Below are 230686 nucleotides of genomic sequence, written 5' to 3'. Positions count from 1 at the left end.
GGACATCTGCTGCGGCTGCTGATCCAGGATCGGCATATCAACTATATCGCCGCCCCGACGCGTCGCCCGCTGTTGGATATCACCGGCGTCTATAACCCGCACGATCCCCAGCTTACCGACGCGCTGGCGCAGGTGCAGGATCCCATTGATATCGCCTTTTGCTGCCTTGGCACCACCCGACGGGAAGCGGGCAGTAAAGAAGCCTTTGTCCATGCAGATTACACGCTGGTGGTAGATACCGCCCTGACGGCCAAGAAGCTGGGTGCTAAGCATTTCCTGGTGGTCAGCGCGCACGGCGCGAACGCAGGCTCGCCGTTTTTTTACAACCAGGTGAAGGGCAAAATGGAAGAGGCGTTAATCGCGCAGCAATGGGAGCGCCTGACCATCGTACGGCCTTCCATGCTGATGGGCCACCGCGACGAACGGCGTTTTAACGAGTCTTTTTTCGCTCCGCTGTTTCGCATCCTGCCCGGTAACTGGAAGTCCATCGAGGCGCGGGATGTCGCGCAGGCGATGCTGAAAGAGGCACTGGCTCCGTCGCAAGAGGGGGTTAATATTATCCCTTCGGCAAAACTGCGTGAAATCGCGCAGGGCGAGGCGTAAACTTCCCCGGCTTATTAAATAACACCTTCCGGGGAATGGTATGACTGGTCAGTCTTCATCTCAGGCGGCAACACCTGTTCAGTGGTGGAAGCCCGCACTCTTCTTTCTCGTGGTCATCATTGGCCTCTGGTATGTGAAATGGCAGCCGTACTACGGTAAAGCCTTCACCGCCGCCGACACCCACAGCATCGGTAAATCGATTCTCGCGCAGGCCGATTCCAGCCCGCTTCGCGCGGCGTGGGATTACGCAATGGTCTATTTTCTTGCCGTCTGGAAAGCGGCGGTATTGGGCGTATTGCTGGGCTCGCTGATTCAGGTACTTATCCCCCGTAACTGGCTGATAAAAACCCTGGGACAACCGCGCCTGCAGGGCACGCTGCTGGGAACGATTTTCTCCCTGCCGGGCATGATGTGCTCCTGCTGCGCTGCACCGGTGGCGGCGGGTATGCGCCGACAGCGCGTGTCGATGGGCGGTGCGCTTGCCTTCTGGATGGGTAACCCCCTGCTGAACCCGGCAACGCTGGTGTTTATGGGCTTCGTTCTCGGCTGGCATTTCGCGTTTATCCGTCTGGCGGCTGGCCTGCTGACGGTGGTGCTTGTCGCTACGCTGGTGCAGCACCTGGTGAAAGACAACGAGGCCGGGCCTGCCTCCGTTGAGCTGGACCTCAGCGATCCGCAGGGCAGTTTCTTAGCTCGCTGGGGCAAAGCGCTGTGGCAGCTTTTCTGGAGCACAATCCCGGTCTATATCCTGGCCGTACTGGTGCTGGGGGCGGCGCGCGTCTGGCTGTTCCCGCATGCGGATGGCGCTATCGACAACACACTGATGTGGGTGATTGCGATGGCGGTGGCCGGTTGCCTGTTTGTGATCCCAACCGCGGCGGAGATCCCGATTATTCAGACCATGATGATGGCTGGCATGGGTACCGCACCGGCGCTGGCGCTGCTCATCACGCTGCCGGCGGTGAGCCTGCCGTCGCTGATCATGCTGCGTAAGTCATTCCCGGCGAAAGCGCTGTGGCTGACGGCGGGGCTGGTGGCGTTGAGCGGAGTGATTGTGGGGAGTATGGCGCTTGTGTGAAAGAAAGCCCGGTGGCGCTGGCGCTTACCGGGCTTACAGTCAGGTGTGAATTACTTGATATAAGTAAACGCGGTGGTGACGTGCTTCACGCCGCTCACCCGGCTGGCGATATCCGCCGCCGCTTTCCCTTCACGTTCTGTCACTAGGCCCAGCAGGAACACTTCGCCGTTCTCCGTGGTTACTTTCACGTTTGAGGATTTCACCTGGTCGGTACCCAGCAGCTGGGAACGCACTTTGGTGGTGATCCAGGTATCAGATGACGCGGTGCCGAGACCAATCGGCTGGCCCTGGCGGATCTCGTTAAACACTTCCGCCGTACCTTCTACGCCCATCGCGATCTGTTTGGCGCGCGAGGCGAGTTCAGGGGTTGGCGCCTGGCCTGCCAGCAGAACTTTGCCCTGATAAGCCGTCACGTTAATGCGTGCTTCCTTCTTGATCTGTTCGTCTTTCGACAGCGCACTGTTTACGCGCAGCTCAAGCGTACCGTCATCCACCTGCGTCCCAACGGTACGCGGATCGGTCGCTGCTTTGGTGCCGACCGCTGCGGTACCGACTACAGCGGCAGCGATGCATCCCTGAAGCAGTAATGCAGACATCACGACTGCAAGGGCCGATAAAACCTTCATGAGAACTCCTTAATCATCCTGGTGAGGGAAAAGCGTGTTATCGATCAGATCGCATAAGCAGTTCACCGTGAGCATATGCATCTCCTGGATGCGGGCGCTACGGTGCGAAGGAATGCGGATCTCCACATCCTGCGGCCCCAGCAGGCCAGCCAGCTCACCGCCGTCGTAACCGGTCAGGGCGACAATCGTCATGTCCCGGGTTACTGCCGCTTCAACCGCCTTAACGATATCCCGGCTGTTACCGCGCGTGGAGATCGCCAGCAGCACGTCTCCGGCATGGCCTAAGGCGCGCACCTGCTTGGCGTAAATTTCGTCATGCAGACGATCGTTGGCAATCGCAGTTAAGACCACGTTATCGGTGTTTAGTGCAATGGCAGGTAAACTCGGTCGCTCGGTTTCGAAGCGATTGATCATGCTGGCAGCAAAATGCTGTGCGTTGGCGGCGGACGTGCCATTGCCACAACAGAGGATTTTGTTGCCGTTGAGCAGCGACTGAACCAGCGTCATCGCTGCACGCGAGATCGCGTCCGGAAGGGCTTCCGCTGCGGCAATCTGCGTTTGAATGCTTTCTGTGAAGCACACTTTTATTCGTTCGAGCACGGTATCCCTTTAAAATCTTATTTATGCGTCTTCGCCAAACGCGTTTTTAAGCCAGTCGATCGCATTTCCGGTGAAGGCTACCACATCGAAACGGCAATCCACAGTATCAAAACTCCCATTATGGCGGGCAAGCCACAAGTGGGCAGTCTGTAATAATTTTTGTTGTTTGGCGAGCGTCACGCTGGCGGCAGCACCGCCAAAACGGGACGACTGTCGGTAGCGTACTTCAACAAACACGATGGTTTGACCGTCTTTCATAATCAGGTCAATCTCGCCGCCGCGCCCGCGAACGTTGGCGGCGACAAAGCGCAGTCCTTTGCCTTCAAGCCAGCGGCGCGCTTTTAGCTCCCACGCGTCGCCGGTCTCTTTGCGGCTTAACTGGCCGGGACGATCTGCCCCTGCTGGTATTTGAGCCATGATAACTTCCTGTTAATCACACAATCCTGATCGGCGGTCAGATCGCCGGTATTCCCGTTAAGCTCAAAGCCCGGTACCTGGCGCATCTGGGTAAAGTGGTTTGCCAGCGCCCAGGCATCGACGCCCATCGCGTACAGGCGCGCCAGGGAATAATCATTGCGCACCGCGCCCAGCGCCTGCTGCATCAACTGGGGGTTGCTGCCTGCCAGCATAGGGATCTCGCTGTATTGCAGTCCTTCCATTTCCAGACGGAAATCCGGGCCTGCGGTACCCTGTGCGCTGCGGGAGCTGGCGTAGAGCGTTGCGCCGCTCTGGCTGCCGTTACGCATGGCGATCATTGGTTTGATAAAGGCGATCTCTTCCGGCGTAGCGACGATGTACGCCGAATCCACTTTACCGCCGCCGCTGATTTGCGCGTCGGTAGGGGGGGCCGGGATCGTCAGACCGCCGATGGTGACGCTCTGCTGCTGCGGCAGGCTGGCGGATACCGGGCTACCGTTGAGGGCAATACCTGCCCCGCCGTTCACGCCCGCTCTCAGTTCGGAAGCTGAGCCAAATTTCTGCTGCAACACCACGCCACCGCCAAGGGTCTGCCACTCTTGCGCAAAGGCGTTGGCAACGCGGTCGCCCAGCGTGCTGCGTGGGATCAGCAGCAGCGGCGCCTGTTTGCCCTGCTCGTGAATATGACGGGCCGCATCGCGGGCTTCATCCTCCGGAGAGAGGGCGAAGTAACAGATATTGGCGCGGTTCTGAACCTGCTCAGGCTGGTTAAGCGCCAGCACGTTCAGCGTGGTGTTGCTCTTCATCAGCGCTTCCACGTTGTTTTTCAACAGCGGGCCGACAACGATGCTGGCCCCGTCCTGCTGAACCTGCGCCAGCACCTGGTCAAGCGGCTGGGCGCTGGTGTCGTAGATTTTCAACTCTGCACCAGGGTTAGCGCTGGTGGTGGCCACAGCCTGCGGCTGGGCTGCTGGCTGCTGTTCCGGCTGCGCGGTTTGCGGCTGAGGTTGTTCTGCCGTCGTGGGCGCCGGAGTTTCAGCCGGGGCCTGTGTTGCCGCAGGCGCTGAGGTAGCGGGTTGCGTCGTTGGGGCGGTAACCGGATTCTGCATGGTGCCCTGGGCAGGGGTTTGCGCGGTGGTCAGGTCGCTGGTTTCGGCGGCTGACGGACTGACGACGTCATTCACATTCGCCGCCTGTGCTGCCTGCGCCGGAACGGCGCTGCCGGTGACGGCGGTAGTGCCGTTTTTCGCGGCTTCAAAACCTTGCTGAATGGCGCGGCCAAACACCGCTGCCTGGCCGTTTAACGGCAGCAGCAGGGCGATTTTGCTGGTGGAGGCGGGCTTAAAGTTTTGCACGTTCACCAGCTGCGTTGGCAGCATTTTTGCTCCCGGGTTTTGCGGGTAGCGCTTTTGCCAGTCGGTAATGCCGGCTTTCAGCATGTTCGGATCGCTGCGGTTGTTGAACCACATCTGTTGCAGATCCAGCCAGCCTTGCAGGACATTTTCATCGGCGTTGATCACCAGCGCTCTGGCCTGATCCTGGGTCATGGAGGCGAGTGCCTGCCAGGTTGCGTCAATATTTTTCTGCTTGTCCGCACCCGCGAGCAGAGGCTCCTGGGCAATCAGCGCGCGGAGAAGCGTCAGGGAGGTGCGACCCTGCTCAGCGGTGATACCAGCCTGCCAGAAACGGGCCTGCTGATTCTTATCCAGCGCGCTCAGTTCGATAGTGCCGAGGATCTTCTTCGCGCCGTCGAAATCTTTCTGCGCGACCTTCAGTTCTGCCGACAGCAGCGTCTGCTCATGGCGCTGATCGTCGTTAAGATCCTGCGGCAGCTGGCTGAACAGCTCGGCGGCCTGCTGGGTTTTTCCTTCCTTCAGCAGTGCACGAATGGCGAGTAATTGCCAGTTGATCCTGGTATCATTTGAACTCTGCGACATTTGTTGCAGATAAAAGCCAGAATCAGCCTGAGCGGATCCCTGCATATGAGCAGTGCTCTGGTCGGGTGCCTGAGTGCCGCAGCCTGTAAAGATCAGAGCTGCCAGCAGGAGGGGCACGCTGTGCGCGGCTTTTTTACGAAGAAACGTTAACGGTACCATACTGTATCCAGTGATTTTTTTACGCAATGCTCAATATTAAATCGGCAATACGGACGAAACAATGAAACAACACGAAACGGCAGATAATTCTCAAGGCCAGCTTTATATTGTACCTACTCCTATCGGGAATTTGTCTGATATTACCCAACGTGCACTCACTGTATTGCAAGCTGTTGATTTAATTGCTGCTGAAGACACCCGTCATACCGGTTTACTGCTGCAGCACTTTGCCATTAACGCCCGTCTGTTTGCCCTGCACGATCACAATGAGCAACAAAAAGCCGAAACGCTGGTGGCGAAGCTGAAAGAAGGGCAGAACATCGCGCTGGTCTCCGATGCGGGTACGCCGCTTATCAACGATCCGGGTTACCATCTGGTGCGCACCTGCCGTGAAGCAGGGATCCGCGTTGTGCCGCTGCCGGGGCCGTGTGCTGCTATTGCCGCATTAAGTGCGGCGGGCCTGCCGTCCGATCGTTTCTGCTACGAAGGCTTCCTGCCTGCTAAATCCAAAGGCCGTCGCGATGTGTTAAAGGATCTGGAAGCTGAACCGCGTACGTTGATCTTCTACGAATCAACCCACCGTCTGCTGGAAAGCCTGGAAGATATGGTGACCGTCTGGGGCGAAGCCCGCTATGTGGTGCTGGCGCGCGAGCTGACCAAAACGTGGGAAACCATTCACGGTGCGCCGGTTGGCGAACTGCTGGCGTGGGTGAAAGAGGATGAGAACCGCCGCAAGGGCGAAATGGTGCTGATTGTTGAAGGCCACAAAGCGCAGGAAGACGCTCTGCCTGCCGATGCGCTGCGTACGCTGACCCTGCTACAGGCCGAACTCCCCCTGAAAAAAGCGGCGGCGCTGGCGGCGGAGATCCACGGCGTGAAGAAAAATGCGCTGTATAAATATGCGCTGGAGCAGCAGGGGGAGTAAGACCCTGCCGCCTGTTTTGCCGGGTGGCGGCTTCGCCTTACCCGGCCTACACCGTGTCAAAGCCTCACTATTTCTCCGGCATCGCCTCAAACACCAGCGTTTCCAGCGGTTGCAGCGTAATCACCATAGCGTTTTTATACTCCTCTGGTACGGTCGAATTACTGCCGTACACGGCTTTCAGGGTAAACTGCGAACGCTCTCCTGCCGGGATCTCAAAATCTTTGGTTAAATCCAGGAAGTAACGTTGCGGCTTATCCGATGGGTTGCGTAAGCCAAAAATCGCTTTGTCTTTACTCCATGAGGCCCAGCCGTAAACCTCAAGCGAAGTTGGGTCACCGCCAATCCAGTGCGTATCCACCAGCACGCTGGCATTCTCACGCGACCACTTCGCCGCCTGTGCCAGGGTGTCCCACTTCGCCTTGTTAAGCATGGACGGCGTGATGTACAGCTCCTGAAGTTGAGTTCCGGTCGCGAAGTAGCTCCAGACCTGATCGGCAAAATCACCGTCCGTTTGTACTTTCTCCAGTCCATAGTAAGCGTTCTCTGCACTGACGATCCCGTGGTACATCAGGGAGTTCAGCGGGAACAGCGGGCCTTTGCGTACGATGGAGCGATAAGTTTCGGCATCCCGGTAGGTCATCCACTGCTGCACTGGCGTGCCGGGACCGTACAGGTTGATATCATCGCCCTGACGCCAGATTGAATCAGCATAGAACAGCCAGGACGGGCTCGCGTCGGTCCCGGTGGTCAGGTTGATAAACAGGTTCGGGTTTGCGCTGCGCATGTTGTGCAGCAGGGCAATGGACGCGTCAAAATCCGATGCAAATGGGCTGCCCTTGATATGCGAATTGGCGTTACCCATTCCGTCGAGCTTGAACGAGGTAATGTGCTCGTTTTTGATCAGCTTAATGATCTGATCGTTAAAGTTTTTAAAGTAGTTCGGCCCCGACAGCGCCAGCTTGCCGTCTACGGTTTCGAAACCATACTCTTTTGCATGCGAGACGCGAATATCGCGCGGCTTGTTGTAACCGCCCCACGGTGAAAGCCACAGCCCAACCGAGCTATGCAGGCTATCGGCTTTTTCCCTGACTTTGCCAAAACCGTTGCTGAATGCCGGGCCAAACAGCCAGCGTCCGGTGCGATCGTCCCAGCCATCGTCCAGCAGGAACGCGTCCAGCGCCACCCCGCGTCCGGCAATAAATTCTTTATTCCATTCGTCCATCCGCCCAATGACATCCTGCTCGGAGTAAGGAGTAAAGAAGCCAATGTCCATCCAGCTGTTGTAGTGCAGATAAGGCTTATAAGGCCGCGGGCGCACGGCATCGATAAACTGGTTTACGCTGCGCCGCAGCTGATTAGTTTCCGGGAAAGTGCCGAACCAGGTGGTAAAACTGACCGGTGTCTCAGGCAGAATTGGCGTTTTCAGCTCCACGTTGAGGTTCGTGGTGGCTTCATAAGCGTAAGTATTCACAATCGGTTTGTCTGGCAGGATGAAGAACGAGTCGGCCACGATTGGCGAGCTGTTAATCGCCCCGTCAACGTAAGGTGCCTGAGACTGCTTCTTCGTCGGGAAGAAGGTCATTTTCGCTACGTCCCGCGGCTGCCCGACGGCGGCGATGGTGTAGCCGATGCTGGCGTATTTTCCCTTCACCAGGTTCAGTTTCACCGTTACGTTAAAATCCGGATGCGTAAAGTCGATGACTATCGCGTTGTCCTGCTTTTCGACGTGCTTGATTTTGAAATCAGCGGTGTGGATTTTTGTTTCATCCGGTAGCGTCAGAAAGAACAACTCCTGGGGCGTGAGCGGATGGTTAGCTTTGCTGTCCGTTACTACTACCGTTGCATTTGCATCATCAAACGAAAGGGCAATATTGTTGTTACTGAGCGCGTAGTTTGCTGCCGCCGCGCCATGAGAAACACAGAGAGCCAGCAGCGAGAGAGTGAGCCTTGTTTTCATCGGGGTAAGATCCTTATCAGTAATGCTTTAGCATTCGGTTGATGGACTGTTCCAGCCAGTAGCGCTGGGTGCCGAAGTTAATACGCAGGTAGTTTTCGCCGTTTTGTACGTAGTGGCTGCCATCTTCGATGACCACGCCAGCCTGTTTGGCGAAATGTTGGGTTAGCGCCGTCGCACTGCGATCGTCCGCACTGACGTCTATCCAGGCGAGATACGACGACTCCGGGTTCATCATCTTCCATGCAGGGAAGTGGGTCTGGATGGCATCTGCAAGGTAGCGGGCATTGCCGCGCAGATAACCATTCAGCGCGTCGAGCCATGGCTGACCTTGCCGATAGGCCAGAATAATTCCCCACACGCCGAAGATATTGGGCGAGGTAATGGAGTTCTTCTCCAACTGCTGGCGGAAACGCTGGCGCAGCGAATCGTCTGGAATCATTGAGTAGGATGTTTTTAGCCCGCCAAGGTTGAAGGCTTTATTGGGGGAGGTCAGCACAATCAGGTTGTCCTGGGCGGCACAGCCCGAAGTCAGACAGCTGACGAATGTACCGTCCAGAATGTGCTCGGCGTGAACCTCATCAACCACCAGAATCGTGCCGTAGCGCTTACAGAGATCGGACACCTGGCGTATCTCATCCGCGCGCCAGATGCGGCCCGAGGGGTTATGCGGCGAGCAGAAGAACCACAGTTTTGGACGGTGAGTTTTGAGCTGAACTTCAATCAGATTAAAATCCAGCTGATAGCGGTTTTCCTTCACGCTCAGCGGATTTGCAAGCACCCGCACGCCCTGTCGCTGTGTCGCCATCGCAAACGGGTCATACACCGGGGTGTTCATCATCACGCAGTCGCCGGGATTGCAGAACGCCTGAACCGTATAGTGCAGCGTAGAAACGGTGCCGTAGGTCAGGGTGATCCATGACTTATGCACCTCAACCTGATGACGGGTGCGCTGGAAGGCGATGACCGCATCGTAGAATTCGTCGAAGCACCAGGTGTAACCGAAGGTGCCATGCTCCACGATGCGCTGAAAGCCTTCAATCACGGCGGGTGGCGAGGTGAAATCCATGTCTGCTATCCACAGCGGGATAAATCCCTCCGGGACATCACCGAAACGCGAACACACAAACGCATGATCCCATTTACGGCATTTATCGCTTTTACGCTCAATGATTCTGTCGAAATCAAACACAACGACCCCCTGTTAAATTAAGGCTTCAATACCGGATTTGACGCTCTGCACCTGCGGGCCGATGATCACCTGAACGCTGTGGGCATCAAGCACCACGACTGACAAGGCGCCAGCGGCCTTCAGCGCCTGCTGGTCGATAAGCCCCATATCTTTCACCACCAGACGTAAGCGGGTAATGCAGTTGTCGAGCGACTCAATATTCTCTTTACCGCCAAGCGCGCGAAGAATAAGCCCATGATCGTATTTTGATTTTCCACGCGCCCGGGTATTGGCTTCCACCGCCTGGAGCGCACCCTGCGCGTCAACCTCACGGCCCGGCGTTTTTATATCGTGCTTGAGGATGTACCAGCGGAAGACGAAGAAGTAGATAGCAAACCAGGCAATACCCACCGGGAACAGCAGATACCATTTGGTCGACATCCCCTGCATGACGCCGAAGATCAGCAGATCCAGAATGCCGCCGTCGGTGTTGCCGATGGTGACGCCGATCAGCGCCATCACCATCAGCGCCAGGCCAGACATAACGATATGAAACGCGTAAAGCACAGGGGCAATAAACAGGAACAGGAACTCAATCGGCTCTGAAATACCCGTGACCACTGAAACCAGCACGCCTGAAAGCAGCAGCCCTTTAATCACCGGACGGTTTTCCGGGCGCGCGGTGCGGTAGATAGCGTAAGCCACGGCAGGCAGGCCGAAGATAAAGGTCGGCATAAACCCTTGCGATAAAAATGCCGTAACGTGCGGGCTAAACGGCAGGCCAGCTTTCAGCTCGGCGTAGAAAATGTTCAGCGCACCGGCCACTTCCTGGCCGTTAACCATCTCAATGCCGCCCGCCGGGGTGAAGCGCACCATCGCCAGCAGGATGTGGTGCAGGCCAAAAGGTTTGAGCAGCAGTACGCCCACGCCATACAGGAACGGCCCAAAGACGCTGGTGCTCTGGATGATATGACCAATCCCGGCAATGCCCATTGCCACATATTCCCACAGCAGGGGGATGACCAGGCCGACCAGCGACAGGGTGAGGGCGGTAACAATCGGAACAAAACGAATGCCGCTAAAGAAGGCAAATGCGTCGTGCAGCACCGTGTCCTGGAAGCGTTCGTGCAGGAAGTAGGTGATCACCCCTACCACAATGCCGCCGAGCACGCCCATCTCCAGCGTTTGAATGCCAAGCACGATGGATTGTCCCACCTGTCTCATGGTGGCGGCATCCGCAAGCTGGTGGGTGGCGGTCAGGTAGTAGTTGATGCTCATGTTCATCAGCATGTAGCCAACGAATCCGGCAAAAGCGCCCACCGCTTTATTACGCCTGGCAAGGCCCATTGGGATCGCCATGGCAAACATCAGCGGCAGATAGGTAAAAGCAAAGCCACCGACCATGGCGATAAAACCAAAGGTGAGCTGCGTTAACTCACCGCCCAGAAAGGGAAAACTTTTGATGGTGGAAGGGCTGGTGACAGAACTACCGATACCTAACAACAACCCCATAAAGGCCAATAGCGAAACCGGGAACATAAACGTCTTTCCCAGGCTCTGGAAAAACTCCCACGCTTTCGATTTAAACGACTTTTCCTGTGTCATGTAGGGACTCCTCGGATTTTTAGGATAATGGAAGGCGCTGTCCGGCTTAAGGACGCGCCTTCATATTTGCGAGGCTTATAGTTATTTTTTAGGTACTAACGTTATGCGCGATGGGTTCAGGCTTCAGCCGGAAGCAGCAGCCGGTTCGCCGAGCCGCAAACGGTGATTTTGCTTCTGACCACCTCTTTCATGGCATCCATGCCGACGCGCATGTAGAAGCGCGGATCGTTGCCCTGTGGGTTCTCGGCAAACCAGGCTTTGACTGCGTCAGAGAAGGCGATTTTCAGCTCTGTTGCGACGTTAACTTTGCAGACGCCCAGCTCAATGGTGCGGCGCACATCCTCATCCGGAACATCGCTCGCACCGTGCAGTACCAGCGGCACTGTCACTACCTCGCGGATCTCGGCCAGCCGCTGGAAGTCGATTTTTGGGCGTTTGGTATAGAGGCCGTGCGCGGTTCCGATGGCAACGGCGAGGCTGTCCACGCCTGTCAGTTCGACAAAGCGTTTTGCTTCCTGCGGGTCGGTCAGGAACGCGCTTTCGGCGTCGACGCTCATGTCATCTTCCACTCCACCCAGTCGGCCCAGTTCGGCCTCGACGCTACAGTCGTTGAGGTGACAGAAATCGACGACCGATTTCACCAGCTTGACGTTTTGTTCGAAGGGGTAATGGCTACCGTCGATCATTGCGCTACGTACGCCGGCATGGACTTTGCGGCGAATGTCATCCAGCGATTCGTGGTGATCGAGGTGTAGCGCCAGCGGCATGTCATAAGTAAGGGAATATGCGCTGCACAAGGCGTAGATCTCTTCCAGCGCAATATGTTTAAACGTCCCCGGCGTACCCGCGAGGATCACCGGGGATCGCATTTCGCTACAGACTTCGAGGATCGCCTGGATCGTCTCGGCGTTATGAATGTTAAAGGCCGGAACGGCATAGCCCTTCACCTGTGCGTCCTGCAAAAGATATTTGGTAGAAATAATACTCATGAGCCTGTCCTCTTAAGCCTGCCACGGATGAATAACGACGCCCTGGACCACACGGTTAACCGTACCGCTGGCGGATGGCGTATCTGGCGTATTGCCAACGTGCAGAGACTGGGTCAGTGCGAAGACCTGGGCGTACATCAGGAAGCAGAACGCCTGCTCCATATCGTTAAATGAACGAGAAGGCGGCAGCAGGATATGCGGGCCAGCTTCAATGACCGGATCCGTTTCGGCTGCAATGGCTACCACGCGCATAGCCTGACGATCGCGACGTAGCTCGGCGAGCAGATCCAGATCGTACTGACGCGTGTACGGATGGCTGGAGACAAACACGACGACCAGCGTTTCGTTGTCCACCAGCGACTTAGGCCCGTGACGGAAACCCGTTGGCGAATCGTAGAATGCCGCCAGCTTGCCGGCGGTCAGCTCCAGCACTTTCAGCGCAGACTCCCGTGCGGCGCCCTGTAATCCACCGCTGCCCAGATAAACAATGCGTTTCCACGGTTCGTTACCAAAGACGCCGGGGCTGAAATCGCCAAGCGATGTGAGGATCGCCTGACAGCGATCGGACACGTCGCGGAACGTTTTGCTGTTGATCGTTTCCGGTGCGAATACCGCCAGGCAGCTCGCCATCATGGTGGTGATGCTGCTTGTCATCGCGAACCCGCGATCGTGCGTTTCGGCTGGCATGAGCAGAGCGCAGGCGTTATCGCTGTCGACGGCATTCTGATACAGGCTGCCCGCTTCATTACAGGTGATCGACAGGTGGTAGCACTCCGGTACGAACTGATTCGCCAGCTCAACGGCGGCGACGCTCTCCGGGCTATTGCCAGAACGGGCGAAAGAGACCAGAAGCAGCGGGTGCGCAGGGCTGAAATAATCCATCGGGTTGGTGACCAGATCGGTCGTAGGTATCGCGGTGATGTTTTTCCCCGTGTGGCTGGCAAGCCATGGCGCAATGATGTCGCCGATAAAAGCGGACGTACCCGCGCCGGTCAGAACGATCCGCAGATCGGGCTTGCGCAACAGTGGTGTCAGAAAACTGTCGATCGACGCGCGCAGGTTATCAATATTGTTGAGCGAGCGAAGCCAGCTGGCTGGCTGCTGGCGGATCTCTTTTTCGGTCCAGGTGCCGGTGGCGGCGGTAGTGGTTTGTGGCATAACTCAGTCCTTAGTCGTGTGAATTCCACATCAGACGCTGGCAAACGTGTCGCTATCTTTCGTTTCGTTTCACTTGTTCACTTTAGCAGTTAAATAAAATCTATAGAAAAGAAATCGAAAGTTCAATGGCGTAAAAGAAATAAAACGAAAAGTGTGATCGCGAAAGGAAAGGAGAAAGTCAAGGAAAGGAAAAGAAAGGCCTTACGATCGTCTTCCGTAAGGCCAACAGGGCACACTGTGAAAGGGCTACAGGGAAAGAGCCTGACCCTGGATCCAAATCTGCCGGAGGTGTAAACCCGCATCCAGCGCAATAATATTGGCGCGTTTGCCCGGCGCTAACGATCCCAGCAGGTGATCCATACCGAGCAGACGGGCGGGATGCAGTGAAGCCATATGGATAGCTTGCTCTGGGGCGACCCCCGTATGCTCCACCATATTTCGCACGGCGGCATCCAGCGCGAGCGTGCTGCCCGCCAGCCCGCCTGAGGCCGTGCGGACAACGCCGCCCTGCATCTCGACACTTTCACCACACAACGTATAGCGTCCATCAGGCATACCCGCCGCCTGCATGGCATCGGTAATCAGCACCGTACGATCCTTCGCGCAGCAACAACACAGCCGCATGGCTCCAGGATGAACGTGATGCCCGTCGGCAATAAGCTCCAGCCACGCGCGTGGGTCCGTAAGGCCAGCGCCAACCATGCCGGGCTCCCGGTGGTGTAACCCCGTCATGCCGTTGTAGCAGTGCACCAGCCCGGCTGCGCCTGCATCAAATGCGGCCAGGGTTTGCGCGTATGTAGCGGCGCTGTGGCCCAGCATGACGCGTATCCCTTTTTGCTTGAGGTGATGGATCGCCTTCAGGGCTTCCGCTTTTTCCGGAGCAAGCGCCACTACCCGCAGCGTGTTCTGCGAAACCGCAATCAGATCATCAAGTTCCGCGAGATCCAGTTCGCGAAACAGTTCTTGCGGATGTGCCCCTTTGTTCTGCGGCGTAAAGTACGGGCCTTCCAGATAGCTGCCCAGGACCTGCGCACCGGGGCCACCGACATGACAGCGTCGGGCAATGCGCCGTAACGCGCTATGGATCGCCTCCAGCGGAGCGGTGACGGTGGTAGGCAGAAACGCCCCCACGCCTTCACGCGCTTTATGCATGGCTAACCGGTCCAGTACGTCGGGGGCATCATCCATCACATCCACACCCGCGCCGCCGTGGACGTGGATATCAATGTATGCCGGGCAAAGCAGGTCTGCCTCGCGGGTGTTAACCCCTGCCGGAATCGGCTCGATGGCGGTGATGACGCCTCTATCCATGCGCAGCTGATGGTCATCCAGCCAGCCCTGCCCGGTAAGCAGACGACGCGCGCGCAGCAGCTGGCTCATATCCCTTCCTCGGCGGGCGCTTCCTCGCGACAGCGTGCAAGCTCATCCACCAGGCTGGTCAGGCCGCGATGGCCGCACTCCAGCGCCTGCAAACGAAATGCTTCACTGCTTAACCCTTCGCGCTCCAGAACCATCTCCAGCAAAAGCTGGAGATTGGTGCCGGTGATCACTTCGCTGCCGGGGTGTTGCATCGCGAGGGTAGAGGCCACACGAAACGGCGTACCGCCGAGAAGATCGGTGAGAAACACGATATCGTGCTCTGCATCCAAATCATTCACTGCCTTCTCAAGCTGCGCGGTCAGCCGCGCAGTGGTGGAGCTTTCCGGAAAATCGATGGCGATAAACTGCGGCTGTTCGCCGAGGATTTGCTTCATCGCCTGTTCCAGCCCGCTGGCAAAACCGCCATGACCCGTCAAAATAATGCCTAACATCGCAACCTCTTTGCTTTTACAGGAAGTGACAGAATTTACCGACAACGCCCAGCACCACGGTGATACCAATCAGGCGCAGCGGGCTCCAGCCACGGCGTACCAGCCAGAACATGGTCAGGGTGTAGACCAGCGGCAGAAAGGCGGGCATCAGTTTGTCGATCACGTCGGTTTGCAGTTTGACGACCGCATCCCCGGCTTTGATCTCAAGTGTGGTATTCAGGCGCACATAGGTTGCCACCAGCGCACCAATCACCGTCATCCCGACAATGGACGCAGCATGACCAACCTTTTTGGTATTGGCCTTGATCAGCGGGATCGCGGCGACACCCATCCGGTAGGCATAGTGCGCCAGACCAAAACGCAGGCCGAGATGTACCACGTTAAACAGCACGATAAAGACCACGGCGCCAAGAATGGATCCCTGTAGCGCCAGGCTGGCGCCAATCCCCCCGCAAATAGGCAGCAGGGTCAGCCAGAACATGGCGTCACCAATGCCACCGAGCGGTGCACCGACGGCAATTTTAGTGCTCTGGATGCTGTTCACATCCTGCTTGGAACGCTCCATTGCCAGAATAATGCCGATGACGAAGGTCACCAGGAACGGGTGGGTGTTAAAGAAGCCCATATGGCCTTTCATGGCGCGCGCCAGGTCCCGCTTATTGGTGTGGATCTTTTTCAGCGCGGGCAGTAGCCCATACAGCCAGCCGGAGGCCTGCATTCGCTCGTAGTTGAACGAGGCCTGTAGCAGCATGGAACGCCAGGCGACACGGTTAATATCCTTTTTCGTTAGCTCAGCGCCAATACTCTGGTCTTCGTAGACGTTTTCATTCACGCCGGTCAGCAGCGTCTCTTCACTTTCAGACACGCCCGGCAGGGTGGTTGGATTAGATGCCATCTTCAAATTCCTCTTTCTGGGCCGCAGGCGCCGTCGGTTCAGGCGATTTGCGCAGCAGGTCGATCAGCGCCATCGCCAGCGCAGCCGCGGCAATCGCCAGCACCGGCAGTTTCAGCCAGGCCGCGGCGACAAAGCCGATAATGAAGTAAGGGATGTAGACGTTTTTCATCATGATCTTCAGCAGCACGGCGAAGCCGATCGCTGGCATGATACCGCCCGCGACGCCCAGACCGTCGATCAGACGTTCCGGCAGGACATCAATGGCGGTTTTCGCGTGTTCAGCCCCGAAGTAGATGGGCAGAAACGCACACAGGAAGTAGAAGACGCCGAGCGCCAGCAGTGCCAGATAGTTGACCCGTTCAATACCACGGGTGTCTGCGTTAGCCGCCATGCGATCGCAGCGGGACATCACGCCGGACATCACCGAGAAGAGGAAAGTGATCCCCATCTGAACCGCCACGGCAAACGGCACGGCGACCCCAACCGCGACATCCGGTTTCACGCCTGTGGTAATGGCAAATGTGGTGCCAACGATGGTGCCGATAATCACGTTTGGCGGCTGCGCGCCCGCCAGCGGCGCGAGACCCATCCAGACCAGTTCTAACGTACCGCCGGTCAGAATTCCGGTGTGCAGATCGCCCAGAATCAGGCCAACCAGTGGCCCGAGCACCACCGGACGGTGCATGTGTGTTAAGCCGTTAAACATATCCAGGCCCGCGATAAAGGCGAGAAGCCCCAGCGCGAAAGCCTGCAACAGACTGATTTCCATTGTGAATCCCTCAGAGCAGTTTAAAGAGATCCAAAGCAGTCTCTGTTGGAACGCCCTGAACGAAGCATTCCACTCCGGCCGCCTTCAGGCCGTTAAACGCGGCGATATCGTTCGCGTCTACAGATACCGTTTTGGCAATTTGCTGTTTGCCACTGGCGTAATGCATATTTCCGACGTTGATACGGGTGATAGGCACGCCGCCCTCGACCAGCGTTAAAAAATCAGCCGGTGTTTTACAGACCAGCAGAATTTTCTGCCGATCTGCGGCGCGATGAATGTTGTCGATCACTTTTTGCAGGGACCAGAAACGCACGGCGATGCCTTCCGCAAGCACCATCTCCATCAGGTTTTGCTGAACCGGATCGTCTGCAACCTCGTCATTTGCCACCAGCACCAGGTTCGCCCCCGCAAACCCCACCCACTGTACGCCCACCTGACCGTGGATCAGGCGTTCATCAATGCGGCATAAGACAATGTTTGGCATAGCGTTTTCCTCTTTTTAATTATGCGTGTTGAGTCGTTACGCCTTCGCAGGCGGCATGGTACTGCTGGAGTATGTCCTGAATGTGGTCGAGAATGAGCTCCCGTGGTGTGGACCTGAGAGCACCCTCGCGAACTTTGCTGTACTGCAACGGCAGATACTGGCTGATCAGCGGCAGTGGGATCGGTTCATCCGCCAGGTTGCGTACCAGTCGCTCAAAAGCCTCGTCAATCTGGCTGTCTGGCCAGTAATAGCGCACGCGGTCGGAATAGCTGTAACCGCGGGCCAGGCGACGGGCATTGCCGTCGCCGTGATAGTGGCTTTGCCAGTATTCCGGGCGATCGAGCATCACGTTTTCCAGGACGTGACGCAGTCCTGAGCAGGCTTTTGCCGGCAAAAGCTCTTCTTCAATTGCAGCCAGGGAGAACAGCGCTTCGCGCAGCGCGAAGGTTAGCGCAGGGCCGACTTTCAGAATGGCGAAGTGATCTTTCACCAACTGGCGCAGCGCCTGCGGCGTCTGGTAATCGGTAGAGTGTGCTTCAAATACGAGCGTGTCGTAGGCTTCAACCATCTTGCTCAGTGCGACGGCTTTATGCGGTTGATAGTCACAAACGTGCGCATGGTCGAACTCAACGCCAGGCTGAACCACCAGGCCAATAATGCGCGGCCAGATGTCGCTTAACCCTTCCTTCTCGAATGCGTGGCGGTGTGCCTCAAGCGTGGCACGTGCCGCCTCTGGTGTGGTGACCTCAAGCTCGGTCAGCGTTTCGTGTGCCCCACCGGGAACCGGAACTTCCGTGCCGATAACGTAGACCAGATCCGCTACGCCAAATTGCTCGAGACAGGTGGTTTCGGCAATTTTAGCCAGCCGAGCGGCACGCCCGGCAACGATTGCATCGGTTAAAGGAACCGGATCGTCTTCGCAGGACATGCTGCAATCGAGGTGAATTTTTTTAAATCCGGCCGCCACGTAGCTCCTGATCAGATCGTCGGCATTCGCCATCGCCTGCAAAGCTGGCAGGTTTTGCCAGCGGTTAGGACCTAAATGATCGCCGCCAAGGATCAGCTGTGAGGTGGGGAAACCGAGGGATCCCGCCAGATTGCAGACAAACCCATAAAAATCGGCGGGCGTCATACCGGTATAGCCGCCAAACTGATCCACCTGGTTTGAGGTGGCTTCAATCAGCAGAGGCGTCTGTTGTGAATGGGCGTAACGAATTGCAGCTTCTAGTACCAATGGATGTGCGGAACAGACGGCGTAAATCCCGTTTGTATTCCCCCGTTTATGTTGTTCCACCATTTCTGTCAGATGTTTCACTTTCCTCTCCATTTCGGATGGTGTTGGTATTCATCTTTCGTTTTGTTTCATTTGATACTGCATTATGGTGGGGTAAAAATAAAACGAAAGATAATAGTTTTCCGATCTGTTTCACAAAAGAAACATAATGAAAGGTTTCAGCGGCGGTTAAGCTTGCGTCTGCTCACCATACAGGGCTTGCATTCCCTCAAAAGAAAGGCGTTAATAAGCAAAACGAAATGAAACGAAAGTTTATTTACTAAGGAGCTCGTATGAGCAGCACCGATTCATCCGCAGAGAAGCGCATCACCGGCACCAGTGAAAGGCGAGAGCAGATCATTCAGCGGTTGCGGGCGCAGGGAAGCGTGCAAGTTAACGATCTTTCTCTTTTATACGGCGTGTCGACGGTGACGATCCGTAACGATCTGGCCTTTCTGGAAAAGCAGGGGATTGCCGTTCGCGCTTACGGCGGCGCGCTGATTTGTGAAGGTAATGCCCCCGGCGTGGAGCCGTCCGTTGAGGACAAAAGTTCCCTTAATACGGCTGTGAAGCGCAGCATCGCGCAGGCGGCGGCTGAACTGGTGAAGCCGGGTCATCGCATTATTCTGGACTCCGGCACCACAACCTTTGAAATTGCCCGCATGCTGCGCCAGCATACCGATGTCATTGCCATGACCAACGGGATGAACGTGGCAAACGCGCTGCTGGAAGCGGAGGGAGTGGAGCTGCTGATGACCGGCGGGCACTTGCGCCGTCAGTCGCAGTCCTTCTATGGTGACCAGGCGGAGCAGTCCTTACAGAATTACCATTTTGACCTGCTGTTCCTGGGCGTCGATGCCATCGATCTCGATCGGGGGGTGAGTACGCACAACGAGGATGAAGCCCGTCTGAACCGGAAAATGTGCGAGGTGGCGGAGCGTATTATCGTTGTCACTGATTCCAGCAAGTTTAACCGTTCAAGCCTGCATAAAATCATTGATACTCAGCGGATCGACATGATTATCGTTGATGAAGGTATTCCGGCGGAAAGCCTGGAAGGGTTACGCAAAAGCGGGATCGATGTGGTGCTGGTCTAAAGAGGCTTTTCCCCTCACCCTAACCCTCTCCCCATAGGGGAGAGGGGACTGCTCGGTGCGGTTTTTTTACCCTCTCCCCGGTGGGGAGAGGGCAGGGTGAGGGGCCATCATGTCACCGGTGCCGGGTTAAACACCGCCAGCGAGTTATGCAATCCCCATTGATCGGAGAAGGTTTTCTTCCGCCCGCTTGCCACATCCAGAATGAAGTGGAACAGCTTCCAGCCCACCTCTTCAATACTCTCTTCCCCGGTGGCGATGGTGCCCGCGTTGATATCCATTAAGTCATACCAGCGGTTTGCCAGCTCGGTGCGGGTCGCCATTTTGATCACCGGTACCGCCATCAGGCCGTACGGCGTGCCGCGTCCGGTGGTAAAGACCTGTACCGTAATGCCGGATGCTACCTGCTGGGTGCCGCACACGAAATCACTGGCAGGCGTTGCCGCGTAGATCAGACCGCGTTTGGTTGGTCGCTGGCCAGGTGAGAGCACTTCCACAATCGCGCTCTGGCCGGATTTGACAATCGACCCGAGGGCCTTTTCCACCACGTTCGCCAGGCCGCCTTTCTTGTTACCCGGGGACGGGTTGGCGCTGCGGTCGGTTTTGCCCATGTCGAGATAGTTATCGTACCAGGCCATCTCCTCCAGCAGGCGTTTGCCCACCTCTTCGTTAACGGCGCGCGGCGTGAGCAGGTGGATAGCATCACGCACTTCGGTGACTTCGGAGAACATCACCGTGGCGCCGCAGCGCACGAACAGATCGGAGGCATAACCTACCGCCGGGTTAGCGGTGACGCCGGAAAACGCATCGCTGCCGCCACACTGTGTCCCAACCACCAGTTCAGAGGCCGGGCAGGTTTCACGCTGGCGTTTGTTCAGCTTCTCCAGATGGCGCTCTGCCACCTGTAAAATGTCGTCGACCATCGATCTGAAGCCGACATGGTGTTCATCCTGAAGACGCACAATACTGGCCTCGTCAACCGGAATGGCTTTCACATCCTCAGTACCCTGCAACAGGCGTTCTGGCTGCAATTTTTCACAGCCGAGGCCAATCACCATCACCTCGCCGCCAAAGTTCGGGTTAAGGGCGATATTGTGGATCGTGCGGATCGGCACGACCGCTGCGGGCGCGTTGATCGCCACGCCGCAGCCGTACAGGTGGTTAAGCCCCACCACGCCGTCAACGTTGGGGTATTTCGGCAGCAGATCGCGCTCAATAATTTTCACCACGTAATCCACGACACCCGCCACGCAATGCACGCTGGTGGTGATGCCAAGCAGGTTTTTGGTTCCCACACTGCCATCCGCGTTGCGGTAACCTTCGAAGGTATAACCCTCCAGCGGAGGTAACGGCTCAGGGACGCGGGTAGCCAGCGGCAACGTCTCCAGCGGCGGGGCGGTGGGCAGTTCAACCAGCGACTCCTCAATCCAGCTACCCTGCGGGATAGTGCGCACCGCATAGCCGATGACTTCGCCGTAGCGCACGATTTCGCCCTGCGCCGGGATATCGACCAGTGCGACTTTATGCCCCTGCGGAATGTGCTCAATCAGCTCCAGCCCGTCCGGGAACCGGGTACCCGCTTTTAAGCCATTGTCGTTGACAATAATCGCCACGTTATCGGTATCGTGCACTTTTATATAGAACGCCGTCGGCGACGCCTGTCGAATTTCAATATCGGCCATTGTTCACTCATCTCCAGCAAAATATCTGATACTAAATATAGCCAGATGGTTAATCGTTTCTTATTGAGGAAATAAAGAATGTCAGGAGAGGAAAAGTGAGAATGTGATCGCGATCGCTCCCGAAACACTAATCGTTGATTCTGTGCATCAGCGCCCACTGCATTGGGCATATGCTCAAAATAGCGTGCTAACCCCGTTGGATAATTGAGCATTGAGACAATGTGCTGCCGGGTGGTGACGATTATACTGAATGACGATTTTATAAAGCCAAAATTCAGTCAGGAAAATAAATATAACGCTGACGCTGAGTCGGAATAAATAAGAAAAGCTACTGGCTAAAACTGCGGAATTAAAAAAGGTATACGTAATGAGTAACGACATCTTCCCGAATAAATTTAAAGCGGCCCTTGCGGCGCATCAGATTCAGATTGGCTGCTGGTCTGCGCTGGCCAACCCCATCAGCACCGAAGTGCTGGGCCTGGCCGGATTCGACTGGCTGGTGCTGGACGGCGAACATGCGCCAAACGATATCAACACGTTTATTCCGCAGCTGATGGCGCTGAAAGGCAGCCACAGCGCGCCGGTGGTGCGTGTACCTACCAACGAGCCGGTGATCATCAAGCGTCTGCTGGATATCGGCTTCTACAACTTCCTGATCCCGTTTGTTGAAACGGAAGAAGAAGCGGTGCTGGCCGTAGCTGCCACCCGCTATCCGCCGGAAGGGATCCGCGGCGTGTCTGTCTCGCACCGCGCCAACATGTTTGGCACCGTGCCGGACTATTTCGCCCAGTCCAACAAGAACATCACCATTCTGGTTCAGATCGAGAGCCAGCAGGGGGTCGATAACGTCGACGCCATTGCCGCGACCGAAGGTGTCGATGGTATTTTCGTCGGCCCGAGCGATCTGGCGGCCGCCTTTGGTCATCTGGGCAACGCCAGCCACCCGGACGTGCAGCGGGCAATCCAGCACATTTTTGCCCGTGCCAAAGCGCACGGTAAACCGTGCGGCATTCTGGCGCCGGTGGAAGCCGATGCCCGCCGCTACCTGGAGTGGGGCGCAACGTTTGTCGCCGTCGGCAGCGACCTCGGCGTATTCCGCGCCGCCACGCAGAAATTAGCGGACGCTTTTAAAAAATAACCATCATTGAGGAAACAGATTATGACGCTGAAAGTGGGTTTTATTGGCCTGGGTATCATGGGCAAACCAATGAGCAAAAACCTCATCAAAGCAGGTTACTCACTGGTGGTTTTAGATCGTAATTCAGACGCGGTGGCAGAAGTGATTGCGGCTGGCGCAGAAACGGCGACAACTGCAAAAGCGATCGCCGAGCAGTGCGACGTGATTATCACCATGCTGCCAAACTCCCCGCACGTGAAAGAGGTGGCGCTGGGTGAGAACGGCATTATCGACGGCGCGAAGCCGGGTCTGGTGGTGATCGACATGAGTTCTATCGCACCGCTGGCGAGCCGCGAAATCAGCGAGGCGCTGAAAGCGAAAGGCGTGGAGATGCTGGATGCGCCGGTCAGCGGCGGCGAACCGAAAGCCATCGACGGTACTCTGTCGGTAATGGTGGGGGGCGATAAAGCCGTGTTCGACAAATACTACGACCTGATGAAAGCCATGGCTGGCTCCGTGGTGCATACCGGTGAAATTGGCGCAGGCAACGTCACCAAGCTGGCAAACCAGGTGATTGTGGCGTTGAACATCGCGGCCATGTCCGAAGCACTGACGCTGGCCACCAAAGCGGGCGTTAATCCGGATCTGGTCTATCAGGCCATTCGCGGTGGTCTTGCGGGCAGCACCGTGCTGGATGCCAAGGCACCGATGGTGATGGATCGTAACTTCAAGCCGGGCTTCCGCATCGATCTGCACATTAAAGATCTGGCGAATGCGCTGGATACCTCCCACGGCGTGGGCGCGCAGTTGCCGCTGACTGCCGCCGTCATGGAGATGATGCAGGCGCTGCGTGCGGACGGTCTGGGCACCGCCGATCACAGCGCGTTAGCGTGCTATTACGAAAAGCTGGCGAAGGTTGAAATTGCTCGCTAATGACGTCCCGCCCGGTGGCGTTACGCTTACCGGGCCTACGGCTCAGGCATACAACTATGAAAATCGTAATCGCGCCAGACTCTTATAAAGAAAGCCTGTCTGCCACTGAGGTGGCGCAGGCGATAGAAAAAGGATTTCGGGAAATTTTCCCCGACGCTCATTACGTGTCTGTTCCCGTTGCTGACGGCGGAGAAGGTACGGTTGAAGCGATGATCGCCGCGACGCAGGGCACCTGGCAGCAGGCTGTCGTCACCGGCCCGTTAGGGGAAAAGGTGAAGGCCAGCTGGGGGATCTCGGGCGACGGTACCACCGCGTTTATCGAGATGGCCGCCGCCAGCGGCCTGGTACTTGTTCCTCCCGCGCAGCGTAACCCGCTGGTCACGACGTCGCGCGGGACGGGGGAGCTGCTCCTCCGCGCGCTGGATAAAGGCGCGCGCAACATCATTATCGGTATCGGCGGGAGCGCAACCAACGATGGGGGCGCGGGTATGATGCAGGCGCTGGGCGCGAGGTTTACGGATGCGAACGGGACGGAGATCGGCTACGGCGGCGGCAGCCTGATGGCGCTGAACCGTATTGATATTTCTGATCTTGATCCGCGTCTTCAGGGGTGCGCAATCCGCGTCGCCTGTGACGTGACGAATCCGCTGGTCGGTGAAAGCGGCGCGTCGCGTATCTTTGGCCCGCAAAAAGGCGCCACGGAGGAGATGATCCTCGAACTCGACGCCAGTCTTAGCCACTACGCCAACGTGATCAAAAAATCCCTGCGCATTGACGTCAACCCGGTTCCGGGGGCAGGAGCGGCGGGCGGCATGGGCGCGGCGCTGATGGCCTTCCTGGGCGCTGAGCTGAAAAGCGGCATTGAGATTGTCACTCAGGCGCTCAATCTTGAAGAACATATTCACGACTGCACGTGGGTGCTGACGGGAGAAGGGCGCATCGACAGCCAGAGCATTAATGGCAAAGTGCCCGTCGGCGTGGCGAGCGTCGCCAAAAAATACCATAAGCCGGTGATAGGGATTGCCGGAAGTCTGACGCAGGATGTGGGTGTGGTGCATCAGTACGGCATCGACGCGGTGTTCAGCGTATTGACCCGCATCGGTTCACTGGAAGAGGCGTTCCAGGGAGCGTACGACAACATTTACCGCGCCTCGCGCAATATCGCGGCCACATTGCAGGTAGGCATGCGTAGCCAGGGGTGACAGCGGCGCGCAAACCCTCTATACTGCGCGCCGAAGCTGACCAGACAGTCGCCGCTTCGTCGTCGTCCCTTTCGGGGGAGACGGGCGGAGGGGAGGAAAGTCCGGGCTCCACAGGGCAGGGTGCCAGGTAACGCCTGGGGGGGAAACCCACGACCAGTGCAACAGAGAGCAAACCGCCGATGGCCCGCGTAAGCGGGATCAGGTAAGGGTGAAAGGGTGCGGTAAGAGCGCACCGCGCGGCTGGTAACAGTCCGTGGCACGGTAAACTCCACCCGGAGCAAGGCCAAATAGGGGTTCACATGGTACGGCCCGTACTGAACCCGGGTAGGCTGCTTGAGCCAGTGAGCGATTGCTGGCCTAGATGAATGACTGTCCACGACAGAACCCGGCTTATCGGTCAGCTTCAACTTCTTACGAAACCCCGCTTCGGCGGGGTTTTTGTTTTCTGAAGGTTGTATGCCGGGTCAGCGAAGCGCCAAACGACATCAATTCTCAATTTTGCGACGCCAAGCACATTTCACTGCTTTACCGATTATGCGTTCCTTTCATCTGCTGCGCATGATCGTAATCACAAAATTTAACGCTATAAAATTAGAAAATTTTAGTGTTGAACAGATGTTGTGAATGTTGACTCAGTGATGCTGAATGTTATTCATTTGATAATTTAATATTGAATCTAAAAACATTCTTCTGGTGAATGTGTGATATATCCCACTCTTTAACCGGAAGCTGAGAAAATATTCCTGATAAAGTTGATAAACCACAAAAATGTTTTAAAAGAATAATGATGGTTTATTAACCTTTAATTTCCTGAAAGATAGTCTTTATTAATATTTTTAAGGCAAAAAAATTCACGCAGGTTATTGCCATAAAATAAATTTATTACTGCGGATTTTGTTGATCAATATCAGCGTAATTGCGTATTTTAAGTTGATTAACTCTTTGATTGGTAAGGTGATAAATCGGTTTTGAATGCAGTGATAAAAAGGGCGTCATGGCAAATTGTGAGTAACAGCACATACCCCCTGAAACAATATTGGGTAGAATCCGCTGCGTCATAGGGAAATAAGCGCAGAATATTATGAATACTATTATTCTACCGAAAACACAGCACCTCGTGGTATTTCAGGAAGTCATCAAAAGTGGCTCCATAGGTTCTGCTGCAAGACAACTGGGGCTGACGCAACCTGCCGTCAGCAAAATCATCAGCGACATCGAATCCTACTTTGGGGTGGAAGTGATGGTGCGTAAAAACACCGGCGTAAAACTCACTGCCGCCGGTCAGGTGCTGCTGTCCTACGCTGAGTCGATCACCCGCGAAATGAAAAACATGGTGAGCGAGATCAACAGCCTCAGTTTCAGTACCGTCATGGACGTCTCCTTCGGCTATCCGTCGCTGATTGGCTTCACCTTCCTGTCCGGGATGATCAAAAAATTCAAGGAAGTGTTCCCGAAGGCGCGCGTCTCAATGTATGAAGCGCAGCTCTCTTCATTCCTGCCCGCCATTCGCGATGGCCGGCTGGATTTCGCCATCGGCACGCTGAGCGACGGGATGTTGCTCCAGGATCTTCACGTTGAGCCACTCTTTGAATCTGAGTTTGTGCTGGTGGCGAGTAAATCACGAACGTGCACCGGCCCGACCAGACTGGCGTCGCTCACGCACGAGCAGTGGGTGATGCCGCAAACCGATATGGGCTACTACAACGAACTCCTGACCACCCTGCAAGATAACCACATCAGCATTGAAAACATCGTCCAGACCGATTCCGTCGTCACCATCTATAACCTTGTTCTCAATGCCGATTACCTGACGGTGATCCCCCGTGACATGATTGCGCCATTCGGCTCGGACCAGTTTATTGTCCTGCCGGTGGAAGATGCATTACCTGTGGCGCGTTATGCTGCCGTGTGGTCAAAAAATTACAGTATTAAAAAATCGGCGTCAGTATTAGTTGAACTGGCAAAACAATATTCGTCGATGAATATCGAAAAACGACGATAGAAATAATGATGATTTAAAACACCCGGAGCGACGCTTTTTAACGCTCTGATACCCTGACTTTGCCTGAAAATAATGAATTATTATAACGAGGATATTATGCACATTACTTACGATCTCCCGGTGACCATTGACGATATTCAGGACGCCAGAAAAAGACTGGCGGGAAAGATCTATAAAACCGGTATGCCGCGTTCAAATTATCTGAGCGAACGGTGTAAGGGTGAGATATTCCTGAAATTTGAAAATATGCAGCGTACCGGTTCGTTTAAAATACGTGGGGCGTTTAATAAATTGGCTATTTGCAATCTGAGGTTGGATTGTAGATTTTAGTTAGAAATGGATCAAAGTCCGTTTTGTGCAAAACTTGGTTGACAACCCTCTTTTGGAAGATGTGCCGTTTCGTGCAAAAGTTGGTTGGAGGCCAAGATGGCAGAGTTCGTAGGTTCGGCTGCTTCGCAAGCTGATTTCATTTGGAAGAACGCGGAAGACCTGTGGGGGGGGATTTCAAGCATACCGACTTCGGCAAGATCATTTTGCCGTTTACTCTGCTGCGTCGATTGGAGTGCGCACTGGAGTCTACACGGGAAGCATCGCTCGATAGCCAACCAGCCACGATTGAGTTCTTAGAAGCAGAGTTCAGTGTTGATTTCGATGCGCTGCTATCTTGACCGCCAATCAGACCCGCATGGTTCAGGTTTGTGTATGAGAGTCCCCAAATGGCTGTAGTTCTAACCAAAGCCTTGATTGAAGCCGGCCGCGCCGGAAATAGTGGGTACAGAAAAGGCAGTTGCTTGCGCTGGGCGTAAGTTACCCGCCGAAAAGCGGCTGGATCGAACGACTGATCGGCACTGAGGTATCTGACGAGCAGTACGAACGCTTTCTGGGGCACAGCACGAGCAAGCAGGCTGAACAGATCCTACGCGGAGAGCAGCCAGCCAAGGGGCTTCAGTATGCAAAGCGAGCGAAGAAGCTCGCTTCTGAAAGAAAAGCCACAATTGATCTGGATAACGAGCACCTGTCTGAAATCGAAAAGTATCGGTAGCCCTAGACTTTTAGCCGCTGAAGATCTCTTAGATACCATTGGTGAAACTTGCTGAAGTCAGCCTTCTGTTTCTCTACCGTGCTGTTATAGATCGCATCACTGGTAACCGCACAAGCAGTCCAGCCAGCCTCATAGACGAAGCGAGTAGCTATCGGTGACTTCTTCGGGGTGCTATCCCAGCGGTTTTTGAGCCACCGCGCAAGCCCTTCATCAAGAGGGACCACCAGATTTAGCTGCTGTTTTGTGCGAGTGATACCGACATAAAACAGCCGACGTTCCTCCTCGATTTCCTCTTCGGCCGGAGGGGTGTTCATCGATGTGCGAACGCTGTAAACATCATCGGGTTTGCCGCCAGGAAATTCCTGCTCATTCAGCCCGATCAGGGGTCGTCTCAGAAAACGGAATCTATGGTCACTCCCGTTTTTGCAACACCGATTTTGACGACAAGTTGGCTTGCTTGAATCTATCCGGCGTCTGAATGGGATTTTATTCCCGCGCCTTGATGAGTTCCGCGCCTGATGAACCTCCAGAAAATATACGGCTTCAATGAGCCTTTCCGTTTTACAGGTTCCTCAACAGGCCGGTGGGCCGTTAGTATCATCAATATCAGTATTCGCAAAACCAGATCAGTAATTCTTTAAACCGGTGTATTTCTGCCGTTATGCTACATAAGTTTGCTGTCGTGCCGTTAGGGCCCAGGCTATTCTGGCCAGCTTGTTTGCCAGAGCACAAGTGACGACAAAGTTGCTTTTCCGGCACAGTAAATCCCTGACCCAATCGGCCAATTTGCCAGACTGGTGTTCCAGTTTTTGTATGAATACCCTGGCACATTGAACCAACAAAGTTCGGATCTTTTTATTACCTCGCTTACTAATTCCCAGCAATGTCGTCCTACCTCCCGTGCTGTACTGCCGAGGTACAAGCCCTGTTGCCGCCGCAAAGTCACGGCTGCTGGCGTACTGCTTCCCGTCGCCAATCTCAGTTGAAATAGTACTCGCTGTCAGTGTTCCGACGCAGGGAATGCTCAGCAAGCGCTGTCCAACCTCATCTTCGTCCAACTTTCGTTTCAACTGGGATTCCAAATCTTTAATCTGCTCAACAAGATAGTGATAATGCTGTTGTAATTTCAGCAATAACTGGCTGAGGTAAAGAGGCAAACTATTATCCTCAAGAATGGTACTCAGTCGGCTAATAACGGCAGCTCCTCGGGGAACGCTAATGCCAAATTCCAGCAGAAAAGCATGCATTTGATTGGTTGTTTTTACCTTATCCTGAACCAGGGATTCACGGACACGATGCAGAGCCCGCATTGCCTGCTGAGATTCCGTTCTGGGCTGCACAAAACGCATAGACGGACGCGATGCAGCTTCACAAATAGCTTCGGCGTCGACAAAGTCGTTTTTATTGCTTTTAACGAACGGGCGGACAAATTGTGGTGATATCAGCTTTGGGGAATGCCCCAACTCTTCCAACTTGCGTGCCATAAAGTGAGAACCGCCACAGGCTTCCATTGCGATGGTTGTAGCGGGGCATGTCGCCAAAAATTCGATCAACTTTGGCCGGGTAAATTTTTTACGGTAAACAGCCTTCCCGCGACGATCCTGGCAATGAATATGGAAAGAGTTTTTACCCAGATCGATACCAATGAGCGCAATGTTTTCCATGATAGTTCTCCGAATGAAAGCCTGTCCTCAGCATAGTACCGGGAAGGAGGGAGTGACCATCTCATTAAATAAAGCACGCTAAGCCGGTTGCAGCGGCCGTAGCGGCCTGAACTTGCCCGCGCCGATCTTGGCGCTGCTGCGCCAGAGGTAATCGCCGGTCAGGTTGATGTGCTCCCAGCCGAGCGGCGACAGGTACTGCAACAGGCCGTCATCGACGGCTTGACCGTGGCCACGCAAGGCGTTCGCGGCCCGCTCCAGATAGACCGTGTTCCATAGCACGATGGCCGCCGTCACCAGGTTGAGGCCGCTGGCCCGGTAGCGCTGCTGCTCGAAGCTGCGGTCGCGGATTTCCCCCAGGCGGTTGAAGAACACGGCGCGGGCCAGCGCGTTGCGCGCCTCGCCTTTGTTCAGCCCGGCATGCACGCGGCGGCGCAGCTCGACGCTTTGCAGCCAGTCCAGGATGAACAGTGTGCGCTCGATGCGTCCCAGCTCACGCAGGGCGACGGCCAGGCCGTTCTGGCGCGGGTAGCTGCCAAGCTTCCTGAGCATCAGCGAGGCCGTCGCCGTGCCCTGCTTGATCGAGGTGGCCATCCGCAGGATTTCATCCCAATGGGCGCGGACGTGCTTGATGTTGAGCGTGCCGCCGATCATCGGTTTCAACGCCTCGTAGGTGGCATCGCCCTTCGGGATGTAGAGCTTGGTGTCGCCCAGGTCACGAATGCGCGGGGCGAAGCGGAAGCCCAGCAGGTGCATCAACGCGAAGACGTGGTCCGTGAACCCTGCCGTGTCGGTGTAGTGCTCCTCGATCCGCAGGTCGGATTCGTGATACAGCAGGCCGTCGAGCACGTAGGTCGAGTCGCGCACGCCGACGTTCACGACCTTGGTGTGGAACGGCGCGTACTGGTCGGAGATATGGGTGTAGAACGTCCGCCCTGGGCTGCTGCCGTATTTCGGATTGATGTGGCCGGTGCTCTCGGCCTTGCTGCCGGTGCGGAAGTTCTGGCCGTCCGACGATGACGTGGTGCCGTCGCCCCAATGCTCGGCGAAGGGATGTCGGAACTGCGCGTTGACCAGCTCGGCCAGTGCCGCCCCGTAGGTTTCGTCGCGGATGTGCCAGGCTTGCAGCCAGGCCAGCTTGGCGTAGGTCGTGCCGGGGCACGATTCCGCCATCTTGGTCAGGCCCAGGTTGATCGCGTCGGCGAGGATCGTGGTCAGCAACAGGTTTTTGTCCTTGGCCAGGTCGCCTGACTTCAGGTGGGCGAAGTGCCGGGTGAAGCCCGTCCATTCGTCTACCTCCAGCAGCAATTCGGTGATCTTGACGTGCGGTAGGATCATCGCCGTCTGGTCGATCAGGGCCTGTGCGGTATCGGGCACCGCCGCATCGAGCGGCGTGATCTTCAGGCCCGACTCCGTGATGATGGCGTCCGGCAGCTCGTTGGCCAGCGCCATGCGGTTGACGGTGGCGAGCTGCGTTTCCAGCAGCGTCAGCCGGTCATGCAGGTACTGGTCGCAATCGGTGGCCACGGCCAGCGGCAATTCGCTGGCCTGCTTGAGGCTGGCGAATTTCGCGGGCGGCACCAGGTAGTTGTAGCGGCTCGCGTTTGAAAACGGGCGTGCTCGCATTCGACGCCGCTTTCGGCTCGAATTAACTGCAACTGACGGCGCGCTGATGCTCACGCTATCTGCAAACGAGCTTGCAATCGACGGCGGCGGCTCGCATTTCATGGCGGCGTGCTCGAATTAATTGCAAGTGAAATGCCGGGTTCCAAGCTATCCAAAATCAATAGATGCAGTGCCGGCTGCCCGCTAACGCCTCTGAGCGGTCAGACGGGGATTGACCTACGCCGCCTCTCGCACGAGACGGATATCGACTTCTCTGTCAACGTACTTCCATTCCTCTGTTGCACGCAGTTCGGAAAGCAATGCGTTGAACTCAGCCTCATGGGTTGGCGCGAACTCGAACCAATTGAGAAAATCGAACGGTTCATTTTCAGAGAGGTCGCGGCAGTGGTGGAGCTTGCGCGCTACTGCAGGCAAGTAGTTGAGCCCGATTTGGATGTGCTTTGACTTTTCGAAAACGCTCCGGCGCTCGTCTTGCGTGAATTCCCACCAAGCTGCGTTTTTTCGGATCGGTATCAACGCAGCGCAAGTTGCTTCTGGGCGCGCTAGCCCTTGCTGCTTCACCACAATTTCGTTCTTCTCTTCGCGCATGACATACCGTTCATTGCTTGTTATTCCGCGAAGTACCCAGGGTGCATTGGTTTCGGGCTGCAACTCTGAGGCAGATATTACGTTGAGCCTTTTGGCTTCAGGCAGTGACTTGCCAACTATGGTTTCGGTTCCAACGATCCGCCAAAGACCGCTGTCTCCGCCGACGAATGCAAATAATCGTGTATCCATTTCATCCCCTTCATGTGAGTGTGTTAACTTTTTTACAGCCTCAAAAAACCTATCTGCCCATCCCATGCTTGTGCATCATCGTCTCGCCTCGCTTAGCGTAGTATTGCATTACGCTTACCAGCGCCCCCAGTTAAATTGTAAATATAGCATCGAATTGGTCTGTGATACAACCGCCAGAAAATAGCCGTTTGTCGCCATTTCAAAAATTAATTGTACCGTATAGGTACGCCCTAACTAGGCGTCAGGCCGGAACCTTGGGCCGCGTCAGGATAGGGCCGATTCCAGCATTTTCTGACGCCTCGCCGGCAACCTCTAGGGCCTCAACCTGACAGGCCGTACGCTTAACGTACGATTTTTAATGAGATGGTCACTCCCTCCTTCCCAGTACTATGCTGAGGACAGGCTTTCATTCGGAGAACCATCATGGAAAACATTGCGCTTATTGGTATCGATCTGGGTAAGAACTCTTTCCATATTCATTGTCAGGATCATCGTGGGAAGGCCGTTTACCGTAAAAAATTCACCCGACCAAAGCTAATCGAATTTCTGGCGACATGCCCGGCAACAACCATCGCGATGGAAGCCTGTGGCGGTTCTCACTTTATGGCACGCAAGCTGGCAGAGTTAGGGCATTTTCCAAAGCTGATATCACCGCAATTTGTCCGCCCATTCGTTAAAAGCAACAAAAATGACTTCGTTGATGCTGAAGCTATCTGTGAAGCAGCATCACGTCCATCTATGCGTTTCGTGCAGCCCAGAACCGAATCTCAGCAGGCAATGCGAGCTCTGCATCGTGTCCGTGAATCCCTGGTTCAGGATAAGGTGAAAACAACTAATCAGATGCATGCTTTTCTGCTGGAATTTGGTATCAGCGTTCCGCGAGGTGCTGCCGTTATTAGTCGACTGAGTACCCTTCTTGAGGACAGTAGTTTGCCTCTTTATCTCAGCCAGTTACTGCTGAAATTACAACAGCATTATCACTATCTTGTTGAGCAGATTAAAGATCTGGAATCTCAGTTGAAACGAAAGTTGGACGAAGATGAGGTTGGACAGCGCTTGCTGAGTATTCCCTGCGTTGGAACGCTGACTGCCAGTACTATTTCAACTGAGATTGGCGACGGGAAGCAGTACGCCAGCAGCCGTGACTTTGCGGCGGCAACAGGGCTGGTACCCCGACAGTACAGCACGGGAGGTCGGACGACATTGTTAGGGATTAGCAAGCGGGGCAACAAAAAGATCCGAACTTTGTTGGTTCAGTGTGCCAGGGTATTCATACAAAAACTGGAACACCAGTCTGGCAAGTTGGCCGACTGGGTCAGGGAGTTGTTGTGTCGGAAAAGCAACTTTGTCGTCACCTGTGCTCTGGCAAACAAGCTGGCCAGAATAGCCTGGGCACTGACGGCGCGACAGCAAACTTACGAAGCATAAAGGCAGAAATACACCAGTTTAAACAATCATTCATCTGGTTTTGCGAATACTGATATTGATGATACTAACGGCCCACCGGCCTGTTGAGGAACCTGTAAAACGGAAAGGCTCATTGAAGCCGTATATTTTCTGGAGGTTCATCAGGCGCGGAACTCATCGAGGCGCGGGAATAAAATCCCATTCAGACGCCGGATAGATTCAAGCAAGCCAACTTGTCGTCAAAATCGGTGTTGCAAAAACGGGAGTGACCATAGATTCCGTTTTCTGAGACGACCCCTATCTGTTCAACCGCCGGGCGAACGGCATCGATGAAATCTGGTACATCTGCCCGGACAGGCCGACGCTCGTCCGGGTGCAACGGGCAATTTTGGCGGTGGATGAAATCGTGAACCCACAGACCGGCGAGGCCCGAAAAACGGCAGAGCTGGACCGGGAACGGCTGTTTGCCTGCTTCAAATTCATGGTCATGGTCTGAGGTTAATCATTCATTTATGAGGTGTTTTATGACAAACCGGATTGCGGTTGTGGGCCGGGAGGCCCTGCTTATGGTCGGGGCGATGGCCGGAGGGCTGTGTGTGCTGGCCGCGCATCTGCTGAAATTGTTCTGGCGCGTGCTGCCGGTGTTTCTGCTGCTCTACGGGTTCGTGCAGTTTCTGGCGAGGAACCCGGCGATCCGTGACTGGTTGTTCCTGCATTTCGGGCAGGGAGGCACGGCGGCGATCCTGATCGGTGGTACCCTTCTTTGCCTGCGTCGTCTGATGAAATGACGGCAGACAGCACCGGCCGCGTCGGTGCTGTTATTCCTCCCCGAGCTGGTCCCGCATTGCCAGCCAGAGCGTTTCCGCGTCCTCGTGCAGCCGTTCGCACATGTCGGCCGCGGTATCCATATCCAGTTCGTTCAGCTTTTCCAGCAACAGCAGCGACTGATCCCTGATGAATTTTGCCATGTTGAGGGCGGTTTTTTCCTGTTTCGTCATGTTTCTTTCCTTCCGGGCATGGTGTGCGCCTGTCGGGTATACTGTCTCAAAAATAGCGGGGTGAGACAATGGCGTGGGTGACGGTGAGACAGGCCACGGAACTGACGGGAAAAGCCCGAAGTCCCCTGTATCGGGATATGGCTAAAGGCCGCGTATCATACCGGACGGAGGCTGATGGTGGTCGTGTCGTAGATACCAGCGAGCTTATCCGGGTGTACGGTGAGTTAAGACTGATTGAGACTCATGATCGGGACGGGTTGAGACTGCCGGATGAGACTGAAAAAACGGTATCAGAGGCGCTGATTGCGGAGATAAAAGCGCTGCGGGAAGAGGTGGCCGGGCTGCGGCAGGAAATGCAGGCCATGAGACTACTGGAACACAAAACGGAGACAGCAGAGACACCGCGCCGGTGGTGGCAATGGGGGAAGCGCTGACGCGCTGCGCTTGTCCAACCGGCGACGGCCACGCAATGAATTGCGCCCCCGTCACCCGTTATCAGCGGACGGAGTGGGGATTCTGGCGCTGGCCGACTACGGCCAGAACCCGGATTTTCTGCGCCGGGTCATTCACATCATAGAGGACATGCTGTCCCATCAGGCTTATCCGGCGAACGTCCTCGCCATAGCGTGAGTCCACTTCGTAGAGACGCGGAAAGTCTGCCAGCTTGTCTGCGGCCGCAAGAACGCGATCGGTGACGTTCCGCGCATCCCACAGAGATGAATTTTCCGCGATGTAGTCAAACAGTGCCGTTACGTCCTCGATGGCTCCCTGCTTCCATTCCACGTCATACGGCATCACGCAGTTCCTGATAGCGACCATGCAGCCGCTGGCGGAGTTGTTCCGTGGTCATGCCCGGGCGTGTATCAGCGCGGGCTGCAGTCACTTTGGCGCGAACCTGATCTTCATACTCGGCCTGTGCCAGTTCTTCGTTAGCCAGGCGCTGCAACAGTGCTGCCTTGTCCGGGCCACCTTCCGGCAGTATGCGGGGCAGACTTTCGGCCAGTTCCCGCAAGAAGTTGGCGTTTTCGTAGTGTGTGGTATTGCTCATTACAGAGCCTCCGGGGTTGATGCGTCGACATGAAGGAGTTTAGCAGGGACACTCCCTGAAAAATATGCTGAATCCGGTACGCGAAGCGTTACTTCCTTGTACTGGCTGTTCTCTGTTATTCGTGCTGTCTTGCAGGCTTACTGCGGGTTGCTGTCTTTTTTTTCTCGCTGCCTGAGTCCCTCAGCAAAACCGACCATCCAGCCTAATGGATCATGCTGCGCAGCCCCTGACAACAGCGCGTCAGATTCCAGTCCGGCTTGTCGTCCTGCCTCTCTGACATCTTCTCGTACCCATACCGCAATTTGCTTATAACCCGCCTCGCGCATACGTGCTTTATAGGCTGCCTGGCCGCGTGCATTCTTGATCAGATACTTGCGGTTGCTAGTGATATCGCGTGTCTTGTTGTTTGAACCGGTCATTAATTCCTCAGGCATTACAGAGTTGTCGTACACACAGAAAACATTACTAGTAATTATGATTGTTGTGAGTATTCCAGGGAGAAAATGAGAGATTTCCCGCGCAAAAGGGCGCTTTTTGGCGGTTTCAGGTGGTAAACGCACTGAAACGGGCCGCCATGCAGTCCGGTGCATAGCCATTCATGCCATCAGAATTCATCAGGCAAGTTTTGCGGGGTTTTCGCCGGGTAAGCTGTGGTTTTCACCGGCTTCGCGCTGAAATCGCCCTGAGCGCGTTTTAGCGGTGCGTACAATGAAGCCTTTATGTTAAATAGGGGCTTTTGTTGTCCGGAAAAGGCTGAGCAAAAATACGATAAACAGTGTCATACCGGTAACCAGCATGACATAGCCGGCTGTTGGGTTATAAGTCAGACAGAAGGCTGTGCAGGCACTGGGGGCGTGTATGCGAAAAAGCCCGGCAAAACACAGACTGGCCGAGAGTCCGTAAAATAACGATCCTGCGATAACGGTCAGCATAATTCTAAACATTGTCCCTTTGTCCCTTTGACCCTAATCATCCTCATCTTTTTTCTAATATGCCCCTTAAAATCAGGATGTTGATTGTTTTGTATGCAAGAAATGGACTAAAGAAATTTGTTTGTGATCCCATTCTCGTTTCTGCATATGAACAAAAAAGCCCCGCACATGGGCGGGGCTGAATGCTGCGAGTCTGCGACGGTGACTTATCCCGGAAGCGTCCAGTCAGGTCGTTCAAAATGGCAGGTATAGCCGTCGGGATTATGCTGCAGGTAATCCTGATGCTCTGGCTCTGCAGACCAGAACTCACCGGCCTGCTCTACTTCTGTCACCACGACTCCGGGCCAGACTCCTGAATCATCTATTTCACGGATAAGCTGGTTTGCCTGCTGCTTTTGCTCCTCTGTGGTGAAAAAGATGGCTGAGCGGTAGCTTGAGCCGACGTCATTACCCTGACGAAGTATTGTTGTAGGGTTGTGAATACTAAAGAAATATTCCAGTAGTTTTCGGTAGCTCAGTTTATCCGGGGAATACACCACCTTCACCGCCTCCGCATGTCCTGGGTGGTGCTGGTATGTCGGGTTATCATTACGTCCGCCGGTATAGCCCACTTCGGTGCTGACCACGCCATTGAGTTTGCGGATCAGCTCCTGGACACCCCAGAAACAACCACCGGCAAGGATTGCCACATCAGTTTTCATGCTTATCTCCTTTCTCAAACAGGGGAAGAAATTCACCGTATCCTTCTGTTTCCAGAGCGCCTTTCGGGATAAAACGCAGTGAAGCCGAGTTAATGCAGTAACGTAATCCACCGGTATCCTGTGGCCCGTCAGGGAAGACGTGTCCCAGATGGCTGTCACCGTGACGGGAACGCACTTCAGTACGCACCATGCCATGACTGAGGTCGCTCAGGTTGTGGACGTTGTTTTCCACTGGTTTGCTGAATGCCGGCCAGCCACAGCCCGAATCAAATTTGTCCTTCGACGAGAACAGTGGCTCACCGGAGACGATATCCACGTACAGTCCGTCCTCAAAGTGGTCGTCATATTCTCCGGTAAACGGGCGCTCAGTGGCGCTTTTCTGGGTGACGCTGAACTGCAGTTCCGTCAGTGCCTGAATGGTCTGTGGGTCTTTTTTATACGGTTTGTTCATATCGCTCTCCTGACAAATCTCACTCACCGGGACGGGTCCTGCTCATGAATAAGATCCAGATAGTGTTTTTCAAAGTCCGGGTTGGCGGGGAGCGACTTATTTTCCAGGTAGCGCTCTAAAAAGTAGCGGGGAGTGATCCCCGCCCGAAAGGCGGCTTCCATGCCTCTCACCATGAACCCGGGAGTGGTGTCATATTTGCTGGCCAGAAATATCAGGCTGCTGCGTAATTCAGGGTCACCCCATGGCTGACAATGCGTCAGACGAGCGGGGTTTGTGCACGGCGCTGAGTTGCTTCGCCCTCCGGTTAATCAGTGTCCGTCGCAGGTCATGACGCAACAGCACCAGTCCAGCCCCAATCAGAAGAACATCCTTGATAATGAAGCTGTCAATGCGACCCAGCTGCGGCAGAAGGCTCAGGGTGACGATGCCGGTGCCTGCCACCATCAGGGCGCCTGCTGCACCCACTGCCGGCCGGAAAAATCCGGCAATCAGGGCCAGAAGGGTGATATTTTCCACCACGCCGAGTGCGTAGCTGAGCCCCTGAACGCCGAGAGCCGGATACAGCGCACCGAGCCAGGTGCCTGGCAGCAGGTGGTGAAGGGCATTGGCCTCGAAGGCAAACCATTTGTAGGTGCCAAACAGGGCGAAGATGAAAATCACTGACAGCCGCAGAACCATAATGTCCAGGCCTGACGTTTTACGAAGTAACCGGCGCAGTTGTATCTCGACGTTATTTTTCATGGTGTGTGTCCTTTTATTTTCGTTTTGTGTTTATGCAAACAGCGTGGCGCGGGCATGAACGAAACGGGCCTGCTCAAGCTCAGAAATCAGATAAGCGGCAGCGCCATGTTCAAGGGCTTCGCGGATAACCTCCCGCTCCAGCTCATCCACGGAAGACACCCAGCCAACAGAGAGTGTACGGACCGGTACCAGAGCTGCTTTTTCTTCCTCAGTAAGATCGGATTTGATGATGACCGGTCCATGGGCTTTACGGGTGAAGACAGCGATAACGTCGTTGATAAGTGCTTTCATGATGATGCCCCCTGCATGTCTGTTTTATTGTGTTGTCGTGTTGTTAATATTTATTCTACCTACCAGTAGATAGATTGGCAAGGGGTAACTGGAAATTAAACGCAAGGAAAGTCTTAATGTCTTCTGAGGCCCCCGGAATACAGGCGTTGTCAGCGGTGATTTTTTTGAGTGCTGGCTGCCCCGGTTAAACCGGGGCAGCCACAGGCGTGGCTTTACGGGCGGGAGAGTAGCTGAATAAGCGCGCTCATGGTGCGGGAACAGGCATCATGAGGAGGGATCCGATTGAGCATCAGGGCCCCTTTAATGGCGCTGCCGATGATAATGGCCACGTCAGCCGGCTCAGCAGTAAAAGCCAGTTCACCGCTTTCACGACCCGAAACCAGCACACTGGTCAGGATGCGCAGGTCGGTTTGTGCCAGTCGTGAGGTGGCTTTCTGAAGAGGTTCTTCAAACAGGGCGCTGTCGGACAGCATGGCGTGAATGCCACACATCTGGCCGCTGTCGGCGCATTTGAGAAATGCGTCCATATAACCCTGCAGACGGGCTTTACCCGGTGGCAGCTGTAACAGGGCAGCTTCCAGTTTCAGCAGGCTGGCCTCCTTGTATTCACAATAGGCAAGCCCGAGGTCGGTTTTGGTCTGAAAATGGTAATGGATACTGGCCTTCCGTATTCCCAGACCGTCAGCGAGATCAGCATAGCTGAAGCCCTGGTAGCCGTTCTGCTGGATAAGGGTATCAGTCAGTTCAATCAGACTGTCATGGGTGGACATAATGTTCTCCTGGCACCTGCGGGTGCCTGTTATTCAGACACAACTGCGCCCGGAAACCAGAAGGGTTCCGGGCGCAGTTGCGAGGGTAACGGGTATTCAACGATACAGGACAGCGGTACCGGAAAGTTTATTCATACCGGTGGCACTGGTGATGCGGTAGTGTGTGGCCCCGGCATCAGCGGCTTTCATATCCAGTGAGGCCACCAGGTCATCCAGGGTGGTGAAGCCACCGGAAGAGACCACCCCAATTTTTTGCAGCGATGCTGCTTCGCTGCGGGAAACCATTTGCGGGCTGGCGGCATAGCTCAGTGCGCTGGCGGACAGGGCGATGATGGCAAGGGTGGTTTTGATGATGTTTTTCATGATGACGCTCCTGATGTTCTGTTGTGTGTTTTTGTTTGTGTGTCGTGTTGTTAAAATCAAATCTACCAACCAGTAGATAGGTTGGCAAGTGTTAATTGGGGTCGTCTCAGAAAACGGAATCTATGGTCACTCCCGTTTTTGCAACACCGATTTTGACGACAAGTTGGCTTGCTTGAATCTATCCGGCGTCTGAATGGGATTTTATTCCCGCGCCTCGATGAGTTCCGCGCCTGATGAACCTCCAGAAAATATACGGCTTCAATGAGCCTTTCCGTTTTACAGGTTCCTCAACAGGCCGGTGGGCCGTTAGTATCATCAATATCAGTATTCGCAAAACCAGATGAATGATTGTTTAAACTGGTGTATTTCTGCCTTTATGCTTCGTAAGTTTGCTGTCGCGCCGTCAGTGCCCAGGCTATTCTGGCCAGCTTGTTTGCCAGAGCACAGGTGACGACAAAGTTGCTTTTCCGACACAACAACTCCCTGACCCAGTCGGCCAACTTGCCAGACTGGTGTTCCAGTTTTTGTATGAATACCCTGGCACACTGAACCAACAAAGTTCGGATCTTTTTGTTGCCCCGCTTGCTAATCCCTAACAATGTCGTCCGACCTCCCGTGCTGTACTGTCGGGGTACCAGCCCTGTTGCCGCCGCAAAGTCACGGCTGCTGGCGTACTGCTTCCCGTCGCCAATCTCAGTTGAAATAGTACTGGCAGTCAGCGTTCCAACGCAGGGAATACTCAGCAAGCGCTGTCCAACCTCATCTTCGTCCAACTTTCGTTTCAACTGAGATTCCAGATCTTTAATCTGCTCAACAAGATAGTGATAATGCTGTTGTAATTTCAGCAGTAACTGGCTGAGATAAAGAGGCAAACTACTGTCCTCAAGAAGGGTACTCAGTCGACTAATAACGGCAGCACCTCGCGGAACGCTGATACCAAATTCCAGCAGAAAAGCATGCATCTGATTAGTTGTTTTCACCTTATCCTGAACCAGGGATTCACGGACACGATGCAGAGCTCGCATTGCCTGCTGAGATTCGGTTCTGGGCTGCACGAAACGCATAGATGGACGTGATGCTGCTTCACAGATAGCTTCAGCATCAACGAAGTCATTTTTGTTGCTTTTAACGAATGGGCGGACAAATTGCGGTGATATCAGCTTTGGAAAATGCCCTAACTCTGCCAGCTTGCGTGCCATAAAGTGAGAACCGCCACAGGCTTCCATCGCGATGGTTGTTGCCGGGCATGTCGCCAGAAATTCGATTAGCTTTGGTCGGGTGAATTTTTTACGGTAAACGGCCTTCCCACGATGATCCTGACAATGAATATGGAAAGAGTTCTTACCCAGATCGATACCAATAAGCGCAATGTTTTCCATGATGGTTCTCCGAATGAAAGCCTGTCCTCAGCATAGTACTGGGAAGGAGGGAGTGACCATCTCATTAATTATCCCACGCTAAGACTGTTTTTTGTACAAAGCGGTATCGACTGTACGTAATGAGCGGTATTTTCCGGATCCCAGCTTAAGATTATTACGCCAGACGTAATCTCCACTCAGATTGATATGTTCCCAGCCCAGGGGAGAAAGATGAGAGACCAGTTGCTCATTTATCGGGATACCCTTTCGTTTTAGTGACTCAATAGCTCTTTCTATATATACCGTGTTCCACAACGTGATCGCTGCTGTCAGTAATGTCAGCCCGCTGGCGCGATAACTCTGATTCTCCAGCCCACGATCCCTTATTTCACCCAGACGGTGCAAAAAGACCGCTCGCGCAAGGGCATTACGGGCCTCACCCTTATTCAGCCCCGCCTGCACGCGTCGGCGCAGACCGGGATCACGGAACCAGTCCAGCATAAATAGTGTCCGTTCGATGCGGCCAATCTCTCTCAGCGCTTTGGCAAGTCCATTCTGTTTTGGGTAACTGGCTAACTTTTTCATCATCAGTGATGCGGTGACTGTCCCCTGCTTAATCGAGGTTGCCAGGCGCAATACCTCATCCCAGTGCGACTCAATGTCTTTGATATTTAGGCAGGTTGTTGATATGACAGACTGAAGCCCCGGATAGCGCTCGGCCTTTCCATGAATAAACAGCCGCTTGTCATGAAGATCACGGATCCTTGGCGCAAAAGCGAATCCCAGCAGGTGCATCAGGGCGAAAACATGTTCAGTGAAGCCTGCGGTATCGGTGTAATGCTCGGTAATTTCCAGATCGCTTTCATGGTACAGCAGGCCATCAAGCACGTGGGTTGAGTCGCGCACCCGGCTGATCACTTTGGCGTAGAACGGGCTGTATTGGTCTGAGATATGCGTATAAATCTGCACGCCCGGCTCCTGACCATATTTAAGATTGACCTGACCGGCATAACGTCCGTGACTGCCTACCCGAAAGTTCTGCCCGTCTGACGACGATGTTGTCCCGTCGCCCCAGAATGCGGCCAGAGGCCGCTCTTTCTGTGCGTTGACCAGCTCGGCCAGTGCCGCTGAATAAGTTTCATCCCTGATGTACCATGCCTGAATACCTTCGAGTGACGATCTTGTGGCCCCAGGGCAGGATTCCGCCATTTTTGTCAGCCCAAGGTTGATGCCGTCAGCCAGAATGGTGGTCAGCAACAGTCTTCCGTCTTTTGGTCTGACGTTATTATTTTTGAGGTGCGCGAAGTGACGCGTAAATCCCGTCCAGCTATCAACTTCTTCCAGTATCTCCGTAATTTTCGGATGGGGAAGCATGCCATAGACCAAATCTGCAAAGGGCGAAACACCTGAAGGAACGCTGTTCTCCAGTGGAGTGATTTTTACGCCTTTATCTGAGATATCTACATCGGGCAAATCACCGGCAAGCGCCATCGCGTTAACTTCTTCCAGCCGAGATGCAAGAAGAGTCATACGGGCCTGAAGGTATGCCTGGCTATCGGTCTGAACGGCCAACTGTAACTGGTCATTATGTCGGGATTTCTCAAACTCAGCAGTCGGGATGAGATAATCATCAAAATTTTTGTAGCGGCGCGATCCTTTTACCCAGATATCACCGGAACGTAATGCACCCTTGAGTTCATTCAGTACGCAAAACTCGTAGTACTTGCGGTCGATGCCTGAAGGCGTGAGCACCAGTTTTCGCCAGCTTTCAGGGATAAACCCTGTTGGCGCTGATGGCGGCACTTTACGAAGTTGTTTACGGTACATTTCCGTTATGGTGTCCAGCGCATCGCTGAGCGCCTGCGCCGCAGGTGTCGCCATGAACTGCAATGCTGACAGCATACGCGGGGCATATTTACGCAACGTACTGTATTTTTCGGTGATCAGATGAAGCGCGTCGAAATTGCCCTTACGGGAAAGAAACCGCGTTTCTTCCACGCTGTTGATGAATTCCTGCCAGGGAAGGACATCTTCTATTGCAGTCCAGGGATCTTCCCCGGATTCTCTGGCGTTAAGTAACGCCTGCCCGACGGTAACGTACTGCTTCAGCTTGCTCTGAATAAGCTTTCCCGTTTGCTGGAGCCGTTCGGCCTGCGTGCGTTTTGCCCTGCTGAACAGACTACCCAGGATACGCTCGTGCAGATCAATCACTTCGTCAGTCAGGGTGGCCCTGGCCTCTGTTATTATACAAACCAGCGTAGCGTAACGTCTGACATCGGTGAATTTTGCCAGGTCCCTGCTGCTCATTTTCCGGCCCTCACGCGCCAGTTTAAGCAACCTGTTCTGGTGAACGGAAAGTGCAATACCATCAGGCAACCCCAGCGCAGCGATGGAATTAAGCCGGTCGATATGTTGCAGCACATTTTTACCGTTTATTTTACCCGGAGGCTGTAGCAGCCATGCCAGACGGGAAGGTTGTTCACCCTCTGATATGAGCAGGCTGTCGAGTGCTGATTTATGCTGCTTTTCCAGTTGCGCGGTAAGTGTCGAAAATACCGATCTGTTAGCGAGCGTGACGACTTCGGCAAGCGTCCGTTCGATCACTTCAACAGAAGGGAAAATAACATTATTGTTATGTAGCCAGCTGAGCATTTCTTCCGCCAGCATAAATCCTTTGTCAGTTCGCATGGCATAGGGGTGCAGATGACGGATACAGTCTTTTTGCATTGACCGGCTGAACGGGGATAGTTCCAGGTAGCGATAAAGTTCGGTCAGATGTTCCCAGCGGGTTTGCTCTCTGGATGCATATTCCGGCCATAAATCAGGCTGAAGTTTCAGTCGGGAAGCAACCCTGGATACAACGCCATTGTGAGGAGCACTGCTTTTGTCCGGAATAAATCCAGGTCCACGCAGATAACAGAGTAATACAGCAAAGCCCAGGCGATTCGCTGGCCTTCGGTGCTTATTAATGAGCGCAATATCCGGTTCGTTCAGAAAACACATTCGGGTCAGAATAATTTCATCATCTGGTATAACCAGTAAGCGTTCCTGCTCTTCGCTGCTCAGTATCTGTCGCCGTGGCATAAATGCCTCCCTCGCGTATAGTTTTCATCTGTTATTTGTTCGCTGTGACCGAAACCGGTCGGTTTCGTACACCACTTACAGCACATGTCCGAAACTTAGTGAAATTAATTTCGGACACACGTTATAATTCGGACATCCATTTCGTACGGAAAGTTTCCCATGTCACGTGTTTTTGCCTACTGCAGGGTCTCAACTCTGGAACAGACCACAGAAAACCAGCGTCGTGAAATTGAAGCGGCGGGTTTTGCCATCAGATCCCAACGACTTATTGAGGAGCATATCAGTGGCTCGGTTGCTGCCAGCGAACGCCCCGGATTTATCCGGTTGCTAGATCGCATGGAAAATGGGGATGTACTGATTGTCACCAAACTTGACCGTCTGGGTCGTAATGCGATGGATATCCGAAAAACAGTAGAGCAACTGGCGGCTTTAGATATTCGCGTTCATTGTCTCGCACTCGGAGGCGTTGACTTGACCAGTCCGGCCGGAAAAATGACTATGCAGGTAATTTCTGCTGTAGCGGAGTTTGAGCGGGATTTGCTGCTTGAGCGAACGTATTCAGGTATTGCGAGGGCAAAAGCGGCTGGAAAACGCTTCGGTCGCCCCCCCATCCTGAGCGAGGAACAAAAGCAAACAGTGACAGAGCGCCTAAATGCTGGCATCAGTATCAGTGCTATTGCCCGGGAATTTAATACCACCCGCCAGACTATCCTTCGGGTAAAGGCTGGATTGCTGCAAGAGTGAGCGGCTGGGAAGATTATAAAAAAATCAAATGGTTATTATGAAATAAAACAGCCTGCTGGGTTCTTTTCCCCCTATTTTTTATAAAAGAGTAGACAAAAGAGGTTCGCGACACTAATCTACCAACTAGATGATTGGTGCTGGTTACACCAGCTATACCTTTTATCAAGAAATTACAGGAGCCATTATGTCTACTACCGTTAAACCTTCTGCAGACGCAGCTGCGATCCACAATACCCGTGAAGCAGTTCGCAGCCAGCCTGGTCTGGGTAACCTGACTTTCCAGATGAAAGCCCGTTCCAGCGGCGGATTAACCGTTCGCACAGAGACCGGCGCCACAATCCAGAACGGCGTTATCGATACCAGCCGTGTGGGGAAATTTTCTAATATCGGTGATGAACCCGCAGGTTTACTCGGCACCGATACCGGCATGAGCCCGACTGAATACATCATGCAGGCGCTGGCTGGCTGTTATACCGCCACCCTTACCATGATGGCTGCTGAAAAAGGGATCGACCTGGACGGTATCGAGCTGGATCTTAATTTCGATATCAACCTCAACGGCTTCCTTGGGCTGGACAGCAACGTGCGTAAAGGTGCGAAATCTATTCGCGTCGATGTTCACCTTACGAGCAAGACCGCCAGTCGCGAGGAGTTAGAAGCGCTGGTCAGCGAAATGCAAAAGAATTCGCCAATCCACGATACTCTGGCTAATCCGGTTGAAATGATTACACGCCTGGCGTGATGTCAGAGATGTAATGCTGCCATTCAGAATGCAGGATGGCAGTGACGTTCAGCTCTGCACGATACTGAGTCAGTGATACAACTTGCTACGGAAAAATAGCAACAATATAATCTATCAACTAGTAGATTATATGGAGTAATTATGACAACCATGACACGGGAACGGCTGCTCAGCGAAGCAGAACACCTGATGCGCGAAAAAGGGTATTCAGTATTCAGCTATGCTGATTTATCAAAAATAGTGGGTATCACCAAGGCCAGTATTCATCACCATTTCCCGACCAAAGATATTCTGGGTGAGCAGGTGGTAATACAGGCGTTCTCTGATACACAACGCGTATTTGAGCAGATAGAGGCGACTGAGAAAAGCGCGGAGAGAAGAATTGCGGCTTACATCGATATCTTCGCGCAAAGCCATAAAGCTTCGCTACTGCCACTGTGTTGTGCGTTGTCAGCAGAGACCGCCAATCTGCCTCAGGCAATTACTGTACAGACATCACTTTATTTCGATATGCAAATCGAGTGGCTCACAAAAGTCGTCAGGGCGGGCATGGAGTCAGGTGAGTTTTCATCCCATGCCGAACCATCAGATATTGCTTTGATGATCATTAATGTCTGTGAAGGCTCAAGCGTAGTGGCGCATGCAACGGCCAGACCCGAAGTCTTCGCCAACAGCCTTAAGTATATAAAACTGCTTCTTAATACCCCTCATTCAGGAGAATGACACTATGCTGGACTGGAACAACTATCGCTCAGAGTTAATGCAACGTTTAGGCGAGTTGGGCAAACTGACCCCCGAGACCATGAAAGGCGTGGTTGCCCTGGGCAACGCAGGTAACAAAACTGACCTTTTGGGCGCAAAAGTGCGTGAACTCATTGCCCTGGCGTGCGCAGTCACAACCCACTGCGACGGCTGTATTGCTTTTCACGCCGACGCCGCTGTGAAAGCCGGTGCAACCGACGCTGAAATTGCTGAAGCGCTGGGCGTGGCGATTAACCTCAACGCTGGCGCGGCGGTCATTTATTCAGCCCGCACTCTGGATGCCGTCGGTCAGGCACGCGGTTAAGCATTAATAAATTCCACGTTAAAAGGGCATTACTGCCCTTTTTTTATGTCCGCAATAGCCTGAGCATATACCGATGCAGGTTTCACACCCGGTATGCGTTTAACTAATTGCCCTTCATGAAATATCAGCACAGACGGCAGCCCCCAGATCTCGTATTTGGTTGTCAGCACCGGCGCCTGATCTACATTGACTTTCCCCACCTGAATATCTCTATCGAGCCGGTCTGCAAACTGACTGAACATTTCTTCGCTGGCCTGACAGGGCGGACACCAGGGTGCAGAGAAACGTACCACCGATATTCCGTTGTACTGCTCTATCTGGCGGAAATTATCTTCGTTATAAGCTGTTAATGTACGCATGGTGATGACCTCGCAAAATGAGTGACAATTCAGAAATGGCTGCGTTATGACAAAAAAATACGACACAGCCATTGACCTACCTACTAGATGGTTGGTATATTGCCACCCATCAGATGTTTATGCAACTCCAGTGCGCGACGTCCAGTCGATGATACTGCCGGGCTGTGCAAATCCCTGCCGGGATACTCCTTTTTGTTTTTTGTGAGGTATACGATGAGTAAGCTTTTCACCCCCTACAATCTGTCTGGCCTGGCGTTAAAAAACCGTGTAGTCATGGCACCGATGACCCGCACCCGCACCATGAATGACGTGCCGGATGAGGTCGTGGCTTTGTACTATGCACAGCGTGCTTCTGCTGGCCTGCTCATCACCGAAGGGATGCCGGTTTCAGAAGAAGGCCGGGGTTACCTTTATACCCCTGGTATCTACAACGACGAACACGTCCAGGGCTGGCGTAAGGTGACACAAGCGGTTCACGCCAAAGGTGGCCGTATTTTCGCGCAGCTCTGGCACGTCGGCCGTATGTCTCACGTCTCTCTTCAGCCAGGCCACATAGCGCCGGTTTCAGCGGGCACCGTTCAGGCGGTCAATACCACCGTTTTTGCGCTGACCGAATCCGGAGAACCGGGCCCGGTTGTACCAAGCCAGCCACGCGCGCTGGAAACGCATGAAGTTAAACGCATCACTGCAGACTTCGTGCACTCCGCACGCCTGGCGATGGAAGCCGGCTTTGACGGCGTGGAAATCATGGCGGCAAACGGATTCATCTTTGACCAGTTCCTCAGTAGCGAACTGAACACCCGCACCGACGAATACGGCGGCTCGGTGGAAAATCGTCAGCGTTTCCTGCTGGAGACCATTGACGCCGTGGCGGAAGCCGTGGGTAACAGCCACGTTGCCGTGCGCCTGTCACCGTTCGGCCGCATTTATGACCTCGCGCCGTATGAAGGTGAAGAGCAAACCTGGTCAGCCATCACCGACGCGCTCGGTCAGCGGGAACTGGCCTACGTACACCTTTACTATCAGCCGGTGTACATCAAAGCGCCACTTCCGGAAGGCTTCCGCCGCCGTTTTCGCAACACGTTTAAAGGCACCATCATCGCTGCCGGCGGTTTTACCCGTGATATCGCAGAGCAGGCTCTGGAAGATGATGAGCTGGATCTGGTGGCATTTGGTGTGCCCTACATCGCTAACCCGGATCTGGTTGAAAGAATGCAAAACGGCTGGCCACTGGCAGAAAGTGACCGCGCCACCTACTACGGCGTCAGTGGTTCCCCGGAAAAAGGCTATACCGATTACCCGGTCTGGCAGGCGCAATAAATCCCATACGGTCGCGGTTCTCTGATAAGTGAGATCCGACCGCCCAACGTCTTTGAGGAATCATTATGCAAACGCTGAAACCCACCCTTACCATCGATATCTGGTCAGATTTGGTCTGCCCGTGGTGCTGGATTGCTAAAAAAAGATTTGAACAGGGTCTGAATCGCTTTGAATTTCGCGACCAGGTGGTGATCCGCCATCACAGCTACCGTCTGGCCGGTGGTACTCCCGCGATGCCTTTTAAGGATGCCATCGTTAAAAAGCTGGGCAGTCAGCATTCAGCGGAGCTGATGATGAATCAGGTGGGCACCGCCGGTAAATCTGAAGGTCTGATCTACAACTTCGACGGCATGATGTTTGGTGATACAGAAGATGCACACACCCTGCTGGTTGCCGCGCGTAAGGCCGGAATTGCGGACGCGGTGGAAGAACGTTTTTATCATGGCAGTATCACCGAAGGTCGCTCTCTCTTTGACCGTCAGCAGCTCGTTGCCATGGCCGTAGAAGCCGGTATGCCGAAAGCTGACGCTGAAGCCGCCCTGGAAAATGACGATTTTCGCGCCACCGTTTCCGACGATGAAGCCCACGCACAGTCTATTGGCCTCAGCGGCGTTCCGGTTTTTGTGATGAACGAAAAATATGCCATCAGCGGGGCTCAGGCAGCAGATAACTTTTTGAATGCCCTGCGTCAGGTCTGGGATGAACAGCAAACCGAATTTTCAGCCACTGCGGGTCAGACCTGCGGAACGGATGGCTGCAGTATTTAATCCGTCAACCGCCGGCAGTTTCACGCTGCCGGCAACGTCTTACCCACCAGTAATGGAGTCAGAAAATGAACACTTTTTTCAAAGGTAAAAAACTGCTCGTCGTCGGCGGTACCAGCGGCATGGGCCTGGCCGTGGCACGCATGGTACTGGAAGCGGGCGGCAGTGTCGTGCTGACCGGGAATAAAAAAGACAAAGCCGAAGCGGTGCAAAAAGAACTGAGCCCTCTGGGACCGGTTGCGGTCATCGCGGCGAACCTGATGACCGAAGAAGGTATGGAAACTATCCGTCAGGAAATTAATGCTCACCATCGCGATATCAGCCTGATGGTGAATGCCGCCGGTATCTTCATGCCCAAAGGATTTACCGAGCACAGCTTTGCCGATTATGACATGTATCTTTCGCTGAACCGAGCCACGTTCTTTATTACACAGGATGTCGTGAAGAACATGCTCGCCGCGAAGCTCGAAGGGTCTATCGTCAACGTCGGTTCGATTGGTGCTCAGGCTGCACTGGGTGACTCGCCGGCCTCGGCCTATTCAATGGCAAAAGCGGGTCTGCATGCCCTGACGCGTAATCTGGCGATTGAGCTGGCCAGCGCGGGTATTCGTGTCAACGCGGTGTCTCCCGGGATTGTTCATACGCCGATATACGAAGGCTTCATGGACAAAGCGGATATCGCAGATGCTATGAAGTCGCTGAACGATTTCCACCCGCTGGGACGCGTCGGAACTGCCGAAGATGTGGCAAACACTATTCTCTTCCTGTTGTCTGACAAAACCTCATGGGTGACGGGCGCTATCTGGGATGTCGATGCGGGCATCATGGCGGTCAGACGATAACCCCGTGACGCTGGCATAAGCCGCCCCTTAAGGGCGGCATTTTTTTGTCGCCAGACATGTCATCAGCAGGCTTCACTAAGAATATTCACGACCTGTTCATCCGTGCCTTTTGTGTTCCCGGCACAGGGTGTTATGCCGGGTTCTGACGACATCCTGACAGGACAAAACGGCCAGAGAGAAAGGGGTTATACACGATGAGGAGCCGGTATCCGCAGTACCTGTGAAATTCTTTTCATCCCTGCTGTCAGCATACTCCGTGGGCAGGCCAGATTTAACCGGATATATCCGTCCCCATTGTCGACAAACAGCAAGCCCCCTTCAAGAAGGACCCCTGACTCCCGGGCAAAATACAGCGATAAATCCTCACCTGCGGTGTCGGGCAGGTAGCGGCTAATATCTATCCAGGCCAGATATGTCCCTTCGGGGATCGAGAACCTGGTTTCGGGTAAATAGCTGTAACGGCTCGCAATCGAAATCCCCCGGGCTCGCAATCAGCGCAATTTTCGGCTCAGATTAAGTGACAATGAAAATCCTCCCGGGCTCACATTAAGTGACAATGAGCTCGCGTTTATCTTTTTCGGCTCGCATTCCATTTCCTTCGGCTCACAATAACTGCAAATGAAATTCGTCATATCGGGAGCCCCACCGCCAGCATCCTGTCCCGCAGTTCTGCTGTTCGAGCAGGGTCGAGCTGATGGTTGAACATGGCCCTGATTTCTGCCGGTTTGGCATCAAACTGCTCCACCATGTCTTTCAGTCGATAACCATGACGCGTTAATGTCGGCTCCAAATCGTCAAGCTGGCGGGAAAGTACCGATTCAACCAGGGCGGCGGTTATCGGCTTTTCTCCCGTCTGATAACCGGCCTCCAGGGCCAGCGTCAGATGTAGTTGAACCTGAAGTGGGGTACGTAGTTTCATCGCCAGCAGGTCGAGGGCGTCGGCGGTCAGAATGTCTTCCGGCTTGCCTTTCCCCATACTGGTTTTCAGTAGCCACTGAATATATTCCCGTTGGCTACCGGTGATCCCATCCAGCGTAAAGATATCCGTGCGATAACCGATCTCCTCCATAGTCGGGCGTCGCAGGTCATTGCGCAGTTTGGGGTGACCGGCCAGAACAACCGACAGCCGGCCGCCACCGTCCTCCACAACTTCCATCAGCCTTTTGAGTCCGATCAGTGTATGCCCGTTCAGGTCATGCGCTTCATCAACAAACAATGCCACTGGCCGCTTTCCTTTTTTGACCAGTTCCTGTAACTCACGCTCGCGTCGTTCGCCCTGTTTGGGGATCTGAACCTGTTTATCCTGCGTCAAATCGTAAAAGAGCGCGTTGATGAGCGTGGCCAGTTTAATATTGTGCTTTTCAATCGACAGGGAGCGAGCTACGGTAATTTTATTTTCCTCCCTGAGACGCTGCTGCAAACGCCGCAGAGTGACTGTCTTGCCGCTGCCAACCACACCACAAACGGCAATTAACCGGCCTTCGTGGATAGCACCGCGGATATCCTTGATAAGCTGCTTATGGTGAGCCGTCTCATAGTAACCGGCCTGATCGATTGGTTGCGCCAGTCCATAATGTTCCATTACCTCAACCCGCATGATCCTCTCCTGATTGGGTGTTGCGGAAATACTCCCTGACCCGGGCAAATACCTCACTGCGGATCAGCGTGTCTGTCAGTACTTGGTCGATAAACGCCTTGTCTTCATCCGATAATTTCGCCAGCGGTGTGGCCAGATCAGCCGCAATAGCCAGCTTCGCTGCCACCGGGGTAGGAAAACAGTATTCAAACGCTGTGGACTCGAAGGGTTGATGTGGCAACACCCGCGTGCTCTGAACGCTATCGGCCACCAGTTTGAGGTCACAACCGGACAGGGCGCTGATAGGTAAGTTCAGTTGCCGAGCCAATGACTGGATACGGTCTGCCCGCACCGCTGCTTTTCCGCGTTTGAATGCCCGATAGCGGTGCAGAGGTATCGGGCCGGAAACAGGAAAATAAGGCCCCCACTTTTCACCGTCAAACTCCACGAACATTTCGTCATCAAAGAGGCCCCACAGCAGGATAACAGTTTCACCCGCCATGTCGGGTTCGACTTCGTAAGCTGTCCCGTCAATCGTTATGCGGGCATCGATACCCACCTTGCGAGACTCCGGCTCCCGGGCAAAGCGACAGTACTGTTCCCAGGTGCACATGTCCTGCACTCCCTTTGGTGGCAAATGCATCAGCCAATCTTCCTCACGGGAATGCTTTTCGCTGCGATGTCGTTGTGCGTTATAGCGTATCAGGTAGTTCCAGAGCCATTCATTCGCCTGCTGTTCAGTCTCCGGCTTATGAAAATGATACAGCGTTTCGTGGGCTTCTTTGACGGAACGGAACGGGCGCTCAACCTTGCCTTTTGACCGGGCTGTGGTGCGGGTGCCATCCTTGCCTGCCGGCATATGTGTCTGCCAGTCAATCTGCAGCGCCTGCATCACATTCTGGAAGACATGGCTTTTCGCCACCGGGCCATTATCGAGGTACAGCATTTTCGGTCGCCCCTGGAGAGACATCTCCGGATGACTTTTAGGCGCCATGGCATTAAACAGAAAACGCAAGGCAGACTCCGCATCTTCGCCATACACACAGCGGTATTCCTGGTAATTAACCCCGCTGCGATCGTCCACCACGCTGAATAACATCAGGGTAGGTTGTCCACGGGCCGGATCAATCCACTCAGGACATTCGATATATTTGAGATCAGAGGGCGACATATCGAACTGCCAGCAGTCATTACTGCACTCAGCCTGGAACCGCGCTGCCGGTGGCTCCCGTAACAGACGTGAGTGATCGAGTCGGAACAGGGACAAATAGCGGTTAACCGTTGGCCTGCGCAACAACCCCTTTGGAAGTTTAACCAGCCCCTGAGTCGTTTCCACACCATGTTCTTCGAGCAACTGAATGGCACGCGTCGTGGACAGATGACGACCGGCTTTATTGGTGGTACGTAATTTCAATGCAGCGATCAGTTCACAATAATATTCGAGTTCGGACGGCGGCAGTATCCGGGGTTTCCCGTGATCACGCCGGTGTGCAATGTGAGGTTTCTGGAAGGCACGGAGTGTACGATAGACGGTGGTGACGGAAATGCAATAGAGTAGCGCCATCGCGGTGATCTGGGCCGCGCGTTCCGGACTTTTTGGTGGCAGACGGTCAAGCCGTTGTCGCAGTTGCAACAAAGAATCGGTTGGAATGGCCTTACGCCGGCTGCTCATCGCGGTCCAGCACACGATAGACCGAGGCTCGACCGATCCCCAGTTGGCGAGAAATCGCCGTTGCGCCCATTTTCTCTTCAACGTACAACCGACGGACCTCAACAGGATCGATGCGCGGTTTGCGCCCCTGATAAACCCCGCGGGCTTTTGCGGCAGCGATACCTTCCAACTGGCGTTCACGGCGCAGGTTGGTTTCAAACTCAGCGAAGACACCCAGCATATCCAGAAACGCCTTACCTGCTGCGGTGCGCGTATCCACAGGTTGTTCTGTTGCCTTGAGGGTAATGCCCTGCTGATTCAGGGCATACACGATATCCTGCAAATCTTTAATGCTACGGGCCAGGCGATCGACTCGCGTGACAATCAGCGTGTCTCCCTTACGCAGAAAATCCAGCAACAGTTGCAGCTCAGTTCGTCCATCGCGGCTGGTCCCGCTCGCTTTTTCTGAACGGATGATTTCGCAGCCAGCGGCGCGAAGCGTCTGTATTTGCAAATCCAGATCCTGGTCGTTGGTTGAAACCCGGGCATAACCGTAAAAAGCCATTGTTATGAAAAATGTCTCGTTAGACTCTAGATGAGGAAAACGTAACATGCAGATGAGACAAAAACAATCCAAATGAGACAGAAAAACTGTCTCACCAAACTGTATGCTTTGGGTGCACCCATAAAATACGATTTTACTCCATGAGATTTGCTGACTGAATTGCAGTACGCCAGACGACCCCATATGGGTAAATGGATATTCCAGTTTATCTATTTTGACAGAGTCTTAAGGTCCGATAGCCTTAATTGCGAGCGTATCCGGTGATCATTGCGCCAGTCACACAGAGAGCGTCATGATCTGTTTGCGAAAATAACTCCAGTAACCCGTGTTTTACCCCACTACCTGTATTGGGCTGAACCAATAAATTGCTCGAATTTTTCGCACCAGATTTGCACAGTGGTGTATTCATCAATATTGACACCATTTGGCAGGTTCTTTTTGAAGTTGCCGTAGTTTTTCAAATCACCTATATATAATGATTCTTCTTTTATTTTTAAAAATGAATTACGATCATCAGCCTGGGTTTTGGTCAGATAGATCTTGTAATCCGGACCTGGAGCAATGCTACCTTCAAATGCGATTTCTTGATCGGAGACATACAGCTTTCCATCAACCCAATGAACAGCATTACTCCCTTTTTGGTTTTTAAAAAATGCCCCCGTGTAGCGGGCATTATTTTTAACTTCCTTAATTTCATCAGCACTGGAGTTTTTCTCAGCGGTGAGGATAGGCAGTACATAGATACCGACACCGAAACCCACGCCAAATAAAGCCAGGTGCGAAGCAAAAAACAGCGCTTTAATGTTTGTTTTCATAATATTTTCCTTTGCGTATGTAAAAAGCCATAAGGGTTCTGTAGCCACACATCCCTTATGTAACAGATTAACTTGTCAAATTTATGTTGCAGCTAAGCGCCTGCATTGTCGTATAGCGTTGCAGTGGCATATCCATGGGCATTGGTATTTAAATAAGTGATGCGGAAATAATCGGCGCCTGATTTTTCTGCTTTTGCTGCAAGCTTGCTAGTCAACTCATCAATCGTGCCACCTGAAACACTGATGCTCCCAAGGCGAAGCAATTCGCACTGGTGAGAATTGTTGATTTCGGTTGATGCCTGTGCCAGCACGGGCAGGATGCTCAGACTCAATATTGCAGCAATAATGAACTTTCTCATACGCCTATCCCGTTCGTATTTTGTAGTGATCAATAAAAAATATAAGGTAAATATTTCAGTGATGCAATTGTTTTTTAGCGATAACTATAAAACATGATACTATGAACATAATGATTAAGTTAAAAGATAAGGCTATCTCCATGATTGAAAAGAAAAAAACTGGCAGGCCAAAACTCATCTCATCAGATAAGCTGGCGGAGGCGTTATTTCAGGTTTTTGCGCAAAAGGGATATGCCTCAACCTCGATAGCAGACCTGACCCATGTAACCGGAATGAAACCTCCATCGCTGTATCTGGCCTTCGGTAACAAAGAGGGGATGTATGCGGCGGCGCTTATGTATTACCGCCAGCACTGGTTGGGGGGGCTGGAACAGTGTCTGCAGGATCAAACACAAACTTTCGAACAACGGATGCGTCATTTTCTTCATGACGCCTTTACGTTGTTCAGTTGTGACGGTAAACCGTTGGGGTGCGCCATGACCTTTTCCGCACTGGCTTTCCAGATTGATGAAGGAGGCCTTGCCGCACAATTACGCGATGAAAGGCAGGCATTTACCCAGTGGCTGGAAAACGAAGCGCGAGAGGCGCAGCAATGTGGAGAGCTGCCTGCTTACCTTGCTCCTGAAGCGTTTGCCTGTTTTATTATCACACTGGAAAAAGGGTTGGCGTTGACGGCGCTGGAGCGTCCGAAATCTGAGGTGGTGAAAGAGATGATTGAAAGGGTCTTGACAGCCCTGTTTCGCCAGCATAAGAAGCAATAAATTATCTACTGGTGACGCAATGGGAGAATTTTCATTTGCATTTATTGTGAGCCCGAGGCAATGAATGGCGAGCCGGAAAAGATAAACGCGAGCTCATTATCACTTAATGTGAGCCTGTGAGGATTTTCATTGTCACTTAATCTGAGCCGAAAATTGCGCTGATTGCGAGCCCGAAGGATTTCGATTGCGAGCCGTTACAAATAGCTTTTGAGATAGTCGTGCAGGTACTGGAAATTGCCGTCAATATATTCCCTCAGATGGACAAGCCAGTCATCACATTCACTCCACGCCGCTTTGTTTGCTGCCAGGCTCAGTGGAGAGATGAACTCGTCGTGTCTGAGACGCCACTCGCTTCTGACACCGGGATCCGGAATAATGATATTTGCCAACAAATTCCCGGCCAGATTGAATGTTTTACTCGAGGACATGCAGGTAATAATGCGTGTAGAATCAGGGAAAAGAGAGGCGGCCGGTGTATGACCGATACCGCTTCGGGACAGGTCGCAGTGAATTTCGTCAGATATCACCCAGATGTCATTGGCCAGGCAAATTTCAATAATCCGCTTAAGTTCATCAGGCCGCCAGACTCGTCCGGTCGGGTTATGCGGATTACACAGGAAAAGAATTTTCACACGTAAATCGGCCTGACTGGCTTTGCGTGCAAAGTCTTCCCAGTCAGGTTCCCAGCCGCCTGCTGATTTTTTTAACGCCGAGTACACCACGCGACGCTGACTGTATTCACCCGCCTTTTTAAACGGGCCATATGAAGGCGTCATAATAAGAATACTGTCATCCATGTCGGTCAGAAGCGGGACGAGACGGTTCAGCGCGGGAATAATGCCCGGAGACAGCACAATGTCTTCCGTTTTGAAACGGTGACCATATTGTCGCTCACACCAGCTGCCAAAGATCTCATAGTATTCTTCGTCGTAGATTTTAGTGTAGCCGAGTATTTTTCTATCCAGACGGTCTCTGATGGCCTGAAGAATCGGCTCTGGTGTGGCAAAAGCCATGTCAGCAACCCAGAGGTTGATTAGCCCTTCTGCCGGATACCGCATTGCAAATTCGGACTGTCCCGAAAACAGGTATTCCCGCCAGCCGTCCACGGTGAGACTGTCTGTTTTCTCTCTGCTTACGTACTCATCAAAATCATATTTCATTTCATAAACCTGCCTTAGGTGTAGTCAGAAACGTCGACCTCAGTATTACTGTCAGTCTGATGCCGGAGCGGGAAAACTGGCTCGTGTGATTAACATAAGAGAATCATCACAACTGCATGAATTAATTGCGTTATTAAGGTTCTCTCGCCTTTGTCATCGACTGACGGGGGGATTTCTCGCGTGTCACCATCACAATGCCAGTCAGCACCGCCAGGGCAGAAAATATCGTTCTGACCGTCAGTGATTCATCCAGGAATACCACACCCCCTAGCATTGCCAGACAGGGAACGCTGAGCTGAAGGGTACTGGCGGTGATAGAGCCGAGAGAGGGTAAAAGGGTATACCACAATACATATGCACCGGCTGAGGCGGCGGCACCGGACAGCAATGACAAAGCAATGCCCGCAGCATCATAGTGACCCTGCTTCATAAACAGCAACGAAAGAGCGAGAGCCATCGGCGTGGCGAGTACAAAATTTGCCGCCGTTGAAGCCCCGGCCGCCTGGCCCGCCCTCCCCCTGACGGAATAGGCGGCCCAGGCTAATCCGGCAACGATCATCATAAGTGCACTGTAAAGCGGCGGTGCCTTCGCCCCGGGTAACAGCAGGGCAGCAATTCCTGCCAGAGCAATAACTAAACCGCAAGCCCGCATAACGGAGAGTGATTCCCCTTTAAATAATCCGTGGATCACCATCGCAAACTGTACGGCACCAAAAAGTAACAGCGCACCTGCCCCGGTATCGAGATGGATATAGGCGACAGAGAAGAGCACTGCGTACACCATGAGGTAAAATCCGCTCAGCGGACGCCACAGCGATAATGTAGTTTTTGCGTGATAAAACAAGAAAGGTGACAGGACGAGTGCACCACTGGCCAGCCTGAGGCTGCTGAATGAAAGGGGATCAATGTGGCCTCCCTGCAGGGCCAGACGGCACAGAATAGAGTTTGCAGCAAACGCCAGCATTGCCAGGGATATTTTAAGAATGAGCGCGCAATTGGCCATTCAGTGAGACCTCATAAAATTCTTGTAAACTACCATCTAGTTGGTAGCATAGCGTAAGTGATCACCGAACAGGAAGCAATAATCAGCTTTCAAACTGGAAGGTGAGGACAGGCATTCGGAATGAATTCTGTTTCACATCCCCAGTAGAGGAAGGAAAACGCGTAATGCCAGATGCAGAGCAGAAGATTATTTTTCCCTGCGATCAAACATATGAAATCAGTTTAAGACCTGGAATATCCTATGAAAAAACTAAAATTTACGTTCAAAAATGCGGCTGGTGAAGAACTGGCCGGATTGCTTGAACTTCCTGAAAATCCTAAAGCGTTTGCGCTGTTAGCTCATTGTTTTACGTGTGGCAAAGACCTCAAAGGCGCGGCGCGTATTGCGCGGAAACTGACAGAGAATGCTATCGCCGTTCTCCGGTTTGATTTTACTGGTCTGGGAAACAGCGAAGGGGATTTTTCCAACACCAACTTCTCATCCAATATTTCGGACCTGCTTTGCGCGGTAGATTATCTCCGCCGACAGTACGAAGCGCCTTCTTTGCTCATCGGCCATAGCCTGGGGGGATCGGCCATTCTGTCTATTGCCGGCGAAGTTCCTGAGGCAAAGGCCGTTGTCACCATAGGATCACCCGGAGAACTGACACACGTAAAACGTCTTTTTAAGGATGATGTTGAAAACATTAACCAGCATGGAGCCTATCCCGTTGAGCTGGCCGGGCGGGTATTTACCTTAAAGAAACAGATGCTGGACAATATTCAGGAACACAAAATCGCTCATAAGGTGTTCGCCATGAACAAGCCTCTGCTTATTTTTCATGCGACTGAAGATGATACTGTGTTAATTGAGCAGGCCGAAAAAATATTCAAAGCAGCAAAGCATCCCAAGAGTTTCATTTCGTTGGGTAAGGCGGATCACCTTCTGACTCATGCTCAGGATGCTGAATACGTTGCCGATATCATTATATCGTGGAGCGAATGTTACCTATAAACAGAGTAAATGCGTTCAAACTCGTAGCGCAGAGGGCGATTTTCTGCAGAGATCGGACGCTGTTTATGCTGGACTGATTTTGCGATAAAGGCTTAGGCCGATGCATACAGGCGGGGCTGAATAAGGGTGAGGCCCTTGGGCGAGCATCCTTCATGCACCGGCTGAATGAAATCAGGGATCTGGGGGTGGGAGGATCAGCGTTACCACGCCACCGGCGCTGACACTACATACGGCGGCGATAACACTCTGGAATACGGTTTATATAGAAAGAACCATTGAGCCGCTTAAGCAAAAAGGAGTCCCTGTTAATGAACTGCTGGTCTCTCATCCTTCTCCACTGCTGTACAAAATATAGTCTTAGCGTGGGATAATTAATGAGATGGTCACTCCCTCCTTCCCGGTACTATGCTGAGGACAGGCTTTCATTCGGAGAACTATCATGGAAAACATTGCGCTCATTGGTATCGATCTGGGTAAAAACTCTTTCCATATTCATTGCCAGGATCGTCGCGGGAAGGCTGTTTACCGTAAAAAATTTACCCGGCCAAAGTTGATCGAATTTTTGGCGACATGCCCCGCTACAACCATCGCAATGGAAGCCTGTGGCGGTTCTCACTTTATGGCACGCAAGTTGGAAGAGTTGGGGCATTCCCCAAAGCTGATATCACCACAATTTGTCCGCCCGTTCGTTAAAAGCAATAAAAACGACTTTGTCGACGCCGAAGCTATTTGTGAAGCTGCATCGCGTCCGTCTATGCGTTTTGTGCAGCCCAGAACGGAATCTCAGCAGGCAATGCGGGCTCTGCATCGTGTCCGTGAATCCCTGGTTCAGGATAAGGTAAAAACAACCAATCAAATGCATGCTTTTCTGCTGGAATTTGGCATTAGCGTTCCCCGAGGAGCTGCCGTTATTAGCCGACTGAGTACCATTCTTGAGGATAATAGTTTGCCTCTTTACCTCAGCCAGTTATTGCTGAAATTACAACAGCATTATCACTATCTTGTTGAGCAGATTAAAGATTTGGAATCCCAGTTGAAACGAAAGTTGGACGAAGATGAGGTTGGACAGCGCTTGCTGAGCATTCCCTGCGTCGGAACACTGACAGCGAGTACTATTTCAACTGAGATTGGCGACGGGAAGCAGTACGCCAGCAGCCGTGACTTTGCGGCGGCAACAGGGCTTGTACCTCGGCAGTACAGCACGGGAGGTAGGACGACATTGCTGGGAATTAGTAAGCGAGGTAATAAAAAGATCCGAACTTTGTTGGTTCAATGTGCCAGGGTATTCATACAAAAACTGGAACACCAGTCTGGCAAATTGGCCGATTGGGTCAGGGATTTACTGTGCCGGAAAAGCAACTTTGTCGTCACTTGTGCTCTGGCAAACAAGCTGGCCAGAATAGCCTGGGCCCTAACGGCACGACAGCAAACTTATGTAGCATAACGGCAGAAATACACCGGTTTAAAGAATTACTGATCTGGTTTTGCGAATACTGATATTGATGATACTAACGGCCCACCGGCCTGTTGAGGAACCTGTAAAACGGAAAGGCTCATTGAAGCCGTATATTTTCTGGAGGTTCATCAGGCGCGGAACTCATCAAGGCGCGGGAATAAAATCCCATTCAGACGCCGGATAGATTCAAGCAAGCCAACTTGTCGTCAAAATCGGTGTTGCAAAAACGGGAGTGACCATAGATTCCGTTTTCTGAGACGACCCCGATCAGTATTACGTTATCCCACTCCAGCCCCTTGGAACCATGCAGTGTGGAAAGGATGAAGGGATCGCAGTCAGTAGCAGCCTCGCCTGGATTCAAGATAAGGTTTAAAAACGTGCGGGAATCGATCTTACTGGAGTCAAGTAGCTCCCCGATCCTCACGACCCCTCGTTGCTGGTCGTTCGATCCAGTGCGAGTTACACCCTCAGAGCCAACACTATCAATGAAACCCTCCATACTCAGGCGTCGTAACACATCGATAGCAGGCGTTTCCTCTCCGTCTTTCTGGCAGATAGTGGCGAGCCTGCCCAGCCGATCTTTTTGGTATTGTGCGCCCTCGAATAACTGACCTAGAGCAGACCATAGGTCGGCGTGCGGAGCCATCAATCCACTGAGCGCCGCTTTGAATTGCCCTTTCTGCCATCTAAAACCAGCCTCCTTCAGAAAGCCGTAAACAATCGCTTGTTTGTTGGGATGGTTTTCCAGTAGCCGCAGATCGCCGTACACAGACAGCAAGACGCCAACTACCAGTATCCCGATTTCGGTGCGGGTGTGTAATGCGCTTGAACCATTGAGGTAGCGATAAGGTAGCCCACACAGGCGTAAAGCAATTTCCGCCTCAGCAAGGTTCGCCTTAGTGCGGGACAATATGGCTTGTGTTCCACTGCTCACCGAGAGGTTTGATAGCACCTTGGATAGGCAGTTATCAAAGTGCAATCTGACCTCTGTTTTGGGGGTGCTAGGATGACTGACACAAAGCTTGGTCAGCTTTGTAGAGTTGCGCCGAATTACCGAGTTAGCCATCAAGGAAAGCTCATGGCCAAATCTGAACGTGCATGACAGTTGAAACACCTTCGTATTCGGGTAGTGCCTTTCAAACAGTCCGCCGATAAAGTCTGGTCGAGCACCACGCCACTCATAAATACACTGGTTAACATCACCAACAGCCATAACCGACGTATCCGACTTAGATAGCAAGCGGGTCATGTCATGCTGTATCAGGTTAACGTCCTGATATTCATCAACAATGATGTGCTTGAAGTGGGCACCAAGGCTGCTGTCATTACGCAACAGTGCGACAGCCTCAATCAAACAGTCATCAAAGGTTCGCAGACTGTTTTCCTCCAGCAGCTCACAATAGCGGCCATAGGCGTGAATAAACTCCCGTTTGATGTTGCTGAACGTTGGATCATTGGCAGCATCAACAGGAGTTACGGCCGCCGCCCGGCAGCGAGCAATAAACAGCTCGAAGTTTTCAATTTCATTGGGGTCAATATAATTCGCCTCATGGTCAAAGCCATAGCGGTAGGCTTGCTTTACCAGTTGCTCATAGCGGTAGTCGCTTGGAGTAATGAGGTCTTTCTTCTTGATTATCTGTTGGCGTTCTCCGTAACCAACAATCTTTAAGGCCAAGCTGTGGAACGTGCGGATTTCTGGAATCACGCTCGACATCAGTGCCGTCTTCAAGTTCTCCGTGAAGCTCACCTGCGCCGACTTGTTGTACATCAGGATCAGAATGGAGCGAGGATCAGTTCCCGTCTTGACCAGCCGCTCAACGCGCTTTACAAGTGTGGTTGTTTTCCCGCTACCAGGTACGGCTTTTACCAACGCATGTCCGGTGTCATGGCTGACAATACTTTTCTGCTCCCAAGTCAGTCTTTTGGTCATGCCTTAACCTTGTAATTGGCGCACTGACGGGCCTCGGTGTAGGGAACGATCTTTGCCTTACTGTGACATTGCAGATAGCCATCCTCCCATCGGCCTGCTTGCTCGCACATAATGCAGTTGGGAAATAGTGAATGAGGATCGGCGTGACGGATAAAAGCTCGTAAGTTATCAGCCAGCTCAGCGGCCCCTAACGATCTAGGCCATGTGTTCACGTCAGAATTGATTGTTAAATCCACTTCAGCGAGCGGCATCGTTTGTTCGTTGAGTCGGCCGGAACCACTTAAACTCCAGACAGACATATCCACGTTACCTACTGAGCAGACGCCGCTACAGGTGTCCACAGATTGAAACGGGGGAAGCCAGTTGAATACTCTCAGGATCTTCTCCTTGATCGAGTAGGCCCCGGTAAGCAACATCTGAATATCAGAGGCAGATTGGACCTTAAACTCAAGAATCGGGATACCGGCTTCGATCTTGTCTTGAGAGCAGGGGTGTGTGACACAAATCTCTACGTAGCAACGCCTTTCGCCAGTCGTATCATACAACATCACGTCTGGTCGCAGCCCTGTGACCTTATCGTGTTTTTCCAGCTCTGCCTGATCGAAAAATTGAGTCAAGTTGTAGCGTGCAGGCACGGATTTTACGCACTGACGTGCTTCGTCTCTAACCAAGGCTAAACGAGAACCATTACAGGCAACCCGGCGCTCCAGCTCAAGGCTAATAGGCATTTCACGGCTGAGAGCTTGTTGGTAGCGATAGAAGAATGCTTCTTTGCCGCACTTGTGAAGATAGGTTTCAAGGGCACAGCATTCTTCCGAATGGCGAAAGTGCTTAGCGTTGAACTCGCCCATTACCGGGGTCAGGGGGCTCTTACAACCTGGGCAGGTGTAAGTATGTGAGCGCAGGGCAGCGCCAATGTGCGTGAGGGTGCCCTCGCCGTCTAGCGCGTAAGCGTATTGTATTGAGCTGGATTGAGTTGTCATGACTGCGTATCCTCCCAAAAAAATCCAGCTAAGAACAGACCTTACGGCAGGCAAATGGTAAGTAGTGCTTCTTGAAGCAGTCGAGTGTACAGCGGCTCAGTGAAAAAGCTAATCGCCCGCTCAACAACCTAGTGATACTGGTGCAGATTCGACAATGAGTTAATGCCCGGAGAGCATCTGCAAGACTTCTAGCTGGAAGGCATTCCAACCAGCCCTCGCTTCTGAAAAGCCGTCAGGAAACGGTAAAATCCAACCAAGTGAGCAACTTCACTTGATCAAAGATCTAAGGCTAGAATGATGGAATTCCAACCTTAGTTTGCAAATAGCCAATAAATTAAGCTCGCTGACCGATGCGGAAAAACGCAAGGGCGTGGTTGCCTGTTCCGCAGGGAACCACGCGCAGGGGGTGTCGCTCTCCTGCGCCATGCTCGGCATCGACGGCAAAGTGGTAATGCCTATGGGCGCGCCGAAATCCAAGGTGGCCGCCACGCGCGACTACTCCGCCGAAGTTGTGCTGCATGGCGAGAACTTTAACGACACTATCGCCAAAGTGAGCGAAATCGTCGAGATGGAAGGGCGCATATTTATTCCGCCTTACGACGATCCGAAAGTGATCGCCGGTCAGGGCACCATCGGCCTGGAAATCCTCGAAGATTTATACGACGTGGATAACGTGATTGTTCCCATCGGCGGTGGTGGTTTAATTGCCGGTATTGCGACAGCAATTAAATCCATCAACCCAACTATCAATATTATCGGCGTGCAGTCTGAAAACGTGCACGGAATGGCGGCGTCGTATCAGACCGGTGAAATAACGAACCACCGCATTACCGGCACATTAGCGGACGGCTGCGACGTGTCTCGCCCGGGTAATTTAACCTTCGAAATCGTTCGTGAACTGGTTGACGACATTGTGCTGGTCAGCGAAGACGAGATTCGCAACAGCATGATCGCGCTTATTCAGCGAAATAAAGTGGTTACGGAAGGTGCTGGCGCGCTGGCGTGCGCGGCGTTATTAAGCGGCAAGCTGGACCACTATATTCAGGGCCGTAAAACCGTCTGCATTATTTCCGGTGGCAATATTGATCTCTCCCGTGTTTCCCAAATTACCGGCTTCGTTGACGCATAAAGGTGACCTATGAGCAACACAGAAAGCATTATCGTTGGCCAGACAAAAACGTCCTCCTGGCGTAAATCGGATACCACCTGGACGCTCGGCCTGTTTGGTACCGCCATTGGCGCTGGCGTGCTGTTCTTCCCCATCCGCGCAGGCTTTGGGGGGTTGATCCCTATTCTGCTGATGCTGGTTCTGGCGTTCCCCATTGCCTTTTACTGCCACCGCGCGCTGGCGCGTCTGTGTTTGTCCGGCAGTAACGTCTCCGGCAACATCACCGAAACGGTGGAGGAGCATTTTGGTAAGACCGGCGGGGTGGTGATCACCTTCCTCTACTTCTTTGCTATTTGCCCGCTGCTGTGGATTTACGGCGTCACCATTACCAACACCTTTATGACCTTCTGGGAAAACCAGCTCCAGATGCCTGCCCTGAACCGCGGCGTGGTAGCGCTGTTCCTGCTGCTGCTGATGGCCTTTGTGATCTGGTTCGGTAAAGACCTGATGGTGAAGGTGATGAGCTACCTGGTGTTCCCGTTCATCGCCAGCCTGGTGCTGATTTCTCTCTCGCTGATCCCGTACTGGAACTCAGCGGTGATCGACCAGGTTAACCTGAGCGATATCGCCTTCACCGGTCATGACGGCATTCTTGTCACGGTGTGGCTGGGGATTTCCATTATGGTCTTCTCCTTCAACTTCTCGCCTATCGTCTCCTCGTTTGTGGTCTCCAAGCGCGAAGAGTACGAGCCGGAGTTTGGTAAAGAATTCACCGAGCAGAAATGTTCCAAAATCATCGGTCGCGCCAGCCTGCTGATGGTGGCGGTGGTGATGTTCTTCGCCTTTAGCTGCCTGTTTACGCTCTCTCCGCAGAACATGGCGGACGCCAAAGCGCAGAACATTCCGGTGCTCTCTTACCTGGCGAACCACTTTGCGTCGATGTCAGGCAGTAAATCCACGTTCGCCACGGTGCTGGAGTACGGCGCGTCCATCATCGCACTGGTCGCTATCTTTAAATCCTTCTTCGGTCACTACCTGGGCACGCTGGAGGGGCTGAACGGCCTGATCGTTAAGTTCGGCTACAAGGGCGACAAGAAGAACGTCTCCGTGGGCAAGCTGAACACCATCAGCATGGTCTTCATCATGGGCTCCACCTGGATTGTGGCCTATGCCAACCCGAACATTCTGGACCTTATTGAAGCCATGGGCGCGCCAATTATCGCCTCTCTGCTGTGCCTGCTGCCGATGTACGCCATCCGCAAAGCACCGGCGCTGGCGAAATACAAAGGCCGGACCGAGAACATCTTCGTCACCGTGGTCGGCCTGCTGACCATTCTGAACATCGTGTACAAACTGTTTTAAACCAAAGCTCAGGAAGAGCGGAGCCATACCATGATTGAGTTTCCGGTAGTACTGGTCATTAACTGCGGATCGTCCTCTGTTAAGTTTTCGGTGCTGGACGCCGCAGGCTGCGATGCCCTGCTGACGGGCATTGCGGACGGCATCAACACAGAAAAAGCCTTTATTTCCGTGAATGGGGGTGAGCCAGTCAGACTGGCTCATCAGGACTACGAAGGGGCGCTGGCCGCCATCGCCCTGGAGCTGGAGAAGCGCGACCTGATGGGCAGCGTGGCTTTGATTGGCCATCGCATTGCCCACGGCGGCGATCTCTTCAGCGAGTCGACCCTGATCACGGAAGAGGTGATGGAGCAGATCCGCCAGGTCTCCCCGCTGGCGCCGCTGCATAACTACGCTAACCTGAGCGGCGTGGAAGCCGCAGAGCGACTCTTCCCCGGGGTGCAGCAGGTGGCGGTATTTGATACCAGCTTCCACCAGACCATGGCGCCGCAGGCGTATCTGTACGGCTTGCCGTACCGCTATTTTGAAGAGCTGGGCGTGCGCCGCTACGGCTTCCACGGCACCTCTCACCGCTACGTGGCGGCGCAGGCGCACGCGCTTCTCGGGCTCTCCGCCGAAGACAGCGGCCTGGTGATTGCCCATCTCGGCAACGGGGCGTCCATTTGCGCGGTGCGTAACGGCGTAAGCGTGGACACGTCCATGGGGATGACGCCGCTTGAAGGACTGGTGATGGGCACGCGCTGTGGCGACGTAGATTTTGGCGCGATGGCGTGGATTGCCCGGCAGACCGGCCAGACGTTCGAGGATCTGGAGCGCGTGGTCAACAAAGAGTCCGGGCTGCTGGGGATCTCCGGCATCTCCTCCGATTTGCGCGTGCTGGAGAAAGCCTGGCATGACGGCAACGAGCGGGCGCGGCTGGCGATAAAGACCTTTGTCCACCGCATAGCGCGGCATATCGCCGGTCATGCCGCATCCCTGCACCGTCTGGATGGCGTGGTGTTTACCGGCGGGATCGGTGAGAACTCCGTGCTTATCCGCGCGCTGGTGGTGGAGCACCTGAAGGTGTTTGGCATCATCCTCGACGAGTCCAAAAATGCCCTGCCGGGCAGCGCGGGTGAGCGCGTGATCTCCACCGAGTCGTCCCGCGCGGCCTGCGCGGTGATCCCTACCAATGAAGAAAAAATGATCGCGCTGGATGCCCTCCGTCTTGGGAAGGTCACCCCGGCTGCGGCTTACGCCTGATAAAGCGAGAATCTGATGAAAGTAACAATCGATACGGGCGTCGCGCCTTACAGCGACGCATGGGCCGGGTTTCGCGGTGAAGAATGGAAAAACGCCGTTAACGTGCGCGATTTTATTCAGCATAACTACACCCCTTATGAAGGCGATGAAGCTTTCCTCGCGCAGGCGACGCCAGCAACGACGGCGCTGTGGCAGAAGGTGATGGTCGGCATTCGCCAGGAGAATGCCACCCACGCTCCGGTGGATTTTGACACCAACATCGCCACCACCATTACCGCGCACGGGCCGGGCTATATTGACCAGGAGCTGGAGACGATCGTCGGCCTGCAAACCGACAAGCCGCTCAAGCGGGCCCTGCATCCGTACGGCGGGATCAATATGATCCGCAGCTCGTTCGAAGCCTACGGTCGCGAGATGGATCCGCAGTTTGAATATCTCTTCACCGACCTGCGCAAAACCCACAACCAGGGCGTATTTGACGTTTACTCTCCGGAGATGATGCGCTGCCGAAAATCCGGCGTGCTCACCGGTCTGCCGGACGGCTACGGGCGCGGACGCATCATCGGCGACTACCGTCGCGTGGCGCTATACGGCATCAGCTATCTGGTGCGCGAGCGTGAACTTCAGTTCGCCGATCTCCAGGGGAAACTGGAGCGCGGAGACGATCTGGAGGCCACGATCCGCCTGCGCGAGGAGCTGGCGGAGCACAAACGTGCGTTGCTCCAGATCCAGCAGATGGCGGCGAACTATGGCTTTGATATTTCACGTCCGGCGATGAATGCGCAGGAAGCGGTGCAGTGGGTCTACTTTGCCTACCTTGCCGCAGTGAAATCCCAAAACGGCGGGGCGATGTCGCTGGGGCGCACGGCCTCGTTCCTCGATATCTACATTGAACGCGACATGCAGGCAGGAAGGCTGAACGAGGTGCAGGCCCAGGAGCTGATCGACCACTTCATCATGAAGATCCGCATGGTGCGCTTCCTGCGCACGCCGGAGTTCGACACGCTCTTCTCCGGCGATCCGATCTGGGCCACGGAAGTGATCGGCGGCATGGGGCTGGATGGCCGTACGCTGGTGACCAAAAACAGCTTCCGCTATCTGCATACCCTGCACACCATGGGGCCTGCGCCGGAGCCAAACCTGACGATCCTCTGGTCCGAACAGCTGCCGATCGCGTTCAAGAAATACGCCGCGCAGGTCTCGATCGTCACCTCCTCGCTGCAATACGAGAACGACGATCTGATGCGTGCCGACTTTAACAGCGACGACTACGCCATTGCCTGCTGCGTCAGTCCGATGGTGATCGGCAAGCAGATGCAGTTCTTCGGCGCACGCGCCAACCTGGCGAAAACGCTGCTGTACGCGATTAACGGCGGGGTGGATGAGAAGCTGAAGATCCAGGTGGGGCCGAAAACCGAGCCGCTGCTGGATGAGGTACTGGATTACGACACCGTAATGGCTAGCCTCGATCACTTCATGGACTGGCTGGCAGTGCAGTACATCAGTGCGCTGAATCTCATTCACTACATGCATGATAAATACAGCTACGAAGCCTCGCTGATGGCGCTGCACGACCGGGACGTTTACCGCACCATGGCCTGTGGCATTGCCGGGCTGTCGGTGGCGGCGGATTCCCTGTCGGCCATCAAGTACGCCACGGTAAAACCGGTGCGCGACCACACCGGTCTGGCGGTCGATTTCGTCATCGAAGGCGACTATCCGCAATACGGCAACAACGACGATCGCGTGGACAGTATCGCCTGCGATCTGGTTGAGCGCTTTATGAAGAAAATCCAGGCGCTGCCGACGTACCGCAACGCCGTGCCGACGCAGTCGATTCTGACCATCACCTCCAATGTGGTTTACGGGCAGAAGACCGGCAACACGCCGGACGGACGTCGCGGCGGTACACCGTTTGCGCCTGGCGCCAACCCGATGCACGGGCGCGACAGAAAAGGAGCGGTGGCGTCGTTGACCTCGGTCGCCAAGCTGCCGTTCACCTATGCCAAAGACGGGATCTCCTACACCTTCTCCATCGTGCCGCAGGCACTGGGCAAGGACGAGCTGGTGCGCAAAACCAACCTTGTCGGGCTGCTGGACGGGTACTTCCACCACGAAGCGACCATCGAGGGCGGGCAGCACCTGAACGTCAACGTGATGAACCGGGAGATGCTGCTGGATGCCATCGCCCATCCGGAGAACTATCCGAACCTGACGATCCGCGTTTCAGGCTATGCGGTGCGGTTTAACGCTCTGACGCGCGAGCAGCAGCAGGACGTGGTTTCGAGGACGTTTACGCAGGCGATCTAACACAGGCCCCATCTTCAGCCTCCTCAGATGAGGAGGCTTTTAATTTTGTGAACACCGTCAATTTTAGAAAACTCGCTCTCTTTTCTGCTATCCCGAAGTAATATTTTCCTCTTGCCTTAGGAAATCCCTATAAAAGTTGTGACTTTTTTCTCCCGCGCTCCGGATATGATCTCCCCATACCAATAACTCACACCTGCACCCTCTGACTCGCAATCGCTGGCGATCGGAACCTTATAAAAACAAATCGTTACCCTACAAAATAAGCGAGTGCCCAATGAATATGGCAACAAACAGCAGTGTGATTGTGAGTGATTCCCCTGCGGCAAGGCGGGCGGGAATGAGCGAAAGCGAATGGCGAGAGGCGATTAAATTCGACAGCACCGATACGGGCTGGGTCATCATGAGTATTGGGATGGCTATCGGCGCGGGCATTGTTTTTCTTCCGGTGCAGGTTGGATTAATGGGGCTATGGGTATTTTTACTCTCGTCGATAATTGGTTATCCGGCCATGTACCTGTTCCAGCGCCTGTTTATTAATACGCTGGCGGAATCACCGGAATGTAAAGACTATCCGAGCGTTATTAGCGGATATTTAGGCAAAAACTGGGGCATCTTATTGGGTGCACTTTATTTCGTGATGCTGGTGATCTGGATGTTTGTCTATTCGACGGCCATTACCAACGACAGCGCATCCTATTTACACACCTTCGGCGTAACCGACGGTTTGCTCTCGGAAAATCCGTTCTACGGCTTATTCCTGATCTGCATTCTGGTCGCCATTTCGTCGCGCGGTGAAAAGCTGCTGTTTAAAGTCTCCAGCCTGATGGTGCTGACCAAATTATTTGTGGTGGCGGCGCTGGGGCTTTCGATGATTGGCCTCTGGCATTTAGCCAACGTCGGCATGCTGCCGCCAATGGGGCTGCTGATTAAAAACGCCATTATTACGCTGCCTTTCACCTTAACCTCCATTCTGTTTATTCAGACATTAAGCCCGATGGTGATTTCCTATCGTTCAAGGGAAAAATCCGTTGAGGTGGCGCGTCATAAAGCGCTGCGGGCAATGAATATCGCCTTTGGTGTGCTGTTTGTGACGGTCTTTTTCTACGCTGTCTCCTTCACCCTGGCGATGGGGCACGACGAGGCGGTAAAAGCCTACGAGCAGAATATTTCCGCCCTGGCAATCGCAGCACAGTTTATCAGCGGTGACGGCGCGGGCTGGGTCAAAATCGTCAGCGTAATCCTCAATATTTTCGCTGTGATGACCGCGTTCTTTGGCGTCTATCTCGGCTTTCGTGAGGCGACGCAGGGCATTGTGATGAACATCCTGCGCCGCAAAATGCCGGCGGAGAAAATCAATGAAAATGCCGTCCAGCGCGGGATTATGCTGTTCGCCATCCTGCTGGCCTGGAGCGCGATTGTGTTAAACGCGCCGGTGCTGAGCTTCACTTCCATCTGTAGCCCTATTTTCGGGATGGTGGGCTGCTTAATTCCGGCGTGGCTGGTCTACAAAGTGCCCGCACTTCATAAATATAAAGGCGTATCGCTGGTGATTATTGTAATTACCGGGCTGCTGCTTTGTGTTTCTCCTTTCCTCGCCTTCTCATGAGGTTAAATAAGGTCGTAACGATGTCTGAGCAAATTAATCCTTTATGGAACCATTTTATTCGCGCGGTGCAGGAAGAGGTAAAGCCTGCGCTGGGCTGTACCGAACCCGTCTCGCTGGCGCTGGCGTGCGCGATGGCTGCCGGACAGCTTGACGGTGAGGTGACGCGTATCGAGGCGTGGGTATCGCCGAACCTGATGAAAAACGGGCTTGGCGTAACGGTGCCCGGTACCGGTATGGTCGGTTTACCCATCGCGGCCGCGCTGGGCGCGACAGGCGGTAACGCGCATGCCGGACTGGAGGTGTTGAAAGACGCGTCGTCCGAGGCGCTAACGCGCGCCAAAGCACTGCTGAACGCGGGTCTGGTGCAGGTAAAATTGCAGGAGCCGTGCGATGAGATCCTCTATTCACGTGCCTGCGTTTACGTCGGTGAATCCTCGGCGATGGTGACCATCGCCGGCGGGCACACCCGTGTGGTGGAGATGGTGTGTCAGGGCGAAACGCGCTTCAGGCTTGACGATAATCAGAGCCAGAACAGCGACGATCCGCTGGAGGTGCTCTCGACCACCACGCTGTCGCAGATCCTTGAGTTTGTAGAGCTGGTGCCGTTCGACGCGATCCGCTTTATCCTCGATGCGGGACGGCTGAACGATGCGCTCTCCCGGGAAGGTTTACGTGGCAACTGGGGGTTGCATATTGGTGCGACGCTCAATAAACAGCGCACACGCGGATGGATGGCGCAGGATCTGGGTTCAGACATTGTTATCCGCACCAGCGCAGCCTCGGATGCCCGCATGGGGGGCGCGACGCTGCCGGCGATGAGCAACTCGGGTTCCGGGAATCAGGGCATCACCGCCACCATGCCGGTGGTGGTGGTGGCTGAGCACGTTCAGGCCGATGACGAACGGCTGGCGCGGGCGCTGATGCTCTCGCACCTGTCGGCGATCTATATCCATTACCAGCTTCCGCGCTTGTCCGCGCTGTGTGCGGCGACAACAGCCGGAATGGGGGCAGCGGCGGGGATGGCGTGGCTGATGGGCGGATCTTACCAGACTATTGCCATGGCGATCGGCAGTATGATCGGCGACGTCAGCGGGATGATCTGTGACGGGGCGTCTAACAGTTGCGCAATGAAGGTCTCGACCAGCGTCACCAGCGCCTGGAAAGCCGTGATGATGGCGTTGGATGATACTGCCGTGACGGGTAATGAGGGGATTGTGGCGCACGACGTGGAGCAGTCGATCGCGAACCTGTGCGCGCTGGCGTGCCGCTCGATGCAGGCAACGGACCGGCAGATTATTGAGATTATGGCGAGTAAGGTGTAAAAATTTCCCCTCACCCCAACCCCTCTCCCCATAGGGGCGAGGGGGCTCGATCGTTCCCTCTCCCCTTTGGGGAGAGGCTAGGGTGAGGGGGGGTTAAACCGGCAAATCAATCAGCAGCGCGCGCAGCGGCGTATCCGCCACCAGGGTGATATTCGCTTCATCACGAATAAACGCACCGTCTCCGCAGGTGAGCGCCTCTTTCTCTTCCGCGTGCGTCACCGCATGCACCGTACCGTGAATGGACTGCAGATAGGCGCGCGGGCCATGAAGCTGGAAGCTTGCCTGTTCACCTTTTTTCAGTTCGATATGGTGCAGCCACACCTGCTGGCGTAACTGCAGGCTGCCTTTGCTGCCGTCTGGCGAGGCAATCAGCTGCTGTTTATCGCCCTTCAGATCGATTTTTTGCACCAGCGGATTTTCCCGCTCCGGACAGGCATCCAGCCACAGCTGCATGCGGGTCAGCGTTTTGTCTTTGCTGAGGTTATGCTCGCTATAGCTAATACCCGGCTGCGTAGAAATTAACAGCGCCTCGCCAGCCTTCGCCTGGACATGATTGCCCTCGCTATCGCGGTATTCTGCCTCGCCTTCCAGGATCAGGTTCAGGATATCGACTTTCGGGTACGTGCGCGGCTGGAAGGACGCGCCCGGGGCGAGCACTTCCTGGTTCAATACGCGCAGTGAAGCGTAACCGAGAAGTTTAGGGTCAAAGTAGTGTCCAAAGGAAAAGGTGTAGCGGGCCTGCAACCAACCGAAATCGGCTTGTCCACACTGTTTCGCTGTTCTTGTCGTAATCATAAACTTGACCTCTCTTTACACTAAATCAATGGTAAAGGTATGGACGCTGCAATGTTAGCCAGATATTCTGCCCGGTATGTTCAAATTTCCTGAATGAGAACGAGATGGCTAAAGAGAGAGCATTGACGCTTGAGGCGCTTCGCGTCATGGACGCGATTGACAGGCGCGGCAGTTTTGCCGCGGCGGCAGATGAACTGGGGCGCGTTCCGTCTGCGCTGAGCTATACCATGCAAAAGCTGGAGGAGGAGCTGGATGTTGTGCTCTTCGATCGCTCTGGTCATCGAACAAAATTCACCAACGTTGGGCGGATGCTGCTGGAGCGCGGCCGCGTATTGCTGGAAGCGGCGGATAAACTGACGACCGATGCCGAAGCGCTGGCCCGCGGCTGGGAAACCCATCTGACGTTAGTGACCGAAGCGCTGGTGCCCACCGAGGCGCTGTTCCCGCTGGTGGACAGACTGGCCGCGAAAGCCAATACCCAGCTGTCGATCATCACCGAGGTACTGGCCGGGGCGTGGGAGCGTCTTGAGACGGGCAGGGCGGATATCGTCATTGCGCCGGATATGCATTTCCGCTCATCGTCAGAAATTAACTCGCGCAAACTGTACAGCGTGATGAACGTCTACGTCGCTGCGCCGGGTCACCCGATCCATCAGGAGCCGGAACCGCTCTCTGAGGTCACGCGCGTGAAATACCGCGGCGTGGCGGTGGCGGATACCGCGCGCGAGCGCCCGGTGTTAACGGTGCAGTTGCTGGATAAACAGCCGCGTCTGACGGTGACGTCGCTGGAAGATAAGCGTCAGGCGCTGCTGGCGGGGCTGGGCGTGGCGACCATGCCGTATCCGTTCGTCGAAAAGGACATTGCAGAGGGACGGCTGCGCGTTGTCAGCCCGGAATACACCAGCGAAGTGGATATTATTATGGCGTGGCGTCGTGACAGCATGGGCGAAGCCAAATCATGGTGTTTACGCGAAATTCCGAAGCTTTTCACGCAATATAATAAATAAAATCGTAATTTGTAGGCCCGGTAAGCGAAGCGCCACCGGGCTTTTTTTTATGCGCAGATCTTCGGATCCGGACCAAAGCGGTTTTCTCCCGGCGTTCCGCTCTGACAGTTGAAAATCAAAATCACGATCCAGCCGATAAGCGGGATCAACAGCAACAGCAGCCACCACGCCGAACGATCGGTGTCGTGAAGACGACGAAACAGTACGGCCCATGAAGGCAGCAGAACCAACACACCATAAATGGTGGTGAGAATGCCTTCGCCCCCCTCGCGTTCCCAGCCGAGGATTTTGTCCACAATACCCAGCACCATAATCAGGACGAAGTTCACCAGAACGAACATCCAGTACTCTTTACGGCGGGCACGGCCACCAAATCCAACGTAGTTGCGCAGTACTTTTAAATACCAGTCCATTTTTCCTTGCCTCTTAGTCAGTCAATCACTTGTTTTCTAAGCGATCGAGGTAAGGATAGATGTATGCCGTGAATTAAAAAAGGGAATCAATTGATTCCCTAAATAATTATCCGAAACGCACGTCGCGCCCGTGTGGTTCATCCAGATCCTGCCACGGACCAATGGAGATAATGCCCGTTGGGTTGATGGTCTTATGACTGCGGAAATAATGGGTGCGAATATGGTCAAAATTGACCGTCTCCGCAATACCCGGCATCTGATAGATGTCGCGCAGGAAACCGTGCAGGTTCAGATAATCGCTGATGCGATGCTTGTCGCACTTGAAGTGGGTGACATACACCGGATCGAAGCGGATCAGCGTCGTCCACAGGCGGATGTCTGCTTCGGTGAGGCGATCGCCCGTTAAATAACGATGCTGGCCGAGGATCTGCTCCAGACGTTCCAGGGATCCAAACACGTTGCCGACCGCTTCGTCGTACGCTTCCTGACTGGTGGCAAAACCGGCTTTATAGACGCCGTTGTTGACGTTGTCGTAGATCCAGCCGTTCAGCTCGTCAATTTTCTCGCGCAGCTCAACCGGATAGTAATCCCCGGCGCGGGCGCCGTGCGCGTCAAACGCGGTATTGAACATGCGAATGATTTCAGCGGATTCATTGCTGACGATCGTCTGGTTTTTCTTGTCCCACAGCACAGGCACCGTTACGCGTCCGGTGTAGTGCGGATCGGCGCGCAGATAGAGCTGATACAGGAAATCGTGATGATAAAGCTCATCACCCGTCGCGGCCGGGAAGTCACTGTCGAACGTCCAGCCGTTTTCCAGCATCAGCGGGTTGACCACCGAAACCGGAATTAGCGATTCGAGACCTTTAAGTTTGCGCACAATCAGCGTGCGGTGCGCCCACGGACAGGCGAGAGAAACATACAGATGATAACGATCTTTCTCCGCCGCAAAGCCCCCTTCGCCACTCGGGCCGGGCGCGCCGTCGGCGGTCAGCCAGTTACGGAAGGCCGAAACAGAGCGCTTAAAGCGTCCACCGGTGGATTTGGTGTCATACCAGACATCCTGCCAGACGCCGTCTACGAGTTGTCCCATTTTTTACTCCTCCGTCAGATAGCAAAAGCGAGGAGATGTCTCCTCGCTTTGAATTTAATCAGTATAGCGTGCTTACCACTTCTTATTCAGAAGACGGTCGATGCTGTAGGCGCCCGGACCCGTGATAGCCAGCAGCAGGAAGCCACCTGCGATGGTCAGGTTTTTCATGAACATCAGAGAGTTCACGCCTTCCGCAAAGTTGCTGTGGAAGATGAACGCGGTCAGCAGGGTAAAGCCTGCGGTGAACAGCGCCGTGGTGCGGGTCAGGAAACCGAACAGCACTGCCAGGCCGCCGCCGAACTCAAGCAGGATGGTCAGTGGCAGCAGGAAGCCCGGCACGCCCATCGCTTCCATATACTGCTGAGTGCCCGCATAGCCGGTAATTTTGCCCCAGCCTGCGGTGATGAACAGCACAGGCATCAGAATACGCGCTACCAATACACCAACATCTTCTAATTTTTTCATTTTACTCTCCAGGAAACCACATCAGCGGCTAAACGTTATTTGCGTGCAAATTCGGGTAGATACCGCGTCTTTGCTGTCGATGGAGAGGAGTGTAAACGGGGCGGATGGCAATTGTTAGCAAGGAAAACTGTCAATTTTTTTCAAAGATATTGAGTAAGGGAGCATGGAGAGATTTTGCCGGGTGACGGCTACGCCTTACGCGGCCTACTTTTTTACCGTAGACCGGGTAAGCGCAGCGCCACCCGGCGAGAAGGCTAGCGCAGCTGCTGCTGACGAATCGTTGCTTTCACCAGACGCCATGCGCTCCAGACACCAAAGCCACGGCGTGCCCAGCGAATCAGCATGTTTGGATGACGAATCGTCCAGATCGCCATCACGCTGCTACCCACCAGCGCCCACGATCGCAGGCTCAGAAGAGTATTCCAGCCGCGATCGTAACGCTGGGTCAGCTCCAGCCAGTCGCGACGGCTGGCGGACAGGTCCAGCCGCTGCTGCTGGATCTGGCTCAGCAGATACGCTTTCCGCTTTTGACGTTCGGCTTTGTCGCTCACGACTTATCATCCTCCAGCAGGGCGCGGTCGTTGGCCAGCTCCTGGCGAGTATGGCGCAGGAAGGTCGACGTGCGCGCTTTATGCAGGGTCCAGATACCGCCTATCAGCGCCGCCACCAGCAGAACCACGGTAGTCGCAATCATCGCGTTCAGCCGATACTGTGGATCGATAGCCCAGATGATTAACACCATCAGGCTCATCAGACCAAACGCGGCAAAGAGCATCGTAAGCCCAAGCATGAGCAGCATCTGGAAGAGATTGGCTTTCTCCTCTTCCAGTTCCACTACCGCAAGCCGGACGCGCGTTTCGGCAATCCCGACCAGCGTCGTAAGAATACGCTGGCCGATGCCGAGGACGTTTTTAGCAGGCCCTTGTGCGTGACGTGGATCTTCCATAATCAACGACGCGTCAGCAGGACACCCAGCACCACACCCACTGCGGCACCAATACCAACGCCTGTCCATGGATTGTCACGTACATATTCGTCTGCGCGCGCAGCCGCTTCGCGGGTCTGTTTCGCCAGTGCATCACCGGTTTCACCCAGACGGTAACGGCTCTCTTTCAGTGCCTGCTCCGCTTTGCTGCGCAGTTTGCTGACTTCTTCTTTCGATTTATCGGCAGAAGAGTTCAGCACCTCTTCCAGGGTGTCCGCCAGGGATTTCAGCTCAGCGCGCAGATGTTCTGAAGTTGTATCTTTTGACATGATTCTCTCCTGTTGAGATTTCCGTTAACTCAATAATCGCGAGCTTCCAGCGCTTTCAGTTCGTCCTGCGCCTCTTGCAACTTCCTCTCGCGCTTGGCAATTTTTTCCGCATCACCTTTCTCTTTCGCTTCTTGCAGGTCTTGACGGCGCTCGGCTATCTCGTCCTTCTGTTCAGCGATTTTTTCCTGATGATCGGCACGCAGCTTGCTGTCCGTACAATTGTCTTTCACTTCGCTCAGCGCTTTTTTCAGTCCGTCGATCCGGTGCTGATTGTTATGCTTTTCGGCATAACTGATTTCGCGTTGAATATCCTGTTCTTTCTCCTGACAAAGAGACATAGCGAAGGAAGCTGTGCTTAAAGAAAAAAGGGCCAGAGCCAGGGTGATGCGGTATTTCATTATAGAAACCTTCCATTGTGTTACGGCGTAAGCCGTGTTCCAGAACTATGCGGAGAACATCTGAGGGGTGCTCCGCGTACTTAAGCATAGTAAGTAAACGGGAGTTTCACCAAAGTGGGTGAAAATATTCGGAATATTAGTCGTTAGCCAAATCGATGCGACGTGTCGCGTAACCGTGACATCCAGGAGGCTACGTGGCTGTCATCATCCTGTTGCGCGATGATGTAACCCTGCGGCAACGTGCGGTCCAGCACCGCTTTCGCCGCGGCGCTTTGCGCACTGGAGTCAAATTTTATCAGCAGCACATCGTCTTGCGGCGTGATGCTCTTAAAGCGGATCCCGTTAGCGTCCAGATGATGCCAGATGGAAAAACCATCCGGCACGCTGGTTCCTTGACTCACAGGACGGATAGTCAGCGTCGACTCCTGGTGCTGTAGGGCAGACCATAGCAGGATGAGAGCGCTGAACATCATTAGCGCGACGATGGCGTAAGAGAAGCGGCGCAGCGCGAGCGGGGAGATAACCATCGTTAACCCCTGGCTCCGTATTTCTTTTTCCACAGTACGACCAGTGAACCGACCAGGCCAAACACCAGCAGGACGACGGGCAGCAGCATCAGGCAAGACATCAGCTGGTCTTCATATTTCATAAAGACCGGCGTTTTACCGAGCGCGTAGCCGAGCGTGGTCAGGATCAGAACCCACAGCAGGCCGCTCATCCAGTTAAAGAACTGGAAGCGCGCGCTGCTCAGGCCGGACAAGCCCGCAATGGTCGGCAGCAGGGTGCGTACGAATGCGATAAAGCGGCCAATCAGCAAGGCGGAGAGCCCGTGCTTATGGAAAAGGTGGTGCGCTCGCTGGTGATAATGTGCCGGAAGATGCGAAAGCCAGTTCTGAACGATTCGCGTGTTGCCCAGCCATCGCCCCTGAATATAACTCACCCAGCAACCCAGGCTGGCGGCAATGGTCAACAGCAGAACCGTTTGTGGGAAAGCCATCGCCCCTTTTGCACAGAGCACCCCAACCAGCACCAGCAGGCTGTCGCCCGGTAAAAAGGCAGCAGGCAGCAGACCGTTCTCAAGGAACAGGATCATAAATAACACAAAGTAGAGCATGCCAATCATGGACGGGTTGGCCAGCGTTTCGAAATCCTGAGCCCAGAGGGCGTTCAGTAGTTGGGTCAAAAGTTCCATTCAGTGTTCCTGGAAATCGGTTAACGTCACGCCTGTCATTCGGGAAAACAGCACGGCGACATTGTTATGATTTCATTATGGTCGCTCGCGGACACAATGATGTGTGGCCAACACTGTTCCCTGTTAATTGGCTGGTTAGCAAGCACTAACTTACAAAATAACGAAGTGAATCCAATTGTAACAAAGCCCGACGTTCTGCGTCACAGAATTTGAGGGGAAACACGATTTTGGCGTAAGCCACGGAGGGGAGCGAGAGATTTTACAAAGGCTGACACTATAGAGGTTTTCTTACCCTGTCTGGCCGGAAGGCGCGGCGGTGCGCCTGCCAGCAGTTCAGGAGGTTATTTTGCGACATTGGTCGCGGTATCGAGGTGAACCACCGGATTATCAGCAAAAAGATAGCGGTCAGCGTTAAATTCAAAGTCATCACTCGTTTCATTAAAAAGCATCTGTTTAGTGTTCTCCAGATGCTGCCACATTGCCAGTTTCGCCGCATGCGGATCTTTACGAATCAGGGCCTTAAGAATCTGGTCGTGGTCGTCACACCAGTTATCTACCGTGCGGGAATCAATGTGATCGTGCAGTTTCTTCCAGTACGGGTTGTGAACGCGCTGAGTCCACATTTTTTCAACGATTGCCGCCAGCGCTGTGTTCTGAGTCGCAAGGGCGACCTGAACGTGGAATTGCAGGTCCCATTCGGAATCGCGGAAACATTTTTCTTTACGCGCATGATCCTGGATTTCCATCAGCTTCATGATGTCCTGCTTGGTGACCTGCGTCGCTGCGAATTCTGCGATATTGCTTTCAATCAGCTGGCGAGCCTGGAGAAGCTCAAACGGACCGTAGCTGGCAAATTCCAGACTTTCGTCCGGCGTGGGGGAGTGTTTCGCCTGGCTGGAAATCACGTGAATACCGGAACCTTTGCGTACCTCAACATACCCTTCAACTTCCAGCATGATGATGGCTTCGCGGACCACCGTACGGCTGACGCTTTTTTCATCCGCAATAAAACGCTCAGCGGGAAGTTTATCACCGACAAGATAGACCCCTTGCTCGATGCGATCTTTCAGCTCGGCGGCAAGTTGTTGATATAAACGACGTGATTCGGTGATTTCCATATGCGCTCCAGGCAGGGTACGGCGAATGATTTGTTATACCACTTTTGCTTGCCACTCTCCAGATTTCGCCATTAAAAAAGCCGCCCGGAGGCGGCTTTTGCGACGTTTTTGCCGGGTGGCGCTACGCTTACCCGGCCTACGGTTTTATCGGGTGTTGTAGGCCGGGTAAGGCGGAGCCGCCACCCGGCACAACAAGCTAACTCTGCGTCGCCGGTCCCCCAAGGGACTCTTTCGCCAGTTCCTCGGCGGATTTACTCTTCAGCACCGTCCAGATAACCACTGCACCCAGCAGGTCGAAGATGGCCAGTACCGCGAACAGCGGGCTGAAACCGATGGTGTCTGCCAGCGCGCCGACCACCAGCGCAAACAGGGTACTTGCGGTCCAGGCGGCCATCCCGGTCAGACCGTTGGCGGTGGCAACTTCGTTACGACCAAACACGTCGGACGAGAGCGTAATCAGCGCGCCAGACAGAGACTGGTGAGCAAAGCCCCCGATACACAGCAGGGCGATAGCCACGTAAGGACTGGTGAACAGGCCAATCATGCCAGGGCCAATCATCAGCAGGGCGCCCATGGTGACCACCATCTTACGGGACACAATCAGGTTCACGCCAAACCAGCGCTGGAACAGCGGTGGCAGGTAGCCGCCGACGATACAGCCCAGGTCTGCAAACAGCATTGGCATCCAGGCGAACATCGCGATCTCTTTCAGGTTAAAGCCGTAGACTTTGAACATGAACAGCGGGATCCAGGCGTTGAACGTACCCCAGGCCGGTTCCGCCAGGAAGCGTGGCAGGGCGATACCCCAGAACTGACGGGTACCCAGGATCTGCCAGACGGACATTTTTTTACCGTTGTCGGTCTGATGATGAGATTCCTGACCATTGATAATGTAGTCACGTTCTTCGGTAGACAGCTTTTTCTGATCGCGCGGGTGTTTATAGAAGATCAGCCACGCCATGGCCCAGGCAAAGCTCAGCACACCGGAGATGATGAACGCCATTTGCCAGCTGTGCATCACAATCGCCCACACCACCAGTGGCGGAGCAATCATCGCCCCGATGGAGGAACCCACGTTGAAGTAACCGACAGCGATTGAACGTTCTTTTGCCGGGAACCATTCAGAGCTGGCTTTCAGACCCGCAGGGATCATCGCCGCTTCGGCAGCACCTACCGCACCACGCGCCAGCGCCAGCCCGCCCCAGCTGCCAGCCAGCGCCGTCGCCCCGCAGAAGACGGCCCATGCTACAGCGAAGAAGGCATAACCAATTTTTGTACCCAGAATATCAAGAACATAACCTGCAACAGGCTGCATTACGGTGTAAGCGGCAGAATACGCCGCAATGATGTAAGAGTATTGTTGTGTGGAGATATGTAACTCTTCCATCAACGTTGGCGCCGCTGCTGCCACGGTGTTACGTGTCAGGTAGCCCAGCACGGTGCCGAGCGTCACCAGTGCGATCATGTACCAACGTAACCCTTTAATTTTACGCATGTAAAACCTCATCGTTATGTTATTTCCGTGTCGGGACACGGCAACAACTCAACCGTTGCCGGGAGCTGTTCTGTAACGGGAGGGGCGTAACCGGGAACCTGTCCCGGAACGGCCCGAACCTTGCCATAAGTCATCGTGCTAAGTCGGCTTCCGTACCGTTAAATCCGATGTAACAAACACCGGTAATGCATTCCGTCGGCTTATAGTTTGCGACGGCGAAAAGATAACTTGTCATACAACTTTAAAAGGTGAGTGACATCACAAAAGAGTGAATCTTTGTAGGGATATTATGCGGCGTGCGCAAAGCCAGATCTGGCGCGGCCTGCAAGAAGGTTTACCCCTTTGAGGGTAATTTATTTGTCGACGTTTATTGATCTAACTCACGAAAAAAACGTCGGACTCTGGAAATTGGTGTGATAACTTTGCAGCATCTGAACATAAGCTTTCTGACGCTCCCGTAATGAGGAAGACGATAATGACACCGTTTATGACCGAAGATTTCCTGTTAGATACCGAATTTGCTCGCCGCCTGTACCACGACTACGCAAAAGATCAGCCGATTTTCGACTACCACTGCCATTTACCGCCGCAACAGGTTGCCGAAAATTACCGTTTCAAAAACCTGTATGATATCTGGCTGAAGGGTGACCATTATAAATGGCGCGCGATGCGCACCAACGGCGTGGCCGAGCGCCTGTGTACCGGCGACGCGACCGATCGCGAGAAGTTTGACGCCTGGGCCGCTACCGTTCCCCACACCATCGGTAACCCGTTATACCACTGGACGCACCTCGAACTGCGTCGTCCTTTTGGTATCACCGGCAAGCTGCTCTCTCCCGCCACGGCGGATGAGATCTGGGATCAGTGCAACGAACTGCTGGCGCAGGAAAGCTTCTCGGCGCGCGGCATCATGCAGCAGATGAACGTGAAGATGGTGGGCACAACCGACGATCCGATCGACTCCCTGGAGCACCACGCGGTTGTCGCGAAGGACAGCACCTTTGACATCAAAGTGCTGCCAAGCTGGCGTCCGGATAAAGCCTTCAACATTGAGCTGCCGACCTTTAATGACTACATGACGAAGCTGGCGGAAGTATCGGATACCGATATCCGTCGTTTCGCCGATCTGCAATCCGCGCTGACCAAACGTCTGGATCACTTTGCCGCACACGGCTGTAAAGTGTCTGACCACGCGCTGGACGTGGTGCTGTTCGCGGATTCCAGCGAAGCCGAGCTGGACAGCATCCTGGCGCGTCGTCTCTCCGGCGAAGCCCTGAGCGAGCATGAAGTCGCCCAGTTCAAAACCGCGGTGCTGGTGTTCCTCGGTGCGGAATATGCCCGTCGCGGCTGGGTTCAGCAGTACCATATCGGCGCGCTGCGTAATAACAACCAGCGTCAGTTTAAACTGCTGGGCGCGGACGTAGGCTTTGACTCCATCAACGACCGCCCTCTGGCGGAAGAGCTGTCAAAACTGCTGAGCAAACAGAACGAGCAAAACCTGCTGCCGAAAACCATTCTCTACTGCCTGAATCCGCGCGATAACGAAGTGCTGGGCACCATGATCGGCAACTTCCAGGGCGAAGGGATGCCGGGCAAGATGCAGTTCGGTTCCGGCTGGTGGTTTAACGATCAAAAAGACGGCATGGAGCGTCAGATGACGCAGCTGGCGCAGCTCGGCCTGTTGAGCCGCTTCGTTGGCATGCTGACCGACAGCCGCAGTTTCCTCTCCTATACCCGCCATGAATATTTCCGCCGCATTCTGTGCCAGATGATTGGCCGCTGGGTGCACGCGGGCGAAGCGCCAGCGGATATCCAGCTGCTGGGCGAAATGGTGAGAAACATCTGCTTTAACAATGCGCGTGACTACTTCGCCATTGAACTGAACTAAGGCCGTTTGAGGTTGATATGCAATACATCAAAATCCATTCGCTGGATAACGTTGCCGTCGCGCTGGCAGATTTAGCCGAAGGGATGGAAGTGACCTTCGACAACCAGTCGGTGACGTTACACCAGGCCATTGGACGTGGACATAAGTTTGCCCTGATCCCCATCGCGAAAGGGGAGAACGTGGTGAAGTACGGTTTGCCCATCGGTCATGCGCTGGCGGATATTGCGCCGGGTGAATACATTCATTCCCACAATACCCGCACCAATCTCAGCGATCTGGACGAGTACAGCTATCAACCTGACTTCCAGCCAGAAGAAGGACAGGCGGCCGATCGTGAGGTACAGATCTACCGCCGCGCCAGCGGCGAGGTGGGGATCCGCAATGAGCTGTGGATCCTCCCGACTGTCGGCTGCGTGAACGGGATCGCGCGTCAAATTCAGACGCGTTTCCTGAAAGAGACTAATGATGCTGAAGGCACCGACGGTGTGCATCTGTTCAGTCACACCTATGGATGCTCCCAGCTGGGTGACGACCACATCAATACCCGCACCATGCTGCAAAATATGGTGCGCCACCCGAACGCGGGCGCGGTGCTGGTGATCGGCCTCGGCTGCGAGAACAATCAGGTCGACGCCTTCCGCGACACGCTGGGCGAATTTGACCCTGAGCGCGTGCACTTTATGGTGTGTCAGCACCAGGACGACGAAGTGGAAGCGGGCGTTGAACAGCTGCATCAGCTGTACGAGGTGATGCGTCACGACAAGCGCGAGCCGGGCAAGCTGAGCGAACTGAAGTTTGGCCTGGAGTGCGGCGGATCTGATGGCCTTTCCGGCATAACCGCTAACCCAATGCTGGGTCGCTTCTCGGATTACGTGATTGCCAACGGCGGCACTACGGTGCTGACCGAAGTGCCGGAGATGTTCGGCGCAGAGCGCATTCTGATGAGCCACTGCCGCGACGAAGAGACCTTTGAGAAGACCGTCACCATGGTCAACGACTTCAAACAGTACTTCATCGCCCATAACCAGCCGATATACGAGAACCCCTCGCCGGGGAACAAGGCGGGCGGGATCACCACGCTTGAAGAGAAATCCCTGGGCTGCACCCAAAAAGCGGGCGCCAGCCAGGTGGTGGACGTGCTGCGCTATGGTGAGCGTCTGAAAACGCACGGCCTGAACCTGCTCAGCGCACCGGGCAACGATGCGGTCGCCACCAGCGCGCTGGCGGGAGCGGGCTGTCATATGGTGCTGTTCAGTACCGGTCGCGGTACGCCGTACGGCGGGTTTGTGCCGACGGTGAAAATCGCCACTAACAGCGAACTGGCGGCGAAGAAAAAGCACTGGATCGACTTTGACGCGGGCCAGCTGATCCACGGCAAAGCGATGCCGCAGCTGCTGAGCGAATTCGTGGACACGATTGTGGAATTTGCCAGCGGCAGGCAGACCTGCAACGAGAAGAACGACTTCCGCGAGCTGGCGATCTTTAAGAGTGGTGTGACGCTATAAGTCGGGTGCGGGCTGGTGCCCTCACCCCGGCCCTCTCCCACAGGGAGAGGGTGCAAACACTAAAAACGGCAACACATGTTGCCGTTTTGCATTTACCTTGTAGGCCCGGTAAGGCGTAGCCGCCACCGGGCTTTTCTTTTTAACCTCGCAGGGCGTTCTTCGCTAAACGCGCATCTTCCGCCTGACAGGCTGCGGCGGTAAACAGCACGTCGGTAGAGGAGTTCAGCGCGGTTTCGCAGGAATCCTGCAATACGCCGATAATGAAACCGACCGCGACAACCTGCATGGCAATCTCGTTCGGAATACCGAACATGTTACAGGCCAGCGGGATCAGCAGCAGAGAGCCGCCCGCCACGCCGGATGCGCCACAGGCACACAGTGATGCAACGACGCTCAGCAGCAGCGCGGTTGGCAGATCTACCGGAATACCCAGCGTATGCACCGCCGCCAGCGTCAGCACGGTGATGGTAATCGCCGCACCGGCCATGTTCACGGTTGCACCCAGGGGAATCGACACCGAATAGGTATCGCGGTCCAGGTTCAGCTTCTCCGCCAGCGCCATGTTCACCGGTATGTTCGCCGCTGAGCTGCGGGTGAAGAAGGCATACACGCCGCTCTCGCGCAGGCAGGTCAGCACCAGCGGATACGGGTTGCGGCGGATCTGCCAGAACACCAGCAGCGGGTTGATCACCAGCGCCACCAGCAGCATACAGCCGACCAGGACGACCAGCAGCTGCGCGTAGCCCCACAGTGCGTCGAAACCGGTGGTGGCCAGCGTCGAAGAAACCAGACCAAAGATACCGACTGGTGCAAAGCGAATCACCAGCTTCACCATGAAGGTCACTGCATTGGACAAATCGTTAACCAGGTTTTTCGTGGTCTCGTTGCCATGACGCAGCGCGAAGCCCAGACCAATCGCCCAGACCAGGATGCCAATGTAGTTTCCGTTCATCAGTGCGGTGATGGGGTTAGAGACCATGCTCATCAGCAGGCCGCGAAGGACTTCCACAATCCCGGACGGCGGGGTGATATCACCGGCCGCGCTGGTCAGGTGCAGCGTGGACGGGAACAGGAAGCTAAACACAACGGCCGTTAAGGCAGCAGAGAAGGTTCCCAGCAGATACAGGAACAGAATAGGGCGAATGTTGGTTTTTTGTCCGTGCTGGTGGTTGGCAATCGACGCCATCACCAGCATCAGCACCAGTACCGGGGCGACGGCCTTCAGTGCGCCAACGAAAAGGGTGCCGAGCAGTCCCGTCGCTTCCGCCGCAGGTTTTGACACCATCGCCAGCAGAATACCCAGTACCAACCCGACCAGAATTTGTTTTACAAGACTGCCCTGCGCCAGGCGCGCAAGCAGGCCCTTAGATTGTGTGCTCATACGTTATTCCTGAGTGAAATTGCGTTCCATCCTGGATGTGCTCTAAGTCACATTTGTATCCGGATGTAAGTATTTGTTTGCCTGGTTGAGTATCAGGGAAAGCAGCGAAAGGCGGAAGCGTAAAATGCTGGATTTTACGTGTTGCGTCATGTTTTTTAACTATTGGTTAACGAAAGTGCCGGGTGGCGCTGCGCTTACCCGGCCTGCATTGCATTTCCCCCTCTCCCCGTGGGAGAGGGGTGGGGTGAGGGCATCAGCCCGCACCGAACGTTGCACTAAGCCTGCTGCTTCTTATCGTGCTGGCGGTTAACCCAGGTATTGATAATCAGCGTCACCAGCAGAATGCCAAACACCACGCCGAGCGAAATGGCGATCGGGATATGGTAGAAATCAACAATCAGCATCTTGATACCGATAAAGACCAGAATCACCGACAGACCGTACTTCAGCATTGAGAAGCGCTCTGCCGCGCCCGCCAGCAGGAAGTACATCGCACGCAGGCCGAGGATGGCGAACAGGTTCGAGGTCAGGACGATGAACGGGTCGGTAGTGACCGCGAAGATAGCCGGGATACTGTCCACCGCGAAAATCACGTCGCTCAGCTCGACCAGAATCAGCACCAGCAGCAGCGGGGTGGCGAACAGCAGGCCGTTCTTACGCACGAAGAAATGCTCGCTCTCGATCTTGTCCGTCATGCGCAGATGACCCCGGATCCACTTCACCAGCGGCTTATCACCGATACCGGTATCGTCTTCTTTCGCCAGCGCCATTTTGACCCCGGTGAACAGCAGGAACGCACCAAACACGTACAGCAGCCATTCGAACTGGGTAATCAGCCAGCTACCGGCGAAGATCATGATGGTACGCAGGATGATGGCGCCTAGCACGCCGTATACCAGCACGCGGCGTTGCAGGGCCGCAGGCACGGCGAAGTAACTGAACAGCATCAGCCAGACGAAGACGTTATCAACCGCCAGCGCTTTTTCAATCAGATAGCCGGTGAGGAAGGCGAGTGCCTGAGGATCGGCCACCGCGCGACCTTCGGTTGAGGCCAGATACCACCAGAAGGCGGCGCAGAAAAGAAGTGAGAGGGTAACCCATACCAGCGACCAGACGGCGGCTTGCTTAACGCTCATGCCGTGTTCGCCGCGACGACCCTGCAAAAAGAGGTCGATCGCCAGCATGATGAGCACGACAACCGCGAATCCGCCCCACAGCATTGGAGTGCCGACAGAATGCATACTATTTTCCTTACACATAAAAAAACAAAAACGGCTATGGTCAGAAGACGATAGCCGTTAGCTTTTTATGCATAGACCTCGCCTTCCGGCAAGGTCTCACTTACAACCACGAAGGTTGCCCGGCGACCGGATGCGGTTTTGCACGCATCGTAATGACGATCCACCGGCGAAGAAGTTACTCCCCTTTGCAGGTAACAAATTATGTCAGACCATCGATTTCGTCAATGGTCTTCACGATTTCATTACACAGCTTTACGCGACGGCTTCCACATTCACGCCGTCTGCGGGGAAGATTACGCCGGTCTGTCGGCGGATCTCCGTTTGCAGCTTCGCCGTGGTGCGGCTGATCGCCAGTCCCGGGTGGTTAACTTCGTTGTCTTCTACCAGACGGGCGAAGACCTCTGCCTCATAAAGCATAGTGTTAATATGCTGAGGCTGCGTCAGCTCCTGCGCTTTTCCGCCGCGCGGAACGATGCTGAGCTTCTGGCATTCGGAGATTTTTTCGATCACCAGCGAGCCGTCTTCGCCCTGAATTTCGCTTGGCAGCACGGAGTCGCTGACCTTCGAGTGCTGCAACGTCACGCTGAAATCACCGTAGTCCAGCACCACAACGCCGTGTGCATCCACGCCGCTCTCCAGCAGGCTGGCGGTGGCCGTCACGCCGTGTGGTTCCCCCCACAGCGCAACCGCAGAGGCCAGGCAGTAAAAACCGATATCCATAATCGAGCCATTCGAGAAGGCCGGGTTAAAGGTGTTCGGGTTTTCGCCGTCCAGATAGCGCTGGTAGCGCGAGGAATACTGGCAGTAGTTGATAAAGGCTTTACGCACTTTGCCAATTTTCGGCAGGGACTGCTGCAACAGCAGGAAGTTGGGCAGGCTGGCGGTTTTGAACGCTTCAAACAGCACCACCTGGTTTTCGCGGGCAAGCGCAATGGCGGCTTCCACTTCGTGGATATTCGACGCCAGCGGCTTCTCGCAGATCACATGCTTTTTATGGCTGAGGAACAGCTTCGTTTGCGGGAAGTGCAGAGCATTCGGGCTGGCGATATAGACCGCGTCAATGGCGTCGCTTTGCGCCATCTCATCGAGTGAGGTGAACAGATGTTCAACCAGGTAGTCATTCGCAAAACTTTGCGCCTGCTCAAGGCTGCGGGAATAGACTGCGGTGAGCTTATATTTGCCGGTTTCGTGGGCGGCGTCGACGAACTGGCGCGTGATCCAGTTCGTACCGATGACTGCGAAACGTATCATAAACGTTTACGTACTCCGTAGCAGGGAACCTAAAGCCACTGTAGCACGTCCTCATGACATTTCGCGTGCGCTACTGCGCATTACTCTTTAACGATAAATGCGTCAGCCACAAACGGGTATCAAACTCCAGCTGGTGGTACTGCGGCTCCATATGGCAGCACAGGGAATAGAACGCTTTGTCGTGATCTTTCTCTTTCAGGTGCGCCAGCTCGTGCACCACGATCATCCGCAGAAAGGCTTCCGGCGCATTGCGAAAGACGGTCGCGACGCGGATCTCCGCCTTAGCCTTCAGCTTGCCGCCCTGCACGCGGGAGATGGCGGTATGCAGGCCGAGCGCGTTTTTCAGCACGTGGATCTTGTTGTCGTACATCACCTTGTTGATAGGCGGGGCGCTCTTCAGATACTGGCTTTTCAGATCCTGCGTATACTGCCAGAGGGCTTTGTCAGTCGCGAAATCATGCGTGCCCGGGTAGCGTTTTTCCAGCACCGCGCCGAGCTTTCCCCCGGCGATCAGGTCGCGAACCTGGGTTAGTAAATGCTCCGGATAGCCCTGGAGATAAGTCAGCTGGTTCATCAAAACCCCAAAATAGTGTGAAAACGGGTATACTCACGCACCCTTTTCAGGGATACGCCAAATTTTACCATTCAGGAGGGCCGATGAGCCACTTAGACAACGGTTTCCGTTCACTCAACCTTAAACGTTTCCCGGAAACGGACGACGTGAACCCGCTTCAGGCGTGGGAAGCGGCGGATGAATATCTGCTGCAGCAGTTGGATGAGACTGAAATCCGCGGCCCGGTTCTGATCCTGAATGACGCGTTTGGCGCGCTGGGCTGTGCGCTGGCGGAACATGCGCCTTACAGTATCGGCGATTCTTACTTAAGCGAGCTGGCGACGCGTGAAAACCTGCGTCACAACGATATCGACGAATCCAGCGTGAAGTTCCTCGACAGCACCGCGGGCTACCCGCAGGCGCCGGGGGTGGTGCTGATTAAAGTGCCCAAAACCATGGCGCTGCTGGAGCAGCAACTGCGCGCGCTGCGTAAAGTCGTGACGCCAGAAACGCGCATCATCGCGGGCGCCAAGGCGCGTGATATTCACACCTCGACGCTGGAACTGTTCGAGAAAGTGCTCGGCCCGACCACTACGACGCTGGCCTGGAAAAAAGCGCGCCTGATCAACTGTACCTTCAGCGCACCGGAACTGGCCGACGCGCCAGAGACCCTGAGCTGGAAGCTGGAAGGGACCGACTGGACCATCCACAACCACGCGAACGTCTTCTCCCGTACCGGTCTGGATATCGGCGCACGCTTCTTTATGGAACATCTGCCGGAAAACCTGGAAGGGGAGATTGTCGATCTCGGCTGCGGTAACGGCGTGATTGGCCTGACGCTGCTGGCGAAGAACCCGGAGGCCAGCGTGGTGTTCAGCGACGAATCGCCAATGGCGGTGGCTTCAAGCCGTCTGAACGTGGAAACCAATCTGCCGGAGGCGCTGGATCGCTGCGAGTTTATGATCAATAACGCGCTGTCCGGCGTAGAGCCTTTCCGCTTCAACGCGGTGTTTTGCAATCCTCCGTTCCACCAGAAGCACGCCCTGACGGATAACGTCGCGTGGGAGATGTTCCACCACGCGCGCCGCTGCCTGAAAATCAACGGCGAGCTGTACATCGTGGCGAACCGCCATCTGGACTACTTCCACAAGCTGAAGAAGATTTTCGGTAACTGCGTCACCATTGCGACAAACAACAAGTTTGTGGTGCTGAAGTCGGTGAAGCTGGGGCGTCGTCGGTAAGATCGCTTTGCCTGGCGGCGCTTCGCTTGTACAGGCCTACGGTTTCAAATGCCCGGTGGCGCTTCGCTTACCGGGCCTACAATGGCCTCGGACCCGTAGGCCCGGTAAGCGAAGCGCCACCGGGCGATGCCGTTAAATACTCAGCGCCAGTTTTGTCCCCTGCGCTATTGCCCGCCGCGCATCCAGCTCCATCGCCACGTCGCACCCGCCAATCAAATGTACCGTTTTCCCTGCCTCACGCAGCGGATCGGCCAGATCGCGCTTCGGCTCCTGCCCGGCGCACAAAATCACATGATCCACGTCCAGCAGCTGCGGCTCACCGCCGATCAGAACGTGTAGCCCGTCGTCGTCGATCTTCTGGTAGCTCACCCCCGGGATCATCTTTACCCCGCGCGAGAGCAGGGTGGCGCGGTGGATCCAGCCTGTGGTTTTCCCCAGCCCTTCACCCGGCTTGCTGGCTTTACGCTGGAGCATCACGATCTGACGCGGGCTTTTCGGCAGCTGCGGACCTTCCGGGCGTAAACCGCCGGACTGACTGAGACTGGTATCAATGCCCCATTCCACGCAGAACTCAGCGATGTTCTGGCTGGTGGCTTCGCCCGGCTGGCTTAAATACATCGCAGTATCAAAACCGATCCCGCCGCAGCCGATGATCGCCACCTTCTCGCCAACCGGCGCTTTGTTGCGCAGCACGTCCAGATAGCTCAATACCTTCGGATGATCGATGCCTTCGATCGCAGGGGTGCGCGGGGCGATCCCACTCGCGAGGATCACCTCGTCGAAACCGATCAGATCCGCCGCGCTGACAACCTGATTGAGCCGCAGATCGACGCCCGTCACCTCGATCATCCGGCGGTAATAGCGCAGCGTTTCATAGAACTCCTCTTTGCCGGGGATCTGTCTGGCGATAGTAAACTGCCCGCCGATTTCCGCCAGCGCATCAAACAGCGTCACGCTGTGCCCACGCGAGGCGGCATTGACCGCAAACGCCAGGCCAGCGGGTCCTGCGCCCACCACGGCCAGACGCTTCTTGTTGGTCGCAGGAACGATCGGCATTTTGGTTTCATGGCAGGCGCGGGGATTCACCAGGCAGGAGGTGACCTTGCCGACGAAGATCTGATCCAGACACGCCTGGTTACAGCCGATACAGGTGTTGATCTCATCCGCACGGCCGCTTTGCGCTTTGGAGAGCAGTTCGGCATCCGCGAGGAACGGACGCGCCATCGACACCATATCGGCGTCGCCGCGGGAGATCACATCGTCCGCCACCTGCGGATCGTTAATGCGGTTAGTGGTCACCAGCGGAACGGAGACTTTGCCTTTCAGCTTGCGCGTTACCCAGCTGAACGCCGCACGCGGCACCGGCGTGGCGATGGTGGGGATGCGCGCTTCGTGCCAGCCAATCCCGGTGTTGATAATGGTGGCACCGGCGGCTTCAATCGCCTGCGCCAGCTGCACGGTTTCGTCGAAGGTGCCGCCGCCTTCCACCAGGTCGAGCATCGACAGGCGGAAGATGATAATAAAATCCGCACCCGCACGTTCACGCACCGCACGCACTACCTCCACGGCAAAACGCATGCGGCGGGCATAGTCACCACCCCATTCGTCGTCGCGCTGGTTGGTACGTGCGGCGAGGAATTCATTGATCAGGTAGCCTTCTGAGCCCATCACCTCCACGCCGTCGTAGCCCGCTTCCCGCGCCAGCGCGGCGCAGCGAGCAAAGTCATCTATCAGCGCCAGGATCTCGTCATGGCTGAGGGCATGGGGAGTAAAGCGGTTAATCGGTGCCTGAATAGCCGAGGGGGCAACCAGGTTCGGCTGATAGCTGTAGCGCCCGGTATGCAGAATTTGCAGGGCGATTTTGCCGCCCTCGTTGTGAACCGCGTCGGTCACCATGCGGTGGTGCGGCAGCTGTGTCGCATCGTTCAACACCGCGCCGCCCTCCATCGTCACCCCGGAAGGGGCAGGGGCTACGCCGCCAGTGACAATCAGCGCCACCCCGTGGCGCGCGCGCTCGGCATAGAAGGCTGCCAGACGTTCAGCCCCGTCCGGACGCTCCTCCAGCCCGGTGTGCATTGAGCCCATTAACACGCGGTTTTTGAGGGTAGTGAACCCCAGATCGAGAGGGGCGAATAACGACGGGTAGCGGCTCATAGTCTCTTCCAGTGTAAAATTATTGTTATGTGGTCGGATGAGTTACTAATTTAGCCAGCGGCGGCAGAAAGGTAAAAGCGGGATCGAATGATTGTGATAGATCTCAAAGAACTTCACCCCTCACCCCGGCCCTCTCCCCAGAGGGGAGAGGGTGAAAGGCCGCACGGAGCAGTCCCCTCTCCCCTCTGGGGAGAGGGTTAGGGTGAGGGGCGTGTGTCGCGCATCAGGCCCGGCGCCTGCCACATCGACGTTGTCAGCCCGCTGTCCACCAGCCCGAGCTGGTCCGCGTACACCGCCTGCCATTTCTGCATCATGCCGTCGTACAGCTCGCGGTGCGCCGGGTTTGGCGTGAACTCGCGGCTCCACTTCACCAGCCGCTCGCCCGTCGAGGCCATATCCGCGAACAGCCCCGCGCCAGCTCCTGCGGCAATGGCGCAGCCGAGCGCCGTTGCCTCTTTGACTTCTGGCACGCGCACCGGCAGGCCGGTGACGTCGCTTAAAATCTGGCTCCACAGGGCGCCCTTTGCGCCGCCGCCGGCAAACACCAGGCTCTCAAACGTCACGCCGGAGAAGCGCGAAATCTGCGCCAGGTTGCAGGCCGAGACGATCGCCGCGTTCTCTTCCAGCGCGCGGAACAGCGTCGCTTTGTTGCACTTTTCCGGGTCAATGGAGAGGTTAATAAACGACGGCGCGGCGTGGTACCACTGTTTGAAATGCATCGCGTCGGAGAAGATCGGCATCACCCCGTGGGAGCCCGGCGGGACGCGGCTCGCCATCTCTTCGAGCAGGGAGTAGGGGTCCATTCCCATGCGTTCGGCAATCAGCTTCTCTTCGGCGCAGAAGGCGTCGCGGAACCAGCGCATGGTCAGCCCGGTAAAGAAGCTGATCGACTCTGCCTGCGCCATGCCGGGGATAACGTGCGGGTTTACGCGGATGTTCATCTCAGGGTCGGTGCGCACCTGCGGCAGGTTCACCACCTGTTGCCAGAAGGTGCCGCCCAGCACCGCCGTTTGTCCGGCGCGCACCACGCCCAGCCCCAGACAGCCCAGCTGCACGTCGCCGCCGCCCATCACCACCGGGGTGCCCTCGCGCAGACCGCTCTGTTGTGCGGCTGCTTTGGTGATGGCCCCCAGCACGGTGCCGGTCTCTTTTACCGGGGAGAGGATATCGGCACGCAGCCCGGCCATGTCGAGCAGCGCCGGACGCCAGTCGCGGGAGAAGAGATCCAGCATGCCCGTCGTGCCCGCATTGGACGGGTCCACCGCCAGCTCGCCGGAGAGCTTCGCCGCCAGCCAGTCGCTGATCATGGTGATGGTGGCGGCTTTACGATAAATATCCGGACGATGGTGCGCCAGCCACAGCAGGCGCGGCATGGCGCTGAGGGCAAGCGTCTGGCCGGAAACGTCATACACTTCGGATTCAAACCGGTAGTCGTGGATCTCTTTGAGTTCAGCTACCTCGCGGCTGGCGCGGGCGTCGACGTTGGCGCAGGCCCAGATAGCCTCGCCGTTGCGGTCGTACAGCACAATCCCTTCGCGCATCGAACAGCAGGCGACGGACTGAATATCCGCCGCGCTCAGGCGCGCGCGCTCCAGCGCCTGATGAATACACCGGCAGGCCAGCTGCCAGTTGGTGTCGAGGTCGAACTCCATCGAGCCCGGCACGTTCTCGACGCTCAGGTGTTTCCACTCGGCCTGGCCAACGGCAATCTGGTTGCCCTGCAAATCGAAAATAACGGCGCGAACGCTGCCTGTCCCTGCATCTAACGCTAAAAGGTAACTCATGAGCATGCCTCATTGTTAGCGCAGGGAGGGCTCTTAAATGGCCAGAGCCAGCACCGCGCGGGCTGTCGTCTCTTCCGTCACCAGGCCATTAATACGGCGGCCCTTAAGTGCGGCATAAATCGCATCGGCTTTCTCTTCCCCCCCGGCCACGCCTACGATGGTGGGCAGCTGTGCCAGTTCATCGAGCGTGACGCCCAGTAGTTCTTTGTGGATCTCCAGCTCCTCGACGCATTCCCCTTCGGCATTGAGGAAATAGCCAAGGATATCGCCCACCGCGCCTTTACGGGCGTACATCAACTGTTCACCTTCGCTGATATAGCCGGAGCGCAGTATCGTCGCGTCACGGCGCTGGTTCACCGAGCCAATGCCGACCACCGCCACGTCAGCGGCGGTGGCGGCGAGGATCACGTCCCGCACGCTGGTTTCGCGCTTTAAGATCCCGGCGACTTCAGCGGATGACACGCGAAGCGGGGCAGGGATCATGCTGACGCTACAGGCCGCATCCAGCTGGCCGATACCGGTCATATACGGCCCCACGCCGCCGGAGAGCGTCACCAGGCGGATCTGCTGTGAGCTAATAAAGCCGCTCAGGTGTTGCAGGCTGCTCATGGTGGTTTCACCGAAGCCCACCGCTAACAGCTGGCCGGGCTCCAGCACGCCCATCAGCGACTGGGCCGCGCCAATGCCTAACCGCACGTTCATCGGCGGCGTATTCAGGGCGGGCATCACGCGCACCAGCTTCAGGCCAAATCGTTGTTGCAACTCGGTTTCCAGCGCCAGGCAGCCCTCGTAGCGGGAGTTTATCTGCACGCGGATCACCCCGGACTGACGGCCTTTCTCCAGCAGGCGGGAGATCTTCAGGCGCGGCAGCCCGAGCCGCTCGCCGATGTCGTTCTGGGTCAGCCCGTCGTGGTAGTAGCACCAGGCCACGCGCGCCACCAGCTCCTCTTCCGCCAGTGCCAGCCCGGCAAACCGTCCTTCTTCCGCAGTGCGTTTATCGCTCATAGTTGAACTCTTATAAAAATTTAGATCATATGTTCGTGATGGTGCGGCGTGAAAATGTGAGCCACGCGACAAAACGGATCTTTTCGATCCTTTCCGGTTTATCTGAATCTCAATCGATAAAACTGTGATCCCTGCACGGTTGTAAATATAGTTCACCGTCTACGCTTTTGAACATTATTAAATCTAAAAATCATTTGTTCAATAGCGGGGCGATGATGACACCACTTCTCGAGGCACGTGACATCTGCAAACAGTTCTCTGGCGTGCCTGTGTTAAAAGGCATTGATTTCACGCTGCTTGCTGGGCAGGTGCATGCGCTGATGGGCGGTAACGGCGCGGGAAAATCGACGTTGATGAAAATCATCGCCGGGGTTGAAACGCCGGATCGCGGTGAGCTTTCGGTTGCGGACGAGTCTTTTGCACGGCTTACCCCGTCGCAGGCGCACCGGTTAGGCATTTATCTGGTGCCACAGGAGCCGCTGCTTTTCCCCAACCTGACGGTGCGGGAAAACATCCTGTTTCGTCTGCCGCGCGAACGAGATCGGGAAAAGCGGCTGGCGGAGAAACTCCAGCAGCTGCAATGTCAGCTTAATCTTGATGCCGCTGCCAGCACTCTGGAAGTCGCGGATCAGCAGATGGTGGAGATCCTGCGCGGGCTGATGCGCAACGCCAGAATTCTGATCCTCGACGAACCCACGGCATCGCTCACGCCGGGCGAGACCGAACGCCTGTTTCGCCAGATCCGCGCGCTGCAGGATCTCGGCGTTGGCATTGTTTTTATCTCGCACAAGCTGCCGGAAATTCGCATGATTTCGAGCCACGTCTCGGTGATGCGCGACGGCGCGGTGGTGCTGAGCGGCGAAACCGCGCAGTTTGACGATAACGCCCTGATCGCCGCGATGACGCCGGTCAGCCGGGAAAAGTCGCTAAGCGATACGCAAAAGCTGTGGCTGGCGCTGCCGGGCAACCGCCGAACCCAGGCGCAGGATTTCCCGGTGCTGCGGGTGGAGGATCTCACCGGGGAAGGGTTTATCGATCTCAGCCTTGAGATTTACGCCGGGGAGATCGTCGGTCTGGCCGGGCTGGTGGGGTCCGGGCGTACCGAGTTTGCCGAAACGCTTTACGGCCTGCGTCCGGTACGCGGCGGGCGGGTGTGGCTGGAGAACCAGGAGATCACCGCCGATCCGGTCAGTTCCCGTCTGGAAAAAGGGCTGGTTTATCTGCCGGAAGACAGGCAGGTGTCCGGCCTGTTTCTCGACGCGCCTGTCCGCTGGAACACGGTGGCGCTGAACGAGCCGTCGCTCTGGCAGCAGCGAAAGCGGGAGTCTGCGGTGGTGGAGCGTTACCACCGGGCGCTGGGGATCAAGCTCAACCATGCGGATCAAACCGTGCGCACGCTCTCCGGTGGTAATCAGCAGAAGGTGCTGCTGGCGCGCTGTCTTGAGGCCAATCCGCTGCTGCTGATCGTCGATGAACCGACGCGCGGCGTGGACGTATCGGCGCGCGCCGATATCTACCAGCTGCTGAAAAGCGTGGCGGCGCAGAACGTGGCAGTGCTGATGATCTCAAGCGATCTCGATGAGTTTCCCGGCCTCGCGGATCGGGTGCTGGTAATGCATCAGGGCGTGATCAGCGGCGAGCTGCCGCGCCACGCCGTCAGTCTCGACCGGATGATGGCGCTGGCGTTTGGAGGGCAATCATGAAGATCTTACTGAAAAACCGCGAGCTGAGCGCGTTTCTCGCCATTCTGGCCCTGTTCGCCGTGCTGGTGGCGCTGAACCCGTCCTACCTTAGCTTACAGACCCTGGGGATGATCTTCGCCAGTTCGCAGATCCTGATTTTGCTGGCCATCGGCGCGGCGCTGGTGATGCTGACCCGTAATATCGACGTCTCCGTCGGCTCCACCGTCGGGCTGTCCGCCATTGCCGTCGGCGTGGCGCTAAACAGCGGCTACAGTCTGCCCGTTTCCATTCTCTTCGCGCTGACGATTGGCGCGCTGGCGGGGGCGTTCAACGGTTTTCTGGTGGTGGGGCTGCGCATTCCAGCGATTGTCGCCACCCTCGGCACGCTGGGGCTGTATCGCGGAGCGATGCTGCTGTGGACCGGCGGGAAGTGGATTGAAGGGCTGCCGCCGGGGCTGAAATCCCTCTCTGAGCCTGCCGCCGTCGGCATTTCGCCGCTCGGCATTGTGGTGTTGATAATCGTGGTCACAGGCGCGTGGATACTGTCGCGCACCGCCTTTGGCCGTGATTTCTACGCCGTGGGGGATAACCTCGCCGCCGCGCGTCAGCTGGGCGTGGCGGTGAACCGCACCCGTATGATCGCCTTTACCCTCAACGGCATACTCGCGGCCTGCGCCGGGATCGTCTTTGCCGCGCAGATTGGCTTTGTGCCCAACCAGACCGGCAGCGGGCTGGAGATGAAGGCCATCGCCGCCTGCGTGCTCGGCGGCATTTCGCTGCTGGGCGGTACCGGCACGCTGGTCGGTGCGTTCCTCGGCGCGTTTTTCCTGACCCAAATCGATACCGTGCTGGTGCTGTTCAGGCTCCCGGCGTGGTGGAACGACTTTATCGCCGGGCTGGTGCTGCTGGGCGTGCTGGTGCTCGACGGGCGGCTGCGTCAGGCGCTCTCACGGCATCAGCGGGCGCTGAAATACAGCCGTTTCCAGCCGGGTAACAGAGGGGGAAAGCACGTCACCCCGTTTCCCAAACGCAACAAAGAGGTGGCGTAAATGAGGCTTAACTGGGAAAGCGCGCTGCTGATTTTACTGGTGCTGGAGATCCTGCTCTTCGGCGCCATCAACCCGCGCATGCTCGACATCAATATGCTGCTGTTCAGCACCAGCGACTTTATCTGCATTGGTATCGTGGCGCTACCGCTCACGCTGGTGATTATCAGCGGCGGGATCGACATCTCCCTCGGCTCAACCATCGGCCTGTGCGCTATCGCGCTGGGGGTGATGATGCAGGCGGGGTGGCCGATGGCGGTCGCCATCCCGCTGACGCTGCTGCTCGGCCTGCTGTGCGGACTGTTGAATGCGGCGCTGATCCACTACACCGGTATCAGCCCTTTAGTGATCACCCTCGGCACGCTCTACCTCTACGGCGGCGGGGCGCTGCTGCTCTCCGGCATGGCGGGCGCGACGGGCTACGAGGGGATCGGCGGCTTTCCGGACAGCTTCACGGCGTTCGCTAACCTCACGGTGTTGGGCCTGCCGATCCCGCTGGTGCTGTTCGCGGTGATTACCGCTTTCTTCTGGCTGATTACCCATCGCGGGCGCTTTGGTCGGCATCTGTTTTTAATTGGCCAGAATCCGCGCGCGGCGCGCTATGCGGCGCTGTCGGTGAACGGTATGCCGTATGCGCTGTACGGCCTGGTGGGCGTGGCTTCGGCGATTGCCGCGCTGGTGATGGTCTCCTATTTCGGCTCCGCGCGTTCGGATCTGGGGCGCGATTTACTGATGCCTGCGCTCACCGCCGCCGTGCTCGGCGGAGCGAATATCTACGGCGGCTCAGGTTCGGTTGTCGGTACGGCGCTGGCGGCGCTGCTGGTAGGGTACCTGCAACAGGGTTTACAGATGGTTGGCATCCCCAACCAGGTGTCGAGCGCGCTGTCAGGGGCGCTGCTGGTTGTGGTGGTGATGGGGCGTTCGCTGAGTCTGCACCGTGAATGGGTGCGTTCTCTCTTCAGAAAACTATCCGGAGCGTAAGATGAAAACAAAACTGCTCGTCCTGGCAATGGCCCTCAGCTTCGCTTCGGCGCAGGCGGCGGACCGCATTGCCTTTATCCCGAAACTGGTGGGTGTGGGATTCTTCACCAGCGGCGGCAACGGCGCGAAAGAGGCGGGGAAAGATCTTGGCGTGGGCGTGACTTACGACGGCCCGACCGAGCCGAGCGTCTCCGGCCAGGTGCAACTGATCAATAACTTCGTCAACCAGGGCTATAACGCCATCATCGTCTCTGCCGTGTCGCCGGACGGTCTCTGCCCGGCGCTGAAGCGCGCGATGCAGCGCGGCGTGAAGGTCCTGACCTGGGATTCCGACACCAAACCGGAGTGCCGCAGCATTTACATCAACCAGGGCACGCCGGAACAGCTGGGCGGCCTGCTGGTGGAGATGGCAGGCAAACAGGTCACCAAACCGAACGCGAAAGTGGCGTTCTTCTACTCCAGCCCCACCGTCACCGACCAGAACCAGTGGGTGAAAGAGGCGAAGGCCAAAATCGAGAAAGACCATCCCCAGTGGCAGGTCGTCACCACGCAGTTTGGCTATAACGACGCCACTAAATCCCTGCAAACCGCCGAGGGGATCTTAAAAGCCTATCCGGATCTGGATGCGATCATCGCCCCGGACGCCAACGCCCTGCCGGCGGCGGCACAGGCGGCGGAAAACCTGAAGCGGGAAGGGGTGGCGATTGTCGGCTTCAGCACGCCAAACGTGATGCGTCCGTACGTTGAGCGCGGCACGGTGAAAGCCTTCGGCCTGTGGGACGTGGTGCAGCAGGGCAAAATTGCGGTCAATGTCGCCGATCGTTTGCTGAAAAAGGGCGATCTTAACCCTGGCGACAGCGTGGAGGTGAAAGATATCGGGACGCTGAAGGTCGAGCCGAACAGCGTGCAGGGCTACCAGTATGAGGCGAAGGGCAACGGCATCGTGCTGCTGCCGGAGCGGGTGGTGTTCACCAAAGAGAACATCAACAAATACGATTTCTGACGGGGGAGCAAATGGCTGATTTAGACGACATCAAAGACGGCAAGGATTTTGGCATCGGTACGCCGCAGCAGAATGTGCCGTACACCCTGAAGGGCTGCGGTTCGCTCGACTGGGGCATGCAGTCCCGGCTTTCGCGCATTTTCAACCCGCAGAGCAACCGCACGGTGATGCTGGCCTTTGACCACGGTTACTTTCAGGGACCGACCACCGGCCTTGAGCGTATCGATCTCTCCATCGCGCCGCTGTTTGGCGAAACCGACGTGCTGATGTGTACCCGCGGCATCCTCAGGAGCCAGGTACCTGCCGCGACGAACAAACCGGTGGTGCTGCGCGCCTCCGGCGGTAACTCGATTCTGGGCGAGCTGTCTAACGAGTGCGTGGCGGTGGCGATGGAAGACGCGCTGCGCCTGAACGTCTGCGCGGTGGCGGCGCAGGTCTATATCGGAAGCCCGTTTGAACATCAGTCAATCAACAACATCATCAAGCTGGTGGATGCGGGGGCGCGTTACGGCATGCCGACGCTGGCGGTGACGGGCGTGGGTAAAGAGATGGCGCGCGACGCGCGCTATTTCTCGCTCGCCAGCCGCATCGCTGCCGAAATGGGGGCCCAGTTCGTCAAAACCTACTACGTGGACGAGGGCTTTGAAAAAGTGACCGCCAGCTGTCCGGTGCCGATTGTTATCGCGGGCGGCAAAAAGCTGCCGGAGCATGAGGCGCTTGAGATGTGCTGGCGGGCGATTGACCAGGGCGCGTCCGGCGTGGATATGGGGCGCAACATCTTCCAGTCCAGCGCGCCGCTCGCCATGCTGAAGGCGGTGAAGAAAGTGGTTCACGAGAACATGAGCGCCCGTGAGGCGTTCCAGTTCTGGCAGGAAGAGAAACAGGGAGAAGCAAAATGAACGTGACGCTGGTGGAAATCAACATCAAACCCGAGCGGGTGGATGAGTTTCTGGAGGTATTTCGCGCCAACCACGAGGGAGCGATCCAGGAGCCGGGCAACCTGCGCTTTGACGTCTTGCAGGACCCGAGGGTGAAAACCCGGTTCTTTATCTATGAGGCCTATAAAGACGAAGAGGCGGTGTTGGCGCATAAGCAAACGCCACACTATCTGGCGTGCGTGGACAAGCTCGAAGAGTTGATGTCAGAGCCGCGCAAAAAACGCTGCTTTGTGGGGTTGTTGCCGGAGTAGCGTTTTGCCCGGTGGCGCTGCGCTTACCGGGCCTACGGAGGCGAGAGGGTGCGGTGTTTGCCCGGTGGCGCTAACGCTTACCGGGCCGACATCTGCAGTATGTTGTAGGCCGGGTAAGCGTAGCGCCACCCGGCGTTTTTTATGCCTCTTCCACGCTCACCCGCAGCGCCGCCAGCGCCTTACGCGCCGCCTTCAGCACCTGCTCACACTGCTCAATGGTGAGCGTCAACGGTGGCTCAATGCGGATGGTTTTCGAGTTGTTGAGCGTTCCCGCCACCAGTACCCGCTGGCGGAACATCTCGCTTGCGAAGCTATAACCGGTTTCGTTATCAACGAACTCAATCGCCATCAGCATCCCTTTCCCGCGCGCATCCTGTACCAAATCCGGGTATTCCCGGCCCAGCTGACGGAAGCCGTCCAGCAGCATGTCGCCTTTCTGCTCCGCCTGCGCAGGCAGGTTTTGCTCCAGCAGCACGTTGATGGTGGCCAGCGCTGCCGCACAGGCCAGCGGGTTACCGCCAAAGGTGGTGGTATGTAAGAACGGGTTGTCGAATAGCACCGAGAAGACCTCCTCAGTGGCGACCGTTGCGCCAATCGGCATCACGCCGCCGCCGAGCGCTTTCGCCAGGCATAAAATGTCTGGCTGAACGTTCTCATGCTCGCAGGCGAACATCCTGCCGGTACGCCCCATCCCGGTCTGCACTTCGTCGAAGATCAGCAGCGCGCCAAACTCATCGCACAGCTGACGCACGGCGGGCAGATAGCCCTGCGGCGGGAGGATCACGCCTCCTTCGCCCTGAATCGGCTCCAGGATCACCGCCGCCACGTCGTTGCCGGTTTTACGGCATTCACTCAGCATGGTGCGCATGGCGTTGATGTCGCCGAACGGTACGTGGCGGAAGCCCGGCAGCAGCGGCATAAACGGTTTGCGGAAGGTGGATTTGGCGGTCGCCGACAGTGCGCCCAGGGATTTCCCGTGGAACGCGCCGCTGGTGGCGATAAAGGTGAATTTCCCGTGCGGCGACTGGTACGCTTTGGCGAGTTTAATCGCCGCTTCGACCGATTCGGTGCCGCTGTTGCTGAAGAAGCTGTATTTCAGCTTATCGGGCGTTAAGGCTGCCAGCGTTTTCGCGAGCATGGCGCGAAGCGGATCGAGCAGTTCCTGGCTATGGAGAGGTTGTTTCGCAAGTTGATTCTGTACGGCGGAAACCACAACTGGATTACGGTGCCCCACGTTGAAAATACCAAAACCACCCAGGCAATCGATAAACTCCTGTCCCTGGGTGTCGACAAGCGTATTCAGACTCCCCGCTTGCCACTCTACGGCTCCGTAATCCCCGCCGGCGGTAACAGATTTGCGATACTCCAGAAAACCAGGATTCACATGCTCTTTAAAGTAATCAATGACCTCACGGTTAAGTTGTTTCATCTCCTCATGATCAAGCGTTCGCTTTTCAATGAGATTCAGTGCGTGCGCGGTACAGGCAAGAGCCGAGGCGCTGGAAGGTAACCTGTTCAAAATATGCTCCCGGGGATCGCGTATCACATGATACTGAGTTAAGTATTGCAGGGATTACGCCACCTCAGATGCCTTAACAAAAATCGGGATAAACGCCAGGTTAAATCAAAGTTGCACAATATTTAATCATGCCATCGCGCGCCGCACGGGATAAGGGATAACGAGCCGGGGATTGGGTTTCGTCAATTGCACTGCTCCAGGGCAGGAAATGCGCCTTAAGTGTGCGCCGGAGGATCATGCTTTGTAGGTAGTTTCGTTTCGAAAGTATTTTAAATCAATTAATTAGAAAAGCGTACGAAAAGTGCGGTTTAACCGAGATTTGCGATCTCAATCATATTTAACAACTAAAGATAAATTTTTTATCGCCGAAAAAACATAAGCCACAAAATTAACATTCAAATAACCTGCAAGGGATGCTCACTATGTCCTCTCCTGACTATGTCACCCAGAATGAATATCCGCTGGACGATGACACCACGCTTATGTCGACCACCGACCTCCACAGCTACATGACCCACACTAACGACACCTTTGTGCAAGTGAGTGGCTTTACGCTTCAGGAGTTGCTCGGGCAGCCGCACAACATTGTGCGCCACCCCGATATGCCGAAAGCGGCTTTTGCCGACATGTGGTACACGCTGCAAAAGGGCGAGCCCTGGAGCGGGATTGTCAAAAACCGACGTAAAAATGGCGATCACTATTGGGTACGCGCCAATGCGGTACCAATGGTGCGTAACGGTCAGATGACGGGCTATATGTCCATTCGTACCCGCGCCACCGAGGACGAGGTCGCCGCGGTGGAGCCGCTTTATAAGGCGCTCAATGAAGGACGTAGCAAAAAACGCATTCATAAAGGGCTGGTGGTGCGCAAAGGCTGGCTCGGCAAATTACCGGCGATGCCGCTGCGCTGGCGAGTGCGTAGCGTAATGGCGGTACTTTTTGCGGTGATGGCCGCAACGCTGGTTGCCAGTGCCGCAGGCTGGGCTTCGCTGGTGGCGGCAGCCGTGGTGATGCTGCTTGGCACCCTGGTGTTTGAGCAACAGATTGTCCGCCCGGTGGAAAACGTCGCACGGCAGGCGCTCAGGGTCGCTACCGGCGAGCGTAACAGCGTGCAGCATCTTAACCGCAGCGATGAACTGGGGCTGACGCTGCGGGCCGTCGGACAACTGGGGCTGATGTGCCGCTGGCTGATCAACGACGTCTCCAGCCAGGTGGTGAGCGTGCGCGACGGCAGCGACAGGCTGGCGCAGGGCAATGAAGATCTCAACGACCGCACGCGCCAGACCGTGGCTAACGTGCAGCAGACTGTGGCAACAATGAACCAGATGGCGGCGTCGGTGCAGAGTAACTCTGAGACCGCAGCCGAAGTCGACAAGTTGTCGATGGCTGCCAGCAGCGCGGCCACGCAGGGCGGCACCGTGATGCAGACCGTGGTGAAAACCATGGATGACATTGCCGACAGTACCCAGCGCATTGGCTCTATTACCTCGCTTATCAATGACATCGCCTTCCAGACCAATATTCTGGCGCTGAACGCCGCGGTTGAGGCGGCACGCGCGGGCGAACAGGGGAAAGGCTTTGCGGTGGTGGCGGGCGAAGTGCGTCATCTTGCCAGCCGCAGCGCGAACGCGGCTAACGATATTCGCAAGCTGATCGACGCCAGCGCCAGCAAAGTGCAGTCGGGCGCCGATCAGGTCCACGCCGCGGGACGTACCATGGATGATATTGTCGAGCAGGTGAAAAACGTCACGCAGCTTATCGCGCAGATCAGCCACTCCACCTCCGAGCAGGCTACAGGCCTGACAGAGCTGACCCGTGCCGTGGCAGAACTGGACAGCATTACGCAGAAAAATGCTGACCTGGTCGAAGAGAGCGCGCAGATTTCCGCGATGGTTAAGCACCGGGCCGGACGTCTTGAAGATGCGGTTACCGTGCTGCATTAAGAAATGCATGTTTCGATAAAGCCGTTTATTCCTCCGGGGTAAACGGCTTTTTTGTTTTTCAGAATAAGTTATGTTGTTAATGAAATATTAAGTAACTAAAAAAAGTACCCGATTTTTAATTGCTACGCCCCGGATTCATTGAAAGTGAGAAATAAAAAAACGATCAAAGTCATAAAGTTAGCGCGTTTCCTACCGATAACAGCGATCGTCTGAGAAATAATCACATCGATGGGGTAAATATGTTCATACATGACGTAAAGATCGGCACGAAATTATTTCTGGCGTTTGGATTATTTATTGTCCTGATGGTCGTCAGCGCAAGCTTGTCTCTGATGAGCCTGAATCGGGCAAACAATGGAATGCAAACCATTCTTACCAGCGACTATCCAACTACGGTAAAAGCGAACCAGTTAATCGACAACTTCCAGGAATTTATCAGCACGCAGCAGCTCATGCTGCTGGACGAACAGGGAATGTACACGACGCAATCAGAACAGCGTCTGAAGGCGATAAGCGAGCGCATCACCGCAATCCTGAGCGAGCTGGACAACGCTCTCAAGGATAAAAAATCCCAACAGGTGCTGGCGGACATCCACGGCGTACGCCAGCAATATCTTGACTCGCGCTACCGCATTTTGCAGGCCGTGCAGAATAACGACCGTGCGGGCGCGATAAACGAGATGATGACCAACACCCTGGACCTGCAACAGTCTTATAAAGCGAAAGTGCAGGCGCTGATTGCGATCCAGGATCATGAAATGCAGAGTGCGGGCGAGCAGGTGGAAGGCGATTTCCGCACTAATCGTCTGCTGCTGATCCTGATTACGCTTTTCAGCGTCGCGGCAGCCAGCCTGACTGGTTGGTTCATTGTGCGATCCATTACCCGCCCGCTGAACGACGCGGTGAATTTTGCGGAGGCCATCGCCGATGGCGATCTCACCGGCAGCATTACCTCGCACGGTAAAGATGAAACCGGACTGCTCCTCACCGCACTGATGGAGATGAAAACGCGCCTGCTGGAGATTGTGCAGCAGGTGCAAACCGGATCGGAAAACATCTCCAGCGCCGCCGCGCAGATTGTCGCAGGCAACCAGGATCTGGCTGCCCGCACGGAGGAGCAGGCCAGTTCCGTTGAACAGACGGCCGCGTCGATGGAGCAGATTACCGCCACGGTGAAGAACACCGCGTCCCACACCGGAGAAGCGACGAACCTGTCTGCCGATGCGGCTGCCGTGGTCAAAAACAACGGCGAGATGATGAAGCAGGTCACCAGCAAAATGCGCTTGATTAACGAAACATCGAACAGGATGTCCGACATCATCGACCTGATCGACGCCATTGCCTTCCAGACCAACATTCTGGCGCTGAACGCGGCGGTCGAAGCGGCGCGCGCGGGTGAGCATGGCCGCGGCTTTGCGGTGGTGGCGGGCGAGGTACGCCAGCTCGCGCAGAAAAGTGCAACATCTGCGAGTGAGATCCGCCAGCTGATTGAAAGCTCCACAAGCCAGACGCAGGACGGCATGAACCTTGTGGAGAAAGCCAGCGGGCTTATCAACGGCATGGTCGGCAACGTGGAAGAGATGGACGTCATCCTGCGTGAAATTCGCCAGGCCAGCCATGAACAGACGGAAGGTATCTCGCAGATCAACAGCGCGATTGGCCTGATAGACGCCACCACCCAGCAGAACTCCGCGCTGGTGGAGGAGTCCGTTGCGGCGGCGGCATCCCTTAACGAACAGGCGATGCACCTGAAAGAGCTGGTCCGCGTGTTCCGCGTGAGCGACGGCGTGCTGGCTTAATCCAGCTGGGAGATCTCCAGTGCCGCGCGGTCAATCACGCCGATAATCTGTTTTAACTGCGCGTCGCTGAGTTCTCCCTGATTAACCTTCAGATCCAGAACCGCTTTGAAGTTATCCAGCGCCCGCTTCATCTGTGGGTTTTTGCGCAGCTGGAACCCGACGGAGCGCGCCTTGATACGCGTCTGGATCTGCTCCAGCTGTTCCCGATTGTCATCCAGCCATTGCTGCCCGGCGGCGTTAATCGCAATCCGCTTACGGCCGTTCTCTTCTTCGGTAATGGTGATCAGCGCCTGATCCTGCAAGTAATCCAGCGTCGGGTAGATCACGCCAGGGCTTGGCGTGTAATGTCCCTGCGTCAGGTTCTCGATCTCTTTAATCAGCTCATAACCATGGCTCGCGTTGCGGGTCAGGATATCCAGGATCACCAGCCGCAAATCACCATGGCCAAAAAATCGTGGCCGGCGTCCGCCGCCGTCGTGTTCGTGTCGCATGTTTCTTCCTCAATCTGATATATCTAAACTATATCTAAGATATATTCAGATGCAATCTAAAAAATCTTGATTTCTGAGTTAATAGCAATCATTATCATTAAGAATTCATTCCGATATATCGTATTCACCTGAGAAGGGCATCAACATGGCATCTACCCGTTACCCTCAACGTGTCCGCAATGACCTGCGTTTTCGTGAGCTGAACGTGCTGCGCACTGAGCGAGTCAGCGCAGGATTTCAGCGCATTGTACTAGGCGGCGAGGCGCTGGAGGGCTTTAGCTCTCGCGGCTTTGACGACCATACCAAAGTCTTTTTCCCGGCACCGGGCACCCCTTTCGTGCCGCCTGTGGTGACCGATGAAGGCATCGACTGGGGCGACGGGGTGCGTCCGCAGGCGCGTGACTACACCCCGCTGTACGATGACGAAAAACACGAGCTGGCGCTCGATTTTTTCGTGCATGATGGCGGCATTGCCAGCAACTGGGCGGTAGAGGCGAAGGTGGGCGACAAGCTGACCATCGGCGGTCCGCGTGGTTCGCTGGTGGTGCCGGAAGATTACGCCTGGCAGCTGTACGTGTGCGACGAGTCGGGTATGCCCGCGCTGCGTCGCCGTTTAGAAAGCATCGCAAAACTGCCTGTTCCCCCGGCGATCCACGCCATCGTCACCGTGGGCGATGCGGCGTACCAGGACTATCTGGCGCACCTGAGCGGGTTCAACATCACCTGGGTTATCGGCCACAACGAGCAGGCGGTAGCCGACCATCTTGCAGCGCTGGCCGTGCCGGAAGAGGATTACTTTATCTGGCTGACCGGAGAGGGGAAGGTGGTGAAACGCCTGAGCCGTCAGTTTGAAACCGACGCAATTGACCCACAGCTGGTACGTGCCAGTGCGTACTGGCACGCCAAATAATCAGGCTGCGGGATCCAGCTGCGCTTCGCTCACCTGATGTTCGAGCGAGGCGCATACCTCTCTCAGCGCTTTCTCCTGCTGGGCAAAGTAGGCTTCCATATTGCTGAGCGACGAGACGAGCAGCCAGGACTCTTCCTTCTCCAGCTCTGCCAGCTCGTTCACCAGGGTGTCGATTTGCTCACGCACCTGCGCCATTTTTTTGCGAATACGTTCCAGGTCGTTCAGCCTGTCGCTCGCCATCATCGGTTCAAACCCTTGTTGCAGACGGGCGACCAGCGAGCGAATGGCCTTCACGTCGCCGCGCTGTTTGGCCTGGTTGAGTTGCACCATCATCCTGTTGGCTTCCTCTTTTAAATCATCGGCAACCAGATCCGGGTGGCATAGCTTGCTCGCCTGACGCCAGAGCCGCTTCAGCTCGTTCCGATCCTCTTCAGAGAGATCCTTGCCTTTACGCAGGCGCACCTCGGCATCATGATGCTGTTCTCGATACTTTTTGTACTCTTCGTTGGCCTCATCGCGCGCCTGACGAGCTGGCTCTTCTTCACGCGTTAAACCGTTCTCCAGCTCCATCGCTTCGGCCAGCAGGTTGGCAATCAGATTACTTTGCTGCTGAAGATGCTTGCGCGCCTCTGCCGCCTGAACGGAATCCGCAGGCAGATCTCGCCAGCGCCGGGTAAGCGTTGTCAGAACCTCTACGGCCTGCGCCATATAGCCCTGGCAGCGGCGGTAATCCTCTTCCCGACGACGCGTCTCCGCCTGCTGACGACGCAGGTTAAGCTCCGCCAGCGTTTTACGCAGGGCGAGGATCTGCTGCATCAACGGCCCGAGGCGGGAGAAATAGAGATCGTTGAATTCATCAAGCTGCTGTACCCGGGCGTTACGGCGATCAATCAGATCGCGCAAGCGCTCTTCCAGAGCTTTCAGCTCCAGCTTGCTGGCCGCCAGCTGCGGGTCACGCCACGGGGTAACGGCGCGCTGGCTTTGCAGCCAGGCGGTGATAGCGCGAAGGGCTGCGGTGTAATTTTTCTGCTCAAGCGCCGCGACGATGGACAGGAGATTATCGTCAAAGGCTTCCTCTTTGAGACGTTTCAACTGGCTCCGGATGATGTCGTCATCTTCCAGCTCAATGGCATTTTTAATGATTTCTAGCCGTTTGATCGGTGTGCTCATGATGCCTTTCGCTCTGGCGCTTAAGTATTTGAGTTAAGGTTAGTTGTTGTAAAAGCTACTGGAAATAATACACACGGATGATGATCGGCGCGATGGGGGATTTCTTTAGAATTGCAGAATGTGAAGATGGGCGCGTAAAAGATGAAATGAGCAGGTTGCTTTTGATGATAAGCGCTAATCCGTTGAAATAACTAGCAATCGCTTTAAAACCAAGACCAGTCCCTACTTAAAATTACCAGGTAAAACGCGTATTCCCCCGAATAGTTTGCCCTTTCGGGAGTGCTTACGCTTCGTGTCACTGACTTTTCCTGACACCGGCAGACGATGGTTCGCCGTGCGGAATGCTTTTCCAAAGGAGTGTTGATGAAGATGAAAGCTATTGTAGTCGCCCTGCCGATCGCGATGATCCTGGCTACCGCTCTGGCGGCAAACAGAAAGAGCACTTAGGCGGTGAGCGTCTGTATGTCGACCGGGGCACTATTTCGATATGGGTAAGATCGACAGTGGATATAACAACTATGCGAACATGCGTGGCTTAAAGGATGAGCAGATGAAGGCGCATATTGTCTCTAACGAATTTACGCTGGGCATGTGTTACGTGTTTTAACCTGTTGTGAATATCACTGCTTTAAAGCAAGGCCAACACCGTGGGAGTGTGGGGCTGGCTTTTTTCTTGTGCGCATGTGGCATGTGGGGTTCCTGATTTCCATCAAAACCAACGATTATGTTTTACATAAAAATAGGTAACGATGATGATCCATGTCAGGGTAAGAATACCAAAATAGTCAGGGATGAAACGCGCAAAAAGATAAGCACCAGCAACGATGAGCGCTATAGGGATATAATAAATATATGATTGCAAAAACCATAATATTGCTCGTTTCATCTTCTTAATAACTCATATAAAGCATCGCCGATTATTTCCTCATTGTTGCCACCTGATTCAATTTGATAAATTATTTTTGTCATTTGCGGTTCAATAAGAAAGTAAAGCATCTCCAGATTCTGTTGGTACAATGCCTGGTAATATGCAGAGTCCTGAAATTTGAGCTTATTAGCTGCTAGCGCCGCCACCTGTGCTTTCGAATAGATTATAGCACCGTTAACATACATTGATGATAAAGAATTAACCATTCTGATATGCGACTCGTGAAAATCGCCGCTACTGATTATCAGCTTTGCAATAGTTAAGGACAGCGCTAGTTTGCTAGATTTCTCAGCGTACTCATAAGCCTTATCGCCTAATTCCTTTTTAAGAAATGCAGCGAGATTGTTACTTTTTTGCTCTCCCAGTCTTTTGAGAGTTTTCTGAAAGTAAATCTCAACCATATCAAGAGCAACATCGTTTCGGTTATAGATTTCGGCAAGTGCTAATGTGAGACGGCGGTCTTCATTTATTAGCTCGCGACAGGTATTGCGGTAGTAATCGTCTGGTATCAGGCACGAACCATAGTTAATTATACGTTGTGTACCAAGCTTTAGATTTTCGATAGCACTCATATTGGTAGCTTGTATTTCTCGCAATGCTTTGGTTAGCGCCAGGGCTAGATTCCTTTCTGATTGCAACTTCATTTTTGCATAGCCGTCTGCCATTGTAATTTCCCTTGTTGTAACATTACCCTGTCAATAATTGATCATCATTGTCATAGGGGGCAAGGAAGAAAATGAAAAAAAGCGGTAGAGTGGCAATTTATGTTCTAGTGGTGATTATTTTCTTTCTAACTATTCCAGAGATCGTCGTTCGTGTACTCACTCCGGAGCAGTTTGCTCGATTGGGTGATTTTACAAGCTTTGGTGGCTTGTTTAGTCATATCCTTTCTTTATTGATTTTCCTTGGCTTAGCTTCAATTCTGCTGGGCATACTCGCCATTTTTGTAACGAAAAAAATTTACCGCCATGTCACTCGATACAAAAGCTAATCTTCAAAACTGATCCACAAGGCGGCAGGTGAGGGGGGAGTTAAGTGTGTTCTGATCTGCGTCATACAATTGGGGTCTGGATCGAGATCGGGTTCAGTTAAGATGCCATGTAACGATAATGGAACACTGTCAGTTACATAGAAAAAGCCACTCGTTAGAGTAGCTTAATTATATGATTCTAAAGCTAAAATTTGGTGGCCCCTGCTGGACTTGAACCAGCGACCAAGCGATTATGAGTCGCCTGCTCTAACCACTGAGCTAAGGGGCCGTGGCGGTGAATTATAAAGTAACTCCCCTCATCAATCCAGCCATTCACACCTGCCTGCTGTTTTTATAAACAACGCATAATCAATCCTTTATACTTATCTTAAGATGCATAGACAGGAGTAGAGATGATCAACGATATTCTGGCCCCTGGCCTACGGGTGGTGTTCTGCGGAATCAACCCGGGCAAGTCCTCGGCGCACACCGGTTTTCACTTTGCTCATCCGGGAAATCGCTTCTGGAAGGTGATCCACCAGGCCGGTTTTACCGACAAACAGCTTAAGCCGGAAGAAGAGCAGCAGCTGCTGGATACGCGCTGTGGCATCACCATGCTGGTTGAGCGTCCAACGGTGCAGGCGAGCGAAGTAAATCTGCATGAGCTGCGTACTGGCGGGCGGGAACTGGTGAAGAAGATTGAAGACTACCAGCCCGCGGCGCTGGCGATCCTCGGCAAGCAGGCCTACGAGCAGGCGTTCAGCCAGCGCGGTGCGAAGTGGGGTAAGCAGAACATTACCATTGGCGTAACGCAGGTTTGGGTGTTGCCGAATCCGAGCGGGCTGAACAGGGCGACGCTGGACAAGCTGGTGGAGGCGTATCGGGAACTTGATGAGGCGCTGGTGGTGAGGGGGCTTTAGCTCCTCTGCGGCCTGATGCCCTCACCCTGGTCCTCTCCCACAGGGAGAGGGAATAAACAAAAAAAAAGCTCCCGATTGGGAGCTTTTTGCTGTTTACATGGGTTAGTCGTCCAGGAAGCTACGCAGCACTTCAGAGCGGCTCGGATGGCGCAGCTTACGCAGCGCCTTCGCTTCGATCTGACGGATACGTTCGCGGGTCACGTCAAACTGTTTACCCACTTCTTCCAGCGTGTGGTCGGTGTTCATATCGATACCGAAACGCATACGCAGCACTTTCGCTTCACGGGCGGTCAGGCCAGCCAGCACGTCGTGCGTAGCGGCACGCAGGCTCTCGGTGGTGGCAGAGTCCAGCGGCAGCTCGAGGGTAGTATCCTCGATGAAATCACCCAGATGCGAATCTTCATCATCACCGATTGGTGTTTCCATGGAGATTGGCTCTTTAGCGATTTTCAGCACTTTACGGATCTTGTCTTCCGGCATCAGCATGCGTTCAGCCAGCTCTTCCGGCGTCGGCTCGCGACCCATCTCCTGCAACATCTGGCGAGAAATACGGTTGAGCTTGTTGATGGTCTCAATCATATGCACCGGAATACGGATGGTGCGCGCCTGGTCTGCGATAGAGCGGGTGATCGCCTGACGGATCCACCAGGTAGCATAGGTGGAGAACTTGTAACCACGACGGTATTCAAACTTATCTACCGCTTTCATCAGACCGATGTTGCCTTCCTGAATCAGATCCAGGAACTGCAGGCCACGGTTGGTGTATTTCTTGGCGATAGAGATAACCAGACGTAAGTTCGCTTCAACCATCTCTTTCTTCGCACGGCGGGCTTTTGCTTCACCGATGGACATACGACGGTTGATGTCTTTCACCTGCTCGATGGTCAGGCCGGTCTCTTCTTCAATCTGATGCAGCTTTTGCAGGCCGCGCTGTACGTCTTCTTTCACGTCGTGCAGCTTTTCAGACCACGGCTTGTTCATCGCGATAGCGGCGTTGAACCAGGTTTCGCTGGTTTCATTGCCGGTGAAGAGGGTGATGAAATTCTTCTTCGGCATTTTGCACTGTTCAACACACAGCTTCATGATGATACGTTCCTGGGTACGTACGCGATCCATCATCACGCGCATGCTGTTCACCAGGTAGTCGAACTGTTTTGGCACCAGGCGGAACTGTTTAAACACTTCCGACAGCTTCAGGATCTCTTCCTGAGCGGCAGCATGGCTGCGGCCTTTCGCTTTGATGGTGTCACGCGTCACTTCGTACTGAGTACGCAGCTCGGCAAACTTCTCGCGCGCCAGTTCAGGGTCGATGCTGTTGTCGTCGTCGCTGCTGTCGTCGTCTTCTTCTTCATCTTCGTCTTCGTCGTCATCCATCTCTTCCTGAGACAGCTCAGAACCGACGTGAGTGGCGGTTGGCGCCATATCTTCTTCAGCGTTCGGGTCGACAAAGCCAGTGATCAGATCGGACAGACGCGCTTCTTCCGCTTCAACGCGATCGTACTGCTCCAGCAGATAGGTAATCGCTTCCGGGTATTCGGCAACAGAGCACTGAACCTGGTTGATCCCGTCTTCGATGCGTTTTGCGATGTCAATTTCGCCTTCGCGGGTCAACAGTTCAACGGTACCCATTTCACGCATGTACATGCGGACCGGGTCAGTGGTACGCCCGATTTCAGATTCCACGCTGGACAGTACCTGTGCAGCAGCTTCTTCCGCATCTTCGTCAGTGTTGTTGGAGGTTTCAGCCAGCAACAGATCATCGGCATCCGGTGCTTCTTCCATCACCTGAATGCCCATGTCATTGATCATTTGGATGATATCTTCGATCTGATCTGAATCGACGATATCTTCCGGCAGATGGTCATTGACCTCGGCATAGGTCAGATAGCCTTGCTCCTTACCGCGTTGGACAAGAAGTTTCAGCTGTGACTGCGGGTTTTGCTCCATAAGACGGTATCCACACTTAATTCGTTTGATTGGTGTCGGCGATAGGGCTGCCAACCTTTAAAGCGAGGGCGTACTTATATTTTTGCCGCTGCCTCTCAGTGCGGCTGCCGGGGGCTTCCCGATCGATATTCGGCACTTAAGCCGTTAAATTTTTTATTTCTTCGCCAGTTCCTGGTTAATCATCCAGAGCTCCCGGCGTTCTTCGCTGCTTAAGCCATGGGTGCGCTCGCGAGCTATCAACTCTTCCTGGCGCAACTCAAGCATCGAATCAAACATATGGTTGAGTGAGTCGGTGAACGTTTTTTCTGCGATATCCTTATCTGCTATATCGTCCCACATCGACAGTTTTTCAAGGGTAGCGGCCTCTTTTGTGCCGCGATAATGCTCTAAAAGTTGTCCGGTGGTCAGACCTGGCTGCGACAAACAAGTGTTGACCAATTCTGAAAATAAGCCAAGTCCGGGCAATTTTTCGTGGTTCAAACCCGCCAGTGACGGCACTTGCGGAGCAAGTTCGGGGTTTTGCACCAGCAACCCTATCAGTATACGCATGGTTGTGCGTTTTAGCTGAGGCGCGGGGCGTACCGTGCCGTTTTCAGCCTGTTTAGGCATTAAACGTTCAAGCTGGCTGTCATCCAGAATGCCGAGCTTGTTGCCTAACTCCTGACGCAGATAGATGCGCAGCGTTTCGCCGGGCACCTGGCTGATTAACGGCAACGCCAGCGTGCTGAGCTGCGCGCGCCCGTCAGGGGTACTCAAATCCACCTGCGGCATCAGGCTGTTAAACAGAAACGTGGAGAGCGGCTGAGCCTGCTCCATCCGCGCTTCAAATGCCGCTTTGCCCTCTTTACGCACCAGCGTATCCGGGTCTTCACCGTCGGGCAGGAACATAAAGCGTAGCTGACGCCCGTCGGTCATATACGGCAACGCGGTTTCCAGCGCTCGCCAGGCGGCGTCGCGTCCTGCGCGGTCACCGTCGTAACAGCAAATCACGTTGTTGGTGACGCGGAACAGCAACTGGATATGGTCCGCCGTGGTGGACGTTCCCAGCGACGCAACGGCATAGTTAATGTCGTACTGCGCCAGCGCAACAACATCCATATAGCCTTCGACGACCAGAAGACGCGGAGGTTCCGCATTATCCTGCTGTGCCTCATAAAGACCGTAAAGCTGGCGGCCCTTATGGAAAATATCGGTTTCCGGGGAGTTAAGGTATTTCGGCAGGGCATCACCCAGCACGCGACCACCAAAACCTATCACCCGGCCACGCTTGTCGCGGATCGGGAACATCACCCGTTCACGGAAGCGGTCGTAGCTTCGTCCCTGGTCGTTGGTGACCAGCATGCCTGCGTCGATGAGGGATTTACGATCTTCGCTATTGCCGCCAAAACGCTTTAACACGTTGTCCCAGCCGGGCGGGGCGTAACCAATAGCGAAACGCGCAATCACATCGTCGCTCAGTCCGCGCTTGTTCAGATACTGACGCGCAGGCTCAGCCGCAGAGTGCTTAAGAGACTGTTGGTAAAACGAATTCAGGCCATCCATCAACTGATATAGCGTTTGCCGCTGATGGCGCTCGATCTGACTTGGCCCACTGCCTGCTTCATACGGCACTTCAAGGTTATGCATCGCCGCCAGCTCTTCGACGGTTTCAACGAACTCGAGCTTATCGTAGTTCATCAAAAAATCGACGGCATTACCGTGTGCGCCACAGCCGAAGCAATGGTAGAACTGCTTTTCACCGTTTACGGTGAAAGAGGGGGTTTTTTCGTTATGGAACGGACAGCACGCATGGTAGTTCTTGCCCTGCTTTTTTAGCTTCACCCGCGCGTCGATGAGATCGACGATGTCGGTTCTGGCAAGCAGGTCATTGATGAAAACGCGTGGGATTCTTCCGGCCATATGCCCCAAAAATTTAAGCGACTTATAAACGAAAACAAGCCGCGCATTCCTTCCGGAAGCACGGCCTTACGACTACAACTCTGTCTGTCAATTGAGGGCTGTGGCCCTCAACAGATTAGTACAGACGAGTACGGCGTGCGTTTTCGCGAGCCAGTTTCTTCGCGTGACGTTTCACAGCGGAAGCTTTAGCGCGCTTACGTTCGGTCGTTGGTTTTTCATAAAACTCACGACGACGAACTTCAGCCAGAACACCTGCTTTCTCGCATGAACGTTTGAAGCGACGCAGTGCTACGTCGAACGGCTCGTTTTCACGTACTTTAATTACCGGCATGTAACTCTCACCTTTAATAAATTCGGTTTGCCGCTGGCATCAACGCCAGCTTATTTCAAAATGGTGCGGAATTTTACTGCAAATGCTGCTGCTTTGTAAAGCACCGATGCGATTTTGAAAGGGACTTTTATAAGGGGGAAGAGTATACACGAGGCTTCTTCCTGGGGCGAACAAAGTTTTACATCAACCCGCCCAGGCTCTACACTGCGCGGTATTGAAACGAGGTAAAACAAGTCATGCGTGTACTGGGTATTGAAACATCCTGCGATGAAACCGGCATCGCGATTTACGACGACGAAAAAGGGCTTCTGGCCAACCAACTGTATAGTCAGGTGAAATTGCACGCTGACTACGGCGGCGTCGTGCCTGAACTGGCCTCTCGTGACCACGTGCGTAAAACGGTTCCCCTGATTCAGGCGGCACTGAAAGAGGTCGGGTTAAGTGCAAAAGATATTGATGCCGTGGCCTATACTGCAGGACCGGGCCTGGTTGGCGCGCTGCTGGTCGGCGCAACGGTAGGGCGTTCGCTGGCCTTCGCGTGGGACGTTCCGGCCATTCCGGTTCACCATATGGAAGGACATCTTCTGGCTCCGATGCTGGAAGCCAATCCGCCAGCGTTCCCGTTTGTGGCGCTGCTGGTCTCCGGCGGTCATACGCAGCTGATTAGCGTAACGGGTATTGGCAAGTATGAGCTGCTGGGCGAATCGATCGACGACGCGGCCGGTGAAGCCTTCGACAAAACCGCCAAGCTGCTTGGCCTGGATTATCCTGGCGGCCCGATGCTGTCGAAAATGGCCGCGCAGGGAACGGAAGGGCGCTTTGTCTTCCCGCGTCCGATGACCGATCGTCCGGGGCTGGATTTTAGTTTCTCCGGTCTGAAAACCTTCGCGGCGAACACCATTCGCAATAACGACGACAGCGAGCAGACGCGTGCCGACATCGCCCGCGCGTTCGAAGATGCGGTGGTGGATACGCTGATGATCAAGTGCAAGCGTGCGCTGGATCAGACGGGCTTTAAGCGCCTGGTGATGGCCGGTGGCGTGAGCGCCAACCGTACGCTGCGCGCGAAGCTTGCCGAAATGATGCAAAAGCGTCGTGGGGAAGTGTTCTACGCGCGTCCGGAATTTTGTACCGATAACGGGGCGATGATCGCCTACGCCGGGATGGTGCGCCTGAACGCTGGCGCCACGGCTGACCTGAGCGTGTCCGTGCGTCCGCGCTGGCCGCTGGCGGAGCTGCCTGAGGCGTAAGTCTTTTGCCCGGTGGCGCTGCGCTTACCGGGTCTGCAAAAATCGTAGGCCGGGTCAGGCGAAGCCGCCACCCGGCAATAAACCGCACTACATCCGCAGCATCCCTTTCTCTTCCAGAAACGCAATGATCGTCGCCAGCCCGTCACCCGCCTTCAGGTTGGTAAAGGTCCACGGACGCTCGCCGCGCATGCGATTAGTGTCGCGCTCCATTACCTCCAGGGACGCCCCCACGTACGGCGCGAGGTCGGTTTTATTGATCACCAGAAAATCGGATTTGGTGATCCCCGGCCCGCCTTTGCGCGGGATTTTTTCCCCCTCGGCCACGTCGATCACGTAGATGGTGAGGTCCGCCAGCTCCGGGCTGAAGGTCGCGCTCAGGTTATCCCCGCCGCTTTCGACGAAGATCAGATCCAGATTGCCGAACTTCTCGCTCAAGGCTTCCACCGCTGCCAGGTTCATTGAGGCATCTTCGCGGATGGCGGTGTGCGGACAGCCGCCCGTTTCCACCCCTACGATGCGCTCTGGCTCAAGCGCACCCGCCTCGGTCAGGATGCGCTGATCCTCTTTGGTGTAGATATCGTTAGTCACCACCGCAAGATGATAGGTGTCGCGCATCGCCTTGCAGAGCGCTTCCAGCAGGGCGGTTTTGCCCGACCCTACCGGGCCGCCCACGCCAACGCGCAGGGGATGTTTGTAATCAGCCATATTGACTCCTCAGGAACGGAATAGTCGTGAATATTGGGTTTCGTGGCGTGCGGAGGCGATGGCGGACAGCGGCGTAGCTGCCCCCAGCGCGTCGTCGCCACGTAAAAATGCCTGTTCAAACCCGGCGGCAAAATGGTCGCTCAGGTCGATAATCAGCTGTTGTGCGGCCTGCTGCCCAAACGGCACCAGCTTGACGCCCGCCATCACCGCGCTCTCAATCCAGCTGTAGCCGAGGCTCAGCGCCAGCTCGCGCGCGCTAATGCCCCAGCGCACGCCGAGCCACGCCATACCGCCGAGCTGGCTCTGCATCAACAGCGGCAGCCATTCTGGCAGGCAGGCGGGTTCCCAGCTTTTAACCAGGCGCGTAAAGGCCGCGCCGCGGTTGCGTTCTTCCTCGCGCAGTTCGCGCGTTTCCCGACAGGCGAGCAGGTATGCCGTCCAGCGTTTTGCTGCCGCGACGTCCTGCTTCTCGCAGGCATGATACAGGCGGATAAACAGCGGCAGGTCGACGCAGAAAAAGCTCTGCTCCATCTGCTGGATCTGCCAGCGCCTGAAGGCCTCAGCGTCCGTGATCCACCCGGCCTCGACAGCCCACTCCAGCCCCTGTGACCAGGTAAACGAACCGACCGGCAGGCTACTGCTGGAGAGCTGCATCAGGCGCAGCCGCTGGCGGGCGTGCTCCATCAGCTCATCAACGCCAGCAGGGCAGAGACGATCAGCCCGCCGCCGAAGGTTTTACGCAGGCCGTCGTGACGGCGCAGCAGCAGCCCTGCCGCGAAGCTGGCGCACAGCACCGTGGCACTGGCTAACATAAATCCGCTGGTAAAGAGCCAGAAGCTGTGGCCGGACATCTCCACGCCGTGCGCCCAGCCATGGAACATCGCCAGGGCTGGAACCGCCAGCAGCAGGCGATTTTCAGTCTTAAACATCATCACGCCGCAGACCGCCAGCGAGGCGATAATCAGCATCTCCATGCCGCTAAAGCCGCCGAGCAGGCTGCCCGCAACGGCGCCAGCCAGCATCATGCCGAGCGTTGCTAACGGCAGCAGCAGCTTGCGGCCGCTCAGGGCGGACAGCACGCCAGCCCCCGTCAGCATCAGCAGGTGATCCAGCCCGGTCAGCGGATGGAGAAAACCTGCCTGAAAGCTGTCGGTCCCGTGACCGGGATGGGCAAGCGCCGGAACGGAAAAGGCCAGCAGAAACAACGGCAAATACTTACGCATGATGAGTCCTTAATGTGAATGAGCGTGGGAGTGGCCATGGCTGTGGGCATCGCTGGTGTAAGCGCCCGCTTCCGGTTCAAAGGGCAGGCTGGCGAAGGTCACCTCCAGCCCGAACTGACGTAGCATGTCGTCGAGAACGTGATCGTGGTGGTAGCGCAGTTCGCCGGGCATGATTTGCAGCGGTACGTGGCGGTTGCCCAGGTGATAACAGGCGCGGGCGAGCAGGAAAGGGTCGGCGCAGCGCACCACGGAAACCGACTCCGGGGCGGCGATCACTTCGATCACTTCGCTGCCGTCGTCGGTAGTCAGCAGGTCGCCCCCGCGCAGCAGCAGGCCGCGCGGCAGCATTAGCCCGGCTTCGCGGCCGTCGTTCAGCGCCACGCGGGCGCGGCTTTTTACCCGCACGTCAATCGGCAGCGTAACGCTGGCGGTGACGGGGTGCGCGTGGTCCAGGCGTTGGGTTAAATAAATCATCATCACTCCTCAAAACAGAAAATAGCGTTGCGCCATCGGCAAAACTTCTGCCGGTTCGCTGGTGATCAATTCGCCGTCGACGCGAACCTCATAGGTTTGCGAGTCAACGGTGATATTCGGCTGTAAATCGTTGTGGATCATGTCGGCCTTTTTCACCGTCCGGCAGCCTTTCACCACTGCGGTGGCGCTTTGCAATCCGAGCCGCTGCGGAATGCCGCTGGCATCAGCGGCCTGCGAGACAAACGTTAGCCGCGTGGCGTGGCGTGCGGCACCAAGTGCACCAAACATCGGGCGGTAATGCACCGGCTGCGGCGTGGGGATCGAGGCGTTGATGTCGCCCATTGGCGCGCAGGCGATCATCCCGCCTTTGACGATGGTGGCCGGTTTGACGCCAAAGAAAGCGGGGGACCAGACCACCAGATCCGCCAGCTTGCCCGCCTCAATAGAACCGACCTCATGGGCGATGCCGTGGGTAAGAGCCGGATTAATGGTGTATTTGGCGACATAGCGCTTCACGCGGAAGTTGTCGTTCTCGCCTGTCTCTTCCGGCAGTGCGCCGCGCTGCACCTTCATGCGGTGCGCCACCTGCCAGGTGCGGATAATCACTTCCCCCACGCGGCCCATGGCCTGTGAATCTGACGAGGTGAGCGAGAACGCGCCGATATCGTGCAGCACGTCTTCGGCGGCGATGGTTTCCCGACGAATACGGGATTCCGCAAATGCCACGTCCTCGGCGATATCCGGGTCGAGATGGTGACAGACCATCAGCATGTCCAGGTGCTCGTCGATGGTATTCACCGTGTAGGGCAGCGTCGGGTTGGTGGAGGAGGGCAAAATATTCGGGTGCGCGCAGGCGGTGATGATATCCGGCGCATGGCCGCCGCCCGCCCCTTCGGTGTGGAAGGTGTGGATGGTGCGCCCGGCGATGGCAGCCAGCGTGTCTTCGACAAAACCGGACTCGTTCAGCGTGTCGCTGTGCAGCGCCACCTGAATATCCATCTCTTCAGCGACCTCCAGCGAGCAGTTGATTGCCGCAGGCGTCGCGCCCCAGTCTTCGTGGATCTTAAGCCCGATAGCGCCTGCCGCGATCTGCTCGCGCAGCGCGTCCGGGTTTGAACCGTTCCCTTTGCCCAGCAGGCCAATATTCACCGGCAGCGTATCGGCGGCCTGCAACATGCGGGCGATATACCACGGCCCCGGCGTGCAGGTGGTGGCGTTTGTACCTGCCGCAGGGCCGGTGCCGCCGCCGATCATGGTGGTGACGCCGGAGACCAGCGCCTCTTCCGCCTGCTGCGGACAGATCCAGTGGATATGGGTGTCGATCCCGCCAGGGGTGACGATCTTCCCTTCGGCGGCGATCACTTCCGTTGCCGCGCCAATCGGGATCGTCACGCCGGGCTGGATGTCCGGGTTTCCGGCTTTGCCGACGGCGAAGATCCGCCCATCTTTTACGCCGATATCCGCTTTCACGATCCCCCAGTGATCGACGATCAGCGCGTTGGTGAGCACCAGATCCACGCAGTCGTCGGCGGTCATCTGCCCCTGACCCATGCCGTCGCGGATCACTTTTCCGCCGCCGAATTTAACCTCTTCGCCGTAGATCGTGAGATCGTCCTCCACTTCGATCCACAGCTCGCTGTCGGCCAGCCGCACTTTATCCCCGGTAGTGGGGCCGAACATATCGGCATACGCCTGGCGTGAAATCTCAGCCATGTTTCACCTCGCCCATGACCTCGCCGCGAAAACCGAAAATGCGCTGCGCGCCCGTCACCTGCACCAGCGCCACTTCCCGCTTCTGGCCGGGCTCGAAGCGCACGGCAGTACCGGCCGGGATGTTGAGTCGGTAACCTCGGGTGGCTTCGCGATCGAATTTCAACGCCGGGTTGACCTCGTAAAAGTGGTAATGCGAGCCGACCTGGATCGGCCTGTCGCCGTGGTTTTCCACGATCACACTTCGGGTTTCGCGCCCGACGTTGAGCGCAATGTTGCCGGACTGGATCCGGTATTCGCCTGGGATCATCACGCGCTCCTTACACGATCGGATTGTGGACGGTGACGAGCTTGGATCCGTCCGGGAAGGTGGCTTCCACCTGTATATCCGGGATCATCTCCGGCACGCCCTCCATCACCTGATCGCGCGTCAGGACGTGGCGGCCGGCTTCCATCAGCGAGGCGACGGTTTCGCCATCGCGCGCGCCTTCCATAATAAAGGCGCTGATCAGCGCGACCGATTCCGGGTAGTTGAGCTTTACCCCGCGCGCGAGGCGGCGTTCGGCAACCAGCGCGGCGGTGAACAGCAACAGCTTGTCTTTTTCTCTGGGAGTCAGTTCCATAGCGTTTCTCTTATGTCTGCCAGATACGCGGCGAACAGGCGGTTTTGGGGGTTAAAAGCGGGCGAAGCGACTGCCAGATATCGCGCATCACCCGCTGGCAAATGAGGTTGTCGTGGGAGAGAAAACGCACCGACAGCAGGTCGTCGGTGAGCGTCGCCCCGCCAAAGTTTTCCAGCGGGGCGAGCCGCTCGCGCACTGTATCAAGATGAGCTTCCCGGGCCGGGTAGAACAGCAGCGTGCCGACCCACGGATGGCCTGCGACGGGCGACAGATCGCCATCGTTAAGATGCAGTCGCTCAATCAAACGCGGCTCGCCATCCACCCACACCTCAAGGCGGCTCTCCAGCGTGCCGTGGCTGAAGGATTCGTTTATCACCGGACGGCCCAGACAGTACAGCTCCCACGCCAGCAGCGTGCTGGTGGCCTTAAGGTGGAAGACGGAACGCAGCGCGGCGTTAGCGCCGGGGAAAATTATGGTGTCCTGCGGCAGCCACTCCAGCGTGGCCTCTTCGTCGAGGTAAAAATGCTGATTCAGACAGGCCAGCGGGCCGCTGCTGCGATAGAACTTGCTGGCGCCGGGCATGGTGATGAGGGCATGGCTTTTGGCGTCGAGCCGCACGGAAATATCCAGCGTATCCCCGCCCACAATCCCGCCTGGTGGATGCAGCAGGTAAAGGTGACAGGTTTCCCCTTCGGGATAAAACGGGCGCTGAACGGTGAGCGGCCCGGTGTGACGCGCGGAATGGAGGAGGGTTTTCTCAGGGGTATAACAAAACTGGAGGGCAAGCGTGGCCTGCCAGCCTTTGTATGAATTATCAGTGACCTGAGTTGCTAACATGGTGCTTCCATTTCCACACTATCGGGGTACGTTTCAGTATGCCCTGGCGGAAATGAAGGCTGTCATATGAGTCGCTTATGGATAAAAAACCGGCTCATGTGAGCCGGTTTCAGTAATGTAGGCCGGGTAAGCGCAGCGTCACCCGGCAAGAAAGGTTAACGATAATCCTCTGCATCCACATCATACCCCGACGGCTCCCAGCGGATCGCCAGCAGCGATACCAGGCCGATAAACGGCGCCAGCGCAATCACCCAGAACACGGCGGTATCCAGCGACGCGACCAGTAGCGGGAACAGAAACAGTGACAGCGTTGAACTACTGCGCATCAGCGTCTGGTTAAGCCCCACGCCCACGCCGCGCAGCGAGGTCGGGTAGCTCAAGGAGGCAAACGTCATGGTATGCGCACCCGGACCAAAACCCTGGCCAAACAGGAACAGCGCCAGCATCGCGACGGCGACCACGCCTTCCGTGGCCCCGTCAGGGCGGCCAATCAGCGCCAGACCGAGCAGCGCCACCAGCTGGCAGGCGTAACCCGCCAGTGACATCCGCCACGCGCCGAAGCGCGGAACATAGCGCACTGCCAGCAGCCCGCCGACAAACGCAAACAGCAGGTTAAGCGCCAGCGAGATCAGAATGGTGGTCAGCATCGACTGCACAAAGAAGCTGGAGATGATCACCGGCAGGCCAAAGGCTACGGCGTTATAGGCGAACGAGGAGACAACCGACAGCAGCGTGGCGAGCGTGGTACGCCGCAGATAGATACCGCGGAACAGATTCAGGTAGTTCGACCATTTTGCCTTATTGACCACCGGCACGGGCTGGTCAAGCGCATCCTGCGGCACGTGGGCATTAATGTTGTACGACTGCCGCAGGATGGACGCCGCCTCCTTCAGATTGCCCTGATTCGCCGCCCAGACCGGGGATTCGCTCATATAGCGGCTGCGGATGGCGATAATCACCAGCGCGGGCACCGCGCCGAAGCCAAGGATCAGACGCCAGAGCCAGTCGCTGTGGCCTTCCGGCAGCACGGCGTAGAAGAAGAGCACCAGAAGATAAGAGATGCTGATGGCCGCATACCAGGTGGGGCACCACATTGCCACGCTGGAGGCTTTATTCCCCGGGCCTTTCAGCCTGGCGAACTCGCTGAGAAACGCCATCGCCACGGGAAGGTCGATCCCGACGCCAAGACCCATCACAAAGCGTGCGCCCGCCAGCACATATTCGTTCGGAGCCAGCGCACAGGCGATGGCGGCGACGACAAAGAACACCATGTCGGCCATAAAGACGCGGTAGCGCCCGATTTTATCCGTAAGATAGCCGCCGAGCAGCGCCCCGACAATGGCACCAAAGGTAATGGCTGAAGCCACCATGCCGGTACCAGCGGGCGTCAGGTTAAATTCGCGGGTGATGTCTTTGATGCCGAATGCCAGCGCGCCGAGATCGTAGGCATCGAGAAAAATTCCCCCGAGCGCGATACCGACCACGATGCGGGCATTGGCCCGGCCCTGAGAGCCGTCATTAACGAGACGTGAAACGTCCGATGCGCTGCGTACCCACTTGATGTCGCCATCCGGGGTGTTTCCTGCCGTTGGGAGGGGAGTTGTGTCTGTGATTTCTGCCATTTTCTTTTATGTGGTTGTGTTGTGTACCTAACAGTTACCACAGGCAGAAGGGGACAAAAATCACATTTGGTTATAAGGCATAACGAACGGTTTAATGAGCGTCTTTCTTTTTACGCTTGAGCTTCGTCCAGATTTTGGTTTCCTGGCGACGCCACAGGCGCTGAATGTTGTCATGATGACGCAGCAGGATCAGGCACGAGAGCATCGATACCGGGAAGGTAAACTGCGGTTTGAACCACCAGACATAAAACGGAGCGATCAGCGCGCTGACGATGGCACCCAGCGATGAATAGCCGCTCAGCAGGATGGTCAGCAGCCAGGTGCCCGCCATCACGCCAGTGAGATCCCAGCCGATCGGCGCAATCGCGCCAAACGCGGTTGCAACGCCTTTACCGCCTTTAAAACCAAAGAAAACGGGCCAGATATGGCCGACGCAGGCGGCGATAGCAATCAGACCCAGCCAGAAGGGTGTGACGCCCAGCGCATACGCACCCCAGACGGGGAGCATTCCTTTCAGAACATCAAAAATCAAAACCGCTACGGCTGCTCCCTTGCCGCCAATTCGTAGTACATTGGTCGCCCCCGGATTCCCGGAACCACTTTCACGCGGGTCAGGCAACCCGGCGATGCGGCAGACCAGAATGGCGCTGGAGATTGAGCCGCAAAGGTAGGCGAGGATAATCATTCCAGGCGCGATTGCACTCATAACGCTGTTCCGTTTTGAAAATGTATCTGTATTCTCAGCATCTGTGGATAATACGCATAATTCGCCGGAAGTGGTATCCGGTTTAGCCAAAAAGCAGGCAGGTCGTGATGGATATTGTATTTATAGAGCAACTTTCGGTAATCACCACAATTGGTGTTTACGACTGGGAACAGACCATCGAGCAGAAACTGGTGTTCGATATCGAAATGGGCTGGGATAACCGCAAGTCAGCAAAAAGCGATGATGTGAATGACTGTCTGAGCTACGCCGACATCAGTGAAGCGGTAGTTGGCCACGTGGAAGGGCAACGATTTGCGCTGGTGGAACGCGTGGCGGAAGAGGTAGCGGACCTGCTACTGAGCAAATTTAACTCCCCGTGGGTGCGCATCAAACTAAGCAAGCCGGGCGCGGTGGCGCGCGCCGCCAACGTGGGCGTGATTATCGAGCGTGGCACAAATCTGAAAGGAAAAGATTTAACGTCATAATAGCTAAACCATTTTAGGTTATATCGGTCTTAAAGCTGTATCTTTCACGGTTGTCCGCGTGGGACACCGTTTTTTTATATCTTTTTAGGGGTTTATAGATGAGCGATATGCACTCGCTGCTGGTGGCGGCAATTCTGGGTGTGGTCGAAGGATTGACGGAGTTTTTGCCGGTGTCCAGTACGGGCCATATGATTATCGTTGGCCATCTCCTGGGCTTTGAAGGCGATACCGCAAAGACGTTTGAGGTGGTGATTCAGCTGGGCTCTATTCTGGCGGTGGTCGTCATGTTCTGGCGTCGTCTGTTTGGTCTGATCGGCATCCACTTCGGGCGTTTACCGCAGCGTGAAGGAGAGGGCAAGGGGCGCCTGACGCTGATTCATATTCTGCTGGGGATGATCCCGGCGGTAGTGCTGGGGCTGGTGTTCCACGACACCATAAAATCGCTTTTCAACCCGATTAACGTGATGTACGCGCTGGTTGTCGGCGGCTTCCTGCTGATTGCCGCCGAAGTGCTGAAGCCAAAAACCCCGCGTGCAGAAGGTCTGGACGATATGACGTATCGCCAGGCGTTTATGATTGGCTGCTTCCAGTGTCTGGCGCTGTGGCCGGGCTTCTCCCGTTCAGGGGCAACCATTTCCGGCGGGATGCTGATGGGCGTGAGCCGTTACGCGGCGTCTGAGTTCTCGTTCCTGCTGGCGGTACCGATGATGATGGGCGCCACCGCACTGGATCTCTACAAAAGCATCGGCTTCCTGACCGTAGGCGACATTCCGATGTTCGCCGTGGGCTTTATCACCGCCTTTATCGTGGCGCTGATTGCCATCAAAACCTTCCTGCAACTGATTAAGCGTATCTCGTTTATTCCGTTCGCGATCTACCGCTTTATCGTCGCGGCTGCCGTGTACGTGGTCTTCTTCTGATGACCGACCGCCCTCAGTCTTTCGGCTGAGGGCAACGTTTTTCCTTCCACGCCGCAACCGCATCAATCCGCCGTTTCGTCAGCTCTTCGCGGATCTCCGGGCCTTTAAACCCTGCCTCCACCACCTCTTTCGTTGGCACCGCTTTTGCGATTTCCCACGCCTCGCGCAGCAAACGACCCTGCGGATAATCGGACGCTTCAAACCCGGTACGGCCGCGCACGTCCGCTTCGCTGGTCAGCGCAATTTGCTCCACGCGCTGCGGCTTGCGCCAGGCGTCGATGTTATCGAACAGCCTGACGATGGTGGCGGGTTTCAGGATCGGGAAGGTGTGGATCAGGTCGTGGAACTCGGCGACCAGTTTTGCCAGATCGCGAATGTCATTCGGCACGCGCAGGCGCTGGCAAAGCCCTTCAACCAGCTTTACGCCAGCCGGACCGTGCCCGTGGTGGCGTGGCCACAACTCCTTTGGCGTTAAACCTTTGCCGAGGTCATGGCAGAGGGTGGAAAAGCGCACGTCCACTTCAGGGCTGAGCATGGCGGCCATGCTCAGGGTCATCAGAGTGTGAATGCCGGTATCAATTTCCGGGTGCCATTTCGCCGGGGCGGGCACGCCAAACAGCGCGTCTATTTCCGGGAACAGCACTTTCAGCGCCCCGCAGTCGCGCAGAACCTGGAAAAAGACCTGTGGGTTGCGGGTGGTCAGGGCGTTTTCGGTCTCTTTCCAGACGCGTTCTGGCGTCAGGTGTTCCAGCTCGCCCGCGTCGGTCATGGCCGTCATCAGCGCCATCGTCTCGTCGGCGATACGGAAGCTCAGATGGGCATAACGGGCGGCAAAACGCGCCACGCGCAGTACGCGAAGCGGATCTTCAGAAAAGGCGGGGGAAATATGGCGTAAAAGACGATCGCGCAGATCGTTCTGGCCGCCGTAGGCGTCGATGATATGTCCGTTTTCGTCCTGCGCCAGGGCGTTAATGGTGAGATCGCGGCGCAGTAAGTCCTGCTCCAGCGTGACATCCGGCGCGGCATAGCAGGTGAAGCCGGTATAACCGGAACCCGATTTCCGTTCGGTACGCGCCAGGGCGTACTCTTCGCGGCTTTTCGGATGGAGGAACACAGGAAAATCGCGGCCTACCTGCTGGTAGCCCGCGTCAATCATCGCTTCGGGCGTGGCACCGACCACGACCCAATCTTTATCTTTGACCGGCAGACCTAATAACGCATCACGTACCGCACCACCGACCAGATAACTCTTCACGCCAACACTCCCGTTTTCTCTTTTCGCAAGATGATACGTAAGTGTGGCAGAGAAGACGAGTTAGTTCATCCAGCGGTCTTTACGTTTACGGCTTGGGATAAGGTGAGGAAGCACCAGACCCAGCACCAGACCGACGCCCAGTACGCCGCCGCCATACATAAACCACTGCATGATGATGGTGCGTTGTTTGTCATCCAGCTGTAGATTAGCGGCGTTTACTTTCTTCTGTGCGACGATCAGCTCGTTTTTCAGCTTCTGATTTTCGTCTTTCAGACCGGCGATCACGCTGTCGCTTTGCGCCACTTTCTGCTGCATCTCTGCGGTGCGCTGGTTCCAGGTACCGTCAATGTTGTTCAGCTTATCGGTCAGGGTTTTCACCTGATTTTCCAGATCCGGCACGCGGGTGCGCAGGCTTGGCACTGTGCTTAGCTCTTTCAGCGGGATCCATGAGGTGCGGCCAGAGCTGTCACGAACCTGACCGTAATTGGTGTCTGCGTTAGTTTGCAGCAGAGTCACTTCCTCGCCGGCATTTACCGTACCCACGAGGCGATAATTGTCTCCAGGGCCGCTGCGTACCCAGGTATTCAGTTCATCAGAAACGTAACGTTTCTCTTCAGCGTGGACCGCGGTTGCGGCGCTAAAAGCGAGTAAAGTAAGTCCAATCAGGCGTAATTTAAGCATATCAGTCGTTATTTTCATAAAAAGTGGAACGATAGTAGTGGTATCAGTGTCGCTACGCAAAGGATTCATCATCAATCGGAATCATCTGTGTCATGATTTCCACCGCTTTAAACTTTTACGCCCGTCAAATTGCTCATTGCGTGGCAATTTGGCGCAAAATACTATGTACTGACAAACAAATGGCGAGGAAGTTCGCCTTCATCGACGCGTCTGTGACGCACGCAAAAGTACAAGGCTATGGCACAAGAGATCGAATTAAAGTTTATCGTCGAAAAAGACAGCGCTGACGCGCTCCGCCAGCATCTGAACACGCTGTCCGGCGAGCACCATGAACCCGTACAGCTGCTCAACATCTATTACGAAACGCCGGACAACTGGCTGCGCAACCACGATATGGGCCTGCGCATCCGTGGTGCGAACGGGCGCTACGAGATGACGATGAAAATCGCCGGTCGCGTGGTGGGCGGTTTGCACCAGCGTCCGGAATACAATATCGACATCAGTAAGCCAGAACTTGAGCTGGATCGTTTTCCGGCGGAAGTGTGGCCGGAAGGGACGCTGCCCGCAACGCTGTCGGCAGAGGCGCAACCGCTGTTCAGCACCGATTTCTGGCGCGAGAAATGGCTGGTGACGGAAGGCAAGAGCCGTATTGAGATCGCGTTTGATCGGGGTGAAATTAAGGCTGGTGAAGAGCAGGAGCCGATCTGCGAGCTGGAGCTTGAACTGCTGGAAGGCGACGCGAGCGACGTGCTGAAGCTGGCGCGCAAGCTGGTAAACCAGCCTGGCCTGCGTCAGGGCAGCCTGAGTAAAGCGGCGCGCGGCTATCACCTGGCCGCCGGGAATGCGCCGCGCGTGCTGCGAGAAACCCCGATTCTGCGCGTTGTGCCGAAAGCCTCCGTTGAGCAGGGCATGGAAGCGGCGCTGGAGCTGGCGCTCTCTCAGTGGCAGTACCACGAGGAGCTGTGGGCGCGTAACGTGAAAAATGCCAAAAAACAGGTGCTCGCTGCTATGGGGCTGGTGCGTCACACCCTGGCGCTGTTCGGCGGTATTGTACCGCGTAAAGCCAGCGCTCACTTACGTGATCTGCTCACTCAAACCGAAACGCTGATGCTTTCTGACGTGTCGGCACAAACGGCGATCTACAGCCCGCAAAACGCCAGCGCGAAACTGGCGTTGACCGAATTTCTGGTGACGCGCGGCTGGCGCATTTTCCTCGATGCGAAAGGGCAGACTAAAATCGCGGAAAACTTCAAACGTTTTGCGGATATCCACCTCTCCCGTCACGCGGCCGAGCTGCGAACCACCTTCGCGCATCCGCTGGGCGATCAGTATGGCGATCAGCTTCCCCGCCTGGCGCGTAACATCGACAGCATGTTGCTGCTGTCAGGTGCGTATGAGGGCGTGAAGGCGCAGGCCTGGCTGGAGAACTGGCAGGGGCTTAAGCATGCCATCGAGACCCGTCAGCAGATTGAGATCGAGCATTTCCGCAACGAGGCCATTTCGCAGGATCCGTACTGGCTGCACAGCGGAAAACGTTAATTCTGGCAAGGAACCCCTGATATGCCGCTTTCTTCGCAGTTACAGCAGCACTGGCAGACCGTTTGCGAACGCCTGCCTGAGTCGTTACCCGCGTCATCGTTAAGCGAGCAGGCGAAAAGCGTGCTCACGTTCAGTGATTTTGTGCAGGAGAGCGTCAGCGCTAACCCGGACTGGCTGGCAGCGCTGGAAAGCGCGCCGCCGCATGCTGACGAGTGGCGGCATTATGCTGGCTGGCTGCAAACCGCGCTGGCAGAGGTGGCAGATGAACCCACGCTGATGCGCGTTCTGCGTCAGTTCCGCCGCCGGGTGATGGTACGCATTGCCTGGGCGCAGGCGCTGGAGCTGGTGAGTGAAGAGAGCACCTTGCAGCAGTTGAGCGAGCTGGCGCAGACGCTGATCGTCGCCGCGCGGGACTGGCTCTACGCCGCCTGCTGTAAAGAGTGGGGCACGCCGTGCAGCGAAGACGGGGTTCCGCAACCGCTGTTGATTCTGGGGATGGGCAAACTGGGCGGCTGCGAGCTCAATTTTTCCTCAGACATCGACCTGATTTTTGCCTGGCCGGAGAACGGCACCACGCGCGGCGGTCGTCGCGAGCTGGACAACGCCCAGTTCTTTACCCGCCTGGGGCAACGGCTGATTAAGGCGCTGGATCAGCCCACCCAGGATGGTTTTGTCTACCGCGTGGACATGCGTCTGCGTCCGTTTGGCGACAGCGGGCCACTGGTGCTGAGCTTTGCCGCGCTGGAAGATTATTACCAGGAGCAGGGGCGCGACTGGGAGCGTTACGCGATGGTCAAAGCGCGGATCATGGGCGACAGCGACGATGCCTACGCCAACGAGCTGCGCGCCATGCTGCGCCCGTTCGTGTTCCGCCGCTACATCGACTTTAGCGTGATCCAGTCCCTGCGAAATATGAAAGGGATGATTGCCCGCGAGGTGCGTCGCCGTGGCCTGAAGGACAACATCAAGCTCGGCGCGGGCGGCATTCGTGAGATCGAATTTATCGTCCAGGTCTTCCAACTGATACGCGGCGGGCGCGAACCTTCTCTGCAATCCCGCTCGCTGCTGCCAACGCTAAGCGCTATCGATCAGCTGCATCTGCTGCCGGAAGGCGATGCGCAAACGCTGCGTGACGCTTATCTCTTCCTGCGTCGTCTGGAAAATTTGCTGCAAAGTATCAACGACGAACAGACCCAGACGTTACCGGGCGATGAGCTGAACCGGGCGCGTCTGGCCTGGGGGATGCGGGTGGATGACTGGGCGGCGCTGACGGAACGGCTGGAAGCGCATATGGCGGGCGTGCGCCGCATCTTTAACGATCTGATCGGCGACGACGAAAGTGAATCGCAGGACGATGCGCTCTCCGAGCACTGGCGCGAACTGTGGCAGGACGCGCTTCAGGAAGATGACACCACGCCGGTGCTGGCGCACTTAAGCGACGATGCCCGCCATCGCGTGGTGGCGTTGATTGCTGATTTCCGTCTCGAACTGAACAAACGCGCCATTGGCCCGCGCGGTCGGCAGGTGCTGGATCATCTGATGCCGCATCTGCTGAGCGATGTCTGCTCCCGCGAGGATGCGCCGGTGCCGCTGTCGCGCATGATGCCGCTCCTGAGCGGGATCGTCACGCGTACCACCTACCTTGAACTGTTAAGTGAGTTTCCCGGCGCGCTGAAGCATCTGATTTCCCTTTGCGCCGCCTCCCCGATGGTGGCGAACAAGCTGGCGCGTTATCCGCTGCTGCTCGACGAACTGCTCGACCCGAATACGCTCTATCAGCCGACGGCGACGGATGCTTACCGCGACGAGCTGCGTCAGTATCTGCTGCGCGTGCCGGAAGAGGACGAAGAGCAACAGCTTGAGGCGCTGCGTCAGTTTAAGCAGGCACAGATGTTGCGCGTGGCGGCGGCAGATATCGCCGGTACTCTGCCGGTAATGAAAGTGAGCGATCACTTAACCTGGCTGGCGGAAGCGATCATCGACGCGGTAGTCCACCAGGCGTGGGTGCAGATGGTGGCCCGCTACGGGCAGCCGAAGCACCTTGCTGACCGTGAAGGCCGCGGTTTTGCGGTGGTGGGGTACGGCAAGCTGGGCGGCTGGGAGCTGGGCTACAGCTCCGATCTGGATCTGATTTTCCTGCACGACTGTCCGGTTGACGTGATGACCGACGGCGAGCGCGAAATCGACGGGCGGCAGTTCTACCTGCGCCTGGCCCAGCGCATCATGCACCTGTTCAGCACTCGCACCTCATCCGGCATTCTGTATGAAGTGGATGCGCGTCTGCGCCCGTCCGGCGCGGCAGGCATGCTGGTTACCTCCACGGAGGCTTTTGCCGACTATCAGAAGAACGAAGCCTGGACGTGGGAGCATCAGGCGCTGGTGCGCGCCCGCGTGGTGTACGGCGATCCGCAGCTCAAAACGCAGTTCGATGCGATCCGCAAGGCGGTCATGACGACCCCGCGCGAAGGCTGTACGCTGCAAACCGAAGTGCGGGAAATGCGTGAGAAAATGCGCGCGCACCTTGGCAACAAACATCGCGATCGCTTTGATATCAAAGCTGATGAGGGCGGGATTACCGATATTGAGTTTATCACTCAGTATCTGGTGCTGTTGCACGCGCACGATAAGCCGAAGCTGACCCGCTGGTCGGATAACGTGCGCATACTGGAACTGCTGGCGCAGAACGACATTATGGATGAGCAGGAGGCGCAGGCATTAACCCGCGCCTACACCACGCTGCGTGACGAGTTGCACCATCTGGCCTTACAGGAACAGCCGGGCCATGTGGCGCTGGACGGTTTCACCGATGAACGCGCGCAGGTGACCGCAAGCTGGCAGAAGTGGCTGGTGGAACCGTGCGTAACAAAACAAGTGTGATATTATCACGCGCAAATTGTGAATCTTTCTGGAGTCAGGAATGAAAGTAACACTGCCAGAGTTTGAACGTGCTGGAGTTATGGTTGTCGGGGATGTGATGCTGGATCGCTACTGGTATGGGCCGACCAGCCGTATCTCTCCGGAAGCGCCGGTGCCGGTAGTTAAGGTCGACACCATTGAAGAACGTCCAGGCGGCGCGGCAAACGTGGCGATGAACATAGCCTCGCTGGGCGCGCATTCGCGTCTGGTGGGCCTGACCGGCATTGACGATGCGGCGCGTGCGCTGAGCCAGTCGCTGGCGGACGTGAACGTGAAGTGCGACTTCGTTTCTGTTCCGACCCACCCAACCATCACCAAGCTGCGCGTGCTGTCGCGTAACCAGCAGCTGATCCGCCTCGACTTTGAGGAAGGGTTCGAAGGCGTTGATCCTGAGCCGCTGCACGAGCGCATTAGCCAGGCGCTGGGCAATATCGGCGCGCTGGTGCTGTCTGATTATGCCAAAGGTGCGCTGGCGAGCGTGCAGACCATGATCCAGCTGGCGCGCAAAGCCAGCGTTCCGGTGCTGATCGACCCGAAAGGCACCGATTTTGAGCGCTATCGCGGCGCAACCCTCCTGACGCCCAACCTCTCTGAGTTTGAAGCGGTGGCGGGCAAGTGCAAAACTGAAGAAGAGCTGGTTGAGCGCGGCATGAAAATCATCGCTGATTTCGAGCTGTCTGCGCTGCTGGTGACCCGTTCCGAGCAGGGCATGACGCTGCTGCAACCGGGCAAGGCGCCGCTGCATATGCCAACCCAGGCGCAGGAAGTGTACGACGTGACCGGTGCCGGTGATACGGTGATCGGCGTGCTGGCAGCGACGCTGGCGGCGGGCAACTCCCTGGAAGAAGCGTGCTACTTCGCGAACGCCGCGGCGGGCGTGGTCGTCGGTAAACTCGGGACCTCCACCGTTTCGCCAATCGAGCTGGAAAATGCGGTGCGTGGGCGTGCGGATACCGGCTTTGGCGTCATGACCGAAGACGAGCTGAAAGTGGCCGTTGCCGCCGCGCGCAAACGCGGTGAAAAAGTGGTGATGACGAACGGCGTGTTCGACATCCTGCATGCGGGTCATGTCTCGTATCTGGCGAATGCGCGCAAGCTGGGCGACCGCCTGATTGTGGCGGTCAACAGCGATGCCTCAACCAAACGTCTGAAGGGTGAAACGCGTCCGGTGAACCCGCTGGAGCAGCGCATGATAGTGCTCGGCGCGCTGGAAGCGGTGGACTGGGTGGTCTCATTTGAAGAAGACACCCCGCAGCGCCTGATTGCCGGAATTCTGCCTGACCTGCTGGTGAAGGGCGGTGATTACAAGCCAGAGCAAATCGCAGGTAGCGAAGAGGTCTGGGCGAATGGCGGTGAAGTGATGGTGCTCAACTTTGAGGACGGGTGTTCAACCACTAACATCATTAAGAAGATCCAGAAAGACAGTCAGTAAAAAACGGGCCAGTTGGCCCGTTTTTTTATGTCGGGTGGCGGCTGCGCCTTACCCGACCTACGCGTTCATGTAGGCCCGGTAAGGCTTAGCCGCCACCGGGCACAACAGACCGCACTATGCCTGGTCATCCACCGGTGGAATAGCTGGCGCTGGCTTCACCTCTTCCGGCGCATTGCGGCTCTCCAGCTCGCTCAGACGCTGTTCCAGCAGCGCCAGCTTCTCGCGGGTGCGCAGCAGCACCTGCGTCTGCACGTCAAACTCTTCGCGGCTGACTAAATCAAGGCGAACCAACTGTGCCTGCAACGTCTGGCGAATTTTCTTCTCAACGTCATCACCAAACTCACGAATACCTTTCGGCATGGACTCATGAACCTGACGCGCGATCTGCTCAATTTTCTTTGGGTCAATCATTGTCGTTTCCCTTGATGAAAAGGTGTTAGTGCCTATTGTAGCGCGTCATGCCGCGGGTTAAACAAAATTGTTTGAAGCTTATGCATTGCCCAGGGTAATCAATAGCGTTATAGTTATCTCGCTTATTCTCAGGGCGGGGCGAAATTCCCCACCGGCGGTAAATCAGCTTAACGCTGAAAGCCCGCGAGCGCTTTGGGTGAATTCTCAAAGGTCAGCAGATCCGGTGTAATTCCGGGGCCGACGGTTAGAGTCCGGATGGGAGAGAGTAACGATCCAGTCGGGCAAGGCCCGCTCACGTTATTTTTTTGCCGCTTGTACGGCGCTCCTAAGACTGCCCTGATTCTGGTAACCATAAAGTTAATGAGGTTTTTTTACCATGAATCAGACGCTACTTTCCTCTTTTGGCACTTCAACTCAACGTGTTGAACATGCACTGGATGCACTGCGCGAAGGCCGCGGTGTGATGGTGCTTGACGATGAAAACCGTGAAAACGAAGGCGACATGATTTTTGCCGCCGAGAACATGACCGTTGAGCAGATGGCGCTGACCATCCGTCACGGTAGCGGCATCGTATGCCTGTGCATCACCGAAGACCGTCGCCAGCAGCTTGATCTGCCGATGATGGTTGAAAACAACACCAGCGCCTTTGGTACCGGCTTCACCGTGACCATTGAAGCGGCACATGGCGTCACCACCGGGGTGTCGGCGGCTGACCGCCTGACTACCGTGCGTGCAGCGATTGCTGATGGTGCAAAACCCTCCGATCTGCACCGCCCTGGTCATGTCTTCCCGCTGCGCGCGCAGCCGGGCGGCGTGCTGACCCGTGGTGGTCATACCGAAGCGACCATCGATCTGGTGACGCTGGCTGGCTTCAAACCCGCAGGCGTGCTGTGCGAACTGACCAACGATGATGGCACCATGGCGCGCGCGCCGGAGTGCATCACCTTTGCGCGTCTGCACAATATGCCAGTGGTGACGATTGAAGACCTGGTTGAATACCGCCGGGCGCATGAGCGTAAAGCCAGCTGAACATGCTGATGTGAAAAAGCCGGGGAAACCCGGCTTTTTTGTTTCTAGTGGTAGTTAATTTTGAACAGTACCACGGTTTCAAACGGCCCGGACTGAATCGCTTTTCCTTCATCCCGCGAAAGTTCAGCCGTGTAGTTTTGCTCAAGATTCATCATATCGCCCGTAAAATCGGCGTATTCCTTGTACTGGTTGAATGTGTAAGGCTCCGTTCCGTTAAGAATACGCAGCTTTAACCCATTCCCTATTAGTACCGCGGTGTCGTCTGCGCTGAGCGTTTCGGTTGTGTAAAATGACGAGTCCATCTTAAATCCGTCCGAGCACTGGGCATCCTGCACTTTGGTGGTTCGTATTGAAAACATGCGAATACGCTTCTGCTGATTCACAATGTCGCGCGCACTGAAGGTGCCGAAGTCGATCTCCTGATTCTCAGGGTAAATGCTAAACGTCGCCCCGCAATCAAGTACCGTAATGTTTTGCAGCCCGTTGATGTGATACTTCAGGTTCTTCGCGTCGGCCATCTGATTAACGCCACCCTTACCGTCAAATTGCACAACGATGTAATCGCTGAGCGAACTGACATAGCCATGCGGCGGCACAGCCTTTATTCTCACGAAAAGTCGTAATCGGGCGACGAACGTGCGCGAAATATGGATATCATCCGGATTACCAGAGCAAATGCGATTCTCCCACCCCATCTGGCGGATTTGAGCAGGGGTGTAAATAGTGATGTTATTGTTGTCCAGACACTGGCGGGTATCCACGCCGTTGGGCTGACCTGTAGCATCGTAATCTATACCTTCATAGGTGACGCCCAGCTCATAATAGGGATCGGTTGCGGCAGGATAAGGATTTACCCAGGCAAAGACATCTTCCGGCTTAAAATTGCTCGAGACGTTGTTATCACACGTCACCGGAATCTTAATGTCATCAGACTCCCATATTTTTTGGCCAATTTGGGCGTTGCTGGGTATGGCAAAGGGGGAGATCGTTTTTGTCTCCTCGACGGAACCGCCAGAGCCACCCAGATAACAGTTAAGCGCCATCGCATCTTCCAAAGGCAGCGCTGAAAGCAGCAATGTAAGCAGGACACTAGCGAGCTTTCGCATCTTTATCGATTTTCCGTTCGGTAAGTTTACATTGCGCCGTTCCGGTGCACTGCACGTCGACTTTTTTCAGGGCACCGTAATCGTCGATATAGCCGATGCTGTAATAACTACCGTGGTAATCGCCGGTAGACGCGGTTGCCGTGGCGAAAGGCGCAATCATCAGACTGTCAAAACCCGGCAGCATGGTTTTAGCATTTTTGCTCAGCCACGCCAGCGTGATGTAGTACGGCGTAGGGTTGTGGACCGTGAGCCCATTCGCGTTGGCGGAAATTTCCATTCGCATTTCAGTCAGTTCGCCGGATTTTTTGCTAATCGCTTCTGGACGCCAGAACAGCTTAATTCGGCTCTGCATTGCTACCTGCATCACGCTGCGCTCCTCGCTGGCGCTGGTGTTTTTTGGCGGTACTTCACGCAGGTTGAAATAAAACAGCGATTCCCTGTCTCCTGGCAGCTGGCGAGTAGCGGCTTGTTTAACAATCCTTATCTGCGACGAGGTGCCCGCTTCGATACGTTGAATGGGGGGAAGCGCCATAAAGTGCGTATCTTCTTTTTGTCCCTTTTCATCTTCAATCCAGGAGAGCGCCAGATAAGGCAGCACCTTGCTCTGATTGTCCACTTTCAGGCTGCTGGCCTTGTCGCTTTCTGGAAAAACAATGCGCGTGCGGTCCAGATTAATGGCTGCGTGGGTAGCAAATGCTGTGCTGGTTAGCATCAGGCACAGGCTTTTAAACGGCGTTAATTTCATGATGATTTCTTACTGACACGGCAGTATCAACTGCATACTGTTTTCTAAGTGAGAAGGTAACGAGAAGCGACACTGTTGGTTGTCGCCCCATGTCACGCGAAACTGCTGTTCTGGCTCAACGGCGGCCAGCCAGACGCGGCCTTCATCGGCCACCATCCCAACCTGCAAATTGCTTGCTTCCAGGCGAACAATCGCCCCGAGAGGTGGCGCTCCTGATGACATTCGCAGAACGCCTGTCACGTCCTTACCTGCGCGCGTGGCAATCTGACGATAACCAATGGCTCCCTCAGTCCAGGTTGAGGTCACGACGCGGTTGTCTACGTCCACGCCATCAGGGAGGTTGTTCAGATTGACCTGCACGCTGGAGGGAGAATAGCTGGAGAATGATGGTAAAACGCCGATGCCAAAACGGTTGGTCTCATCTCGCGACATGTTCAGCGGGATATTGCCTACCCCGTCGGTGCTGACCATCACACGAGGTTCATTACCGTAGCTGCGCCGGTGCAGCGCGGCGCCTTTCGCCGTTGAGGTGAAGGAACCACTCCAGCTCGCGCTGAGGGAGTTATATTCGTCAGCTTTATAGCTGCCTGAGAGATTGAGATCGCCGTACGTAGAATAATGCTGATAATTCCCGCTGACCTGCGCGCCGGAATCTGGCTTTCCGCTCTCCGCGCCTGCGGAAACGCCCCAGGTATTATTGCGATCCGACGTGTCATACCACGACACGTTATGACTCAGCGTGTCGCTGTTACGCAGGTCATAGTTAAGACGATGATCGGGATCGAGCGGTACGCTGAGCGAGAGATAGAACTGAGTATCGTCACTTTCGTCTTCCTCATCGTAATGCGTTTTACTCCAGGACAGGGTTACGCCGAGGTTCTTCCAGCGGCCCATATCAAAGTTGTAGCCCGCCGTGATGCTGCCGGTCGTGGAAGGTGAATCATTCCACCATGTCTGACGCAGCATGTTGACGTACAGGTTCAGGGATAACGCCGAAATGTACTGGCTTGCCGTCACGCTCAGGGTTTGTTTCTCCGACTGGCGGTCACCGTCGTCATAATCAAGGTAGCGGGCGTAGCTCAAAAACTGGGGGTCTGAGTAGCGGTAGCTGGCAAGCGTAAGCTGACTGCCGGTGGTATCGAAACGCTTGCTGTAGTTAATGCGATAGCTGTAACCCGTCTGACTGCGCTGGTGTGGCAGCTGGCTGGTGGCCTGCGTGACGTCAAAAGAGAGCGCCCCCAGCCAGGCCATATTCTGGCCGATCCCGGCAGCGACGGAACGATAACCGTCGCCATCGGTCAGCGTGCCGCCATACAGGGAGGTGTGTGACAGCACGCCCCAGGAAAATTCGCCGCTCATGAAGGCGTTATCTTCGACGTCATGGGAGGCACCCTGGCGCGCTTTACCCGCCGCGAACTTGTAGCGAACCTGACCCTTGCGCGTTAAAAACGGCACGGACTCGGCAGAGACCTGGAAGGTGCTGACGCGGCCGTCCTCTTCCGTGACTTTGACGTCCAGCGTGCCCTGAACCGACTGGTTAAGATCCTGAATAACAAACGGGCCTGGTGGCACTTTACTTTGGTAAATCACGCGATCGGCAAGGCTTACGGTCACCGTGGCGTTGGTTTGCGCTATCCCGGTAATCTGCGGGGCATAGCCGCGCAGCGACCATGGCAGCATACGTTCTTCGCTGATAAGCGATGCGCCGGTATAGGTAAAGGCGTCAAAAATTGCGGACTGGAAATCCGTTTCACCCAGCGTCAGTTTCGCTCCGATTGAGGGCAGAGGGCGGAACATATAAACGCGTGAAAAACGGCCATCCTGCTCTGAGCCTGCTTCAGTATCGCTTCGCGTGTACTGGTAATCGCTTCGCAGGCGCCACGCGCCCATGTTCGCACCGACGGTGCCATAGGTATTGGCGTTGTTATTGCTGCTGCCGCTATTGGGCTGATAATGGCTGGCAAAAAGATTGTAATCCAGCAGTACGCCCGGCACGCCGTTGTCCCAGGTGGATGGCGGCATCCAGTCCACCGCACGGTATTGCAGCCATGCCTGGGGGATCGTCACATTCAGGGATTGGCTATCTTGCTCAAACGTAAATCTGATGTCTGGTCTGGCGGCGAAATCAACGCATCCCTCTTTTTCTGGCAAAGCGTGACGAACCTCATCCTGTAACGCAAATGTATCGGCCAGTTCGGGAGGAATACACACTTGAACTGCATTATTTATTTCTCTCCAGCGAAGGAGCCAGCCATTTGCCAGCGGAATATCATTAACTGAAACCGTAACGAAATAGCTTCCCGGCGTAACCGATATTTGATCTTTAAAACGTGATAAATCGACGCTGCCGCGCTGATCTTTATCGATGGCGTTTATATTAAATTCAGTGGCAGAGGTAAGTCTCGTCATTAACAGGGATGCAATGATGATTATCCATTGTAATTTGTATGTCATCATCCTGTTACTCGAATATATAAAGGATGCCGACCGGCATGAATTACCAGTCGGCTAATACTGTTACGTAACAGAATTATTTGTACAACAGGACGTAGTTAGCCGTGGCTTCAACCTGGCCTGCCGTCGCAGTTTTACCCGTGGGGACTTCCATAACCGCTTTGAAATGCAGCGTCTGGGTGGTTGATCCTGCCAGCAACTCAACCTCGTTGGATTCTCCCAGCGTGATAGCAGCCTCCGCATTATCCAGCAGACGTACACCCACGTTCTGCGCACCACTTGCATAGGTGTTACTCATCAGGCTGGTGTCTGTCGCGTCTGTCGCTGCGCTGGTGAAGGTGACATCCACTTTGGTAATTGGCGTGTCGGTTTCGTCTGCCGGATCGTCAAGCTGGCAGTTTTCCAGATTAATATCGACCGGAACCGGCGTGGATTTTTTGTTGGCGTTGATAACGGCCGTAGTCACTTCACCCAGATCGACTTCTTTATCAACGCTGTCTGGTGCGATGCTGCACGGTGCGTCAATAACAACACCTTTGAATTTGATTTTGCCAGAGCCTTGATCTTCAGCAAAAGCAGAACCCGACACAATGCCAGCCATAGCCGCTGCTAACAGTAATTTCTTACCCATATACATGGAAATATCCTTTTTCAGAGTGATTCATAATGTGAATATTAATTTCAGAATACTTGCAAAGTATACGGATTGGGGTGGGAATACGCGATTAACGTGACTTAAATATATTTGTAGGTGCTTTTAATTAATATTTTCAGGCTATCTTAAGAGCCGCCTTTTTTTGAAATTCTAATGGGTTTATATTTGGTGAGTTATTATAGGATAAATATATAGGATTGTTATTTTGAATAGTATAATGCCTCCGTATGAAACGGAGGCATTAATTCTTAACCAATACCTGCCGTTTGTAGCAGAACCAGACTCATCCCCATCACTGACATTCCACACAGCACGCCGTAGCTTGGGTTATTGTTGGGATCGATCTCTTTTGCCAGCGGCATCAGCTCATCGACAGAGAGCGCGACCATAATCCCGGCCACGGCAGCCATAATTGCAGCCATTACAACCGGGGATACGAGGCTACCGAGGATCAGCCACGCCAGCACGCCGCCGAGAATTTCAGCCATCCCGGAGATACCCGCCCAAAAGACAGCTGTACGTTTTGAACCCGTGGCGGCATAAACGGGCCCGGCAACGGCAAGTCCTTCAGGAATATTGTGCAAAGCAACGGCCAGCGCGACACCAAAACCCATTTCCAGGTTGCTGCTGGCCGTGACATAGGTGGCGATACCTTCCGGAAAGTTATGCAGGCTGATACCCAGCGTCAGCAGAATGGCCGTGCGTTTGATATTGCCAGGGATGGGGGCAACGCTTTTTTGCATTAGATCCTGCGGGTGCGCGTGAGGAAGGATACGGTCGAGTGCAAAATAACCCAGCAGGCCAATGATAAACATGCCATAGCCCAGAACAGGCGACATCCCTTCGGCGTGAAGCGCGGCGGGCAGCATCTCCATCAGCGAGATAAGCAGCATAATCCCGGCGGCGAAACCCAGCGAGAAGGCCAGCAGGCGATTAGAGGGTTTTTGACCGAGTACCCCAAGGAACGCACCGATAAAGGTCGCGGCGCCCGCAAGTAAGGTCAAAATCAAAGGTACTGACATGCATTCTCCTTAAGCGATATCTGGCATTCAAATTTCCTGATGATGATCTTCACGGTTATCTACGTTCATCTTCACCTGAATGCGCGTAATGTAGGCCCATCACTTTGTCACTTCCTCTAAGGATATCACCATGTCTCCTTCTCGTATGCCAGCACTGTTTTTAGGCCATGGCAGCCCCATGAACGTTCTGGAAGATAACGTCTATACCCGCGCCTGGCGTCAGCTGGGTAAGACGTTACCGCGTCCGAAGGCAATTGTGGTGGTCTCTGCGCACTGGTTTACCCGGGGTACCGGCGTGACGGCCATGGAAGCGCCAAAAACGATCCATGATTTTGGCGGTTTTCCGCAGGCGCTGTACGATACGCATTATCCGGCCCCCGGTTCGCCTGAGCTGGCGCAGCGGCTGGTTGATCTGCTCGCCCCTGTTCCGGTTGCGCTGGACAAAGAAGCCTGGGGCTTTGACCATGGCTCATGGGGCGTGCTGATTAAGATGTATCCTGATGCGGATATCCCGATGGTGCAACTGAGTATCGACAGCACCAAACCGGCTGCCTGGCACATGGAGATGGGGCGTAAGCTGGCTTCGCTTCGTGATGAGGACATCATGCTGATTGCCAGTGGCAACGTGGTGCATAACCTGCGTACGGTACGCTGGCACGGTGAAAATACGCCGTACCCCTGGGCAGCGGCCTTTAATGACTATGTAAAAGACAACCTGACCTGGCAAGGGCTGGTCGAACGGCACCCTTTGGTGAACTATCTGGATCACGACGGCGGTTCGCTCTCTAACCCGACGCCGGAACACTTCTTGCCATTGCTGTATGTATTAGGCGCATGGGACGGTCAGGAGGTTATTACAACACCGGTCGACGGTATTGAGATGGGGAGCTTGAGTATGCTGTCGGTGCAGGTGGGGTAAAACATGCCCGGTGGCGCTGCGCTTACCGGGCCTACGCTCGACATGTAGGCCGGGTAAGGCGAAGCCGCCACCCGGCAAGTCTTATTCAATAAAAATATGCGGGTAGAAACGCGACAGATCCTGCGTAATCAGCGCGCGATCTTCGCGAATACCAATCCCGGCAGGCTGATCGTTAATAAGCCAGCTGCCGATCAGCGTATAGCTGTCGCCAAACTTCGGCAGTTGATAAAACGCCTGGACGATCATCCCTTCCTCACCGTACGGCCCTTCAACCGCTTCCAGCGTTTTACCGTTTTCGATAATCGAGACGTTCGCGCCTTCACGGGAGAAGATTGGCTTAACGACGTATTTCTCCATCGGCGGGAAATCATCTTCGGCAAAGTAAGCAGGCAGCAGGTTCGGGTGGTTCGGGAACATCTCCCACAGCATTGGCAGCAGGGCTTTATTGGAGATAATGCTCTTCCAGGCTGGTTCCAGCCAGCGCACACCGGCGTCTTCCAGCTTGGTAGAAAACATTTCGCGCAGCATGTATTCCCACGGGTAGAGCTTGAACAGGTTGCTGATCACCTGATCCTGCGTGTCCGTAAACTGACCTTTTTCACCTAAACCGATCTCTTCGATATAGAGGAATTCCGTCGCCACTTCCGCTTCGGCTGCGCAGTCCTGCAAATACTGAACCGTACCGCGATCTTCTTCGGTATCGCGACAGCAGGCGAGGTGCAACAGGTTGAAACCGTGCTGTTCACGCAGTTCGGCGAAACGCTCAATCAGTTTTTCCTGAAGGCTGTTGAACTGGTCGCTGCCTTCCGGCAAGTTTCCGGCATTCGCCTGATCTTCCAGCCAGATCCACTGGAAGAACGCGGCTTCGTACAGGGAGGTTGGCGTATCTGCGTTGTTTTCTAAAAGCTTCGGTTCACCCACGCCATCCCATGCCAAATCGAGGCGAGAGTAGAGCGAAGGCTGGTTCGTTTTCCAGGACTGACGAACAAAGCTCCAGGTGTGCTTCGGAATGCGGAATTTGGTCATCAGCTCATCGCTGTCGATGACTTTCTCTACCACCTTCAGGCACATCTGGTGCAGTTCTGCGGTCACCTCTTCAAGCTTTTCGACCTGCGCGAGCGTGAGCTTATAGTAAGCGTCTTCACACCAGTACGGCTCGCCGTACATGGTGTGAAAGTTGAAACCGTATTCGGTGGCTTTTTCGCGCCAGTCCGGGCGCTCGACAATACTGACTCGTTCCATGATCAGCCGCCCATTGAGCGAGTCGAAGAGCCGGTCGCACTACGCTGCATGGTGGTTTGTTTCGCCACAGACTCACCGAAGCCGCCACGGGTAATGGTGCTGGTAGTGGCTGGTTTCGGTGCCATCGCGGTTTTCGGTACGGTCATCGTACGGCCAGGCGTTGCCGCACCGTAACCCTTGCCGGTGGCATCGGTGTATTTACCGTACGCCGGGCTGTTTGGGTTTTTAGAACTAAACAGCGGTTGCTGCTGGTAGCCCGCGCCGCCGCTCATCAGACGGCCCATCATATAACCCGCCATCAGAGGCATCCAGAAGCTACCGCTGGACTGTGCCTGCGCCTGGTTTTCCGGCGCCATACCTGCCTGAGCAGGAGCCTGCTGGCACTGGCCTTCGCCGAATTCGGCTACACAGTCTTCGCGTGAGGCATATTTCGGCGCGGTACGTTCTGCCTCTTTCAGGGCGTTGTTATAGGCCGTCGTACACTCGGCGGCTTTACCGGTTGCGCTCGCACAATCGTCAGCGTTTTGATAGAGCGACACCGTTTCGTCGCTTTGCTCACAGCCTGCCAGCATAAAGACGGCGGTGACCGCCAGCGCGACAGGTGTCAGGTGGCGTGCGTTCCAGCTTTTGCGGAACGACGCGTGATTCATCGTTTTTGTCCGTTTCATATTTGTCTTCCAGGACCCAGGGGTATTAACGCTCAGGATAGAGGATGAGTGGTTGAAAATGAAGCGAAGAGGGGCGAAATCCGGGGGATCTTTACGTTGGCTTACGTTCGGGGGGGATTAATGTGCTCCCTCTCCCTGTGGGAGAGGGCTGGGGTGAGGGCATCAGGCCGCACTGGGCCTGATGACACACTTAGTTGCGGAACGGATTCGTGCCGCTGCTGGCAGGTGAGGTGCTGCGTGCTGCCGCTGGCTGTGCAACCGGTGCGCTGCCGTTAGCGTTGAAGTTATCAACCGCGGCATCCTGCTCTGGATTTTCCGGCGCCACGCTGTCAGGCGACGTGGATACCGGTTTACCCAGCGTACTGTTCAGCATTTGCAGATCCTGCTCGTTCAGCGTACCCAGCGCCTGCTTGATGTTCAGCTGGTTAATCAGGTACTGGTAACGTGCGCTGGAAAGCTGCTGTTTCGCGTTATACAGCGTGGTCGTTGCGTCTAACACGTCAACGATGGTACGCGTACCGACGGAGTAGCCTGCTTCCATCGCGTCCAGAGAGCTTTGCGCAGAGACAACGGCCTGTTTGTAGGCGTTGATGCTACTGATAGAGGCATTGACGTTGTTAAAGGAAGAACGCACGGTCTGCACCACGTTGCGGTGCGCGCTTTCCAGCTGCTCGCTTGCACCCACAAAGTTGTATTGCGCCTGTTTCACCTGAGAGTTAACCATCCCGCCCTGGTACAGCGGCAGAGAGAAACTAAGGCCCACTTTGTTCTGGCCAACGTTGCTGTCGTCATAGGCCTGAGACGTCGTTTTAGACCCGCTGTAGCTGGTATCCGATACGCCGGTAGAGGCGCTCAGGCTCAGGGTTGGCAGGTGACCATCCTGTGCAAGGCGGATCTGCTCGCGTGCCAGATCCTGGCTCAGGCGCGCCTGCAATAAGGTCAGGTTACGGTTTTCCGCTTCTTTCAGCAGAGCATTAACCGCCTGCGGTTTGTCCGTTTTGAAACTGTCCACGTTCAGAGAGGCCAGCTCAGGATAGTAGTTACCGGTGACCTGACGCAGTGCTTCCAGTGCGTTGTCGAGGTTGTTACGTGCGGTCACTTCGTTAGCCAGTACGGTATCGTACTGTGAACGGGCGTTCTGCACGTCAGTGATCGCAACCAGACCAACATTAAAACGCTGGGTGGTTTGATCTAACTGACGGTAAATCGCCTGTTTCTGCGCTTCGGTATAGGAGAGAGCGTCAATCGCGCTCAGTACCTGGAAATAGGCGGTCGCGGTATTCAGGATCAGCGTTTGCTGATCGGTCTGATAGGTGACATCCTGAATGCCTGCGCTCTTTTCCTGCAAACTCAGTTCACGCCATTTGGACATGTCGAACAGGGTCTGTGTAAGCTGTAAAGAGGCGCTGGTGGCATTCGAGTCGATACCATTGTTATCGCGAAAACCGTTAGTGTAGGTATAATCTGCACCTAAGCCTAACTGCGGCAGCAGTGGACTACGTGCTTCGTTAATCTTTTCAAACGCAGCATCACGATCGGCCGCTGATTTACGTAAATCAGGGTTGCCCAGACGTGCCTGCTGGTAGACCTGTAACAGGTTCTCTGCCTGGCTCATTGCACTGAAGCCCGTCAGGCTCAGGCCGATAAGGATGGGGAGCAATTTCTTCATTTGCATTCCTTGTTGTGAAGCAGTATTAGCGCTGATCTAATTAAAAATAATTGCCGATTCTAACAGAATCATCCACACCAAAAGGTTGGCGTAACGTGCCATCTGGCGGTAATTTGCTCCAATCTACCATATAGCCATACAAACGGCAGCCAAACAGCCTTGAAATTCACAATTTCATCACCATTGCTACCAGGACTCGACCGATGCAAAAACCAGAAAACGTGCCTGTCACCTTCGCCAAAAACGATGTAGAAATTATTGCACGAGAAACGCTTTATAGCGGTTTTTTTTCAATGGAACTTTACCGTTTCAGGCATCGCCTGTTTAACGGTGAAATGAGCGGTGAAATCAAACGCGAAATTTTTGAGCGCGGGCATGCGGCAGTCTTGCTACCCTTTGACCCAGTGCGTGATGAAGTCGTGCTGGTCGAGCAGGTCCGTATTGCGGCGTATGATACCAGCGAAACGCCGTGGTTGCTGGAGATGGTGGCCGGGATGATCGAGGAAGGTGAGTCGGTCGAAGACGTCGCTCGCCGTGAGGCGCTGGAAGAGGCAGGCCTGGCGATCGGTCGGACGAAACCGGTGTTGAGCTACCTGGCAAGTCCGGGGGGAACAACGGAACGCTCATCTATTATGGTGGGCGAAGTGGACGCCACGACAGCGAAAGGGATCCACGGTCTGGCAGATGAAAACGAAGATATTCGGGTTCATGTGGTGAGTCGGGAGCAGGCTTACCAATGGGTAGAAGAGGGTTTAATCGACAACGCAGCGTCTGTCATCGCCTTGCAATGGCTGCAACTGCATCATCAGAATTTACGAAACGAGTGGAAAAAATGAAGCGCTATACACCTGACTTCCCAGAAATGATGCGCCTGTGCGAAACCAATTTCGCCCAGCTGCGCCGCCTGCTGCCGCGAAACGACGCGCCCGGCGAAACGGTAAGCTATCAGGTGAGCAACGCGCAGTATCGGTTAACGATAACAGAATCAACGCGCTACACTACGCTGGTGGAGATTGAGCAAACGGCGCCGAGCATCAGCTACTGGAGCCTGCCGTCAATGACGGTACGTCTTTATCATGATGCGATGGTCGCTGAAGTGTGTTCAAGCCAGCAGATCTTTCGCTTCAAAGCGCGGTATGATTATCCGAATAAAAAGTTGCATCAACGCGACGAAAAGCATCAAATTAACCAGTTTTTAGCCGACTGGCTAAGATATTGTTTAGCACATGGAGCAATGGCGATTCCGGTTTGTTAGCGTCATAAACCTACCTAAGGACACCATTTGGAAAGCCTGTTGAACCTGACTGTTGCTGGTGGGGCGCCAGTCAGGATATTACAAATCACCGACACCCACCTTTTTGCCGAAAAGCATGAGACGCTTCTGGGCGTGAACACCTGGGAGAGTTATCAGGCGGTTCTTGACGCGATCCATGCTGAAAAGCGGCCATGCGATCTGATCGTCGCGACAGGCGATCTGGCGCAGGATCAATCCTCCGCAGCCTATCAGCATTTCGCCGAAGGAATTGCGAGCTTTAGTGTGCCTTGCGTCTGGCTACCGGGCAATCACGATTTTCAGCCCGCCATGTACAGTTCGCTTCAGGAGGCGGGGATTTCGCCGGCAAAATGTGTCTTTACGGGGGACCAGTGGCAAATTCTGCTCCTCGACAGTCAGGTGTTTGGCGTTCCGCACGGTGAGTTGAGCGACTATCAGCTTGACTGGCTGGAGACAAAACTGGCCGCCGAACCGAATCGTAATACGCTGCTGTTACTGCATCATCATCCGCTGCCGGCGGGCTGTAGCTGGCTTGATCAGCACAGCTTACGCAACTCTGCGGCGCTGGATAGCGTGCTGGCGAAATTCCCGCGCGTGAAAAATTTGCTGTGTGGGCACATTCACCAGGAACAGGATCTCGACTGGAACGGTCGCCGCCTGCTCGCGACGCCGTCCACCTGCGTGCAGTTCAAGCCCCATTGCGCTAACTTCACGCTGGACACCATCGGACCGGGCTGGCGCTGGCTGGACCTGCATGCCGACGGCTCGCTGACCACCGAAGTGTGCCGTCTGGCTGGCGCGCAGTTCCGCCCGGATACCGCTTCAGAAGGTTATTGATGTCGACGCTCCTCTATCTGCACGGGTTCAACAGTTCTCCGCGTTCCGCAAAGGCGACGCAGTTTCGCCAGTGGCTGAGCGAACATCATCCGCACGTGGAGATGATTATTCCGCAGCTGCCCCCTTATCCGGCGGACGCGGCAGAAATGCTGGAATCGATTGTGCTTGAACACGGCGGCGAATCGTTTGGCGTTGTCGGCTCGTCCCTCGGCGGCTACTACGCCACCTGGCTGTCGCAATGCTTTATGGTGCCCGCTGTCGTCGTTAACCCGGCGGTCCGGCCATTTGAGCTGTTAAGGGACTTTCTTGGCGAAAACGAGAACCCCTACACCGGCCAACAATATGTGCTAGAGTCACGCCATATTTACGATCTCAAAGTTATGCAGGTCGACCCGCTTGAAGCGCCCGATCTTATCTGGCTGCTGCAACAGACGGGAGATGAAGTGCTGGATTACCGCCAGGCAGTGGCGTATTACGCATCCTGCCGCCAGACTGTAGAAGAGGGCGGAAACCATGCTTTCACGGGCTTTGAAGATCATTTCACCCAGATTGTCGATTTTCTTGGACTGCACAGCCACTGACAATCAATGCGAATTGCTAGCTTAAATCATGACGCAAACCTATAACGCTGATGCCATTGAGGTACTCACCGGGCTTGAGCCGGTTCGCCGCCGCCCGGGGATGTACACCGATACGACGCGCCCAAACCACCTGGGCCAGGAAGTAATTGATAACAGTGTGGACGAAGCGCTGGCAGGTCATGCCAAACGCGTGGACGTTATCCTGCACGCCGATCAGTCGCTGGAAGTCATCGACGATGGCCGCGGCATGCCGGTGGATATTCACCCGGAAGAGGGGGTTCCTGCCGTTGAGCTGATCCTCTGCCGTCTGCATGCGGGCGGTAAGTTCTCCAACAAAAACTACCAGTTCTCTGGCGGCTTGCACGGCGTGGGGATCTCTGTGGTTAACGCCCTGTCAAAGCGCGTGGAAGTGAACGTCCGTCGCGACGGCCAGGTGTATAACATCGCGTTTGAAAACGGCGAAAAAGTGCAGGATTTGCAGGTCGTCGGGACGTGCGGTAAACGCAACACCGGCACCAGCGTCCATTTCTGGCCTGACGAAAGCTTCTTCGACAGCCCACGCTTTTCTGTTTCCCGCCTGACGCACCTGCTGAAAGCCAAAGCGGTGCTGTGCCCAGGCGTAGAAATCACCTTTAAAGATCACGTTAACAACACCGAACAGAGCTGGCGCTACGAAAAGGGTCTGAACGACTACCTGTGCGAAGCGGTTAACGGCCTGCCGACCCTGCCGGAAAAACCGTTCGTCGGGAATTTCGAAGGTGATACCGAGGCGGTGGACTGGGCGCTGCTGTGGCTACCTGAAGGCGGTGAGCTGCTGACGGAAAGCTACGTCAACCTGATCCCAACGCTGCTCGGTGGGACGCACGTCAACGGCCTGCGTCAGGGTCTGCTGGATGCGATGCGCGAGTTCTGCGAATACCGCAACATTCTGCCGCGCGGCGTGAAGCTTTCCGCAGAAGATATCTGGGACCGCTGCGCCTACGTGCTTTCCGTGAAAATGCAGGATCCGCAGTTTGCCGGTCAGACTAAAGAGCGCCTGTCGTCACGCCAGTGTGCGGCGTTTGTTTCCGGCGTGGTGAAAGATGCGTTTACCCTGTGGCTGAACCAGAACGTTCAGGCCGCAGAAATGCTGGCTGAAATGGCGATCTCCAGCGCCCAGCGTCGTCTGCGCGCGGCGAAGAAAGTGGTGCGTAAAAAACTGACCAGCGGCCCCGCGCTGCCGGGCAAGCTGGCGGATTGTACCGCGCAGGATCTCAACCGCACCGAGCTTTTCCTGGTGGAAGGGGACTCGGCGGGCGGATCGGCCAAGCAGGCGCGCGATCGTGAGTATCAGGCGATCATGCCGCTCAAGGGTAAGATCCTCAACACCTGGGAAGTCTCGTCTGATGAAGTGCTGGCCTCGCAGGAAGTACACGATATCTCGGTGGCGATCGGCATCGATCCGGACAGCGACGATCTGAGCCAGCTGCGCTACGGCAAGATCTGCATTCTCGCGGATGCGGACTCCGATGGTCTGCACATCGCCACGCTGCTGTGCGCGCTGTTCGTGAAGCACTTCCGCACGCTGGTGAAAAACGGTCACGTCCACGTGGCGCTGCCGCCGCTGTACCGTATCGACCTTGGCAAAGAAGTCTACTATGCGCTGACGGAAGAAGAGAAAGCGGGCGTGCTGGAACAGCTGAAGCGCAAGAAGGGCAAACCGAACGTGCAGCGCTTTAAAGGGCTGGGCGAGATGAACCCGATGCAGCTTCGCGAAACGACGTTGGATCCGAACACGCGCCGTCTGGTGCAGCTGACGATCAGCGACGAAGACGAACAGCAAACCAACGCCATGATGGATATGCTCCTTGCCAAGAAACGTTCGGAAGACCGACGTAACTGGCTGCAGGAGAAAGGCGATATGGCGGATATTGAGGCCTGATGCTGAAAAAGCCCTGCGATGCAGGGCTTTTTTTTGCCCGGTGGCGCTGCGCTTACCGGGCCTACGATCGATCCCCTCGCCCTGACGTCAAAACTCCATCTTTACCGTAAACTGCACTTCACGCGGGTCGCCAATCTGGTTGCCCAGGTTATTGGTCGCAATCGACGACGTGTAGTAGGTCTTATCAAACAGGTTTTTCACGTTCACCTGTAGCGTCACCGGATATTGCAGCTTCATTTTGTACGCCGCAAATGCATCCGCCACGAAATAGCCCGGCAGATAATAATCCGCACCGTTAGTCGCTGAACGACGGCTCACGCCGTGCCCGCCGCCGCCAATTGTCAGCGTATTCCCGGCAAACGCATTGTGAATATCGTACGTCAGGAACAGGGAGCCGGTATGGCGCGGCACGTTCGGCAGCGGTTTGCCCGCGTAGTCCGGGTCTTCCAGCACCTTCGCATCGGTATAGCCGTAGCTGGCGATAATGTTGGTGTTCTCGGTCAGCGATCCGGCGAGATCCACTTCGACACCCTGCGAGCGCACGCGGCCCGCGGTTTTGGCGACGGTTTCATCACCGATGCTCTCGGTGTACAGCACGTTGCGCTTGTGGATATCAAACAGCGCGATGTTGGCGGTAATGCCGTCGAACAGGTCGAATTTAGCGCCTATTTCATACGCGTTCGACGTTTCCGGCGGCAGGTCGCCGATGTAGCTCGCAATGGACGACTGCGGCATAAACGTCTGGGAATAGTTAGCAAACAGGGAGACTGCCGGCGTGAGCTTGTATACCAGGCCCAGCTTCGGCGTCCACTGGTCGTCGCGGCTGTCGGTGTTGACGTTAAACGGACGGCCTTTGCCCGCGTACTGGGTGTAATACTGGTAGCGCAGTCCGGCAACGGCGATCCATTTATCGGTCAGGTACAGCGCGTCCTGCGCGTAGGCGGAGTAGCTCTCCTGCTTGATGGTTTGATCGCTGTCGGATGCCGAGACGGTGGTGCACTTGCCGAGGCTGCCGTAGCTCGGGTTGTAAATATTGAAATCCTTAACGTTCTTACAACGGATCATGTCCGTACGCAGCAGATCGTAATTCTCATACGACACGCCGGTCAGGATCTCATTGTAAAAGCCCGCGATGTCCACGTTCCCCTGCAAATCTGCCCGCGTTGTATGCATACGCTGGGTCGAACCCTGGGTCGCATCCACGCGGCGGGTCAGGTTGCCGGTTTTTGAATCGTAGGCCATCACGCGAGCCTGGTTATCGCTGTACTTATCCTGGCTGTAGCTGTAGTCGAACTTCGCGGTCCACTGGCTGTTAAGGCGATACTCCGCGTTAAGCTGAGCGAGGTCGGACTGACCGTCGGTCACGTTAAATGGCTCATCAAAGCGGGTTTTGCGATCGACGTCGACCGCCTTTTTGGTGTTGAGATCGAAGATCGTTCCGCGATCGAACGGCGTTTTATAGTCGCGATGCGAATAGAGCACGGTCACGGTGGCATCATCGCCGAACCAGGTCAAAGACGGGGCGATAAAGGTGCTGCGTTCGGTGCCGTAATTACGCCAGTAATCCTCGTCCTGATACTCCCCCGTCAGGCGATAGGCCAGACGCGTACCTTCAATCGGACCGGTGACGTCAAACTGTCCGGTACCGCCGCCAAAGCTGGTTGATGTGGCAGAAATCGAGCCGCCGAAGGTTTTCTCCGGGCGTTTGGTCACCACGTTAATCAGGCCGCCGGGGTCGAGAATACCGTAAAGGGTCGAGGCCGGGCCTTTTAGCACCTCCACGCGCTCGGTTGCGGCATTGAAGCTGCGCGGCAGCACGGTGCGCAGGCCGTTGGTCATGATCGAGCCATCGCGGTTTGCGCCGAAGCCACGGCGCACGAAGGCATCCTGCGTGCCGCCCAGGGTGTTGGTCTGCACCACGTTGCTGACGTTATACAGCGCCTCGTCGAGCGTGGTCGCGTTTTGGTCTTCCAGCACTTTATCGCTGACGGTATTGACCACCTGCGGGATGTCCAGCATCGGCATGTTGGTCAGCGTGGCGGTGGAGGTGTTCAGGGGCTGATAGCCGCTGGTGGCGTCGGTGGAAGCGTAAGGGTCGGCAGTGACGGTAAGCGTCTCACCGTCTTTTGCTGCTGCGTGCACCAGAGGCGCCATGAACAGGAGTGAAAAGAGCGCGCGCCCTTTTACCCCGGCGAATGAAGGTGTGAACTTAGCCATTACATCTGTTTTCCCAAAATATCCTGCGATGAAATGCTCGCGGAAGAATGTGTGAGTCATTGCCCTTACGGTCTGTCCGTTAGCCTCTACGGCATCGGACTTGTAATTGAGAATCATTCAAGCATGAGGGAATGTAGTAGTAAATGGAATAAATAAAAAATTCGCTACAGAGATTTCTCTCTGGCTAATACGCGTTGATTTCCTGTTTAAGGCATTGAAAATAATTGATAAAAAGGAATTTTGATTTGTGAAGCGATGCTCAGTTATCCCTGGGGTTTACAGGGTATATCTTCGCTTGACTACTACATGGCGCGGCGGCAAACTCACAAAAGAGAATGAGTTTTATTTTTATTTGTTGGTTTTTTTTCTTACGTTGGCGTTCACGTGGCTCACTACATCAAAAAGCCGGGACTGGTTCTTGAGAACCTCTCCGCGGGTTACCAGAAAAAAATCATCGTTGATGATATCTCCCTTGCGATCCCCCAGCAGAAAATGACTGTTCTGGTGGGCGCAAACGGCTGCGGAAAATCGACGCTGTTAAGTACCCTCGCGCGGCTGCTTCAGCCGCTCGGCGGCAGCGCGGTGCTGGACGGCAAAGCCATCCACTCGCAGCCAACCAAAGCGGTCGCCCGCCAGCTCGGGATCCTGCCGCAGTCTCCGCTGCTTCCAGAAGGGTTAACCGTATTTGAGCTGGTCTCGCGCGGACGTTTCCCCTGGCAGAACGTGATGCGCCAGTGGAGCGAGGAAGACGAGCGGGCCGTGGAAGAGGCGTTACGCCTGACCGGAACGGCAGAGTTTGCCCATCATCTGGTTGAAAGCCTGTCCGGCGGCCAGCGCCAGCGCTGTTGGATCGCCATGGTACTGGCGCAGCAAACGCCCTATATCCTGCTGGATGAACCCACGACGTACCTCGATCTTCGCTACCAGGTGGAGATCCTCGAACTGCTGCACACGCTGACGCGCCGGCACGGGCGCACCGTGGTGGTGGTTCTGCACGATCTCAACTTCGCCGTGAACTACGGTGATTCGCTGGTCTTTTTACGTCAGGGAAAGGTTGAGGGGGTACTGCATGAGGGCGATGCCTGCACGCCGGAGCTGATCAAAGCGGTGTTTGATGTCGACGTGCATATGTCGGTTAACCCGCTGACCGGCAAGCCGTTCTTTATGCCGTTCCGTCAGGCTGTCGACAAACCATGATGCGCACGTCTGTGGCCTTTATTCTCTTTACGCTGCTGCTTCTGGCAGGCGCGATTGCGCACCTAAGCATCGGGGCGCGCGTTATCGCCCCCCGGACGGTAGTAGACGCATTTTTCCACTTCGACCCGCGCAATTTTGAGCATAGCGTGATCGTCAGGCTGCGCTTGATGCGACTGTGCGCCGCCCTGGTGACGGGCGCGGCGCTCGGCGTCGCGGGCGTGCTGCTGCAGTCAGTGATCCGCAACCCGCTCGGCGAGCCGCATATCCTGGGGCTAAATGCAGGGGCGGCGCTGGCGGTGGTGCTGACGAGTGCCCTCGGGCTGTCGCTGCCGTTTGGCCGCCCTCTGATAGCCGCAGCCGGCGCCGCCGCGCTCTTTTTGCTGGTGCTAACGTTCTCCTCATCCGGGCGTACCGGTCTCACGCCGATGAAAGTCACGCTGTGCGGCGTGGCGATGTCGGCATTTGCCTCATCGATAACCGCCACGGTGTTGATTCTGGATGAACAGACGCTGCTGGCCATGCGGACCTGGCTTGCGGGGGATGTGGCGGGAGTCATCGGCGAGACGACCGCTAGCGCCGCGGGGGCCGCTGCCGTGGGTTTTGCGCTGGCGCTCTGGCTGTCGCCGTCGCTGAACATGCTGGCGCTGGGGGACAGAATGGCGCAGGGGCTTGGCGTGTCGCTGCTGAAAACGCGCCTGCTCGCGCTGCTGGCCATCGCCCTGCTGTGCGGCGCGGCGGTTTCAGTTGCCGGACCGATCGGGTTTATCGGACTCGTTGTGCCGCAGCTGATTCGCCGTCTGGTATCGGTGGACCTGCGCGTGATGGTGCCGCTCTCAGCCCTCTGCGGGGCGCTGGTTCTGCTGATGGCGGATATCGCCGCCCGCACGCTGTTTACGCCGTATGAGCTGGCAACCGGCGTGATGACTGCGCTGGTCGGCGCGCCGGTCTTTATCCTTATGGCGTCAAGGATGTTCAAATGAACCGGGCTGGATTGAGGGCAGTACGATTTTCCTCCTTCTCGGCGCTGGTTCGCCCGAGGGCGCTGCTGTATCTGACCGTTTTAACCCTTGCCGTTTTACTGCTGCTAAGTTTTGGCCTAACGCACGGCTCGCTGCCCATTCCTGCTTCCGCCATCGGACGTGCGCTGTTTTATCCTGAACGTCTGACGGCGGATGCGCATTACATTGTGATGGATATCCGCCTGCCTCGCCTGCTGATGGCGGTGCTGTGCGGCGCGATGCTCGGCATGGCGGGGGCGGCCATGCAGTCCATTACCCGCAACGGCCTTGCTGACCCCGGACTTATCGGCGTGAAAGAGGGCTGTAGCGCGGCGGTGCTGCTGCTGATTTTTCAGTTTCCGGGATTGGGGCCGTACTGGCGTCCACTTATCGGCATGGCCGGTGGGCTGCTGACCGCGCTGCTGGTAGTGGCGCTGGCGCGTGATATCTCGCGCCCGCGATTCATCCTGATCGGCATCGGCGTGTCATGGGCGTTTGCCGCCGCGATGGGGGTCTTTATGACGACCGCCGACGTGCGCGACGTCCAGACGGCGATGCTGTGGCTGGCGGGGAGTCTGCATGCGGCAAGCTGGACGCTGGTCAGCATCGCTGCTGCCTGGACAGTGCCTGCGTTTGCGCTGCTGCTCTTTACCGCGCGCGCCGCAGACGTAGCCTTGCTCGGCAACCACACTGCGACGGGGCTGGGCGTGCGGACTTCACGCCTCGCACTGCTGCGCGTGTTTGCCCCCGTGGTGCTCACCGCGGCCTGCGTCTCCTGCGTGGGGAGTATCGGCTTTGTCGGGCTGATTGCCCCGCACATGGCGCGCCTGCTGCTGCGCGGAGGGCAAACGGCACTGCTGACGGGAAGTGCCGTACTGGGCGCGCTGCTGGTGCTGCTGGCGGATAACGTCGGGCGGCTGGCATTTCTCCCGTTGCAGCTGCCGGCGGGAATTGTCATTTCACTGATTGGCGGACCGTTTTTCCTGCTGCTGCTCTGGCAGCGTCGGGATCGATTTTAGGGGATAGAAATGCGCGTATTTTTTGCAATGCTGGTGCTGGTGGGTTTTGCTGCAGGAGCCGCAGAGCCAACGCAGACGTTTACTGACGACCTGAACCGCAAAGTGGTGGTGCCGGTTAACCCGAAGCGGATTGTGTCCCTGCACGACCTGGATATCACCATTCCGCTGATCGAGCTTGGCGTACCGCCGGTTGCCAGCCATGGCCGTACCCGACCGGACGGCAGCCATTTTCTGCGCTCCAGCGGCATGCTGACGGGCATCGATTTTGATAATTCCGACATCACATTCATCGGCACCGCCGATATCGATATTGAAGCCATCGCCGCGGCGAAGCCGGATCTTATCATCACCGAGCCGACCCGCAACACGCCGGTCGAACAGCTGGAAAAAATTGCCCCGACGGTGAGTATCGATCACCTCGACGGCGGCGCGCCGGAGATCTACCGCAAGCTGGCGCAGCTTACCGGGACAGAGGCGCGGCTGAAGATTCTGGAGCGTCGCTATCAGGAGCAGATCGAGGCGCTAAAGGCGACCATCGATACGAGCAAACTGACCGTCTCGGTGATTCAGGCCAATCAGGGCAAAATCAACGCCATGCACAGCTACCACTCGCTTGGGCGCGTGCTGCGCGACGCAGGGTTCAGGTTCCCGCCGCTGATTGAGAGCATCCCGGAGGGCGGGCGCATCGACGTCAGCGCCGAGCGTCTGCCGGAGCTGGATGCTGACTTTGTCTTTGCAACCTGGCGCGGGGACACCGGCGGAAAACCGCAGGACGAGCTGGCGGCGATGGATGCGGTGATGCCGGGCTGGTGTCAGTTTCTCAACGCCTGCCGAACCGGGCATTACGTGCTCATCTCCCGCGAGGAAGCGATCTCAAATTCATTTGCCTCGCTGGGGCTGATGGCCGCGCAGGTGCAGTCGCAGATAGCGGGCCGTCCGCTGCCGGAGGCCGCAAGATGATCCGAAAAATTGATGTCTACGGCGACCGCCTCCGCTCGCGGGCGCACCAGCTGACGCCGCGCCTGCTGCAGGTGGCGAGCTATATCAATGAAAATCGTGAAGCGGTTATGGAGCAGACGGCAATGGAGATTGCCGCTGTGCTACACACCTCGGACGCCACCGTGGTACGTGCCATTCAGGCGCTTGGGTTTGGCGGGCTGCGGGATCTCAAGCAGACCCTGGAGCAGTGGTTTGGCCCGGTGGTCACCTCCAGCGAGAAGATGTCCACGACGGTAAACACGCTTACCAGCGACGTCGACGCGAGCATCGATTTTGTGCTGGAAGGCCATCAACACACCTGCGCGGTGTTGTCCGAACCGGGCAACCGCTACGCGATGGCGCAGGCGGTGTCGCTGCTGGCGCAGGCGAGACAGGTCGCTATTTTTGGCATTGGCGCATCCGGCATTCTGGCTGAGTACACCTCGCGACTGTTTAGCCGTATAGGCCTGCCTGCGATCCCGCTCAACCGCACCGGTATTGGCCTCGCCGAACAGCTGATTGCCCTACAGCGCGGTGACGTGCTGGTAATGATGGCGCAAAAATCCGCGCACCGGGAGGGACAGACCACGCTGCGCGAAGCGAAGCGCCTGGGTATTCCCACCATTTTGCTGACCAACGCCACTGACTCGCGCTTTAGCAAAGAGGCAAGCGTAGTGATCCACGTCCCGCGCGGCGGCGAGAAGGGCAAAATCCCGCTGCACGGCACGGTGCTGCTGTGCCTGGAGATGATTATTCTGTCCGTCGCCTCCACCGAGCCGCAGCGCACCATCAAGTCGATGAAGCGCATCAACGAGTTACACCGCGGATTAAAGCCGGGGAAGAAGAGCGGTTGATTTTCCCCCTCTCCCCGTGGGTGAGGGATCCCCAGTAATTTTTTTATGCAGAAGCAATAAAGTTGCTTTCTAAATGACTGAGGGCTGTCAGCGATGCCCTGGTCCGGCTGTAAATCGCTGAGGCGTTTGCCTTCCGGCCGGGGCGAGGCGCAGGGATGCGCCGAGAGGGCGGCTTTACAGGGACGTTGCCTCCGCCCGTACCCGATAAGCCGGAAGGAATAAGCCGAGGGCACCGCGAAGCGGCGATTTACCGCCGGGAGCCCGGGTCGCCAGGGTGGTGGCGACTGAGCCACCCTGGCACGTTCACCGGTCATGTCGTTACAGAGTAGCAAGGAACATAAAGTGAACGGAATGACCACCACCGCCGTATGTTCCCCTCACCCTAACCCTCTCCCCGGAGGGGCGAGGAGATTGCTCAGTGCTCGCATTAATTTGTGGGGAACCCTCAGCCCCGTGGGTGAGGGCGTCAAACCGCACGATGGTTCTTCCTGTACTGCAGCGGCGTCTCGCCAATCCCTTTTTTAAACGCGCTGATAAACCACGTCACGTCGGAAAAACCCGTCTGTGCGGCAATGTCACGCACGCTCGAATCAGTGTGGAGTAAACACTCACACGCCTTACGCAACCTTAGCGTATTCAGGTAGTCGTGAATTTTTTCGCCCGTTTCCGCATGGAATTTTCGCGATACGTAGCTGCGGGATTTTCCCAGCTCATTGGCCAGCGCATCCAGACGAAATTTCTCCTGATAATGCTCGTCGAGCCAAAACATCACCTGGCTGGCGATCCCCTGGCTGTTTCCCGGCTCGCCGTCGCGATCGTCGGGCAGCATCGCGAACAGGCCTATCAGCAGGCTGGCGATGCTCTCGCCGTTCATTGGCGGTTTATAGCAGCTAAACAGATGGTCGATATGGTGATGGAAGTGGGCTAAATCGGCGACCCACGCTTCGCCGCCACGGCGTGACAGCCGCTCCAGACGCTGCCGGGTCTGGGGAAAATCCCGCAGGATCTTCAGCACCGCGTGCTGGTCGAGATGAATAATGGTGCGGCGGTAAATTGCCTCCGCCTGTTCGTCCACCATGACCTTGTGCAGCGTAAAAGGCGGGAAGAAAAACAGCCGTCCGGGGCGCATGGTGTAGTGACGATTATCGACAATCGCCACGCCAAAGCCCTCTTCCACATAGAGGATCTCCAGACACTGGTGCCAGTGATGGTAGCGCACGGTATTGGCAAACAGGCGGCTGAACGAGGCCACGGTATCGTTCAGGGCGATCAGTTCCAGAAGATCGGATGTCGGCGTGTCGCGCATAGTGCAATAAAACTCAACTTTTTCCCGTCTGACCGTCTTTATAAACCACCTTTTTAAATTTTCTCAACTGGAGGTTTATTCATCGTTCATGCCTGTGACACGGCTAACATTTCTGCCCCTTGCGGATTCACTATGCTTTGCCGCAGTTGATTACGAGGGCGAACCGATGTGGGCGGCAAACAAAGAAAAATCAAATCCGTTGTCTTCACGCCAGGAGGTAGTGGCGTCGTTGAATGCACTTTTACAGGCGCTGGACACGCAATTTCCGGCGAACCTTTCACGATTCTCGCTGGGTGATACCTGCGCCCATTACACAGCGGATATTGCGCAGATGGAGGGACTTTCCCGCGCGCTGTGGGGGCTGTTTCCGCTGATGGCATCCGGCGAAAGCACGCCGTTCAGCGAGAAGTACCTTACTGCCATTAAGCTTGGTACCGACCCGCAAAGCACCGGCTACTGGGGTGAAACCGGCCCGTACGATCAGCGTCTGGTGGAGATGGCGGCCTACGGTCTGGGGCTCGCTCTGCTGGGAGATAAACTCACCGCGCACTTTACCGGGCGCGAGGTGATTAACCTGCACGCGTGGCTCAACCAAATCACCGACGCGCAGATGCCGGACAGCAACTGGAACTATTTTGCCATTATGGTCCAGCTCGGCTTTAAGCGCGCCGGCCTGCCGTACGATCAAGCCGCCATTGACCACCGCTTTGCGCTGATGGACGCCTACTATCTCGGCGACGGCTGGTACTCCGACGGTCCTGGCCGCCCGAAAGACTATTACATCTCCATGGCTTTCCATTTTTACGGCCTGATTTACGCCACCCTGAGTGACGACGAGGCGAGGGCAAAGGTGCTGCGCGAGCGCTCGCGTCTGTTCGCGGAAGACTTTATCTACTGGTCCGCCGCCGATGGTGCCTCGGTGCCGTTTGGCCGCAGCCTGACCTACCGCTTTGCCATGGTTGCCTTCTGGAGCGCGGTGGCCTTTTCTCAGCTGGACGTCTTCACCCCGGGTATCGTGAAGGGCATTGTGCTGCGGCATCTGCGCTGGTGGCAGCAGCAGTCGATTGTCGATCGCGACGGTATTCTTACCCTGGGGTTTGCGTATCCGAACCTGGCGATGTGCGAGGATTACAACTCCCCCGGTTCACCGTACTGGGCGCTGAAAACCTACCTGATCCTGGCGCTGCCGGAGGCGCATCCGTTCTGGCAGGCCGACGAGCAGCCGCTGCCCGCGCTTGCTGAAAAACATGTGATCCCGCATGCGCAGCAGATCCTGATGCATTCGAAAGCTTCGCAGCACGTCGTCATGCTCACGGCTGGTCAGCTGGAGCTGAATAACTACGTTAACACCGAAGCGAAATACACCAAATTTGCCTACTCCAGCCGCTTCGGATTCACCATTGAGCGTGGACGATTTGGCCTGAAGCATGCCGCCTGCGATTCCATGCTGCTGCTGGCGGACGAAGATGACTATTTCCGCGGTCGTCGCGAGTGCGAAGAGGTTCGGGTGGATGAACATTACATTTTCTCGCGCTGGTCGCCGTGGCGCGACGTGCAGATTGCGACCTGGCAGATCCCGTTCGGGGAGTGGCACCTGCGCCTGCACCGTATCAACAGCGCGCGCACTCTGCAAACCGTCGAGGGCGGCTTTGCGGTGATGAAAACCGCCCACCAGGTGCGCGATCGCGGTTGTTATCTGATGGCTGAAAACGGCAGCAGCGTCATTGTCGATCTTTCGCCGGTCATTCACCGCCAGCCAGACAGCATCGTCACGCCGCCGAACAGCAGCATTATGTTTGCGGAGTGCGCTTCCATTCCGTTGTTAAAGGCCGACCTCCCGCAAGGGGAAAGCTGGCTCTGTTGCGCCGTTCTGGCTGGCGGAAAACAGCCCGTTGCGGCGACGCCGCAGCTGAATATAACCCATAGCCGGGTCGTCATTAGCGAACCCGGAAGCGAACGTAAGCTGTCGTTCACATTATAAAAATCTGGCCCTACACGTCGGCGAGGATGATATGAAAAGCACATCGACAACTAACAGAACTGAATATTACAAAATCAGTAGCTTTATCTTTCTCTATTTCTTTACCTGGTCTGCCAGTATTGGACTGCTGGCGATCTGGCTTGGCCAGAAAGCCAATCTCAGCGGCTCGGTGATTGGAACCGTTTTTGCGGTGAACGGGATATTCTCCGTTATTCTTAAACCGATCTACGGCTATATTCTCGATAAGATCGGTATGAGCAAATACCTGCTCTATTTTGTGGTGATCATGTCGGCCCTGATGGCGCCGTTCTTTATTTACGTATACCAGCCGCTGTTAATGTCTAATACCCTGCTGGGGATTATTATCGGCGCGCTCTATTTAAGCTTTGCCTGGTACGCGGGTGTGGCGGCGTGCGAATCGTATTCCGACCGCTTTAGCCGCTTAAACGGCATGGAGTTCGGGCAAATTCGCATGTGGGGTTCGCTCGGCTGGGCGGTGGCATCGTCCTTCTCCGGCCTGCTGTTTAACCTCTCACCGGCGTATAACTTTATTCTCGGCAGCGTGGCGTCGGTGGTGATGCTGATCGTCCTGCTGAGCCTGAAAGTGAACACTAACTCCATTCACGCAGGCGAGGTGCTGACGAAAGAGAAAATCGCCCCGTCAGACGTTTACGCCCTGCTGCGAAACCGCAAATTCTGGGCCTTCTGCCTGTACGTGGCGGGCGTGGCGTGGATGATGTTTATCGCCGAGCAGCAGTTCTCGCGCTATTTCGTCACCTTCTTCGATGATATTCATGAGGGCAACGCGGTATTCGGTTATCTCGGGACCGTGCAGTCGGGCATGGAATTTGTCATGTATATGGTGGTCCCGCTGTTTGTGAACTTTATTGGCGCCAAACGCGGGCTATTAATTGTCGGGCTGGTGGTCGGGGCGCGTCTGATTATTTCCGGCATGTGTGATTCTCACCTGTTAATTTCAGTGCTTAAGCCGCTGTACGGTCTGGAAATTTGTCTCCTGCTGGTGTCGGTATTTAAATATATCGCCGAGCATTTCGACAAGCGCGTCAATGCCACCATGTATTTACTCGGCTATCAGGCAATGCTCTACGTTGGCAACGTGGTGGTCTCTTCCCCTGCCGGCTATATGTATGACCGTATTGGCTTTGAGCACACCTATATCATCATGGGCGCAACGGCGCTGACCTTTACCCTTATTTCTGCTTTTACGTTATCCGCCTGTCAGAGCAAATGGCGCGGGGCTCGTGCGCTGAACGTAGCAGAAACGTCAACACGATAAATTACGCCGTCAAAGAAGGAACCGAAATATGTTAAGTCGTATCAAAGAAGAACGTCTGCCTGTTATCGCTGCGCCCGTTGACTCCCGCGCATTCAGCGATGAACTGAATTCGGCGCGCAGCCACGTTCTGGACCTGATTAGCCGTCATTTAACGGAGTTCGGCGACAAATTCCCGGCGGAAACCTGCCAGAACGGTTTTTATCCGCTGACTGACAACGTGGAGTGGACCACCAGCTTCTGGACCGGGCAGCTATGGCTGGCATGGGAGATGAGCGGCGAGGAAAAATTCCGCGCGATGGCGGAAAAACACGTGCGCTCGTTTGGCCTGCGCATCGCCGGGCGCAACGACACCAACACCCACGATTTAGGCTTCCTCTACACGCTCTCCTGCGTAGCCGCGTGGCGGCTGACCGGAAACCGCGAGGCGCGCGGCTTCTCGCTGCTGGCGGCGGAAGCTCTGCTGGAACGCTTCCACGAGAAGGCGAAGATCATCCAGGCGTGGGGCGATCTCTCCGATCCGGACCAGGCCGGGCGGATGATCATCGACTGCAACATGAACCTGCCGCTGCTCTACTGGGCAACGGAGCAGACGGGCGATCCGCGTTTTGCCGACGCCGCAAAAGCGCACGTCATGCAGGCGGCGACGTACCTCATTCGTGACGATGCCTCCACCTTCCACACCTACTATATGGATGTAACAACCGGCGCACCGCGCTACGGCAACACCCAGCAGGGCTACGCCGACGACTCCTGCTGGTCACGCGGGCAGGCGTGGGGAATTTACGGCTTCCTGCTGAGCTATATCTATACCGGCGACGAGACGATGATCGCCCTGTCAAAACGGCTGGCGAACTACTTCCTCAATCGCCTGCCCGACGACTACGTCTGCCACTGGGATCTGGCGCTGGTGGGCACCGACGCGCTGCGTGATTCTTCCTCGGCGGCGATTGCGGTATGTGGGCTGCTGGAGCTGGTGAAACACCTGCCGGTCACGGATCCGGATCGCGAGCGCTATATGGAATGGGCTAAAGGCATTATGTCGTCACTGACGAAACACTATCTGATGGGGAGAGAAGAAAAGGGCAACGGGCTGCTTAAACACTCGGTTTACCACCTCGGGAGCAACAAAGGCGTGGATGAGTGCGCAAGCTGGGGAGATTACTTCTACGTTGAGGCGCTGGTGCGTTTCACCCGGAGCTGGAAACTGTACTGGTAACTGGCCGGGGGATTACCATCCAAGCACGTCTTTAATGACGCGCCGGTAGGGCGTATCAAGCTGGGCAGGCACGCGGCAAATATAGTCCCGCGCATGGCTGCGGGTCTCTCCGCTGAGGCCGTCGAGATAAGCGATGGCTTCGTCCACGGCAGGAACCCTGCCTTCCTGTGACGCGCTTCTCGGCGGGAGCCCGGTCCAGATGATCGCTTCAATACCTTTCTCCCTGGCCCATGTTGACAGGATACCCGTGTCGCGTCCGGTGATTAGCAGCGAGCCAATGCCATCGCAGCGATCCTCGGGAATGGCTTCGCGCTCACGCAAAGCGCGGCAGGCCACGCTCAACGTTGTGGCCTCCAGCCATGCCCAAAGCACCGGCACGGCAGGGGCATTCATACAGATGGCGGTCGCCAGTTCACCGCCATCGCTGACCCGACAGAACTCGACGGGCAAAGAAGGCCCGTCGGTCTGCCACTCACCGGCTACCGGTAACGCGCCGCTTTTCCAGATTAACGAACCCCAGCCAAGACAAGCTATTTTCATTCTGTTCCTCTGCGCGACGTGAACCGACTGTTTCAGACGTTATGCTTTGGGAATACGCAGCGTCTGGCCGGGATAGATTTTATCGGGGCTGGAGAGCATAGGGCGGTTAGCCTCAAAAATCTTGTTGTACTGGTTAGCATCGCCGTACACGGTTTTAGAGATCGCGCTCAGGGTATCGCCGGATTTCACCGTATAGTAAGTAGCTTCATCTTTGGCATCTGTCGCGGTGATGTTGTTCTCCACCTCGCTGACGCCTGCGATGTTGCCGACGGCGACCTGGATTTTTTCTTTCTGCTCCTGCGTCAGCCCGTCGCCCGTCACGCTGGCTTTGCCGTCGGTGACGTCAACCTGAACCTTATCGGAACCGGGAATGTTGAGTTTCTTGAGGTGTTCGGTGATTTTGTCGCTCTGACCCTTATGATCGGTCAGATTGTCCCACAGCTTTTCGCCTGCTTCTTTTACGAAATTAAAAAGACCCATTCCATCCTCCTGTTTAACATGAAGTCAGAATAAGCATAGCAGTTGAGTGTTAAGGTGATAAAAAAAGCCCGGTGGCGTTAACGCTTACCGGGCCTGGGAGGGAAGTTGTAGGCCGGGTAAACGCAGTGCCACCCGGCAAATTTCACAGAACTTAAACCCCTTGCTCAAGAATACGAATATGGGTTTCCAGAACGTCCCCTTTCACCGCGTCGCTCCACGCTTTCATATGCGCGGTCTGCAAATGCGCTTCAAGGTGCGCGACGGTTTCCCACTGCTCAACCATGATGATCGAGTCTGGCGCGGTCGCCTGGAAGCTTGCGCTGGTGGCGGCGTCCACCATTGGCGCGTAGCCGTGGCAGCCTTCTTCTTTCAGTACGGTCGGGATGATCTTTGCGAACTCATCCAGCACCGCCTGGCGGTGATGTTGGCCAGGACGCGTACGGATTTCAGCAATAACGGTAAGCATAATTAACTCCTTCTAATTCCAGGCTACCAGTTAAGCAAAAATTTCCGCGAGATGCTTGCGATATTCTGCGATATAGCGTGGGACGTCCGGCATTTTAATTACGTCATTGACGATAAAGGTCGGCAGCGGCTCCATAGCCAGGAACTGATTCGCCTTGTGGAATGGCAGATACGCGCCGTCTACGCCTACGCCTTCAAAGAACTGATCTTGCTCGGTGAACGCTTCAAGCGGGGCATTCCAGGTCAGGGAGAGCATGTATTTCTTGCCATGCAACAGGCCGCCGGAACCGTATTTTTTAGACGCGTCTGAGCGGGTGCGGCCGTCGCTGGCATACAGCGAACCGTGACCTTTGGTAAACACATCGTCCATGTATTTTTTCACGGTCCACGGTGCGCCCATCCACCAGCCCGGCATCTGCCAGATAACCACGTCGGCCCACAGGAAGTTCTGCACTTCGGCCTTCACGTCGTAATCGCTGTCCGCGCGCACGACCTTAACATCATGTCCGGCGTCGCGCAGGAAACCATCCGCGACCTCGGTCAGGGTGTCATTGAGCTGGCCTTTAGAGTGCGCAAATTCTTTCGCGCCGTTGATAATCAGAATGTTGCTCATTATTTGTCCTCGATGCTGAGAGTATGCCAGGTATTCTACGCGCGAGGACGGAGCGGAAAAATAAGCAAAATGTGCAAAGTCTTTTGCGCTCAGCGCAATAATGGCTACCAGCTGACGGTCACCTCAAAGCCCCCTTCAGGCGCATTGCCCAGCGAGACGCGCATCCCGTGTAACGCCGCGATGCGCTTCACGATAGACAACCCCAGACCGCTGCCGGTGGCGTCCTGGCCCGGTGGACGATAAAAGCGCTCGCCGAGACGCGCCAGCGCATCGGTTGAAATGCCCGGGCCGTTGTCGCGCACGGTAAAGCTTTGGGTGTTCAGCGTCACGTCCACCACGCTGCCGCGCGGGCTGTAACGAACGGCGTTGTCCAGCAGGTTACGCGCCAGCAGGCTCAGCAATAGCGGCTGTCCGTGACGCATCACCTCGGGCGTGTTGACGTTGAGCCGAATATCAATGCCCGCCTGCTGCGCCGGATGCCAGATATCCAGCACCGCGGATTGCAGCAAATCGGCCATCATCACGGGTTCGACGTCATCAAGATTATCCAGTGAATCCAGGCGCGACAGGGTGAGAAGCTGGTCCACCAGCCGGGAGGCGCGGTCGATGCCCGCATGCAATTGCCCCAGCGCTTTAGACTGCGCCTCGGGATCGTCAAGGGAAAGCTGCGCCACGTCGGTTTGCACCTTCAGCGCGGCCAGCGGGCTGCGCAACTCATGAGCGGCATCCGAGGTGAAGCGGCGCTCGCGGGCCATCATCTCCTGCGTACGGGCGAAAAGATGGTTAAGCGCATCAAGCAGCGGGCGAACCTCCGTCGGCACGCCGTGGGTGGGCAGCGTATCGGTCGCATCCGGCGAGCGTGAACGCAGGGCCTGCGCCAGGTTTTTCAGCGGTTTCAGTTCCCGGCTCAGCAGGACAATCAGCAACATCAGCATTACGGGCAGCGCCACCAGCCACGGCGTCAGCTGCGAGCTGACCACGTCCAGCGCCATATCTTGTCGGTACTCCCACTCCTGGCCAACCACCACGCGGTATTTCCCGTCCGGGGAGGTCAGCCACAGGAAACGCCATTCGTCGTTGTCATCCTGCAACCGACCGTCATCAAATCCGTCCCGGCGGTAGTGATAAGGTATGTCGCGCCCGTTCTCACCGTCGTTAAGCACCATGCTGCCGTCTGCGGTGAAGATTGCGAAGGCCAGCGCATCGTCGTCAAGATGGCCGTGTTTGGCTTTTTTCGGCACCTCGCGCATGCGTTCCGGGGCGCGGAGTTCGTCCACGTCCATCGTCAGCAGCCGTTTGGCAAACAGCATCTGCTGGGTATCGAACAGCTTATCGAGCTTGTCGGTCGTCTGGTGCCAGGCCACCACGCTTGCGGCAAACCAGGCCGCCAGGGACAGCAGCAAAAAGAGGAGCGTCAGGCGCAGCTTCAGGCTCAGGCGTTGGGTCAGTTTCATGCGTCACCCAGGGTATAACCGATGCCGTGCACGGTGCGGATAAATTCGCTGCCGAGCTTGCGGCGTAAATGATGAACGTGGACTTCGACGGCGTTGCTGGAGACGTCATCATCCCAGTTGTAGAGTTTCTCTTCGATGGCCTTGCGCGGCAGCACGCGGCCCGCGTTGCGCATCAGCAGTTCCAGCAGGGCGAACTCTTTGGGTTTGAGCACCAGCGTTTCACCCTCCAGCGTGGCGACAAGACTTGCCGGATCGAGCGTGACCTTGCCGTGACGCAGCTCGCTGCGCGCCTGCCCGTGGCTGCGGCGCACCAGCGCTTCGAGGCGGGCTGCCACTTCAATCAGCGCGAACGGCTTACACAGGTAATCATCCGCCCCCAGGCGTAACCCTTCGACGCGCTGATTCAGCGCATCCCGCGCGGTGAGGATCAGCACCGGTTCGCTCTTACCGCTTTCGCGCCAGGCGCGCAGGATCTCAAGCCCGTCGATTTCCGGCAGCGTCAGGTCCAGCACCACGGCATCGTACGGCGCGGTGTACAGGGCCGCCTGCCCGGTTTTACCGTCGGTAAACCAGTCCACGTTAAAGCCCATTTTGCTTAAGCCCGCTTTGATGCCATCGCCGATGAGCTTGTCGTCTTCTACCAGTAAAAGGCGCATATTTCCTCCTTGATGCCGTCAGTAAACCTTCTGCAAGCGCCTGCTGTACAGTAAAAATAAATAAATTTTCCCCTTAAGAAGTTGTTAAGGTTTACCCTGTTTAATGGATTGTGAAACGACATTAAAGGGAGAGATTAAGATGAAAAAATACGCTGCAATTGCTGCCATTATGATGATGACCACTGCCCCTGTTTTTGCTGCACAGGGTGGCTTCTCTGGCCCATCTGCGACACAGACCCAGACGCAAACCCAGCAGGGTGGCTTTGTCGATAATAACGCCAACCTCACTACCGCGGCTAAAGTCAAAGATATGAAGGACGACAGCTGGGTGAAGCTGCGCGGTAATATTACCGAGCGCCTGTCCGATGACCGTTACACCTTCCGCGATGAAAGCGGCACGGTGGTGGTGGAGATCGACCACAAGCGCTGGAACGGCGTGACGGTGACGCCACAGGATAAAGTCGAACTCCAGGGTAAAATCGATAAAGACTGGAACGAGTTTGAAATCGACGTGAAGCAGGTTATCAAGCTGAACAAATAACCCGGAAAGGGCCGCATGAGCGGCCCTTTTTCTTTGTGACTCAACTCGCCAGATGAGGTAGTATCTGCGGCAATATTGCCTGAAACCCATCGGTTTCTGAGTTGAGGAATCACACGTAATGAGCGATATGGCAGAGCGCCTCGCGCTACATGAATTCACGGAAAACGCCTACCTGAACTACTCCATGTACGTCATCATGGACAGGGCGTTGCCGTTTATCGGGGATGGCCTGAAGCCCGTTCAGCGCCGCATCGTCTATGCGATGTCCGAACTGGGGCTGAATGCGACCGCCAAGTTCAAGAAATCCGCCCGTACCGTCGGTGACGTGCTGGGGAAATACCATCCGCACGGTGACAGCGCCTGCTATGAAGCGATGGTGCTGATGGCCCAGCCGTTCTCTTACCGCTATCCGCTGGTGGATGGTCAGGGGAACTGGGGGGCGCCGGACGATCCGAAATCCTTCGCGGCGATGCGTTATACCGAATCCCGCCTGTCTAAATATGCCGAAGTGCTGTTGGGCGAGCTGGGGCAGGGTACGGTCGACTGGGTGCCAAACTTCGACGGTACGATGCAGGAGCCGAAAATGCTGCCTGCGCGTCTGCCGAACATCCTGCTGAACGGCACGACCGGTATCGCCGTGGGCATGGCGACGGACATTCCGCCGCACAACCTGCGTGAAGTGGCGAAAGCCGCCATCACCCTGATTGAGCAGCCAAAAACCTCGCTGGACGATCTGCTGGATATCGTGCAGGGGCCGGACTATCCGACCGAAGCCGAGATCATCACCTCGCGTGCGGAAATCCGTAAAATCTACCAGAACGGCCGCGGCTCCGTGCGCATGCGCGCGGTATGGACCAAAGAGGATGGCGCCGTGGTGATCACCGCGCTGCCGCACCAGGTCTCCGGCGCGAAGGTGCTGGAGCAGATTGCCTCCCAGATGCGCAATAAAAAGCTGCCGATGGTGGACGACCTGCGTGACGAATCGGACCACGAAAACCCGACCCGTCTGGTGATTGTGCCGCGTTCTAACCGCGTGGATATGGAGCAGGTGATGAACCACCTGTTCGCCACTACCGATCTGGAAAAAAGCTACCGCATCAACCTGAACATGATTGGTCTGGACGGTCGCCCGGCGGTGAAAAACCTGCTGGAGATCCTCACCGAATGGCTGGCCTTCCGCCGCGATACGGTGCGCCGCCGTCTGAACCATCGGCTGGAGAAAGTGCTTAAGCGCCTGCATATCCTCGAAGGTTTGCTGGTGGCGTTCCTCAACATTGACGAAGTGATTGAGATCATTCGTACCGAGGACGAACCTAAGCCTGCCCTGATGTCGCGCTTTGGCATCAGCGAAACCCAGGCTGAAGCGATCCTCGAACTGAAGCTGCGCCATCTCGCTAAGCTGGAAGAGATGAAGATCCGCGGCGAGCAGAACGAGCTGGAAAAAGAGCGCGATCAGCTTCAGGCGATTCTGGCGTCCGAGCGCAAGATGAACACCCTGCTGAAGAAAGAGTTGCAGGCCGATGCCGACGCCTTTGGCGACGACCGTCGTTCTCCGCTGCATGAGCGCGAAGAAGCGAAGGCGATGAACGAGCACGACATGCTGCCGTCCGAGCCGGTGACCATCGTGCTTTCCCAGAGCGGCTGGGTGCGTAGCGCCAAAGGCCACGATATCGACGCGCCGGGTCTGAGCTACAAATCCGGTGACAGCTTCAAGGCGGCGGTGAAGGGCAAGAGCAACCAGCCGGTGGCGTTTATCGACTCCACGGGCCGCAGCTACGCCATTGATCCGATCACGCTGCCATCCGCGCGCGGGCAGGGCGAACCGCTGACCGGCAAGCTGACGCTGCCGCCGGGCGCCACGGTTGACCATATGCTGATGGAAGCCGACGATCAAAAACTGCTGATGGCGTCTGATGCTGGCTACGGCTTTATCTGCACCTTTAACGATCTGGTGTCGCGTAACCGCGCCGGTAAAGCGCTGATCAGCCTGCCGGATAACGCCCACGTCATGCCGCCGCTGATCATCGAGAACGAAAGCGATATGCTGCTGGCGATCACCGCTGCCGGACGCATGCTGATGTTCCCGGTCAGCGATCTGCCGGAGCTGTCGAAAGGGAAGGGCAACAAGATCATCAGTATCCCGTCAGCGGAAGCGGCAAAAGGCGAAGATAGCCTGGCGCATCTCTTCCTGCTGCCGCCGCAGAGCACGCTGACCATTCATGTCGGCAAACGTAAGATCAAACTGCGTCCGGAAGAGCTGCAGAAGGTGGTTGGCGAGCGCGGACGTCGCGGCTCACTGATGCGTGGCCTGCAGCGCATCGACCGCGTGGAGATCGACTCGCCGGCGCGCAGCAAAGCGGACGACAGCGAAGAGTAACCTGTTTCATCCCCCCTCTTTCCGGAGGGGGCTTACCACAAAATTTCCCGTAAAAACGTTGTTAATTCGTGCGTTGCGATTAACAATACGCGCTCGTAATAAAGTCCTTACCTGGCCACAGGTGAAGTATAATTGTCAGCTGTCAGGGCTTCAGAGGTCGCTATGCTATACATTGTTCGTCTTATTCTTACCGTTATTTACTGCATTCTGGTCTGTATTTTCGGATCGATTTATTGCCTGTTCAGCCCGCGTAACCCAAAACATGTCGCGACGTTCGGGCACATGTTTGGTCGCCTTGCGCCATTGTTCGGCCTGAAGGTTGAAAAGCGTCTGCCTGAAGGGGCGGAGAATTTCGGTAACGCCATCTATATCGCTAACCATCAGAACAACTACGATATGGTGACGGCCTCAAATATTGTTATTCCGCCGACCGTAACCGTCGGGAAAAAGAGCCTGCTGTGGATCCCGCTTTTCGGCCAACTGTACTGGCTCACCGGTAACTTGCTGATTGACCGCAACAACCGTGCGAAAGCGCATGGCACCATTGCGGAAGTGGTGGATCAGTTTAAAAAGCGCCGGATCTCAATCTGGATGTTCCCGGAAGGGACGCGCAGCCGCGGTCGCGGCCTGCTGCCGTTCAAGACCGGCGCGTTTCATGCTGCAATTGCGGCAGGCGTTCCAATTATTCCCGTGTGCGTTTCCAATACATCGAATAAGATTAATCTTAACCGTCTGAAAAACGGACTGGTCATTGTCGAAATGCTACCGCCGGTGGATACCTCCAAATACGGTAAAGACCAGGTGCGCGAGCTGGCCACGCACTGCCGCGAGCTGATGGCTCAGCACATTGCACAGCTCGATAAAGAAGTTGCAGAGCGAGAAGCCGCCGGTAAGATTTAACCCGGTTTCGTTCAAGGGAAAACGAATTCCCGCGTTGTTAGTCGTTTCAGATGGAGCTTATATGTCACTCAGTCGGCGTCAGTTTATTCAGGCTTCGGGTATCGCCCTTTGTGCGGGTGCGATGCCGCGGACAGCCAGCGCCGCCGGGCAGCAACAGCCGCTGCCTATTCCGCCGTTGATTGAATCCCGTCGCGGACAGCCGCTATTCCTCACGCTTCAGCGTAGCCACTGGTCCTTTACCCAGGGAACGCGCGCGCAGGTATGGGGCATTAACGGACGCTACCTCGGGCCGACCATTCGCGTGTGGAATGGGGATGACGTCAAGCTCATCTACAGTAACCGGACGACGGAAAATGTCGCAATGACCGTCAGTGGGTTGCAGGTGCCGGGGCCGCTGATGGGCGGCGCGGCGCGCATGATGTCGCCGAATGCCGACTGGGCGCCCGTCCTCCCGATTCGTCAGAGCGCGGCGACATTGTGGTATCACGCCAACACCCCGAACCGAACCGCCCAGCAGGTCTATAACGGCCTTGCCGGGATGTGGCTGATTGAAGATGAGGTCAGTAAAACGCTGCCGATCCCGAATCACTACGGTGTTGATGATTTCCCGATCATTATTCAGGACAAGCGCCTGGATAACTTCGGTACGCCGGAGTACAGCGAGCCGGGCAGCGGTGGCTTTGTGGGCGATACGCTGCTGGTTAACGGCGCGCAAAGCCCGTATGTCGAAGTGTCTCGTGGCTGGGTGCGCCTGCGTCTGTTGAATGCCTCTAACTCGCGCCGCTACCTGCTGCAAATGAGCGACGGCCGCGCCCTGCATGTGATTTCAGGCGATCAGGGGTTATTACCTGCGCCGGTGTCGGTGAAACAGCTGGCGCTTGCGCCGGGCGAACGTCGTGAAATCCTCGTGGATATGACCAACGGGGATGAAGTGTCCGTGACCTGCGGCGAAGCGGCAAGCATTGTTGACCGCATACGCGGCTTCTTTGAACCGTCGAGCGTTCTGGTCTCCACGCTGGTGCTGACGCTGCGCCCGACCGGCCTGTTGCCGCTGGTGACCGACAGTCTGCCGATGCGCCTGCTGCCGCAGGAAATTGTGACCGGCCCTGCAGTACGCAGTCGCGATATCAGCCTTGGCGACGATCCGGGCATCAACGGCGCGCTGTGGGACGTAAACCGTATTGATATCACCGCCCAGCAGGGAACCTGGGAGCGCTGGACCGTCCGCTCGGAGATGCCGCAGTCGTTCCATATTGAAGGGGTGTCATTCCTGATCCGCAACGTCAACGGGGCGATGCCGTTCCCGGAAGACAGGGGCTGGAAAGACACCGTCTGGGTGGATGGGCAGGTAGAACTGCTCGTCTACTATGGACAGCCGTCATGGCCGCACTTCCCGTTCCTGTTCCACAGCCAGACGCTGGAGATGATGGACAGGGGGTCGGTAGGGCAGATGCTGGTGAATCCGGCACCGTAAAACGAGTCGGGTGGCGGCTTCGCCTTACCCGACCTACAGGCCCGTAGGCCCGGTAAGCGTAGCGTCACCGGGCAATAAATACCCCTTCATTTCCCCCGATAAACCAGCGTATAATCCCGCTCCTTTTGTCTATTTTTTCTTCGGAAGCATTATGAGCGCAATTTCCCTGATCCAGCCGGATCGCGACCTCTTCTCCTGGCCCCAGTACTGGGCAGCCTGCTTTGGACCGGCGCCGTTCCTGCCGATGTCCCGGGAAGAGATGGATCAACTGGGCTGGGACAGCTGCGATATCATTCTGGTGACGGGTGATGCGTATGTCGATCACCCGAGCTTTGGCATGGCGATCTGCGGCCGTATGCTGGAAGCTCAGGGTTTCCGCGTGGGGATTATTTCTCAGCCTGACTGGAACAGCAAAGACGACTTTATGCGTCTGGGTAAACCTAACCTGTTCTTTGGCGTGACCGCGGGCAACATGGACTCGATGATTAACCGCTATACCGCGGACCGTAAGCTGCGCCATGACGACGCTTATACGGCAGATAACGTGGCGGGTAAACGTCCCGATCGCGCGACCCTCGTCTACACCCAGCGATGCAAAGAAGCATGGAAAGACGTGCCGGTGATCCTGGGCGGCATCGAGGCGAGCCTGCGCCGCACCGCGCACTACGACTACTGGTCTGACACCGTGCGCCGTTCGGTGCTGGTGGATTCGAAAGCCGACATGCTGATATTCGGCAACGGCGAGCGTCCGCTGGTGGAAGTGGCGCATCGCCTGGCGCAGGGTGAAGCGGTCAGCGAGATCCGCGACGTGCGCAACACCGCGATCATGGTGAAAGAGGCGCTGCCGGGCTGGAGCGGGGTGGATTCCCGCATTATCGATATGCCGGGCAAAATCGACCCTATCCCGCATCCGTACGGTGACGATCTGCCGTGCGCGGATAACAAACCAGTTGAGCCGAAGAAAGCGGAAGCAAAGGCCGTGGTGGTGCAGCCGCCGCGTCCGAAGCCGTGGGAAAAGACCTATGTGCTACTGCCGTCATATGAGAAGGTCAAAGCTGACAAGGTGCTCTACGCACACGCCTCCCGTATTCTGCACCATGAAACCAACCCGGGCTGTGCCCGCGCGTTGATGCAAAAGCACGGCGAGCGTTATATCTGGGTTAACCCGCCGGCGATCCCGCTCTCTACCGAAGAGATGGACAGCGTTTTTGCCCTGCCGTACAAGCGTGTGCCGCATCCGTCATATGGCAACAGCCGTATTCCGGCGTACGAGATGATCCGCTTCTCGGTCAACATCATGCGCGGCTGCTTCGGCGGGTGCTCCTTTACTCTTGTTTTTATGTATTTAGAGTTAAACTCTACTTTTCTATTTTTAGAATTCAAGCTATTCATCGTAATTGAGAGATATCCTTTTAATGTTCAGCAAGCCTGTTAAAAGCACTTTATCTGAACCGCGTTTTGCCTAAATCCTGCTCAATATATACTCTCCCTGAGTTCTGAAATCCTCAAATTCCCCAATCTTAAAGCATTGATACATAGATGATGTCAGATAATGCGCAATCATCTCACCGCCAATATGGATCCGTTCCGGGTGTGAGTATGTCGCCTGTATAGCCCTTTGTTCATTCATCATTACAGGAATTGTCTGCAACAAATCCCCATCCAGGATTTGGCACTCAGGTTTTACTCCTGTTCCGTATTGTAATTGCTCTGATTCGAAATCATGGACTGAGCGATAGGCGAACGAAACGATATTTCCTGTTTCCTCGCAAATTGCGAACTGATAAACACTGGTTGTCACCGTTGAAGAAGAGGGAATTGCATGGTCATGCTTGTATTGTTTCCACAGCCTCCTTAGACAGGCCGATGTATGATAATTGAGATTTTGTATACCTGATACGACCATTCTGGTTGATGCTTCAAGCAACCAGGTGTTAGAAAATCCACCTGCCCCCGTACCTGCTATGATGGTTCTTAGCTGGGGGATGTAACCTGCTTTGGAAACAAAAGATAACGGCTCCCCATTATCGGTGACGGCAAGGGTATCTGTTACAATCAGTGCTTGTGCTTCGTCTGTATAAAATATCAGTGATGACATATTTTCCTCATCCAGAAAAGACATTACATGAATCACAGAACAGGTCACTACAACCACGTGAAAGGGAGTCAGACCATTTTCCAGAGGTAAATATATTCTTGTGTTTGGACGCGTTGCGGTTCTCTGTAAAAAATATATAGCACAAACAAAAGTCCCCGCAGGGATAAATATAGTTATATGCGCTTTTTCTGCTGGCTTTTACAATTGAAAGTGACAGGTAAACGAAATGTGTTACAGGTTTCTTTTGCTTTTCGTTGGGTTCTGTATATGCGAATTTACCCTGTGTGTTATTTTTGCAATGGACTCAGGCTGTATTCAATCAATTAAGGTTTACTTCTGGCATTAAGATGTATCCGTTGCCTGTTTTTTAAGGGCACGGTTTGTGCCGGGAAATGAAAATCACATCTTAAGTTCTTCACTCAAAGGATTTGTGATGTTTATCACGTATGGTCCGGGTAACGTGTTGAGGTCAATGTATTGCATCGTGATGGTGTCGTTACATCTTTTACTTTCCTCCTGATTTGCATATTCACTCCCGGCAACCTGGTTGTTTGTTTTTTCTTCTTCCGGATTTATAGTGTAGGCATGAGGTGGCGTTTCAGGGCGACAGACTGTGAGGATAATCACTAACATTCATGCGCGTTATGGGCGTGTCAGCAAACTGGATGCAACAGAGCCGAAACTGAAATTTGAACCCGGATTTCTGTATGCTGAAATACCTTATATTAGCGGCATCCAGAATCGAAAACTGAGCCGATATGTACACTTTTATCTTATGGATAAAGCTATCCTGCAGGCCAGGGATTTAAAGCCTTTAGCCCGGGCATTTTTACGCTGGATAAGGTGGCTGGAGGATAACGGACTTGACCCTTTCACCCCGGGAACGTTGAAATACCAAAGCCCTACATATGGCTTCAGGGAGTATCTTCTGGGGGCCGTAAGGCAGGGGCGCATCGCCTCATCCACCGCGGCGGTGTACATCAGCGTTATCCGACGGTTTTACGTATTTCTGGGCAAGTGTGGTGAGCTGGCTGCCAGCTCATTTTTTACGTTGGTCGAAAAAGTCGTTGACGGGCGACGCAAGGTGATAAGTTCGGATCTTGCCATCAGGATAACCAGCACAACAAAAAGGACAATCAACCCACTGAATGATGCAGAGGTTCATATCCTGGATGAGGCACTGAAATCTGAGTCCGGGTTGTTCAGTTTAATGATTGTGCTGATGAAAAATTGTGGGTTACGGCTGGATGAAATGCTGACCCTGCCGTCGTCACTCTTTACTGAAGAGTACCTTGCCAGTGTCCCTGTATCTGAGTTGACCATCAGGGGGCTTCATATTGGTCCGAGATGCGGAGTTCATACGAAGTTTGGGATGACGCGAGAACTCTTCATCACCAGACGATTGTACGAGCAGGTTCTGGATTATCTGGCGGATGAGGAGTATGAAAAGAAGATCCAAAAATGGCGTGCACGACAGGGTGGGGAAGGGCGGCACGAGCCTTTATTTTTAATGGCAAACGGGAAACGGATGTCTGAAAAAGCCTTTTACTCCCGCTGGTACAGTTTTCGCCATCGCCTGGCCCGGTCTGCTCCGGGAAATGTGTTCAGACATAAACCCCATGATTTGCGGGCAACGTTTGCGACCCATTTTTTACGCTCGGCACTGAGTTGCTATCCCGATCAGGCCGCAAATGCGCTGGGTACAGTAAAATACTGGATGGGCCATAAAAGCGAAAATACGACGATGAAATACATCGTCTTTCTTCAGCAAAACCAGATTTCTGATGCAGTCGCCGGGGTCATGGACGCATTGATTGACGGTGCTGCAGGTCGCGATGGAGCCATATATGAGCCGGAGTGAAACGCAGATAACGTGGATGGCCGAAAATGTGCTGTCATGGGAGACGGTCAGCGGACACATCACTCAGCGGGATCTGAACCGATATTATTTACTTGACGTTTATCTTCAGGCTCATTTTTCAGATTATGTGTTGCTCCCCGGATGGTTTAGTGAACATTCGCATCTTGCCCGCCCTGAAAAACGCGATTTTATTGCCTCTCTGAAACGATTTCTTCTGTCTTACCGTCCCGCCGGAAGGTTAACCATTTTCCGTTATCTCAATATGTTTTTTATATGGCAGTCAGTCAATCAGTATGACTATGGCACGGCTGAAGGCGTTGAAATGTATATTAAACATCTCATGAACGATATTCGTCGGCGAAAAATTTCAGTCAGGATGGCAAGACACTACTTGTCCGTGGTCAACCGGTTTTTGCTTACGGGCGGGCAGATTCAGAGGCGGTATGAATATGAATTCTTACCGAAAGGAACGTATCAGCAGCAGGGAAGGGATAGCTATACCAGGAATGAACTTTCCGAGATCCTGAGGCAGTTGTCATCCATGAATGAGTTCCTTGCGGGATGTATCCGGGAGCATATCGCTAAATCGGAAAAAGGGGTGCGGCATTTCTCACCGTCTTTGCTGGCACCTGTTTATGAAGCGTATTTCCGGTATCCGGGAGAGAACGGGGTCAGCAGGGCAGAGATCATCATCAGGGACGTTCTGGAAAATTACTTTCTTACTTCTTTTTTTCTGTTCTGTTACCACACATGGGGAAACACCTCTCAGGTTCTGGGTCTGACGCGGGATGATATACATCTGGATGAAAAGGGTATCAGCACTGATTATGTTTATAAGGGGAGAGCGAATAAGTATATACGTCTGACGATAGGTAAATCGGAGTATGTGACCAAACGTGCGGGCTATTACTGGTTTCTGTCTTTTATCAGGCTCAGGGACGACATCGTTAACTATCTGGTTTCCGCAGATAACTTCCCTCCGGTACAGGCGCTGTTTCTGAGTGAGCCGCAGGTGAAATTCCGTAAGCTTTATTCTCTTAATCCCAGTCATCTGACTAAATTTTCTAACTCTGAGGGGGCGTGGGCCACGATGCGGCAGCTTAATCCCTCGCTTCCATCAATTACCGTTTCTGGCTTGCGCAAAACGTCTGAGCAGTATACGGACAGAACATTAAAGAATGGTCTGATTACGGCGGAAAAAGCACAGCATAACTGGGGCACTTACAGGCGGAATTATGCTGCAGGTAACCCACAGGGGGCGAAGGAAAACTTCAGTGCTGCACTTGATACGCTTATGAATCAGGGGATTGCGACACGTGCGTTATCCGAGCGGGTAAAAGTTGCTGATGAGCTGGGGATCGATCTGCGTGGAAGCGATGAGGGTGTGGATCTTTTATTGAATGGCCTGGGATGTCGATCGCAGGAGCCGCCTACAGATATTGAATTGCGCTTTATAAAAAAGCAAAAACGATTTGGCCGGACACCAAAGGCTTGTGCGGATTTTTCTCATTGTGTCGAATGTTCAAAAAGTTGCGTTGTGGAAACGCTGGAGTCTGTATGGCTCCTGCTGTCATTCAGGCATGCTATCGAGTATGGAAAACCGTTGTACATCGGTTCGGTCAATGCTGTGGAGCGTTATGAAACGTTACTCCTGAAGATTGATTTACGGCTTGGGCTGGTAGATGAGGCGACCCTGAAAAAAGCGCGCGTTAAACTTCAGCGAGAAGGTGTGGCTCCGGTATGGCAGATTTGAAGAAAAAAGAGGTAAGCCGTAGTCGAATGGCGGAGTTTCCTGCCGGAACGCCGCTTCGTTCAGGGGATGAGTTTCCGACTGAGGATATCATCTGTGAGGCACTAGAAAACAAAAGCTTTGAACGTCTGAATAACTGCCTGGTTATCGCCAGCTCAGATGAACATGATATGCGTTTTATCAATGAGGAGACGCTGAATATTTATTTCAGGGATGATGTCTGGACCAATCGCTATGTCAGAACCCATATTGGTGAAACGTTAAGAACCGTTAATTTTTCAGGCATACGGGATCCTGAACTGCGTCTTGAAGCCAAAATCATCTCAGCCAGCCTGCTCTGGATTGTCGGCAGGACCGCGAAGACGCAGTCCCTGATCCGGAAATGTGCAAACATTGTGGCGGGAGCCCGTATTATTGAGTCTATGGGGTATCGCAGTCTGTTTCAGCTTCGTTTTCCGCTTGTCCGGAATGCTTTCATTGTAAAGATGAAGGAGGAGGATGAGCACGGCAGGAAGCGTTCTGAAAGAACATTACGTAATTACTTTATGGACCTGGCGGATATCTCGCTGACAGGTCATACCCGTCTTCGAAAATACGGTTACTTTCCTGATATTAGCTTCGACAGTTACAACAGTGTGGATGATTCAAACCAGACATATTGTATGCCTTTCAGTCTTATGATGTCTGTCTGGGAAGGGCTGATTACTGAACTGGATGCTGAAATCAGTGATTTCGATTTTGACGGGTTTTCCCGGCTGTGCGCTATCATAAACGGTTTTTATGATTCGCCTTACTATACGTCGATGCTGGAAGCCCGTAAAAGAGGGACAGCAAAAAGCATACCGGATTACCGGGCCGCGTATTACTACAATATTGTTGCCGGGGAAATTCGGGCGCTTTTCGCGACACTTGGCCCCGGGATGCAGGGCTGGTTCTCGGTACATAAAAATAAGCGCTGGAGATCTGATTTTATTGGCGTTGATCACATAAAGCTGAACACCTGGCATTTTGAGCTGACGTTAAAAGTCATGAATGTGATACAGGCCATGTCGGGGATGAGACACAGCGAAGTGCTTGGCGTGATGCACGGTTCACTGATTTATGATGGTGATATCCTGGGACTTCGTTCGGTGTTGCATAAGTTCGCCCCGGAAGGTGGAAGTCACGAAGACTGGGTTGTTTGTCGCTATGTGGAAAAGCCTTTTCAGCATTTACGCAGAATTAATCAAATCATGACAGGCCTGGACGGGAAGACGCTGGACAATGTTCCATTGTCTTTAAATATCAGGTCGTGGTTCTCGGAGCAAAAACTCTCTTTTATGGGGACGCAGCGCCAGACTGAGTGGGCAAAGAAATTTGTGAAAAGACACCATCTGTTCATCCGACGTGACCATATTGATGAGTTCAGGCTTTTAAATCCAAACATACGTGATGATGAACGCGTTGCGATGGAGATTCGGGAGGGGGCTTTCTGGCCATTGCGAACCCATCAGTTTCGCCGTTCACTTGCTGTACACCTCAGGCGTCTTGATCTGATTTCTACTAATGATCTTATCCGGCAGTTTAAGCACTTAATCAGAGGCATGACGGAGTGGTATATGTCCGGTGCACTCAACGCTTCGCATTTTAGCCGGGCGATCCCTCAGGCATTCGCTGCCGAGATTGAGAGGGTTGATACCGAACTCTCAGCTTCCAGGGCTGTTTCTTATCAGCATGAAGGCCTGCTTTATGGCGAAGGCGGGAAGTTACTGATGTCCCAGAGAGGTGGGCACTTACATCAGATGACGTTTCCTACACTGAAAAAAGCGATGAGCATGGCTAAACGAGGCGGGCAAAAACTGGTATCTCTTGGAAACGGTTTTTATTGCATGAATGGCCATGACTGCGAGTTTAAGGCGGTTGTTCAGTCAGCGTCCTGCAATCCGGGATGTGAGAACATGCTGGCCGGAGCTGATTCTGTTCCCGTGTGGAAACGCAGGATGGCTCATTATGACAACCTTCTGGAGATTGCCGTGCGAAATAATGCTCCTCAGGCTGACAGGGATTTTCTGATGCTTGAGAGAGATTTTTATGCAGATGCTGTCCGTTTTTTTGAAAAGGATGAATAGAGCATGACGAACGAACAGTCGGGGGTTAAAAAAACACAGGCAAGAGCAGAGCAGGCCCTGAGGGAACTGATGTTATCAGGGGAGCGTATCAGCCAGTATGCTGTGGAAAAACGAGCGGGGCTGGCAAACGGCACCCTGAATTATAACTGTCCTGAGTACAGGCAGGTCAGGGAGGCTATCCGCAGTCTGAAAAAAACGTGCCAGGGCACCGCGCCGGTTGATGAGCAGGGCATTGAGCAGCAGATCAAGCTGAAAGAAAAGTATCGCCGTCAGAGAAATGAGCTGAGGGAAGAAATCAAAAAGATGATGGCTGAAAATGTAGAGCTGTTACATAACCTTATACTTTTACAGCAGTATGTCAGGGAGCTTGAACGCAACACCGGGAGGGAGAAAGGGGACGTCATTCCGTTCTCGGGTGGTGTCAGGGACTGAGGCTATACTGAACGGAAGGACGCGAGGTGAATCGCCACAGGTTTAACAGACACCTCAGAGTCATTTAAGATGACTTAAAGAGAGGTGCCCATGAGCGGTAAGCGTTATCCTGAAGAGTTTAAAATTGAAGCAGTCAAACAGGTTGTTGATCGCGGTTATTCTGTTGCCAGCGTTGCAACGCGTCTCGATATCACCACCCACAGCCTTTACGCCTGGATAAAGAACTACGGTCCGGATTCTTCCACTAATAAAGAACAGTCAGATGCTCAGGCCGAGATCCGCCGTCTTCAGAAAGAGCTGAAGCGGGTTACCGACGAACGGGACATATTAAAAAAAGCCGCGGCGTACTTCGCAAAGCTGTCCGACTGAGGTACGCCTTTATTCGTGACAACACCTATTGCTGGCCTGTTCGCCTGCTCTGTCGGGTGCTGGATGAACATCCCAGTGGTTTTTACGCCTGGCTTCAGCAGCCGCATTCACAACGCCATCAGGCAGACCTGAGACTGACAGGACAGATTAAACAGTTCTGGCTGGAATCGGGATGCGTCTATGGTTATCGCAAAATCCATCTGGATCTGCGGGACAGCGGGCAACAGTGCGGAGTGAACAGAGTCTGGCGACTGATGAAACGTGTCGGGATAAAGGCTCAGGTCGGATACCGGAGCCCGAGGGCATGTAAAGGCGAGGCCAGTATCGTGTCGCCCAACAAGCTCCAGCGACAGTTCAATCCGGATGCTCCGGATGAGCGTTGGGTAATCACAGCGTGGTTTCCTCAAACCCTCGCTGTGAATTAACTGAAATACTTCATTGAAGCTGTAACCAAACAGTTAACTGAAAGAATGAGCCCGCAGAGCATTGCACAGCGATGACACCATTTGTTGAGCTTCACCGTTTTCGCATACAACCGTCCGGAATTTGGAAAAGCACTGTCTTTTTGTACTGACCGATCATGATTAAGTGACACCTCTTCGAAAAAGAGAGCGCGATGAGCGATTAATATATGGCTCGAAAGACAATTATGTTGGGCTTTTATGACCGCTGTCAGAGGTATTATCTTACCCGGACGGCAACAGGGTCGGAATGTCATCAGCGGCACTGTAACAAGCTATCCGCCATCTTAAATATCTGCAGGTCCTTGCACCGAGTATGCACACCAACCGACAGAGTGATTTGACCCAAACTGGTGGATATTTTGCAAAACTATTAGCCTCTTATGACCGGTCTGCAGCCTGATATTGAGGAATTAGTGCGCTTTCATGGAATGCCTGCCGGGATCGCAAGTACGAACCCCCGGTACTGTTACACTGAATGTGCTCAGTCCTGTATCAGATTGTATTTTTCAGCAACTCAAGAACAACCCTTATTTTATCATTGTCACGTTTGTAGTACGTCCAGGGACCGATGCGCTGAGAAGTAACAAGTTGTGCCCGTTGAAGAGCTGAGAGGTAAAGAGAAACGGTAGACTGTGAGAGCCCGACCTTTTCCTGAATGATACTGACACACACACCGAACTCGTCCGCATCAGCATAAGGCTGATGGAAGTGTATTTTCGGTTCCTTGAGCATATGCAGAATTTTTCTTCTAACAGGGTTTCCCAGCGCCTTAATCACGTCATTCAAATCAATATCAGGCATAAACTCTGTCACTTGTCGCATTGAGGAATTGCAATGTTACGATACTTCTCTACGTTAAGCATCAGCTTTTGAAAAGCTGATGCTCATAAGAATGGTTAGCCAAAGGCGGGATAATCTGTGTAGCCTTTTGCCGTTCCACCATACATGGTTGTTGGATCGACCGGATTCAGTGGCCATTCATGATAAAGGCGCTGCGGTAAATCCGGATTAGCTATGAACGGGCGGCCAAATCCGATAATGTCTCCCCAGCCAGCACCGATAATCCGTTCGGCTTTTTCTTGCGTATATCGCCCGGCATACATAATTACACCGCTGAATAACTTACGGACTTCAGCTCTGAATGCTTCAGGCAATTCGGGAGCATCATCCCAGTCGGCTTCAGCAAGAGAAATATAGGCTATTCCGATTTCTTCAAGAATTTTAACGGCTTCGGTATAGGTTTCATGGGGATCATCTTCCACCAGGCCAAGATAGACCCTTACTTCATCCGTGGTCTGAAAGAGCGGAGCAAAACGGACTCCCACACGGTCTTTACCGACCACATCAGCGACAGCCTGCGTCACTTCGCGCAGAAACCGCAGCCGGTTATGTAATGAGCCACCATATTCATCCTCTCTTTTGTTGCTATGGGATGACATGAACTGGTTAACCAGGTATCCATTTGCACAGTGAATTTCCACACCGTCAAAACCGGCATCAAGGGCGTTCTGAGCTGCCCCGGCGTACATCCTGACAATCTCACTAATTTCCTCTTTTTCCAGTGCGCGGGGGCAGGAAGCGGTAGCCAGCGCACCCTCTCCCGGCCCGGTTTCGATGAATACCTTAACGTTTTCCCCTGCCGGTATCGCCGACGGAGCGACAGGCGAGGCGTTACATGGCTGCAGGGAGTTATGGGATACTCTTCCGACATGCCAGAGCTGGGCAAAAATGATGCCTTCTTTTTCATGCACTGCCCGCGTCACTTTCTTCCAGCCTTCCACTTGCCGTGAGCTGTAGATCCCCGGGGTCCACGCATAACCCTGCCCACGAGGTTCGATTTGTGTTCCTTCGGTCACCATAAACCCGGCACTGCTGCGCTGTGCGTAATATTCAGCCATCAGTTCGTTCGGAATATCACCCGGTTGTGAGCTCCGTGAGCGGGTTAAAGGCGGAAGTACAACACGATTCTTCAGGGTGTAGGGACCTAGTCTGGTGGGAGAGAACAGGTTTTTCGTCTTCATTACATATCCTGATATAGCGAATTTTCAATATCACTGAAACGCCATGTCTCAGCATTTACGACCTGGCATGTCGTCGTTCGGCCGATGTAGCCGCAGAACCACGACACTTTATTCCACATATTGAGATTTACCAATATCTAGATTTATAAAAATTATGATCGGATGAGCGGAACGGGGGGGTTGCCTGATGGCTCACAGAATCGGCATCATGAACCTAAATGGTTCTGATAATGTTATCGGAGATCCTGAACGGGAACGGTATGCGTCACGATTTTAATGACTATGTTGCATTCATGGCAGTAGCACAGGAGTGCAGTTTTTCACGGGCTGCTGTCCGCCTCGGGATCTCGGCATCCACGCTTTCACACACGATACGTCGTCTCGAGGAGCGCGTTGGCATGCCGTTACTTATGCGTACAACCAGGCGGGTGGCTGTCACCGAAGCCGGTAAACAATTATTACTGACGCTTGAACCCGGTCTTGCGCGCATTGAAGCGGGCGTGACAGCTCTTCAGAGACTGCGCCATACACCGGCTGGGCTGGTCAGACTTACGGTATCAGATCACATGATTCATGAATGTCTCTGGCCACGATTGTCACCGTTACTAAAAAAATATTCGGATATCAAGGTGGAAATGTCGCAGCAGAACGGTTTTGTCGACATTGTTGAGGGCAATTTTGATGCCGGAGTCCGAATTGGTGATGACATATTAAAGGATATGGTGGCCGTCCGAATCGCACCGGACATACGGTTTGTCGTCATTGGATCGTCCACCTATCTTGCAGAAAGAGGTCTGCCGCTACATCCCTCTCAGCTGGAAAAACATGACTGCATCAATATACGTCTGTCACCCACAGGCCCGCTGTATGGCTGGGAATTTGTCAGGCAGGGGGATATTGTGAAAAAAGTGGACGGGCAGCTTACTTTTTCAAGCATTTATCCAATGCTTCAGGCAGTAAAAGATGGCTACGGCCTGGCCTACCTGCCGGAGTCTTCTGCCCTGGCGGGGATTGAGGCGGGACACTATTGTCGGGTGCTTGAGGACTGGTCAGAGGCTTTTCCCGCCGACATGATAATTCCAATAATGTCCATTACAGGCTCCGGTAAAGATAATACCGACACCTTACATGAGAAAGGCAAAAGCAATATAACCTGCTGTGCTCCGGATTTTAAGAATGAGCGGTTTACGTAGCAGGATGAGCAGTTCGAACCAGAAATTTCGTTACTATTGCTAAAGTAAAACCTGATGACCTCTAATCGTAACGGAGACCAATATGACTTCACAACTGAACTGGCAGGCCCCGGCTATCAATCGCAAAAAAGTAGGTGACATGACTGTGACCATGCTGAGTGATGGCTATCTGGACGTATCTTTTGAGCTGCTGTCTGGTATTGACGGCTCACGTGCCGAGGATTTACTGCAGAAGCGCGGTGTGCCAGCAGTACCCCGTATTAATATCAACGTCTACGTTATCCAGACGCCTGAGCGAACCATCCTGATTGACAGTGGTGCCGGAGGTATCAATGGCTGGGGCGGTCGGCTTCAGGTAGCCCTGGCCGCGGCAGGCATTGACCCGCTTCAGATTGATACCCTTCTCCTGACTCACGCGCATCCTGACCATATCGGCGGGCTTGCAGGCCCCCTGCAGACTCCCGTTTTCCGCAATGTTCAGCAGTTGTTTGTGCATGAGAAAGAACTCGCTTTCTGGCGTGATGAAACCATTTCCGCTGGCGCGCCTGACGCATTCAAGCCGTTCTTTGAAGTAGCAAGGAACGCCTTCAGCGCTTATGACGACAAACTGGTGCCATTCCGCGAGGAAGCGATTTTACCAGGTATTCAGACTGTACCGCTGTTCGGCCATACACCAGGACATACCGGTTATCTGCTGGGTGATGAAAAAGAGTCGCTGCTCATCTGGGGTGATATTGTTCACTTCCCGCACATTCAGGTTGCTCAGCCTGACGTTACTATCGCGTTCGACAGCGATCCTGCGGCGGCGGCGGCCATCCGTAGCAAAGTGCTTGACCGCGCAGCGAGCGATAACCTGGCTGTCAGTGGTATGCACTTCAACCTGCCTACTACCGGTAAGGTTATCCGTGAAGGTAACAGCTTCGCACTGAATTACGACCTGTGGTCACCCGCAGTCTGATCACCTTCCTTCCCGGTGCACACAATAGTGACCGGGAAGATCCCCTTTCATATCGCCCGACAAGAACCCACCTGCAATACTATGAATATCACTGCCTCACAAAAAAATGGCTCATTACTCTTGCGCCCTGGCTTTTTGTATTCCTCTGGAGTCAGGGTTTGTCGCAGCCAAATTTACCGTGCAGTACAGCGCGCCGTTTCATCTTTTATTCCTGCGTGGCGCATTTTCCTGTCTGGTCCTTCTGCTGCTTACACTGGGGTTCAGGGCCCGTTTTCCGTCCGGCAGAGGAATGGTTCGCAACCTGATTGTCGGACTTTTCCTGCAGAGCTTCTTTCTGGGCGGATGCTTTTATGCCATCCATCGTGGCATGCCGTCAGGCATTGTGGCGCTCATCACCGGCCTGCAGCCGGTACTGACTGCAATACTGGTTTCACTCATGCACCGTCAGTCCCTGCATCCCCGGAAATGGCTGGGTATTGCGATTGGCTTTGCGGGCGTTTTCCTGGTGCTCTCGCCAGGCCAGCATAGTTTTGCACTGGATCCTGTGGCTTTTGGGTCGGTCATGCTGGGGTTATTTGGCGTAACGATCGGAGCGCTTTATCAGCGCCGTGCTCAGGGAGATGGACATATCTTTGCGAACACGTTTTTACAGTACGTCACTTTGACAATATCGATGGGTGCAATTAGCCTGATGTTCGAATCTGCTCCGACGCAGTGGAGCTTATCATTTGCGCTGGGTCTGGGCTGGCTGGTTATTGGCGTATCGGTTCTGGCGATTATGTTGCTGATTTTTATGATACGAAGCGGTGAAGCAACCAAAGTCGCTACTTACTTTTACCTGGTTCCCATTCTCACGGCAGCTGAAGCGTGGTTGCTGTTTGGAGAGGCCATTACATTGCCCATGCTTGTGGGTATGGCAATAACTATAATCGGCCTGATTTTTGTCATCCGGGAATAGACAACCGCACGCGTCGCTGTATGCTTTTGTATATGGCGACGTATAATAGCGGTCAAAGTCAAATTCCGGATGAATATGCAAACAGTCAGCTTTTCCGATTCTCCCGTTGATGATCTCCTCGCTGAGCTTCTTACCCTGGCACGCTCCCGTTTTCCACTTCCCTGCGATTGCCTTCGCGCAGAACAGACGCATCAGGTAAAGAAGTTCGAGGTGGAAGGTGCGACCCTTTCCTTCCCGCTGGAAGGAGAATTCCGGTATCGTGAAAATGAGAAATGGCACCGGGTGATCCCGGGCGAGATTATGGTCGTCCCGAATGCCCGTAGCATCGATATAGAATATGCCCCTTCAGAACAAAGTGGTGAGTTTGTTGCCCTGAGCGTGGTGCTCGCGGAGGAACAGCTTGAAGCAGCCAGGCTGTTACTTGCCGCACCACCACCACAGGACACCGGCAGCATCGCAGCCATTTCCGTATCAGCTCTTCTTTCACCCCTTAACCGCTGGACAGCCGCAATGCGGGAAGGGAAGCGTCCGCTTTCCCTGCACGCCATGGTTGAAGTGGTGCTCTGGCTTTATGGCATGGGATACCATGCTTTGCTGCGAGCCCGGCAGCCAAGTCTGGCCATGAAAATCCGTCAGATGGTAGCGGACAAACCGGCTCATCCCTGGAGTGCTGCTGAAATTGAAGATCTGACGGGACTCAGTGGCCCCACGCTTCGGCGCCACCTGGCCAGTGAGTCAACCAGCTTACGCTCAGTTATCGCCGATGCACGTATCGCGGAGGCTCTCCGCCTGCTGATGACATCGACGCTGCCGGTAAAAACGGTCGCGGGGCGGGTGGGTTACAATTCACTATCGAGCTTCAGCAAGCAGTTTTCTGAACGCTATGGAATCGAACCTTCAGGGTTCCGCTGACTTCAGTTCGTTCAAGGTACACATTGCGTCCCTCGCACTTCAGTAACTTGCGTGGATCTTTCGAATATAACGGAAGATATTGGCCGGCATTGCGTGTAACCGGTTCAGGAGTTCTCATCGTGACGGGAGAGCTAAATCGGTACGGCTGTTGTTCTCAGCTATAAGAACAACTGAGTATCTGACCAGCTGTCTGGTGCTGGCAGCAGCATGCAGTGCAATCGGTCAGGCTCAAAGGAACTGACCTGATGTCAGGTTATAATTTCGGACACATCATAACCCCAGAAGGAGACAACTGTGGTTCATGTTTTCATTATCGGTGGTGCAGGCAAAATCGGCCAGCGTCTGTGCAGGATCCTTTCAGGTAGGGGGCATGCTGTTCGTGCCCTCTACCGTAAGCCAGAGCAGCAGGCATTGCTAGGCGAGCTGGGTGCTGAGCCCGTCAGTGGGAGCCTGACAGAGCTGGATGCAGCTGCGCTGGCGATGCACTTTGCAGGTAGTGATACAGTGGTGTTTACTGCCGGTGCCGGCGGTAAGGGGGGACAGGAGATGACCAATGCGGTCGACGGCGAAGGGCTGAAAAAGTCGGTAGCTGCCGCCCTCAGTGCCGGTGTGTCTCGCTTTCTGCTCGTTTCTGCATTCCCGGAGTCCGCACGGGGAGAAACCACTTCTGAATCATTCGAAAATTATATGCGTGTTAAAAAAATGGCCGATGTGGAACTAGCACAAAGCGAGCTTGACTGGGTGATCCTGCGCCCCGGCGCGCTGCAGGATAAGACTGGTACGGGTTATGTACGTGCCGGCCTGGCCATCCCGTATGGTAACGTGCCCCGTGATGACGTGGCGGCTACGCTGGCTGAACTCATTGAGCAACCTGCCGTCAGCCGCGTCATCATTGAGCTGACGTCTGGCGATGCTCCTGTCCGTGAAGCCATACAGAAGCTGGCGGGCCGATAAAAGGCAGCGCACGTACCAGCAGGCTGCAGGCCCCCAGGCGTTTACAATAAACTTTCCAGCCAGTCGGTAAACGCCCGTACTTTTCGGGAGAGATGGCGGTGCGGATACAGAAGTTACAGTTTGCGATTCGGGGACGTATTATCTGGCAGAACCTCTACCAACAGCCCGCGATCGAGATAAGGCTGCAAAAAAATATTCATGCCCTGTAGTATTCCCAGCCCCGCCAGGCCTGCTGCAATGTAGGCTTCTGAGTTATCCACGACAAGCCTGCCTGGAAGTTCAATTTCGGTGGAGCCCTCTGACGTCCCGAATGTCCAGGGCATAACTTGTCTGTTGCTGCTGTTAATCCAGTTGACGGCCTGATGCTGCTGCAACTCGTCCATTGTTTCCGGGGTGCCGTGTTGATCAAGATACGCAGGACTGGCGCAGGTCGTCATTTTAACGGTTCCCACCTCCTTTGCGATATAGTCGCCATCGTCCAGCTCCCCCACCCTCAGTATGCAGTCCAGGCCATCATGCAGCATATTCCGTCGGCGGTCTGAGCTGCTCAGGATAATTTCAATTCCGGGATGCTGGCGATAAAAATCAGGCAGGTTGGGTATAACAAGTAAAGCCGCAAACGCGACAGGCATATCTATGAGCGAATAGCGGGCGTCAAAATGATAGCGACAGGAAAGTTCTGCCATATTAAACATAACAACCCTTGGGCGCACCGCCGCAGGCGCCCTCAGCACGTTTCTGCGGCCTCCCGCCTGTTTCCGGCACCTTTCAAACGCCCCTGATGATTTCTGCGCGTCTGCATGGCTATGCAGTGAGATCTGCTCTCCACCGATTAGTGCATGCAGATTTTGGAAACGTCCAATTCTGGCACGAAGCGGTCACCCCGGCGGGGTGCAGTCCGCTGTCAGCGAAAACGGACATTGAGCCAATCAAATAATCTGTGCCAGAATTTGTCATTGAGGCTAGTACTTTCGAGTAGATCTATTTCCCGCCCGTACTCTTAAACTCATCTATCTCATCCTTCTACGACTTATTACCGGGAATATAAAACCCCGCCGAAGCGGGTTTGGTAATTTGAGTTTTTCTCAGGCGGCCATCTTTCTGCATTGTTCGGCGCAGTGATGACAAGCGCTTGAGCAATCCTGACAATGGTCATGTTCATGCTTTCCACACTCGTCACCGCACTTCTGACAAACATCAGCGCAAAGACGGCAAAGATCCTGGGCAGACCCGCTATTTAGTGTCATGAATTGAGCTGCAAGACGGCAGATATTTGCACACTGCATATCCAGTTTTATGCACTCGCGCATCATCTCCAGATTCTCTTCGTCGAGACACGAAGCCGCACAGTTATCACATGCCGTTGCACATAGATAACAGGCTTCGATGCATTTTTTGTATTCGTCTAACATAATTTCTCCTTAGCTAAGGTTACGTATTAAGCATGGAAGAGATAACTGATTATTCAAATTTTGAATTAGTTAATTACCTTTTCAGCATTTCATATCATTGATTCAAAGTGCATCTCTAGGGTTACCTAATTCACCTATGTCTACTTCTGGCACAATGCAGAAATGAGATAGATTTACTTTATCCGCTTCTCGCTCAAAGCTGTCCGTAATCCCTTGCCTGCTTAAAAAAACCGGATTAACGTGTGATGTTTTTACGTTTTCCAGGCAGCCTTCATCGGTAAGTACCTGTCTTACAGACTTCAATGCACTTAGTTAAGAAACATCCTAATCGTCCTTTCGCCGATCGCGAGATCTGTTATGGCAGCTAAACTCGATTGATACCCCAATCCGCGGGGCAGCATTTCCTTTCCGCACGCAAGAAGGAGAAGATCATGAAAGCAGTAATTTACAACGGTCCTTATGATGTAAAAGTAAAAGACGTACCGGATGCGAAAATTGTCCGCCCCACGGATGTACTCGTCCGCATCACCACCACCAACATTTGTGGGTCGGACTTGCACATGTATGAGGGCCGGACCAGCTTTGAACAGGGACGGATTCTGGGTCACGAAAACCTGGGTGAAGTGGTCGAAATTGGCTCAGGCGTTGAACGTATTAAGGTGGGCGACTATGTTTGTCTGCCGTTTAACGTGGGATGTGGTTTTTGCGAAAACTGTGAAAAAGGTCTGACCGGCTTTTGTCTCACTACCAATCCGGGTACGGCAGGCGCAGCTTATGGTTTTGCTGAAATGGGTCCCTGGGAGGGAGGTCAGGCGGAACTTCTTCGGGTGCCATTTGCCGACTTTAACTGCCTTGTTCTTCCCCCTGATGCGGCAGAAAAAGAAGATGATTATGTGATGCTCTCTGACATTTTTCCTACCGGCTGGCATGCAACAGAACTTGCCGGATTGAAGCCTGGTGAAAGCGTGGCCATTTATGGCGCGGGGCCGGTCGGTTTGATGGCAGCTCATTCGGCGATCATTAAAGGTGCTTCACAGGTGTTTGTGGTTGATACGCACACAGACCGGTTGGCTCTGGCTGAAAAAATGGGGGCGACGGGCATCAATGCTACTGGCGATGAAGCTGTACAAAAAATTCTCGACCTGACGGATGGACGCGGTACGGATTGTGGCTGCGAATGTGTTGGCTATCAGTGCTGTAACAAACATGGCCATGAAGATAACTCTGTTACCATGAACAGTCTTGTTGCGTCGACGAAAGCAACCGGGGGAATTGGTGTGGTTGGCGTCTTTATTCCTCAGGATCCGGGGGCTGAATCGGAGCTTGCCAGAGAGGGTAAGATGCCATTTGATTTTGGGAGTTTCTGGTTTAAAGGACAGGCAATCCGTACCGGCCAGGCGAACGTTAAGGCCTATAACCGTCAGCTGTCTCGCCTCATCCATCACGATAAAGCCAGTCCGGGCAAAATAATTTCTCATCGTCTTTCGCTTGAAGAGGCTCCTGCCGGATATAAGCACTTCGATGAGCGGGATGAAGGATGGACGAAGGTTATCCTTAAGCCTTAAATAGAGTTATCCGGTATGAGAAAGCAAAAACCGGGAAAGAATGTATGACTTTTGACAGGGTGCAATAAAATATCCTGTCAGGGCGTTATTATCCATACTTTCAGCTGCCAGGCGCTTCCATATCCAGACTTGTTCCCTGATTTTGCCGACGAGATAGCAAAATTAATACATTCAGGAGGAGGCATCTGCGGTTGATCTGTTCCGTATTTATTAACGCCCTGTGCTGTAAGTATTGTCTGCCTCTACCACATAGCAGACATGTGCGCAGGAACGGTCCGCTATGAGCGAAAAGCGGACTTCCGGTCCTTGCGCAAACTCCCGTTCCGAGAAGTTGCAGTTCACAAATCACCTGTTAAAGAAGGTATGGTAGCCCACAGCATTAATTTTGCTTCCATCTTCAGTCAGACTGGCCGGTACCGGCTTCCGATAAGTTTCGTCGGCTGAGGCCCGCTAAAGTAGAGAGGTCAAAAAATAACCTTGACGTACAATAATTTTCGATATCCAAACTGACCCCTAATTAGGTGGACACCTGATGACTGACTTAAAATTTCTATCACGCCAGCGTTACACATCCGCAGTCGCATCTTGCGGGGTTCAGCGGGGTGTTGCAGGCGGACGTGCACGTGCGGACGCCCTCTGACACCACGACCGAAGCGCTGTGCCGTATCGGCGAGCTGTATGGCATCGAGGCGGGCATCCGGGGCAAAAGCGCGGCGGAACGGCTGGCCATTCGGCAGGAAAAAGCGGTACCGCTGCTGACCGCGCTGGAGGGCTGGCTGCGTGAAAAGCAGAAAACGCTGTCACGGCACTCGGAGCTGTCGAAGGCGTTCGCGTACGCGCTGAACCAGTGGGATGCGCTGAAATTATACCTGCGGGAGATTACTGATACAGAACACGCCGGGAATGTGCCGCCATTGACGCAATGACGACACAGCCCTTTTTAACCGTTCCGTGAGAGTTCCCTGGCAATATACTGTGCGGTACGGCTTTCTTTGACCTGCGATACCTGTTCGGGAGTTCCTGCGGCAACCAGGCGTCCTCCCTCATGTCCCGCTCCAGGACCGATGTCGATAACCTGGTCTGCCTGAGTAACCGCCCGCATATCGTGTTCAATCATTATCACCGTATTTTCTGCATCAACAAGCCGCTGCAGCTGCACAAGGAGGCGGTCGGCGTCTGAAGCATGCAGGCCGGTTGTCGGTTCATCTAGGATATACAACGTGTGGCCACGTTGGCTACGTTGTAGTTCGGTTGCCAGCTTGATCCTTTGCGCCTCCCCTCCGGATAACTCGGTTGCTGGTTGTCCCAGACGCAGGTAGCCCAGACCAATTTCACTCAGCAGACGGAGGGGACGAGCCACTGGTTCTTCAGTCGCAAAGAACTGACTGGCTTCATCCACCGTCATATGCAGGACCTCCGCGATATTTTTGTCCTGCCAGCAGATCCTGAGAGTATCCCGGTTATACCGCGCGCCATGGCAGGTCGGGCACGGTGCATACACGCTCGGCATAAACAACAGCTCCACGCTGACGAATCCTTCACCTTCACAGGTTGCACAGCGGCCTTTTGCCACATTGAAAGAGAATTGACCCGCATCGTAATGATGGAGTTTGGCGTCAGTCGTTCCGGCAAAGAGCTTACGAACAGGATCAAACAACCCGGTATATGTCGCCAGGTTTGAACGGGGGGTCCTGCCTATCGGTTTCTGGTCAACCTGAACCAGACGCTTTACCAGTCCGGTATCACCGGTCAGGGTACCGTACGTTTTCTCCGTTACGGATGGCCCCTCAGCGTCGCTGGCTTCGGAAAGCACGTCTTCTGGCTCACCGCCAAGTGAAGAAAGCACCAGTTCCGGTAAGGCCTGGGCAATCAGACTGGATTTACCGGAGCCAGAGACTCCCGTCACGGCTGTCAGCACACCCAGAGGAATATCAACATCGATCCACTTAAGATTGTGGCGATGGATCCCCTGCAGTTTCAGCCACCCGGATGGGATACGGGCAAAAGATTGTGGTGGCCGGACTTCATCAAATAAATAACGCGCGGTACGAGATTGGGTGACGGCTTTCAGATCTTCAGGAATACCACTGTAGAGAACATGTCCTCCCTGTTCACCAGCCGACGGTCCCACATCAACAAGCCATTGCGCCCGTCGCATCAGGTTAAGATCATGTTCAACGACAAACACCGAGTTGCCGGCATCACGAAGGTTCTCAAGCGCATCGTAAAGCGCTTTACTGTCTGAGGGGTGCAGACCCGCAGACGGTTCATCAAGAACATAGACCACACCAAACAGCATCGAACTGAGTTGCGTGGCAAGACGCAGTCGCTGAAGCTCTCCTGCAGATAGAGTTGGGGTTGCTCTGTCCAGCGTAAGATAACCCAGCCCCAGCTTCTGCAACTGATACAACCGGGCCATGACACCACCGGTCAGCCGTTGTGCCGCCAGTCGTTTCTCTTCCGATAACGCCGATGTCCGGCAGACATCGGCGTTATCGGAATGGACCGCTTTTCCGGATGCAGCACGCTCTGTCAGATCCCGACGGGTGATATCCCTGTCGGCATCTGCGCCGGCGTGGTGGGCACTGAAATCCCCCCGGGAGATTGGAAGGAGCAATTCCGCCAGCTGGTCTAAGGGCATCTGCATAAATTCACCAATGTCCACACCGGCAAAGGTGACGGACAATGATTCTGACTTCAGTCTTTTCCCGTGACAGACCGGACACAGCTTGCCTTCCATAAAACGGGAGACTCGTTTTCTCATCAACGCGCTTTGCGTGCTGGCGAAGGTATGTAGCACATAACGACGTGCCCCGGTGAAGGTCCCCATATAACCCGGCGTCATTTTTTTCCTGACGGCTTCGCGCGTATCTTCCGGACTCAGTCCCGGGAAAACCGGTACAGTGGGGGTGTCTTCGGTAAAAAGGATCCACTGACGGTCTTCCGCTGGCAGATTTTTCCAGGGAGTGTCGATGTCATACCCCAGCGTCACCAGAATATCCCGCAGATTCTGTCCGTGCCAGGCCGGGGGCCAGGAAGCAATAGCCTTTTCACGGATACTAAGTGAGGGATCGGGCACCATCAGTGTTTCAGTTACCTCATAGATATGGCCCAGACCATGGCAAGAAGGGCATGCCCCCTGCGGCGTGTTGGGAGAAAAATCCTCGGCATACAGCATCGGTTGTCCGGCAGGATAAGCGCCCGCCCGTGAGTACATCATTCGCACCAGACTGGATAAGGTGGTCACGCTGCCGACAGAGGAGCGCGCGTTACTGGCACCGCGTTGTTGCTGAAGCGCAACGGCTGGCGGCAGTCCGTCAATGGCATCCACATCCGGAACCCCGACCTGATCAATGAGGCGACGAGCGTAGGGGGCAACCGATTCAAAGTAGCGCCGTTGCGCCTCAGCATAAATGGTGCCAAAGGCCAGTGAAGACTTACCCGAGCCTGACACACCCGAAAAAACAACCAATGCGTTGCGCGGAATGGAAACATCCACCTCTTTAAGGTTGTTCTCGCGAGCACCGCGAATCACAACTGAATTGTTGTCGTCAGTCAGGATGGGATGATAACCGAAAAGTTTCTTTGCCATAGAATTTCCTGTGCTAGGTGTGTCCGCTCTTAATAAGGCCACCTCTTGTGACGGTATCTGGTGTGCCGGACCGCTCGATCAGAAAGCCCGTCGAAAAAAGCGTTTGTGTGACTGGAAACAGATTGCTGAAGCTGGGCCCGGTGGTACCATGTGGGACACCGCTGAAGTTTCAGCGGTACCCTGCGGATCCGCCTTCTGTATGAGAACTGGCTGGCGGCGTACCCGGGACCGGAGATTTGGCTCCCGTGATAATGCGGGCTCCCCGGTACGCGACGCTGTGGTTCCAGACCCAGCTGATGGCGACACTCAGGCGGTTTCGGGTACCAATTAAAAAATACAGATGAATAATGCACGTGATTTCATATGTCATTTCCTTTCATTACAGTTTTAGACCCCATCAGACATCTGCCTGGCAGAGTTAACGGAGATAGGAGCGGACTATCGAAATGGTGTCGTCGATTGACCTCTTCTGCGACTCATTTCGTTTGCCCGTATCGGGGAATTCCTCCCGAAGATAGCTTTCCAGAACAACCGCCATCAGGTCGTTAACGGCTCCCTGGACTGACCCCGCCCCGGTAGACGATCCTGCCCTATAGTTTGAGTATAGGAGGAGCGTATGGGCACACCACGATTTACACCTGAATTTAAGGAAGAAGCCGTCCGTCAGATAACGGAACGCGGTTATTCCGTCGCCTAAGTATCTGAGCGTCTGGGCGTCTCTGCACACCGCCTCTACAAGTGGCTACGGGCTATCAAACCTGATAACAGCGAGCAGCATGCCCGGGATTTACTGGAAGCTAAAAGCGAGATCCTGAAACTCCGGGCGCAGCTAAAACGCACCGAAGAAGAACGGGATATCCTGAAAAAGGCCGCGCGGTACTTTGCAAAGGAGCCCGACTGAAGTACCGCTTTATCAATGAGCACCGAACTGTATGGGGTGTGATGACGATGTGTCGGGTACTGAATGTCGCCCGGGCCGGGTTCTATGCGTGGCTGCATAACCCTGTCTCGGCGCGTGATAAAGATAACCAGCGCCTGCTGATGCTTATCCGCGACTCATATTCCCTGAGCGGAGGCGTATACGGTTACCGGCGGGTTCATGGCGATCTGAACGAAATCGGGGAAACCTGTGGTAGAAACCGGGTGGGTCGGATCATGCAACTGGACCGGATTAAAGCTGTGCGCGGCTATAAAGCGCCACGTCGTATCGCTGGCAGGCCTTCAGTCGTTGCTCCTAATCTCGTGCAGCGGCAGTTCACCGTTGTCCGGGCCACCCAGGTCTGGGTCACCGATATTACTTATATCCGCACCTGGCAGGGCTGGCTGTATCTGGCGGTGGTTATCGATCTCTTCGCCCGTAATGTGGTCGGCTGGTCGATGAAACCCACTCTCTCACGCGAACTGGCGCTCGACGCGCTGATGATGGCGGTCTGGCGCCGAAAACCAGACAGCGAGGTTATCGTACATAGCGATCAGGGCAGCCAGTACGGCAGTGACGACTGGCAGCGCTTCTACCGGGCCAATAACCTGGCGCCGAGCATGAGCCGGCGTGGCAACTGCTGGGATAATGCGGTGGCCGAATCGTTCTTCAGTTCGCTGAAAAAAGAACGGATCAGAAAACGCATATATAAAACCAGGGATCTGGCCCGGGCGGATCTTCGATTACATTGAAGTCTTCTATAACCGGTCCCGGCGCCACAGCCACCTCGGCGACGTCAGTCCGGAGGCCTTCGAACAGGCCTCGTCGTGAGGACAGGATTTGTCTACAGGCGTGGGGTCAGTCCAAACTATAGGGCAGGATCGTCTACCGGGGCGGGGTCAGTCCATCAACGGCTCGGAAGTGTCTAGATTATCCGTGGCGATTCAGTTACAGTACATCTCAGGTCTGCAGGGTTCAGGCCCTGTTCAGGCCTGAAAATTAAGCACATTTTCTGAGGCTGGAAATCAACTCATGCTGACAGCCTGAGCCTGTTGGCATGGTAAGCAATGTGCTCACCAATAAAGCTGGAAATGAAATAATAGCTGTGGTCGTATCCAGTATGATATCGGAACGACGCATTGAGGTTCATCTCATTGCATACTCTCTCAAGGATTTTGGTGCGCAGTTGCTCTTCATAAAAGGCGTCACTCAGCCCCTGATCAATGAAGATTTCTGGTAATTTTTCACCCTGTAAAATGAGGCTGACTGGATCGTAGGCTTCCCACGTTTTTCTGTTTTCACCCAGGTAAGCGCTAAATGCCTGTTGCCCCCATGGCACCTGAGAAGGCGATACTATCGGGGAAAATGCTGATACGCTCACATATTCACCAGGATTTCGCAGAGCCAGCACCAGAGCACCCAGCCCTCCCATAGAATGACCGGATATAGATTTTCTTGCCGTTGCAGGAAAATGATTCATGACGACATCCGGAAGCTCTCTGAGAATATAGTCATACATCCTGTAATGAACATTCCACGGCTGTTCCGTCGCGTTCAGATAAAAACCGGCCCCCTGGCCAAGATCGTAACTGTCGGCATCCGGGACATTATTACCCCGGGGACTGGTATCCGGGACAACAACGATGACGTTATGCCGGGCTGCATAATGCTGCATACCTGATTTGGTGATGAAATTCTGCTCAGTACAGGTCAGGCCCGACAACCAGTATAGTACCGGCAGTTTTTCTGTTACTGCTTTGGGAGGAAGATACACACCGAAATTCATTTCACAATTAAGGGATTGTGAATAATGCCGGTACACGTTTTGCCAGCCGCCAGAGCTGGCATGCTGCTCAATGAGTTCCATCAGCCGTTATCTCATGGTTATTTCCCCTGACCGAAGCCAGGGGAAGTATCTTTAAATCCGGACGTCAGATAAACGTATACGCCGTGATTTTGTTACCCGCCGGATCCCGCAGGTAGGCAGCATAGGCCCCGGGAAGGTGACCACGCGGGCCAGGTTGACCTTCATCAGCTCCACCGGCGGCAAGGCCGGCAGCATGGAAAGCATCAACCTCTTCCGGGGTGGCAGCAGCGAAGCCGACAGTCACCCCGTTAGCGGAAGGTGCTTCACCGTTGCCCGGACGGGCAATGATAAATGCCGGCTTTTCGCGGCCATAGAGTACCCAGCCGTTGCCAAACGGGCCGAGGTTATTGATACCAAGCGTGCCCAGGACGACATCGTAAAATGCGGAGGATTTCTCGACATCGGCTGCGCCAATGAACACATGAGAAAAGATGCCGTCACCAGAAATTACCGGAGTTGTCATTTTCCACTTCCTTCAGTTTGAGTTGATTAAAATTCTGATGGGATCAGTAATGAATCACTGTCCGGATAGATTTGCCTTCATGCATAAGCTCGAAGGCGTCATTGATTTCATCCAGTGTCATCGTATGGGTTACAAATGGCTCAAGGTCAATATCCCCCTTCATGGCATCCTCGACCATACCGGGGAGCTGAGTGCGGCCTTTTACTCCGCCAAACGCGGAACCTTTCCATACGCGCCCGGTGACCAGCTGGAAAGGACGGGTGGAAATCTCCTGTCCGGCCCCTGCGACACCAATGACAACGGACTGCCCCCACCCACGGTGAGCACTTTCCAGCGCTGCACGCATGACGTTAACGTTACCGATACATTCAAAGGTATGGTCAATACCCCACTTGTTGATATCCAGCAGAACATCTTTAATCGGTTTGTCATAATCATTCGGGTTAATGCAGTCAGTGGCCCCGAACTGACGGGCCAGGTCAAATTTTGTCGGATTAGTATCGATAGCGATAATACGTCCCGCTTTTGCCTGACGGGCCCCCTGTACCGCAGCCAGACCAATTGCCCCCAGACCAAAAATGGCAACTGAATCGCCCGGCTGCACTTTAGCCGTGTTATGGACGGCGCCAATACCGGTAGTCACGCCACAACCCAACAGGCAGACGTGTTCATGGTTCGCCTCCGGGTTAATTTTTGCCAGAGAAACCTCGGCCACAACGGTGTATTCACTGAATGTGGAACATCCCATGTAGTGGTAAAGAGGCTGACCGTTGTATGAAAAGCGAGTGGTCCCGTCAGGCATCAGTCCTTTGCCCTGAGTCTCGCGAACCGATACACAGAGGTTCGTTTTACCGGACTGGCAGAATTCACACTCCCCGCATTCAGCGGTGTAGAGCGGAATAACATGGTCACCCGGCTTCACACTGGTGACGCCTTCACCAACTTCAACGACGATACCGGCTCCCTCGTGGCCGAGAACCACCGGGAAAACGCCCTCAGGGTCATTCCCTGAGAGGGTAAAGGCATCGGTATGGCAGACACCTGTGTGGGTGTTTTTAATCAGCACCTCGCCTTTTTTAGGCGGAGCAACATCAATTTCAACAATCTCCAGGGGCTTCCCTGGTGCAAATGCAACAGCGGCACGTGATTTCATACGTAATATATCCTCAATGTAATAATGGCCTCACCTATTTAAGATAGGCACGAACCAGCTCAATCGTATCGTCAACTGATTTACTGACTTCATGACTGTAGCTGTCATTCTGGTCAAAGGTTTCCCGTATGTGGCTCTCCAGCACCTCTGCCATCAGTCCGTTAGCGGCGCCCCGGACGGCGGCGATTTGCTGGAGAACGGAACGGCATTCAGCGCCACTTTCAAGTGCTCTTTCCAGAGCATCAATCTGACCCCGGATACGGCGAACCCGGGTTAGGACCTTTTTTTTCTCTTCAGGAGTACTGGGCATTGCTTACCTCACTGCTCTGTATTTCTTATACTATAGGGGAGTATTACATTAAGATCAACACATACCCCACTATAGTATAATAAATATATCAGAGCACCGGTAATGACTCCAACTTACTGATAGTGTTTTATGTTCAGATAATGCCCGATGACTTTGTCATGCAGCTCCACCGATTTTGAGAACGACAGTGACTTCCTGCCCAGCCTTGCCAGATGCTGCCTCAGATTCAGGTTATGCCGCTCAATGCGCTGCGTATATCGCTTGCTGATAACGTGCAGTTCTCCCTTCAGGCGTGATTCATAAAGCGGCCAGCCATCCGTCATCCATACCACGACCTCAAAGGCCGACAGCAGGCCCAGAAGACGCTCCAGCGTGACCAACGTGCGTTCACCGAATACGTGCGCCACAACCGTCCTCCGTATCCTGTCATACGCGTAAAACAACCAGCGCTGGCGTGATTTAGCGCCGACGTAACCCCACTGTTCGTCCATTTCCGCGCAAACAATGACGTCACTGCCCGGTTGTATGCGTGAGTTTACCGACTGCGGCCTGAGTTTTTTAAGTGTCGTAAAATCGTGTTGAGGCCAACGCCCATAATGCGTGCACTGGCGCGACATCCGACGCCATTCATGGCCATATCAATAATTTTCTGGTGTGTACCGGGCTGAGAGACGGTGTAAGTGAACTGTAGCTGCCATGTTTTACGGCAGTGAGAGCAGAGATAGCGCTGATGTCCGGCAGTACTTTTACCGTTACGCACCACGCCTTCAGTAGCTGAACAGGAGGGACAGCTGATAGAAACAGAAGCCACTGGAGCACCTCAAAAACACCATCATACACTAAATCAGTAAGTTGGCACCATTACCCGAATTACCAGCGTCTGCTCTTGGCACGGAGCGGACCTATTTACTGAGCCGAAGGTCCGCTCAGACTAACTCATTAAAGCCTGGTTGTTTTATCGCATCATCAGCCGTGTTCTGAAGCATTAGCTATGTATCTTCAGGGATGCTGATTTTCCCTCTGCACCAGATAAACCAGAATACAGTTTGATGTCGGTCAAAAAAGACAGCTTTAAGTGCATGAAATGAATAATGTTTCTTGAATGCTGGCAAAGCACTGGGATAGTAGTGTTGATTATTAGACGATCGGTCAATATTATTTATTGACGACTTAATGACTGAACGGTAAACGCCCGGACAAACGAGGTGAACGTGTTTAAATCTTTATTAATCAACAAAACAGATGGACGCTATAGTGCGCAACTTGCTGAAATCGCTGAAAGTGAACTACCGCAGGGGGATGTGGAGGTCAATGTTGACTATTCATCCATCAACTACAAAGACGCACTGGCCATTACGGGCCGGGGCCCAATCGTCCGACGCTTTCCCATGGTGCCCGGCATTGATTTTACCGGTACAGTGTCCGCCAGTTCACATCCCGAATATCAGGCCGGAGATAAGGTTCTCCTGACCGGCTGGGGTGTTGGGGAAAAACACTGGGGCGGACTATCCGAAAAAGCACGGGTAAATGGAGACTGGCTGACGCCGCTCCCGGCTGGCGCTAACGGCAAACACGTAATGGCAATCGGAACAGCTGGGTTTACCGCGATGCTGTGCGTAGACGCACTTCTGAATCATGGTATTAAGCCTGAAGATGGTCCGGTACTTGTTACCGGTGCCAGCGGCGGCGTCGGGAGCATTGCGGCCATGATCCTTGCATCAATGGGGTACCGCGTTACGGCGTCTACTGGACGCCCGGAAGAGGCTGCCTGGCTCTATAAAACGGTCGGTGTGGACGAGATTATTAACCGTTCCGAGCTCTCCTGTCCCGGAAAACCGTTACAGAAAGAACGCTGGGCTGCCGCCATTGATACAGTCGGTAGCCATACGCTCTGCAATGTATGCGCCGGGGTGCGTTATGGCAGTATTGTTGCAGCCTGCGGCATGGCACAGGGGATGGAACTAATGGGGAATGTGGCTCCGTTTATCCTGCGTGGCGTCACGCTGAAAGGGATTGACAGTGTCATGTTCGCGAAGGAAAAAAGAGCGGCGATCTGGCAGCAGGCGGTACAGTATTTACCGGAGTCCAGACTGGATAGCCTGACCACCGTTTATCCGCTGAGTGATGCCATCAATGTGGCCGAAAAACTTCTGAGTGGCGGAATTCGTGGCCGGGCAGTAATTCAGTGTAGCTAATGAAGTGGAAGCCAGGCTCAGCCTGGGTTTGATAATTATTATCAGGGGCTGCGGCCCCTTTTTTACTTTTCAACAGCCGTGTCCTTAGAGGGCTGATAGCGTACTGACTTTTTGAAATAGCTCCAGAAGTCGTACACAGGCTGGGTTGAGCAATAAAGTTTGGCACGCATTACGGCACCCTCCCAACTGCTCCAGAAAATGGCCGCCAGTTGCGTATTATTCATATCGGAACGGATTTCGCCCGAAGATAACGCGTCGGACAGACAGCACGCCACAAGCGCCTGCCAGCGCTCAAGTATTTCGTGGAGCTGTTTGATAAAGGACAGTGGAAGACCCGGACTCTCCTGCATCATATTGCCAACCAGACAGCCCCGGGTGAAATTGTACTTTTTAATGCCGTCGCAGGCATCGTCGATGAAATTTTCCAGACGCATCATTGGTGTGAAGGATGATTCATACAGATGTTTTTGGAGTTTATGCACAAAGAAACTGTCATAGGCGCTCAGAACAGTCTGGGCATACTCTTCTTTGCTCTTGAAATAGTAATAAAATGAGCCTTTAGGAACACTGGCATTTTTGACAATGGCATCGACTCCCGTTGAAAGAAAACCATTCTGCGTGAGCAGTTCAAGCCCGCTTCGGATCAGGTCATTACGGGTATCTGTATAGGTACTCTCTGTTTTTCGTGGCCTGCCTCGCCCACGAATTTCGCCAGTCATGACTTTGCTCCTGCATTTTATTAACGGAAAAGAATAAGTGATTTTGCGCGGAGGCTTCAATCAGTTTATCCCCGGCGGTGACGAGGTGGCCACCTATGCCGACTGGACAGGGGACTGACTATTGCCATAACGCCATCGCAGGTTGCTTCAGTAAACCTGCTAATCCCGTACAATGGCGAATTCGCTATATCCGCTTCTCGCACTTAGCTGCCATAAATCGGCCAGGCAATCACAGGTCATTTCTGTCTCGCAAAGAAGGTGCCGTTTCTGCTTTGCGTTGACACCCCTAAATATTAGAATTAAAAGGAGAGAGTTACTGGAAAAAGGCAGCGGAGGCAGTGACAATCGTGGCTTGAAGCCACTACTCGATGGATGCGGACATGTAGTTGGCGTCATTCGACAAAACTAGCAAACTTCTAATAGTCACCATTTCTCCCGTCTGGCGGGAGTGCTGTCAAATGCCCCCCTCATCTCTGTGTGGGAAATGAAGGGTGAAGGGGAAATAGATGACAGCGTTATTTCTACGCCCAGAATACTGAATACCTTGTACAGACGATCAATACTGGCGCTAGCAGGGTTTGCTTCCAGGCGGGCATAGGTTTGCTGCGTTACGCCAAGCCTCTCAGACACATCTTTTTGCGTGAAGCCCTTGATTTTGCGAAACCCGATTAGCACAGGTCTGAGCTGGTTCAGCGTTTTTATCGGGAACTGATTATTCATAAGTGACCTGCCTCGCAGACTGAGTAGGGAGTACCGCCCTGTAATACAGCAGGTAAGGTGTATTTTGTGTTATACAGACTATAGGCTGTAAAACCTTTATTGAAAAGATGCTGATGTTCCAGGGGCATGCCGAGCATGGACGATTTTCTGCGGGGCGGTATTTCGCTACGGGGGAGATTGCGTTCGGGCAATGTACCGGTGTAAAAAACGTCAATTTTTCAAAACCGCTGTTATCGGGATAAGCTGAAAACTCCGAAGGCAGACACAGCCACGAATAATGTCAGACTTAAACTCTGTAGCTGTCTTCTTTTGCCTGTAAATAACGTCTAGTTTGACTCTGATGAAGGCTGTACCAGGCAGAGAACATGTCACTCTCGGGGCCGGATGATAAAATGTGTTCAACTGGCTGGGCAGGGTAATAGCGAAGAACGTTCTCTGAAATTCGATTCAGCTCAGCGTAACGTGCGCTGTAGGTATGTATAATCCATTGCATCAATTTTGCATCCGTATTATTCGCAGATTACACACAAGAAGCTTAACAATGGCTGAAAGAGTGAGCAGGGATATGTAACAAAAACAAGGGCTTCAAGATGAACTGGATAAAACCGGAGCAGAGCAAGCCCTGTTCCGGTTTGTCAGGCTTTGGAATTTCTTCCAGGCCCCTGCAGCTAGTCACAACAAACACATTAATGTTTTCATTGCTTCAATTCAATATTATTGTGTGAAAGGGATTCCATCGAAATCGGCTTATGCATGCTTAAAACTAAACTGCCCCGGCTGCAGTCATTTGGTTGCTGTGGGCTCTGTACTGTGTCTAATAGTGAAAGAATCTTACGTTATAACGAAGGAAATTGCTGAATGACTCTACGATTGCAGACGGAATCACCCGCTGACCAGGATATGTTTAGAGGCAGCAGTCATGAAAAAGTTGCAGAGAATGTGGCTCAGATCATCAGGACACCTGATGTCAATATTATTGGTCTGGAAGGTGAGCTGGGTTCAGGTAAGTCAACAATATTGAAGTTCCTGCAGAAAAAGCTTAAAGATGATTTTACGTTCATTAACTTTGATGCAGAACGTTACCATCATGGCTCAACTAAAAAAGCGCTTATCGATGTCATCCACCACGGGGTCAGCCTACAATGTCCGGGCTCCCGGGATGTGTTGGATAAGTATAAAAATCTGGCTCTGGGTAACATCGTTGAATACGACAAGAGGGTCAGCAGCAGGCTAAGCTGGTTGACCGTCGTTTTTATTTTACTGTCATTGCTTTCCGTGCAGATGCTTCGTTATGTGCTAACAGACCTTAATCAATATTTTACTAACAATGATCTTACCCACGAATAGTGGACACACGACTAAGTGAGTAAACTCTTAACCAGAGGTGACTCATGACAAAACCAGCATCAACCAGTAAGAAGCCCCGCAAACAGTACACGCCTGAATTCCGCAACGAAGCCCTGAAGCTTGCGGAACGTATCGGTGTTGCTGCCGCTGCCCGGGAACTCAGCCTGTACGAATCCCAGCTCTACGCATGGCGCAGTAAGATTAACAATGCCCGCAGCTCTTCCGAACGTGAGCAGGAAATGTCCGTTGAAATTGCCCGTCTTAAGCGCCAACTGGCGGAACAGGCAGAGGAGCTGGCCATTCTCCAAAAGGCCGCGACATACTTCGCGAAGCGCCTGAAATGAAGTATGTCTTTATTGAAAAACATCGGGCTGAGTTCAGCGTCAAAGCCATATGCCGGGTACTGCGGGTCGCCCGTAGCGGCTGGTATGCGTGGCGTCTGCGTCGTCAGCAGATAACACCACGTCAGCAGTTCCGGCTCGTCTGTGATACTGCTGTCCGTCAGGCATTCACTGAGGCCAGCGTTATGGTGCGCCTCGTCTCGCTGACGAACTGCCTGAGTACAACGTCAAAACCATTGCCGCCAGCCTGCGGCGTCAGGGGCTTCGCGCAAAAGCGGCCCGGAAGTTCAGCCCGGTCCGATACCGCGAACATGGCCTGCCGGTGTCTGAAAATCTGCTGAAACAGGATTTTTACGCGAGTGGCCCGAATCAGAAGTGGGCGGGTGACATCACGTACTTGCGCACGGACGAAGGCTGGTTGTACCTGGCGGTGGTCATTGACCTGTGGTCCCGTGCTGTCATCGGCTGGTCGATGTCGTCGCGGATGACAGCGCAGCTGGCCTGCGATGCGCTACAGATGGCACTCTGGCGACGTAAGCGCCCGGAAAATGTCATCGTGCATACGGACAGAGGCGGGCAGTACTGTTCGGCAGACTATCTGGCGTTACTGAAGCGGCATAATCTGCACGGTAGCATGAGTGCCAAAGGATGTTGTTACGACAATGCCTGCGCGGAAAGCTTCTTCCACTCGCTGAAGGTGGAATGTATCCACGGGGAACGCCTTATCAGCCGGGAAATCATGCGGATGACGGTGTTTAATTATATCGAGTGTGATTACAATCGGTGGCGCCGACACAGTGCCTGTGGCGGACTCAGTCCCGAACAATTTGAAAACCAGAACCTCGCTTAGGGCCGTGTCCACATTACGTGGGTAGGATCACAAGGAGTCATTATTAGGGTGGCTTTTTTATGTTGAGGTGGCCGCGTTTCTTTCTCCTGCCATTATGGTCGCAGGACTGGCATGCCTGCAGAACATGGAATGGTACAGAAAGAAAGGGTATTCGAGTATTGGTGATTTGTTCAAACGCAACAGTACTGACAGGATTGAAGAGACTTGGCTAGTTAATAAGGAGGTCGGAGCTATTGAGCTGGCTGAAGCTCTGCAGGGATTTACCTCCAAAGAGGTCATTTCCCATGGAGATCGCTTCATCCTTATCATTGATAATCTGGACCGAATCAGTGCAGACAAAGTGAAAGAGCTCTGGAGTGATATGGAGCTTATTGCCGGAGCCACTCATGAACACTTCAGGATAGTGGTGCCCTATTCGGCAAGACAGGTTTCAGCCTCACTTTCTGTGGCGGGTTTCAGCGGGCGTGAGTTTATTGCAAAGCGGATTCCTGTAAGTTTTCAGGTTCCTCCTCTTATTTCGGCAGGATGGCAGGAAGCGTTAAGGCAGTACTGGAAAGAAACAGTAAATGAGGATGCAGGGATAGCGTGCCGGGAAGCAACGGTGTTGCTTGAGCGCTGGAAACCCTCTGAGTATCCTCGTATCACACCGCGATTAATGAAGAAGTTTGTTAATGATATTCATATTCTGAACCTTACCGTTCCTGCAACAGAAGATCATCGCCATATTCTTATTGCTCTCTACTTACTGGTGGTCAGATACGGGGAGCGAGATATTAAAGTATTACTTCGCGATCCCAAAGCTAGTCAGACCGAACCCGGTATTGCTCCGGATGATTTTGACGAGATGCTCTCGCTAACTTATCAACAAATATCCCGAATTTTTAATAACGATACAGAAAGATGGAGCGAATTTCTGATGAGCATCCACTATCAGTCCACGGTGGAGCTTGCCAGGAGCGAGTTGCTTGATACGCCTCTTAAAGACGCGATTGGTGCTATAAATATCCCACGGCTTGAAGAACTGACGGCCTTGTGGGGTTTCGCTGAAGCATGGCAGCGAGTGGCACCACATATTCAGATGCGAGACTGGCTGGTTTCTTATAGCCGGATGGATGAGAAGTGTCAGGCTCTCGCCGAACCGCAACTCAAAGTCGCAGTGCAAATGCTGAATCAGAGTTATGCTGTTTCACTCAGAGAAAAGAATGATGAAGGTTTCGTATTGAGTCTGCAGAAACTGATGGCTGACGGGCGGATAAGCCTAGAGCCTTTCGTCGAAAGGCAAATATCGTTTATTGTGAGTAAACTTGATGAAATTCAGGATTCAGAAAAATTGGAGGCTGAATCCACGCAGACGTTGCTGCAGGAAGCTGATTCATACTCTGTTCTGGCCGGTGAATCACTACTGAATAAAATGGAGAATTTTGTAGATGGCGTATTTTATGTGGAATACCTTGTCAATAATGAAGAGACCTTGTCAAACCTGAAAATTGGCACACTAGATATCGGAAATCACGGTCGGGAGGAGATGTTACGCTATGGAGCTGAGCAACCTCAGATAGACCTTTTTAATCCGGGAATTATCCGGCATATCAATATTGCATCGAAGGCGGTACAGAACGTAATTGGAAAGAATGATGGTACAGGTGGGGCTCAGGTTAGCTCTGCAATAATGACGCTTAAAAATCGTCAGGTTGTTGAGGACGTTATCCATTTCAGAAAAATTGTTCTGAGCCCGGACTGGAATAATAATGTTTTAAATCAATATTATCTTAATAATACGGCGACGAGGAATCTCTTCCCTGCGGAATTTGCTGCACAGGCTGTTGCTCACATGGTGCTCCATGGTAACTATGCCGGTATCGAGTCGTACAGTGAACATATTGGTGAGGAACGGTTTGACCTGGCTTTGGCTGCATATCTTCGTTATCTACGTACTGCCGAGAGTATCTTTATAGCACTTAAGGATAAAAATGTTCTGCCGTACATCAAAAATGCTGTTGGCAGGATTGTTGATTTAGGTCTTCTGGTGAATATACCTGTCCTGAGCTTTGTTAAAGGTCAGTATGACGTCATCAAAGAAGCTACAAATGCAACCTCTCTTTTAATATTTGTGCGAGAGCGTCAAAAAGCACTGTCAGAGAAAATAATTGAGTCTGATGTGAATGCTATGGGTCCAGTATTTCTCCATGACGTATATCAGTCAGGTGAGCAGTTTGATATTTTGAAGAAAAAGCTGAACGCCCTGGCATGTGGAGTATTTAGTTCTTCTGAAAGGCTTATTGAGTGTTTTACGGTTCTTCCTGTGAACATGCGCTTTATCCTTGAACAAATGCAACTTCAGGGGCAGCATATCCGGATGGAAGGTAGTGTGGGTATCTTTGCATCATGGTTCCGTGATGCAGAGCCAGACGTTGTCACAAATGCCGAGAACATTCATTTCCTGTGGTCTTGCCTCGACGATACCCAGAGAGAGACTGTACTTGATGAGTTGCACGATGTCTTACTTGAAAGACATATTCGTATTGACAGCCGTATTGCGATTATTACCCGTTTTCATAATGAGTTGTCGTTTATTGAACCTGAGAAGGCCGTTGAACGCAGGGCTATTGCGGCGCTGTTTAGCGCTTCTGTTGATAATGTATTATTGTCTCAATGGCTTGACCGTCAGACGTTTTCATTTTCATCATGGTCTCCGGAGGACGCCCGTACGGCAACGAGTTGTATAATGAATAACTCGGAGATTTTTCCTCTCATCTGCAGGAATTCACAGTATATTAAAAACAGAATGTTACCAGAGAAAGCGGACGTTACAGAAGATAGTGATACGTTTCCGGACTGAGTTCGTTCTTTAAATCCTATACCTGAAGACCACAGCGGTGGTCTTTGGGAGTTTTTTTATTGCCTGATATACATTAAGCATGTTATATCTTGCTAAGAAATAATCATTCAGGGATTAATCATAACTACTGAAGTTATGTTGTGTTCTTTTCTTTTAAAAATAAATTATTCAGATTTATTTTCTATTGATTTAATGAGGTAGGGAATGACAGAAAGTGCTTTGCTTTTGCGAGAGGCATTTAATGAATCGGTTAACTATATGACATGGTCTTTTTATTCACTGATAACTGCTTACGTTTCGATGGCTTTTTATGATAGAGTTGAGGTTAAGACCCGAATAAATAATTATCTGAATAAGTTACTTTTCGTGATTGCTATGTCCGTTTTTATCCCAAATATGTACTTTGTTTCAATGGTGTTCAGTCAGAAGTTAGGCACCGCAGCTGGCGTTGCGTCATTCATTATTGGGCTACTTTTCATGATGTTAAACTCGGCGCCTGTAATTACTGGTATCGTACAGCAGCGCAAAGATTGAGTTTTATGAGTATAGTCAGTTGGGTTTTCATCTGTTTTATCAGACTTAGAAAAATGAAATCTTTCAATTCATTGATTTTAAACGCAAAAAAATTTCTAAATGATCAGAATTATAGGGTGCTCGCTCTGTTCGATCACCGAACACGAAGGTCGTATTATTCAGAGCCGTTCCGAAGAGTCGATTGTTAACGAGATCGAAGCCATTCGCGACACGGTCCCGGGCTTTACCGGCGTAATCTCCGATCTGGGTGGCCCAACGGCTAACATGTACATGCTGCGCTGCAAATCGCCGCGCGCTGAGCAGACCTGTCGTCGTCTCTCCTGCGTCTATCCGAGCATTTGCGAGCATATGGACACCAACCACGAGCCGACGATCAATCTTTACCGTCGCGCCCGTGACCTGAAAGGCATCAAGAAGATCCTGATCGCCTCCGGCGTGCGTTACGACATTGCGGTGGAAGATCCGCGCTACATCAAAGAGCTGGCGACGCACCACGTTGGCGGTTATCTGAAGATCGCCCCGGAGCACACCGAAGAAGGCCCGCTGTCCAAAATGATGAAGCCAGGCATGGGCAGCTATGACCGCTTTAAACAGCTGTTTGATACCTATTCAAAACAGGCGGGGAAAGAGCAGTATCTGATCCCATACTTCATCTCCGCACACCCCGGCACCCGTGATGAAGACATGGTGAACCTGGCGCTGTGGCTGAAGCAGCGTCGATTCCGTCTGGATCAGGTGCAGAACTTCTACCCGTCGCCGCTCGCCAACTCGACGACTATGTATTACACCGGCAAAAACCCGCTGAGTAAGATTGGTTATAAGAGCGAAGACGTGGTGGTGCCGAAAGGGGATAAACAGCGCCGTCTGCATAAAGCGCTGCTGCGCTATCACGATCCGAAAAACTGGCCGCTGATCCGTCAGGCGCTGGAAGAGATGGGGAAAAAGCACCTGATCGGCTCGCGTCGTGATTGCCTGGTGCCAGCGCCAACGCTGGAAGAGATGCGAGAAGCGCGCCGCCAGAACCGCAACACGCGCCCGGCGCTGACCAAGCACACGCCAATTGTGCATCAGCGTTCGAACGGTGGGGCTTCGGGGACGAAAAAAACGGGAAAACGTAAGATCGGATAACGATGATGCCCTCACCCCGGCCCTCTCCCACAGGGAGAGGGTGGAAAGCATTCCCTCTCACTGTGGGAGAGGGTTAGGGTGAGGGGAAACTACCCGCCAAACTGATCCGGGTCCGGCCCAAGCCGCTTGCCCTGATCCAGCTTCGCAATCTCACCCAGCTCGTCTTTATCCAGGCGGAAATCCCAGACGTCGAAGTTCTCGGCGATACGCGATGGCGTGACCGATTTCGGGATCACCACCAGACCGCTATCCAGATGCCAGCGAATGACGATCTGCGCCGGCGTTTTGCCGTACTTATCCGCCAGTTCACGAATGATTTTCTGGTCAAACACCCCTTCGCCGCCCTGGGCCAGCGGGCTCCAGGATTCGGTCTGGATCTTGTGCGTGGCGTTCCATGAATGAAGCTGGCGCTGCTGCATCAGCGGATGCAGTTCAATCTGGTTAATCACCGGCGCGACGCCCGTTTCATCAATCAGGCGTTGCAGATGATGAACCTGGAAATTACAGACGCCGATGCTTTTTATCAGCCCCTCTTTTTGCAGCTCAATCATCCCTTTCCAGGCATCAACGTAATGGTCGATAGCCGGTACCGGCCAGTGCATGAGATAAAGATCGACGAAATCGAGCTGGAGTTTCTCCAGGCTCTCCTGCAACGCTTCGCGGGGACGCTTTTGATCGTCGTTCCACAGCTTGGTGGTGATGAATAACTCATCGCGGGGAATGCCAGCGCTGGCAAGCGCGGTCCCCACGCCGTCCTCGTTTTTATAGGCGGCGGCGGTATCAATGGACCGATAGCCGACTTCCAGGGCTTTATGAATGGCGGAGACGACCTCGTCGTTACCGGCTTTCCATACACCTAGCCCCAGCTGGGGCATCACGTTGCCGTCCTGTAGCTTGATTACGGTTTGGTTTGCCATTTTTCCTCCTTCAGGTGCTCATCGCCGGAGGGAACCTCCGACGATGTGATGTGCATTAAGTCTGGACGAAATGTCAAAAAACGAAAGTCAGGATCCTAAAAACGCTTAGCGTGCCGCTTCGTAAATACGACGGCTGACGTCCAGGGTGATGTCGCCGTGCTCGCCGATCTGCGTCATACCGTGTGCTTCCAGCTTCGCCAGCAGGGCAGGGATGGAGCTGCCGTCCAGGTCGTAGTCAGAGAGACGCGTTGGCACACCCAGGCTTTCAAAGAAGTGACGGGTGGCTTCAATCGCGGCATCGATACGCGCATCGTCGGAACCCTCGGTGATGTTCCAGACGCGTTCGGCGTACTGGAGCAGTTTGGCGCGTTTAGCGTCACGTTTTTCATTCCACAGCGCAGGCAGAACCACCGCCAGCGTCTGGGCGTGATCCAGGCCGTGCATCGCCGTCAGCTCGTGGCCGAGCATATGGGTAGCCCAGTCCTGTGGCACGCCTGCACCGATAAGGCCATTCAGTGCCTGTGTTGCAGCCCACATCACGTTAGCACGCACGTCATAGTTTTCAGGCTCTTTCAGCGCTTTCGGACCTTCTTCAATCAGCGTCAACAGAATGCCTTCCGCGAAACGATCCTGAATTTTGGCGTTCACCGGGTAAGTGACGTACTGCTCAACGGTGTGAACAAAGGCGTCGACCACGCCGTTCGCCACCTGACGCGCAGGCAGGGTATAGGTGTAAACCGGATCGAGGATCGCGAACACGGGCTGAACGTGTTCGTTCATAAAGGCCTGCTTGTCACCGGTGGTTTTACGGGAGATGACCGCGCCTTTGTTGGACTCAGAGCCGGTGGCCGGCAGCGTCAGCACGGAGCCCATCGGGATCGCACTGCTGATGTCGCTGCCGCCCGTTTCCAGAATATGCCACGGGTCGATGCCGTCAGCGTAATGCGCTGCCGCCGCGATGAATTTGGTGCCGTCCAGCACGGAACCGCCGCCCACCGCCAGCAGGAAAGTGATCTGCTCGTCACGGGCGATTTTTACCGCGTTCATCAGCGTTTCATAAGACGGGTTAGGCTCGATACCGCCGAACTCGCGTACGTCCAGCCCTTCCAGAGCGCTGTAAACCTGATCCAGTACGCCGGTTTTTTTCACGCTGCCGCCGCCGTAGGTAATCAGGACGCGGGCGTCCGTCGGGATTTGCGCGCGCAGGTCAGCGATAGCGTCTTTACCAAACAGAATGCGGGTTGGGGTGTGAAGATTAAAGTTGTTCATGGCTTGTTCCCTGTAGTGGGTAAAAAATCGTGGTGGCGCAGAAGGCAACCTGATGCTGCACATTGTGGCGGGCAGGCGCTATCCTCTCAATGCACATTCCTGCCGATGTCTTGCCCATTTCTACAGCGCTCTGGAGAAACGGTAAGAAAATGCGCACACTGTTAGCGTCGGAAACCGTACCCGGAGTAACTGAAAATGAACCGTGATGCCATCTGCCGCCAGCTAACGTCGCAGATTAAAAGACTGATAGAAAACGGAAATGATTCGGCTGAGCTGTTGCCGGATATCCGATTGCTCTACGGTACCCAGCCCGGAACGCGCACCCCGGTGATGTATCAGCCCGGCATCGTGTTTCTCTTTTCTGGCCATAAGATTGGCTATATCAATGAGCGCGTGTTCCGTTACGACACCAATGAATATCTGCTTCTGACAGTACCTTTACCCTTCGAATGTGAAACTTTCGCGACAGAGGAGGTACCGCTGGCCGGGATCCGCGTCAACGTCGACATTCTCCAGTTGCAGGAGTTGCTGATGGAGATTGGGGAGGACGAACTTTTCCGGCCGTCGATGGCGGCAAGCGGTATCAACTCCGCGACCTTATCGGAGGAAATTCTCTGCGCGATTGAACGCCTGTTAGACGTGATGGAAAGGCCTCTGGATGCGCGTATTCTCGGAAAGCAGATTATCCGCGAAATTCTTTACCATGTGCTGCTGGGACCGGGCGGCGGGGCGCTGCTGGCGCTGGTAAGCCGGCAAACGCACTTCAGCCTCATTAGTCGCGTGCTGAAGCGCATCGAGAGCCAGTACACGGAAAACCTCAGCGTTGATCAGCTGGCGGCGGAAGCCAATATGAGCGTCTCGGCGTTTCACCATAACTTTAAATCCGTCACCAGCACGTCGCCGTTGCAGTACCTCAAAACTTACCGTCTGCATAAGGCGCGGATGCTGATGATCCACGATGGCATGAAGGCCAGCGCCGCGGCGATGCGGGTCGGGTATGAAAGCGCGTCGCAGTTTAGTCGGGAGTTTAAGCGTTACTTCGGCGTCACGCCGGGGGAAGATGCGTCACGTATCAGAACCATGCAGGGAGCGTGAGGGGAAACGGAGGCCGGGTGAGCGGTAGCGCCACCCGGCTTTTATTTATGCGCTGCAATACTTTTTCTTGATCACCACCGCAATGGTACCCACCAGCCCTGCAACCAGCAGGAAAATCGGCAGGATCATCAGGAAGGTCATCACCTGGTCTTCATGGCGCTTAACAAAGGGGATCATATTCAGCGCGTAGCCGAGCGTGGTAACCACGCCCACCCAGAGCAGGGCGCTCAGCCAGTTGAAGAACTGGAAGCGGCGGTTAGAGAGGCCTGAAATACCCGCCATGGTAGGCAACAGGGTGCGAACGAACGCCAGAAAACGCCCGGCAAGCAACGCCAGCAGGCCGTGACGGTCAAACATGCAGGTCGCGCGCTGATGATATTTATGCGGCAGCTGCGCCAGCCAGCCTTTCACCACGCGGGTGTTTCCAAGCCAGCGCCCTTGCAGGTAGCTCAGCCAACAGCCGAGACTGGCCGCAGAGGTGAGGATCACCATTGTTGGTGCGAAGTCCATCACGCCCTTGCCGATTAACGCCCCTGCGAGCAGGAGCAGGCTGTCACCGGGTAAAAATGAGGCTGGCAGTAATCCATTTTCCAGAAACAGCGTCGCGAACATCACGAAATAGACAATCCCGACGACATGTGGGTCCGCCAGCGCGGCAAAATCGTGTTGCCAGAGCGCCGTGATGATATTTTGAATAACAGCCATGGACTTTCCTGTGGAACAGCAGATATAACGCTATTGTACTCCCAATTTTGCCTGTCGGGGTTGATCGCAGGCGCATCTCATACAGACTTTTCTGCTTGCGGTGTTCAGAATAGCGTCCAGGGAGTACATGTCAGCCAGCACTTTACACGATGCGCTCAAATCCTGCCGATAAATCCGCAATTAAATCGTCCACATTTTCCAGCCCGATATGCAGGCGGATTAAGGTCCCCTCGAAGTCCACCTCGCCGCCCGGGCGCAGGGCCGCAATCTGCTCCGGCTGATTGGGCAGGATCAACGATTCAAACCCACCCCATGAATAGGCCATGCTGAAGAGGGTAAAGTTATCCAGATAGCTTGCCAGCTCGGCGTCATTCAGGCGCTTCTTAAGAACAAATGAGAACAACCCGCTGCTGCCCGTAAAGTCACGTTGCCAGTATTCGTGGCCCTTGCTGCCCGGCAGCGCCGGATGGTTAACGCGCTCCACCTGCGGATGCAGCGCCAGCCACTGAGCAATTTGCAGGCTGCTTTCGTGATGCTGACGCAGACGCACGCCGAGCGTACGGATGCCCCGGCTGGTCATGTAGGCGGTATCGGCATCCACCATCTGGCCCATCAGGTAGGCGTTTTCACGCAATTGCTCCCAGCAGCGGGCATTAGATACCGCCGTACCGATCATGCCGTCTGAGTGGCCAATCAGGTATTTGGTCGCCGCCTGAATGGAGATATCGATGTCAAATTCCAGGGCTTTAAACAGCACACCTGCCGCCCAGGTGTTGTCGATCATGATGATCGCTTCCGGCGCTATGCTGCGCACCGCCTTCACGATGGCCGGGACGTCATGCACTTCCATAGTGATGGAGCCGGGAGATTCCAGGAACACAACGCGCGTGTTGGGCTGAATAAGCCCGGCAATACCGGCCCCAATCAGCGGATCGAACCAGCTGGTGGTGACGCCGAGCTTGCTGAGTATTTTGGTGCAGAAGTCCTGGCTTGGCTCGTAGGCGGTATTGGTCATCAGGATGTGGTCACCCTGTTCAACAAACGCCAGAATGGTATTGGCGACCGCCGCCGCACCGCACGGGAACAGCGCGCAGCCCGCGCCGCCCTCCAGTTCACACATGGCTTCCTGCAACGAGAAATGGGTTAACGTGCCACGGCGACCGTAAAACAGCCCGCCCTTCGCGCGATTACGCGTGGCGATTTTTTTATCTTCGACGGTATCAAACACCAGCGAGGAGGCACGCTGGATCACGCTGTTGACCGAGCCCTGGGTGTATTTTTTACTGCGTCCTGCCTGCACCAGCGTGGTCTCAAGCTGCTTTTTAGTCATGTTCGCTAACCCTATTTTTTATACGTCTGGACGTCCAGACTACCACGATTGTCACAATGTGCATCCGGATGCTTATCGAATAAGCAGAAAATATTATCAAATATTCGCATAAGAAATTTTTACTGCGTAAGCGCAAGGAAAGTGAGCGAAAATTACGGCACTATGTAAATACTAATGAGAACTACTATCAATTCGACGACGTTTTGATATTATTACGTTCAGATTGTGTGATTTGCGTCCTGGAGATACAGAGTGGGTAATAATTTGATGCAGACGGATCTCTCCGTTTGGGGCATGTATCAACATGCTGACATCGTCGTTAAGGTTGTGATGATCGGCCTGATTCTGGCGTCCGTGATCACCTGGGCTATCTTCTTCAGCAAGAGCGCCGAACTTCTTTCACAAAAACGCCGCCTCAAGCGTGAGCAGAAGCAGCTGGCGGAAGCCCGCTCTCTGGATCAGGCTTCTGATATCACCTCATCCTTCCATGCAAAAAGCCTGACTACCCTGTTAGTGAACGAAGCGCAGAACGAGCTGGAACTCTCCGCAGGCAGTGAAGATAACGAAGGCATTAAAGAGCGTACCGGCTTCCGTCTGGAGCGTCGCGTTGCGGCCGTGGGTCGTCATATGGGCCGCGGTAACGGCTACCTGGCGACTATCGGCGCTATCTCCCCGTTCGTCGGCCTGTTCGGTACCGTCTGGGGCATCATGAACAGCTTTATCGGTATCGCCCAGACGCAGACCACTAACCTTGCGGTCGTCGCGCCGGGTATCGCAGAAGCGCTGCTGGCAACGGCTATCGGTCTGGTTGCCGCTATCCCTGCGGTAGTTATCTATAACATCTTCGCGCGCATGATTGGCAGTTACAAAGCCACACTGGGTGACGTTGCCGCGCAGGTTCTGCTGCTGCAAAGCCGCGATCTGGACCTGAACGCCAGCGCCGTTAAACCGGTGCATGCGGCGTCCAAACTGCGCGTAGGTTGATTGTATGGCAATGCGTCTTAATGAAAATCTGGACGATAACGGTGAAATGCATGAGATCAACGTGACGCCGTTTATCGACGTCATGCTGGTTCTGCTGATTATCTTTATGGTTGCCGCGCCGCTGGCGACGGTGGACGTGAAGGTGAATCTGCCAGCGTCCTCCAGCCAGCCGCAGCCGCGTCCGGAAAAGCCTGTCTACCTGTCCGTGAAGGCCGATAAGTCCATGTTCCTGGGCAACGATCCGGTGACGGATGCCTCGGTTATTCCGGCGCTGGACCAGCTGACCGGCGGCAAGAAAGACACCACCGTCTTCTTCCGCGCGGATAAAACCGTCGATTATGAAACGATGATGAAGGTAATGGACACGCTGCATCAGGCGGGATACCTGAAGATTGGCCTGGTCGGCGAAGAGAAAGCGGCCGCGAAGTAAAACGAAGGCGAAGCCGCCTTCCGTGCCGGGTGGCGGCTTCGCCTTACCCGGCCTACAATCTCAGGCTAGCGCCGCCGGGCGAACCACGTTGTCAGCAGTTAGAAGATGTTGTTGACGCCTCTTCATCGAGCGCCACGCAGGTGACGTTTGATGTGCGATAGTTGCCCTCCGAGAGTTTTCGGGTCAGGCGCAGGGTGGCTGTCTCGCGTGCCAGCAGGTACTGATAGTTCGTCTCCAGTCGCCCAAGGATCTTCTCTTTAAGCTCAGGGCGCTGCTCAATAATAGCGTTCATCACCGCGCCGTAAATCTCCTCTTTGGCCTGCAAGGCATAAATTTCCCGACGGTTCTGCCATTTCAGGCGCACCAGCGTGGCCGGAATCGAAACCAAGTCCTGCGTTATTCGCGTCATCTCGTCATTTTTTATCTTTTTCAGGGCGTCGAGATTCTGCTTTAAGATAAATTCATCGCTTTTCTTATCATCTAAAGTCAAATAAACGTTATTACCGCTATCATCATTCACGTTAATCATCCCCCAGGTTATAAAAAATGGGATTGTTTTTTTCACGCGTAATTAAGTTAAGCCAAATTTCATTGCCAGCTTCATTTATTTGCTGTGTTTTCTCGGCCATTATTTGACTTAGAGCCTGGGCATCTATTTCCCCTTCGGCCTGTAAATCATTTAGCAGATGAACTAAGGCTTCAATCTTGATGGCACGAAATAACCGTTCTTTTAAATGGCGATCGTGCTCTTCCAGCACCATATTACGGGATTTGCCGGTGCGTGAAACACCAATTAATATATCGGCTTCATAGTCGGAGAGTTTTCTTTTTCCTTGAGTGAAATTCGCCTCTTTATCTGCTTCCGTCGAAGGCTGTTCCACAGGCGTAATGTGGTACTTTGCCGGGACAAGATTGTCGGGCAGCATTTTAATTTCCTTTAATTTCAAAAGGGTGGGGTTGGAAAAAGGGTGAGATTCGTTGACAATATCATGAGGCAATTTTAAAATCAAAAAAAATGGAGCCTACCCATGAACAGCATTTTCTTCACGGTCGTAACGTTACTATTACTGACCGCTGGCGTGCTTTTATTGATGCAAGAGTTCAATAAAACGAAAGTGTCAAATGACGCCAGTGAACCACCGCAGCCTGAATTGATGTCCAAAGAGGAGGGGGAAGATCATTTCTCCGTCTTGATGAACGCCGTGACGCCAGTCTGGTACTGGCGGGTGAATCACGAATATATCGATTTTCTCCATGCGACAATTAAGCGAATGAAAATGGCCGAAATTAATGATACGCCCGGCCTGTTCGACGCGCAGCGCCGCTGTAGCGACCTTAATTCGGCGGTCTATAAATATTACGACAATATCAAAAAGCGCTGTCTGAATGGCGAGAAGGTGTCGTATTCCGATTTAGACGTATTAAATCTGCGCCAGTGTTTTCGCGAGTTTAGCCTGGAAGCCTACCCGGAACTGGTCGCACTGGTCTGGCCGGAGTATGCGCGTCCGGATGTGGATCCCAACGAGGTATAGTTGAGATATACTGAGCGCTGGTTTCGTTTGCAGACAGGATTTTATGGAACGCTTCTTTGAAAACGCAATGTATGCCTCTCGCTGGCTGCTCGCACCCGTCTATTTTGGTCTCTCTCTGGCGCTGGTCGCCCTGACGATCAAGTTCTTCCAGGAGATATTCCACGTCCTGCCAAACATTTTCTCCGTGGCAGAAGCCGATTTGATTCTGGTTCTGCTGTCGCTGGTGGATATGACGCTGGTAGGAGGATTACTGGTGATGGTGATGTTCTCGGGTTATGAGAATTTCGTCTCTCAGCTTGATATCGCCGAGCACAAAGAAAAGCTCAACTGGCTGGGGAAAATGGACGCCTCATCGCTGAAAAATAAAGTCGCGGCGTCGATTGTGGCGATTTCGTCTATTCACCTGTTACGTGTCTTTATGGATGCTAAAAACGTCCCGGATAATAAGCTGATGTGGTATGTGATTATCCACCTGACGTTTGTACTGTCGGCGTTTGTAATGGGGTATCTGGATAAGATCAGTAAGAAATAATTTTACAGCGCCCCTCACCCTAACCCTCTCCCCTCTGGGGAGAGGGTTAGGGTGAGGGGCGAAAGCATCGGACCGCACTATTTATTTATCCGACGACGCCTGCCACAAATTCAGCTCACCATCCGCCACGTGCTGGTCAATCCGCGTCAGTTCATCTTCGGTAAAGCACAGGTTATTCAGCGCCTGAACGTTCTCTTCCAGTTGCTCCGGGCGGCTCGCGCCAATCAGCACTGACGTTACACGTGTATCTTTCAACAGCCAGCTTAGCGCCATCTGCGCCATCGTCTGCCCGCGCGCATGCGCCATCTCGTTCAGCAGACGAAGGCTGCTCAGGTTGGCTTCCGTCAGCATTTTCTCCGTCAGGCCGCGCACTTTTTTCCCTTCGCGCTGCATACGTGAACCGTCCGGAATACCGTTCAGGTATTTTCCGGTCAGCAGGCCCTGCGCCAGCGGGGTAAAGGCGATACAGCCCGTTCCGTTTTTCTCCAGCGCGTCCAGCAGACCAGTCTTGTCGACCCAGCGGTTAAGCAGGTTGTAAGACGGCTGGTGGATCAAAAGCGGGATCTTCCACTCGCGCAGCAATTCGGCCATCGCCGTCGTGCGTTCCGTGGAGTAGGACGAAATGCCGACGTACAGCGCTTTTCCGCTCTGCACCGCGTGTGCCAACGCGGCGGCGGTCTCTTCCATCGGCGTGTTTTCGTCTACGCGGTGAGAATAGAAAATATCCACATACTCCACGCCCATGCGTTTCAGGCTCTGATCGAGGCTGGCGAGCAGATACTTACGTGAACCGCCCGAACCATACGGTCCTGGCCACATGTCGTAGCCCGCTTTGGTGGAGATGATCAGCTCGTCGCGATACCCGGCAAAATCTTCTCGCAGCAGGCGGCCAAAATTTTCTTCAGCGCTGCCTGGAGGGGGGCCGTAGTTGTTTGCAAGGTCAAAATGGGTAATGCCGAGATCGAAGGCCTTACGCAGCAGCGCGCGCTGGGAATCGAGCGCCTGAACGTGGCCAAAGCTGTGCCACAGACCCAGCGACAGCGCCGGTAAGCGCAGGCCGCTTTTGCCGCAGTATCGGTACTGCATGTTTTCGTATCGGCCGGTGTAAGGGTGCCAGGACATGATGTCTCCTTTCTTATCGGTGAATTTTCGAAACAGCGTTTTTATTCTAAGCTTATCAAATCATAAATCATGGAGATAAGCGATGACGCGCCTGACTGCCAAAGATTTTCCGCAAGAGCTGCTTGATTACTATGACTATTACGCCCACGGTAAAATCAGCAAACGCGAATTTCTGAATCTCGCGGCGCGCTATGCCGCAGGCGGCGTAACGGCGCTGATGCTGTTTAATATGCTTAAACCCAACTACGCCCTCGCGGAGCAGGTTAAATTCACCGATCCCGATATTCGTCCGGAATACATCACTTATCCCTCGCCCAATGGTCACGGCGAAGTGCGCGGTTACCTGGTGAAGCCGGCCAAAGCCACCGCGAAAACGCCCGCGGTAGTGGTCGTGCATGAGAACCGGGGGCTTAATCCGTATATTGAAGACGTGGCACGACGCGTGGCGAAAGCGGGGTATATCGCGCTGGCTCCCGACGGCCTGAGCTCGGTGGGGGGATACCCCGGCAACGACGACGAAGGAAAGGTTTTGCAGCAGAAGGTCGACCCGACAAGGCTGATGAACGACTTTTTTGCCGCCATAGAGTTTATGAAAAATCATCCGGAAGCCACCGGTAAGGTGGGGATTACCGGTTTTTGCTACGGCGGCGGCGTATCGAATGCCGCCGCCGTAGCATATCCGGAACTCGACTGCGCGGTGCCCTTCTATGGTCGTCAGCCGCGGGTGGAGGATGTGCCAAAAATTAGCGCGCCGCTCCTGCTTCATTATGCCGAGCTGGACAAAAATATTAACGAGGGCTGGCCTGCCTATGAAGCCGCGCTGAAATCAAATAATAAGGTTTATGAAGCGTATATCTACCCCGGCGTAAACCATGGATTTCACAACGATTCTACCCCACGCTATGACCAGCCCGCAGCCGAGCTGGCCTGGTCGAGAACGTTAAGCTGGTTTAAAAAATATCTGGAATGATAAGCCCTGCTTAAATAAATCATCACAAAGGGTTATCTTTTCCCCTGTCCCTGCCGATAACGAGGGTAGTACTCGCCCCTGGGCGAATTCACCCTCACGGCAAGGAATACTCAATGAAGATGCTTCGTAATTTCACCATCCGTTTCGTCATGCTGACGGTACTGGGGATCTTTTGTGTCATGTGGGCAGGCGTGGGGCTTTACAGCACCTGGTCTCTGTCTCGTGTTTCTGATGGTAATGACGTTGACCGCCAGCTGGTCAGGCAAATGACGGTGCTGAGCCAGGGCAACGATCAGTATTTCCGTTTCGTCACCCGCCTGAGCCGGGCGATGGAAGCTAAAGCAGCGGGCGGCACGCCGGACCTGGCTCCTGCTCAGCAGGCGCTGGATAACATGAGTAAAAAGCTGGCAGAGATGAAGGCTATCTCCCCGGGCCCGATGGATGAAAAGGTCTCTGCGCAGGTGATTTCCACCTGGCAGGCGCTGCTCGATCGGGGCGTTACGCCTCAGATGGTGCAGGCAAAGCAGGCGACGCTCGAAGGCTATCGTCAGCATGCCAACAACGTTACGCCGCCGCTAAGCCGCGCGTTTGGCGCCGCGGTTGAGAACTTTAACAATTCTGCGGTGAAGGCGCTCGACAGTACGCGCGTTGTGGTCGACAGCCTGACCAGCATGACCCGGACGGTGATTATCACCGCCACGATCGTGGGTCTGCTGATCCTGCTGTTCACCGACCGCTACCTGGTGGCGCTGCTGGTAAAACCGCTGGAGCGTATCCGTCAGCAGTTCCGCCAGATTGCGCAGGGCGATCTCAGCCAGCCGATTGAGCCCATTGGCCGCAACTGCGTGGGGCAACTGGTTCCGCTGCTGAGCGCCATGCAGGACAGCCTGCGGGAGGCGGTCAGCACGATTCGTTCCGGCAGCGAGAATATCTGGCGCGGGGCAACGGAGATCTCCAGCGGGAATAACGATCTCTCTTCGCGTACCGAAGAGCAGGCCGCTGCGCTGGAAGAGACCGCGGCCAGCATGGAACAGCTTACCGCAACGGTGAAGCTGAACGCCGAAAGCGCGCGCCAGGCCAGCCAGCTTGCGGATGTCGCCTCCAGTACTGCCAGCCGCGGCGGGTCGCTGGTAGACGATGTGGTCACGACCATGAGCGGCATTTCGGACAGCTCGAAGAAAATTGCTGAAATCACTACCGTTATCAACAGCATCGCCTTCCAGACCAATATTCTGGCGCTGAACGCCGCGGTGGAAGCGGCTCGGGCCGGGGAGCAGGGGCGCGGTTTTGCGGTCGTGGCGGGTGAGGTGCGTAATCTGGCCAGCCGCAGCGCGAATGCGGCAAAAGAGATCGAAGGGCTGATTGCGGATTCCGTTGCCCGCGTGGAGCAGGGGGCGCAGCTGGTGAACGATACCGGCACGACGATGGAAGCTATCCTGCGCGACGTGACGGAGGTGACCGTCATTATGAAGCAGATCGCCACCGCGTCAGAGGAGCAGAGCAAAGGTATTTCTCAGGTCGGCGTAGCCATCACGCAGATGGACGGCGTGACCCAGCAGAATGCCTCGCTGGTGGAGCAGGTTTCCGCCGCTGCGGCCGCACTGGAACGGCAGACCGAAGAACTCCAGCGCTCAGTGCAGAAGTTCCGTCTCTCCGCGTAACATCATCGCGTCAGGCCGTCTCTGGCGGCCTGACATTTATCGCTCTGAATAATCTGTGTCACCTGCGACAGCTGACCGATTTTCACTTCGCTTGCCCGCATAAATTTACTTTTGTCGATCAGCAGCAGCGACTGGCTGGCCCGGTTTAACAGCAGCGCCTTAAAGCCCGCGTTGTGCTCGGACGGATCCCAAAGGATGCCATGCTCATCAACCCCTTCACACGAGAAGATAAACAGATCGATCTCCAGTCCTTTAAGCTGCGTCACCAGCGCCGGATTAACATAGCAGCGATACTTACGCTCAAGCGTTCCGCCGGAGCAGATAAGCGTGATCCGCTCGCGCTTCGCCATCTCGTGGCAGACAGGCAGGCTATTGGTAAACACGGTGAGTTCGATATCCGGAAGCTGGCGCGCCAGATGAAAGCAGGTCGAGCTGGCGTCGAGGGCGATGGTCATCCCTTCGCTGATCCAGCCCAGCGCGTGTCGGGCAATATCGGCTTTGTCGGCATAATGGCTTTTCAGGCGTGCGCCAAAGGGTTCACCGCTGTCGCGGCTGTCCGGGTGAATCAGACGCGCACGCCCGTGCTGGCGCAGAAGTTTCCCCTGCTGCTGTAACGACTTCAGATCCCGGCGGATCGTCTCTTTGCTGACGGAGAGCTTTTCAGCCAGGGCATCGGTGGTCAGCCAGTCGCTTTTACTCAGCAGGGTGATGATGCTCTGCTGTCGGGTCGCTTTTAGCGTCTGGTCTGACATTCGAGGATCCTTGCTCACGCGTGCTGACTCATTTTTCTCATCGCAGAAGAGGGGCGGCGAACCGCCCGGTCATGGGTCAATCCTGACGTTTATCTTCCGTCTGGGTATCGAAGTCGCTCGCTGAATGGCGCTCATGCAGCTGCTCGTTCAGCTCGCCGTTGGTGCGGTTAACAATGCGCCCGCGTTTAACGGCCGGGCGATTCGCCACATCTTTTGCCCAGCGCTGCACGTTGGTGTACTTCCCGGCGTCGAGGAATTCGGCGGCGTTGTAGACGCTGCCCAGCGCCACGCAGCCAAACCATGGCCAGACTGCCATATCCGCAATGGTATATTCCTCACCCGCTACATAACGACCACGCCCCAGCTGCTTGTCCAGCACGTCGAACAGGCGTTTAGCTTCCATGGTGAAGCGATCGATAGCGTACTCAATCTTCACCGGCGCGTAGTTATAGAAGTGGCCAAAACCGCCGCCGAGGAACGGGGCCGCGCCCTGTAACCAGAACAGCCAGTTCAGGGTTTCCGTACGTCCAGCCGGATCTTTTGGCAGGAAGTGATTAAATTTCTCGGCCAGATAGAGCAGGATATTGCCGGATTCAAAGACGCGCGTCGGCGGGGTGGTGGAGTGGTCACGCAGTGCCGGGATCTTCGAGTTCGGGTTCACGTCGACAAAACCGCTGGAGAACTGATCGCCCTCACCGATGCGGATTAACCATGCGTCGTATTCCGCGCCCGTCACGCCCAGCGCCAGCAGCTCTTCCAGCATGATGGTAACTTTCTGTCCATTCGGCGTACCGAGAGAGTACAGCTGGAGCGGGTGCTCGCCCACGGGCAGCTCTTTCTCGTGCGTAGCGCCCGAGACGGGACGGTTGATATTGGCGAACGCGCCGCCGTTATTCTGTTTCCATTCCCACACTTTCGGTGGCTGATAGGTGTTATTTGACATGTTGGCCTGCCTTTTTGGTGTTGTGTTGAGGCAGTGTAGCAGGAGATAGGGGAACCGTTTAACGATGCGAGCGTAATGGGCAGGGCGAGTGTATGATAACGCCACCTCTGTCAGTTAATTACAACGTGCAGACAACGACAACCCCACAAAAAAATTGCCGCCTGCCTGTTTTAGGTTGGACACATGCGTAAAGGAACGTTAAGCAGTGACGCACCCTTCGGGACGTTATTAGGTTATGCGCCGGGTGGCGTGGCGATTTACTCTTCAAATTACGGCAGTCTCGATCCGCGGCACTACCCGGAAGACGCGGAATTCCGCAGCTATATCGGTAACGAATACATGGGCCATAAATGGCAGTGCGTTGAGTTTGCGCGCCGTTTCCTGTTTCTCAACCACGGGTTTGTCTTTACCGATGTCGGGATGGCGTGGGAGATCTTCTCCCTGCGTTTTTTACGACAGGTGGTGAATGACAACATCCTGCCGCTACAGGCCTTTGCTAATGGCTCAAAACGCGCGCCGCAGGCCGGTGCGCTGCTCATCTGGCAAAAGGGCGGTGAGTTTCAAGAGACCGGCCACGTCGCCGTCATCACCCAGTTGCTGGACGACAGAGTGCGCATTGCCGAGCAGAACGTTATTCACTCTCCGCTGCCGATGGGGCAGCAGTGGACGCGCGAGCTGCGTCTGAGCGTTGAGAACGGTTGCTATACGCTTCATGATACGTTCAGCGATACCGAGATCCTCGGCTGGATGATCCAGACGGAGGAGACGGAACACAGTATTCCTCAGCCGGAGATCGACGGTGAGCTGCTGAAAATCAGCGGCGCGCGGTTGAAGAACAACCGTCAGTTCGACGGAAAATGGCTCAATGAAAACGACGCCCTGCAACAGGCGTACGTTCGCGCGAACGGCCACGTTATTAACAACGATCCCTGCCAGTACTTCACCATTACCGAAAGTGCCGAGCAGGAGCTGATCAAAGCCACCAACGAACTGCACCTGATGTACCTTCATGCCACCGACAAGGTGCTGAAAGACGACAGCTTACTCGCGCTTTTCGACATCCCGAAAATTCTCTGGCCGCGTCTGCGCCTCTCGTGGCAGTGGCGTCGTCACCATATGATCACCGGTCGTATGGATTTCTGCATGGATGAGCGCGGCATTAAGGTTTACGAGTACAACGCGGATTCCGCCTCCTGCCATACCGAGGGCGGGCTGATTCTTGAAGAGTGGGTGAAAAACGGCTATCGCGGCACCGGCCACAATCCGGCGGAAGGCTTGCTGGAGGAGCTGACCGGCGCCTGGAAGCACAGCCACGCGCGGCCGTTCGTCCATATCATGCAGGACAACGATATCGAAGAGGATTACCACGCGCTCTTTATTCAGCGCTCGCTGATCCAGGCCGGGTTTGAAACCAAAATCCTGCATGGACTGGGCGCGCTGAGCTGGGATGCTGCCGGGCAACTGATTGATGATGAAGGCCGTCACGTCAACTGCGTATGGAAAACCTGGGCGTGGGAAACGGCGATCGAGCAGATCCGCGAGGTGAGCGAAACCGAGTACGCCGCCGTGCCCATCCGTACCGGTCACCCGCAAGGTGAAGTGCGCCTGATTGACGTCCTGCTGCGCCCGGAAGTGCTGGTCTTTGAACCGCTGTGGACGGTGATCCCAGGTAACAAGGCGATCCTGCCGGTGCTGTGGCAGCTGTTCCCGAACCACCGTTACCTGCTGGATACCGATTTTGAGGTGAATGCGCTGCTGAAACGGACAGGCTATGCCGTTAAACCGATAGCCGGACGCTGCGGGAGCAATATCGATCTGATCGGCGCCCAGGATCAACTGCTGGACCAGTCCAGCGGCAAGTTTGTTGACCGCAAAAATATCTACCAGCAGCTATGGTGCCTTCCAAAGGTTGACGGCAGATACATACAGGTCTGCACCTTTACCGTGGGCGGAAACTATGGCGGAACCTGTCTGCGTGGGGATGACTCGCTGGTGGTGAAGAAAGAGAGCGATATTGAACCGCTGATTGTGGTGAAGGATAACTAATTATACCCGCGACAAAAAAGCCCCCGCCGGATAACCTGCAGGGGCTTTTTCTTACTCTTCTTCCTCTTCCTGCTGCTCGCTGATCTTCAGATCAATGATGCGGCCGATCTGGTCATGATAGACCGTCAGCAGGTTGTACTGGCTCATCTCGGACATAATTTGCGGCGTGACGTTAAAACTTTGGGCAAGCTCGTCATGGCGCAACATTTGCGGATAACGCCGCCTCACATGCGCGCGGCGGCGATTGTACTGATACCACAGGATCAGCAGCCAGCCGTTGAACGCGGCAATCAGCAGATAGACCAGCACTGTATTAAAAGAGGCGATAATCACGCTCCAGCGGTGATCGCTCTCCTCGGTTAACTGCATCCACAGCCTGGCATACAGGAAAAACAGGAATCCTCCCCAGGCTATCAGCGTTAATGCGGCATCGAAAAGACGCGGTGCCAGCCGATGTTCAGTCAAAATTAACGTATTCTCGTTCATTGAATGCTCCCTTTTCCCCGGTCCGGACTGATCCAGCGCGCGCGGGCGCGTTTACGTTTAAGCATGACTTTCGGAAATGCCACGAGGGTGGTAAACAGGCCAATCATCCAGTACACCATCGGGAACCAAATCACCCAGAACAGCGAGCCTGCCACTTTCCGCTCGTAGCGCCGCTCGATATACAAACTGACGAGGAATTGCAGCAGGCACATCACCCCCAGCAGCAGCCCGGTAAACGCCGGGGGAAACAGACTCGCAACGGCCAGGTTCGCGGGAAGAGGGATAATATGGCTAAGAATGAACAACACCACGGTCGCTCCATAGGCAAACGCCCACAGCGTTGATAGCGCGTACTCGAGAAACAGGGGCCACATCCGATGATGTTCCCAGCGGGCCATTTTGCGCAGGTTAACCAGAAACACCTCTGCACCGCCCTGAGCCCAGCGCAGACGCTGTTTCCACAGCCCCTTGAGCGTCTCCGGCATCAGGATCCAGCACAGCGCCCGCGGCTCGAAAAAGATATCCCAGTGGCGCAGCTGAAGCTTCCAGCTTATGTCAATGTCCTCTGTGATCATATCCGGGCTCCAGTACCCGACATCCGCCAGCGCCTGTCGGCGAAAGGCGGCGATGACGCCGGAGACCGTGAAGACCCGGCCATAGATCCGCTGCGTTCGCTTGATAAGACCAATAATGGAAGAAAACTCGCCCACCTGAATACGACCAATCAGCGTTGAGCGCGTGCGAATACGCGGATTTCCGGTGACGGCCCCAACGTGGGGATACTGAATCAGCGGTGCCACCAGATACGCGGCCGTATCGCGATCGAGCAGGGCGTCGCCGTCAATGCAGACCAGCAGATCGCCCCGGGCCGCCGCCGCACCAGCCTTGAGCGCCACGGCTTTCCCCTGATTCTCCGCGAGATTAATCACCCGCAGGCGCGGCTGCTCCTGCGCCAGTTGATGCAGCACCTGCGCGGTATTGTCCGAAGAGCCGTCGTTGATGGCGATAACCTCAACATTCCAGTACCGCTGACCCAGCGCGGCGCTAATGGTCTCCCGTGCGTTGCGTTCCTCATTAAAGCAGGGAATAAGAATCGAGATTAACGGTTCACCGGCTAAGGCGGGCGCGGGTGTTGCGTTATCCCACGACCAGTGCCGTTCAAGCTGAAACCAGAAATAGAGGCCGCCGGTTACCCAGAGCACGGACATAAACAGCGGCCAGAAAAAGACAAAGTCCAGAATCAGTTCGCCGGTAAACAACGCGGCTACGCCTAACGGCAACCCGAATACCAGACACAAAATAGAGAAGGCGATAATGCGATCAGTCATTGTCAGGATACCAGTACGAAGAAAATTCAGGCCTGATACGCGAAATATCAGGTTGGTTGTTGAGGAAGTCGTCGGGGTAATAACCGTAATTTTTGATGCCGTTCAGCTGGAGCACCTGCATCCACTCCACCAGACGTTCATCGGCTACGGCACGCTGCGGTTTCTGCGCCCAGTCCCTGGCCTGTAGCTCAAAAATCGTTTTATTCAGCGCGCCGGGGCGTGCGGCGACGGCGTTGACTAAACGCGTCAGCCAGGCATTGCTCTCTTCTGCCGGGACGGACTCCATCAGTGGCATTGCCATCGGCACCGTCCAGTCGTAGGCCGACAGAAAATCATCCAGATTTTGCGCAAACCACGCTTCGCTTTCGGGCTGCAGAATGGGGAGGGCGAACATATTGCGCGCGGTCTTGATCTGCGGGCCACGGATGTCCTTCACCGTCTGGCTCAGGGCCTGGGTAAACCCGATAAGCTGCTGGCTTTTCTGGCGCGTCGTCTCCTGCCCGGCATCGTCAACGTCCGTCAGCACCGCGTCGTCATGGAACAAGATCCCGTTGAAGCTGGCATAGCGGGCCAGATCTTCATAGATCTCCGTCACTTGTTGGCGAACCTGTGGACTCCAGGGGGAGAGCCGGATATAGGGCTCGGCGGCCACGGTCAACTCTCCCGTTTGACGATCCCGGCGCTGCACGCGCGGCAGGGCTGGACTGAGATCGAAAGAGAGGACCGGCATCCACGCAAAGACTTTCACTCCCGCGCGGGTTTGTAGCTGCCAGGCGACAAAATTAAAGAGATCGGCCCGGACCGGAAGCCGGCGGTTGGGGAAATAGAGCGCGCCGATCCTGCCGTCGCCCCGCGGATCCGAAAACGCCTGGAGAAACACATGGCTGATTTTCATGTCATAGACCCGCTGGACGAGTTTGTTGATGTTTTTCGTCTGCTGGGCCGGATCGGGATCGTAGACATAATCGAGATCAACATGCATGACGCGCACCGGGTCAAACTCCTGAACGCGGCTAACCGTGTTGGCAAAGGTTTTTATCGACGGATTTCCGGCAATCAGCAGGCGCGGGATGTTGCCGAGGTCGCGCACGTTTGCCAGCCCGTCCTCCAGGGTAAAGGCCAGCTGATAGCCCTGTTTCTGGGCGATAGCGAGCGATGTACCGTTGGCAGCCCCATAGGGCCACACCCAGGCACGCGGCGCTTTTCCCGTCACCTGGGTGATTTTTTCGGTGACTTTCCGTACGTCTGCGGCGATCCGCTGGTTGAAGTGTTCATCGGTTTCGTAATGCCCCGTCGCGTTATCGAAAAAACGGTTGGCGATAGCGGGTTCACGGCTTCCCTGCGGG

Annotated in this window: 210 protein-coding genes, 1 tRNA gene, 1 other RNA gene, 14 pseudogenes and 1 riboswitch (2 of these 227 running past the window's edge); of the genes and pseudogenes, 102 read left to right on the top strand and 124 right to left on the bottom strand. The window is 54.8% G+C overall.

Annotated elements, in window-relative coordinates; genetic code table 11:
- Together ACQG0S_RS19595 and ACQG0S_RS19590 are read left to right on the top strand one after the other, a co-directional pair.
- Positions 1-603: the 3' portion of an NAD(P)H-binding protein gene (locus ACQG0S_RS19595; RefSeq protein WP_022649507.1), read on the top strand. 42 nt of this gene lie to the left of the window's left edge; the window shows 603 of its 645 coding nt (coding positions 43-645); its start codon lies off the left edge, out of view; it ends in the stop codon at positions 601-603.
- 40 nt (positions 604-643) lie between these two features.
- Positions 644-1681: a permease gene (locus ACQG0S_RS19590; protein ID WP_023307055.1), complete on the top strand. Its 1038-nt coding sequence runs from the start codon at positions 644-646 to the stop codon at positions 1679-1681.
- A 50-nt stretch (positions 1682-1731) separates the two neighbouring features.
- On the opposite strand, the gene dolP is transcribed toward ACQG0S_RS19590, so the two are convergent.
- From dolP to ACQG0S_RS19570, 4 genes are read right to left on the bottom strand one after another with little or no spacing between them, the layout of a single operon-like run.
- Positions 1732-2307: a division/outer membrane stress-associated lipid-binding lipoprotein gene (gene dolP, locus ACQG0S_RS19585; protein WP_022649505.1), complete on the bottom strand. Its 576-nt coding sequence runs from the start codon at positions 2305-2307 to the stop codon at positions 1732-1734.
- Between the two features lie 9 nt (positions 2308-2316).
- Positions 2317-2907 (bottom strand): DnaA initiator-associating protein DiaA, encoded by a 591-nt coding sequence (gene diaA, locus ACQG0S_RS19580; RefSeq protein ID WP_003861754.1) that lies wholly within the window; start codon positions 2905-2907, stop codon positions 2317-2319.
- A 21-nt stretch (positions 2908-2928) separates the two neighbouring features.
- The gene (locus ACQG0S_RS19575; RefSeq protein WP_022649504.1) at positions 2929-3324 is read right to left on the bottom strand and encodes a YraN family protein; all 396 of its coding nucleotides are present in this window, start codon (positions 3322-3324) and stop codon (positions 2929-2931) included.
- Positions 3282-5420 carry a penicillin-binding protein activator gene (locus ACQG0S_RS19570; RefSeq protein ID WP_048965972.1) on the bottom strand — a complete coding sequence of 713 codons (2139 nt, stop codon included), beginning with the start codon at positions 5418-5420 and terminating at the stop codon, positions 3282-3284. Before ACQG0S_RS19570 ends, ACQG0S_RS19575 begins: the two co-directional genes overlap by 43 nt.
- Positions 5421-5481: 61 nt before the next feature.
- Here ACQG0S_RS19570 and rsmI point away from each other — a divergent pair, with 61 nt between their 5' ends.
- A complete protein-coding gene (gene rsmI / locus ACQG0S_RS19565) occupies positions 5482-6345 on the top strand; it encodes a 16S rRNA (cytidine(1402)-2'-O)-methyltransferase (protein ID WP_048965971.1) in 864 nt (287 codons plus the stop codon).
- Positions 6346-6412: 67 nt separating this feature from the next.
- Here the strand turns inward: rsmI and ACQG0S_RS19560 are convergent, their stop codons facing one another.
- The 11 genes from ACQG0S_RS19560 to kbaZ all read right to left on the bottom strand — a co-directional run bounded on the left by ACQG0S_RS19560 (position 6413) and on the right by kbaZ (position 18508).
- Positions 6413-8302, bottom strand: coding sequence for an enterotoxin (locus ACQG0S_RS19560; protein ID WP_048965970.1), 1890 nt, complete (start codon positions 8300-8302; stop codon positions 6413-6415).
- Positions 8303-8318: 16 nt separating this feature from the next.
- Complete coding sequence (locus tag ACQG0S_RS19555; RefSeq protein ID WP_045308029.1) at positions 8319-9491, bottom strand: MalY/PatB family protein; 1173 nt, start codon at positions 9489-9491, stop codon at positions 8319-8321.
- A gap of 12 nt (positions 9492-9503) precedes the next feature.
- Entirely contained in the window at positions 9504-11075 is a 1572-nt protein-coding gene (gene malX, locus ACQG0S_RS19550; RefSeq protein ID WP_169440787.1) for a maltose/glucose-specific PTS transporter subunit IIBC, read from the bottom strand.
- A 116-nt stretch (positions 11076-11191) separates the two neighbouring features.
- Complete coding sequence (gene kbaY, locus ACQG0S_RS19545) at positions 11192-12064, bottom strand: tagatose-bisphosphate aldolase subunit KbaY (protein WP_048965968.1); 873 nt, start codon at positions 12062-12064, stop codon at positions 11192-11194.
- Between the two features lie 12 nt (positions 12065-12076).
- A complete protein-coding gene (locus tag ACQG0S_RS19540; RefSeq protein ID WP_023298709.1) occupies positions 12077-13222 on the bottom strand; it encodes an SIS domain-containing protein in 1146 nt (381 codons plus the stop codon).
- A gap of 246 nt (positions 13223-13468) precedes the next feature.
- A complete protein-coding gene (nagA, locus tag ACQG0S_RS19535) occupies positions 13469-14602 on the bottom strand; it encodes an N-acetylglucosamine-6-phosphate deacetylase (protein ID WP_048965967.1) in 1134 nt (377 codons plus the stop codon).
- Positions 14599-15033, bottom strand: a complete 435-nt coding sequence (gene agaF, locus ACQG0S_RS19530) for a PTS galactosamine/N-acetylgalactosamine transporter subunit IIA (RefSeq protein WP_048965966.1) — start codon at positions 15031-15033, stop codon at positions 14599-14601. The genes nagA and agaF overlap by 4 nt, the downstream gene beginning before the upstream one ends.
- Before the next feature lie 16 nt (positions 15034-15049).
- Positions 15050-15928: a PTS N-acetylgalactosamine transporter subunit IID gene (gene agaE, locus ACQG0S_RS19525; protein ID WP_022649494.1), complete on the bottom strand. Its 879-nt coding sequence runs from the start codon at positions 15926-15928 to the stop codon at positions 15050-15052.
- Positions 15918-16697: a PTS N-acetylgalactosamine transporter subunit IIC gene (gene agaW, locus ACQG0S_RS19520; protein ID WP_003861730.1), complete on the bottom strand. Its 780-nt coding sequence runs from the start codon at positions 16695-16697 to the stop codon at positions 15918-15920. The genes agaE and agaW overlap by 11 nt, the downstream gene beginning before the upstream one ends.
- A 10-nt stretch (positions 16698-16707) precedes the next feature.
- Entirely contained in the window at positions 16708-17181 is a 474-nt protein-coding gene (gene agaV / locus ACQG0S_RS19515) for a PTS N-acetylgalactosamine transporter subunit IIB (protein ID WP_003861728.1), read from the bottom strand.
- Positions 17182-17200: 19 nt separating this feature from the next.
- On the bottom strand, positions 17201-18508 hold the full coding sequence (gene kbaZ / locus ACQG0S_RS19510; RefSeq protein ID WP_032677146.1) for a tagatose-bisphosphate aldolase subunit KbaZ: 1308 nt from the start codon (positions 18506-18508) through the stop codon (positions 17201-17203).
- 239 nt (positions 18509-18747) lie between these two features.
- Here kbaZ and ACQG0S_RS19505 point away from each other — a divergent pair, with 239 nt between their 5' ends.
- Positions 18748-19551 (top strand): DeoR family transcriptional regulator, encoded by an 804-nt coding sequence (locus tag ACQG0S_RS19505; protein WP_015571958.1) that lies wholly within the window; start codon positions 18748-18750, stop codon positions 19549-19551.
- 107 nt (positions 19552-19658) lie between these two features.
- On the opposite strand, the gene garD is transcribed toward ACQG0S_RS19505, so the two are convergent.
- Entirely contained in the window at positions 19659-21230 is a 1572-nt protein-coding gene (garD, locus tag ACQG0S_RS19500) for a galactarate dehydratase (RefSeq protein ID WP_426750710.1), read from the bottom strand.
- A gap of 367 nt (positions 21231-21597) precedes the next feature.
- Here garD and garL point away from each other — a divergent pair, with 367 nt between their 5' ends.
- The 8 genes and pseudogenes from garL (at position 21598) to ACQG0S_RS19460 (ending at position 27526) form a co-directional block, all read left to right on the top strand.
- A complete protein-coding gene (gene garL / locus ACQG0S_RS19495) occupies positions 21598-22368 on the top strand; it encodes a 2-dehydro-3-deoxyglucarate aldolase (protein WP_003862676.1) in 771 nt (256 codons plus the stop codon).
- 21 nt (positions 22369-22389) lie between these two features.
- Positions 22390-23280 (top strand): 2-hydroxy-3-oxopropionate reductase, encoded by an 891-nt coding sequence (gene garR / locus ACQG0S_RS19490; protein ID WP_022649490.1) that lies wholly within the window; start codon positions 22390-22392, stop codon positions 23278-23280.
- A gap of 56 nt (positions 23281-23336) precedes the next feature.
- Positions 23337-24482 carry a glycerate 2-kinase gene (gene garK / locus ACQG0S_RS19485; RefSeq protein ID WP_048965678.1) on the top strand — a complete coding sequence of 382 codons (1146 nt, stop codon included), beginning with the start codon at positions 23337-23339 and terminating at the stop codon, positions 24480-24482.
- 32 nt (positions 24483-24514) lie between these two features.
- An RNA gene (rnpB, locus tag ACQG0S_RS19480) (RNase P RNA component class A) lies at positions 24515-24891 on the top strand.
- Positions 24892-25563: 672 nt separating this feature from the next.
- Positions 25564-26484, top strand: coding sequence for a transcriptional regulator TdcA (gene tdcA / locus ACQG0S_RS19475; RefSeq protein ID WP_023298702.1), 921 nt, complete (start codon positions 25564-25566; stop codon positions 26482-26484).
- A gap of 96 nt (positions 26485-26580) precedes the next feature.
- Positions 26581-26781, top strand: a pseudogene (locus ACQG0S_RS19470) (threonine ammonia-lyase); the annotation flags it as partial.
- A 129-nt stretch (positions 26782-26910) separates the two neighbouring features.
- Positions 26911-27131: pseudogene (locus ACQG0S_RS19465) on the top strand (type I restriction-modification system subunit M N-terminal domain-containing protein); the annotation flags it as partial.
- Positions 27132-27271: 140 nt separating this feature from the next.
- Entirely contained in the window at positions 27272-27526 is a 255-nt protein-coding gene (locus ACQG0S_RS19460; protein WP_000880375.1) for a hypothetical protein, read from the top strand.
- A 2-nt stretch (positions 27527-27528) separates the two neighbouring features.
- Here ACQG0S_RS19460 and ACQG0S_RS19455 read toward each other — a convergent pair whose 3' ends face one another.
- The 4 genes and pseudogenes from ACQG0S_RS19455 to ACQG0S_RS19440 all read right to left on the bottom strand — a co-directional run bounded on the left by ACQG0S_RS19455 (position 27529) and on the right by ACQG0S_RS19440 (position 31590).
- Positions 27529-27900 (bottom strand): 3'-5' exonuclease, encoded by a 372-nt coding sequence (locus ACQG0S_RS19455; RefSeq protein WP_223259313.1) that lies wholly within the window; start codon positions 27898-27900, stop codon positions 27529-27531.
- Between the two features lie 285 nt (positions 27901-28185).
- Positions 28186-29190: an IS110-like element IS4321 family transposase gene (locus ACQG0S_RS19450; RefSeq protein WP_000427623.1), complete on the bottom strand. Its 1005-nt coding sequence runs from the start codon at positions 29188-29190 to the stop codon at positions 28186-28188.
- Between the two features lie 78 nt (positions 29191-29268).
- Positions 29269-30777 (bottom strand): annotated as a pseudogene (locus tag ACQG0S_RS19445) (Tn3-like element ISPa38 family transposase); the annotation flags it as partial.
- 252 nt (positions 30778-31029) lie between these two features.
- The gene (locus tag ACQG0S_RS19440) at positions 31030-31590 is read right to left on the bottom strand and encodes a chlorite dismutase family protein (protein WP_002718009.1); all 561 of its coding nucleotides are present in this window, start codon (positions 31588-31590) and stop codon (positions 31030-31032) included.
- Between the two features lie 423 nt (positions 31591-32013).
- On the opposite strand from ACQG0S_RS19440, the gene ACQG0S_RS19435 reads away from it, so the two are divergent.
- From ACQG0S_RS19435 to ACQG0S_RS19425, 3 genes and pseudogenes are all read left to right on the top strand, one after another.
- Positions 32014-33018, top strand: coding sequence for an IS110-like element IS5075 family transposase (locus ACQG0S_RS19435; RefSeq protein ID WP_000427614.1), 1005 nt, complete (start codon positions 32014-32016; stop codon positions 33016-33018).
- 277 nt (positions 33019-33295) lie between these two features.
- Positions 33296-33493 (top strand): annotated as a pseudogene (locus ACQG0S_RS19430) (MobC family replication-relaxation protein); the annotation flags it as partial.
- A 28-nt stretch (positions 33494-33521) separates the two neighbouring features.
- The gene (locus tag ACQG0S_RS19425; RefSeq protein WP_021243021.1) at positions 33522-33785 is read left to right on the top strand and encodes a hypothetical protein; all 264 of its coding nucleotides are present in this window, start codon (positions 33522-33524) and stop codon (positions 33783-33785) included.
- Positions 33786-33815: 30 nt separating this feature from the next.
- Here ACQG0S_RS19425 and ACQG0S_RS19420 read toward each other — a convergent pair whose 3' ends face one another.
- A complete protein-coding gene (locus ACQG0S_RS19420; protein WP_021243020.1) occupies positions 33816-33995 on the bottom strand; it encodes a Rop family plasmid primer RNA-binding protein in 180 nt (59 codons plus the stop codon).
- A 68-nt stretch (positions 33996-34063) separates the two neighbouring features.
- Between ACQG0S_RS19420 and ACQG0S_RS19415 the strand changes: the two genes are divergently transcribed.
- A complete protein-coding gene (locus ACQG0S_RS19415) occupies positions 34064-34429 on the top strand; it encodes an entry exclusion protein 1 (RefSeq protein ID WP_426750707.1) in 366 nt (121 codons plus the stop codon).
- Between the two features lie 61 nt (positions 34430-34490).
- On the opposite strand, the gene ACQG0S_RS19410 is transcribed toward ACQG0S_RS19415, so the two are convergent.
- The 12 genes from ACQG0S_RS19410 to ACQG0S_RS19355 all read right to left on the bottom strand — a co-directional run bounded on the left by ACQG0S_RS19410 (position 34491) and on the right by ACQG0S_RS19355 (position 43734).
- Positions 34491-34790: a type II toxin-antitoxin system RelE/ParE family toxin gene (locus ACQG0S_RS19410; protein ID WP_021243018.1), complete on the bottom strand. Its 300-nt coding sequence runs from the start codon at positions 34788-34790 to the stop codon at positions 34491-34493.
- A complete protein-coding gene (locus tag ACQG0S_RS19405; RefSeq protein ID WP_000072676.1) occupies positions 34780-35043 on the bottom strand; it encodes a hypothetical protein in 264 nt (87 codons plus the stop codon). The genes ACQG0S_RS19410 and ACQG0S_RS19405 overlap by 11 nt, the downstream gene beginning before the upstream one ends.
- 137 nt (positions 35044-35180) lie before the next feature.
- A complete protein-coding gene (locus ACQG0S_RS19400; RefSeq protein ID WP_125125741.1) occupies positions 35181-35633 on the bottom strand; it encodes a hypothetical protein in 453 nt (150 codons plus the stop codon).
- 548 nt (positions 35634-36181) lie between these two features.
- Entirely contained in the window at positions 36182-36676 is a 495-nt protein-coding gene (gene msrA / locus ACQG0S_RS19395) for a peptide-methionine (S)-S-oxide reductase MsrA (protein ID WP_021243016.1), read from the bottom strand.
- Entirely contained in the window at positions 36666-37127 is a 462-nt protein-coding gene (gene msrB, locus ACQG0S_RS19390) for a peptide-methionine (R)-S-oxide reductase MsrB (protein ID WP_021243015.1), read from the bottom strand. Before msrB ends, msrA begins: the two co-directional genes overlap by 11 nt.
- Before the next feature lie 23 nt (positions 37128-37150).
- On the bottom strand, positions 37151-37288 hold the full coding sequence (locus tag ACQG0S_RS19385; protein ID WP_021243014.1) for a hypothetical protein: 138 nt from the start codon (positions 37286-37288) through the stop codon (positions 37151-37153).
- Between the two features lie 73 nt (positions 37289-37361).
- Positions 37362-37868, bottom strand: a complete 507-nt coding sequence (locus tag ACQG0S_RS19380) for a DUF417 family protein (protein ID WP_021243013.1) — start codon at positions 37866-37868, stop codon at positions 37362-37364.
- A 30-nt stretch (positions 37869-37898) separates the two neighbouring features.
- The gene (locus ACQG0S_RS19375; protein WP_001567381.1) at positions 37899-38159 is read right to left on the bottom strand and encodes a DUF1471 domain-containing protein; all 261 of its coding nucleotides are present in this window, start codon (positions 38157-38159) and stop codon (positions 37899-37901) included.
- 212 nt (positions 38160-38371) lie between these two features.
- A complete protein-coding gene (locus ACQG0S_RS19370) occupies positions 38372-38929 on the bottom strand; it encodes a TetR/AcrR family transcriptional regulator (RefSeq protein ID WP_001567382.1) in 558 nt (185 codons plus the stop codon).
- A gap of 96 nt (positions 38930-39025) precedes the next feature.
- Positions 39026-39292, bottom strand: a complete 267-nt coding sequence (locus ACQG0S_RS19365; protein WP_001567383.1) for a YdgH/BhsA/McbA-like domain containing protein — start codon at positions 39290-39292, stop codon at positions 39026-39028.
- 374 nt (positions 39293-39666) lie between these two features.
- Complete coding sequence (locus ACQG0S_RS19360) at positions 39667-40671, bottom strand: IS110-like element IS5075 family transposase (protein WP_000427614.1); 1005 nt, start codon at positions 40669-40671, stop codon at positions 39667-39669.
- A gap of 78 nt (positions 40672-40749) precedes the next feature.
- Positions 40750-43734: a Tn3 family transposase gene (locus ACQG0S_RS19355; protein ID WP_021242989.1), complete on the bottom strand. Its 2985-nt coding sequence runs from the start codon at positions 43732-43734 to the stop codon at positions 40750-40752.
- A 159-nt stretch (positions 43735-43893) separates the two neighbouring features.
- On the opposite strand from ACQG0S_RS19355, the gene ACQG0S_RS19350 reads away from it, so the two are divergent.
- The 4 genes from ACQG0S_RS19350 to ACQG0S_RS19335 all read left to right on the top strand — a co-directional run bounded on the left by ACQG0S_RS19350 (position 43894) and on the right by ACQG0S_RS19335 (position 46286).
- Complete coding sequence (locus tag ACQG0S_RS19350) at positions 43894-44478, top strand: recombinase family protein (RefSeq protein ID WP_012695450.1); 585 nt, start codon at positions 43894-43896, stop codon at positions 44476-44478.
- A gap of 184 nt (positions 44479-44662) precedes the next feature.
- Positions 44663-45220: an OsmC family protein gene (locus tag ACQG0S_RS19345; protein ID WP_000108589.1), complete on the top strand. Its 558-nt coding sequence runs from the start codon at positions 44663-44665 to the stop codon at positions 45218-45220.
- A gap of 141 nt (positions 45221-45361) precedes the next feature.
- Positions 45362-45943 carry a TetR/AcrR family transcriptional regulator gene (locus tag ACQG0S_RS19340; protein WP_020277920.1) on the top strand — a complete coding sequence of 194 codons (582 nt, stop codon included), beginning with the start codon at positions 45362-45364 and terminating at the stop codon, positions 45941-45943.
- A gap of 4 nt (positions 45944-45947) precedes the next feature.
- Complete coding sequence (locus ACQG0S_RS19335; RefSeq protein WP_021242988.1) at positions 45948-46286, top strand: carboxymuconolactone decarboxylase family protein; 339 nt, start codon at positions 45948-45950, stop codon at positions 46284-46286.
- Positions 46287-46315: 29 nt separating this feature from the next.
- Here ACQG0S_RS19335 and ACQG0S_RS19330 read toward each other — a convergent pair whose 3' ends face one another.
- Positions 46316-46645, bottom strand: coding sequence for a thioredoxin family protein (locus tag ACQG0S_RS19330; RefSeq protein WP_021242987.1), 330 nt, complete (start codon positions 46643-46645; stop codon positions 46316-46318).
- 213 nt (positions 46646-46858) lie between these two features.
- Between ACQG0S_RS19330 and ACQG0S_RS19325 the strand changes: the two genes are divergently transcribed.
- The 3 genes from ACQG0S_RS19325 to ACQG0S_RS19315 all read left to right on the top strand — a co-directional run bounded on the left by ACQG0S_RS19325 (position 46859) and on the right by ACQG0S_RS19315 (position 49571).
- On the top strand, positions 46859-47965 hold the full coding sequence (locus ACQG0S_RS19325) for an alkene reductase (RefSeq protein WP_021242986.1): 1107 nt from the start codon (positions 46859-46861) through the stop codon (positions 47963-47965).
- 65 nt (positions 47966-48030) lie between these two features.
- Positions 48031-48732 (top strand): DsbA family oxidoreductase, encoded by a 702-nt coding sequence (locus ACQG0S_RS19320; protein WP_001194072.1) that lies wholly within the window; start codon positions 48031-48033, stop codon positions 48730-48732.
- A gap of 65 nt (positions 48733-48797) precedes the next feature.
- Positions 48798-49571, top strand: a complete 774-nt coding sequence (locus ACQG0S_RS19315; protein ID WP_004729618.1) for an SDR family NAD(P)-dependent oxidoreductase — start codon at positions 48798-48800, stop codon at positions 49569-49571.
- 628 nt (positions 49572-50199) lie between these two features.
- Here ACQG0S_RS19315 and ACQG0S_RS19310 read toward each other — a convergent pair.
- From ACQG0S_RS19310 to ACQG0S_RS19290, 5 genes are all read right to left on the bottom strand, one after another.
- Positions 50200-51225 carry an ExeA family protein gene (locus tag ACQG0S_RS19310; RefSeq protein ID WP_370375586.1) on the bottom strand — a complete coding sequence of 342 codons (1026 nt, stop codon included), beginning with the start codon at positions 51223-51225 and terminating at the stop codon, positions 50200-50202.
- Positions 51158-52819, bottom strand: coding sequence for an IS481 family transposase (locus tag ACQG0S_RS19305; protein ID WP_033488203.1), 1662 nt, complete (start codon positions 52817-52819; stop codon positions 51158-51160). The genes ACQG0S_RS19310 and ACQG0S_RS19305 overlap by 68 nt, the downstream gene beginning before the upstream one ends.
- Positions 52803-53363 (bottom strand): recombinase family protein, encoded by a 561-nt coding sequence (locus tag ACQG0S_RS19300; RefSeq protein ID WP_021242984.1) that lies wholly within the window; start codon positions 53361-53363, stop codon positions 52803-52805. The genes ACQG0S_RS19305 and ACQG0S_RS19300 overlap by 17 nt, the downstream gene beginning before the upstream one ends.
- A gap of 338 nt (positions 53364-53701) precedes the next feature.
- Positions 53702-54178 carry a DM13 domain-containing protein gene (locus ACQG0S_RS19295; protein ID WP_001567386.1) on the bottom strand — a complete coding sequence of 159 codons (477 nt, stop codon included), beginning with the start codon at positions 54176-54178 and terminating at the stop codon, positions 53702-53704.
- A gap of 92 nt (positions 54179-54270) precedes the next feature.
- Entirely contained in the window at positions 54271-54537 is a 267-nt protein-coding gene (locus tag ACQG0S_RS19290; RefSeq protein WP_021242983.1) for a DUF1471 domain-containing protein, read from the bottom strand.
- Positions 54538-54647: 110 nt separating this feature from the next.
- Here ACQG0S_RS19290 and ACQG0S_RS19285 point away from each other — a divergent pair, with 110 nt between their 5' ends.
- Positions 54648-55298 carry a TetR/AcrR family transcriptional regulator gene (locus tag ACQG0S_RS19285; RefSeq protein WP_223168447.1) on the top strand — a complete coding sequence of 217 codons (651 nt, stop codon included), beginning with the start codon at positions 54648-54650 and terminating at the stop codon, positions 55296-55298.
- 194 nt (positions 55299-55492) lie between these two features.
- Here the strand turns inward: ACQG0S_RS19285 and ACQG0S_RS19280 are convergent, their stop codons facing one another.
- Positions 55493-56458: a MalY/PatB family protein gene (locus tag ACQG0S_RS19280; protein WP_021242982.1), complete on the bottom strand. Its 966-nt coding sequence runs from the start codon at positions 56456-56458 to the stop codon at positions 55493-55495.
- A gap of 133 nt (positions 56459-56591) precedes the next feature.
- Positions 56592-57461, bottom strand: a complete 870-nt coding sequence (locus ACQG0S_RS19275) for a DMT family transporter (RefSeq protein ID WP_001567390.1) — start codon at positions 57459-57461, stop codon at positions 56592-56594.
- Between the two features lie 240 nt (positions 57462-57701).
- Here ACQG0S_RS19275 and ACQG0S_RS19270 point away from each other — a divergent pair, with 240 nt between their 5' ends.
- The 3 genes and pseudogenes from ACQG0S_RS19270 to ACQG0S_RS19260 all read left to right on the top strand — a co-directional run bounded on the left by ACQG0S_RS19270 (position 57702) and on the right by ACQG0S_RS19260 (position 59898).
- Positions 57702-58454 carry an alpha/beta hydrolase family protein gene (locus tag ACQG0S_RS19270; RefSeq protein ID WP_004729622.1) on the top strand — a complete coding sequence of 251 codons (753 nt, stop codon included), beginning with the start codon at positions 57702-57704 and terminating at the stop codon, positions 58452-58454.
- Positions 58455-58480: 26 nt separating this feature from the next.
- A pseudogene (locus ACQG0S_RS19265) lies at positions 58481-58794 on the top strand (Tn3 family transposase); the annotation flags it as partial.
- A gap of 99 nt (positions 58795-58893) precedes the next feature.
- Positions 58894-59898, top strand: a complete 1005-nt coding sequence (locus ACQG0S_RS19260; protein ID WP_000427623.1) for an IS110-like element IS4321 family transposase — start codon at positions 58894-58896, stop codon at positions 59896-59898.
- 181 nt (positions 59899-60079) lie between these two features.
- On the opposite strand, the gene ACQG0S_RS19255 is transcribed toward ACQG0S_RS19260, so the two are convergent.
- Both ACQG0S_RS19255 and ACQG0S_RS19250 read right to left on the bottom strand, forming a co-directional pair.
- Positions 60080-61840 carry an ATP-dependent helicase gene (locus tag ACQG0S_RS19255; RefSeq protein WP_031942310.1) on the bottom strand — a complete coding sequence of 587 codons (1761 nt, stop codon included), beginning with the start codon at positions 61838-61840 and terminating at the stop codon, positions 60080-60082.
- Positions 61837-62823 (bottom strand): hypothetical protein, encoded by a 987-nt coding sequence (locus tag ACQG0S_RS19250; RefSeq protein ID WP_000211823.1) that lies wholly within the window; start codon positions 62821-62823, stop codon positions 61837-61839. The genes ACQG0S_RS19255 and ACQG0S_RS19250 overlap by 4 nt, the downstream gene beginning before the upstream one ends.
- A 328-nt stretch (positions 62824-63151) precedes the next feature.
- Between ACQG0S_RS19250 and tdcB the strand changes: the two are divergent.
- The 6 genes and pseudogenes from tdcB to ACQG0S_RS19220 all read left to right on the top strand — a co-directional run.
- A pseudogene (gene tdcB, locus ACQG0S_RS19245) lies at positions 63152-63952 on the top strand (bifunctional threonine ammonia-lyase/L-serine ammonia-lyase TdcB); the annotation flags it as partial.
- A gap of 9 nt (positions 63953-63961) precedes the next feature.
- Positions 63962-65293, top strand: a complete 1332-nt coding sequence (gene tdcC, locus ACQG0S_RS19240; RefSeq protein ID WP_022649486.1) for a threonine/serine transporter TdcC — start codon at positions 63962-63964, stop codon at positions 65291-65293.
- A gap of 30 nt (positions 65294-65323) precedes the next feature.
- Positions 65324-66532 (top strand): propionate kinase, encoded by a 1209-nt coding sequence (gene tdcD, locus ACQG0S_RS19235; RefSeq protein WP_048965980.1) that lies wholly within the window; start codon positions 65324-65326, stop codon positions 66530-66532.
- 15 nt (positions 66533-66547) lie between these two features.
- Positions 66548-68842 carry a formate C-acetyltransferase gene (gene pflB, locus ACQG0S_RS19230; protein ID WP_048965981.1) on the top strand — a complete coding sequence of 765 codons (2295 nt, stop codon included), beginning with the start codon at positions 66548-66550 and terminating at the stop codon, positions 68840-68842.
- 274 nt (positions 68843-69116) lie between these two features.
- Complete coding sequence (locus ACQG0S_RS19225; protein ID WP_022649483.1) at positions 69117-70448, top strand: amino acid permease; 1332 nt, start codon at positions 69117-69119, stop codon at positions 70446-70448.
- 20 nt (positions 70449-70468) lie between these two features.
- The gene (locus ACQG0S_RS19220; RefSeq protein ID WP_063137982.1) at positions 70469-71770 is read left to right on the top strand and encodes a serine dehydratase subunit alpha family protein; all 1302 of its coding nucleotides are present in this window, start codon (positions 70469-70471) and stop codon (positions 71768-71770) included.
- Positions 71771-71863: 93 nt separating this feature from the next.
- Here ACQG0S_RS19220 and ACQG0S_RS19215 read toward each other — a convergent pair whose 3' ends face one another.
- Positions 71864-72565 carry a pirin family protein gene (locus ACQG0S_RS19215; protein ID WP_022649481.1) on the bottom strand — a complete coding sequence of 234 codons (702 nt, stop codon included), beginning with the start codon at positions 72563-72565 and terminating at the stop codon, positions 71864-71866.
- Between the two features lie 104 nt (positions 72566-72669).
- On the opposite strand from ACQG0S_RS19215, the gene yhaJ reads away from it, so the two are divergent.
- Positions 72670-73572: a DNA-binding transcriptional regulator YhaJ gene (gene yhaJ, locus ACQG0S_RS19210; protein ID WP_022649480.1), complete on the top strand. Its 903-nt coding sequence runs from the start codon at positions 72670-72672 to the stop codon at positions 73570-73572.
- Positions 73573-73619: 47 nt separating this feature from the next.
- On the opposite strand, the gene ACQG0S_RS19205 is transcribed toward yhaJ, so the two are convergent.
- The 11 genes from ACQG0S_RS19205 to ACQG0S_RS19155 all read right to left on the bottom strand — a co-directional run bounded on the left by ACQG0S_RS19205 (position 73620) and on the right by ACQG0S_RS19155 (position 81000).
- Positions 73620-73985 carry a DUF805 domain-containing protein gene (locus ACQG0S_RS19205; protein ID WP_022649479.1) on the bottom strand — a complete coding sequence of 122 codons (366 nt, stop codon included), beginning with the start codon at positions 73983-73985 and terminating at the stop codon, positions 73620-73622.
- 106 nt (positions 73986-74091) lie between these two features.
- Positions 74092-75078 (bottom strand): glutathione S-transferase family protein, encoded by a 987-nt coding sequence (locus ACQG0S_RS19200; protein WP_003862653.1) that lies wholly within the window; start codon positions 75076-75078, stop codon positions 74092-74094.
- A 72-nt stretch (positions 75079-75150) separates the two neighbouring features.
- A complete protein-coding gene (locus tag ACQG0S_RS19195) occupies positions 75151-75543 on the bottom strand; it encodes a DoxX family protein (RefSeq protein WP_006812075.1) in 393 nt (130 codons plus the stop codon).
- A gap of 254 nt (positions 75544-75797) precedes the next feature.
- Entirely contained in the window at positions 75798-76094 is a 297-nt protein-coding gene (locus ACQG0S_RS19190; RefSeq protein ID WP_022649477.1) for a YqjK-like family protein, read from the bottom strand.
- A complete protein-coding gene (locus ACQG0S_RS19185) occupies positions 76091-76489 on the bottom strand; it encodes a phage holin family protein (protein ID WP_003862647.1) in 399 nt (132 codons plus the stop codon). The genes ACQG0S_RS19190 and ACQG0S_RS19185 overlap by 4 nt, the downstream gene beginning before the upstream one ends.
- Positions 76490-76491: 2 nt before the next feature.
- Positions 76492-76797, bottom strand: coding sequence for a DUF883 family protein (locus tag ACQG0S_RS19180; protein ID WP_008503141.1), 306 nt, complete (start codon positions 76795-76797; stop codon positions 76492-76494).
- 29 nt (positions 76798-76826) lie between these two features.
- The gene (locus ACQG0S_RS19175; protein ID WP_017382428.1) at positions 76827-77195 is read right to left on the bottom strand and encodes a DUF1090 domain-containing protein; all 369 of its coding nucleotides are present in this window, start codon (positions 77193-77195) and stop codon (positions 76827-76829) included.
- A 143-nt stretch (positions 77196-77338) separates the two neighbouring features.
- Complete coding sequence (gene mzrA, locus ACQG0S_RS19170) at positions 77339-77722, bottom strand: EnvZ/OmpR regulon moderator MzrA (protein WP_022649476.1); 384 nt, start codon at positions 77720-77722, stop codon at positions 77339-77341.
- A 2-nt stretch (positions 77723-77724) separates the two neighbouring features.
- On the bottom strand, positions 77725-78387 hold the full coding sequence (yqjA, locus tag ACQG0S_RS19165; RefSeq protein WP_022649475.1) for a DedA family general envelope maintenance protein YqjA: 663 nt from the start codon (positions 78385-78387) through the stop codon (positions 77725-77727).
- 341 nt (positions 78388-78728) lie between these two features.
- Positions 78729-79505, bottom strand: coding sequence for a transcriptional regulator ExuR (gene exuR, locus ACQG0S_RS19160; protein ID WP_023298695.1), 777 nt, complete (start codon positions 79503-79505; stop codon positions 78729-78731).
- A 196-nt stretch (positions 79506-79701) separates the two neighbouring features.
- Positions 79702-81000, bottom strand: a complete 1299-nt coding sequence (locus ACQG0S_RS19155) for an MFS transporter (protein ID WP_022649474.1) — start codon at positions 80998-81000, stop codon at positions 79702-79704.
- Positions 81001-81475: 475 nt separating this feature from the next.
- Here ACQG0S_RS19155 and uxaC point away from each other — a divergent pair, with 475 nt between their 5' ends.
- Entirely contained in the window at positions 81476-82888 is a 1413-nt protein-coding gene (gene uxaC, locus ACQG0S_RS19150) for a glucuronate isomerase (RefSeq protein WP_063137981.1), read from the top strand.
- 17 nt (positions 82889-82905) lie between these two features.
- Positions 82906-84393, top strand: coding sequence for a UxaA family hydrolase (locus tag ACQG0S_RS19145; protein WP_063137980.1), 1488 nt, complete (start codon positions 82906-82908; stop codon positions 84391-84393).
- Between the two features lie 139 nt (positions 84394-84532).
- Here ACQG0S_RS19145 and sstT read toward each other — a convergent pair whose 3' ends face one another.
- The 4 genes from sstT to ACQG0S_RS19125 all read right to left on the bottom strand — a co-directional run bounded on the left by sstT (position 84533) and on the right by ACQG0S_RS19125 (position 88840).
- Positions 84533-85774: a serine/threonine transporter SstT gene (gene sstT, locus ACQG0S_RS19140; RefSeq protein ID WP_022649471.1), complete on the bottom strand. Its 1242-nt coding sequence runs from the start codon at positions 85772-85774 to the stop codon at positions 84533-84535.
- Between the two features lie 275 nt (positions 85775-86049).
- Positions 86050-87015, bottom strand: coding sequence for a TerC family protein (locus tag ACQG0S_RS19135; RefSeq protein WP_022649470.1), 966 nt, complete (start codon positions 87013-87015; stop codon positions 86050-86052).
- Positions 87016-87267: 252 nt separating this feature from the next.
- Positions 87268-88266 carry a Gfo/Idh/MocA family protein gene (locus tag ACQG0S_RS19130; RefSeq protein WP_022649469.1) on the bottom strand — a complete coding sequence of 333 codons (999 nt, stop codon included), beginning with the start codon at positions 88264-88266 and terminating at the stop codon, positions 87268-87270.
- A gap of 70 nt (positions 88267-88336) precedes the next feature.
- Complete coding sequence (locus tag ACQG0S_RS19125; RefSeq protein ID WP_045308019.1) at positions 88337-88840, bottom strand: M48 metallopeptidase family protein; 504 nt, start codon at positions 88838-88840, stop codon at positions 88337-88339.
- 83 nt (positions 88841-88923) lie between these two features.
- Here ACQG0S_RS19125 and rlmG point away from each other — a divergent pair, with 83 nt between their 5' ends.
- Positions 88924-90060: a 23S rRNA (guanine(1835)-N(2))-methyltransferase RlmG gene (gene rlmG / locus ACQG0S_RS19120; RefSeq protein ID WP_063137979.1), complete on the top strand. Its 1137-nt coding sequence runs from the start codon at positions 88924-88926 to the stop codon at positions 90058-90060.
- Between the two features lie 132 nt (positions 90061-90192).
- On the opposite strand, the gene ACQG0S_RS19115 is transcribed toward rlmG, so the two are convergent.
- The 3 genes from ACQG0S_RS19115 to lsrR all read right to left on the bottom strand — a co-directional run bounded on the left by ACQG0S_RS19115 (position 90193) and on the right by lsrR (position 95003).
- Positions 90193-92214 (bottom strand): NADPH-dependent 2,4-dienoyl-CoA reductase, encoded by a 2022-nt coding sequence (locus ACQG0S_RS19115; protein ID WP_063137978.1) that lies wholly within the window; start codon positions 92212-92214, stop codon positions 90193-90195.
- A gap of 197 nt (positions 92215-92411) precedes the next feature.
- A complete protein-coding gene (gene lsrK / locus ACQG0S_RS19110) occupies positions 92412-93998 on the bottom strand; it encodes an autoinducer-2 kinase (RefSeq protein WP_063137977.1) in 1587 nt (528 codons plus the stop codon).
- 33 nt (positions 93999-94031) lie between these two features.
- Positions 94032-95003, bottom strand: a complete 972-nt coding sequence (gene lsrR, locus ACQG0S_RS19105; protein WP_022649464.1) for a transcriptional regulator LsrR — start codon at positions 95001-95003, stop codon at positions 94032-94034.
- A 215-nt stretch (positions 95004-95218) separates the two neighbouring features.
- On the opposite strand from lsrR, the gene lsrA reads away from it, so the two are divergent.
- From lsrA to lsrG, 6 genes are read left to right on the top strand one after another with little or no spacing between them, the layout of a single operon-like run.
- Positions 95219-96706 carry an autoinducer 2 ABC transporter ATP-binding protein LsrA gene (lsrA, locus tag ACQG0S_RS19100; protein WP_048965773.1) on the top strand — a complete coding sequence of 496 codons (1488 nt, stop codon included), beginning with the start codon at positions 95219-95221 and terminating at the stop codon, positions 96704-96706.
- Positions 96703-97734, top strand: a complete 1032-nt coding sequence (gene lsrC, locus ACQG0S_RS19095; protein ID WP_048965774.1) for an autoinducer 2 ABC transporter permease LsrC — start codon at positions 96703-96705, stop codon at positions 97732-97734. The genes lsrA and lsrC overlap by 4 nt, the downstream gene beginning before the upstream one ends.
- Complete coding sequence (gene lsrD / locus ACQG0S_RS19090; RefSeq protein WP_023298683.1) at positions 97735-98712, top strand: autoinducer 2 ABC transporter permease LsrD; 978 nt, start codon at positions 97735-97737, stop codon at positions 98710-98712.
- Position 98713: 1 nt separating this feature from the next.
- A complete protein-coding gene (gene lsrB / locus ACQG0S_RS19085) occupies positions 98714-99715 on the top strand; it encodes an autoinducer 2 ABC transporter substrate-binding protein LsrB (protein WP_048965775.1) in 1002 nt (333 codons plus the stop codon).
- A gap of 11 nt (positions 99716-99726) precedes the next feature.
- Positions 99727-100614 (top strand): 3-hydroxy-5-phosphonooxypentane-2,4-dione thiolase, encoded by an 888-nt coding sequence (lsrF, locus tag ACQG0S_RS19080; RefSeq protein ID WP_022649459.1) that lies wholly within the window; start codon positions 99727-99729, stop codon positions 100612-100614.
- A complete protein-coding gene (gene lsrG, locus ACQG0S_RS19075) occupies positions 100611-100904 on the top strand; it encodes a (4S)-4-hydroxy-5-phosphonooxypentane-2,3-dione isomerase (protein WP_022649458.1) in 294 nt (97 codons plus the stop codon). The genes lsrF and lsrG overlap by 4 nt, the downstream gene beginning before the upstream one ends.
- A 139-nt stretch (positions 100905-101043) precedes the next feature.
- On the opposite strand, the gene ygjG is transcribed toward lsrG, so the two are convergent.
- Entirely contained in the window at positions 101044-102423 is a 1380-nt protein-coding gene (gene ygjG, locus ACQG0S_RS19070) for a putrescine aminotransferase (RefSeq protein WP_048965776.1), read from the bottom strand.
- 422 nt (positions 102424-102845) lie between these two features.
- On the opposite strand from ygjG, the gene ACQG0S_RS19065 reads away from it, so the two are divergent.
- Together ACQG0S_RS19065 and ACQG0S_RS19060 are read left to right on the top strand one after the other, a co-directional pair.
- Positions 102846-104366 carry a methyl-accepting chemotaxis protein gene (locus ACQG0S_RS19065; protein WP_045335753.1) on the top strand — a complete coding sequence of 507 codons (1521 nt, stop codon included), beginning with the start codon at positions 102846-102848 and terminating at the stop codon, positions 104364-104366.
- Between the two features lie 239 nt (positions 104367-104605).
- Positions 104606-106165, top strand: coding sequence for a methyl-accepting chemotaxis protein (locus ACQG0S_RS19060; RefSeq protein ID WP_022649455.1), 1560 nt, complete (start codon positions 104606-104608; stop codon positions 106163-106165).
- On the opposite strand, the gene ACQG0S_RS19055 is transcribed toward ACQG0S_RS19060, so the two are convergent.
- Positions 106162-106656 carry a PadR family transcriptional regulator gene (locus ACQG0S_RS19055; RefSeq protein ID WP_017382401.1) on the bottom strand — a complete coding sequence of 165 codons (495 nt, stop codon included), beginning with the start codon at positions 106654-106656 and terminating at the stop codon, positions 106162-106164. The genes ACQG0S_RS19060 and ACQG0S_RS19055 overlap by 4 nt on opposite strands.
- A 145-nt stretch (positions 106657-106801) precedes the next feature.
- Here ACQG0S_RS19055 and ACQG0S_RS19050 point away from each other — a divergent pair, with 145 nt between their 5' ends.
- Positions 106802-107566: a siderophore-interacting protein gene (locus tag ACQG0S_RS19050; protein ID WP_048966113.1), complete on the top strand. Its 765-nt coding sequence runs from the start codon at positions 106802-106804 to the stop codon at positions 107564-107566.
- Here ACQG0S_RS19050 and ACQG0S_RS19045 read toward each other — a convergent pair whose 3' ends face one another.
- Entirely contained in the window at positions 107567-108736 is a 1170-nt protein-coding gene (locus ACQG0S_RS19045; protein WP_048966112.1) for a DNA repair protein, read from the bottom strand.
- Positions 108737-109188: 452 nt separating this feature from the next.
- On the opposite strand from ACQG0S_RS19045, the pseudogene ACQG0S_RS19040 reads away from it, so the two are divergent.
- Positions 109189-109343: pseudogene (locus tag ACQG0S_RS19040) on the top strand (porin family protein); the annotation flags it as partial.
- Between the two features lie 275 nt (positions 109344-109618).
- Here the strand turns inward: ACQG0S_RS19040 and ACQG0S_RS19035 are convergent.
- On the bottom strand, positions 109619-110329 hold the full coding sequence (locus tag ACQG0S_RS19035) for a hypothetical protein (protein ID WP_022649452.1): 711 nt from the start codon (positions 110327-110329) through the stop codon (positions 109619-109621).
- Between the two features lie 71 nt (positions 110330-110400).
- Between ACQG0S_RS19035 and ACQG0S_RS19030 the strand changes: the two genes are divergently transcribed.
- On the top strand, positions 110401-110655 hold the full coding sequence (locus ACQG0S_RS19030) for a hypothetical protein (RefSeq protein WP_022649451.1): 255 nt from the start codon (positions 110401-110403) through the stop codon (positions 110653-110655).
- Positions 110656-110847: 192 nt separating this feature from the next.
- Here ACQG0S_RS19030 and ACQG0S_RS19025 read toward each other — a convergent pair.
- Positions 110848-110923 (bottom strand) — tRNA-Ile (locus ACQG0S_RS19025).
- A gap of 124 nt (positions 110924-111047) precedes the next feature.
- Here ACQG0S_RS19025 and mug point away from each other — a divergent pair.
- Positions 111048-111554 carry a G/U mismatch-specific DNA glycosylase gene (mug, locus tag ACQG0S_RS19020; protein ID WP_023298636.1) on the top strand — a complete coding sequence of 169 codons (507 nt, stop codon included), beginning with the start codon at positions 111048-111050 and terminating at the stop codon, positions 111552-111554.
- Positions 111555-111656: 102 nt separating this feature from the next.
- Here the strand turns inward: mug and rpoD are convergent, their stop codons facing one another.
- The 3 genes from rpoD to rpsU form a co-directional block, all read right to left on the bottom strand.
- Positions 111657-113501, bottom strand: a complete 1845-nt coding sequence (gene rpoD, locus ACQG0S_RS19015; RefSeq protein WP_006812010.1) for an RNA polymerase sigma factor RpoD — start codon at positions 113499-113501, stop codon at positions 111657-111659.
- A gap of 153 nt (positions 113502-113654) precedes the next feature.
- Entirely contained in the window at positions 113655-115400 is a 1746-nt protein-coding gene (dnaG, locus tag ACQG0S_RS19010) for a DNA primase (RefSeq protein WP_003862574.1), read from the bottom strand.
- A gap of 115 nt (positions 115401-115515) precedes the next feature.
- Positions 115516-115731, bottom strand: a complete 216-nt coding sequence (gene rpsU / locus ACQG0S_RS19005) for a 30S ribosomal protein S21 (protein WP_001144069.1) — start codon at positions 115729-115731, stop codon at positions 115516-115518.
- 236 nt (positions 115732-115967) lie between these two features.
- Between rpsU and tsaD the strand changes: the two genes are divergently transcribed.
- On the top strand, positions 115968-116981 hold the full coding sequence (gene tsaD / locus ACQG0S_RS19000; RefSeq protein WP_155024452.1) for a tRNA (adenosine(37)-N6)-threonylcarbamoyltransferase complex transferase subunit TsaD: 1014 nt from the start codon (positions 115968-115970) through the stop codon (positions 116979-116981).
- 87 nt (positions 116982-117068) lie between these two features.
- On the opposite strand, the gene ureG is transcribed toward tsaD, so the two are convergent.
- The 10 genes from ureG to plsY all read right to left on the bottom strand — a co-directional run bounded on the left by ureG (position 117069) and on the right by plsY (position 124882).
- A complete protein-coding gene (gene ureG, locus ACQG0S_RS18995) occupies positions 117069-117686 on the bottom strand; it encodes an urease accessory protein UreG (protein ID WP_023298635.1) in 618 nt (205 codons plus the stop codon).
- Between the two features lie 9 nt (positions 117687-117695).
- Positions 117696-118370 (bottom strand): urease accessory protein UreF, encoded by a 675-nt coding sequence (locus tag ACQG0S_RS18990; protein ID WP_155024451.1) that lies wholly within the window; start codon positions 118368-118370, stop codon positions 117696-117698.
- Complete coding sequence (locus ACQG0S_RS18985; RefSeq protein WP_003862561.1) at positions 118370-118909, bottom strand: HupE/UreJ family protein; 540 nt, start codon at positions 118907-118909, stop codon at positions 118370-118372. The genes ACQG0S_RS18990 and ACQG0S_RS18985 overlap by 1 nt, the downstream gene beginning before the upstream one ends.
- A gap of 9 nt (positions 118910-118918) precedes the next feature.
- Positions 118919-119383 carry an urease accessory protein UreE gene (ureE, locus tag ACQG0S_RS18980; RefSeq protein WP_045308003.1) on the bottom strand — a complete coding sequence of 155 codons (465 nt, stop codon included), beginning with the start codon at positions 119381-119383 and terminating at the stop codon, positions 118919-118921.
- Positions 119384-119392: 9 nt separating this feature from the next.
- On the bottom strand, positions 119393-121096 hold the full coding sequence (gene ureC, locus ACQG0S_RS18975) for an urease subunit alpha (RefSeq protein WP_023298631.1): 1704 nt from the start codon (positions 121094-121096) through the stop codon (positions 119393-119395).
- On the bottom strand, positions 121089-121403 hold the full coding sequence (locus ACQG0S_RS18970) for an urease subunit beta (protein WP_022649443.1): 315 nt from the start codon (positions 121401-121403) through the stop codon (positions 121089-121091). The genes ureC and ACQG0S_RS18970 overlap by 8 nt, the downstream gene beginning before the upstream one ends.
- A 10-nt stretch (positions 121404-121413) precedes the next feature.
- Positions 121414-121716, bottom strand: a complete 303-nt coding sequence (locus ACQG0S_RS18965; RefSeq protein WP_003862556.1) for an urease subunit gamma — start codon at positions 121714-121716, stop codon at positions 121414-121416.
- Between the two features lie 10 nt (positions 121717-121726).
- A complete protein-coding gene (locus ACQG0S_RS18960) occupies positions 121727-122554 on the bottom strand; it encodes an urease accessory protein UreD (RefSeq protein ID WP_048965602.1) in 828 nt (275 codons plus the stop codon).
- 155 nt (positions 122555-122709) lie between these two features.
- On the bottom strand, positions 122710-124176 hold the full coding sequence (locus tag ACQG0S_RS18955; protein WP_048965603.1) for an MFS transporter: 1467 nt from the start codon (positions 124174-124176) through the stop codon (positions 122710-122712).
- 91 nt (positions 124177-124267) lie between these two features.
- A complete protein-coding gene (gene plsY, locus ACQG0S_RS18950; RefSeq protein ID WP_048965604.1) occupies positions 124268-124882 on the bottom strand; it encodes a glycerol-3-phosphate 1-O-acyltransferase PlsY in 615 nt (204 codons plus the stop codon).
- A 107-nt stretch (positions 124883-124989) separates the two neighbouring features.
- Here plsY and folB point away from each other — a divergent pair, with 107 nt between their 5' ends.
- Positions 124990-125367, top strand: coding sequence for a bifunctional dihydroneopterin aldolase/7,8-dihydroneopterin epimerase (gene folB, locus ACQG0S_RS18945; RefSeq protein WP_023298628.1), 378 nt, complete (start codon positions 124990-124992; stop codon positions 125365-125367).
- Positions 125368-125465: 98 nt separating this feature from the next.
- Positions 125466-126287, top strand: a complete 822-nt coding sequence (gene bacA, locus ACQG0S_RS18940; protein WP_003862545.1) for an undecaprenyl-diphosphate phosphatase — start codon at positions 125466-125468, stop codon at positions 126285-126287.
- 13 nt (positions 126288-126300) lie between these two features.
- On the opposite strand, the gene ACQG0S_RS18935 is transcribed toward bacA, so the two are convergent.
- A complete protein-coding gene (locus ACQG0S_RS18935) occupies positions 126301-127542 on the bottom strand; it encodes a multifunctional CCA addition/repair protein (RefSeq protein ID WP_023298627.1) in 1242 nt (413 codons plus the stop codon).
- Between the two features lie 60 nt (positions 127543-127602).
- On the bottom strand, positions 127603-128223 hold the full coding sequence (locus ACQG0S_RS18930; protein WP_001303390.1) for a TIGR04211 family SH3 domain-containing protein: 621 nt from the start codon (positions 128221-128223) through the stop codon (positions 127603-127605).
- A 237-nt stretch (positions 128224-128460) separates the two neighbouring features.
- Between ACQG0S_RS18930 and ACQG0S_RS18925 the strand changes: the two genes are divergently transcribed.
- The 3 genes from ACQG0S_RS18925 to hldE are packed head-to-tail and all read left to right on the top strand — an operon-like array spanning position 128461 to position 134110.
- Positions 128461-129762: an inorganic triphosphatase gene (locus ACQG0S_RS18925; RefSeq protein ID WP_048965605.1), complete on the top strand. Its 1302-nt coding sequence runs from the start codon at positions 128461-128463 to the stop codon at positions 129760-129762.
- 21 nt (positions 129763-129783) lie between these two features.
- The gene (gene glnE, locus ACQG0S_RS18920; RefSeq protein ID WP_048965606.1) at positions 129784-132639 is read left to right on the top strand and encodes a bifunctional [glutamate--ammonia ligase]-adenylyl-L-tyrosine phosphorylase/[glutamate--ammonia-ligase] adenylyltransferase; all 2856 of its coding nucleotides are present in this window, start codon (positions 129784-129786) and stop codon (positions 132637-132639) included.
- 40 nt (positions 132640-132679) lie between these two features.
- Complete coding sequence (hldE, locus tag ACQG0S_RS18915; RefSeq protein WP_015571898.1) at positions 132680-134110, top strand: bifunctional D-glycero-beta-D-manno-heptose-7-phosphate kinase/D-glycero-beta-D-manno-heptose 1-phosphate adenylyltransferase HldE; 1431 nt, start codon at positions 132680-132682, stop codon at positions 134108-134110.
- Between the two features lie 114 nt (positions 134111-134224).
- Here the strand turns inward: hldE and ubiK are convergent, their stop codons facing one another.
- Entirely contained in the window at positions 134225-134521 is a 297-nt protein-coding gene (ubiK, locus tag ACQG0S_RS18910; protein WP_000566823.1) for a ubiquinone biosynthesis accessory factor UbiK, read from the bottom strand.
- A gap of 120 nt (positions 134522-134641) precedes the next feature.
- Positions 134642-134792: riboswitch (FMN riboswitch) on the top strand.
- A 105-nt stretch (positions 134793-134897) separates the two neighbouring features.
- Here ubiK and ribB point away from each other — a divergent pair.
- Complete coding sequence (gene ribB, locus ACQG0S_RS18905; protein ID WP_003862538.1) at positions 134898-135551, top strand: 3,4-dihydroxy-2-butanone-4-phosphate synthase; 654 nt, start codon at positions 134898-134900, stop codon at positions 135549-135551.
- A gap of 44 nt (positions 135552-135595) precedes the next feature.
- On the opposite strand, the gene ACQG0S_RS18900 is transcribed toward ribB, so the two are convergent.
- The 5 genes from ACQG0S_RS18900 to zupT form a co-directional block, all read right to left on the bottom strand.
- Positions 135596-136657: a type 1 fimbrial protein gene (locus ACQG0S_RS18900; RefSeq protein ID WP_048965607.1), complete on the bottom strand. Its 1062-nt coding sequence runs from the start codon at positions 136655-136657 to the stop codon at positions 135596-135598.
- A complete protein-coding gene (locus ACQG0S_RS18895) occupies positions 136641-137402 on the bottom strand; it encodes a fimbrial biogenesis chaperone (RefSeq protein ID WP_023298622.1) in 762 nt (253 codons plus the stop codon). Before ACQG0S_RS18895 ends, ACQG0S_RS18900 begins: the two co-directional genes overlap by 17 nt.
- 9 nt (positions 137403-137411) lie before the next feature.
- Positions 137412-139856, bottom strand: coding sequence for a fimbria/pilus outer membrane usher protein (locus tag ACQG0S_RS18890; RefSeq protein ID WP_048966404.1), 2445 nt, complete (start codon positions 139854-139856; stop codon positions 137412-137414).
- A gap of 76 nt (positions 139857-139932) precedes the next feature.
- On the bottom strand, positions 139933-140493 hold the full coding sequence (locus ACQG0S_RS18885; RefSeq protein ID WP_022649431.1) for a fimbrial protein: 561 nt from the start codon (positions 140491-140493) through the stop codon (positions 139933-139935).
- Positions 140494-140759: 266 nt separating this feature from the next.
- Positions 140760-141533 (bottom strand): zinc transporter ZupT, encoded by a 774-nt coding sequence (zupT, locus tag ACQG0S_RS18880; protein WP_022649430.1) that lies wholly within the window; start codon positions 141531-141533, stop codon positions 140760-140762.
- Positions 141534-141663: 130 nt separating this feature from the next.
- On the opposite strand from zupT, the gene ygiD reads away from it, so the two are divergent.
- Positions 141664-142452, top strand: a complete 789-nt coding sequence (gene ygiD, locus ACQG0S_RS18875; protein WP_048966406.1) for a 4,5-DOPA dioxygenase extradiol — start codon at positions 141664-141666, stop codon at positions 142450-142452.
- An 81-nt stretch (positions 142453-142533) separates the two neighbouring features.
- On the opposite strand, the gene ACQG0S_RS18870 is transcribed toward ygiD, so the two are convergent.
- The 3 genes from ACQG0S_RS18870 to tolC form a co-directional block, all read right to left on the bottom strand.
- Positions 142534-143694, bottom strand: coding sequence for a glutathionylspermidine synthase family protein (locus tag ACQG0S_RS18870; protein WP_022649428.1), 1161 nt, complete (start codon positions 143692-143694; stop codon positions 142534-142536).
- 2 nt (positions 143695-143696) lie between these two features.
- Positions 143697-144362, bottom strand: a complete 666-nt coding sequence (locus ACQG0S_RS18865; protein WP_006811983.1) for a DUF1190 family protein — start codon at positions 144360-144362, stop codon at positions 143697-143699.
- A 190-nt stretch (positions 144363-144552) separates the two neighbouring features.
- Positions 144553-146031, bottom strand: a complete 1479-nt coding sequence (tolC, locus tag ACQG0S_RS18860) for an outer membrane channel protein TolC (protein ID WP_022649426.1) — start codon at positions 146029-146031, stop codon at positions 144553-144555.
- A gap of 203 nt (positions 146032-146234) precedes the next feature.
- On the opposite strand from tolC, the gene nudF reads away from it, so the two are divergent.
- The 5 genes from nudF to parE are packed head-to-tail and all read left to right on the top strand — an operon-like array spanning position 146235 to position 150643.
- Positions 146235-146867: an ADP-ribose diphosphatase gene (nudF, locus tag ACQG0S_RS18855; protein WP_022649425.1), complete on the top strand. Its 633-nt coding sequence runs from the start codon at positions 146235-146237 to the stop codon at positions 146865-146867.
- Positions 146864-147286, top strand: coding sequence for a DUF1249 family protein (locus ACQG0S_RS18850; protein ID WP_003862516.1), 423 nt, complete (start codon positions 146864-146866; stop codon positions 147284-147286). The genes nudF and ACQG0S_RS18850 overlap by 4 nt, the downstream gene beginning before the upstream one ends.
- Positions 147287-147313: 27 nt before the next feature.
- Positions 147314-148141, top strand: coding sequence for a 3',5'-cyclic-AMP phosphodiesterase (cpdA, locus tag ACQG0S_RS18845; RefSeq protein WP_022649424.1), 828 nt, complete (start codon positions 147314-147316; stop codon positions 148139-148141).
- On the top strand, positions 148141-148722 hold the full coding sequence (gene yqiA / locus ACQG0S_RS18840; protein ID WP_022649423.1) for an esterase YqiA: 582 nt from the start codon (positions 148141-148143) through the stop codon (positions 148720-148722). The genes cpdA and yqiA overlap by 1 nt, the downstream gene beginning before the upstream one ends.
- A 28-nt stretch (positions 148723-148750) precedes the next feature.
- Positions 148751-150643: a DNA topoisomerase IV subunit B gene (gene parE / locus ACQG0S_RS18835; protein WP_023306966.1), complete on the top strand. Its 1893-nt coding sequence runs from the start codon at positions 148751-148753 to the stop codon at positions 150641-150643.
- A gap of 87 nt (positions 150644-150730) precedes the next feature.
- Here the strand turns inward: parE and ACQG0S_RS18830 are convergent, their stop codons facing one another.
- Positions 150731-152860 (bottom strand): TonB-dependent siderophore receptor, encoded by a 2130-nt coding sequence (locus ACQG0S_RS18830; RefSeq protein ID WP_048966408.1) that lies wholly within the window; start codon positions 152858-152860, stop codon positions 150731-150733.
- 384 nt (positions 152861-153244) lie between these two features.
- Here ACQG0S_RS18830 and ACQG0S_RS18825 point away from each other — a divergent pair, with 384 nt between their 5' ends.
- From ACQG0S_RS18825 to ACQG0S_RS18805, 5 genes are read left to right on the top strand one after another with little or no spacing between them, the layout of a single operon-like run.
- A complete protein-coding gene (locus ACQG0S_RS18825; RefSeq protein WP_023306964.1) occupies positions 153245-154057 on the top strand; it encodes an ABC transporter ATP-binding protein in 813 nt (270 codons plus the stop codon).
- Positions 154054-155037 (top strand): FecCD family ABC transporter permease, encoded by a 984-nt coding sequence (locus ACQG0S_RS18820; RefSeq protein ID WP_022649420.1) that lies wholly within the window; start codon positions 154054-154056, stop codon positions 155035-155037. The genes ACQG0S_RS18825 and ACQG0S_RS18820 overlap by 4 nt, the downstream gene beginning before the upstream one ends.
- A complete protein-coding gene (locus ACQG0S_RS18815) occupies positions 155034-156074 on the top strand; it encodes a FecCD family ABC transporter permease (RefSeq protein WP_038416737.1) in 1041 nt (346 codons plus the stop codon). Before ACQG0S_RS18820 ends, ACQG0S_RS18815 begins: the two co-directional genes overlap by 4 nt.
- Before the next feature lie 9 nt (positions 156075-156083).
- Entirely contained in the window at positions 156084-157034 is a 951-nt protein-coding gene (locus ACQG0S_RS18810) for an iron-siderophore ABC transporter substrate-binding protein (RefSeq protein ID WP_023306962.1), read from the top strand.
- Positions 157031-157906 (top strand): MurR/RpiR family transcriptional regulator, encoded by an 876-nt coding sequence (locus tag ACQG0S_RS18805; RefSeq protein ID WP_015571883.1) that lies wholly within the window; start codon positions 157031-157033, stop codon positions 157904-157906. The genes ACQG0S_RS18810 and ACQG0S_RS18805 overlap by 4 nt, the downstream gene beginning before the upstream one ends.
- A 466-nt stretch (positions 157907-158372) precedes the next feature.
- Here the strand turns inward: ACQG0S_RS18805 and ACQG0S_RS18800 are convergent, their stop codons facing one another.
- The gene (locus tag ACQG0S_RS18800; RefSeq protein ID WP_022649417.1) at positions 158373-159212 is read right to left on the bottom strand and encodes an AraC family transcriptional regulator; all 840 of its coding nucleotides are present in this window, start codon (positions 159210-159212) and stop codon (positions 158373-158375) included.
- Positions 159213-159378: 166 nt separating this feature from the next.
- On the opposite strand from ACQG0S_RS18800, the gene ACQG0S_RS18795 reads away from it, so the two are divergent.
- The 3 genes from ACQG0S_RS18795 to ACQG0S_RS18785 are packed head-to-tail and all read left to right on the top strand — an operon-like array spanning position 159379 to position 163706.
- On the top strand, positions 159379-161193 hold the full coding sequence (locus ACQG0S_RS18795) for a DUF2264 domain-containing protein (RefSeq protein WP_048966583.1): 1815 nt from the start codon (positions 159379-159381) through the stop codon (positions 161191-161193).
- A gap of 31 nt (positions 161194-161224) precedes the next feature.
- A complete protein-coding gene (locus ACQG0S_RS18790; protein WP_022649415.1) occupies positions 161225-162490 on the top strand; it encodes an oligosaccharide MFS transporter in 1266 nt (421 codons plus the stop codon).
- Between the two features lie 28 nt (positions 162491-162518).
- Complete coding sequence (locus tag ACQG0S_RS18785) at positions 162519-163706, top strand: glycoside hydrolase family 88 protein (RefSeq protein ID WP_045622724.1); 1188 nt, start codon at positions 162519-162521, stop codon at positions 163704-163706.
- Positions 163707-163718: 12 nt separating this feature from the next.
- Here ACQG0S_RS18785 and ACQG0S_RS18780 read toward each other — a convergent pair whose 3' ends face one another.
- From ACQG0S_RS18780 to qseB, 6 genes are all read right to left on the bottom strand, one after another.
- Entirely contained in the window at positions 163719-164246 is a 528-nt protein-coding gene (locus tag ACQG0S_RS18780; RefSeq protein WP_048966582.1) for a hypothetical protein, read from the bottom strand.
- Positions 164247-164285: 39 nt separating this feature from the next.
- Complete coding sequence (lysM, locus tag ACQG0S_RS18775; RefSeq protein WP_022649412.1) at positions 164286-164726, bottom strand: peptidoglycan-binding protein LysM; 441 nt, start codon at positions 164724-164726, stop codon at positions 164286-164288.
- Between the two features lie 151 nt (positions 164727-164877).
- Positions 164878-165192: a putative quinol monooxygenase gene (locus ACQG0S_RS18770; protein WP_003862506.1), complete on the bottom strand. Its 315-nt coding sequence runs from the start codon at positions 165190-165192 to the stop codon at positions 164878-164880.
- A gap of 30 nt (positions 165193-165222) precedes the next feature.
- Positions 165223-165804: an NAD(P)H-dependent oxidoreductase gene (locus ACQG0S_RS18765; protein ID WP_426750685.1), complete on the bottom strand. Its 582-nt coding sequence runs from the start codon at positions 165802-165804 to the stop codon at positions 165223-165225.
- Positions 165805-165908: 104 nt separating this feature from the next.
- Positions 165909-167258, bottom strand: a complete 1350-nt coding sequence (gene qseC, locus ACQG0S_RS18760) for a quorum sensing histidine kinase QseC (RefSeq protein WP_048966581.1) — start codon at positions 167256-167258, stop codon at positions 165909-165911.
- Positions 167255-167914, bottom strand: coding sequence for a quorum sensing response regulator transcription factor QseB (qseB, locus tag ACQG0S_RS18755; protein ID WP_048966580.1), 660 nt, complete (start codon positions 167912-167914; stop codon positions 167255-167257). The genes qseC and qseB overlap by 4 nt, the downstream gene beginning before the upstream one ends.
- A gap of 139 nt (positions 167915-168053) precedes the next feature.
- On the opposite strand from qseB, the gene ACQG0S_RS18750 reads away from it, so the two are divergent.
- The 5 genes and pseudogenes from ACQG0S_RS18750 to ACQG0S_RS18730 all read left to right on the top strand — a co-directional run.
- Entirely contained in the window at positions 168054-168455 is a 402-nt protein-coding gene (locus ACQG0S_RS18750; protein ID WP_022649408.1) for a YgiW/YdeI family stress tolerance OB fold protein, read from the top strand.
- A gap of 118 nt (positions 168456-168573) precedes the next feature.
- Positions 168574-170832: a DNA topoisomerase IV subunit A gene (parC, locus tag ACQG0S_RS18745; protein ID WP_023298608.1), complete on the top strand. Its 2259-nt coding sequence runs from the start codon at positions 168574-168576 to the stop codon at positions 170830-170832.
- Between the two features lie 162 nt (positions 170833-170994).
- Entirely contained in the window at positions 170995-171732 is a 738-nt protein-coding gene (gene plsC, locus ACQG0S_RS18740; RefSeq protein ID WP_022649406.1) for a 1-acylglycerol-3-phosphate O-acyltransferase, read from the top strand.
- Between the two features lie 61 nt (positions 171733-171793).
- Positions 171794-173206, top strand: a complete 1413-nt coding sequence (ftsP, locus tag ACQG0S_RS18735; RefSeq protein ID WP_023298607.1) for a cell division protein FtsP — start codon at positions 171794-171796, stop codon at positions 173204-173206.
- 151 nt (positions 173207-173357) lie between these two features.
- Positions 173358-174533 (top strand): annotated as a pseudogene (locus ACQG0S_RS18730) (YgiQ family radical SAM protein); the annotation flags it as partial.
- A gap of 135 nt (positions 174534-174668) precedes the next feature.
- Here ACQG0S_RS18730 and ACQG0S_RS18725 read toward each other — a convergent pair.
- Positions 174669-175304 carry a hypothetical protein gene (locus ACQG0S_RS18725; RefSeq protein ID WP_023279901.1) on the bottom strand — a complete coding sequence of 212 codons (636 nt, stop codon included), beginning with the start codon at positions 175302-175304 and terminating at the stop codon, positions 174669-174671.
- A 613-nt stretch (positions 175305-175917) separates the two neighbouring features.
- On the opposite strand from ACQG0S_RS18725, the gene ACQG0S_RS18720 reads away from it, so the two are divergent.
- The 5 genes and pseudogenes from ACQG0S_RS18720 to ACQG0S_RS18700 form a co-directional block, all read left to right on the top strand.
- A complete protein-coding gene (locus tag ACQG0S_RS18720) occupies positions 175918-177165 on the top strand; it encodes a tyrosine-type recombinase/integrase (protein ID WP_007897923.1) in 1248 nt (415 codons plus the stop codon).
- Positions 177152-178918 (top strand): hypothetical protein, encoded by a 1767-nt coding sequence (locus tag ACQG0S_RS18715; protein WP_007897920.1) that lies wholly within the window; start codon positions 177152-177154, stop codon positions 178916-178918. Before ACQG0S_RS18720 ends, ACQG0S_RS18715 begins: the two co-directional genes overlap by 14 nt.
- The gene (locus tag ACQG0S_RS18710; protein WP_017384059.1) at positions 178906-181023 is read left to right on the top strand and encodes a hypothetical protein; all 2118 of its coding nucleotides are present in this window, start codon (positions 178906-178908) and stop codon (positions 181021-181023) included. The genes ACQG0S_RS18715 and ACQG0S_RS18710 overlap by 13 nt, the downstream gene beginning before the upstream one ends.
- A 3-nt stretch (positions 181024-181026) precedes the next feature.
- Entirely contained in the window at positions 181027-181455 is a 429-nt protein-coding gene (locus tag ACQG0S_RS18705; protein WP_017384060.1) for a hypothetical protein, read from the top strand.
- Between the two features lie 90 nt (positions 181456-181545).
- A pseudogene (locus ACQG0S_RS18700) lies at positions 181546-182234 on the top strand (IS3 family transposase); the annotation flags it as partial.
- Positions 182235-182780: 546 nt separating this feature from the next.
- Here the strand turns inward: ACQG0S_RS18700 and ACQG0S_RS18695 are convergent.
- Positions 182781-183089, bottom strand: coding sequence for an ArsR/SmtB family transcription factor (locus ACQG0S_RS18695; RefSeq protein WP_032415288.1), 309 nt, complete (start codon positions 183087-183089; stop codon positions 182781-182783).
- A gap of 95 nt (positions 183090-183184) precedes the next feature.
- Positions 183185-184309, bottom strand: coding sequence for an alkene reductase (locus ACQG0S_RS18690; RefSeq protein WP_023279877.1), 1125 nt, complete (start codon positions 184307-184309; stop codon positions 183185-183187).
- 260 nt (positions 184310-184569) lie between these two features.
- Between ACQG0S_RS18690 and ACQG0S_RS18685 the strand changes: the two genes are divergently transcribed.
- From ACQG0S_RS18685 to ACQG0S_RS18665, 5 genes are all read left to right on the top strand, one after another.
- Entirely contained in the window at positions 184570-185502 is a 933-nt protein-coding gene (locus tag ACQG0S_RS18685; RefSeq protein ID WP_158287950.1) for a LysR family transcriptional regulator, read from the top strand.
- A gap of 82 nt (positions 185503-185584) precedes the next feature.
- On the top strand, positions 185585-186460 hold the full coding sequence (locus ACQG0S_RS18680) for an MBL fold metallo-hydrolase (RefSeq protein ID WP_017384065.1): 876 nt from the start codon (positions 185585-185587) through the stop codon (positions 186458-186460).
- Positions 186461-186566: 106 nt separating this feature from the next.
- Complete coding sequence (locus ACQG0S_RS18675; protein WP_023279882.1) at positions 186567-187418, top strand: DMT family transporter; 852 nt, start codon at positions 186567-186569, stop codon at positions 187416-187418.
- Positions 187419-187493: 75 nt separating this feature from the next.
- On the top strand, positions 187494-188330 hold the full coding sequence (locus ACQG0S_RS18670; RefSeq protein ID WP_023279881.1) for a helix-turn-helix transcriptional regulator: 837 nt from the start codon (positions 187494-187496) through the stop codon (positions 188328-188330).
- A 294-nt stretch (positions 188331-188624) separates the two neighbouring features.
- The gene (locus ACQG0S_RS18665; protein ID WP_007897903.1) at positions 188625-189284 is read left to right on the top strand and encodes an SDR family oxidoreductase; all 660 of its coding nucleotides are present in this window, start codon (positions 188625-188627) and stop codon (positions 189282-189284) included.
- Between the two features lie 41 nt (positions 189285-189325).
- On the opposite strand, the pseudogene ACQG0S_RS18660 reads toward ACQG0S_RS18665, so the two are convergent.
- Positions 189326-189922 (bottom strand): annotated as a pseudogene (locus tag ACQG0S_RS18660) (LysR substrate-binding domain-containing protein); the annotation flags it as partial.
- Between the two features lie 447 nt (positions 189923-190369).
- Positions 190370-190696, bottom strand: a complete 327-nt coding sequence (locus ACQG0S_RS18655; protein WP_022649401.1) for a four-helix bundle copper-binding protein — start codon at positions 190694-190696, stop codon at positions 190370-190372.
- A 431-nt stretch (positions 190697-191127) separates the two neighbouring features.
- Here ACQG0S_RS18655 and ACQG0S_RS18650 point away from each other — a divergent pair, with 431 nt between their 5' ends.
- Positions 191128-192261 (top strand): glutathione-independent formaldehyde dehydrogenase, encoded by a 1134-nt coding sequence (locus ACQG0S_RS18650; protein WP_022651297.1) that lies wholly within the window; start codon positions 191128-191130, stop codon positions 192259-192261.
- A gap of 569 nt (positions 192262-192830) precedes the next feature.
- Positions 192831-193130 (top strand): annotated as a pseudogene (locus tag ACQG0S_RS18645) (IS66 family transposase); the annotation flags it as partial.
- A 71-nt stretch (positions 193131-193201) separates the two neighbouring features.
- On the opposite strand, the gene ACQG0S_RS18640 reads toward ACQG0S_RS18645, so the two are convergent.
- Positions 193202-195853, bottom strand: a complete 2652-nt coding sequence (locus tag ACQG0S_RS18640; protein WP_012561117.1) for an excinuclease ABC subunit UvrA — start codon at positions 195851-195853, stop codon at positions 193202-193204.
- Between the two features lie 616 nt (positions 195854-196469).
- Here ACQG0S_RS18640 and ACQG0S_RS18635 point away from each other — a divergent pair.
- Positions 196470-197603 (top strand): annotated as a pseudogene (locus ACQG0S_RS18635) (IS3 family transposase).
- A 199-nt stretch (positions 197604-197802) separates the two neighbouring features.
- On the opposite strand, the gene fghA reads toward ACQG0S_RS18635, so the two are convergent.
- The 5 genes from fghA to ACQG0S_RS18610 form a co-directional block, all read right to left on the bottom strand.
- Positions 197803-198639: an S-formylglutathione hydrolase gene (gene fghA, locus ACQG0S_RS18630; RefSeq protein ID WP_012561110.1), complete on the bottom strand. Its 837-nt coding sequence runs from the start codon at positions 198637-198639 to the stop codon at positions 197803-197805.
- A gap of 64 nt (positions 198640-198703) precedes the next feature.
- Entirely contained in the window at positions 198704-199102 is a 399-nt protein-coding gene (locus tag ACQG0S_RS18625; RefSeq protein ID WP_012561111.1) for a VOC family protein, read from the bottom strand.
- Between the two features lie 43 nt (positions 199103-199145).
- A complete protein-coding gene (gene frmA, locus ACQG0S_RS18620) occupies positions 199146-200255 on the bottom strand; it encodes an S-(hydroxymethyl)glutathione dehydrogenase (protein WP_017384070.1) in 1110 nt (369 codons plus the stop codon).
- A 34-nt stretch (positions 200256-200289) separates the two neighbouring features.
- Complete coding sequence (frmR, locus tag ACQG0S_RS18615) at positions 200290-200565, bottom strand: formaldehyde-responsive transcriptional repressor FrmR (protein ID WP_017384071.1); 276 nt, start codon at positions 200563-200565, stop codon at positions 200290-200292.
- 113 nt (positions 200566-200678) lie between these two features.
- A protein-coding gene (locus ACQG0S_RS18610; RefSeq protein WP_223195083.1) for an IS1 family transposase occupies positions 200679-201376 on the bottom strand; the annotation gives its coding sequence in 2 pieces (ribosomal slippage) (positions 200679-201127 and positions 201127-201376; 699 coding nt in all).
- Positions 201377-201776: 400 nt separating this feature from the next.
- On the opposite strand from ACQG0S_RS18610, the gene ACQG0S_RS18605 reads away from it, so the two are divergent.
- Positions 201777-202760, top strand: a complete 984-nt coding sequence (locus tag ACQG0S_RS18605) for an MDR family oxidoreductase (RefSeq protein WP_023280857.1) — start codon at positions 201777-201779, stop codon at positions 202758-202760.
- Positions 202761-202822: 62 nt separating this feature from the next.
- Here the strand turns inward: ACQG0S_RS18605 and ACQG0S_RS18600 are convergent, their stop codons facing one another.
- Together ACQG0S_RS18600 and ACQG0S_RS18595 are read right to left on the bottom strand one after the other, a co-directional pair.
- The gene (locus tag ACQG0S_RS18600; protein WP_023280966.1) at positions 202823-203479 is read right to left on the bottom strand and encodes a TetR/AcrR family transcriptional regulator; all 657 of its coding nucleotides are present in this window, start codon (positions 203477-203479) and stop codon (positions 202823-202825) included.
- Between the two features lie 423 nt (positions 203480-203902).
- Complete coding sequence (locus ACQG0S_RS18595) at positions 203903-204199, bottom strand: helix-turn-helix transcriptional regulator (protein ID WP_017384073.1); 297 nt, start codon at positions 204197-204199, stop codon at positions 203903-203905.
- Positions 204200-205057: 858 nt separating this feature from the next.
- On the opposite strand from ACQG0S_RS18595, the gene ACQG0S_RS18590 reads away from it, so the two are divergent.
- From ACQG0S_RS18590 to ACQG0S_RS18570, 5 genes and pseudogenes are all read left to right on the top strand, one after another.
- Complete coding sequence (locus ACQG0S_RS18590) at positions 205058-205546, top strand: P-loop NTPase fold protein (protein WP_023280967.1); 489 nt, start codon at positions 205058-205060, stop codon at positions 205544-205546.
- A 44-nt stretch (positions 205547-205590) separates the two neighbouring features.
- Positions 205591-206737: pseudogene (locus tag ACQG0S_RS18585) on the top strand (IS3 family transposase).
- 124 nt (positions 206738-206861) lie between these two features.
- Positions 206862-209576, top strand: a complete 2715-nt coding sequence (locus ACQG0S_RS18580; protein ID WP_157843391.1) for a P-loop NTPase fold protein — start codon at positions 206862-206864, stop codon at positions 209574-209576.
- Between the two features lie 204 nt (positions 209577-209780).
- Positions 209781-210110 (top strand): hypothetical protein, encoded by a 330-nt coding sequence (locus tag ACQG0S_RS18575; RefSeq protein ID WP_000140246.1) that lies wholly within the window; start codon positions 209781-209783, stop codon positions 210108-210110.
- Between the two features lie 114 nt (positions 210111-210224).
- Positions 210225-211238 (top strand): annotated as a pseudogene (locus ACQG0S_RS18570) (DUF3362 domain-containing protein); the annotation flags it as partial.
- A gap of 89 nt (positions 211239-211327) precedes the next feature.
- Here ACQG0S_RS18570 and dkgA read toward each other — a convergent pair.
- The gene (gene dkgA, locus ACQG0S_RS18565; RefSeq protein ID WP_023306942.1) at positions 211328-212155 is read right to left on the bottom strand and encodes a 2,5-didehydrogluconate reductase DkgA; all 828 of its coding nucleotides are present in this window, start codon (positions 212153-212155) and stop codon (positions 211328-211330) included.
- A gap of 105 nt (positions 212156-212260) precedes the next feature.
- Positions 212261-213424 carry an alcohol dehydrogenase gene (gene yqhD / locus ACQG0S_RS18560; protein WP_032626276.1) on the bottom strand — a complete coding sequence of 388 codons (1164 nt, stop codon included), beginning with the start codon at positions 213422-213424 and terminating at the stop codon, positions 212261-212263.
- A gap of 195 nt (positions 213425-213619) precedes the next feature.
- Here yqhD and ACQG0S_RS18555 point away from each other — a divergent pair, with 195 nt between their 5' ends.
- Complete coding sequence (locus ACQG0S_RS18555; protein ID WP_048966577.1) at positions 213620-214519, top strand: AraC family transcriptional regulator; 900 nt, start codon at positions 213620-213622, stop codon at positions 214517-214519.
- Positions 214520-214564: 45 nt separating this feature from the next.
- Here ACQG0S_RS18555 and yghB read toward each other — a convergent pair whose 3' ends face one another.
- Positions 214565-215224 carry a DedA family general envelope maintenance protein YghB gene (gene yghB, locus ACQG0S_RS18550; RefSeq protein WP_015571869.1) on the bottom strand — a complete coding sequence of 220 codons (660 nt, stop codon included), beginning with the start codon at positions 215222-215224 and terminating at the stop codon, positions 214565-214567.
- Positions 215225-215366: 142 nt separating this feature from the next.
- Positions 215367-216554 carry a cystathionine beta-lyase gene (gene metC / locus ACQG0S_RS18545; RefSeq protein ID WP_023306940.1) on the bottom strand — a complete coding sequence of 396 codons (1188 nt, stop codon included), beginning with the start codon at positions 216552-216554 and terminating at the stop codon, positions 215367-215369.
- A 252-nt stretch (positions 216555-216806) separates the two neighbouring features.
- Between metC and exbB the strand changes: the two genes are divergently transcribed.
- Positions 216807-217538, top strand: a complete 732-nt coding sequence (gene exbB / locus ACQG0S_RS18540; protein ID WP_023298602.1) for a tol-pal system-associated acyl-CoA thioesterase — start codon at positions 216807-216809, stop codon at positions 217536-217538.
- Between the two features lie 4 nt (positions 217539-217542).
- Positions 217543-217968, top strand: a complete 426-nt coding sequence (gene exbD / locus ACQG0S_RS18535) for a TonB system transport protein ExbD (RefSeq protein ID WP_023298601.1) — start codon at positions 217543-217545, stop codon at positions 217966-217968.
- Positions 217969-218059: 91 nt separating this feature from the next.
- Here the strand turns inward: exbD and ACQG0S_RS18530 are convergent, their stop codons facing one another.
- Complete coding sequence (locus ACQG0S_RS18530; RefSeq protein WP_023330188.1) at positions 218060-218497, bottom strand: hypothetical protein; 438 nt, start codon at positions 218495-218497, stop codon at positions 218060-218062.
- On the bottom strand, positions 218490-218894 hold the full coding sequence (locus ACQG0S_RS18525; RefSeq protein WP_023298599.1) for a hypothetical protein: 405 nt from the start codon (positions 218892-218894) through the stop codon (positions 218490-218492). Before ACQG0S_RS18525 ends, ACQG0S_RS18530 begins: the two co-directional genes overlap by 8 nt.
- Before the next feature lie 102 nt (positions 218895-218996).
- On the opposite strand from ACQG0S_RS18525, the gene ACQG0S_RS18520 reads away from it, so the two are divergent.
- Both ACQG0S_RS18520 and ACQG0S_RS18515 read left to right on the top strand, forming a co-directional pair.
- Positions 218997-219500, top strand: coding sequence for an ESA_00282 family adhesion-associated protein (locus tag ACQG0S_RS18520; protein ID WP_023298598.1), 504 nt, complete (start codon positions 218997-218999; stop codon positions 219498-219500).
- A gap of 43 nt (positions 219501-219543) precedes the next feature.
- A complete protein-coding gene (locus ACQG0S_RS18515) occupies positions 219544-220032 on the top strand; it encodes a TIGR00645 family protein (protein WP_006811956.1) in 489 nt (162 codons plus the stop codon).
- An 81-nt stretch (positions 220033-220113) separates the two neighbouring features.
- On the opposite strand, the gene ACQG0S_RS18510 is transcribed toward ACQG0S_RS18515, so the two are convergent.
- The gene (locus tag ACQG0S_RS18510; RefSeq protein WP_023306937.1) at positions 220114-221154 is read right to left on the bottom strand and encodes an aldo/keto reductase; all 1041 of its coding nucleotides are present in this window, start codon (positions 221152-221154) and stop codon (positions 220114-220116) included.
- A gap of 82 nt (positions 221155-221236) precedes the next feature.
- On the opposite strand from ACQG0S_RS18510, the gene yghX reads away from it, so the two are divergent.
- Entirely contained in the window at positions 221237-222124 is an 888-nt protein-coding gene (gene yghX / locus ACQG0S_RS18505; RefSeq protein WP_048966576.1) for a YghX family hydrolase, read from the top strand.
- Between the two features lie 113 nt (positions 222125-222237).
- Complete coding sequence (locus ACQG0S_RS18500) at positions 222238-223785, top strand: methyl-accepting chemotaxis protein (protein ID WP_022649391.1); 1548 nt, start codon at positions 222238-222240, stop codon at positions 223783-223785.
- Between the two features lie 2 nt (positions 223786-223787).
- Here ACQG0S_RS18500 and fucR read toward each other — a convergent pair whose 3' ends face one another.
- Positions 223788-224537: an L-fucose operon activator gene (gene fucR, locus ACQG0S_RS18495; protein WP_038416725.1), complete on the bottom strand. Its 750-nt coding sequence runs from the start codon at positions 224535-224537 to the stop codon at positions 223788-223790.
- A gap of 76 nt (positions 224538-224613) precedes the next feature.
- Positions 224614-225480, bottom strand: a complete 867-nt coding sequence (yghU, locus tag ACQG0S_RS18490; RefSeq protein WP_048966575.1) for a glutathione-dependent disulfide-bond oxidoreductase — start codon at positions 225478-225480, stop codon at positions 224614-224616.
- A 183-nt stretch (positions 225481-225663) separates the two neighbouring features.
- On the opposite strand from yghU, the gene gss reads away from it, so the two are divergent.
- Complete coding sequence (gene gss, locus ACQG0S_RS18485; protein ID WP_045308372.1) at positions 225664-227526, top strand: bifunctional glutathionylspermidine amidase/synthase; 1863 nt, start codon at positions 225664-225666, stop codon at positions 227524-227526.
- 51 nt (positions 227527-227577) lie between these two features.
- On the opposite strand, the gene pgaD is transcribed toward gss, so the two are convergent.
- The 3 genes in view from pgaD to pgaB are tightly spaced (each overlapping or abutting the next) and all read right to left on the bottom strand, a layout consistent with a single transcriptional unit that may run on beyond the window.
- A complete protein-coding gene (pgaD, locus tag ACQG0S_RS18480; RefSeq protein WP_169441308.1) occupies positions 227578-228012 on the bottom strand; it encodes a poly-beta-1,6-N-acetyl-D-glucosamine biosynthesis protein PgaD in 435 nt (144 codons plus the stop codon).
- A complete protein-coding gene (gene pgaC, locus ACQG0S_RS18475; protein WP_022649386.1) occupies positions 228009-229340 on the bottom strand; it encodes a poly-beta-1,6-N-acetyl-D-glucosamine synthase in 1332 nt (443 codons plus the stop codon). Before pgaC ends, pgaD begins: the two co-directional genes overlap by 4 nt.
- Positions 229333-230686 carry the 3' portion of a poly-beta-1,6-N-acetyl-D-glucosamine N-deacetylase PgaB gene (gene pgaB / locus ACQG0S_RS18470; RefSeq protein ID WP_063137643.1) on the bottom strand. 584 nt of this gene lie beyond the right edge of the window, so 1354 of the gene's 1938 nt are visible here — the last part of the coding sequence; its start codon lies beyond the right edge, outside the window — the gene reads right to left on this strand; its stop codon occupies positions 229333-229335. The genes pgaC and pgaB overlap by 8 nt, the downstream gene beginning before the upstream one ends.

The sequence above is a fragment of the Enterobacter cloacae complex sp. 418I7 genome, assembly GCF_050030705.1.
Lineage (GTDB): Bacteria > Pseudomonadota > Gammaproteobacteria > Enterobacterales > Enterobacteriaceae > Enterobacter > Enterobacter intestinihominis.
Note: the sequence above shows the minus strand (reverse complement) of the source record. Positions and strands in the feature narration are given on the sequence as shown.

Bases quoted from the DNA above. Each gene is read 5' to 3' on its own strand.
- ACQG0S_RS19590 (WP_023307055.1), top strand. From the start codon at position 644: ATGACTGGTCAGTCTTCATCTCAGGCGGCAACACCTGTTCAGTGGTGG.
- dolP (WP_022649505.1), bottom strand. From the start codon at position 2,307: ATGAAGGTTTTATCGGCCCTTGCAGTCGTGATGTCTGCATTACTGCTT.
- ACQG0S_RS19575 (WP_022649504.1), bottom strand. From the start codon at position 3,324: ATGGCTCAAATACCAGCAGGGGCAGATCGTCCCGGCCAGTTAAGCCGC.
- ACQG0S_RS19570 (WP_048965972.1), bottom strand. From the start codon at position 5,420: ATGGTACCGTTAACGTTTCTTCGTAAAAAAGCCGCGCACAGCGTGCCC.
- rsmI (WP_048965971.1), top strand. From the start codon at position 5,482: ATGAAACAACACGAAACGGCAGATAATTCTCAAGGCCAGCTTTATATT.
- ACQG0S_RS19560 (WP_048965970.1), bottom strand. From the start codon at position 8,302: ATGAAAACAAGGCTCACTCTCTCGCTGCTGGCTCTCTGTGTTTCTCAT.
- malX (WP_169440787.1), bottom strand. From the start codon at position 11,075: ATGACACAGGAAAAGTCGTTTAAATCGAAAGCGTGGGAGTTTTTCCAG.
- kbaY (WP_048965968.1), bottom strand. From the start codon at position 12,064: ATGAGTATTATTTCTACCAAATATCTTTTGCAGGACGCACAGGTGAAG.
- ACQG0S_RS19540 (WP_023298709.1), bottom strand. From the start codon at position 13,222: ATGCCACAAACCACTACCGCCGCCACCGGCACCTGGACCGAAAAAGAG.
- nagA (WP_048965967.1), bottom strand. From the start codon at position 14,602: ATGAGCCAGCTGCTGCGCGCGCGTCGTCTGCTTACCGGGCAGGGCTGG.
- agaF (WP_048965966.1), bottom strand. From the start codon at position 15,033: ATGTTAGGCATTATTTTGACGGGTCATGGCGGTTTTGCCAGCGGGCTG.
- agaE (WP_022649494.1), bottom strand. From the start codon at position 15,928: ATGGCATCTAATCCAACCACCCTGCCGGGCGTGTCTGAAAGTGAAGAG.
- agaW (WP_003861730.1), bottom strand. From the start codon at position 16,697: ATGGAAATCAGTCTGTTGCAGGCTTTCGCGCTGGGGCTTCTCGCCTTT.
- agaV (WP_003861728.1), bottom strand. From the start codon at position 17,181: ATGCCAAACATTGTCTTATGCCGCATTGATGAACGCCTGATCCACGGT.
- kbaZ (WP_032677146.1), bottom strand. From the start codon at position 18,508: ATGGAGAGGAAAGTGAAACATCTGACAGAAATGGTGGAACAACATAAA.
- ACQG0S_RS19505 (WP_015571958.1), top strand. From the start codon at position 18,748: ATGAGCAGCACCGATTCATCCGCAGAGAAGCGCATCACCGGCACCAGT.
- garD (WP_426750710.1), bottom strand. From the start codon at position 21,230: ATGGCCGATATTGAAATTCGACAGGCGTCGCCGACGGCGTTCTATATA.
- garL (WP_003862676.1), top strand. From the start codon at position 21,598: ATGAGTAACGACATCTTCCCGAATAAATTTAAAGCGGCCCTTGCGGCG.
- garR (WP_022649490.1), top strand. From the start codon at position 22,390: ATGACGCTGAAAGTGGGTTTTATTGGCCTGGGTATCATGGGCAAACCA.
- garK (WP_048965678.1), top strand. From the start codon at position 23,337: ATGAAAATCGTAATCGCGCCAGACTCTTATAAAGAAAGCCTGTCTGCC.
- tdcA (WP_023298702.1), top strand. From the start codon at position 25,564: ATGAATACTATTATTCTACCGAAAACACAGCACCTCGTGGTATTTCAG.
- ACQG0S_RS19450 (WP_000427623.1), bottom strand. From the start codon at position 29,190: ATGGAAAACATTGCGCTCATTGGTATCGATCTGGGTAAAAACTCTTTC.
- ACQG0S_RS19440 (WP_002718009.1), bottom strand. From the start codon at position 31,590: ATGGATACACGATTATTTGCATTCGTCGGCGGAGACAGCGGTCTTTGG.
- ACQG0S_RS19435 (WP_000427614.1), top strand. From the start codon at position 32,014: ATGGAAAACATTGCGCTTATTGGTATCGATCTGGGTAAGAACTCTTTC.
- ACQG0S_RS19425 (WP_021243021.1), top strand. From the start codon at position 33,522: ATGACAAACCGGATTGCGGTTGTGGGCCGGGAGGCCCTGCTTATGGTC.
- ACQG0S_RS19420 (WP_021243020.1), bottom strand. From the start codon at position 33,995: ATGACGAAACAGGAAAAAACCGCCCTCAACATGGCAAAATTCATCAGG.
- ACQG0S_RS19415 (WP_426750707.1), top strand. From the start codon at position 34,064: ATGGCGTGGGTGACGGTGAGACAGGCCACGGAACTGACGGGAAAAGCC.
- ACQG0S_RS19410 (WP_021243018.1), bottom strand. From the start codon at position 34,790: ATGCCGTATGACGTGGAATGGAAGCAGGGAGCCATCGAGGACGTAACG.
- ACQG0S_RS19405 (WP_000072676.1), bottom strand. From the start codon at position 35,043: ATGAGCAATACCACACACTACGAAAACGCCAACTTCTTGCGGGAACTG.
- ACQG0S_RS19400 (WP_125125741.1), bottom strand. From the start codon at position 35,633: ATGCACCGGACTGCATGGCGGCCCGTTTCAGTGCGTTTACCACCTGAA.
- msrA (WP_021243016.1), bottom strand. From the start codon at position 36,676: ATGAAAACTGATGTGGCAATCCTTGCCGGTGGTTGTTTCTGGGGTGTC.
- msrB (WP_021243015.1), bottom strand. From the start codon at position 37,127: ATGAACAAACCGTATAAAAAAGACCCACAGACCATTCAGGCACTGACG.
- ACQG0S_RS19385 (WP_021243014.1), bottom strand. From the start codon at position 37,288: ATGGAAGCCGCCTTTCGGGCGGGGATCACTCCCCGCTACTTTTTAGAG.
- ACQG0S_RS19380 (WP_021243013.1), bottom strand. From the start codon at position 37,868: ATGAAAAATAACGTCGAGATACAACTGCGCCGGTTACTTCGTAAAACG.
- ACQG0S_RS19375 (WP_001567381.1), bottom strand. From the start codon at position 38,159: ATGAAAGCACTTATCAACGACGTTATCGCTGTCTTCACCCGTAAAGCC.
- ACQG0S_RS19370 (WP_001567382.1), bottom strand. From the start codon at position 38,929: ATGTCCACCCATGACAGTCTGATTGAACTGACTGATACCCTTATCCAG.
- ACQG0S_RS19365 (WP_001567383.1), bottom strand. From the start codon at position 39,292: ATGAAAAACATCATCAAAACCACCCTTGCCATCATCGCCCTGTCCGCC.
- ACQG0S_RS19360 (WP_000427614.1), bottom strand. From the start codon at position 40,671: ATGGAAAACATTGCGCTTATTGGTATCGATCTGGGTAAGAACTCTTTC.
- ACQG0S_RS19355 (WP_021242989.1), bottom strand. From the start codon at position 43,734: ATGCCACGGCGACAGATACTGAGCAGCGAAGAGCAGGAACGCTTACTG.
- ACQG0S_RS19350 (WP_012695450.1), top strand. From the start codon at position 43,894: ATGTCACGTGTTTTTGCCTACTGCAGGGTCTCAACTCTGGAACAGACC.
- ACQG0S_RS19345 (WP_000108589.1), top strand. From the start codon at position 44,663: ATGTCTACTACCGTTAAACCTTCTGCAGACGCAGCTGCGATCCACAAT.
- ACQG0S_RS19340 (WP_020277920.1), top strand. From the start codon at position 45,362: ATGACAACCATGACACGGGAACGGCTGCTCAGCGAAGCAGAACACCTG.
- ACQG0S_RS19335 (WP_021242988.1), top strand. From the start codon at position 45,948: ATGCTGGACTGGAACAACTATCGCTCAGAGTTAATGCAACGTTTAGGC.
- ACQG0S_RS19330 (WP_021242987.1), bottom strand. From the start codon at position 46,645: ATGCGTACATTAACAGCTTATAACGAAGATAATTTCCGCCAGATAGAG.
- ACQG0S_RS19325 (WP_021242986.1), top strand. From the start codon at position 46,859: ATGAGTAAGCTTTTCACCCCCTACAATCTGTCTGGCCTGGCGTTAAAA.
- ACQG0S_RS19320 (WP_001194072.1), top strand. From the start codon at position 48,031: ATGCAAACGCTGAAACCCACCCTTACCATCGATATCTGGTCAGATTTG.
- ACQG0S_RS19315 (WP_004729618.1), top strand. From the start codon at position 48,798: ATGAACACTTTTTTCAAAGGTAAAAAACTGCTCGTCGTCGGCGGTACC.
- ACQG0S_RS19305 (WP_033488203.1), bottom strand. From the start codon at position 52,819: ATGAGCAGCCGGCGTAAGGCCATTCCAACCGATTCTTTGTTGCAACTG.
- ACQG0S_RS19300 (WP_021242984.1), bottom strand. From the start codon at position 53,363: ATGGCTTTTTACGGTTATGCCCGGGTTTCAACCAACGACCAGGATCTG.
- ACQG0S_RS19295 (WP_001567386.1), bottom strand. From the start codon at position 54,178: ATGAAAACAAACATTAAAGCGCTGTTTTTTGCTTCGCACCTGGCTTTA.
- ACQG0S_RS19290 (WP_021242983.1), bottom strand. From the start codon at position 54,537: ATGAGAAAGTTCATTATTGCTGCAATATTGAGTCTGAGCATCCTGCCC.
- ACQG0S_RS19285 (WP_223168447.1), top strand. From the start codon at position 54,648: ATGATTAAGTTAAAAGATAAGGCTATCTCCATGATTGAAAAGAAAAAA.
- ACQG0S_RS19280 (WP_021242982.1), bottom strand. From the start codon at position 56,458: ATGAAATATGATTTTGATGAGTACGTAAGCAGAGAGAAAACAGACAGT.
- ACQG0S_RS19275 (WP_001567390.1), bottom strand. From the start codon at position 57,461: ATGGCCAATTGCGCGCTCATTCTTAAAATATCCCTGGCAATGCTGGCG.
- ACQG0S_RS19270 (WP_004729622.1), top strand. From the start codon at position 57,702: ATGAAAAAACTAAAATTTACGTTCAAAAATGCGGCTGGTGAAGAACTG.
- ACQG0S_RS19260 (WP_000427623.1), top strand. From the start codon at position 58,894: ATGGAAAACATTGCGCTCATTGGTATCGATCTGGGTAAAAACTCTTTC.
- ACQG0S_RS19255 (WP_031942310.1), bottom strand. From the start codon at position 61,840: ATGACCAAAAGACTGACTTGGGAGCAGAAAAGTATTGTCAGCCATGAC.
- ACQG0S_RS19250 (WP_000211823.1), bottom strand. From the start codon at position 62,823: ATGACAACTCAATCCAGCTCAATACAATACGCTTACGCGCTAGACGGC.
- tdcC (WP_022649486.1), top strand. From the start codon at position 63,962: ATGAGCAACACAGAAAGCATTATCGTTGGCCAGACAAAAACGTCCTCC.
- tdcD (WP_048965980.1), top strand. From the start codon at position 65,324: ATGATTGAGTTTCCGGTAGTACTGGTCATTAACTGCGGATCGTCCTCT.
- pflB (WP_048965981.1), top strand. From the start codon at position 66,548: ATGAAAGTAACAATCGATACGGGCGTCGCGCCTTACAGCGACGCATGG.
- ACQG0S_RS19225 (WP_022649483.1), top strand. From the start codon at position 69,117: ATGAATATGGCAACAAACAGCAGTGTGATTGTGAGTGATTCCCCTGCG.
- ACQG0S_RS19220 (WP_063137982.1), top strand. From the start codon at position 70,469: ATGTCTGAGCAAATTAATCCTTTATGGAACCATTTTATTCGCGCGGTG.
- ACQG0S_RS19215 (WP_022649481.1), bottom strand. From the start codon at position 72,565: ATGATTACGACAAGAACAGCGAAACAGTGTGGACAAGCCGATTTCGGT.
- yhaJ (WP_022649480.1), top strand. From the start codon at position 72,670: ATGGCTAAAGAGAGAGCATTGACGCTTGAGGCGCTTCGCGTCATGGAC.
- ACQG0S_RS19205 (WP_022649479.1), bottom strand. From the start codon at position 73,985: ATGGACTGGTATTTAAAAGTACTGCGCAACTACGTTGGATTTGGTGGC.
- ACQG0S_RS19200 (WP_003862653.1), bottom strand. From the start codon at position 75,078: ATGGGACAACTCGTAGACGGCGTCTGGCAGGATGTCTGGTATGACACC.
- ACQG0S_RS19195 (WP_006812075.1), bottom strand. From the start codon at position 75,543: ATGAAAAAATTAGAAGATGTTGGTGTATTGGTAGCGCGTATTCTGATG.
- ACQG0S_RS19185 (WP_003862647.1), bottom strand. From the start codon at position 76,489: ATGGAAGATCCACGTCACGCACAAGGGCCTGCTAAAAACGTCCTCGGC.
- ACQG0S_RS19180 (WP_008503141.1), bottom strand. From the start codon at position 76,797: ATGTCAAAAGATACAACTTCAGAACATCTGCGCGCTGAGCTGAAATCC.
- ACQG0S_RS19175 (WP_017382428.1), bottom strand. From the start codon at position 77,195: ATGAAATACCGCATCACCCTGGCTCTGGCCCTTTTTTCTTTAAGCACA.
- mzrA (WP_022649476.1), bottom strand. From the start codon at position 77,722: ATGGTTATCTCCCCGCTCGCGCTGCGCCGCTTCTCTTACGCCATCGTC.
- yqjA (WP_022649475.1), bottom strand. From the start codon at position 78,387: ATGGAACTTTTGACCCAACTACTGAACGCCCTCTGGGCTCAGGATTTC.
- exuR (WP_023298695.1), bottom strand. From the start codon at position 79,505: ATGGAAATCACCGAATCACGTCGTTTATATCAACAACTTGCCGCCGAG.
- ACQG0S_RS19155 (WP_022649474.1), bottom strand. From the start codon at position 81,000: ATGCGTAAAATTAAAGGGTTACGTTGGTACATGATCGCACTGGTGACG.
- uxaC (WP_063137981.1), top strand. From the start codon at position 81,476: ATGACACCGTTTATGACCGAAGATTTCCTGTTAGATACCGAATTTGCT.
- ACQG0S_RS19145 (WP_063137980.1), top strand. From the start codon at position 82,906: ATGCAATACATCAAAATCCATTCGCTGGATAACGTTGCCGTCGCGCTG.
- sstT (WP_022649471.1), bottom strand. From the start codon at position 85,774: ATGAGCACACAATCTAAGGGCCTGCTTGCGCGCCTGGCGCAGGGCAGT.
- ACQG0S_RS19135 (WP_022649470.1), bottom strand. From the start codon at position 87,015: ATGCATTCTGTCGGCACTCCAATGCTGTGGGGCGGATTCGCGGTTGTC.
- ACQG0S_RS19130 (WP_022649469.1), bottom strand. From the start codon at position 88,266: ATGATACGTTTCGCAGTCATCGGTACGAACTGGATCACGCGCCAGTTC.
- ACQG0S_RS19125 (WP_045308019.1), bottom strand. From the start codon at position 88,840: ATGAACCAGCTGACTTATCTCCAGGGCTATCCGGAGCATTTACTAACC.
- rlmG (WP_063137979.1), top strand. From the start codon at position 88,924: ATGAGCCACTTAGACAACGGTTTCCGTTCACTCAACCTTAAACGTTTC.
- ACQG0S_RS19115 (WP_063137978.1), bottom strand. From the start codon at position 92,214: ATGAGCCGCTACCCGTCGTTATTCGCCCCTCTCGATCTGGGGTTCACT.
- lsrK (WP_063137977.1), bottom strand. From the start codon at position 93,998: ATGAGTTACCTTTTAGCGTTAGATGCAGGGACAGGCAGCGTTCGCGCC.
- lsrR (WP_022649464.1), bottom strand. From the start codon at position 95,003: ATGAGCGATAAACGCACTGCGGAAGAAGGACGGTTTGCCGGGCTGGCA.
- lsrA (WP_048965773.1), top strand. From the start codon at position 95,219: ATGACACCACTTCTCGAGGCACGTGACATCTGCAAACAGTTCTCTGGC.
- lsrC (WP_048965774.1), top strand. From the start codon at position 96,703: ATGAAGATCTTACTGAAAAACCGCGAGCTGAGCGCGTTTCTCGCCATT.
- lsrD (WP_023298683.1), top strand. From the start codon at position 97,735: ATGAGGCTTAACTGGGAAAGCGCGCTGCTGATTTTACTGGTGCTGGAG.
- lsrB (WP_048965775.1), top strand. From the start codon at position 98,714: ATGAAAACAAAACTGCTCGTCCTGGCAATGGCCCTCAGCTTCGCTTCG.
- lsrF (WP_022649459.1), top strand. From the start codon at position 99,727: ATGGCTGATTTAGACGACATCAAAGACGGCAAGGATTTTGGCATCGGT.
- lsrG (WP_022649458.1), top strand. From the start codon at position 100,611: ATGAACGTGACGCTGGTGGAAATCAACATCAAACCCGAGCGGGTGGAT.
- ACQG0S_RS19065 (WP_045335753.1), top strand. From the start codon at position 102,846: ATGTCCTCTCCTGACTATGTCACCCAGAATGAATATCCGCTGGACGAT.
- ACQG0S_RS19060 (WP_022649455.1), top strand. From the start codon at position 104,606: ATGTTCATACATGACGTAAAGATCGGCACGAAATTATTTCTGGCGTTT.
- ACQG0S_RS19055 (WP_017382401.1), bottom strand. From the start codon at position 106,656: ATGCGACACGAACACGACGGCGGCGGACGCCGGCCACGATTTTTTGGC.
- ACQG0S_RS19050 (WP_048966113.1), top strand. From the start codon at position 106,802: ATGGCATCTACCCGTTACCCTCAACGTGTCCGCAATGACCTGCGTTTT.
- ACQG0S_RS19045 (WP_048966112.1), bottom strand. From the start codon at position 108,736: ATGAGCACACCGATCAAACGGCTAGAAATCATTAAAAATGCCATTGAG.
- ACQG0S_RS19035 (WP_022649452.1), bottom strand. From the start codon at position 110,329: ATGGCAGACGGCTATGCAAAAATGAAGTTGCAATCAGAAAGGAATCTA.
- ACQG0S_RS19030 (WP_022649451.1), top strand. From the start codon at position 110,401: ATGAAAAAAAGCGGTAGAGTGGCAATTTATGTTCTAGTGGTGATTATT.
- mug (WP_023298636.1), top strand. From the start codon at position 111,048: ATGATCAACGATATTCTGGCCCCTGGCCTACGGGTGGTGTTCTGCGGA.
- rpoD (WP_006812010.1), bottom strand. From the start codon at position 113,501: ATGGAGCAAAACCCGCAGTCACAGCTGAAACTTCTTGTCCAACGCGGT.
- dnaG (WP_003862574.1), bottom strand. From the start codon at position 115,400: ATGGCCGGAAGAATCCCACGCGTTTTCATCAATGACCTGCTTGCCAGA.
- rpsU (WP_001144069.1), bottom strand. From the start codon at position 115,731: ATGCCGGTAATTAAAGTACGTGAAAACGAGCCGTTCGACGTAGCACTG.
- tsaD (WP_155024452.1), top strand. From the start codon at position 115,968: ATGCGTGTACTGGGTATTGAAACATCCTGCGATGAAACCGGCATCGCG.
- ureG (WP_023298635.1), bottom strand. From the start codon at position 117,686: ATGGCTGATTACAAACATCCCCTGCGCGTTGGCGTGGGCGGCCCGGTA.
- ACQG0S_RS18990 (WP_155024451.1), bottom strand. From the start codon at position 118,370: ATGGAGCACGCCCGCCAGCGGCTGCGCCTGATGCAGCTCTCCAGCAGT.
- ACQG0S_RS18985 (WP_003862561.1), bottom strand. From the start codon at position 118,909: ATGCGTAAGTATTTGCCGTTGTTTCTGCTGGCCTTTTCCGTTCCGGCG.
- ureE (WP_045308003.1), bottom strand. From the start codon at position 119,383: ATGATTTATTTAACCCAACGCCTGGACCACGCGCACCCCGTCACCGCC.
- ureC (WP_023298631.1), bottom strand. From the start codon at position 121,096: ATGGCTGAGATTTCACGCCAGGCGTATGCCGATATGTTCGGCCCCACT.
- ACQG0S_RS18970 (WP_022649443.1), bottom strand. From the start codon at position 121,403: ATGATCCCAGGCGAATACCGGATCCAGTCCGGCAACATTGCGCTCAAC.
- ACQG0S_RS18965 (WP_003862556.1), bottom strand. From the start codon at position 121,716: ATGGAACTGACTCCCAGAGAAAAAGACAAGCTGTTGCTGTTCACCGCC.
- ACQG0S_RS18960 (WP_048965602.1), bottom strand. From the start codon at position 122,554: ATGTTAGCAACTCAGGTCACTGATAATTCATACAAAGGCTGGCAGGCC.
- ACQG0S_RS18955 (WP_048965603.1), bottom strand. From the start codon at position 124,176: ATGGCAGAAATCACAGACACAACTCCCCTCCCAACGGCAGGAAACACC.
- plsY (WP_048965604.1), bottom strand. From the start codon at position 124,882: ATGAGTGCAATCGCGCCTGGAATGATTATCCTCGCCTACCTTTGCGGC.
- folB (WP_023298628.1), top strand. From the start codon at position 124,990: ATGGATATTGTATTTATAGAGCAACTTTCGGTAATCACCACAATTGGT.
- bacA (WP_003862545.1), top strand. From the start codon at position 125,466: ATGAGCGATATGCACTCGCTGCTGGTGGCGGCAATTCTGGGTGTGGTC.
- ACQG0S_RS18930 (WP_001303390.1), bottom strand. From the start codon at position 128,223: ATGCTTAAATTACGCCTGATTGGACTTACTTTACTCGCTTTTAGCGCC.
- ACQG0S_RS18925 (WP_048965605.1), top strand. From the start codon at position 128,461: ATGGCACAAGAGATCGAATTAAAGTTTATCGTCGAAAAAGACAGCGCT.
- glnE (WP_048965606.1), top strand. From the start codon at position 129,784: ATGCCGCTTTCTTCGCAGTTACAGCAGCACTGGCAGACCGTTTGCGAA.
- hldE (WP_015571898.1), top strand. From the start codon at position 132,680: ATGAAAGTAACACTGCCAGAGTTTGAACGTGCTGGAGTTATGGTTGTC.
- ubiK (WP_000566823.1), bottom strand. From the start codon at position 134,521: ATGATTGACCCAAAGAAAATTGAGCAGATCGCGCGTCAGGTTCATGAG.
- ribB (WP_003862538.1), top strand. From the start codon at position 134,898: ATGAATCAGACGCTACTTTCCTCTTTTGGCACTTCAACTCAACGTGTT.
- ACQG0S_RS18900 (WP_048965607.1), bottom strand. From the start codon at position 136,657: ATGCGAAAGCTCGCTAGTGTCCTGCTTACATTGCTGCTTTCAGCGCTG.
- ACQG0S_RS18895 (WP_023298622.1), bottom strand. From the start codon at position 137,402: ATGAAATTAACGCCGTTTAAAAGCCTGTGCCTGATGCTAACCAGCACA.
- ACQG0S_RS18890 (WP_048966404.1), bottom strand. From the start codon at position 139,856: ATGACATACAAATTACAATGGATAATCATCATTGCATCCCTGTTAATG.
- ACQG0S_RS18885 (WP_022649431.1), bottom strand. From the start codon at position 140,493: ATGTATATGGGTAAGAAATTACTGTTAGCAGCGGCTATGGCTGGCATT.
- zupT (WP_022649430.1), bottom strand. From the start codon at position 141,533: ATGTCAGTACCTTTGATTTTGACCTTACTTGCGGGCGCCGCGACCTTT.
- ygiD (WP_048966406.1), top strand. From the start codon at position 141,664: ATGTCTCCTTCTCGTATGCCAGCACTGTTTTTAGGCCATGGCAGCCCC.
- ACQG0S_RS18870 (WP_022649428.1), bottom strand. From the start codon at position 143,694: ATGGAACGAGTCAGTATTGTCGAGCGCCCGGACTGGCGCGAAAAAGCC.
- ACQG0S_RS18865 (WP_006811983.1), bottom strand. From the start codon at position 144,362: ATGAAACGGACAAAAACGATGAATCACGCGTCGTTCCGCAAAAGCTGG.
- tolC (WP_022649426.1), bottom strand. From the start codon at position 146,031: ATGAAGAAATTGCTCCCCATCCTTATCGGCCTGAGCCTGACGGGCTTC.
- nudF (WP_022649425.1), top strand. From the start codon at position 146,235: ATGCAAAAACCAGAAAACGTGCCTGTCACCTTCGCCAAAAACGATGTA.
- ACQG0S_RS18850 (WP_003862516.1), top strand. From the start codon at position 146,864: ATGAAGCGCTATACACCTGACTTCCCAGAAATGATGCGCCTGTGCGAA.
- yqiA (WP_022649423.1), top strand. From the start codon at position 148,141: ATGTCGACGCTCCTCTATCTGCACGGGTTCAACAGTTCTCCGCGTTCC.
- parE (WP_023306966.1), top strand. From the start codon at position 148,751: ATGACGCAAACCTATAACGCTGATGCCATTGAGGTACTCACCGGGCTT.
- ACQG0S_RS18830 (WP_048966408.1), bottom strand. From the start codon at position 152,860: ATGGCTAAGTTCACACCTTCATTCGCCGGGGTAAAAGGGCGCGCGCTC.
- ACQG0S_RS18820 (WP_022649420.1), top strand. From the start codon at position 154,054: ATGATGCGCACGTCTGTGGCCTTTATTCTCTTTACGCTGCTGCTTCTG.
- ACQG0S_RS18815 (WP_038416737.1), top strand. From the start codon at position 155,034: ATGAACCGGGCTGGATTGAGGGCAGTACGATTTTCCTCCTTCTCGGCG.
- ACQG0S_RS18810 (WP_023306962.1), top strand. From the start codon at position 156,084: ATGCGCGTATTTTTTGCAATGCTGGTGCTGGTGGGTTTTGCTGCAGGA.
- ACQG0S_RS18805 (WP_015571883.1), top strand. From the start codon at position 157,031: ATGATCCGAAAAATTGATGTCTACGGCGACCGCCTCCGCTCGCGGGCG.
- ACQG0S_RS18800 (WP_022649417.1), bottom strand. From the start codon at position 159,212: ATGCGCGACACGCCGACATCCGATCTTCTGGAACTGATCGCCCTGAAC.
- ACQG0S_RS18795 (WP_048966583.1), top strand. From the start codon at position 159,379: ATGTGGGCGGCAAACAAAGAAAAATCAAATCCGTTGTCTTCACGCCAG.
- ACQG0S_RS18790 (WP_022649415.1), top strand. From the start codon at position 161,225: ATGAAAAGCACATCGACAACTAACAGAACTGAATATTACAAAATCAGT.
- ACQG0S_RS18785 (WP_045622724.1), top strand. From the start codon at position 162,519: ATGTTAAGTCGTATCAAAGAAGAACGTCTGCCTGTTATCGCTGCGCCC.
- ACQG0S_RS18780 (WP_048966582.1), bottom strand. From the start codon at position 164,246: ATGAAAATAGCTTGTCTTGGCTGGGGTTCGTTAATCTGGAAAAGCGGC.
- lysM (WP_022649412.1), bottom strand. From the start codon at position 164,726: ATGGGTCTTTTTAATTTCGTAAAAGAAGCAGGCGAAAAGCTGTGGGAC.
- ACQG0S_RS18770 (WP_003862506.1), bottom strand. From the start codon at position 165,192: ATGCTTACCGTTATTGCTGAAATCCGTACGCGTCCTGGCCAACATCAC.
- ACQG0S_RS18765 (WP_426750685.1), bottom strand. From the start codon at position 165,804: ATGAGCAACATTCTGATTATCAACGGCGCGAAAGAATTTGCGCACTCT.
- qseC (WP_048966581.1), bottom strand. From the start codon at position 167,258: ATGAAACTGACCCAACGCCTGAGCCTGAAGCTGCGCCTGACGCTCCTC.
- qseB (WP_048966580.1), bottom strand. From the start codon at position 167,914: ATGCGCCTTTTACTGGTAGAAGACGACAAGCTCATCGGCGATGGCATC.
- ACQG0S_RS18750 (WP_022649408.1), top strand. From the start codon at position 168,054: ATGAAAAAATACGCTGCAATTGCTGCCATTATGATGATGACCACTGCC.
- parC (WP_023298608.1), top strand. From the start codon at position 168,574: ATGAGCGATATGGCAGAGCGCCTCGCGCTACATGAATTCACGGAAAAC.
- plsC (WP_022649406.1), top strand. From the start codon at position 170,995: ATGCTATACATTGTTCGTCTTATTCTTACCGTTATTTACTGCATTCTG.
- ftsP (WP_023298607.1), top strand. From the start codon at position 171,794: ATGTCACTCAGTCGGCGTCAGTTTATTCAGGCTTCGGGTATCGCCCTT.
- ACQG0S_RS18725 (WP_023279901.1), bottom strand. From the start codon at position 175,304: ATGTCATCACTGATATTTTATACAGACGAAGCACAAGCACTGATTGTA.
- ACQG0S_RS18715 (WP_007897920.1), top strand. From the start codon at position 177,152: ATGAGCCGGAGTGAAACGCAGATAACGTGGATGGCCGAAAATGTGCTG.
- ACQG0S_RS18710 (WP_017384059.1), top strand. From the start codon at position 178,906: ATGGCAGATTTGAAGAAAAAAGAGGTAAGCCGTAGTCGAATGGCGGAG.
- ACQG0S_RS18705 (WP_017384060.1), top strand. From the start codon at position 181,027: ATGACGAACGAACAGTCGGGGGTTAAAAAAACACAGGCAAGAGCAGAG.
- ACQG0S_RS18695 (WP_032415288.1), bottom strand. From the start codon at position 183,089: ATGCCTGATATTGATTTGAATGACGTGATTAAGGCGCTGGGAAACCCT.
- ACQG0S_RS18690 (WP_023279877.1), bottom strand. From the start codon at position 184,309: ATGAAGACGAAAAACCTGTTCTCTCCCACCAGACTAGGTCCCTACACC.
- ACQG0S_RS18685 (WP_158287950.1), top strand. From the start codon at position 184,570: ATGCGTCACGATTTTAATGACTATGTTGCATTCATGGCAGTAGCACAG.
- ACQG0S_RS18680 (WP_017384065.1), top strand. From the start codon at position 185,585: ATGACTTCACAACTGAACTGGCAGGCCCCGGCTATCAATCGCAAAAAA.
- ACQG0S_RS18675 (WP_023279882.1), top strand. From the start codon at position 186,567: ATGGCTCATTACTCTTGCGCCCTGGCTTTTTGTATTCCTCTGGAGTCA.
- ACQG0S_RS18670 (WP_023279881.1), top strand. From the start codon at position 187,494: ATGCAAACAGTCAGCTTTTCCGATTCTCCCGTTGATGATCTCCTCGCT.
- ACQG0S_RS18655 (WP_022649401.1), bottom strand. From the start codon at position 190,696: ATGTTAGACGAATACAAAAAATGCATCGAAGCCTGTTATCTATGTGCA.
- ACQG0S_RS18650 (WP_022651297.1), top strand. From the start codon at position 191,128: ATGAAAGCAGTAATTTACAACGGTCCTTATGATGTAAAAGTAAAAGAC.
- ACQG0S_RS18640 (WP_012561117.1), bottom strand. From the start codon at position 195,853: ATGGCAAAGAAACTTTTCGGTTATCATCCCATCCTGACTGACGACAAC.
- fghA (WP_012561110.1), bottom strand. From the start codon at position 198,639: ATGGAACTCATTGAGCAGCATGCCAGCTCTGGCGGCTGGCAAAACGTG.
- ACQG0S_RS18625 (WP_012561111.1), bottom strand. From the start codon at position 199,102: ATGACAACTCCGGTAATTTCTGGTGACGGCATCTTTTCTCATGTGTTC.
- frmA (WP_017384070.1), bottom strand. From the start codon at position 200,255: ATGAAATCACGTGCCGCTGTTGCATTTGCACCAGGGAAGCCCCTGGAG.
- frmR (WP_017384071.1), bottom strand. From the start codon at position 200,565: ATGCCCAGTACTCCTGAAGAGAAAAAAAAGGTCCTAACCCGGGTTCGC.
- ACQG0S_RS18600 (WP_023280966.1), bottom strand. From the start codon at position 203,479: ATGACTGGCGAAATTCGTGGGCGAGGCAGGCCACGAAAAACAGAGAGT.
- ACQG0S_RS18595 (WP_017384073.1), bottom strand. From the start codon at position 204,199: ATGAATAATCAGTTCCCGATAAAAACGCTGAACCAGCTCAGACCTGTG.
- ACQG0S_RS18590 (WP_023280967.1), top strand. From the start codon at position 205,058: ATGACTCTACGATTGCAGACGGAATCACCCGCTGACCAGGATATGTTT.
- ACQG0S_RS18580 (WP_157843391.1), top strand. From the start codon at position 206,862: ATGGAATGGTACAGAAAGAAAGGGTATTCGAGTATTGGTGATTTGTTC.
- ACQG0S_RS18575 (WP_000140246.1), top strand. From the start codon at position 209,781: ATGACAGAAAGTGCTTTGCTTTTGCGAGAGGCATTTAATGAATCGGTT.
- dkgA (WP_023306942.1), bottom strand. From the start codon at position 212,155: ATGGCAAACCAAACCGTAATCAAGCTACAGGACGGCAACGTGATGCCC.
- yqhD (WP_032626276.1), bottom strand. From the start codon at position 213,424: ATGAACAACTTTAATCTTCACACCCCAACCCGCATTCTGTTTGGTAAA.
- ACQG0S_RS18555 (WP_048966577.1), top strand. From the start codon at position 213,620: ATGAACCGTGATGCCATCTGCCGCCAGCTAACGTCGCAGATTAAAAGA.
- yghB (WP_015571869.1), bottom strand. From the start codon at position 215,224: ATGGCTGTTATTCAAAATATCATCACGGCGCTCTGGCAACACGATTTT.
- metC (WP_023306940.1), bottom strand. From the start codon at position 216,554: ATGACTAAAAAGCAGCTTGAGACCACGCTGGTGCAGGCAGGACGCAGT.
- exbD (WP_023298601.1), top strand. From the start codon at position 217,543: ATGGCAATGCGTCTTAATGAAAATCTGGACGATAACGGTGAAATGCAT.
- ACQG0S_RS18530 (WP_023330188.1), bottom strand. From the start codon at position 218,497: ATGATTAACGTGAATGATGATAGCGGTAATAACGTTTATTTGACTTTA.
- ACQG0S_RS18525 (WP_023298599.1), bottom strand. From the start codon at position 218,894: ATGCTGCCCGACAATCTTGTCCCGGCAAAGTACCACATTACGCCTGTG.
- ACQG0S_RS18520 (WP_023298598.1), top strand. From the start codon at position 218,997: ATGAACAGCATTTTCTTCACGGTCGTAACGTTACTATTACTGACCGCT.
- ACQG0S_RS18515 (WP_006811956.1), top strand. From the start codon at position 219,544: ATGGAACGCTTCTTTGAAAACGCAATGTATGCCTCTCGCTGGCTGCTC.
- ACQG0S_RS18510 (WP_023306937.1), bottom strand. From the start codon at position 221,154: ATGTCCTGGCACCCTTACACCGGCCGATACGAAAACATGCAGTACCGA.
- yghX (WP_048966576.1), top strand. From the start codon at position 221,237: ATGACGCGCCTGACTGCCAAAGATTTTCCGCAAGAGCTGCTTGATTAC.
- ACQG0S_RS18500 (WP_022649391.1), top strand. From the start codon at position 222,238: ATGAAGATGCTTCGTAATTTCACCATCCGTTTCGTCATGCTGACGGTA.
- fucR (WP_038416725.1), bottom strand. From the start codon at position 224,537: ATGTCAGACCAGACGCTAAAAGCGACCCGACAGCAGAGCATCATCACC.
- yghU (WP_048966575.1), bottom strand. From the start codon at position 225,480: ATGTCAAATAACACCTATCAGCCACCGAAAGTGTGGGAATGGAAACAG.
- gss (WP_045308372.1), top strand. From the start codon at position 225,664: ATGCGTAAAGGAACGTTAAGCAGTGACGCACCCTTCGGGACGTTATTA.
- pgaD (WP_169441308.1), bottom strand. From the start codon at position 228,012: ATGAACGAGAATACGTTAATTTTGACTGAACATCGGCTGGCACCGCGT.
- pgaC (WP_022649386.1), bottom strand. From the start codon at position 229,340: ATGACTGATCGCATTATCGCCTTCTCTATTTTGTGTCTGGTATTCGGG.